Consider the following 230,686-nt stretch of genomic DNA (forward strand, 5'->3'; position numbering starts at 1 on the left):
GTTTGCACAAAGTGGCACCAACGGTCACCGGCATCCCGGCAACAGAGTACCCAACCCCGGCACAACGTCCGGTTAATTCCTGTCTGGATACTAGTTTGCTGGCGACAACGTTTCATGTGCAAATTCCGGAGTGGGAAGCAGCTTTGGCACATGTTCTGGGCAAGATAGCGTAACAAGTTTTATCTGGCAGGTTTTTTTATCCTGATTTTTGTCAATTTCCCGACCGGCGTTTGCCGAGCCGGGAAATTGATGTAAACACATAAACATGTAGACAAATAAAAGGTCAATGTATTTTTGATAAAATTCTGGTCTTCGATCAGACATATTTGCCTCTTCTTACCGGAAACAACGATAAATTGAACTAAAAGCTACTTTTCAAATGATGCTTGTTTCGATATTGTTGCATACTCGATTTTTATATGCTTTTGGCGGTTTTTAATTTTTCGCAGTTGGCATACGCAAAAATGCCGAATCACTGCACTAACGACTCGCCCGGAATCAGCCCAAGAATATCTCTGGACAATAATGATAAAGTTAGCAATGGAATTTTCAGCATGATTCATATCGCCATCGTCAGTCATGGCCACCAGGATCTGCTCATCGCAAGTCAGATTGGTGGACTACAAGACGCCGGTGACGATATTCATGTCTGGATTAAAGACAATCTGCCATCAAGCGAACTCAAAGAATATTGCTTGCGCCATCGTGTGTCGTACACCGACGCATCGCCAGGCTTGAGCTTTGGTGCAAATAATAATTTCTTATTTGCACAGATAAAAAATAGCGTAGGCATTCAAGCTGATGATATTTTTATTGTTATGAACCCGGATGTCAGCACTGACCAGGCAACCATATTAGAATTGGTGCGTTTAATGCGCGCTGATCATGCAGCCTTGGCAACATTAAACCTGTACCGCGACGCCAATTTTGAAACGCCTGATGCAAATATACGGCGCTTTCCGGACTTCTTTTCTCCGATTCGGATGGCATGGGTGCACTCCTTGACCGAACCATACAATAAAAGCGATTATAAATCGGCGGGACTAAGCGACTGGGCTTCGGACGCTTTTCTGGCGTTTAAAGCTAGCCATTATCAACTCCTGCACGGTTTTGATGATCGTTATTTTATGTATTTTGAAGATGTAGATTTGTGCTACCGATCCAGCCTGATGTTAGGGCATGGTGTACGCTACTATCCGCAATTAAAAGCCTTACATAGTGCCGCTCGCAAAAACCATAATGTTGCATCACGCCACGCAAATTGGTTTATTCGGAGCTTTTTGAAATTCATTTTCCGCAAATATTTTGTCTATAGCGGTGCCAAACATGTCTGAACAGTTGCGCTTTCCGGATAAGAGTAAAATTTTGCTGACTGGGGCCAGCGGTTTTGTTGGTCAGGCTATTTATCAGACCTTAGTAAATCGTTCTGAACGCCTGATCTGCCCAACCCGTCGCCCAATCAGTAAATTAAGTGCGACAGTTGTTAATCCTCAAATTAGTGATTTGTCAGCCCAAACTGACTGGTCAGGATTTCTGACCGACGTTGGTATTGTAATTCAATGTGCAGCGCGGGTACACGTAATGCAAGAAGCAGTCGCTGATGCCCTTCGCTTATTCAGACAAGTGAATGTGGATGCCACGATGCGACTGGCAGAACAAGCAGCAAAAGCTGGTGCAACCCAATTCATATTTCTTAGCTCGGTTAAGGTTAATGGCGAAGGCACAGAGCCAGGCCATGCATACAATGAAGCAACCCCATCTGAAGCGCAAGATCCGTATGGCATCTCCAAACGCGAAGCAGAAAATGCACTATTGGCTCTTGGTGAACGTAGCGGAATGCACGTGACTATCATACGTCCGCCGCTGATTTACGGGCCCGGTGTCAAAGCCAATTTTGCCAGTATGTTGAATTGGGTCGAAAAAGGCATCCCGCTACCGTTTGCCAGCATTAAGAATAAGCGCAGCTTTGTTTACCTAGAAAATTTGGTCAGTCTGGTATTGTGCTGTCTGCGCAATCAGAATGCGGCGCAACAAGTGTTTTTGGTATCCGATGACCACGATTTATCGACTGCAGAATTATTACAACTGAGCGCCAAAGCTTTGCACATGCCGTCGCGCTTACTGCCGTTTCCACCAACGCTATTGGTTCTGCTGGCAAAACTCGCGAGGCGTCCCGCCATCAGCGACAGGCTGTGCGGCTCTTTGCAGGTTGACATCAGTAAGGCAAAGCAAGTTTTAGGATGGACGCCGCCTTATTCGGTAGAGCAAGGTCTAGCTGCGACGATGCTGGCAAAGTCTGCATGACTCAACTATTTCTTAGCATTCCTTAGTTTATGATAAAACGCATTTTTGATTTATTTCTGGCTTTCATCGCAACAGCCATTCTTGCCGTTCCTTTGATCCTGACGGCATTGTGCGTCAAACTGACTTCAAAAGGCCCGGTGGTCTATTGGTCGAATCGTGTTGGCAAGAACAACGTCATTTTTAAGATGCCAAAATTTCGCAGCATGCGCATAGATACACCAGCAGTTGCGACGCATTTACTCACCAACCCCGACCAATATCTGACACCGATTGGCTCCTTCATCCGCAAATCTAGTCTGGATGAATTGCCGCAGTTATGGAGCATCATCAATGGTGATATGAGCTTTGTCGGTCCGCGACCAGCACTTTACAATCAGGATGATTTGATTACGTTGCGTAGAGAAAATCAAGTACATACCATTGCCCCTGGTTTGACTGGCTGGGCGCAGGTCAATGGTCGGGATGAACTACCTATTCCTGTCAAGGTTGAACTGGACGCATATTACTTGCAACATCAATCATTTTGGCTCGACATTCGCATTCTGTGGATGACGTTTTTCAAAGTGGTACGCCGTGACGGTATTACCCATTAAAGCACTGCAAGTACCCAAAGCATATACTGCACATTCAGCACCTAAAGCGCGAAAGTAGACACACCATGTTGCACTATTTGATTAACTTGTCGAGGCTGCAAAAACAAATCATTGCCGCGAGTCTGGACGCCGTTTGCCTGCTTGTGACTTTTCTCCTGGCAATCTGGCTGCGTTATGAGGGTTTTAATGACGAGTTATTTCGCCACTACTTTGGTCTGATCATCTCGATTCCATTGATCTCAGTACCTATTTTCATACGCATAGGCTTATATCGGGCAGTAGTACGTTTTATTGATCAAAAAATTATTAGTACGATCCTCATTGGTGCCAGCACCTCAGTATTATTGCTGGCATTCATCGGCATCATGTTACACATCATGCCAATTTCCAGGGCGATTTTTGGCTTTTATTGGGCTGGTGTCATGATCTACCTGTGCGCTAGTCGCTTCATTGCGCGCACCTGGTTGCTCAATGCTGGTATGTCCGAAAATGCAATTCCGGTGTGTATTTATGGTGGCGGTAAAGCAGGCGCTTTGCTGGCGGGTGCCTTGCGTTCTGGCGGTGAATATGTGTGCGTTGCTTTTGTTGACGACAACAAGCACATACAAGGTTCAACCATTGCTGGTATCAAAGTCCACAGTCCCGCGGATTTGGATAATCTGGTTCCTAAACGCGACATCAAACAAATTTTATTAGCCCTGCCAACGATTTCTAAAGCACGACAAAAACAAATTCTGGATCAACTCGAGCACCTGAAACTGAAGATCAAAGTCACACCTTCGATTCAGAGTCTGGTCAATGGTGAATTGCGGGTACAAGATATTCGCGATGTCGAAATTGAAGACTTGCTGGGACGTAATCAGGTTGCTCCAGATACGCGTTTGCTGGCAACCTGCATCACCAACAAACATGTCATGGTGACCGGGGCTGGTGGATCGATAGGCTCGGAACTGTGCCGTCAGATTGTCCGCCAAAAGCCAAAAAAACTGATCTTGTTAGACATGTCGGAATACGCTCTGTATGCGATCGAACAAGAACTTAGTGCTTTGCTCTCGCAACTGGGTCTGGAACTGGAAATATTGCCGTTTCTTGGCAGCGTCCTTGATGCTGCCAAGTTGGATAAGATTTTTTCCGCTTTTCCGATCGACACGCTCTACCATGCCGCCGCTTATAAGAATGTGCCTCTGGTAGAGCATAATCCTGTCGAAGGCATACGCAACAATGTGTTCGGTACGCTGACTGTTGCACAAGCTGCGATGTGCGCAAAGGTCAAAAATTTTGTCCTGATCTCAACCGATAAAGCAGTTCGCCCAACCAATGTCATGGGTACCACTAAACGCATGGCAGAATTGATTTTGCAGGCTTGCGCACGCAAGCAACACACAACCCGTTTTTGCATGGTACGTTTTGGTAATGTGCTGGGATCTTCGGGATCGGTGGTGCCGCTGTTCCGCAAACAGATTATGGAAGGTGGGCCGATCACTCTCACGCATCCGGAGATCACGCGCTATTTCATGACTATCCCTGAAGCAGCGCAATTGGTGTTACAAGCCGGTGCGATGGGGGAAGGTGGCGATGTTTTCGTTTTAGATATGGGCGAGCCGGTAAAAATTGTCGATCTGGCTCGCCGCATGGTGCATTTGAGTGGTTTGGAAGTTAAATCAGAAACAACCCCGGATGGAACGATAGAAATCCAGCACGTGGGCTTGCGTCCCGGTGAAAAATTGTTTGAGGAATTATTAATCGGCGACAATGTCGAAGGAACCACTCATCCTTTGATCATGCGGGCACAGGAAAACGAAATTCCATGGGATAAACTGAATAATTTCTTGCAGGAATTAGAAACCGCCTGCAATGACTTTAATTACGCCGAAATTCGTGCTCTCTTAATGAAAATAGTGGCAGAATACCAACCGCAATGTGGGATTGAAGATTTGATCTGGCAAGCCACGCAAGGCAGCACGATGCAGGATGATAAAAAGGTGGTCACAGACAGCAAAAATCTGCGCCTGTTACCCTGATTATCAGCCCCTACGCAACACAAGTGAATTAAAAGCGTTTATATATTGATTTAAATTTTTACACTAAGGCCTTTATGTCCCTACTCTCTCCAAGCATCTTTAAAGCCTACGATATTCGCGGCATTATTGGCAAAACACTGGACGCCGACGTGGCGTTTCAAATCGGCCAGGCCTTCGGTACCGCAGCGCTGGCAAAAGGCGAAAAAGCCGTTGTAATCGGCCGCGATGGCCGCTTGTCAGGTCCTGAGTTGATCTCTGCACTGGCCAAAGGTCTGCAATCGACCGGGGTAGATGTGATTGATTTGGGCGTTGTGGTAACACCGATGGTGTACTTTGGTACCAATGTGTTAGGCGCAGCGTCTGGCATCATGGTCACAGGCAGCCACAATCCGCCAGACTATAATGGCTTCAAAATGGTGCTGGCTGGCGAAGCCATTTATGGCGATGCGATTCAAGCCTTATACCAGGCAATTTTGAAAAAAGAATTTGCAACTGGTAGTGGTAACTACCGCACGCACGACATCAAAGCGACCTATCTGGAACGCATCATCAGCGACGTTAAACTGACTCGCCCCATCAAAATCGCGGTAGATTGCGGCAATGGCGTAGCTGGTGCTTATGCAGCGGATCTGTACCGCGGCATGGGCTGTGAAGTGATTGAGTTATTCTGCGAAGTGGACGGTACTTTCCCAAATCATCATCCAGATCCTGCCCATCCTGAAAACCTGCAAGACCTGATCCGTTGCCTGCAAACGACCGATGCTGAAATCGGTCTGGCATTCGACGGCGACGGCGACCGTTTAGGCGTGGTAACTAAAGATGGTCAGATCATTTACCCTGATCGTCAATTGATGTTGTTTGCCGAAGATGTGTTGACGCGCAATCCCGGTGCGCAGATTTTGTATGACGTGAAATGTACACGCCATATTTCTGCCTGGGTGAAAGCTCGCGGTGGCGTGCCACTGATGTGGAAAACTGGTCACTCGCTGGTCAAAGCCAAACTGCGTGAAACTGGTTCCCCGCTTGGCGGCGAAATGAGCGGTCATATCTTCTTTAAAGACCGTTGGTACGGTTTTGACGATGGCCTGTATGCAGGTGCGCGTTTGCTGGAAATTCTCAGCCGTGTCGCCGACATGACGGCAACCTTAAATCAATTACCACAATCTGCATCCACCCCAGAATTGCAATTGCAATTGGCAGAGGGGGAAAACTTCACCATTATCGCTGCGATGCAAGCCAATGCTGACTTCCCGGGTGCTGACGAAGTCATCACGATAGACGGCTTGCGTGTTGAATATCCTGACGGCTTTGGTCTGGCACGTTCATCGAACACGACACCCGTGATCGTCATGCGTTTTGAGGCTGAAACACCCGCTGCACTGAGCCGCATTCAGGGCGCATTGAAGCAGGCAATTCTGGCAGTCAAACCCGAAGCGCAATTGCCGTTTTAAATTGCTCTCTTCTCGAAATTAAGCAGACAAATATATATACTCTACCCAGTAATTTTTAGTGACCTAGTAATCATCTTGATATCTGGGATGATTTTTAAATTTTCTGGGGGAGTATATTAATGCCTTGCCTCATTAATTCGCCCTTCGTTTCTGCCATAACCACTCTTGCCATAGCCATTCCGTGAAAATTCTCCTGATCCGCGTTTCTTCTTTGGGCGATGTGTTGCATAACATGCCTATCGTCGATGATTTGCATCGTCATTTCAACAACGCACAAATCGATTGGGTGGTCGAAGAGGCGTATGTCAATCTGGTGCGCTTACATCCCGGGGTACAACATATCATTCCGTTCGCACTGCGACGTTGGCGTAAAAATCTCGGAGCGGCAGCAACGCGGCAAGAGATGAAACATTTTTATCAAGCCCTCAGAAAAGAAAAATACGATCTGGTGCTTGATACCCAAGGTTTATTCAAAACCGGCATGATTATGGGCATGAGCCGTCTGGCGCCAGGCGGTAAAAAAGTCGGATTGGCGAACGGTACTGAAGGGTCGGGGTACGAGGGTATTTCACGTTTTTTCCATCACCAAAGTGTGCCAGTAGACCGACACACTCATGCGGTGCTGCGTGGTCGTTTAGTCGCCGCCGCAGCCGCTGGATATACAGTGGACACGCCCGCCAGCTTTGGTTTGGAACCACCGGCAGGCACACCAGCATGGTTGCCGGGTGAGCCTTATGTCGTGTTCTTTCACGGCACGGCAGGCGCAGCGAAAAAGTGGGCACGTGCTCACTGGGTAGACATTGCTGAGGAATTACGCCGCTACGCATTACCTATTTTGCTACCTTGGGGTAACGCCGCTGAAAAAGCCGAAGCAGAAGCGATGGCGGCACAAATGCCGAATGCCCGCGTACTCCCAGCGTTATCCATGCAGGAAGCAACAATCCTCGCGCAATCCGCCGCACTCGCCATTGGCGTTGATACTGGTCTGACCCATATTGCCGCCGCCTATGAAACTCCGACCATAGAAATTTATTGCGCATCACCAAAGTGGAAAACCGCAGGAAATTGGTCTGACAAAATTATCAATCTCGGTGACCAAGGCTTTCCACCCACCCCTCATGAAGTAAAACAAGCAATAAAGCAGTTGTTAGTTGCCTAATTGTTGTCTGAAATTGTTTAAATTAGCTTAACTTTGCTTCATTTTTTTTCATACTTTCAGTGCAAAAATGCAGTTTGGTCTCACTATTCGAGGATTTTCGGGTATATTCCGTCGTCCTGATGAGTGAGGCCACGTTGAATGAGCGCTCTGAACAATCTTGATCACTATGCCATGAGCCTAGCAAGGCCCTTGCTCCAACAGCGAGAGCTGCCTGAATTTGCTCTCATTCACGCAATTCAATGAGTTAGTACACGCTCACAAACAGCTTTTTGCTTTTAAACCATTGTGGTCAGGCTTAAGAGTCCGAAGCATGCGCGGAATTAACCGCAATTTGATCAGCACATCACGAACAAATTGAACAACTTCAACCATTAACATCATTGCCGCACTTGATGGTATTGTGCTGGTGAATTTAAAAAACTAACAAAGTTACTTAATCTGTCTTAATGCGCCTTCTATACTCACTCGTCTGGGGATTATCCCTGCCTTTCGCACTGTTTCGCTTGTGGTGGCGTGGTCGTCAGGAACCTGGCTATCGTCAGCACATTGAAGAGCGACTAGGCTTTTATGCACCTTATGACGCGTCGCCAACGATCTGGGTACATGCCGTGTCAGCTGGCGAAACGCGCGCTGCTGAGCCGCTCATACGCAGTCTGCTGGCACATTATCCGCGACACCAATTATTGCTGACCCACATGACCGCCACAGGACGGGAAACTGGTGGAAAATTATTTGCTGATGTGGCAAGCCGCGTGCGTCAATCGTATTTGCCTTACGACATCAACTGGATGATGCGCCGCTTCTTACGCCATTATTCCCCACAGCTGTGTGTTCTGATCGAAACTGAAGTCTGGCCGAATTTGATTGCACAATGTACTTCAGCACAAATTCCAGTTACGTTAGTGAATGCTCGCTTGTCAGCAAAATCACTGAAAAAAGCCCAAAAGCTATCGACCCTGATTTTGCCTGCAGCACACGCCATCAGCGCCGTTGCCGCCCAGTCGAATCCTGATGCACAACGTCTGCAGGAATTAGGCATTGATCACCCTAGTGTCACCGGCAACATGAAATTTGATGTCACGCCACCAGCAATGATGGCAGAACGTGGTGCAGCGCTGCGGCGCAGTCTGGGTGATCGCCCTATCATCCTTTGCGCCAGTACCCGCGATGGTGAAGAAGAATTAATTCTCGATGCTTTTTTGGAACAATTCCCATTACTAGAACAAGCACCGCTGTTAATGATTACACCACGCCATCCGCAACGCTTTGATCAGGTGGCGCAAATGATAGAGGCGCGCGGCATATCGTATGTACGGCGCTCAGCCTTTGATCACGAGGTCGTAACACCGATTTCTGACAAAGTTCAGATGGTACTCGGTGACAGCATGGGCGAAATGTATATGTACTATGCGACTGCCGATGTCGCTTTTGTCGGTGGCAGTCTGGTACCGCTCGGTGGTCATAATCTGATCGAAGCATGCGCTATGGGTAAAGCCGTATTGACAGGATTGCATACTTTTAATTTTTCTGAAATTACCGATCAGGCAATAGCTGCACACGCGGCTTTGCGCGTTGATGGCGCACGTAGTATGCTACGTGAAGCACTGGCATTACTGCATGACGACAAGAAGCGCCAGCAGATGGGCAAAAGCGCATACGCTTTCTTCTTACAACATCAGGGCGCTACGTCCAGAACGCTGGATATACTGAAACCTTTCCTGAATTAAATCAAATCAGGAATCCATCATACGTAAGTAATTAGCAAGCAATTAGTCTTAAAAAAAATACCCGAAATTCAAGCTGATAGAAACGCCTTGATAACAGTCAAGGCAGCTCTGTCGCCACTGTCTATACTGGGACGATCATGCAGTCAGTACACCTGGCGCGGACCAGATCAGCGACATCAAAACATGAACAATCATCTCAAAGTGAAATAAATCAACCATGAACGCCAACGAAAAAATCCTAGGAATCACTGACATGGCTCCCCAAGAAATCTCCCTCGATGTATTGCTTGAAAAATATGCTAAAGGCGATGAAGCCACGATCCATGACGTACAAGCACGTGTCGCCAAAGCACTGGCCGCGGTAGAGCAAGCCGATGCACAGGCTTACTACGAAGAAAAATTTCTGTGGGCGCAAAAGAATGGTTTTGTACCCGCTGGGCGTATCAATTCTGCCGCTGGTATGGATTTGCACGCGACATTGATCAATTGCTTTGTGCAACCGGTGGGTGATTCGGTTTCCAGCCCGACAGATGGCAAACCTGGTATTTACGCGGCCCTGGCCGATGCGGCAGAAACCATGCGTCGTGGTGGCGGTGTTGGTTACGATTTTTCCAGCATCCGTCCTAAAGATGCTTTAGTCCGTGGCACGCGCTCGCGCGCTTCGGGCCCGGTCTCGTTTATGCAAGTATTTAACGCATCTTGCTCAACAGTCGAGTCAGCTGGTGCACGTCGTGGCGCGCAAATGGGTGTGCTGCGTGGCGATCATCCAGACATTTTGGAATTCATCCGCTCTAAAGACGAAGGTGGTCTCACCAACTTTAATATCTCTATCGGCGTCACCGATGAGTTCATGCACGCGGTTGCCAATGATGGCGACTTCTGCCTGGTACACAAAGCAGAACCGAGCGAAGATAAAAAAGCCAACGGCGCTTATCAACGTGAAGACGGTATCTGGGTTTATGAAACAGTGCGCGCGCGCGATCTGTGGGACATCGTCATGAAGTCCACTTATGATCACGCCGAACCAGGCATTTTGTTTTTGTCACGCATGAATGCAGAAAACAATTTGTACTACTGCGAAAAAATTGAAGCCACCAATCCATGTGCTGAGCAACCATTGCCAGATTATGGCTGCTGCTGCCTGGGCTCAGTCAATCTGACACGCTTTATTAAAAATCCATTTAGCGCCAGCGTCAAATTTGATTTCACCGCGTTCCAGGAAGTGGTCACTGTCGCGACCCGTATGCTCGACAACGTATTAGATGCGACTGCATGGCCCCTGGATCAGCAACAAGAAGAAGCCATGTCCAAACGTCGCGTTGGACTCGGCTTCCTTGGTCTTGGTAGCGCGTTGGTGATGTTAGGCGTACGTTACGATTCAGAAGAAGGTCGTGAATTTGCACGTCAGGTTTCTGAAACCATGCGCGACGCCGCGTATTTAGCGTCAGCAGAATTAGCGAAAGAAAAAGGCGCATTTCCTTTATTCGATAGCAAACAATATTTAGCAGGCAGCTTTGCGCAACGCCTGCCAAAAAACCTGCGTGCCATTATCAAAAAGAATGGTCTGCGTAATTCGCATTTATTATCGATCGCCCCTACTGGCACGATTACTTTAGCATTCGCTGACAATGCATCGAATGGTATTGAGCCAGCATTCTCTTGGGTGTATAACCGCAAAAAGCGCATGGCCGTTGGCGATGCACGGATCTATGAAGTTGCTGATCACGCATGGCGCATGTACCGTGCGATGGGCAATGACGTATCGGACGACAGCAAATTGCCACAGCAATTTGTCACCGCATTAAACATGTCAGCCAGCGATCACATGAAGATGCTGCAAGTGGTGCAGCCTTACATTGATTCTGCGATTTCTAAAACAGTGAACGTGCCGGCAGATTATCCTTACGCAGACTTCCAGAATCTGTATATGGATGCATGGCATGCTGGCCTCAAAGGTCTGGCAACTTACCGTCCAAATAGCATTTTGGGTAGCGTATTGTCAGTAGCCTCCAGCACACCAGAAGCAGCGCCAGAAATTAAAGCCGTCCCAGACGAAGATTTACTGCGCAAACAATTCGACGGCCGCCCATTTGGCGACCTGGAATCGGTAACGTCAAAAGTGCAGTACATGACCTACGAAGGTAAGAAAACGGTGTACCTGACAGTGAGCTTCATCCACGTTCAAGGCATAGTCGGTGGTGAGCGTGTGACGATAGAACGTCCGTTTGAATTCTTTATGCCAGCCGGACAAAAGAACGATGGCCAACAATGGATTTCTGCGAGTATGCGTCTGTTATCGATGGCAGCCCGTTCTGGCGGTTCCATTGCCAAAGCCCTCGCCGATATGCGCGAAGTGGTATGGGACAAAGGCACGGTACGCTGCGGCATGATTACCAAAGATGACGGCACCCAGGCACCGTTGTTCCATGAATCTGAAGTCGCTGCGATTGGCTATTCTCTGCAACGTATTTTGATGAAGCGCGGCTACCTCGATGCGTCAGGCAATCAAATTCCTGTACACGTATTAGCTGAAAAGTTCAAAGCGCGTATGCAGCAATATACGCTCGATGACCTCGCCTACGAAGCCGATACAGCACCAATCAGCTACATTGCGACCGGAAAAAAATGCCCAGATTGCGGCGCTCATGCATTGCAAAAAATCGACGGCTGCAGCCGCTGTGTTTCTTGTGGTTATGTTGGGGCATGTGGATAAGAATGTAATCGGGATCTCATCATCCTAAACCGTCATCCCTGCATTTTTTTGGCAGGGATGACGGTGTAGCATGGCATAACAGAAACGACAGAACTAAAACTCGTAATCAAAAACAACTGCGTCACTGAGCAGAGGCTTCAAAGTCTCAACAAATGCAAGGTGCTCAGGATGGAAGAGATATCTATCTCGCGCTTCGGCATCCGCAAAGGTCATGACTGCTGAATGGGTGTAGCCATGACTCATACCTTCATTACTCACGTTGGCACCTTGATCGAAATCGATAACCTCTTTGATTTTGGTAGATAAGTCCAGGAAAGCATTAATGCATTTCTGTTGTTCTTGCGTTGAACTTTCATTATTAAATTGAAGCAAGACGATGTGTTTGATCATTGCGAAACCATTCTCTTATGACGACTATGCAGATTAAATAAATACCAGCGTTTGTGAAGCGATAAAACCTCATTTTTGCCAGTGCCTGAAATACATCTTTTATTGATATTTTTTGAGTAAAAAATACCGGTCATGCCCATCTGGAAAACCATCGACCTTACCGGCAACTTCAAAACCTAGCTTTGCATAAAACGTTGGCCCCTGAAATGAAAGTGTGTCCACTTGTGCAGCGATACACCCTCTCTTCTTGGCCTCGCTTTCCGCTAATTCCATCAATCTGCGGCCAAGTCCGGTTCTTCTGACTTCAGAATCAACCCACATGACTTCAATCAGAAATTGCCTGTAAATTGTTCTACCTGAAACTCCAGCCATCAATTGACCGCTGTTATTGCGTGCAATGACAGACAAGGGCTGTGAATTACCCGGCCCTGCATTTTCAACGTTGTACGCTCTGACACCCGCAACGAGGGTATCAAAAACGTCTTGATTAGCTTCATGGAGAACTTCTACGTTCATTGAATTGTTCCGGTTAAATATTTATTTAATTGTCTGTATGTCTGAAAAATTTCAAAAGCCGACATTCAACACAGCAGAAAAATCAGGCACACTGCGTAAAATCAAACTGCGACTTCAGACCTCTCTCGATTCAGATACATCAGCCCCATCACGGCGAGGATGAACACAACTGCGGCACCGAACAGTGAAAAATGGATGCCGATTTTGCTGCCGATTAATCCGACAAAAATGCCGCTGAACAATCGCAAACCGGCCGATGACATGCCAAACAAACCTAACACTTTTCCACGGATCGCATCCGGCGCTTTCATTTGCACAATGGTCTGATTCATGCTGCTGAATGACAGTTCACAATAGCCGGCCGCAAATAGACAGAGCAAAGCCAATGGGTAATTATGGACCATGGCAAACAAACCTAAAGCGACCGCCCACGCTATGGCAAATCCCATCGATGCAGAAGGGCTCACCCGGGCAAAGCGAAACCCTGCCTCTAAGGTAATACCGGCAAACAAGGCGCCAGCAGCGTCAGCCGCCAACAACATCGAATACGCCATACCGGGTTCGATATTGCCGAGGTCAGTAGCAAAACCTGGCATCTGCGCCTGATAGCTATTGCCAACAAAAAAAGATGCCGCGCCTGACAGCAAAATCATCACACCTAAGGTAGGAATTTTTTTAACCGTCAATATCGTTTGCCAGATGTCCGATAAACCACTCACACGACGTGCAGCCGATTGTTCGAGGCGCTTGCCGCGGTGTGGTTGCGGTGCCTTGATCAACCAGATCAGTAATGGCAAATAAAGTGCGGCGTTGAGCAAGATGCCCTTATTGGGGCCCAAGGTAGACATGATCAGGCTACCAACACCGGGGCCCACCAGTACACCAAAATAGCGCGCTGTCGCGTTGAGACGCACAGCACTTGCAAGTTTCTCCACGCCGACAATATCGTATAACAAGACCTGACTGGAGGTCATCCAGAACACACCGGCAAATCCGTGCAGTACCAGTAGCGTCATTGCCCACGGGATCGTCAAAGTGTCGGTAATAAAGAAATAACCCCAACCCAGCGATACCAGGGCAAACAGCGAACCACCGATTTGGATTAAACGACGCGAGTCAAATCTATCGTTGAGTGCACCAACACCTACCGAGAACAACAGAAACGGCAACCAGTGTGAAATCACCGCAAAGCCACCCAGCGTCGGAGACTTAAATTTTTCAAAAGCGACCCAATAGCTGATCACATGTTCCACATTGTCAGCCATCATCGTCAAGACAAATGTAGCAACAAAGATAGGAAAGCTTGGAATTTTTAATGCTTCAAATGCTTGATGTTTGGTCCCTTGACTCATTTTTTATTTATTCCTTTATAGCCACTTTTTGATAACTGCGGCTCAATCATGTAAAACCAAATACGCTTTACCAGGTGGTGATTGCAAAGCGACTCAATAGAGGTGAATGGATATATTACTCGGGGTGCGTTTTCTCAAAGAAATTTCATGCGATAGGTTTCTGCCTCAATTGAGTAAACATACTGCGCCCCTAATTCGTGCTCTTCACCAGACATTTCTTTGAATTTCAATCCTAGTCGCTCCAGCGCTCTTCTTGACGGCGCATTGGTCTCTCGTGTCAATCCTAAAACAACCTTCAGGCCAATCTGATTAAAAGCCATTTCCAATGCCTTTTCTGCCATTTCATTGGCATAACCAGAACCCCATACCTCCGGACTAAAACGGAAATACAAGTTTGCGGCATGTAGTTGTTGAAGACGCTCTACCAAAGCATTACCACCAAATCGCGGACGATTCGAAATACCGCCAAAGCCGATGATGCGCTCGGGGTCGCTACGCAGTGCAACCGACCAATACCCCCATTGCTTCTCATCCCATTCTGTTTGCCAATGCGCAAGCACGCTATGCGCTTCTTCCAGCGTTGTCATAGGGCCTTGGGGATTGAAATGATTGGTTTCAGGATTAGCGTGAATGTTGAAGATCGCCTGAATATCGTCTGCAGTTGGTCGATAAAAAATCAATCGGTCGGAAAAGCTATGCTCTCGGTTGCTTATTGCACTAATCAAGGTATTCAAGGTATTTTCCTTACTTTAGCTTGTTGAGCTACTTTGTTTTTTGAGGGTGGTAGAGCTTATCGTCAACGGAAGGAGCAAGTAGCATCAAGGTTTCAACAGGTGCGATTAGAGCGTGATTAATATAGCAATTATAATTTAAATCTATCGTCACCGCTTTTACAGATGTAAAGACTAAAAGTCGCCTTCAAAACTGGCACAATACTGCCGAAGCTGGATTAGTATTTTGTTGCTCCCGTTTTATCCGCAACATTGGAAGTAATTTTTCCAAATCGCTGCGCTGTCAGTAATACCCTCACCTCGCAATTTTGCGACGGCGTCTCTCTAGATATGCTTTTCGGATCTTGATATGAATCGATATCTTTAACGCCCCCCCTGCTTCGTCCATCAACAACACTTTGCAATCACCTAGTACGCAAATGCTGATCGTTATCGCCTCGTTTTTAATGATGACTTTTGTAGTTTCCCAACGACCGAGTTTTTCACAGCATTACGGTTTCTTTTTCAATAAAAGGCTTATGCGACGTACATTAATACGTCAATCAATCGCTACAGAATGCAAAGACACATTACCAGAGGGATGGTGACGATAATGATAAACAATGGTACTCGTCAATAAGATCAACATTAGAAAAAATTCTCCCGACAACCCCGCCAAAGCCGCATCGAGGTAGTTAGCTGAAAAATGCAAAGTTTGCGCAAAAACGGCACCTAACAAGGCGGAACCAAGACCGAACGACGCTTGCTGGACTGTCGTCAATACAGCACTCCCCGCCCCTGCATGTGCATTCGGTACATCAGCCAATCCTATGCGGAAAAAGCTACTCACAATCAAAGACTGACCAAATCCCATCAACGCGGTAGCTGGGGCAAGATTCAACATACCTGGTTCTGGCCACACCAAATATAGGGTCAGAATCAGACTGAGTAAGCCTGTCATTTGTATCGCGCAGCCAACTATCAATGTTTTAGTTCGTCCCAGATAAGCAAAGATTTTAGGAGTCGATAAAGACCCGACGAAATACGCAGCACCCAATACGATAAAGGCGTTGCCGGACTGTAGCGGATTCAGATGCGCGCCCGCTTGCAAGCTCAAGGCCAACACGAACATGAACCCACTCCAGCACGAGAAAAATAAGATCGCGATCAATAAACCAAAACGCACACTGGGCAAACGCATTAATGATGGTGGCAATAAAGGCGACGCACCACGTAGTTCCTGAAAAAGCTCAACACGCCATAACACCACCAGCAAAGGTCCTACCGCTGCCAACATCAAAAAGCATGTTGCAGACCAATGCAGTGCAGGCCCCAGTGCGAGCGGCACCAACAAACACAAGATCACGAGTGTTAACAGTAGAGTGCCTGGAATATCGATACTCGCAGCGTGCTGACTACGTGTTTCAGGAACGCAGCGACCGGAATAAAGCAAGATCCCGATACATACTGGCAGATTGATCAGAAACACACTCCGCCATCCCATCCCCGCCAGATTCGCTGAGATCAGAACCCCACCCAACACTTGTCCGACAATGAAAGCCAGACCACCGATGGCACCGTAAAAGCCAATCGCGCGCGAATGCTTTGCGCCTTGCAAACTGACATGGATGATTGCCAGAATTTGTGGTACCAACAATGCCGCCGCCGCGCCTTGCAAGGCGCGCGCGAACAACAGTAACCAAACTGTATTGGCGATACCACACAGCAAAGAGGCAACACCAAACAACAATACGCCAAGCTGAAACAATTTTAAGCGTCCAAAGTTATCACCCAGACGTGCACCAATGGCCAGAAATACCGCAAAAGCGACGCCATAAACTGCCACCATCAGTTCCAATTCAGTCTGGCTGGCGTGCAGTGAATGTGCAATCGCATCCAATGCCACATTCACAATAGAAAAATCAACCTGAGGCAGCAACTGACCTGCAAGTAAAACAAACAAACCTGCACGGTGCAAAGCAGGCTGGGTCTGATGAGTGTTCATAAGCACTTAAGCTCCATTTGATAAGCAATGGAGAGCAGTCTATAATCAAATTTAGACTGGTACTAGATTCTGATTAGCCTGGTATAAAATCTACCAGCCTGTGGCCTCGCTTTAAAACTAAGAATCATTTTTTGAAATGCTTTATGGGAAATCTCATCACCTCAACGGATCGCCCTGTGTACTCAAACTCGGCACCACTGGCAACCGCAGTACCGGACTCTCTCGCAGTCACAAAGGGACAAAATGCCCACCAGGCATTGGGTAACTTTTTACGAGCGAGACGAGAAAGCCTTGATCCTGCTCGTCTCGGCTTGCCACGTACTGGACGCCGCCGTACACCAGGGCTACGGCGTGAAGATGTCGCGGCACTCGCTGATATAGGGATTACCTGGTATACCAAACTGGAGCAAGGTCGGTCGATTAAAGTATCCGCTCGCGCACTGGCAGCAATTACGCAAGCGCTACAATGTACCGATACCGAAACTGCACACGTTTTTGCACTGGCAGGTATGAGCTCGGCACCGTCGATAGCCGAAAAACCTGGCTGTGAAAAGGTGTCCCCGGTTGGTCAACTCATTCTTGATCAGCTCCATCCTATACCTGGGTTAATGCAAAACGCCCGCTTTGACATTCTGGGGTATAACCAGGCATTTCAACGTTTGATGAATGTTGATCTGGCGGGCATTCCAAAATCAGATAGAAATTGTATTTATCTGGCGATGACGCATCCGGTATGGCGCGCCAGTATGAGTGATTGCCAGGACGCGATACCACGCATGGTCGCGCAATTTCGCGCCGCTATGGGTGAGCATTTGCACGATTCGCTTTGGGAAAAACAACTGCAACGCTTCATGAACACTTCCAGTGAATTTCGCGATGCATGGCAACGTTATGAAGTCCGCAGCGTTGAAAACCAGGTCAAGCAATTTCATCATCCACAAGCCGGAATACTAAATCTGCAATTGACGAACTGGTGGTCCGCACCCAAAAATGGAGACCGATTAATGATTTACGTTCCGGTCGATGAGGAATCTAAACACCGATTGGAATTATTGACTGATCTTTGTGAATAAGGTCAACCACTTCTATCATCGTTTCACTTGCCTCATCAACTCGTTTTTCCACATGATCAACAAGTTCGATACTGGTGTTGATCGGATCCTTAATCTTTAGCGCTCCCCCGCACTTTGCAATGCTAACTCAAACACTATCAAGGTAATAAGGACACAAACTATAAGCTAGCCAACTGGAACCAGATTTTAACTGAGCAAATATCTCGTGAAGCATTGCGGAACAACATGCAAATACTTCTTTGCAAAAACTAATTTACATTCGTAATCGTAATCGTAGCGCTGTAGCGATAGGAATTTTCAGATAACATTCTTTCTATTACTGATTACTAATTTCTGATAAGGATTAGCGGCAAGCTCGGGATATTATGGACATCCTCAAAAATTAGCGATAATGATGCTTTATTATTGGCTATTCATGTCGACACCATGGAATTTTCTGATTACCTTAAAAATATGAAACCTCATACATTCCATCTCTTGTGTATCGCTGTCGCTAGCACATTTGCATTCACTTCACCATCCCATGCAGCGGATCAAACCAGCACGACGCCAACGACAGGCAGCGAAGTCAACAATGTGCAAACACCCAATACAAAAGACGAAACCGTAAAAATCAAAAAACATCGAATTACAAAGCTAAATGAACGCTTAACCACCGATGAAGAAACATTAAAAAAAGCTTGTCGTTTTGAATCAGATATTCCTATGGCACCGCCAGCAAAAGAAGTGGCGCTCACGTTTGACGATGGGCCAGAACCGGTGCAAACGGAATTTATTTTGGCAGTACTGAAAAAGCACAAAGTTCCGGCAACGTTTTTTATGATCGGCGAAAAGGTACAAGCGCATCCAGATCTGGTGAAGTTAGTAAAGGAATCAGACTATACGTTGATCGCGAATCACTCCTGGAGCCATCCGAATTTTCATGAAATTTCACCTGAAGAACAAGCCATAGAAATTCAAAAAAGCAATACCGTCAGCGAATCGTTCAATACGCATAAACTGTTTCGTTACCCGTACGGTAATTCCAGCTGTGAATCGAATCAACTACTCAAATCCATGGATCAGAAAATCGTTGGTTGGCATGTCGATTCCTGCGATTGGGCTTTTGATCATAAAGGCTCAGTGGATATCAAAGAAGCCCTGACCTGTGGCGTGTTATCGCAAAACCGCAAAGACTATCTGGAGCATGTTATTTCTTCCGTTCATGCGCATAACGGTGGTATCGTCCTGATGCATGAAATTCATCCAAATACCTTAAAAAATTTAGATCAAATCATTACCCGCTTACTCGCTGAAGGTTACGTGTTTAAGAGTCTCGCCGATGATGACTTTCAAAAATTTTTACGCTAGAAAAAAGTGAACTAATTTTGGGAGATGCAGGTCTAGCTTTATACAAGCGGTATCGATCTGCATTTTCCCCTACACACCATTTTGAGGGAGCCTCATATGATAGACGTATGTTCAACCATTCATAGCTTCAATAAAACCCGCGAACCAGAGCGCTTGCTCATGAAGTATCGCAATATGCGCACTTCCCCTTTTATCTTCTTGCGTGCGACCTGCCATTTGTTTTATGAACGTGCTGCGCCGGCGTTGCACTCTCAACCGGCGCCACTCACCTGGTGTATGGGCGACATGCATCTGGAAAATTTCGGTAGCTACAAAGGCGATAATCGTCTAGCTTATTTTGATTTGAATGACTTTGATGAAGCCGTTCTGGCACCAACCACCTGGGATTTAATTCGCTTTTTAACCAGCATCCTGGTGGGCGCAAAAAGCATAGGTATTAGTAACGTGGATGCAAAAGCACTCGCTAAAGATTTTTTAGTGAGTTATCAAACAGTGCTAGCCAGCGGCAAAAGTCATTGGGTAGAAAGAGAAACCTCGACCGGTCTGATACGCAATTTATTGACTGCGGTCAAACTAAGGCAACGATGCGATTTTCTTGATCATCGCACCTTATTCAAAGCCGAAGAAAGGCGAATACGCATCGACGGTAAGAAGGCGCTGGCAGTGACGCCAAAACAAAGAGCAATGGTAGAAAAGTTCCTTAAAGAATTCGCTCAGGATCAGCCAGATAAAAAGTTCTTCAAGCCGATAGACATCGCGCGCAGAATCGCGGGCAACGGCAGTCTTGGCGTTGATCGCTATATTATTCTGGTCCATGGCAAAGGTAGCCCGGATCAAAATTACTTACTGGATTTAAAAGAAGCCGTGCCATCATCATTAGTACCGTATCTGGAAACACCGCAGCCGCAATGGGCATCAGAAGCACATCGCGTAGTCACTGTGCAAAAGCGTATGCAAGCGGTGTCTATGGCATTCTTGCAACCAGTTACGATTAAAAACAAGCCCTACATATTGCGTGCCTTACAGCCGTCAGAAGATCGCGTTACTCTCGATGGCACAGTAAATACTTTAGCGGAATTAAGAAAGGTAATTGAAGTGATGGGCGAAGTTGTCGCCTCCGCACAATTACGTAGCTCTGGCCGACAAGGTTCAGCAACTGCCGATGAGTTAATTGATTTCGCCCAAGGAAAAGATTGGATGAAAGCCTTATTAAAATCCAGTCTGGATTGTGCGAAACATGTGAATGATGATTGGAAGACTTATTGCAAAGCTTATGATGCTGGTTATTTTGCAGTGGATAAATTTTAAGAAGCTTAGCAAGCAATAGCTTGGCAACGATCTGTCTTTTTTCGCTGTGCAATAGTGCATGTTGAGCACTATGTGCAGGAACTTACAGATCGTTTCCACATATCATTTTAGTGATAATCAACATTCAACATTGAAATAAAGAATTTTGAATTTTTAGGACTATAATCAACTACGGCTCAACAGCTTAGTGCGTTTTTTCGTCTAAGTTGTTCCTTCCCGCGTCCGCCAGACGCATTACGGAGTCGTTATGCATATTGAAGAAACCCTGAGGCTTGATTTTAAAGACGTGTTGATCCGTCCAAAGCGCTCTACCCTTACCTCCCGTTCCCAAGTCGATTTAGAGCGTGAATTTGTATTCCACCATTCGCGCAAGACCTATCGTGGCATTCCTATTATTGCCGCGAATATGGATTCCACTGGCACCATGGAAATGGCGACAGCTCTCGAAGCGCACCAATTGTCTGTCGCACTGCACAAGCATTATGACGAAGACACTTTGGTCGACTACTTCACTGGCTTGCAAAAAAAATCGACCGCATTTTACTCCATGGGCATTACGCAGTCTGATTTTGAAAAATTTTCTGCTGTAATGGCACGCGCGCACAATGCCATTGAATATGTCTGCATCGACGTCGCCAATGGCTACACGGAAGGCTTCATCAATTTCGTAAAAAAAGTACGTACCAGCTACCCACACCTGACTATCATGGCAGGCAATGTCGTTACTGGTGACATCACCGAAGAATTGATTTTGGCGGGTGCCGATATTGTTAAAGTTGGTATCGGCCCTGGCTCAGTCTGCACCACACGTAAAATGACTGGCGTTGGTTACCCACAACTTTCTGCGATTATCGAGTGCGCCGATGCAGCCCATGGTCTTGGCGGTCAGATTTGTGCTGACGGTGGTTGCGTGGTTCCAGGAGATCTGGCGAAAGCTTTTGGCGGTGGCGCTGATTTTATTATGCTGGGTGGCATGTTGGCCGGACATGATGAATGCGCAGGCGATCTGGTTGAACGTAATGGAGAAAAATTCAAACGCTTCTACGGCATGAGCAGCCGTGCAGCGATGGATAAATACGCTGGAGGGGTTGCCAAATACCGCGCCTCTGAAGGTAAAGAAGTACTGATTCCTTACCGTGGTCCAGTGGACGCTAGTATGCAGGACATCCTCGGTGGCGTGCGTTCCGCATGTACTTATGTAGGAGCGCACAAACTCAAGGAATTAACTAAACGCACTACTTTCATTCGCGTGACGCAACAACTCAACGAAGTATTCGGCAAATCTTAATTGCTGCTTTTCAAGGATGGCACGAAACCTGCCATCGCAAACCGGGTCATACTCCCGTGACCCGGTTTCAGACTTCCCGTGCTTTTTCACAACACGCTCTCCCTGTGCTGGCATAGATCCTGCTAATTAAAACACAACAGTCAGGTTTTTTGCCGTGTGTCTGATGCTGAATATATTGCGACAGCAAGCTTTCCATGGCAGGATAGGTTTTTTATTTTTTGCCATTCAGACAGCGTGACTTTTCCAAGCACTGGAAAGCCAGATCACACTGGGTATCTCAGGTCCCAGAAAAACTGCTGAATATTGATGTAACAACCGATTTATATGTGGAGAGATATGAATAAGGTAGTTAAGAAACATTGGAACGACATTTTTGAAACAGCATTCACCGTTGTCTTCACAGGACTCATTGTTACAGCATGTTCAAAAAATCCACCACCAGAAGAAAATAAAACCGCCGAAGCGGCTTCATCATCGACAACTGCTTCGCAACCAACTGGATTAGTAAAAAATCCGGTTAATCACAATAAAGTGGCTGATGTAACGCAGTGGATGGATCAGGCGTCAAACAAGACCACGGCACAACTTGCGCAAGAGGAAAAACTGGCAAAAGAGGCGAAAGAAAAACTTCTACTCGACGCCAAACATCTGGTTGACAGCAAAGCTGTCGTGAACAAGCCTGCTGCTAAAGAAGCGACCACTACCACGCAAGCTTCTGCTCAGGCAACGGCACAGGTAACAGCATCTTCGCCTGCACCTGCGCCGATTCAGACAACGGCAAAACCTATAGAAACGCCACTTCCAAATCCGGTTACTGTGGCATCACAAGCAGTGGCAGCGACAGTACTATCAAGTGCAGCAACAACCAAACCGGCTCAGACAGAATCATCAGATCGCCAAGTACTAAAAACTATTGCGAGCAGCCAGCCTAAGTATCCATCTACTGCGGCACGTGCCGGTATCACGGAGGGCAAAGTGAGTGCACGCATTCACATAGAACCGGATGGTAAGGTGTCACAGGTAGAAATTCTAAATGCACGTCCCAAGCGTTACTTCGAACAAGAGGTCATCGCCACAGTCAGTCAATGGAAATATGCACCTATAACTAAGGCGCAAACAACTGTGCTGGAGTTTACGTTCAAACTTGACTGATCCTGCTTTGAACCATGCATTCAATTGACGAGACGATCACTAAGCAAAATTAAGTGTGACGATAATAAAAAATCCCATTGTGGTGCATTAACGCACCACAATGGGATTCTGATGTTGATCGATTAGATTAATCCTCCGAAATCAAACCTAATTCTGGGCCGGACATCAGTTTCGATATATCCAACAAAATGATCATGCGCTCGTCAATATCGCCAAGTCCAATAATATAGTCTGTTGAAAAAGTTGAGCCCAGTTCTGGCGGGGGCTTGATGCTTGAGGATGGAATTGTTACCACATCCGATACGCTATCTACCATCATTCCGATAACACGGCCTTTGATATTGAGAACAATGACGACTGTTGTATCGTCAGCGTTACTCGTACCAGTATTGAAACGCAAACGCATATCAATCACCGGAACGATAACACCACGCAGATTCATAACGCCTTTCAAATAGTCTGGCGCATTTGCAATACGTGTCAAAGATTCGAAGTTCCGGATTTCCTGCGTTTGTAAAATATGAATCCCGTACTCTTCAGTGCCCAAACGAAAAGCCAGAAATTCTTGCTCTGTCAGATTATCCGTTTTGCTTTCAATTTCAGCTACGGGAGTAGCGAGATCGGATTCACTCATGGTGTTCTCCTAAAAAAATTCCTGGTCATTGATTAATGGGCGAATAAGCTAAAATTAGTTAATATTACATCACTAAAACAAGGGCAGAGAAAAGGCCAGTCGGGTCAGCAAAACTAACGATTTTATTCTCAAAATACTTCACTACACACCCATGAACTGTACTTCGTGCCTTAAGGAAACTCAAGAAATTAAAACGTTAATCAGCATGAATGGTGTGAAATATTGTTTCAAGGCAATATTTCACGCCATTAAATTAAATCACAAAATACAATACTTCACCGTGGACTTTCAAGTGATGGATAATCAAAAACGAATGTATATTGTTGTATTTTTAAACAAACCCGTAATACTAAGGCATGCTGTAGAACCCTAATTTGTTCTCGATGCTGACGCTGCGCAAGAGATACGCCAGTTTGGTGTTGCCACCAGAAATTACCACGCAATTGCCCAGAACTGCAAAGCCTGTTCAGTACGAGATATTGATTACACCGGATTCTCTATCGCGGAAAATATTTAGAGAAAGTCAATAACTGGTTGGCGACTCATAATCAGTAAGGATTGTTCATTGACTCCGCCAATCATTAAGCGTTTCAAATAACGTCAAATGAAATAAAAGGGCTAAAGTGCGAATTGGTACTTCAGCCTTTTTTATAAAACTTATTTAACGCCCGCCAAACGGCGCAGTACATGTGCAGCAGCCATCAGGCCAAAAGAAGCGGTGACGACAATAGAGGATCCAAATCCAGCACAGTTAAGGCCAGTAACGCCGACGTTATTCCCTACATCATCTCCAGCATTCTGTTTAGAAAGATCGACTGCACAGACTTCTGGTGTTTCCGGCATCGTCAACGCTTCCATGGAAAATACCGCATCGATACCAAATTTACTCTTGGCTCCACGTGGGAAACCATAGTTTTGACGCAAACGCTTACGTACTAATGCCAGCAAAGGTTCTTGTTCGGTACGTGACAAATCGCGAATTTCAATCTTACCCGGATCAGTTTGCCCGCCAGCAGCGCCAATAGTAATCAAAGGAATCGCATGTTCGCGGCAATACGCGATCAGAGCAGTTTTGGCTTTTACATTATCAATAGCATCGATGACATAATCAAAATCTTGCTGCCCTAACATCTGATCCAGATTCTCTGGCGTCACAAAATCTTCCACTTCAGTCACCTGACAAAACGGATTAATCAGTGCAATTCGTTCAGAGAGGGCGCTAACCTTGGCTTTTCCTAACGTCTCACTATTGGCTTGAATCTGTCTGTTAATATTCGATTCAGCGACGTTATCCAAATCAATCATAGTAATTTTGCCAATAGCACTGCGTGCGAGTGCTTCGACGACCCAAGAGCCAACACCACCAACGCCAATCACGCAGACATGGGCAGTTTTAAAGCGTTCCAGACCTGTGGCGCCATACAGACGGGCAATGCCGCCAAAACGACGTTCGAAATCGATATCAGAATTTTGTTGCATAATGAGTTTAAATTTAAAGTAACCGCCATTTTACAAGACCGCGATTGATGTGTCGCAAGTAGCGTTAAAATGCGCATAGCATAATGTGATTAACCTCTCCAAAGGGAGTCAGTATGAATAGCTTGTACGACAGCGCACCTGGTTTTGATCAACCTTTGGCGGTGTTAAAACATTGCCATGACCGTATTCGCAAGCAATTGGCGACCTTGGATAAATTAGTCAATCATCTCAACGATATTGGGATTGATGAAGATGCGCAACAAGCTGCCAAAACAGTACTAAGGTACTTTAAAAAGGCCGCGCCGCAGCATCATCAGGATGAAGAAATTGATTTATTGCCTGAGTTAGCGGCGACCGCGACGGGCGATGATGCGGTATTGTTAAAAGAATTGATCATGCAAATTCTGCAACAGCATCATCAAATGGAGCAACATTGGAAAGTACTGGAAGTGCAACTGCAAGAAATTGAAGACGGTGAAGGTGCTGATTTGTCAGCATCCGATGTTGAAGATTTTGCTGCAATGTATGAACAGCACATGCAAATTGAAGAAGGTCAAATTGCACCAATGGCATCGCGTTTGTTTAACGATGCGCAAATGAAAAAACTGGGCGCAGCGATGCAGGTACGACGCGGGATTACCGATTGAAGCGATTCATCCGATACACCGGCAAGCTGAGCCCTTGGTTCAAGAATGAAAGCGATCTGATTCACTTTTTCACTTTTTCACGTTTTTACATTGCTGCATGAAGTGAGCCTGTGGTCAGAAAAATTTTAAAGATGAATAAAGGGGAATCTATGTCAATTGCCGATCTTCGCAAAGATTATCAACAAGCCAGCTTGACTGAAACAGATGTCAATGCTGATCCGTTTGAACAATTTGGTACCTGGTTTGAAGAAGCGCTGAAAGCCGATGTTGCCGAAGCCAATGCCATGAGCCTGTCAACGGTCAATGCCGAGGGACGCCCATCTTCACGCATCGTTCTGATTAAAGAATTTGATCATCGCGGTTTTTGCTGGTTCACCAACTATGACAGCGCCAAGGGGCAGGATCTCGCCACCAATCCTTACGCCGCATTACTGTTTTTCTGGACTGCGCTTGAACGTCAGGTTCGAATTGAAGGAAAAATAGAAAAAATTACTGCTGAAGAAAATGACGCCTATTTCCATAGCCGCCCCTTGGGCAGCCGTCAGGGTGCACATGCCTCACACCAAAGCCAGCCCATCGCCAATCGCGCTGCATTAGAAGAACAACTCGTGGCAGTACTGGAAAAATTCGGTGATCAACCACCACGTCCCGAACACTGGGGAGGATACCGTCTGGTTCCAGAAAAAATTGAGTTCTGGCAAGGCCGTAGTTCGCGACTGCATGATCGCATCGTCTTTACCCGTAATGCCGATCAAAGCTGGTCAATTACACGGCTGCAACCATAAATATTGCTGCAACCCATAGTGAATAAATTTTGCCCCGTCAGTTCGCTAATGAACCCGGGGCATTTTCTTTTCTGGGTCTCTTGAGCCTTTTCGTCATAAAACTGTCATTGAATAGAAACGCCTTGTTACCAATCCGCAAGTAAGAGCAACTACGCTTCCATGTTATTCTCGGATCTTTCTGCATCAATTAGCATTTCATGAGCAAAAAACGAATTCTGTTATTAAGCGTTTCAGCGGGTGCTGGACACCGTCGTGCGGCCGAAGCAATACGCGTGAGTGCCTTGCAAAACAATGAAGATCTGGATGTCTGCCATCTCGATGTGATGAATTTTGTGACCGCTGGCTTTCGCAAAATATATACCGATTTTTATATTAAGCTAGTCAACAAAGCGCCTACTTTATGGGGTTATCTCTACCACGCCACCAATGAGGCACAATCAGATAGCACCATGGAACGCCTGAGACGCAGCGTTGAACGTCTGAACTCTCGTCCTTTACTACGAGCGATTGCTGATTTTGCTCCCGACGCCATTATTTGCACCCACTTCCTGCCCGCGGAAATCTTATCGCGATTGATACTCAAAGAACGGTTGTATTGTCCGGTGTGGGTACAAGTAACTGATTTTGATCTGCATCGGATGTGGATACATGAACGGATGTCAGGGTATTTTGCGGCCAACGATGAAATTGCTCAACGTATGCGCTTAAGCGGCATTGCTGAACACCAGATTCATGTCACTGGCATTCCAGTCATGCCCGCCTTTACCAATCACCCTCTGCGCGAAGAATGCGCAACGGATATCGGTCTGGATCCCACCAAACCAACTGTATTACTGATGGGAGGTGGCGCGGGTCTGGGAGGATTGGACAAAGTTGCAGGACGCTTGCTGGCTCTGAAAGTGGATTTTCAACTGATCGTCCTTGCAGGTAATAATGCTCCCGCACTCAAAGCTTTGCAGACCATGGCACCGAATTTCTCTGGCAGATTGGCAGCACTTGGCTTCACAGACAAGGTGGAGCGTCTGATGGCCTGTTCCGATCTCGTGATTACCAAACCGGGAGGATTGACCACATCAGAATGCCTTGCTATGGGATTGCCTATGATCGTCAATTCACCGATACCGGGTCAGGAAGAACGTAATGCGGATTATTTACTGGAACAAGGTGTAGCCTTGAAAGCATACGACGATCTGAGTCTCTCCTACAGATTAGAATTTTTGCTTTCACACCCTGAAAAGCTTAAAGCCATGCGGCTTGCGGCAAGCGCACTCGGTAAGCCCTATGCTGCCCGTGACGTCATTGAGCTCGTATTAGAAAACGCGTAGTTCACCGTCGGACTTCTAACAACTTTCTCAGACTTACCTATGCAAAAAATCAACAAAGAATTTTTATTGATGTTTACGTGGGTTGCACTACTCGCGATTTTCTTCTCTCAGGTCGAAATTCAAATTGAAGGCTCTGCCGGATGGGGCGCTAATCTGCCAACCTGGCGTATAGAAAAGCATTGGCTGCTTGATTTGTTCTGGGGCGGACGGGCAATGACTGGGTATCACGCTTGGGTATTTCCGTTCATTGCTATGTTTTTCCACTTTCCTTTTTTCTTCGGTCAAACCTGGACACTTAAACTACAGGCGCGGGTGATTGCCTGCATTATCGAGTTCTGGATTCTGGAAGATTTTTTATGGTTTGTGATGAACCCGGCGTATGGTCTGCCACGCTTCGTTCCGGAGATTGTCAACTGGCATCATCACTGGATGTGGGGTACGCCAATTGATTATTGGATCGGTGCCGCGGTGGCAGCATTTTTATTTCGCTATTCGTTCAACCAGCCAAAATAAACATCCCACCCTCAACGCTGTGTGAATCAAATTATTTCCAATGATTTCAGATCATCTTCGATGCGATTTGATTCAGCATTTTTCCTTCAAAAATACTAAGCCTGCTCTCCAATTGCTTACTTGGGATCTTCCTGCTGATGAGGTACAGGCGGTGTTGCCGCGGTTTGCTTTTCAGGAATTTTAAAACCGGCATACGTACCAGCGCTCATTCCCAACAGTGCCAAAATATTTGTATCCAGATCTGGCATAGCCACGTTTTGCAACACATAAATCAGAAACAAAACACCGAATAACACATTGAACACCAGCATCTGAAAGCGGTACAACGCTAAGCCTTGGGCATCACTTAAGATGTCATTCCAAAAACCCTGACTACTACCCAACACGTTTTGCTTACTCGCGTCGACGCCAGCAGCAGTAAGATAAGTCGCACTGCCAATTCCCATTAAGCCCAGCGCATGCGCTGACATAGTAGGGATTCCTTCAGCAACGATCCATAACCAAATATAAGAAATCAACACGATAAAAAACCACCAGGCCATTTGTACGCGCCCCATGCTGTAGGTGCGACACTGGACCGGAATAGTGCATGGACCATTTGGTGTATCGCGTAGCAAAGTCGAGGCATTTCCCAACTGGAATAAAGCAACGCTGACAATAGCAATGAACGCAAAACCCAATAACAAATAAGGGATGCGGATGATCTGATAATGCATGGTTCCTGCCGCAATCAGGTTTTCACCACGCGAGTCGCTAAAGCTGACGGTATAGCTCAATTCACGCTGAAAGCCATGTCTTGCATCCCGCCATGGCGAACCAGATAATGCATCGCGTAACCTTGTAAGCTCTGCGGTATCAGGTTGCGGTAAAAAATAATCGAGCCCATATTGGTTGGGATCCGCATCGCAATCCGAGGCTTTCAAAGGCATCAATTGACCATTGATACGCAAATTCAGTTGCCCGATTTGCGTCGCCGGAAATTGATCACAAATGCCAGCGACATTAATTTTGAAAGACTCGTTGATGTGCAGTGGTATCGCAGGTTTGCCCAAATTCGTACTTGTAGTCTGTGCAAATGCGGCACCAGAAGTCAAAGTCAGCAGGAGAAATAAAGCGCTTAAAAATTGTTTGAATTGACGTGTCATGTTTTTTCTCCGATTCAGACGGGTAACAAAAATAAACTGCGTTCCGCAGCGCGACGTTTAACTAATTCAGGCAAGCGGTGTTTATTCGCCATGACCCAGCGCGAAAACTGCTCAGTGTACCGTCTTGATTGACGCCAGTCAGTGCTCGTCAATGTCAGCACACTGTAATTCCTCTCTATTCTTACTATGCTGAATACTATCAAAAAAACAAGTCAGATTATTAATTGTTGGAAAATTGGTTGCACAGATGCGATCTCGACGATCAAGCGACAGCGCATGAGCATTGGAACACGCAACACGAATCTTTGACGTTATTCTTCAAGCTTTTTGGCCCTGGTCTCCCCAAAGACAATCAGCTTGCTTTAAATTTTTTTTAATCGGTTGACAAACGGAAATTGGAAGAATAATATACCTACCAACTAGTCGGCATCGTTAATTGGTTAACTTAATTCATTGTCTGTACGCATTAGCTACTCCTTTTACCGCGCTGTACCATGTAAAAGTGTGTTCGCTGATGCATGCGTATGTATGTTTTTTTAATCACAAATTCTACCAACTAGTCGGTACATTAAATAAGCTTCAAAATGCTGTTTGGAAATGTACCTTGGTTCTATTTTATAAACTTTTAAAGGAAATATCATGCAAGCAACTGGCAACAAACAAAAACGCGTTCTCCTGGTCATGAGCTCTGTCGATGAGATGGGCATCAGCGGCAAGCACACCGGTACCTGGTTCACTGAATTGGCGGCGCCCTACTATATCCTGACGGAAGCTGGTTACGAAGTTGTACTGGCATCTCCGAATGGCGGCGAAGCGCCTATCGATTTGCTCAGCCATAAGGCACCATTTACCACCGAGTACACGGAGCGCTTCTTAAAAGATCCTGTAGCACTGTACGCTGCCAGAAATACACGCAAGCTACGCAATATCGATTACAGCGGTTTTGACGCCTTATTTTTACCAGGTGGCTACGGCCTGCTGTGGGATCTGGCATCGGATTCTCATTTGCTCAAAATGATAAAGGATTTGCATGCGGCGCAACGTCCGATCGCGATGGTATGTCACGCCCCTGCGATTTTGCGTGACGTGAAAAAAGAGAACGGCGAGTACCTCGTCAAGGGAGTAAGCCTGACTGGCTTCAAAAACGCCGAAGATGCTGAAATCGAACTCGACAAGCACTTACTGTTTTCATTGGAAGATGAATTGAAAAACCGTGGTGCGAACTACCTCAGCAAAGCAAACTGGGAACCTAACGTCGTCGTCGACGGCCCATTGATGACAGGACAAAGTCCAGCATCAGCAGCACCTTTAGCACAAGCATTGGCTAATCGTCTCAAGGCTTAAATTTTAATCTGGCGGCTACCTGTTTAAATCGCAGTTCAACTTGCAAGAACTGAAGATGTCGCCGGGTAGCCTGCTGCTATTTTAAAGTATCGCCATCAGTGGTCTTTTGGGCGGAACAATCTTGCTGGCGTGGAAGAAGTGATTTTTTCCATCACAAGCTTAATTCGATCAATTCCCAAAGTACGATTGTGATTGCAAAAATGAAAGAGCATTTCTCAGTTGCATTCCAGTTTGATCTGGAAAATTCGTTTTAAATTTATTTATTAAACTACCGATTAATCGGTACAATGGAGCTATGATGAAATTACATACAGATACTTCTGTTCGCGTTACCGTTCAATCCAAAGACTTGCCTTGGGTAGATTCGCCAGTGCCAGGTGTGCAGCGTCAATTGATAGAACGCGATGGCGATGAAGTGGCGCGCGCTACGTCAATTGTCAGATATGCAGCGGGAATGACATTTTTTAGTCATGAACACGAACTCGGCGAGGAATTTATCGTGCTCGAAGGCGACTTTAACGACGAGTATGGAAGCTATGGCCCGGGTACTTACGTCAAAAACCCACCCGGATCCCGCCATACCCCCTTCACCGTACACGGCTGTACGATTTTGGTGAAGTTACGGCATATGGAGAAGAATGACACAGAGCGCGTCGTCATCGATACTGCGAATGCCGAATGGTTTCCGGGTACGGTTCCCGGGCTCAGCGTTTTGCCTTTGTCAGAATTTGGTACAACGCATACGGCACTGGTCAGATGGCAACCAGGCACTTATTTTAAAATGCACAATCACTTTGGCGGCGAAGAAATATTCGTGCTTGAAGGCATGTTTCAGGATGAAAATGGAAACTACCCTGCCGGTACCTGGATCAGAAGCCCACACATGAGTGCCCATGTGCCGTTTAGTGAAAATGGATGTCTGATTCTCGTTAAAGTGGGACACTTACCACCGATAAAAAATAAGATTTTTTAAAATAAACGATTTTAATATGAAACATTTTTCAGAAATTTCAGCGACCGCGGAACGCGTTGTAGACGCGGCCGAAAGCCTGATACAGGAACGCGGCTACAATGGTTTTTCGTATGATGATGTGGCGAAGTTGGTCGGCATCAAAAAGCCGAGCATCCACCATCATTTTGCAACCAAGGGCGAGTTAGCAGCGGTTGTTGCACAGCGTTATACGCACCGTTTTAAAGAATCGCTGTTACAAATAGAAGGCCACCACGTGAAAGCGCAAGATAGATTGACCGCGTATGCTGACCTCTTTGAAAAGACTTTCAGTACCAACAAACATCTGTGTGTTTGCGGCATGTTAGGTGCTGAGTCAAGTTCCCTGCCAGATTTGGTCAACCATGAAGTAGAACGTTTTTTTGACGTCAATGTTGACTGGCTGACCCACATCGCGCAAGACGGTCAGCGTGCGGGACAATTGCTATCTGTACTGAGTCCCGAAGGCATCGCCGAGACCTATTTGTCGATCTTAGAAGGCGCAATGATCGTCGGTCGTGGCATGCAAAAGGGCACCGGACCGTCGCATGTCGCAAGCCACTTTTTGAAAGCCTTGACGATTGCCTGAACCCAAGAACGCATACCACTTTGAATCATTTTTTCAAACTGATTGGTCAGCACTGCAAAGCAGGGGAAGAAGTGAGCTACCCTGATCAATCGACCACCATTGCCCAAAATAATTAATGGACTTGATCGTCGGCAAGAATGATGATTTTTTCGAAATGAAGATGATGCATAAACTCGCGAAGTATCAGCAAACGGATTGCAAAACTATTGTCTTCGGGTATGCCTTCTGAGCTTGCAGGTTTGCCCTGAATCACCGCGGCAAGGCGGCTAAAGACGCGCTCCATTGCATCAATCTCCATCACCATCGTTTCGCTGACCGCAATACCAGCAAGTTGCGCAATCTGTTTGATTTCCAGGCTATCCGTCACCAAGATCGAATTCGTTGAAATGTCGCGGTGATGGCGAATAATTTCATCCTCTATCACTTCTATCGCCATCTCGAATTCGAGGCGCTGAGGTGGGGTATGGCGCAATAAGTCGCGCGCTGAGCGCTGGGCACCAATGTCCATCGGTATCACACGACTTTGCTCCCCCCCGATGTCACTCACGACAATACTGTTTTCGGAAGATATATCCAACATTGTCAACGCATCAGTGGCTTGTAAACGCTGGCGAATCAAAGCTATACGCTCATGAAAATGGTGTATTACATCTTGCACAATCTGCTCCTTCTTCGGTGATCTATTGCCAATTAATATTAAGGAACATTTTTCAATGAACACAATTAAACCAACTAGTTGGTAGAAATATTAATCCGGAGAATTTGGGATGTCAACATATTTCATCTTTCAACAAAGAACAGTAGAGGAGCATTACTATTATTACAAAAAATTACAGGTTTTCTATAACTACAGGCTTACACTGCGCACTCAAATTTAGCAACGATCAAGGTCGTATTTATGTTCTATACAAGATTCAAAGATACCTTGCGGACTCTGCTTCGTATCCGCCAGGAGCGTGTCTTGCCTCCGCCCGGTGAGAAGCCAGCATTTGGCAGCACTATCATTCTCAATCGCTTAAAAATGCAACTATTTGTTTCGATAGATTATGAACAATGGGAATGGCTGACCCTGCGCGGTTGGCGCACCTTGGATGTCCGTCAAAATCGGCGTCGCTATTACCGCGTCCCACGAAACGCTGTAAGCCGTTTAATGCACGCAACACCAGAAGAACGTGAAGAATTGCATCAACGCATTATTACTCACAAGTACTCAAGAAAGCGATTGCAATAATAAAAATACAATAATTTCTTTTAATGCAGTTTTTAGGTAACTTTTTCGACCAATTTCATCTGTAATGAGCACAAAAACACGAATCTCCCACTTTGCGAAATTGAGCCCAACTATCCAAGTGCTCACTGACAAATTGCCATAACTTGAAAACCGTTTAAAATTAATTTTTAGACAAAATTCAAGCAGGCTGCAAGAAGGTAAAATGCGGCATGCTATTGTATGGACTTACTTACAAGCCATCTATTGTTATTATGTTAATTTACACCTATTGTCGCTTAAGGCAGTCAGGACAGTCCAAAGATTCTTTAGAGTTCCAACGAGTTTGCACAGCATGAACGGAATATCAATTCAGATAATTATTTTTCCCACCCGTATTGCTCTTGGGAACGCGGTGCGAACGAAAATATGAATGGATTAATTTGCCAGTTCCTCCCTAAGAAGATGCGATTTGAAGCCATCAGTGAAGGAGATATGTTGAGTGCGATGGATAGCTTAAATCATCGCCCCGGAAAATGTCTCTGTTTCAAAACGCCGCACCAAGTATTTATGAAGCAGCTACAATCGCATCAACATGTGATTGCACTTCGAGATTGAATCCGCCTTGAATTCACCTAATAATTGTAGTAATTAAGCAACGAATAAGTGTTCATGCGTTGGCAATCCTTGTTGTTTGCAGCGGCATTGATGTGGCTGATGTGAAGGCAAAAAGTAGATGCAGATTTCATCACATTTTTAACATCTTAGCTGCAAATATTATTCCCCATGCAGTTCGACATTGCGAGGGCAGATTTAGGGCTTACTGACATCATGTGCTTATTTAAATACGCAAGAATATTTTTGGCATTATTCTCTATTTCATAACCGAACTCAAATTCTGCCAACAATTGAACGCCGTTTGTGGTGCTCAGTATTCCCCTTTGCATAGTGAGTTGCTCCCCGTGGCGTGTCAGATAAAAGGGGATGAGGTATTCTTCTAGCAAATTGGCCAATATTAAATGATGTGAAGCGACGATGAGTAAGCCTTTTTGACTTAGTTCTTTAAGCACTGCAGCGGCGGCAGAAACAGATTCGACGTAATTGGTGCCGCGAAAAATCTCATCAATAAGATACGTGCCCAGATGGTTGCTATTGGCAGCATTTACTAACGTTTTTGCGCGTTTCATTTCAGCGATATAAAAACTCTCATTATTTGCTAAAGAATCCTCGTTATGGATGCTCGTATAAACGGGACTAAGATTAATTTTTGCATCGTCTCCATAGCAAAATCCAAACGCTTTACCAACGACGAGATTAATGCCAATCGCACGCAGAAAAGTACTTTTTCCAACGCCATTTTGACCAGAAATAAAACACCCCTTAGCATGGAGCGATATTGACAATGGCGACGCATCGGTGAGCAATGGATGAACAACGCGGTTTAGCGTCACACTATGTTCGTCAGAAATCGTCGCAAAACAAATTCTCGGTTGCGAATGAAAATGCCGCGCCAATTTAATATCAGCTTCTAGTTGAGCCACTGCCAAATAGCAGCTTTGCAAATTTATTCTATATCTATCAATCGTGCGCATGCCTTTAAAATAGTGGAGGATGTTTGCCATCTGAAACCAGTCGAAATAGGCAAGCATTTCAGGTAATACAAAAGCAGAACTAGCGCGACGTTGTAGCTGCTGATGAATATGAATAATCTCATGCTGCCCTGATCTGAAAGGCTCACATTCTATGCAAGGTTGTAAGCTGAGTTTGTAAGCAGTTTTGAGTAAAATTTGTATCGACTTTGACGACAAATTCCACATATATAATCTGTGATGAAATTGAATTTGCAGATGAAATAAAAAGCAAACAATCAACCCTGTGGCAATGAGCGTCACGGGATTGAAATACGAAAGCCCCGCCGAGATTGCAGCACCTAATGGGATGATCCATGCGTAACGATGCCACCGCTCACTTTGAGGCGTTGTCGAGGTGTCGAATAAAATGGTGGCGATCTCAGTTTCTGCGGTGCGTAAAAGCGCGCATTCTTGTTCTAATTTATTGAGATTGGATGCATCATTGATAAGTGATTGCAAACGAGATTGCTGATGAAAAAAATGCTCTTTCTTTTGTCCAAGACGCAAGCGTTGATAAAAAAATTGCTGTGCAAAAATACTTGCGCCGATCGATATTTTTTTTAAATAATCATTCAGTAATAAATCATTCCAACTGATATTATCAAGCGCTACGCCAGTGTCATTTAAGCTTTGATGATGTAGAGCGGCGATTTCTTCAGTGCTGAAAAAATGATCTTTCTTTTCAATAGCTTGGGGCCTGAATCCGGGAATGATTTTAAGTTTGATATTTGTCCAGCTCAAAGCTAGCATCCGTAATAGTGACATGTTGCAGACCCTTATTAATGACACGCCTTTGAAGGCGTGGATCGGATATGGGGTGCGGATGTAAAAATTGCAAGTACCTCACTGTCAGCGATGTCTGAGCCAAGCGATTTTATTAAAAGTAATTCGTTTTACACCGCAAAGATACGCTTGCGATGTTTAGATCAAAATTGAGTACGCGCCAACATAAAGCAATAATCAATGCGACAAACGGGGAGAATTTTTTCATGGCACCAAATATTAAAAAATCAATATTATCTAAATATCACTACATTTTGTCCTCTATTTTGATACAGGTATAATGCAAGCATAGAATTTATTTAGTTGCAAAATATCAATATAAGGTATTCCATAAAGTTGCATGCAAAATTTTAGTGACGACACTCACGTCCAGAACGAGGATGACCTCGCACTGCAGACGTATTTCAAAACTGGTATTTCTCCCGACGACGTTTCCGCCGTTTTCCCTCTGAAGCGTGGCCAGCCTGTGTTGCAGGCATTCACGGCTTTGTTTCATGGCGGCTTTAACGGGGTATTGTTGCGCCTGTTGGTATTGCGTGAATTGACTGCAGATGTAGATTCGCCATCGCTAAGCCGTGCGGATATCAATACCAAACTCGGCTATCTGGAACCGGAAGCACTAGAAACTGTGCTGGCTCGCTTGCGCTCAACCGGACTGTTGAACTGGGACGCGAGTCAATCGGTGTACCGTATTGCGCCGACCGCAAGGAATGTACTGTCGGCAATAGAGTCATTGTTACAGGTCGAAGAGAACAATGATCAGGCAGAAATGAGCTACATGCTGACGCAGGTGGCAGGTGCACAAGCAGTTGGCGGAGTCTCAGTCGAACAGTTACATCATTTGTTAGGTCGCCTGATTGAGCTGACCGAAGAATTTTCTGATGCGATTGCATCGGGTTCAGAATTCCAACTCCGTGCCGCGCAACAGAAATGGCATACCGCATGTGATTGGGTAGAAAAAGGCTCGCAAATTATTCACGCCATCACTCATGATGAACGCGCCGATGCGGCAACACACAGGGCTGCACAAGCGATTGGTCGGGCGCAAAGCGCGCTGCTGAACATGCAGGGCATGTTTTCACGTGCACTCAATCAAATCGAGCGGCAACGCGTGCATCTTGGTCAATCAGGCTTGTCGACGACCGATATTAAAACCTGGTTGTTGCAGAAAGATGATCTGGCAGCACTAGCTGACGAGGCATTAGCACAACCAGTGACCCCGTTATTTATTACGCCGTCAGAAATGATCGACGTCGCTGAAAGCGAATTATTAAGCCATCGCGTATCAGCCATCGCTGGTGCCTTACCGGTTGGTGAAAATGCGATTTCCGTCGCCAATGATGATAGTGACGCACTACACGAGTTGGATCACTGGCTGGATTTGCTGCATAAAACTGACGCCAAAGAAAAACCCATTGCATTACAAGATATTTTGCTGCCGGCTAATTTTGCGATTGCCTCGTATCGCGCGTCGATGTTGCCGTTGCTTGGCGACGCCAATGAATCGGCGTTGCAAGGCGCGACCGGCACGCTGGCGCGCTTGCCATTGGTCTTCAATTCCAAAGACAAAATGCAAAAGTTACACGACCCGCATATTGCGGCGATGTCCATTGCGAATCTGAGTTTCGTTGAACGCAACGAGACCGTCTCAGAGTCAACCAGCACACTAGCACCGAATAGAGAAACACCATGACCGAAGATGCACAAATTCTGATCGCGCGCCTGTTGGCGCACCAAACTTTGCGCCGTGAAGACAAACTCGTGAAACGCGCTTTGTCTGATGAAATTTTCCGCACCGAATTGGATACGCGGCTCAAAGCCTGCGGCATGAAATTCATGGATAACGTGTATGCAGATTACGTCACGCTGGCACTGACTCGCGATAGCGAATCCAAAGTATTCGGTACTAAAGAAACCTGGCAGAACAATAATTTTGGTCTGGCACGTGATGGCGTCGCGCTCTTAGTCGTACTGTGGTCACTGATCATTTTGCCTAAACGCGAACGACAAGAAGCACATCAATTAGCAGAAGAAGATCAGAACGATATGTTTGGTAAAGAAAAGCCATTGCCGCGTGCAGAAGATACGTCGATCGGCATTTCGTATCGCGCTTTGCTGGCAGACTTTGGCGACAAGCTGGGTAAAAAAACCCGTATGGATATGAATCTGGGTCAACTTGCACGCGTAGGTTTTATTGAACGCAAAGGCGATATGATTTTAGAAGGGCCGTTACTCGATTTATTGATGGATACCGACACCTTAAAGGATCGCATCATTAATGGTGCGTTGTCAGATATTTTTCATATACCTGCGCCACGGACACCCGCCATCATCGCGGCCGACACAGTCAACAATGTCGACACCAGCGATGGAGAAATCGCACCTGACGCAGAATGATCAGCCATCTGATAAGCCATCAATTCCTATTTTTATTGATACGCATATCAACGTTCACCAGACAAAAGAATACACACCATGTTTCATATTAAATCGTTAGAGTTGGTTCATTGGGATTACTGGCAGCGGATTAAAAATATCCCACTCGACGCCAAGATCATTACCATTGCCGGGCAAAACGGCTCAGGAAAAACCACCCTATTGGATGCTTTACGTACCTTGTTCGGTCTTGAATGTTCGATGGGGCGTTCGTATAAACATTATGCGCGTCACTCTGGTCAACAAACGGCATGGATACGCTCGGTTGTCGACAATAGCGCGGTAGGGCCACAGATCTCGAATCGACCATTTCGTATGTCTGGCTTATACGATGATGAAGTCACATTGTTTTGTAAGATAGAAAAAAACGGCGGTGACTGGAAGCGTCAATATCTGATGCGCGGTGGCAAAGTTGAAATCGAAGAAGTCACCGAAGCGAATGATTGGCTAGGCGTAGAGAGCTATCGGAAACGTTTATCCCATGCGGGTTTATCGAATGCGATGGGTAAAGTACTGGCGCTGGAACAAGGCGAAACTGACAAGCTATGTGAATATGCACCGCGCCAATTGCTGGATCTGGTATTCCAGGTGTTCGGCGATAAAGAAGTGCTGGATGCGTATGATGATGCGAAGCGCCATCAACGTGATACCGAAACCGAGTTACAACGTTTTGAAACCGAACTCGAAGGCGCAAAAGCTAACCTCGAAGGTTTGCGCCTGAAAGTCGCGAATTACCACCAGTATGAAAGCCTGAGCAAAGAAAAGCGCGATCTGCAAGAAGAGGTTTTACCAACGCTGCAATATCACGAAGACCTGGAAAAAGCCAACGCGACCAGCCAGTCTTTACGTGCTTCGCGCCGCTTCCTGAAAACACAGGACGACGCTTTATCCGAGCGTCGCCAGCATCTGGCGCAGCAAGCACAACAGGTATCCGAAGCCAAGCAAGCAGAAGCTGCACTGGAGGCAGAAGAATCATCGCTGCGTGAAAAGCTCTCGCATATCAATGCTAAATTAAAGCCGCAAGAAAGTTTGCTGGAGCAAAAAGCCCGGTTGCAAAAACTGGCTGCCGAAGCTGATGCCGATGTTGCCAATATCGCTGACGAGCTAGAGAAAAAAGAAGCCGAACTTTCGCGTCAAAAATCAGAACGCGATAGCCTGAGCCAACGCATTACCGCTGAAATGGATACGATTGCGGCGCTGCAAGGTAAATCGAGTTTACCGGATCCGGAAAATGTCCGTCAGATGCGCCGTGCTTTGAATGACGCCAACATTGATCACTGCATGTTGCCGGATATTGTCGAGGTCACAGACCCGCAATGGCAAGGCGCCGTTGAAGGCGTATTGCGCGGCTATACGTCGGTCATTTTGCTCGACAAAGCGAGCGACGCAGCTGCCGCTTATCGTATCGGTGAAAAACAAAAATACAGCCACTTCATCGTTCCCGATCGTATCAGCGCCCCCTTGGTCAAAGATCGCAGCCTGATGTCTGTTGTGAACTTCACGGCACAAGCACCGGCCTGGCTGATCGAGCAATTACAACGCATCGACACGGTTGCGTCGATTGAAGCAGGCATGAAACTGCCACGCTCACAGGAATGGATTACCCCCGACGCTTATCATTTTGAACGCCGTGGTGGACGCTCTTTATTTGTCGATGCTTCGCGCTATCGCTTTGGTAATGCAGGTCGTAGCCAACGTCTGGAAGCGTTACTCAAATCATTGCCGCGCCTGCAATCGCAAGAAGACGTGCTGACGATGAATATCAGCAAACTGGCAGGTGAAATCAGCGCTTATAAAGCGCGTCTGGCCGGTGTTGACGCAGCAAAAGAGCTGAGTGCTCGCCACGCAGAATTTGAAGAAGCAAGCCGCAATACGCAACCGCTCAAACAGCAACGTATCGAAGTCGGTAGTCGCCTGGGCGAACTCGCACCTTTACTCAAAGCTGCAACCGAACAACGTTCAATTGCCCATTTAAAATGGGAGCAAGCGAAGGCTGCAATTGCCGATGCTGAGACCCAGTTACGTGCGTCTGAAAAACGCCACGCTGAAGAACGCAAAGCCCAATTTGAAACCTTGCGTGCGATGCGCTCAACGTGGCATACCCTGCCACCGAATTGGAAGCGAAGTTCGCATCGTAAAGATTTGGTTGCCGAACATGAAAACGTGCATCAGATCGAACTCCGCATCCGCAGTTTGACGAATAATCTGGCCCGTGATGATTGGGAGACAGACTCAACGGTAGTGGATCAGTACACCCGTTTAAACGCTCTGCTACAAGGTCGTCAGGCAGAAACGGATGAACGCCGCTACCAGAACAACCGCGCGATTGAAGCTACCGTGAATGCGCGTGCGGCCTATATGGATCGCTTACGTTTCACCATCAAATCGTACAGCAAAAACATTAAACAGCTAGGCGAGTTAGCGGGTATTGAAGTCCATACCGATCCGGTCAAACTGGAAAACGATGATATCCAACTGGCGCAAGCGGGCTTGCATGTACGCTTTAAGTTTGATGGCAAAGGCCCTATCGGCATGAACGACGGTGAAGCATCCGGTGGTCAGCAGGTCATGAAATCGTTGATACTCTTGATCGGCTTATTGAAATCGGAAGATGGCTCAGGAGGTTTTGTGTTCATTGACGAACCATTTGCCCATCTGGATATTCGTAATATTCAGTTAGTGGGTGAATTCCTCAAAAATACCGACGCGCAATATCTGATGACGACGCCATTGACGCATAACACCGACGTCTACGATCCATCCGAATTGACGCTAATCACCAGCAAAAAGAAAAAAGATACAGAATGGGCGCAACCGATTTTTGTCCTGCAACGTAAAACAGAAAAAGTAAAAGAACGCGCAACAACATAAAGAAAGTCTCTTAGGGCGAATGCAACCCGCCAACCCCGTGCGTACGCGGTCACCGCGTGGGTTGCTCCTGCCCTACCAAATTAAATCGACTTTAGAAAAGCATGTCGCGGCGGTGTTATCATGCGTGCTTTACATAGTTTCCCTCTGTATCTATGTCTATCCCCGCCACCATCGAGCAAGCCGCTACTGTCAAAAAATATCTGCCCTGGGTCGTCGCCATTGCCTTGTTCATGGAGCAATTGGATTCAACGATTATTAATACCGCTGTCCCAGCCATGGCGAACAGTTTACAGGTCAGTCCGCTGAGTTTAAAGGCAGTGGTTACCAGTTACATTCTGAGCCTGGCGGTAGGGATACCAGTCAGTGGCTGGATTGCTGATAAATTCGGCACCCGTAAAGTATTTAGTCTGGCAGTTGCCATTTTTACGCTTTCGTCAGTATTGTGCGGTCTGTCTTTGAATCTGCCTATGCTGGTTGCTGCGCGCATCATGCAAGGGATGGGGGCAGCGATGATGATGCCGGTTGGTCGTCTAACGATTGTACGTACCTTTCCAAAATCAGAATTGCTGGCAGCAATGAATTTTGTGATTATTCCGGCCTTGATAGGTCCGCTACTAGGACCGACTGTAGGTGGCTTAATCGTGCACTGGCTGTCCTGGCGTGTAATTTTCTTTGTCAATATTCCTGTTGGTCTGGCAGCACAATATCTGATCCATCGGCACATGCCAGATTACTACGGAGAAGAATCAAGACCACTGGATGTGAAAGGCTTGGTGTTATTTGGTACCGGAGCTGCCTTATTATCATGGTTGTTAGAAATTTTTGGCGAGCACTCGATCTCTGCTCCTATGACCTTTGGCCTGTTTGCACTGGCTTTGAGTTTGCTGGCATGGTATGGCTGGCATTCACAACACACAGCAACGCCATTGCTCAGACTTCAATTATTTGATGTCCGTACTTTCAGGGTTTCAGTGGTTGGTGGCTTTATTACACGTCTGGGGCTTGGGGGGCTGCCATTTTTACTGCCACTGCTATATCAATTAGGGCTGAATCTGCCCGCCTGGCAGTCTGGTTTGTTGATGATGCCGGCCGCGGCTGCGGCGATGTTCATGAAACTGATTGCCAGCGGTGTATTAAGGCGCTTTGGCTATCGCAAGGTGTTAATTCTGAATACACTGATGATAGGCGTAACGATCTGCACATTCTCACTCATTACGCCCGGTACGCCTTGGTACATGATCGTCTTGCTTAGCTTAACGCAGGGGTTCTTTAATTCCTTGCAATTTACCAGCATGAATTCCATGGCGTACGCCGATATTAAACCCGCCGACACCAGCATGGCGAGCACCATTGCCAGTACTTTGCAGCAAATGTCGATGAGCTTCGGGCTGGCGTGCGGATCGTTGGTAACGGCATGGTACCTGAGTGGATTGCCACAATCTGACAAAGTCGCGGTGACTTCTGCGCTGCATCACGCTTTCTTAACGCTGGGTATCATGACTTTATTTTCCTCTATCACATTCTGGAGCTTGCGCCCGGAAGATGGTGAAAGCGTCAGTAAAGGCAGCGCCTAAGCACAATACTCTTCCCAACAAACGACATTTTTTAATGCTATGCGTGCAACGCCTTGAGAAGTAAAGCAGTATCAGGCACAATCCAGACACCATTTTTTTTGGATAAGAATATGAATGTCGATGCAGGTCTCGGAGCAGATGCGCTGGCGCAAGCAGTTGTCGTCAATGAAATAACAGGTGAAGGTCGCGACCCGCATTATGCACCTGAAGAACACGGCATTTGCGCCAATTGTGAGACACCGCTGACCGGAGCGTACTGCCATGCATGCGGACAATCAGCGCATATTCACCGTTCGCTTTTGCATATGTTTGAAGAGCTTTTGCATGGTATCTTTCACTTTGAAACAAAAGCCTGGCGCACAATTCCTGCCCTGATTTTTACTCCGGGCAAACTAACGCGCAATTACATCGCAGGACAAAGAACTCGCTACGTATCACCACTGGCGCTGTTTTTGTTTTTGATTTTCCTGATGTTCTTTGTATTTTCTTTGACCAGCAGTCATTACGATGTGGACAATAGTGGAGGAAAGGCCGAAGCGAATGCAAGCATCAGTAAAGATCTGGACGCAGCAAAAATTAAACTACAATCCTTGACTGCAGAGCGAGAGAAATTAGCAAAAGGCGATCAGAAAATTGAAAGTATCAATGAAGAAATCAATGACACGAAAATTGAAATTGCAACCCTCGAAGTATCCTTGAAGGCGATAGGCCAATTACCAGCAAAAAATCCTGAGCCTAACGTTAGCAAAGATAAAAAGAGCAAACTAAGCGGTACGATTGACCTTTCTGGTGATGGCAACAAAGGATTCGATTTGGTACTGGATAACGAAAACGTCAGCGCTTCCACTCCATGGATAAAGGAGACATTGAAACATGCGGCACAAAATCCGGAATTGACACTCTATAAAATGAAGAGTGCGGCATCTAAATTTGCTTTTTTATTGATGCCAATTTCATTGCCATTTTTATGGTTAATGTTCATTTTCAAACGTCGATATGTCATGTTTGATCATGCTGTATTCTCGTTATTTTCGCTCTCTTTTATGGCGATACTGATTATGTTTGTCGCTATTTTGAGCAAATGTAATCTGGGTGGTGTCGCAGCATTTTTCACCGTAGTAGTGCCACCCGTGCATATGTTTGCACAATTGCGTGGCAGCTATGCACTGACAAAATTCGAAGCATTCTGGCGAACTATCGCACTCTTATTTATTGCTTTGATTTCATTAATTATTTATGCGCTGATTGTGGTTGGAATTAGTGCGTAAAAATATGTATTGATGTGCCCAAAAAACTGCACCGTGCGCGGTGCAGTTATTATTTAAAGCACAATATTATCAGTTGATATTTCGCTTAATAATTTGATCTAGTTCACCACTCTTTTTTAGCGACTCAATCGCAACTGATGCAAACTAATAATTGCCTCGCGCGTAGGGGTTGCAACGGCATCTTTGAGCGTGTAAACATCTAGTGCTTCATAGAAAATTTTATGGGCGCGGTCGAGGATATGTTTGAGTTGGCAATTCCCCTTCAAACCACATGCAGGCTTGGCGCAATCGATTAACTCTGTATGGCCTTCCAAGGTGGAAATTAATTGGCCTAATTTATATTTATCGATAGGCTGAGCCAAAGCCATGCCACCACCTTTACCGCGCGTCGTGACTATCCATTGTTGTTGAGCTAGGAAATGGACTACTTTAACGAGATGGTTGCGTGAGATATCAAATTGCGATGCAATCTCAGAAATCGTCACCGGCTCTGTACGATCAGGGAAGGTCAGGTAAATCAAAACGCGCAGACCTAAGTCGGTAAAGTGTGTAAGTTGCATGAGTTCTCTTTGGTATTGATTGAAAGGCGAGTCAGCAATTACAAACTCGCCAATGAGCCGGCGATGCAATTATGCAGCAACACCGCCACTACCAAAAGCTTCTGCATGAATTTTTCCAGCGTCCACACCAAGCTTTTTCAGTTTGTTAATTTGCTCTTGCATAAAAGGAACCGGCCCGCAAACATAATAATCTGCATGAGGCTGCGCAACCAAGGGAGCTATTTGCTCCAGATGCAACCGTCCCGCGTACTGATAATCATGATCAACCACATCTTGTTCGCGTGGCGTTTCATAGAAAACCACGTGTTTCAAGTAAGGGTGCTGCGCCGACAATTGTTTGATATGCTGCTTAAATGCGTGCACTCCCCCATGGCGGCATGCATGAATAAACGATACGGAGCGTGTTGAATTCGTCTCAATGAGATGTTCTAGCATCGCTAACTTTGGTGTGATGCCGACGCCAGCACTGATTAATACAACAGGGGTACTGCGATCTTCATGCAAAAAATAATCGCCCATCGGTGGTGCAAGCTCAATCAAACTGCCAATCTCTAGTTGATCGTGCAATACATTCGAGACCAGACCGTCTGGATTTACAGCATGTCCTTGCTCACGTTTGACAGAAATGCGTAAAAATGATTTACCCGGTGCGCCTGATAAGCTGTATTGCCTTGCCTGACTGATCCCCATTGTCGGGATGTGCACTTTGACCGAAATGTATTGTCCCGGACGATAAAGTGGCACTTGCCCCCCATCTGCAGGTGTAAGATAAAACGATTTGATTTCATCACTTTCTATTACTGTTTTTTCTACTCTGAAACTACGCCAACCGCTCCAACCAGCGTCCTGATTTGCTGCCTGTTGATAAATGTGATTTTCGTGAGCAATCAGAATATCGGCCAACTGTCCGTACGCCGCGGCCCATGCATCAATTAAAGCATCACTCGCAGCATCACCCAACACCTCTTGTATCGAAGCTAGTAAATGTTTGCCGACAATCGGATAATGTTCAGCACGAATCCCCAGGCTAACATGCTTGTTAGCAACCAAATTTAACACCGGTTGCAAAACCTCTGGGTTATCGATGTGCTCAGCATACGCCAACACCGCCATTGCCAATGCCTGTTGTTGACGCCCTGCTTGCTGGCTTGTCTGATTAAACATTGGTTTCAATTCCGGATTATGAGCAAACATCCGTGCGTAAAAATGCCGTGTCAGCGTGACACCATGCTGCGTTAAAACTGGCACCGTCGATTTAATTAATTCACGGGTTGTAGAATCCAACATATCAAACCTTATTAAATATATTTTAAATACATCTTTAAGCACGCATTACAATTTGCAAATCTGTCGTTCAATTCACATCACACTTAAAGTACTGAAATCATCATACATTTTTTAACATATATTTTCAATGCATATTAAAAAATGTCGATGCCTGAGAAAATCTTCAGAAACTTTTGGTGTTAATTTTTAGATAATGTCTTTTTGCGAATGAACACCCATTTACATGCTGGAATGCGAGTGGATACGCAGGCGCTGATCATCTGCCTCCAGCGCAGACTGACATTTGATGCAACGTTCAGCGGTAGGTTCTGCCTCTAGTCTGGCGTAAGGTATCGTTGCACCACATTCGCGACAAATATCTGCAATATTCTCACTCAAACGCGCTTGTGCTCTTTGCAAGGATTGCCATTCAGCATGTTGATGCAAGTATTTTGACATCGCATCGTGATTTAATACGTCATTAATCGCACCATCACCTTCACCACTGTCATGGCGTAGAAGATCGGGATTATGCTGTCTGAGTTCTGTCTGAATTTCTTGCTTCATCAAATCTAATTTCGATTTCAAAGCAGCTTGTTGTTCGTTATTTAGGCTCATATTTTCTCACTGAACACTTCATGGTTAAATAGGTGTTACCTGCAATTCCGTGTCAGATAGCAGGGATAAATAGCTTATAAATAGCTTATAAATATGATACTCAGATTACTCCGCTCAGCTTGTCTAACTTTGATGCAACTCAATGTTGTGTCTTATCTCTTTGTCCCACGAACGCTCGAAGAATAAACAATGGATTCATTCCCGTCTTGTCAGATAACAAAAAAGGCACCATACGGTACCTTTTTATGTCTGATATAAAATGTCTGTTGGTAGTTCTTAAAACTCTTCCCAATCATCTGCTTCAGCTTTAGTTGACTTCGTTGATGTCGTTGCACTCAGTGCTGGTGCTGCTGGACGGGTTTTCGGAGCTGGCTTAGGTGCAGGTCTAGGTGCAGGTTTGGCAGCTGTTGAAGATTCTACACTCGTCGCCATCTGTGAACTAGCCGTATGATGACGCTGATGCAAACCTCCCCCACCGCCTGAGCTATTTAATTTAAACACCGATACAACCTGCGTCAATTTATTTGCCTGATCTTGCAATGAGGATGCAGCGGCCGCTGCCTGTTCAACCAATGCCGCATTTTGCTGCGTACTTTCGTCCATGTGTATTACCGCCTGATTGATCTGGTCGATGCCAGAACTTTGCTCATGACTGGCATTGCTAATTTCACTGACAACAGCACTGACTTTCTGAATACTGCTAACGATATTAGTCATTGCTGCGCCAGCCTGATCAACCAGCCTGGTGCCTGAATCAACTTTCTCCACCGAGTTATCGATCAGCGTTTTAATTTCTTTCGCCGCAGATGCGGAACGTTGCGCCAGATTTCTGACCTCGGCTGCAACCACGGCAAATCCACGGCCTTGTTCACCGGCCCTGGCGGCTTCCACCGCAGCATTTAACGCCAGGATATTTGTTTGAAATGCGATACCATCAATCACACTGATAATGTCGACGATTTTTCTGGATGATTCATTGATCGCCGCCATTGTTTCAACTACTTGTGAAACCACGGCCCCACCATCCACAGCTACGGTGGACGCGGTACTCGCCAGTGTATTGGCCTGACGTGCATTATCTGAGTTTTGTCTGACGGTGCTGGTCAATTCTTCCATCGAAGATGCGGTTTCTTCCAACGCACCAGCCTGTTGCTCGGTACGTGAAGAGAGGTCCATATTTCCAGTTGCTATTTCTGTTGATGCAACAGCAATAGCATCGGTGCCTTGTCGTATTTGGGTACAAATTCTTTCCAAACTATCCGACATTTCTTTGATCGCACCAAGAAGCTGTGCTACTTCGTCACTACCGCTAGCATCAATTTTTTGCGTTAAATCACCAGCAGCGACGCCTTTGGCAACAACGATTGCTTGATTCAGAGAATTAACCAATTTTCTTACTAAACTCAATCCCATAAAAGCAACAGCTAGGATGCCGATAACACCGATAACACTTGCCAACCACACTGCGGAGCTTAAAATTTTCTTTGCCTCATCAGCACCATCGGATCCGAGTTTGATGTTGTATTCACGGTGCGCCTCCAAGTCAGTACTCATTTTTTTGATGACGTCTTGTTTGCTAAGCATCTCTTGCAGAGCTTCCTCGTGCTTACCTTCTGCATCTGCATTAAGTACCTTTTCACTTATCGCATAATAAGCGGCGATTGATGACCTATCCTCCGCCAACAGGCCTTTATCTTTATCGTCTGAGATATTTTCTTTTTCATATTTATTCAGAACACTTTCGACGACGGTCTTTTCTGCCGGAATACCTGCCCGTACCGATTTCTTTGCCTCAGGATCAGTCGATGCTAATGCTTGCCACGTTTTAACCCGAATGTTTGCTATCGCATCGGATACAAGCGCCAATTCCCGCAAACTTGGGACAGTGTTTATGTTGGCATAATCTGCTGCATCATATACGCGATAAATTTGGTAGACACCCAAACTAGCCAGGGTAACCATCGCGGCAGCAGCGAATAAAACAAGCAGATAAAGTCTTTTTGCTATGGTCATTTCTAACTCCGGTCTGGTAAAAAAATCACAAAACGAATGTAAAAAGGCTAAACAAGACGTCATTTAGATTTATATGTGTCAGGAACGACATTAAATCAACTTTTGGGTGGAGCTATATCTGATTCGGTATTTTTTAAACTAAATTCACAATGTGTTGTTTAAATTCATTTTCAATTTAAAAACACAAGCAAACTCAAAATGCGGCTAAAAAAGATTTTTTATTTCAAGTGAGGATCGATCAAATTTGATCTGAAAAACTATCGCACTATTGAAAAGTAATGTAGTTAATTTAGTAAAGAATGAAGATAAAATCAAAGGATTAAACTATTGGTGATCGATTTTTTGTAGGAAATAGAATACAAAAAAAACGAGATTGCAAAGAGCGCAATCTCGTTAATAAAAAATCAATAGCCTATATGTATTGAAGCACTATTGAAGACTTCGAATAGCATTCAAAGCTGACTCAACAAGCTAACAATGTCGCCATAACAGCGAGGTCAAACTTAGGCTTGCCGATAATAGTTATGCATTTTGTAACTTTTAGCGTACATTGCAAACACCAGAGATGCTAACAAAGCAAAGCCTGCAAAGAAGAACATTAAGAAGGCTGTCGTACTGATGCCTGAAGTTTTGATCTGTTCCATGACTGGTGCACTTTTGACACTTGCATCCGCCAGCAATACCCACAAGTTACCAATGGTCACTGTCAGACTCCAAAAACTCATAATCACGCCCTTCATCGCCAGCGGTGCCTGACCATAAGCGAACTCAAGACCGGTTGTCGATACCAACACCTCACCAAGCGTCAACAAAGCGTATGGCAGGATTTGCCAGGTAATTGACAACGTATTGCCACCATCCATTGTCAACTGCATAAATCCCACTACGATCCACGCAAAACCTGAAAAAGCAATCCCCAAACCCATGCGACGCAAAGCCGTTAATTCCAGACCAAGGCGTTTGCACATAGGGTACAAGACCAGATTATTAAATGGAATCAGGAGCATCACCAGCATTGGATTCAAGGCTTGCATTTGCGATGACTGGAACCAGGAAGGCTTTACCATCGAATCCGCTTGTACCACCCATGTAGATGCTTTTTGATCAAACAAAGACCAGAATGGCGTCACTAATGCAAAAATCACCAGAACACGCAATACCGAGCGTACACCGTCCACAATCACATCAGGATGGGTGCCGTAGGCCCGATCCAACTGTATCCAGGTACCGATACCGCCAAAACCAAGCAACATCACCAATGCGAGACATATGGCTGGCACCAGCGCCAGCGTTGGTATCGTCAACAACACACCAACTGCAGCAATCACGCCCAACACAGCAATATATAAACCAGTGCGTGCTTTACCTGGTACTTCTGCCAGCAGTGCAGTACGTACGACATTTATAAAAGAATGTGGATCTTTTGCAACCGGGGCGACGTGCACATATTTCTTGCGGCCCGACCAGAAAATAATGGTCGCGATTAGCATCAAAATACCAGGTATACCAAATGCAACGCCAGCACCTAATTGCTTCAAAAAATACGGCATTAATATCGATGCAAAGAAGGAACCCAAATTGATGATCCAATAAAATGCCTCGAACACTTTTTGCGCCATGCTGCGATTGCTTTGGTCAAATTGGTCACCAACAAACGATGAAACCAAGGGTTTAATCCCGCCAGAACCAAAAGCGATGAGAAATAAGCCAACGTAAAATCCGCGGGGATTATCGTCAAATATGGCCAGACAAGCATGTCCAGCGCAGTACACCAGACTAAGCCAAAACACCGTATTATATTTACCAAAAAATCTGTCGGCTAACCAACCACCCAGTAATGGGAAAAAATACACGCCGATGACAAACGTATGGAAAATTTCTTTAGCCATTCCTGCGCGTAAATTTTCAGGCATCGATAACAGCAAGCTGCTAATCAGGAACGATGTGAGAATGTTGCGCATGCCGTAAAAACTAAAGCGCTCACAGCCTTCATTCGCAATGATGTAAGGAATCTGCGGCGGCATCTTTGCTGCGACAGCGGGTGCTGCTTGACTCATTGGTATCTCCAGTTCAATTGTTTTTGTTGAAGAATAAACAAACGGCCTTGGTAAAGGCCGTTGTTAATTTATGGACGTTATTCCAGAAACGTTTTGTCACATTTTAACAGTGCGCGAAGTATCCAGATTTGAAACCTGCTCGTCAAGCAAGAAATCCAGAATGCCCCTCAAAACGCTTTATGCTGTACTTTCCATCCCTACTACGATACCCGAGTGAACATACGCTTCAAACATTTTTGACAGGTTTGAACATTCTGATCAGACGCACCGGAAGACGGAAAATAAAGCGAATAAATGTCACCGTCAATACTGCCTCCAAGCCGGTCGCTAACGCAGCAAAAAAAGCATTCCAACGAACCACACGAGAACGATACTTCGCCATCATACGATCACGACTAATTTCTATGCTGTCATAGAAGGTCGGCACAACCAACAATGTCAACAAGGTAGAGGTAATGGTTCCACCAATAATCGCAATCGCCAGCGGACGATAAAACTCCCCACCTTCACCAAGACCTATCGCCACCGGCAACATGCCAGCAATCAAAGCAAATGTAGTCATCAGAATCGGGCGTAAGCGTTTGCGCCCCGCATACATTAAGGATTCCTCGCGATCAAAGCCTTCCTGCTCACGCTTGCGCGCACAATCGAGCAGCAAAATCGCATTCTTGGCAACCAGGCCCATCAACATAATGATGCCGATAAAGCTCATCAGATTAAGCGTACCGTGGGTCAATAACAGCGCAAGCACCACACCGATCAAACTCAAAGGTAAAGACAACATTACGGCTACCGGGGCAGTAAAAGAGCCAAACTGCATGACCAAAATCAGATACATCAGGCCAATACCCATGACCAGAGCAATTGTCATTTCGGTGAACAATTCTTTCTGTGAACGTGCTGCACCGCCAAGATCTAAAGAATACCCGGCAGGAAAACTCATGGCCTTAGCAATCTTTAATGCCTCGGCGGTTACCTCACCAGGCGACCTGCCCTGTGTATTTGCTGATACGGCCATCATGCGTTTGCCGTCAGTGTGCTTGATTTGTGATGGTCCTTTACCCATGGTGATTTTTGCGATTTGCTCGAGCGGCACCATGGTATCGCTGTTATTCACCGCGATCGGTAAACGTTCGATATTTTCAGCATTAATTCTATCGTTCGGATGCAGACGGACTGCCACATCACGTGCCTCCCCGGTAGGATCAACCCAATCACCGACCTCAACACCAGCAAATGCCACACGTAAAGCCTGCGCTGCGTCATTGACCGAAATACCGAGAGAATTTGCCAGACCACGATTGAGCTCGATCTGCAACTCATCTTTAGGGTCTTGTTGAGATAAACCTACATCAACCGCACCATCAACCTTGCGTAATTTTTCCATAAATTCATTGGCGATGATCAGTAATTTACGCGCATCTGGGCCAGAAAAATTAATCTGTACCGGCTTGCCGCCGTCATTATTCAAATCATCCTGTACCACATATTCTGCCCCTATCACTTGCACCAGGAGCTTACGTAAATCCGTCGCGACTTCGGCGGCAGATTGCTTGCGTTCGGTACTCTTACCAATATCCACATAAACCCGTCCACCACCACTATTAATGGTGCTATTAGTCGCTTTGGTGACCTTCAAACTACGCGCGATTTCGGCGGCTTTTTCAACTTTCAGACGCGAATATTCGAGGCTGGAACTAGATGGCGTGCGAATGTCAATAAAAATGGTGCCGTTATCGGCACTCGGTAAAAAACTTGAGCCTCCGAACGTTGCGTGAAGTGCGATTGCTCCCACCAGACTGACGCCGGCGATCACCGCCATCCAGACCCGGTGATGTAATGCCCAGGCAATCACGTTACCGTAGCGGTCAGCCTGATGATCAAACCAGTCATTGAATTTCGCCAAGACAAGGCTAATCCCTTTTTTTGGTAGTAAATGATGTCCTATCGGGTCACCCCAATATGCAGACAACATCGGATCAAGCGTAAAAGAGATAAACAAACTAACGAGTACTGAGCTGGCTACAGTCAATGCAAACGGACGAAACCATTCACCTGAGATGCCAGGCATAAATGCGACAGGAATAAATACCGCAATAATAGAAAACGTGGTTGCCGCTACCGCCAAACCAATTTCTTTAGTGCCGTTACTGGCGGCAGTACGACGATCAACACCCATTTCCATATGACGCACAATATTTTCACGCACCACAATCGCATCATCAATCAACACCCCAATCGCCAAAGACAAGCCAAGCAAGGTCATAAAATTAAGCGTAAAACCACTCAGCCAAATGGCGATAAAAGCAGCAATGACGGAGGTTGGCAGACTGAGTGCCGTGATTAATGTAGAACGCCAGGAATTTAAAAATACGTACACCACAAAAATCGTGAGTACGGCACCAAACATCAATGATTCAATGACGTTATCAAGGCTGCTCTCCGCATCTTTACCACCATCCTGGGTCACTTCTAATTTGCTACCAGCAGGTAGCGTCTTATTAATCTCAGCGACCAGATCGCGAACATGGGTAGCAACTGTAACTGTACTTGCTTCGCGTGAACGCGTGATGGAAATGCCTACATTGGGATGGCCGTTGTGCATGCTAAAACCGTTCAGCTCAGAAAATCCGTCCTCAATGTCTGCCACCTGTGCCAAGCGTATAATTTCATTGCCACGCTTTTTCACGACGATGGATTGAAATTCTCTTGGCGATTCAATACGCCCGATCAGACGTATACTTTGTTCGGTTAAGTGTCCGGTAATTTTTCCGACAGGCGCAGTGGTATTTTGATTTCTCAGTGCATTGACTACTTCCGACACTGACACATTGTATTCACGCAGCTTTTGAGCATGCAATAACACGCTCAACTCGCGGCGCAGCGCACCATCTACCGTCACCGTAGCAACACCATCAATGGCACGAAATTTATCTGCTAACTTATCTTCCGCTTTGCGTGAAATTTCCGCATGGCTCAAGACATCTGACGACAATGCCAATTGCATAATCGGTTGCGCCGAAGGATCTATCCTTTCCAGCACTGGTTCACGCATTTCTACGGGTAATTTATAGCGTACTGAAGCGATCGAATTTCGCACCTCATCCGAGGCCTCCACCATATTTTTACCAAAATTGAAGATCAACACGATGGTCGCTGAACCTTCATTTGCAGTGGAGCGCAATTGATAGACGCCGGTAATACTTTGCATGGCCTTTTCGACGCGATTGATGATCTCACGCTCTACCGTATCTGATGACGCACCTGGGTAAGGGATACTCACGACCAATACCGGTTGCTGGACATCCGGAATCTGATTGACCTTCAACTTTTTGAGTGCCAACAAGCCCAGTGCCATCAGGGCGATGATGATCACAATCATCGCAATCGGGCGTTTGATACTAAAGTCAGATAAAAACATGGCTTATTTCCCCGCTGAATTGACCGCGGGCTTAGATGCAGCGCCAGCTACCGCGACAGGCAATTTATTTGAAACCGATGCCACCATAGTAAATTTTTGGCCGTCTTTCAAAGTCGCAATCGGCGTGCGTATGATACGGTCGCCTTCTTTCAAACCTGCCAGGATTGCATAGTCGCCATGACGAGCATCACGCTCGCCTACACTTAAACTGACTTTTTTTAACCTGCCATCTTTCGCCAACCATGCGTAGGCTTTATCACCTTCACGTACCAGGGCTGAACTAGCGATCATCAAAGTCTGCGTCGTAGCGGCTTCAATCATGCCCTCTGCATAGAGACCTGAAACGCGTGGTTGTGCATTATCATTGAACGTCACTAATACTTCGACCTGACGAGTCGTCGCGTTTGCAGCCAGATCGATACGTTTCACTTTGCCGCTGAATTCCTGATCACCATAGCCATTGATGTGAAACCGTACGGATTGACCAAGCTTGACGTTATTCACTTTATCCGCGGATACCAATCCTTCAAAACGCAAGCTGGTCGGATCAATCACTTTGACCAGTTCTTTACCGAGTTGTGCCGTATCACCTGACGACACCTTGCGCTCGCTGACCACACCATCAAAAGGGGCACGCACTTCAGTGCGCTGCAATTGTTGGCGCGCTTGCACGGTGCGGGCTTTGGCGGCGACCAGATCGCTTTGAGTATTGTTACGACGGATTTCCGCGTCTTCTAATTGCTGCGTCGACGTCATGCCGGACGCGCGTAAGGTTTTCAGACGCTGAAACTGGCGCTCTGCCTGATCAAACGTCTGCACGGCGGCACGCTCTGCTTCTTCAGCAGAATGTAAGCTGTCTTTAATCGACGTATCATCGAGACGTACCAATAAATCACCACGTTTAACAGTTTCACCATTTTCTTTAAAGACTTGCAAAACAACGGAAGCAATCTCGGCCCGCAAATCCGCTTTGCGCTCTGGCTGCACCGAGCCAGTGATAACCGGGCCTGAGGACATGGCATTACTCTGTATCTGCGCCAAATCTTCCTGGGTCACCAATAAAGCTTGATCCGCTAATGTTGCGCTCGCTGAAGCACTGGCTTTTGCCTTGCCATCTTCTGGCTTTTCTTTGCATCCAGCCAGAACAAAAGCAACAGCCAATACAATCAAACTAGGTCGTAACATGGTAAGTCTCCAGATTTCAGATGTGGTAAGTCAACTATATTGAAAATATCTATGATTTATTTTGCCCAAAAATATATAGGGCGGCTGCCCTTAAAAATAGAAAACTGAGCAATTTTGTTATCAACTATGCAGTATCCACGACAGATAAAGTTCCTGTCAAAATAAAACTCATGAAAAGTCATCCAAACAAGCTAAACACAACTATCCTTGCAATTTCAGTACAAGTCCGGTAGTCTCCGCCCTCCTTTGCTTTTCTGTAATTACCTGTGCCTGCTTCTGTTAAATCTGCCTCGTCATCCAGCATTTCACCATCCCAAGCTACTGTTCTGATTGCCACCGATGTGTTTGGACATACGCCCGCGGTATCTGGCCTGGTACGCCAACTATCAGTCAACGCCATTGTTGTCACGCCATGGGATGACCCGGAAAATCACTTTTATTCAGAACAAGATGCATATCAAGCCTTCATCGTTGAGGGTGGCGTTAGTCGTTATGCTGAAAAGTTGAAAAGCATTCTTCAAGAACAGACATCATTAAAATTTGCCATTGGCTTTAGTGCTGGAGCAAGTGCGTTGTGGATTAATAGCGAACACAGGTGTATGCAACAACTACAAAACACCGTGTTGTTTTACGGCTCGCGTATTCGCGAATATCGCAATATTCAACCAATCTGTCCGGTACGTTTAATTTTTGCCGAACATGAAGCTGCATTTACGCCACGTGAATTGGTCAGCGACCTGCAACAACGTGGACATCAAGCCGAGATCGCCAAAGCAACCAAGCATGGTTTTATGAATTCTTATTCGCGTGGCTGTTGCGTCAAGTCGCAAACTCGCTATACCTCGGAATTGCTGACGATGCTACATACAACTCTGAACCAGGCCGCGGCTTAGAACCACTATCGCTCAGCTTAGAAAAATTTAGTTTCAAAATAAATAATAAAATTTGAGTTAACACCCGCTCCTCCCTTATACTTCGGCGCGCGTGACACAATCACCAACCAGTAGCATTGATTACAACAACCAGTAGTCACTTGCTTGTTTTTTGCTGTCTTTTGCTGTTTTCATTATTTTTATTCACTTTTTCTGCGGAAAATGATTCAGCCTTATCCGGCATACAGAGTCAAACCTCCGCGCGGAGCCATAAGCATGACCGCTTTTGTATTTAACGAAATCAATTTTGACAATCACGAACAAGTTGTTTTTGCTTCTGAAGCAAAATCAGGCCTGAAAGCCATTATCGCGGTTCACAACACCAACCTCGGCCCTGCGATGGGTGGTTGCCGTATGTGGAACTACGCCAGCGAGGCGGAAGCAGTGCGCGATGTATTGCGCCTTTCCCGCGGCATGACTTATAAAAACGCCGTTGCTGGCCTGCCAATCGGCGGCGGTAAGAGCGTGATCATTGGCAATCCAAAAACAGATAAGACGCCAGCCCTGTTTGAGGCTTTGGGTGAAGCATTAGAACGCCTCGGTGGACGTTATGTAACGGCAGAAGACGTCGGCACCAGCCCGGCAGACATGGCGAATGTTGCCAGCAAAACGAAATACGTAGCTGGCCTCGGTGACCGTGGTGATCCATCTCCATTTACCGCATTAGGTTGCTTCGTCGGTGCGCAAGCTGCCGTCAAACACCAATTGAAACGTGACAGCATGGAAGGTCTGACCGTTGCTCTGCAAGGTCTGGGTCATGTCGGTTACGACTATGCACGTCGTCTGAAAGAAGCTGGTGCAAAATTGATCGTCGCTGATATCGATCAAGGGGCATTAAAACGTGCACAAGAAGAATTAAACGCCGAAGTTGTTGGCATCGATGCCATCTACGACGTGCAGGCCGACATCTACGCCCCATGCGCTTTGGGTGCGACACTGAATGCAGATACGCTGTCCCGTCTCAAAGCAACGATTGTTGCTGGTGCTGCAAACAACCAGTTAGCGTCACCAGAAATCGGCGAAGCTTGCCGCCAAAAAGGTATTTTGTATGCGCCAGACTTTGTCATCAACGCCGGTGGCATTATCAAAGTTTGCTATGAATACCTGAATACGCCAGAAGATGGCATGGATGCTCATGTACGCCGGATTGGCGAAACGCTGACTGAAATCTTCGAACGTGCTGACGCTGAAAGTCTGGCAACCAGCATCGTTGCTGACCGCATCGCAGAAATGCAATTCAAGCGTTAATTTATTTGATTCCGATGTCGCACTAAGATGCCGACATCGCCAAACGCCACCCGCCACCCTTCAATTTCGGGTGGCGTTTTTTTTTTACCCATGTTGGAACGAGAAAAACTTAAACCTTGCTGAAAAGAATTTTCAAAGTTACCATAAATTCTACTGACGTTATTTCACTACCGTCGTTTTTCAGGCCATTCTCTGTCTTTTTGCTTGCTCAACATGACCATACTCACCACAGCTCGCTTACGTCTTGAACCCATCACGGATAGTCATCTTGAAGGACTATGTCACCTCAACAGCGATCTGGAAGTCATGCGCTATATCTCAGGCCAGGCCGAAACAAGAGAGGAAACTCTGAACATGATCGACAGAGTTAAGGCTCGCTGGGCTGAATTTGGATTTTCGTGGTGGAGCTTCATCGATATCGATACTGAGGAACTTATCGGTGCAGGCTGCATACAATATCTGGGACGCGATCCAAAAAATCCGCTTGAAATCGGCTGGCGCCTGCGTAAAGACAAGTGGGGGAAAGGTTACGCGAGCGAAGCCGCCAGAGCAATGGCTGCATTTGCCTTTGATATTTTGAAGGCGGAATCACTCTACGCGATTTGCATGCCTGAAAATACTGCCTCTTCGCACGTCATGAAAAAATTGGGATTGAATTATCGCGGAATTGAACGTTGGAACGAGAAAGATGTTGCGACCTACTCTATCGACAAGGCAACATGGCAAAAACAACAGGAAATCTGGCTTAATGCCGGTTAGAGCTACTCACTAGCTATGCCAATGTGCGATAAATACATCATGTGCGTGGCGCAGATGTCAAATCTTATCTATGTGTTATTGTTATTGGTATGACTTGTGCTATAAAAACAGTTAATAGCCAAATAATATTAAAAAAGTAAATCAGGTCAGGGGTTTCCGTGCTAATTCCCTAACCTCAGGGCCATCAAAAGCTTGAGCAACAACAATCACAACGACGACAGATTAACAGACACAAAAAAACAAAGACGAACTAACCGTCTGTTTATGTCCTTACGATGAAGTTTGCAGTCCCTTGAGACTACTATGAGCAAAATTATTTCGTATAAAGACAAACATGTTCTCATTATTGATGACATGGCCGACATGCGCAGCTCTTTACGAAATCAAATAGGGTCATTGGAAATAACCAACGTCGGTATCGCAGCAAGCATACGTGATGCACTTGAGTTACTCAAACAGAAACGCTTTGACGTCATCCTATGCGATTATTACCTCGGCGGTTCCACCGACGGTCAACAATTTCTCGAATATTTACGCACCGCCAAGATTATCAGCCGCGCGACCCTATTCATCATGATCACCGCTGAAACCGGCTATGAAAGCGTGATCACCGCAGCCGAATGTTTGCCCGATGATTATCTGCTAAAACCATTTACCGCCGAGACCTTGCGTTCGCGCTTTCAGCGCCTGATGGAAAAAAAGATACGTCTACAGGCAATCGACCAACTCCACGACAAGTCAGCATGGCTGGAGATCATTGCTGCTTGTGACGACATCATCGCCACCCGTGACAAATATTTGGTCGATGCCATGCGTATCAAAGGAAATGCCTTGTTAATGGCAGAAAAGAATGACGAGGCGATGCAGTTTTACGAACAAGCATTGAGCTTGCGTGCGATGCCGTGGGCCAAACTTGGGCTGGCTAAAGCGATGAAAGCGAAAGGCAATGGCGAGCAAGCAAAGCAACTATTAAGCGACTTAATCAATGACAGCCCAAACCTCTTGTCTGCGTATGACTTGCTAGGAAAAATACATACCGAATCAGGTGACGATGCCGCCGCCATTGCGATTCTGGACAAGGCGAGCACGGTGGCGCCCAACTCGTTAATGCGCCAACGCTCTCTTGCTGGTCTGGCCGAACGCACGGGCGATTTTAAACGGGTCGAACAAGCGTTGACTACCGTATTAAAAAAGACCAAAAATTCACCACTAAGAGATCCGGCAGATTACGTCAAACTCAGTAGCGCCTATCTGGAAATGAATGACGCCGCCAAGGCCATCAATATCATCGAAGACGCGAAGATGACTTTCAAAGGAACAGGTGAGCTGCGTTCTGTTTCAGCGATGGAAGCACAAGCTTTACATAAAGCAGGCAAAACCGAACTCGCCGACGAAGCCTTGGATAGAGCTTTGAGCGGAGGAAGTACTGGAATTTCAGAAGAATTAGCATTCGCCCTTGCCAAAGCCTGTCTGGTCAACGACAGAGCTGCAACCGCAGGGGATATACTCAAATACGTCCTGCAAAATAATCCGGACTCCGAAGAAGTCAAAAATGCGGTATCAACTATTTTCAAACATCACGGTGGCGAGGAAGCGGCGAAAGAGCTAATAGAACGCTCTACGCAAGAAGTCGTTAACCTGAATAACGAAGCGGTTTTAAAGGCGAAATCCGGCGCCTATGCCGAAGCTTCACAAATGCTGACCGAGGCCGCTTTTCGTTTGCCAAACAATATGCAAATCGTGGCAAATGCCTCGCTGTCTTTACTTGCCGATGTGTTGATGAATCAGATGGACGCCATCAAAATCAAACAAGCGAAAGAGTTTGCTGTAACGATTGCAAAAACAAATAAAGAACATCCTAAGTTACCGGAAATCTCACGTTTTCTCAAAAAAATTCAAACCAAATACCAATTGGACACACCATTATGAGCTTCGCTCACATTGCGGCACTAACCATACACGATGTCAAAAATAGTTTGTCGAGTATTGCCTCTGCCGCTGAATCACATGGCGATACGCCAACCGTGCAGGCCATTTTTAATATTTCCGATACCCTTACAAGACTACTCGTTTTCTATCGCAGCGAACACGAACTGCTGCGGTTGAATCTCAACTCACATGCCCCAGAAGATTTGATCTTCGAATTAGCCGCAAATAAATATGGACAATCAGATATCGAGATTAACAGCGAACTTAACCAGGCACCAGTGCTATGGGTGTACGATGAGATGTTGATCAGAATGATACTGGTCAATGCTTTGCAAAACGCTTCAAGGTATGCAAAGAGTCGCATTGTGATCAGCGCGAAAGAGTGTTCTGGCTATCTTGAAATGAGTGTTCATGACGATGGGCCGGGGTTTTCTGACACGGTACTGGAAGAGGACTATAGCAACATTCCAGCCAGCCAAAACGGAACAGGCTTAGGTTTGCTTTTAGCTAAACGAATAGCCGCTTTGCACGTCAATAATAATCAACAGGGGCGCATCGAACTATCGAATCAAAATGGAGGATTATTCCGCTTAATAATCCCGGCTTAGATGATTCAAATTTAAATCGAAGACACTGCAGTCAAAGAGTGGGTACAACCCACCAATTTTAAACAAGCGTTTTTAAGCAGGAAATAACAGCAGCGCAGGTTTCACCCACGCTAGTCGCCCTAGTCGCACTGTCGCACTGTCGCACTGTCGCACTGTCGCACTGTCGCACTGTCGCACTGTCGCACTGTCGCTTTAATCGTGCTCCTAAGAATTTGCAGGCAACTCAAAAGAAACTGTAAATATCAGTCCTGTCCCTACTTGAGCATCAGATAATGTAATGACTGCCTTATGCATGTCCGCCACATTTTTGACGATTGCCAGTCCAAGGCCGCTACCTGATTCGCCACTACCTTCACAGCGATAAAAACGGTCAAAAATGCGCTCGCGATCGCCTGTCGGAATACCCATTCCATTGTCGCTAACTGCGAGAAATATTTTATTATTTTCTTTTTTTACAATGACATCGATACGGCCATTTTTTGCGGTGTAACGTATCGCGTTATCAACGATATTTCCTAACATCACACGTAAGGAATCGATATTCCCGTAAATATATAAATTTTCTTCGGCAACATCGACCCCAAGGTCAATATTTTTATTTTCAGCCAGCAAAGAAAAATCTCCAACCACTTGTCTGGCTAACTTTGGCACAGAAACTTTCTGCTCGATTTTTTGTTCATCCATATCACTCTGACGTGCAAGTATCAATAATTGCTGAACCAAATGCGTGGCGCGATTCAGACGTTCATGGAGTTTTTTGATTCCGGTTTTGCGTTCTTCATCATCGCTTGTACGCTCAACTAATTGCAACTGTAATTTCAAAGCTGCCAAAGGTGTTCGCAATTCATGAGCAGCATCGGCGACAAACATTTTTTGCAGCTGAATCGAGCTATCCACCCTTAAAAATAGCGCGTTGATCGCCGTTACGATCGGCATCATTTCCGGCGTATAACCATGCGTATCTAACGGTTGCAGTGCATCCGCAGAACGTTCTCCTAATGCTGTTGCGAGTCGTGTCAACGGTTGCAAACTACGCCCAACGACAAACCAGATTAGTGAAGCAAGAGTCGGAATCAAAATTAAAAATGGAATCAGCGAGCGCAACGCCAAACTGAACTCAATATTCTCCCGATCAAGTATCAGTTGACCTACCTGTACCACTTGATGATTATTTTCTTCACTGTAAACGCGCCAGGCTTTATCACCAGCCATGACTTCAAAAAATCCTGTGTTGCTATACAACGGTAAGTTTTTTGCAGGGTTAGACGTAAACACCATGACACGATCTTTATTCCAAACCTGAACAACGATTTTTTTACCTGGATGCTTATCTGCCGTTTCACTTTGCTGCAATGTCATATTCGCAGGAAATGAACGCACAATTTGCTTCAACTGGTAGTCGAAGAGTTCATTGGTTTCGTGCCTTACTTTGAGATAACTACCAATACAAACTGCGATAATCGTTATCACCATGCCGGACATTAATCCGATTAATAGTTGCTGGCGTATGGTTCTCATTTCTCGATTTCATTTATCAATTTATAACCAACACCGCGAACATTTTTAATAAAATCGGCACCCAATTTTTTTCTTAGCATGTGGATATACACTTCAATCGTATTACTTTCGATATCTTCATCCCATCCATAAATTTTTTCTTCTAATTTTGCTTTTGAAATGACTTTTCCCGGCATCTCTATCAAGGCCAACATCAGATTAAATTCATTTAACGATAAATGTATTTCTTCGCCATGAAAAAATACTTCATGCGTCGAAACGTTCAGCGTCAGACCACAATGATTTAATGACGGGTCTTGAGCGATATGACAGCGCCGTAGCAAAGCACGAATGCGAGCATATAATTCATCGAGATCAAAAGGTTTAACCAGATAGTCATCCGCCCCGGTATCTAGGCCTTTGATTCTGTCGAAAGTTGCATCTCTTGCGGTAATAATTAAGATGGCGGCAGTGCCTTTACTTTGACGATATTTTCGAAGTACTTCTAAGCCTTGCATCTTCGGCAGTCCAAGATCAAGCAATACAATATGATAATCACTCGCAATTAAAGCAGCGTCCGCGGCAAGCCCGTCTTTGACCCAGTCAACCTGATATTTTTCTTTCTGCAAGCCCTCCACCAGGCTCTCGCCTATCATCAAGTCATCCTCAATCAACAGTAATTTCATGTACTTCCATTCATTCTTTTAGAGACAGATATCTTTTTTACGCAGAAAAAAATAAAAACCGAAGATCGCCATCTTCGCAGAGTTCACTTCAATTACAAAATAATTTCTTTATAGAAATTTTTCTTCGCAATATTTAAAGCCCTTAAAAAATAATTAAAGAATGCTTAAAAAATTTCGCACACGAATTGAGGCATATTTTTTTCTCTCGAAAATTAAATTTAGCTTAATCAAAGCCAAATACAACAAGAAGTTTTGATATTTTCGAATGTCTTTTTCTTGTAACAAATCTTTCTTAGGATGCGAGCCATCATAAGAAAAACAAAATTAATTAGAAAAATTAAATTCATCATTTTTAAATAAATTTGAATTCGATCAAACGCGAGTTACCGAGTTGATGATGAAAAATTTTTAATTTGATGAAGGAAATTTTTAAGCCAAATAATTTTTTGCTTCACAACTATTTATTTGATGTTGCGGTTTTTAAATCTTCACTTATTTCAACCTAGGATTATTTATGTCTAAAGCAATTCCGTTTCCTAAGCGCTATTTAAGCCATGCGTTATCTGTTTCATTGTTATCTATCGCTGCTCCGCATGTTGTGTTTGCTCAAGAGTCAGTGAATCTCGGTGCAGTAGGTGCGCAAACAGGCGCTGGTCAGATCGTTGAAGTGACTGCTAAACGTGATTCAGTTGCTGCGGTAGCGCCAACGCAAGCGAATTTGACTGCGACGCAACCACAATCTGTGATTTCACGTGCCTATATTGAACAATCTGTCGCGCCAACGGGCAACTTCAACACGATCGCAGGCATCTCACCAGGTGCATCAACACAGCCATCCTCAAATGGCCCTGGCGCAGCGGATACCAAAACTGTATTGCGCGGGTTTCAGGATTCTCAATACAACGTCACTTGGGATGGCATTCCATTTGGCGATACGAATGATCCAACCCATCACTCAACAGCTTATTTCCCAGCGGCGGTGATTGGCGGTGTAGTAGTAGAGCGTGGTCCTGGCAACGCAAGTTACCTGGGGCAGGCAACATATGGCGGCAGCATCAATTTATTCTCCAAAACGCCAGCTGCCAAAATGGGAACGGAAGTTTATTTTTCGCATGGTACCTGGAATACGAATTTGTTCGGCGTCGCTTTTGAAAGCGGTAAGTTTGGTGCAAATGACTCGACCTTGCAATTGAACGTACAACAAATCAAGAGTGATGGCTATCTGACTTACAACACCATGGACGGCACGAATTTTGTCGCAAAGTACCAGCAAAAATTGGGCAGCAACACACGCCTTACTGTATTTGCCACTTATAACGACATCAAAACACAATTGCCCGATTCAGCTTCTGGCGCGACGCTCGCGCAAGCAGCCTTGTTTGGTAAAAATTACAGTTTGAATAATGACCCAACCAGCCAAGGTTATTATGCATATAACACTGTTCACAAGACAACGGATTTTGAATATCTCAGATTACAAACGAACTGGGGCGATGGCTTTCAAACAGACAACAATCTGTATACCTATTTTTACGATAACAAAACGATCTCGGGATTTGATGCAACGGGTTACTTAGGTAATGGCGTCATCGCAGCAGGGGCTGGTACAAACGGCAGTTCTTATGCCGGTGCAAAGGTGCCAACGGGAGGTGTTTTAGGCTATGACAAATTAAATCACTATCGTGTCAACGGTGATATTTTCAAAGCGACTAAAGAATTTTCTGCTGGTTTGCTTCGTACTGGTATCTGGCTGGAGCAGTCGGATACATCACGCCATCAGTATGGTTTAGATTTAACAACCATGACTTTACTTGATCCTACTTTGGCTGGTAAGGGTACTAAATTTAATCAAGACTCCAGCTGGAAGCAATACCAGCCTTTCGTGGAATTCGAATGGGTTGCAACTGAAAATACCACAGTGACGCCTGGATTTAAATATACGCACTTTACTCGTAGCGTTAATGCCGTCAAGAATCAAGGTTCTAGCGTCGCAGCCAATTTTTCAGAAACGTTTACAGCAAGTTTGCCGTTCTTGACCGTGAATCATATGCTCAGCAAAAATGATTCGCTGTACGCTCAGTATGCCAAAGGTATGCAAGTGCCAATTTTGGGAACTGCTCTCCAAGTAGCTAGCCCGACAAATACGCCGGATCCTCAAACTACCACCAACTATCAATTTGGTGGTGTCCATAAATCTGATCGTTTCCAGATTGCGGGTGATATTTACTATATCGACTTTAACAATCAAATTGGTTCAAGTGTCGTTGCAGGACAAACCGTCTTCTTTAATCAAGGCGGCACGGTGTACAAAGGTATTGAAGCTGAAGGAACATATCTTGTTGATGGCGGCTGGGCGATTTATGCAAACTACTCTTTAAATAGCGCTAAATTTAAAAACGGTAACACCGCAGGCACTGGCTCAATCGCTAAAGCACCAAAATCAACTGCTGCTTTGGGTCTGTTGTTTAATCAAGGCCCTTGGAATGCGTCACTGATCTATAAACAAGTCGGCGATCAATACGCAGTCAATAATGAACCTGCAGCGTATAAGATTGATGCCTATGGCAATGCAGACTTGAATGTGTCTTATACCTTTGGCGATATTGGAACGATGGTCAAAAAACTGAAATTGCAAGTGAGTGCCTACAACATCACTAATAGCCAAAAAGTGACGTCCATTTCTACTGGCGCAACAGCAGCGTTAGATCAATATCAATGGCAAGCACCTCGCAGCTACATGCTTTCACTCAAAGGCTACTTTTAACTGAAAGTTGAAATCTGGCGTAGTACTATCAAGGTAGTACTTTCAATGTAGTACGGCACTACGCCAGAATGTTGTTCTACCCTTTATGACAATACATGGTATTGCAGCTTATAGCAGCGCAACATAGTCTGTCCAAGTCGTTGAGCCACAGCTACTCATCGATATTTCACTTTCAGAAAGCACCAGAGAAGTTCATGGCTCTGGTGCTTTTTTATCACTTTTCGCTACAAGCGCTGGCAAATATAAGCGTATTATGAAATTTCTGAGGATGGTAATCGAAGCTTAGTAATCTCAGTTAATCAATTAATATCAATTAATACTAATAGATGCCAATTCAGCGTTTTTCCTATTCTTTTTTGAGAATCGAGGTTTCTTAATGAATGATCGTTACGACCACAAAACAATTGCTTTGCATTGGCTTACAGCAATTTTAATTATTGGTTTATGGTGCGTAGGGCAAAGCATCGATTGGTTCCCCAGTGGAACACCTCGCGTCTGGGTTCGGAGCTTGCATATTTTGTTTGGCAGCGTTCTCGCCTTGGTATTTGCATACCGACTCTGGTGGCGCATCAGTGCCGGCACAAAACTTCCACCCTCCTCAGTGGGTTGGCAGCAAACGTTGGCAAAATCGATACACCATTTCTTATATCTGTTAATCGCCGCAACCGTATTATTGGGGCTTTTTAACACCTGGGTACGAGGTGACAATGTATTTGATTTGTTCAGACTGCCTTCGTTCGCTCCTGGCGATAAGGCGTTCAGGCATCAGGTTGAAGACATTCATGCATTGGCTGCCAACATCTTACTGGGAATCGCAGCATTGCACGCAGCTGCCGCGTTGGTACATCACTTTCTTTTTAAAGATGCGGTACTCAAGAGAATGCTAATGGGTGGCACAGAAAAATAAGCCCAGACGATAAAACGATCCGATCGCAACTAAATCCTTCTGAATTAATGCAATTTTAATTCTATTTATTGCGATCCGGTTTAGCCTCAAAGCCTTGGCACTTGTCACCCGAAGCTTCAACAACATCAAGAATTGGTTGTCGCTTACTTTTAATTTGAAAAACTCTGCATCCATACATGAAATGAACATCATGTGTAATGTAGTAGTTCATGCATTGTAAGCAAGTTGGTGCTTGAATTTTTTTTGGGGCTTGCATCTGCTTTTAATATTTACGCCTCTGCAAAAAAGTGTTTTACATCCTTCTTTTTGCAAAGAATTTCTATTTAATTTTTCAAATTTAAATAATTATGAGTTTAAAAAAACAAGTCATCGCTTCTGCAATCTTGTCAGGCGCTGCACTAACAGCAACTAGTGCAGTGGGTGCAAATGACATGCCATCGTGGATTCAAAATTGGACCCTCGGAACACCAAGCCATTGGGATTATATTGACATTGATGTGCTTCGTCATCGCCTATTTTTAAGTCGTGGTGACCACGTACAAGTTCTGGATCTTCCGTCTGGCAAGACAACAGGTGAAATCCCAAATACGAATGGCGTGCATGGTATCGCGTTTGCTCAGGATTTAAAACTTGGTTTTACCAGCAATGGCAAAGCTAATACGGTGACAGTGTTTGATCTCGATACACTCGCAGTTAAACAAGAAATCAAGGTCAGCGGCACGAATCCTGATGCCATTTTATATGATCAACAATCACACCAACTTTATACTTTTAACGGAAAAAGTGCCAACGTTACCGTGATTGATGCAAACAGCTTGCAAGTCGTCGCTACTATCGCAACGACCGGCAAACCAGAATTTGCAGTTAATAATGCCGGGAAAATTTTCTTCAATGTAGAAGATAAAGCTGAACTACATGTTATCGATATTGCAAGTAATAAATTAATCGCCAAATGGCCGCTACCACATTGTGAAGAGCCAACTGGTCTGGCAATGGATGTTAAGAACGCCAGGTTATTTTCTGTATGCCAAAACAATACGATGGTTGTAACGGATGCATCAACAGGCAAACAAGTAGCCAGCGTAGCGATTGGCGGTCATCCTGACGCAGCGGTCTATGATGCCGACCTGGCAACCATCTATTCCTCCAATGGCGAAGGAAATTTATCGGTAATTAAACAAATCGATGCCAATAATTACGCACCAGCAACAAACATCAAAACGTTTAAAGGCGCAAGAACCATGGCAATGGATATAGCTACCAAAACCATTTATTTGCCAGCGATCATCGACAAGCAATTTGCAGTTATGAGCTACGGAAATAAATAGACATTTCCGGTAATCAAAAACAAACCCGCTAGAAAATCGGCGGGTTTATCTTTCAAACACTCATTGAAAGACGGTGAAAATACGATGAAATTCTTAGAAACTCGCTGAATGGCTATAAATCGTCCATCAAGTTGAAGTCGTTAATGTTGCGAATAGAGCCGAGGTGAATTCATTGGTGTCCGCTGGCAAACCAACCTCTTCATAGGCTGCTGCTACGCCTTGCATCAACGCTTCTGCCTTTAAAATAATATCCAGATGTTGCGGGATTGTCGGTGCACCGTCAGCACATTGTTGTGCATCGATAGAATGGCCCTTCCTGCACACCGCGGGACGGTTCTCATAAATCATGCATTGCTGGTCTTCCAACAGCACACAAGGTGGTCGCTGAAACGGTTCAGTGGCGGCCAATCTTTGCTTCTCAGCCAAGCCAACCCGCATATGTTCAACAATATGAGCAAATTCAGCGACGGGTAATTGCTTCAATTGATGCGCAATATAATCAATTTCAGGTTGTTTAGCCTCTACTCTGACATGGCAACAAAAACTACATCCAGCGCGGCAGGCAATTTCTTTCCCTGCCATATTTAATTGCGCAAATAAGTCATCTATGCCGTGCTGTATTTGCGGCACAATACGCATGATGTTCGCCGGATACGGCTTCTCAGCTAACTGCCGGACGGCAACGCGACGTACTGATTGTATTGCGGCCAAAAATTCAGCCTGTTCATCCGGCGTAAGCATATTTATTCTTTCGAAATACAACAATAGTTTAAAACGCGCCGATCTACATTTCTTTCTTGCTTGAAGAAACTGGTACTGTCATTACATCCTCCGGAGTGAACAATGGTTTCACGTCGCGTTTGCCGCGCTGCAAATAAGGAATTGGCGCATTCATCCAATCTGGCCGTGACTGGTTCAGTAAGAAGTGATCAAAATATTCATCCAGATGAACTGTGTAGTGTTTGATATTTTCACGGTCTTTCAAACCATGCTTCTCGCCGTTGTAGTTAAACCAATACGCTTCTTTACCGAGTCTACGCATCGCCGTAAAAAACTCAATTGCCTGATACCACGGCACGGCATCATCACCATCGTTGTGTTTGGTCAGATACGGTGTCTGAATTTTATCGATGTGGAAAATTGCTGAGTTCTCTATGTACTCATTGGTTTTACTCCAGGGTGTTCCACCGATACGGCTTTGTCCTGTTTCATATTGGAAAGCACGCGACACGCCCTTACCCCAACGAATACCTCCATAACCACTGACCATATCTCCAACAGCAGCACCCGCCTCCGCTGCACGGAACATATTGGTCTGGGTCAGCATATAGTTGATCTGATAGGCGCCCCAGCTATGACCCTGAATACCAATACGCTTCGCATCTACGTAGCCCAGACCGACTACTTTATTGATTGCCGGAATCACAGCATTCATCGCGCTCTTACCGGGGTGACCAGTCTGATAGACAATGTCAGGACGCAGCACCACATAGCCATTACTGACATACCGCGTGACATTGATATTCTGGCTTGGCGCAGGCGGCACGTAGCGATACAGGTTGTCAGTCATTTTTTCGTAGATGTAGACCATCAACGGGTATTTTTTAGCTGGGTCAAAATTTTCAGGCTTTGCCAACAGTGCCTTGAGTTTCTTTCCATCCTTGGTTGTGTATTCGATCAGTTCCTGGGTACCCCAGTTGTACTTGACCTGCTGTGGATTGGCCGCACTGATTTTTTCAGGATGTTGAAATTGCAGATTGCTGTGCCACAAATCGGGGAACTCAGTAAAACTTTGCTGAGTAAATAAAATGTCGTCGGCTTGCTTTGCTTTGATTACTGAGCCTAGCATTTTATTTTGTAGCATCAATTGTTGTGGTGTCCCGCCATGCGGATCTTGTTGGAAAAATCCGCTTGAACGGTTTTGTTCATGCGTTGCGCTAAGTACCCAGCTGTGAGATGGCAATGCTTTACGCTCTGCGCTGAGGGTGACTTCCTCTGATTTTTCTAGTGTATCTTCACCCAATGGCACATAACGTAATTCAAGTTGATGGCGACGACCATACCCATTGCTCAGATTTTTATGCTCCAGGGTTTGTGGATTAATTTCCCACAAATCATACTGATCATAGATAACGACCGTTTGATCATTACTAGTCCAGCCAGCAACACCGTACGCTGATCTTGGCTCTGGTGTATCGTGTTCGTGGTCTTCGAAATTGACTTTGATTTTTTTGGTAAGCTCGATTGCCTTGGCGTCCAATGTATTCCACGCCAACCATTGACTGCTCGCAGCATCAAACGCCAGCACGTATTTACCGGCCGGCGACAAGCTGGCAGAAAAACGCAATTTCTTCGCCAGCAAGCTGGATACACCGGTTTTCAAATCGATCGCATAGGCGTCCTCGAAATTGCCATCCCAGGAAGACAGCATCTTGTATGGCACGTCACTCGTTCCCAAAGCAAATTCTGCATTGTCATTGAATGCTATGCTTGGAATCAATGGTGTCGCCAGTTGCACAAAGCGTTGGTCGGCAAGATGAATAACTGCTTTGAAATGCTTATTTTTATCTTTTTCGGCATTTACTTTTTGTACCGATTGCAGCTCTGGATCTTGCCAGTGCCAGAGATCAACTTTGACCAATTCTTCATCGTCTTTCGTTTCTGGTTTAGGCAAAACAGCGGTAGAAAAGAATAGACGTTGACCATCCTTGCTAAAATTTAATGAGCCAAATTCGCTTACACCCCACGATGCGGGCATACCTTTGGTCTCAGCGCTTGCTAAGAGTTGTGCCGCATCCTGACCGGGATTCCAAGAAAAAAGTTGATAGATTGGCGCTTCTTTATCGAGATTTTGATTCGCATCTTTTTCAGTATTCTTCTCTTTAGACTGATCGCTCTTCTTTTCGTCAGTTGAGACTTTTTCAGATGTTTTTTTGACAGCCAATAACTTCTCATTCTGCAACTTTTTTTCTTTTATTTTTGCGATCTCATCACGATTGCTGACGAACGCCAACATGGTTCCAGCATCATTGAATTTCAGTTGCTTATAACTACCTGCTCCACTCAGAATCGTTTGTGCCTGAGCATTTTGAGGATGAAAAATGTGTATACCGTCAGGCAAAATTTCTTTTATTGGCACTGGCTTGGCATTCACATCTTTCAATGGCTTCCGCACACTAAAAGCGAGAAAGCTTCCGTTCTTTGCCCAAGTGAAATTCATCACGCCATCAAAGTACTTTCGCTCATTTTTTTGAACGTCAATAAAAATAAGCTCAGCTGGCAAGGCTTTTTTCTTAGAATCAGAACCACCTGCTTCTTCATCATACGCATCTTCAATGTCAGCTTTTTTATTGGAGCCAATTTCTTTTTTTTCTTCTTTTTTTGGTTCCAACAAGGCAACTAAAAAATTCCCACCCTCTTCTGGCCATGCGAACTGTTTGACAGTGTCGATCGCTTCCATATTTCCATTGGAGAGGTCTACGATGCCAAGACCAGCCTTAGGCAAATCCTCGCCCTTCTTTTTTTCTTTCTTCGCTTTGTCGAGCTCTGCCTGCGTTGGCCGGATGGAAAATGCTACATATTTGCCATCCGCACTGAAGGCTGGCGCTATGCCACGTGGGAAGCGCCATTCTTTTCCGTCTTTCAAATTTTTGAAAATGATCTCACCATCAGCCTCTTGCGCCACCATGGCATACGCTGCCCAGTTTCCGTCACGACTCAAGACCGTGTTTGCGATGCTGCGCCAATTGGCGTAAGCGTGATGCGAAATCACCTTTTTGTCGGCAACCAGGGGAGTAGCAGATTTATTTACTGAAATCGCACTGGCTGTTGTGTCATCGATCACAGACGGTGTCGCATAAGCTGCATTACTTAACAAAACTGTCAATAAAACTGCGCTGGCGCACAAAGGGCACACATGCCCCCTTTGCTTGGAAAATGGGGATTTGGGATACATGAATAATATTTAAATTAAAGATCAGAAAAATAAAGAGATCAAAGGACTAAAAACTCCCAATTACGTTTGTACCTGCAAGGTTTTAATGACGCGAATTTCATTGCGTTCACCGGCGCCGGAACTCAGATTTTTCCATTCTTTTTTCAAGACGACTAAACGATCACCAACCAGACCATAAACGAGATTTTCATCTTCTTTCACGTCGAAGCTAACGACCACGAAAGCACGACCCGATGCCACTTCGCTACTGCGACTCGCTAATGGCGTGCCATCGCTATCTATCCATACATCGAGTTTGCTTTCATATTTTTTTATATACTTACGGTCTTTTTCACTCAGATGTTCGACTGGAATATCAAAGCTCAACAAACGCGCTGGCTTGTTATTGAAGGTATCGTTTTTTTCGCTTTTAAAGACAGCAGTTTCAAGACGACTAGATAAACCTGCCGCGGCAGAAAGTAAGGCGCGCAGTTCTGTTGAATTAAATTCTTTCAAAGCTTTTGACAAGGCCATTTTTGCTTTAGGGTCTTTTTGCTTTGCCTGCTCTTCAGCTTGCAATCGGGAGAGCAAATCCTTGCTATATAGTATTTGCATGCCCCGCGCACCATCTTCGACGCTGACACTGACGACAGATTGCATTTCCTCAGCATCCTTACCTTCGCCCTGACGGTTCCATGATTTTGCCTCCAATATCGCTTTGAGGCTTGCATTGCCCTGTAACTTTGCCAACGCCGATTTTAAGTCTGTAACACCGTCGGCATGAGCGTTACCACACATCAGACTTAACGCACTCAAACCAAATAAACTCACTGCGATTAAACGCTTTTCAAAAATCCACATAACTCATCCATTCTGATAACAGGCTAATTTTACAAACTTGCTGTGCCACTCTGTACAAAATCTCAAGAAAAAATCAAATTTCGCGTCAAGATCACAGCTTATTATTTTTCAAATCCAACCATCGTTGATAGGTCAACAACGCGACTTGTGCATCGTTGGCTGCATACAAAATTTGTTTTTCGCTCAGAGAATTTAAGGCCCAATTTGAAGTTGAGGTCTTTTTTGATTTGGACAATTGCATCCCAAAAAATTTCGCAACCGCTGCCTTTGCCCCCATATCCCGCTGCTTGCTCTCGCGCATTACTTTGGCAAGGTCAAGCACATTCGCAGTGATAATGGCTAACTTACTTTTCAATTGTTTGACATCGTCGTTCAAACCGTAGCCCACCTTTAAGATGTTTGGTGCCTCGAGCAATGATTTGACTACATCAACATTCATTGGTTGCACGACCGGAAATAAAAAAGCTTTGGTTTCGCTCGCAAGCTGGATTAAATGCGGCCCATCGTTACGTTGACCTTTCTGAAATACTGGTTTAGTTTCAGTATCAAAGCCAATTACTTTCAACTCGGAGAGGTGGGCATAAGCGTATGCAGCATCGTCGTCAGTTCGTACCAGACAAATATCTGCCAGAGCAATTCCGGGATAAGGTGGAAGTGCGGAAGCGAGTGGGGAAGGAAGTGGGTTTTCTAAATCGACAGTCATGCTAAGATTTTCGGCGAATTCAATGATTGCTGGTGCAAGCAAAAGACTATTCATGAATTCGATTGATCCGTGGGGATAAATAAATGGGGATGAGATAGCTTACAGGAAACTGGCCCAAGCGCAACTTGCTGGTGTTAATCCTCCTCACCATAAGATGTCCTCGGCACATGCAGTCCGTCTATCTTGCGCCTTCGCTTCGTATCCAGGCTTTGCAGCTCTATCATCAAGGCTTGCCCATCAGCCAGAGCGACCGCCATTTTTTCTTGTCCTTCATGCTGAAAATGATATATGGTCGCACTTCCAACCGCAGATGATTTTTCGAGATGAGCAGAAACCAGCAATTGAGATAACTCGCTGACCGGAGCGATACGCCATGACATTTTACTCATTTGGACTTTGCCTGTTTGCCATTCAGATAGTGTTCAAAAGCGATGGTATCCATAGGCTTGGCAAAGAAGTATCCTTGCACCTGACTGCACCGCATCTCTTTTAAGGCTTTTATTTGTTCATTTTTTTCCACGCCCTCTGCCACGACATTTAAACCGAGGCTTAATCCCATTGCAATAATTGCGCTCGCAATGGCGGCATCATCAGGGTTAGTGTGAATATCATTGATAAACGATTTGTCGATTTTTAATTCATCGATCGGGAACCGACGCAAATAAGACAAACTGGAATAGCCGGTGCCAAAGTCATCTAATGAAATCGACAGACCTAAATTTTTGAGGGAACGCAAGGCACCCAGCGTGCTATTTACGTCCTGCATCACCATACTTTCCGTCAATTCTAAGGTGAGTTTGTGCGGATTAGCGCCAGCCTCTTGGATGATCATGGCAACACGTTCTGCGAGGTCTTCCTGACGGAATTGGCGCGATGACATATTGATCGCGATGTGCAAATCAAATCCGTCCTTTTTTTGCCACAAAACTTGTTGTCGGCATGCCTGCGCCAGCACCCATTCACCCAGAGGTAAAATCAATCCGGTTTCTTCGGCTAAAGGAATAAATTCTATAGGATGAATCAAACCAATTTGCGGATGATGCCAACGTACCAAAGCCTCAGCGCCAATTACCTTCTGTGTCAGCAAATCAATTTTGGGTTGATAATGCAAAGCAAACTCACCACGCTCCAACCCGCGTCGCATCGCACTTTCCATATTCAGACGGCTTATCGCGGTGAGTCCCATTTCCGGAATAAATTGGCGTACGCTGTTGCGACCATGCTCTTTCACCCGGTACATCGCAATATCAGCGTTACGCAAAAGAATTTCGCCGTGATCACCATCGCGTGGGTAGACGGAAACACCGATACTTGCGGTAACAACCACATCATGTCCATTAATCAAAATCGGACGCGAAAGAGACATCAGAATTTTTTCAGCGATCAGATCGACATCACCACTTTCCTGCAAATCGGTCAGTACAATCACAAACTCATCACCGCCTAGCCTTGCTACCGTATCGGTATCACGTACGCATTGGTTCAGACGCTGTGCTACTTGCTTTAACATCTCATCACCTGCACCGTGACCGGAAGCATCATTGATCAACTTAAAATGATCCAGGTCGAGCAGCATCAAGCCTACATGCAATTCCTGCCGTTTAGCCCAGGCAATTGCCTGGGTAATTCTGTCATTCAAAAGATTGCGGTTAGCCAGACCGGTAAGACTGTCATGGGTGGCCTGATATTCGAGTTCTTTTTGGTAATTAACGCGCTCACTGACATCGTTAATCACACTGACAAAATGGGTCGTGACCGCACCGCGCGCATCCTTGACGGGTGAGATGTGTAACTCGTTCCAAAATTGTGTTCCGTCTTTGCGGTAATTGCGTAACAACGCACGACCCTCACGTTTTTCACGCAAGGCAGAACGTATCTCTTCGAGATCAGGCTGCGCAAGATCGTCACGCACCAGAAAACGTCCTTCCAGTCCGATGACTTCTTGAGCCCTATAACCTGTGATACGCTCAAATGCAGGGTTGACGTACACAATCGAATGATCAGTTTCATCACTGCGGGTAATCATGATGCCATTGCTGCTTGATACCAAGGCCTGCTCGCGTAACAGTAAGGCCTGCTCTACATCTTTGAGCTGATCTTGCCTGCCCGTAATGTCCTGGCGCACTGCAATCAGATGCGTGACTTTGCCCTGATCATCGCTTAAGGGGCTGACGACCTGGCGTTCCCAATAGTGACGCCCATCTTTGCTGATACTCAGTACCTCCCCGTGCCAATGCTCGCCAGGTTGCAAAGCAATAAACGCCGTCATATGCTCGACATCTAAGCGCGCATCACCGCTATTCCAAAGCACGCAATGTCCCGCCAATTCCCCCAGTTCAAACCCTGAGTGACGGATAAAGCTGGCGTTACAATATTCAAGCTCGCCAACTGCATTCGTAATCAAAATGGAGAATGGACTTTGCTTCACAAGTAAAGCCAACAACTCCAGATTGTCTTGCAAATTATGGTGTTCGTGTGTGGTCAGAAGGGCGATGATCGCTTCGCTTAATTCTTTTACAAAACGATCAAGGATCAAACGTGATTCGCTACCTTCTTCCAGATCAAAGTCCGCGCTCAATAAGAGCCTGGCATAGGCCGCTTGCGGGTTATGCTGATGAAGATGCAGACTCAAACTCAAATACTCCAAGTTAGCATCACCGCCTCGCCCATTACTTGCATGATAAGAATCGGCTTGATCGCCGGATTCAAAAACAATTTCGACGCTGGAATAACCGGCACGTTCAACCAAGATGCGGCAAAAGCCTTGTAGCATTCCAGGCAAATCGGTTGGATACCAAAGGCAATGGGTCAGTTCGCCAAGCAAGCGGTACCATTGCTCCATTTTTTGTGATTCGGCATCCAAAGAATCTACCGGCATGCTTGTACTCATCTGCTGCGCCTCTCCTCTTGTCTAAGATTGCGATTAACCTCTGAGACGATTTTTATACCTTGTATAAAATATTAACGCAATAGAAACATTAGGCCAAAATAGCAAAATGACAAACAAAGATGTTGCGCATCGCAGCAAATACCTTCGTTATACAGCCATTCTGACGGCATTTCTATCAGTTTTCATGTCTGATCAACAGCATTTCTAGGTTAAAATCGTAGGTTTGGCAAACAATATTCCTCGCCCTCCGTTGGACGCGAAAAAGGTAGATAGCACGATGCTCACATTTCAACAAATCATTCTGACTTTACAAGATTACTGGGACAAACAAGGCTGCGCCTTGTTACAACCTTATGATATGGAAGTGGGTGCAGGCACATCGCACACAGGCACTTTCTTACGCGCAATCGGCCCAGAGCCTTGGCGTGCAGCCTATGTGCAACCTTCTCGCCGCCCAAAAGATGGACGTTATGGCGAAAACCCAAATCGTCTGCAACATTACTACCAGTATCAAGTCGTATTGAAACCAGCGCCAGAAAACATTCTGGATTTGTACCTCGGCTCACTCAAAGCACTTGGTCTGGATTTGCAACAAAACGATATTCGCTTTGTGGAAGATGACTGGGAAAACCCAACCCTCGGTGCCTGGGGCCTGGGTTGGGAGGTCTGGCTCAATGGTATGGAAGTGACACAGTTCACGTATTTCCAACAAGTGGGTGGTCTCGATTGCAAACCTATCCTTGGTGAGATCACCTACGGTCTGGAACGTCTGGCGATGTATTTGCAAGGCGTAGACAATATCTACAATTTGGTATGGACCGAACGCGAAGAAAACGGCAAAACTGTGCGCCTGACCTATGGCGACGTGTTCCACCAAAACGAAGTTGAACAATCAACCTTCAGTTTTGAGTATTCAAACACTGATTTCTTGTTTTCATTGTTTAGCAATTACGAATCAGAAGCGAAACGCTTGCTTGATGTCACAGAAAAATCGCTGGCATTACCTGCGTACGAAATGATTTTAAAAGCGGCACACACATTTAACTTACTAGACGCCCGTGGTGCGATTTCCGTCACCGAACGCGCGGCCTATATCGGCCGTATTCGCAATCTTTCGCGCGCTGTTGCTGCGGCTTATTACGCTTCACGCGAAGCATTGGGTTTCCCTATGTGTGCAGCGGATGACAAACATAAACCAGCCCCTGCCCCTTCAGCGCCTTCACCAACTGAAGCCGCTTAAGCGAACATTGACAGAATTGACTGGATTTTAAAAATGAATCACACCTTATTAGTTGAATTATTTACCGAAGAGTTACCACCAAAAGCACTGGCAAAATTAGGCGAAGCCTTTGCCGCTGGCATTGTCGCCGGTTTGAAATCACGTGATTTCTTAGATGCTGAATCGGTAGCCACGAGTTATGCTTCACCACGTCGTCTGGCAGTGAGCATCAGCAAAGTACGCGCCACATCACCAGATAAGCTGATGCGCGACAAAGTATTGCCAGTCAGCGTGGCCATGGATGCCGATGGCAAAGCAACGGCGCCATTGATCAAAAAGCTGGCGGCAATGGGTTTTCCGCATTTGCAAATCAGCGATCTGGAACGCGCGATTGATGGCAAAGCAGAAAGCTTCTTCTACAACCACACGGCACCAGGTTCTTCCTTAGCACCTGCTTTGCAAAGCGCAGTAGAAGAATCGATCAGCAAATTACCAATTCCGAAGGTCATGAGCTATCAACGTCCTGATGGCGAGACCGTACACTTCGTTCGTCCTGTGCATAGCGTCATCGCTTTGCATGGTAACGATATCGTGCCGCTATCTTTGCTTGGCTTACATAGTTATCGCGTTACCCAGGGTCATCGCTTTTTATCCGCTGGCAAGGTCAGCATTGCACACGCAGATGATTATCCAGCCGTTTTAAAAACAGAAGGCAAAGTGGTTGCCAGCGTGACAGAACGTAAAGAACAAATCCGCACTGCCTTGTTGCAAAAAGCAGGTGCTGATTTGGTATTGATGCCAGAATCTTTGTTGGATGAAGTAACTGCCTTGGTCGAGTGGCCAGTGGTCTACGAATGCCATTTTGAACAAGAATTTTTAGCCGTGCCACAAGAATGTCTGATCCTGACGATGCAGACCAACCAAAAATATTTTGCGCTGACTGATCCGAATGGCAAACTGCGTTCACGTTTCTTGATCGTCTCCAATCTGGAAACCAGTGATCCGCAACACATCATTCAAGGCAATGAACGCGTCGTTCGTCCACGTCTGTCGGATGCAAAATTTTTCTTTGAGCAAGACAAGAAAAAAACACTGGAATCACGCTTACCAATGTTAGCTAATGTCGTTTATCACAATAAACTTGGCAGTCAGGCTGAACGTACCGAACGCGTAAAGACATTGGCCGGTAAAATTGCTGCCCACTTGCACGCAGATATCGCATTAGCTGAACGCGCAGCCTTGCTGGCGAAGACAGACTTATTGACTGACATGGTCGGTGAATTCCCGGAGCTGCAAGGCATCATGGGCACTTACTACGCGCAACATGACGGCGAACACGCTGATGTCGCAGCTGCGGCGTCAGAACATTACCAACCACGTTTCGCGGGTGATGCATTACCTTCAACCATGACCGGTACGGCAGTTGCACTGTCTGATAAATTAGAAACGCTGGTCGGTATCTGGGGCATCGGTTTGCAACCAACTGGTGATCGCGATCCGTTCGCCTTGCGCCGCCATGCGCTCGGCATTTTGCGTATGTTAGTAGAAAAGCGTTTGCCTTTATCGCTGTCGGGTTTGTTGGCTGATGCAGTTGCCCTGTTTGCCGGCAATGCGAATTTCAAAGATCCATCTGCCGACGTACTCACTTTCTTGTTTGATCGTCTACGCGGACAATTGCGTGATCGCGGCTTTTCTCAAAACGAAGTCGAAGCTGTCGTTGCACAAAATCCGGATACACTGGATAACATCGTTGAACGCTTGCAAGCGGTACAAGCCTTCGCCGCCCTGCCAGAATCCGTCTCTCTGGCTGCTGCGAACAAACGCATTACCAATATTCTGAAGAAAGCAGACAGTGTTCCGACCAGCATTAACCCGGCATTGTTAATTGAGGCGCCAGAACAAGCACTTGCCAACGCAATGGCGAATGTCAAACCGCAAGTGGATGCCGCATTTAGTAGCGGCGACTTTACCGGAGCGTTAAAAACCCTGGCAGCCTTGCGCACTGAAGTAGATAACTTCTTTAACGATGTAATGGTCAATGCCGACGATCTGGCTTTACGTAATAACCGCCTGGCATTGCTGGCAAGTTTGCATGTGATGCTCAATCAAGTCGCTGACATTTCTAAACTCGCGGCATAACGTGATGATGGCTGAGAAAGGACATGGCATGAAACTCATTATTCTTGATCGTGATGGCGTCATCAACCAGGATTCTGATGCGTTCATCAAATCACCTGCTGAGTGGATTCCCATTCCTGGCTCATTGCAAGCCATCGCCCGTCTGAACCAGGCGGGCTATACCGTGGTGGTCGCGACCAATCAGTCTGGCATAGGACGCAAATTATTTGATATGGCGACCTTAAATGCGATTCATCAAAAAATGCACACGGCAGCACAACAAGTTGGTGCCACCATCGATGCCGTTTTTTTCTGCCCGCATACCGCCGATGACAATTGTGACTGCCGCAAACCGAAACCTGGGATGCTGCATGAGATCAGCCGCCGCTATGATATCAACCTCAAAGGCATACATAGCGTCGGTGACTCATTACGTGATTTGCAATCTGGCTTCATGATGGGTTGCGTACCGCATCTGGTATTGACCGGTAAAGGGGTTAAGACCCAAGAGAAAGGCGGCTTGCCACCCGGGACACAAATTTATCCGAATCTGGAAGCGATGGTAGATCAATTGCTGAGCAATTCCCTGCAAGCCGAACTTAATTTTGCCGTTTAATGCTATAAACTAAAATAAAAATAAGATAGATAGCAATCATTTCTGACCTGGAGACTTCATGCGTAATGTAATACCGTTTATTCGTTCTTTCATCTTTTTACTGCTGATGATCGTTGCCACTGTGGTTTGGGCACCGATCAGCATGCTGTTTGCATTTCTGCCTTATAACCAACGTTATTACATTACCGCGCGCTGGAATGTTTTTATCATCTGGGCTGCAAAAGTCGTGTGCGGCATTCATTACCAATTTAAAGGTTTTGAAAATTTTCCTGATGCGCCAGCGATCATTTTGTCCAAGCACCAATCTGCGTGGGAAACCATTTTTTTATTGATGGCGACACCTCGCCCTCTGGTGTTTGTATTCAAAAAAGAAATCACCTACATTCCCTTTTTTGGCTGGGCAATTTCTTTGCTGCGCATGATACCGATTGATCGCAGCAAAGGTAAGGATGCGTTTGCACAAGTCGTTGTTCACGGTAAAAAGCGCCTTGCGGACGGACAATGGATCATCATGTTTCCTGAAGGCACTCGCATTGCGGTTGGTAAAAAAGGCAGCTATAAAGGTGGTGGCGCCAGACTGGCTGTAGAAACAAACACACAAGTTGTTCCCATCGCTTTAAACTCCGGTGAATGCTGGCCGAAAAATTCTTTTATCAAGCGTCCTGGTACAGTCACTATTTCCGTCGGGAAGCCTATCTCATCAGAAGGTGAAAATCCTTTCGATTTAATGCAAAAAGTCGAGGCATGGATAGAAGCAGAAATGCGCGTAATCTCTCCACATGCCTATAATGTTGACGGCTCAGAAAAATAAAGTAAGCCTTTATTAATATTTTCAGAGCGAAAATTAAACTATAGCTGCCCCATTTTTGAGCTTCAGGTTTAATTTTCGCAAATTTTTTCGTTACCAAAAAATCTTTACGCTTCCCCAAGCGACATCGTTCAGCCTCGTGCAGTATTCTCTGACTTGAGATACAGTATGCATAGCTGAATTTAAATTCTTCCTATAAAAATTCCGTCCGCATCCACGATAAAAATCCTGATTGTCAGTCTGAATTGAACTGCGTATGCCATCTATCGTAAAAGCCATACAACTCGCATTACAACTGGATTTATTCAGCGATTTTTTGTTGCCGGAACGCCGTAAAGCCAAGCCAGAAGCACCTGAGTTACCATCACCAACGCCAAAACCAATAGCCCCCCCGACAAGCAAAAATGATGAGCAACAATCGTCGCGTCCATCGCTACCATTAGCACCTCCGCAGGATAAGACTGACACTGGCAATCATCGCCGTATTCTGATTAATGGCACGGTACTTGAATATGATCTACAACGATCCAAGCGCCGTAGCATTGGCTTTTTAATCAATGATGGAGGATTACACATTACAGCCCCTCGCTGGGTTACCATTACCGCCATCGAGTCTGCTATTCATGAAAAGAAAAACTGGATTTTACGCAAACTCAGCGAGCGACACGAACGTACTTTGCGTAAGCGCGAACCAGTCATTGTCTGGGGTGACGGAGCGAAGTTGGCTTATCTGGGCAATGAAATGGTTGTCCGCGTAATGAACGCGCCCAACACAGGTGTTCATTTTGATTCAGAAGCAAATGAACTACACGTGCGTTTGCCTGCAGATACCAGCGAACAACAATTAAAAGACTTGATCCGCAATTGGTTACAGCAACAAGCAAAGCGCGAATTTAACGAACGCTTGCCTGGCTATGCGGAAAAACTCAATGTACGCTATCACAGCGTGTCGCTATCGGCCGCAACGACGCGCTGGGGCTCATGTACCTCGCAAGGAAAAATCCGTTTAAATTGGCGCCTGATTCATTTTTCACCGCTGATTATTGACTATGTGATTGCGCACGAATTGGCACATTTAAAAGAAATGAATCATAGCCCACGCTTTTGGGCGACCGTAGAATCCATCTTCCCTGATTTCGACATAGCCCGCCGCCAGTTGCGACAACATGCGACGGCGGATTTGCCGAATTTTTAATTATCCATTCATTTTCAGGGCGGGTGCAATCCACCAATCACATCATCAGCGATCACAGCGCGGGTCGCCCCCGTCCTACCGTAATAAAACACAGTTTTCCAGAATATGTAAAAATGCGCGTGGTATACAAAAATGTGCAAACCTCAATACCTGATCGCAACAACACCAAACACCAAGGAAAAAACCATGAGAATTTTACACACCATGCTACGCGTCGGTAATCTGCAGCGCTCTATCGATTTCTATACCAAAGTATTGGGTATGCACTTGCTGCGCCAATCTGATAATCCAGAATATAAATATACACTGGCTTTTTTGGGCTATGGCAGCAACCCTGAACATGCAGAACTGGAACTGACCTACAACTACGGCGTAGAGCAATACGATATGGGTACGGCCTACGGTCACATTGCGATTGCAGTACCTGATGCAGAGGCAGCGTGTACTGCAGTCAAGGAACGTGGTGGCAACGTAACGCGCGAAGCTGGTCCAGTGAAAGGCGGAAAAACCATCATCGCTTTTGTGCAGGATCCCGATGGTTATAAAATTGAATTGATACAACGAAGTTCAGACGTTACGCTCTAACAGGATATATAAGATACTTGCACCGGACAACATTGCAATCAATTACCGGTGCAAGGTATACATAAAAGCAAACAAGTGTTTAACGCTCAATACCACTTAAAACAGATCAGCGATCAATTTTCACAGGTAGTTTTTTGGTGTCTGCACTGTTATCGGACTCACGGGCACTTGTGTTCATGACTTTCATCAAAAAAACCAAACTCAAAATAAATAGCAACGCCAAGCAAGAAAAAATCATTGTCCACATAATAAAACTGATGCCTGGAGAAAAGTTAATGATGGAAGGCAATAATACTCCAGGACAATCCACGTCTTACATGGATAAATGATGAGACACGATATTTTACATTTTTGGAAGCGCTTAAAAAATCAGCCTATACCCGTGAACCGCCATAGAAAAACTAATGGGTAAAATAATGCGGTGAGGATAACTTGGACGTTTCAAGTTATCCTCAATATAGTGGATCACACGTGACCGTGGCGGCGGAAATAAGCAATCAAGCCGCTAGTAGAAGTATCAAGTTGGGCGTCGTAATCCTGGTTACCGAGAATTGCTGGTAACAGGCGGTTTGCCAATTGTTTGCCAAGTTCCACGCCCCATTGATCAAATGAGTTAATACCCCAGATAACGCCTTGTACAAACACTTTGTGCTCATACAATGCTAGCAACATGCCGAGTTGAAATGGATCAAGAGCTGGCATCAAAATCGTCGTGGATGGTTGATTACCTGCGAAAACCTTATGCGGCAACAGGGTAGCAATTTGGGCTTCGTTTAAACCCGCATTGGTCAGTTCTTCACGCGCTTGTGATTCTGTTTTCCCAAACGCTAAAGCGGCACTTTGCGCCAGACAGTTCGCAAGCAAAGGTGCCTGATGACCTGGTAATGGATGATCACTGGATGCAGCGACCACGAAATCACATGGAATCAACCAGCCGCCCTGATGCAATAATTGGAAGAAGGCGTGCTGGCCGTTGACGCCAATTTCACCCCAAACGATAGGATTGGCGCGACAAGTCAAAGGCTCGCCGTTGCGGCCTACTGTTTTACCGTTAGACTCCATTTCCAGTTGCTGCAAAAATGCAGGCAAGTGACGGATAGATTCGTTATACGGCAAAATTGCCGTCGTTTCCGCTCCCAGGAAATTAGTATTCCAAACCGAGATCAACGCCATTAATACAGGTAGATTATGTTCGAGCGGCGTCGCACAAAAGTGCTTGTCCATGGTTTCTGCGCCTTGCAACATACGCTCAAAACCACTCATTCCTATTGCTAAGGCAACGGACAAACCAACCGCCGACCACAAAGAATAACGGCCACCAACCCAGTCCCAGATGGTCAGAATATTCGTGTCAGGAATACCGAATTCACGAGCTTTATCGGGACTGGAAGTGACCGCAATAAAGTGTTTGCCGATTGCCCATTCTTCCATCGCGGCTGCCATCAACCAGGTACGCGCTGTGTGCGCATTTATGCTGGTTTCTTGAGTAGTAAAGGTCTTCGATGCAACGATAAATAGGGTCGTGCGCGGGTCAAGCTCTTCTAACAAGGGCGCAAGATGTGCACTATCCAAATTCGAGACATAATAAAAATTCAGATTCGGGTGCTGCATCGCTGACAGAGCGCGCGTTGCCAGCTTCGGGCCGAGGTCAGAACCACCAATACCGATGTTGACGATATTTTGAATCGCGTCACCTTTAAAGCCGCGCCACAAACCACTACGTACGCGCTCAACGATATCACGCATTTGCTTACGCACGGCGCGCACTTGTGGCATCACGTCGTGTTCGGCATTGGGGAATGGTTTAAAGTCCATGTTACGCAAAGCAGTGTGCAATACTGCGCGGTCTTCGCTGATGTTAATTTTTTCCCCGGAAAACATGCGATCTCGCCAGGCTTCGACATTTGACAATCGTGCCAATGCAAGTAAGCCGTCTAAAGCTGGTTGATCTATTCTTTGCTTGGAATAATCAATGAGCAAACCATCCAACTCAGCTGAAAAGCGTTTAAAACGTTGCGGATCTTCTGCAAATAAATCGCGTAAGTGTTTTTGCTCCAGACGAGTCTGGTGTTGCAACAAGGATTGCCATTCCGGGGTCAGCGTAATATTCATAGTGTGAAAATCAGCGTAAAAAGTAAGATCAAAAAAGCTATTTCAATGATGCCGTGGTGTGAAGAATACGTGCGAGATTGACGTATTGTTCGAGCGGAATGGTTTCTGGACGTGCTTGCGGATCAACACCTGCATCGATGAGCTGCTGCTCAGTAAACATGCCTGCCACACAGTTACGTACCACTTTACGGCGTTGTGAAAACGCCTTAGTTACGACAGCTTCTAAACTCTTTTGATCACAAGGCAAGGTTTCTTTTTTCGGGATCATGCGTACGATCGCAGAATCAACTTTTGGCGGCGGATCAAAGGATTCAGGCGGTACGACAAACAATAAATCCATCTCGTAACGCCACTGCAACATGACAGATAAACGGCCATAAGTTTTGCTACCTGGCGGTGCCACCATGCGTTCAACCACCTCTTTTTGCAACATGAAGTGTTGATCTTCGACCTGATTGGCAATCTCGGTAAGATGAAATAACAGCGGGCTGGAAATGTTATACGGTAAATTGCCAACAACACGCAGTTTTTTACCTTCAGGGACTGGGATCGTATTGAAATCAAATTTCAATGCATCGCCTTCATGGATGATAAGTTTGTCTGCCGGAAAATTCTTTTTCAGTCGCGTCACCAGATCTCGATCCAGTTCCACTACATGCATCTGTGGTAGACCTTCCAGAAGCAGACTAGTCATCGCAGCGAGGCCGGGGCCAATTTCGACCATGGTTTCGCCAGCGCGTGGGTTGATGGCGCGAATGATTTGACTCAACACCAATTGATCGGTCAGAAAATTCTGCCCGAAACGTTTACGTGGAATATGTTTCATGATTATTTCTTATTTTTTGCCATTTCAGCGGCAACGCGAATTGCCACCAGCATACTACTTATATCAGCATGTCCAAGACCTTGCGCTGCTAAATCTAATGCGGTTCCATGATCCACTGAGGTGCGAATCAGCGGCAACCCCAAAGTGATGTTAACGCCCAATCCAAAACTCGCATGTTTAAGCACACTCAGACCCTGATCGTGATACATCGCCAGTACACAATCTGCATGTTCCAGATATTTAGGCTGAAACAAAGTGTCAGCTGGGTAGGGGCCGCTTGCTTCTATACCAAGGCTTTTTGCATGTTCAATGACAGGAGTGATCACATCAATTTCTTCACGCCCCAGATAGCCGTTTTCTCCCGCATGCGGGTTGAGTCCGGTCACTAAAATGCGGGGGTGGGAAATTCCCATTTTGTATCGCAAATCAGCGTCAATGATTTGCAGCGTACACAACAAATCATCGAAACGGATCGCCGCTGGTACATCTTTTAACGCTAAATGTGTGGTAGCCAATGCAACCCGCAAAGGTTGTTTCAGGTGATCATTTGCTTCGCAGGCGAGCATCATAACCACTTGCGGTGTCTGCGTCTTTTCTGCCAAGTATTCAGTATGCCCGCTGAACTTCACGCCAGCATCGTTAATCGTACTTTTTTGCAATGGTGCAGTAACGATGGCATCGCACCAGCCTCGTTGCACACTTTCAATTGCGACATCAAGCGTATGCAAAACGGCTCTGCCATTACGAGGGTCAAGTTGACCTGCGACCACATGGGCAGTGAGTGGGCAATCGATGACCGTAATGCGATCAATTCCGGTAGCTGATAAACCGTAATTTCTGAGTGCTTCCAGAGAAACGCCCATCAATTGTATTGCCGGATCAATTTCATTGGCCAACATTGCCAGATAGGCAGCATCACCAATCAACACGGGTCTGATTTCATGCCGTAAAGACCAAGCGGCACGAATCGAGATTTCCGGCCCTATTCCTGCCGGCTCACCTACCGTCAGTGCAATGGCCGGTAATCTCGATTCAGGCATTATTTATCTTCCGTACGGAATTCAACGTAAGTACGATCACGCAATTCACGCAACCAGTCTTGATATGCTTCGTCTGACTTGCGTTCACGCAGAGCATTGCGCGCAGCCATCCGTTGACGGTCATTGGTTTGATCTTCCGATTTGCGCTCTAAAACCTGGATCAGGTGGTAGCCAAATGGCGACTTTACAGGTGCGCTTACTTCATTGATCGCCAACTTATTCATTGCTTGTTCAAATTCAGGCACGGTATCGCCAGGGAAAATCCATCCCAAGTCGCCACCTTTGGCAGCGGAGCCATCAGCAGAATTCGCTTTTGCGAGCTCTTCAAATGTCGCTTCTTTGCTGTCAATTTTCTTTTTCATGTCCTGCATTTTTTGCAGAACTTCTGCTTCAGAAATAATCTGATTTGGCTTCATCAAAATATGGCGTACATGTGATTGTTGAACCACGGCAGCCTCGGCCTTCACATCGTTAGATGCCCGTTGGCCATTCAATTTAACAATATGAAAGCCATTCGGACTGCGAATAATGTCGGTAAATTCTCCCGCCTTTATTTTGCTGACAGCATCAAGAAATAATTGTGGCAAACGATCCTGTTCACGCCAGCCCAAGTCGCCACCTTTGAGCGCTTCAGCGCTGTCAGAATAAGTCACTGCCAGCTTGGCGAAATCACCTCCTGCACGTAATTTTTGCAGCACTTCTTCAGCACGATTACGGCGCAAGGCGATCTGATCAGCGTTCGCATTTTCCGGAATACGGATCAAAATATGTGCAAGATTCAACTCTTGTTTTCCAGCTTTTGCATTCGCTTCGGCCGCCAGGAAATTATCGACTTCGCTTTCGGTAATCAGAATCTTGCTATCAACCTCGCGATCACGTACACGCTGCATCATGATGTCATCACGAATTTCCTCGCGAAAGCGAGCGTAGGACGTACCTTCACGTTCAATTTGATTACGAAATTCTTGCATGTTCATTTTATTTTGTTCGGCCATGCGCTGCATTGAACGATCGAGCATCACATCATCAACGCGCATACCGTTTTCTTTTGCCAATTGTAATTGTGCACGGTCAATGATCATGCGTTCCAGCAATTGCTTTTGTAAGTCTGCACGATCTGGCAGAGCTGTACCCTGCGCCTTCAAACGACGCTCAACGGTAATCAGTTTTTCATTTAATTCTTGCTTGGTAATTACTTCGTCATTGACGACCACCACAATACTATTGACCGCTTGTGATTTTGCCGATGTGCTCGTGTTGCCAGAAGCCTGTTGTGCAAAACTGGATTGTGTCGCCAGCAAACTTATAGAAAGTGCCGCTACAGAGAAAAGAGTACGTTGTTTCATGTGCAATAAATGTCGCATAATGATCTAAAAAACTGTTTGAGCAAAGCCGCAGTATTGACTGCTTAAGCGGCATAAAAGTTGCAATATACACGTTAGCGGTGTTTTCACAAACAACCATGCTTACGCATCGCTATTCAACAAGTCACTAACTCACCTCACGAAAAGCTCTATTGGGCTGATTACATCGCGTATTAACGTTCAGTAATCGGTTGATAACCGGAAATGTTACGTTTTAATGCTTCTATAGGATCATTCCCAACCCCAAGTCTTCCTAATCCACCAAGTTCAAGCTGAATTGAAAAACCGGTATTATTATTCAGGCTAGTAAGAGCAAATCGTTGTATAACGAGGCGCAATGCCCAACAATCTGCCTTATATTCAAAACCGACCAGCCCGTCGACAACCTTTCTGTCCATCAAAGAATAGTTGCTTCTGCCAACTGCATACCAACGCTTTCCAATTGGCCATTGTGCCGAGACATCTACCTCTTCCAACTCGTCGCGTTGAAAGCGATACGCCAGATTCAACACTTTTTTCGGTTCAGGTTGCCAGCGAATGCCATAATTAGATTTAACCGATTGACGGCTACTTTGACTTACCTGTAAGCCTAAATCCAATCCGAGGCTACGTGTCACCTGACCAGTTGCGGCCAACAGCAAATCAGAGCGACTTGGCGGGATGGTATCGTCAGCCGATACTTTTTGGGAATTGAAATAAAAACGCTGCCCAATAGCCAGCTTTAATCGCTCTTCACCATCCATCTCAATGTAACGAGACACAAGAGCTGCGGTAATCTGATTCGAGTCTCCAACTAAATCTTGTCCACTAAACCGGTTTTCACTAAAAATCTGTGCAAAATTAAAATCAACATTTGCACTATCAAAAAGTGGCACAGCGTCTTGGTTCACATTGGGCGTGCGTACATAAAATAACCGAGGTTCGAGCGTTTGCGTGACGTCACGGCCAAACAAGGTGCTCTGACGCTCAAACACCATACCACTGTCAACCGAGAATGTAGGTACTACTTTCGTAAAGTCAGATGGATAGTCGGGATCCTGACGGGCCAGTTGGTACGAATTGACATGCAACTGCAATTTGGGTGTTATGAAGTAACCAGGTTGAATAAACGGTATGGATACCTGCGGATTGAGAACCAACCGGTCTCCACGCACAAAAGTCGGGTGCCAAAAACGAGTCAGGCTGGAATCAAACGCCCAATCGAAACCCATCACGTCATGTTGTTCAGCATGAAACTGAATTTGCGGTAAACGATCATACGGTCTGTCGATAGGGGCATTCAGGTCTTGCAATACCTGATAATTGCTTGCCAATACACTGAGATTCCAGTACGCACCCGAATACGTTGCATTGATATTTCGCGGCAACAAACGCTGAGAGGTCTTGGTAATAGAATTTGAAAAATCTGAAGAATAGTTATCGTCGGATGCAATATTGATATCCCAGGTCAAATTCAAAGCGGGCATCAGTAGTTGTTGATGCGACGATCTTAATGCGTAACGACTGCTATTCGTTAATTTATCCGCTGACAAACCTTCAAGTGAAGTTTCACCGAGATAAGTATCACCCAGATAGCGCATGTCGGCGCCTAATTGCAGGCCTCGGCGAGAAATGATTTTAGGATATAAAGTTAAATCACGGTTTGGTGCAATATTGTAATAATAAGGTAAACCAAATTCAGCGCCGCCTACAGTTGACGCTCCGATTGTCGGCGGTAAAAAACCAGAATGACGAGCCCCAGACAAAGGAAAAGTCAGCGTTGGTGTAGCCAGGATAGGTGTACCCATAAAATAAAGTACGGATTTGCCTGCAATACCGGTATCAAGACCGCTATCCAGGTTTAATGTATCGGCACGCAAATACCAATCGGGATCAACACCGTTGCAAGTACTATAAGTTCCCTGATGAACGATAGAACGTTCCGTATCCAGAAAATCAATCTTCGCTGCTTTACCCTGAGCGTTCGATTCCAGTAAATGATAGTCAGCACGACTTACATTACCAATGCCCGAATCCAAACGCAGCTGTGCAGTATCACTGTTGAAGCAATCGCCTTGTTTACGGATGCGCACATTACCTTCAGCTTCAACCTCATCTTCAAGATACAAATAAGTTGCTTTATCCGCAGTTAAGGTAGTGCTGCCCTTGACGATCTCAACATTTTCTTCAAAATGAGCGTCCCTATCCGGACGGCCATACATTTTTTCGGACTGAACGACTGTGGGAGCAACTTTATCCGCATCTCGCTGCTTTTGCTTTTGCTTATCTCGATCTTCCTTTTTGTCTCGCTTACTCTTTTGGCGCGAGGCTGTATCCTCGTCAAAACTAAAGGGATCATCCTCCTGTGCCTGATCAGTTTTTTGCACTTGATCTGAGATGCTCATGTTTTCAGAGCTCAACGGAGATGCGATTGCTTCCGACTCTTTTATCGTCTGTGCCTGCGCCTTTGCAAAGAAAGCAGGTACCAGCACCGAGACGACAATCGCGGTGATAGTAGGAAACAAGAGCGGTGAGTGAGATAATACGGGTTTCCTGCGCATGTATTCAGTAGTCAGTGAGCGTTTTGGCAAGCATATTGGACGGTATCATTCAGACAATCCGCCAGAAATTAGTCGCCTATTATAGGTGAAATGCCGCTAAATCTACCTGAACTGTGTGCACAAACTCAATCTATTATCAAATTTACCATGCCATCTACTGATAACACGCCTGCAAACTCAGCCGTTTCTGAGATAAAAGAACAACGCCGTGCCGCTCTGAAAGAATGGTTAGGTGGCCTTTCTGACCACGCGCTGCAACTCGACAGTCTGCGTCCGGCGTCCGCCGATGCCAGTTTCCGCCAGTTTTACCGCATCGATACGAACGATGGTCGCAGTCTGATCGCCATGGATGCGCCGCCAGTGACTGAGAATTCTGCCGCGTTCATCAAAATGGCGAATTTATTGAAAAGTATTAACCTCACTGTGCCGGAAGTATTAGAACAAAATCTGGAAGCAGGTTTTTTACTGGTCACCGATCTGGGTTTGCATACCTATGCCCATGTGTTAAACCACGACACTGCACACAAACTTTACCTTGACGCGATTGACGCTCTGGTATTGATGCAAGCACAAAGCCAGCCTGATGTGCTGCCAGAATATGACCGCGCGTTCTTGTTACGTGAATTGAATATATTCACTGAATGGTATGTGAATAAGAATTTAGGCGTGACGCTGAATGAAAAGCAAACCGCTACTTTAGATAAAGTCTTTGACCATTTGCTGGCAAGCGCACTAGCGCAACCACAAGTGTATGTACACCGTGACTTCCACTCCCGCAATTTGATGTGGATGGACAAAGGTAATCCGGGGATTGTTGACTTCCAGGATGCCGTCTACGGCCCTATCACCTATGATCTGGTGTCGCTGTTACGCGATGCTTATGTCCAGTGGGACGAAGAAATGGTGCTGGACTGGGCCATACGCTACTGGGAAAAAGCGAAACGTGCTGGCTTGCCGGTCGCACCGGACATTGATAGTTTTTACCGTGATTTTGAATGGATGGGCTTACAACGCCACCTCAAAATGTTAGGTATTTTTACCCGGTTGTCGCACCGCGATGGTAAAGACAATTTCCTCGCAGATATTCCAACAGTTATGGAATACGTGCGCAAAACTTGCCATCGTTACAAAGAGTTAGTGCCGCTGTTACGCCTGCTCGACGAGCTGGAAAATACTGCCCCCCAAGTTGGCTACACGTTCTGAGGTTTGCAATATGAAAGCGATGTTACTTGCGGCAGGTCGCGGCGAACGCATGAGACCATTGACCGACACTTGTCCAAAACCTTTATTGAAAGTGCGTGGACGACCATTGATTGTCTGGCATATTTTGAATTTAGTGAAAGCAGGTATCACCGAGATCGTGATTAACCACGCCCATCTTGGACATATGATCGTCGACACACTGGGTGACGGTAGTCAGTTCGGTGCAAAGATCAGCTACTCAGCTGAAGAAACCGCACTAGAAACCGCTGGTGGTATTGCTAAAGCCTTGCCCTTACTCGGTTCTGACCCATTTATTGTGGTGTCAGCCGATATTTATATTCCGCATTTTGATTTCAAAGAATGTTTAAATACGCTCGAAGATAATGACCCGTGGGGAAATCCATTGCCTGAACAGGAACGCGATATTGCCTGGTTGTATATGGTTAAAAATCCTGGTTTTCATCCAACAGGTGACTTTGCGCTGACTTTGATGGGTTTATCTAACGAAGGCTCGCCACGGCACACCTTTGCCAATATTGGTGTCTACCGCCCTGAAATGTTTTCCAGCATTCGTCCTGGCGACCATGCAAAGCTGGCACCGCTGATGCGCGAATTTATCGATGTGGGCCGAATCGGTGGCGAACTGTATCGTGGAGAGTGGCATAATCTCGGCACACCCGAGCAATTGAATGCGCTCAATGCACCACTGAATTTCGTTAAAGGATAGCCATGAGTCAGGCTAAACACCTCCATTTTTCTGCCCGTCGTCAACACCTGCTATCTTTGATGCAAGCGCAAGGCGGAGGTGTCGCTATCATCCCGACAGCGCGCGAACTCATTCGTAACAACGACAACACTTTTCCATTCAGGCACGATAGCTATTTCTATTATTTGTCCGGCTTTACCGAACCGGATGCAGTGATCGTTCTGATCGCTGCTGGCGATAAACAATCAGCAATTTTATTTTGTCGCGAAAAAAATATCGAGCGCGAAATCTGGGCTGGCTATCGGTTTGGCCCGGAAGCAGCGCGAGTCGAATTTGGTTTTGATGAAGCCTACGCGATCGATGACATCAATGAAAAAATGCCAGGCTTTCTCGCCGATGCACACAAGCTATTTTATAGTGCAGGTACTGAACCTCATCTGGACAACCAGCTTCAACAATGGTTGCAAGAAGTACGCGCAAAAAGTCGCGCCGGCATCAGCGTACCAGGCACCACAGTTGATGTGCGTTATCTGATTGACGAGATGCGACTATTTAAAGACAGCCTTGAAATTGCAAGTATGCAGCGTGCCGCCAGCATCTCCGGCGCAGCCCACGCCAGAGCCATGCGCGCCGCCAGAGCGGGACAATTTGAATACGAATTGGAAGCTGAGTTATTGTACGAATTCCGTCGTCAGGGCGCACAATCACCAGCCTACGGTTCTATCGTTGCCGCTGGTGCAAACGCCTGCGTTTTACACTACCAAAGCAATCAGGCAAAAATCCACGATGGCGATTTAGTTTTGATTGACGCCGGCTGTGAATTCGATAGCTACGCATCCGATATTACCCGCACGTTTCCGGTCAATGGCAAGTTCAGCCCTGCACAAAAAACCTTGTATGAGATCGTGTTGGCGTCACAATACGCGGCACTGGAATGCGCCAAGCCTGGTGCGCGCTACATGGATGGTCACCATGCCGCAGTGCGTGTACTAACGCAAGGCATGCTCGATACGGGCTTGCTCGACAAACACAAAATTGGCACGTTGGATGATGCAATTGCAAACCTCGACTACCGTCAGTTTTATATGCACGGCACAGGACATTGGCTGGGACTCGATGTACATGACGTTGGTCTTTATCGCGAAACACATAATATTGCCGAAGAAAAACCCTACCGGTATTTACAGGCAGGCATGGTCATTACCGTAGAACCTGGCATCTATGTACGACCAGCGGAACATGTACCTGAAGAGTTCTGGAATATCGGCATACGAATCGAAGACGATATCCTGATCACCAGCGATGGGCATTTGAACCTCAGCCGCGACACACCAAAAACGGTGGCAGAAGTTGAAGCTGAAATGCAACACGGTTAACAACATACAGCATGAATACTCCAGACTTTGATATTGCTATTTGTGGTGCTGGCCCAGTCGGACAAGCACTGGCACTACTGTTATCCCGGCAAGGTTTTCCCGCAGAAAAAATTGCTTTATTTGACGCAAAAACCGCAGCACAGGCAGAACAAGATGCACGTTCGATTGCGATTTCCTATGGCAGTCAGCAAATTCTTCAGCGCGCCGGAAGCTGGCCAATCAAGGCGAGTGCAATCCGTGAAATTCATGTTTCCCGTCGTTCGCATTTTGGTCGCAGTCTGATGCGTGCAGATGATTACGACGTGCCAGCCTTAGGATATGTGGCGCGTTATGGTGACATCATCAGCCCTATGCAGAACGCATTGGCGCAGACGCAAGTTCACATGTTGAGACCATTTCACGTCGGTCACATCGAAGAAAATGCAGAACATGTTGTGGTGAATCTCAAGCATACAGAAACGGGAAACCATTCCAGCGTCACCACCAAAATTCTGGTGCAAGCGGAAGGCGGCACCTTTGCTGACCAGACCCAACGTGACCAGCGACATGACTACCAACAAACCGCGATCATTGCGCATGTCACTTGTGATCAACCACAACCACAACGCGCTTTTGAGCGTTTTACCGATCAGGGACCATTGGCTTTATTGCCGCAAGAACATGGCTACGCATTGGTGTGGTGTGCTCGTCCTGCGATGGCAGAAAAACTCATGGCACTCGACGACCAGGCATTTCTCGCCGAGTTGCAAGTGGCATTTGGTCATCGACTGGGGCAATTTCAACAGATATCGAAACGCGTCGCTTATCCACTAGGTTTGAATGCGCAGCCAGATTCAACTGGACGCACAGTCAGCATCGGGAATGCCGCGCAGACCTTGCACCCAGTAGCAGGTCAAGGTTTAAATTTAGGTCTGAGGGATGCGCATACATTGGCGAAATGCTTGAGCCGCCAGACTACTGAATTGACCACCGCAATACCACAGTTTATCGAGCAACGACAAACTGACCGACAATTGACGATACGGATTACCGATAGCATGGCGCGAGTATTTGCCAGTTCGCCGGATGGTTCATTCACGCAATCTTTGCTTGGCATCAGCCTTGGCGCCATCGATGTGTTAAAACCATTTAAAAATTTACTAGCCGGACAAATGATGTACGGCTGGCGTTAATGTGCTTTTTAATTTTGCCAGCCGTTTTTTTAAAAAAGCTATAATCCGCCCCTCACTTAAAAAGGATGCATGATGAAACTCCGCACAAAAAGACGTTTGATGAACTACGGCCGTATTTACAATCACCAACTTGCGACGGTGTTAGAAGCAGCGTTTGAAGAATTCCGTGTAAATTTCACAAAAGAAGGCGAATCGCTGGAACAATCTTTAGATGCTTTGCATAAACTTGGTGCCAGTTATCGTCATTTCAAAAAATTCTCTCTGCGCTTCGCAATTTATCACTAAGCATTACTACGCATCACTAAGCTTGATGATGCGCTCCGGATCTGCAGGCGTATAAATCCTTCAGATCCGGCATTTCAATCGATAGGCAAGCCACATACCGGTTTGACTTCCTCCATACAAATCATAGAACGCAGTGAAGCCACCCCTGGCACTTGCATCAGGGTATCAGTCAAAAATTGCGATAAACTTTTCAAATCAGCCGCAACGACTTTGAGAATATAGTCAAAGTCGCCAGAAATCGTATGACATTCGATGATGTTAGGAAAAGCCCGCAACTGCTTTTCAACTTCACGCACGTTTCTGAACTGCTCTCTATCCAGAGATAAATTTACAAAAGCCATCACTCCCAAACCAAGTGCTTCAGGCGCGACCTGTGCAACATAGCCACGGATAATTTTCTTTTCTTCCAATACCCTCACGCGGCGCAGCGTCTGCGGGGCAGACAAATGAATTTTTTCCGCCAGGTTCAGGTTACTCATACGGCCATCATCTTGTAGATAGCGCAAAATACTTAAATCATAAGCATCCATTTTTATTCCTTTTTTCTGCCGCGCTAAAAGACGTAGACAGTCGTTAGATCCGCCTGAAGCAAGACGACCTTCAAAAATAACAAGTCGAGTTTTTAATCATCAATATCGTTATTCGAGATTCAGAAACCGCTCTGATTTTCTCATATACTTTATTGCTCAATTTAAAGATATTTTATTCAATAACGATATTACGAAATATAAATTCTTTATAAGTAAAATTAAGTAATTAAATTTCTTTATTTGCAGATAATACAACAAATTTAGCAATCTAATTATTCTGTCGCGTAGCTACAATGGTTATCAGAACTCGTCGTTTCCATGAGCACATTAGTGCTTGAGGCTTTTGCGAAATGCGGAAAAATTTCGCAGCGGCTTCCGGACATGCCTCTTTTTTTAATTGCCTGGCTAAGTCCATTGACGATGTTCTGGTTTTACAGGATGGATAACAAATGCATGAAAGCTTTTTTGAATTTGCACTTTTTTATCAGTTTCATCCTGGCTAATTCAAACTATTCGGAGAACATCATGGTGACCTATATTGGCACACAGGAAATGCAAGCCCACTTACGTAAGGTAAAGCCGGAAACAGCCATCACCCGCATGGCAGAGATGATTAAAGAAGACTATTTGCGCTGGGGCAGTTTTGACAAATCCGCCCGCGTGGCAAATCACTCCGACGTCGGCGTTATTGAATTAATGCCGATTTCTGACGGCACCAACTACTCATTCAAATACGTCAATGGTCACCCTAAAAATACCCAGGCTGGTTTGCTGACTGTGACTGCATTTGGTGTTCTCGCCGACGTTGATACAGGCTATCCACGTTTGTTATCCGAATTAACACTAACCACAGCAATTCGCACAGCGGCTACGTCAGCATTGGCAGCCAAATACATGGCGCGTCCAGACAGTCGACGTATGGCGCTGATCGGCAACGGTGCTCAAAGTGAATTTCAGGCAGTCGCCTTTCACGCGATGTTAGGCATAGAAGAAATCCGTGTTTTTGACGTTGATCCTGCAGCAACTGAAAAATTGATTCATAATTTGCGCGCTTACCCCAATTTACGTGTGATACGCGCCGCATCTATCGCAGAAGCAGTCAAAGGTGTGGATATTGTGACCACTGTAACAGCAGATAAAACTAATGCCACAATTCTGACACCAGAAATGATAGAACCTGGCATGCACATCAACGGCGTTGGTGGTGACTGCCCTGGAAAAACAGAGTTACACGCAGATATTTTGAATAATGCTTATGTTGTGGTTGAATACGAACCGCAATCGAGAATTGAAGGCGAATTGCAGCAAATGCCAGCAGACTTCCAGGTCACCGAACTGTGGACGATTCTTGAAGGAAAATCTACTGGACGCTCATCTGCAGAACAAATCACCGTATTTGATTCTGTCGGTTTTGCACTGGAAGATTTTTCTGCGATGCGTTATCTGGAAAAATTTGTCATGCAAAAAACTTCGCCTATGCTGGATTTAATTCCAGAAATGATGAATCCAAAAGATTTGTTTGGCATGGGAATGGGTGAGCCCGTCGTCGACACAAAAAATGCAACATCAGCAATATCGGCAATATCGGCAACACCAGAAACACCGTTAGCACCAAAAGTGCCAATACATGCTTAATACGCTTAACAGCATAACCTAGTCTGAAATTACACATAGAATGAAAACCATTTCCTTAATTGGAGCGCCAACAGATGTTGGCGCCAGCGTCAAAGGCGCAGGCATGGGGCCTGATGCACTACGAGTAGCCGGTCTGAACGAAGCACTTGAAGGCCGTCATCTCAAAGTTATCGACCACGGCAATCTACATGGTCCGGCAAATCCATGGGAGCAGCCGGTCAATGGCTTGCGCCATCTGAAAGAAGCGATCGATTGGAATCAGGCTGTTTATGACGCCGTCGACAATGCTTTGCAAAATGGCCATATTCCTATGATGCTGGGTGGCGATCATTGCCTGGCGATTGGTTCTATCAGTGCGGTTGCTGAGCATTGCCGTCGCGTTGGTAAAAAATTACGCGTCTTATGGTTTGATGCGCATGCTGACAGCAATTTATCGACGATCAGCCCGACTGGCAATATCCACGGCATGCCCGTTGCTTGCCTGATGGGTCATGGCCCAAAAGAATTGATTTCTTACGGCGGACATACACCAGCCATGAAACCAGATGAAATTCGCCAAATCGGCATCCGCAGTGTCGATGCTGGCGAAAAGAAATTCATTCATGAAATGGGTATTCAAGTCTACGACATGCGTTACATTGATGAGTATGGCATGCGCAATGTCATGAGTTCAGCGTTGGCTGGCATCGATTCCAATACGCATTTGCACGTGAGCTTTGATATGGATTGCCTGGACCCTGCAATTGCGCCGGGCGTAGGTACAGCGGTACTGGGTGGCCCAACTTATCGCGAAGCACAATTGTGTATGGAAATGATTGCCGATACTGGCTTACTCGCTTCACTGGATCTGGTTGAGCTTAATCCTGCTCTGGATTTACGCAATCAAACCGCAATTCTGGCGGTAGATCTGATTGAAAGTTTGTTTGGTAAATCGACCTTGGTCAGAATGTAAATTACTCACATTTCCAAACACGTCGTACGACAGCCATCTGCTTTGCAGGTGGCTTTTTTATTGTCTGAAAACGCTATAAAAAAATCCCCGTCGCATCAAAATGACGGGGATTTTTAATTTTAAATTTCAGCGTCTTATTCGACCGCTTTCACCATATCTTCAATGACCTTTTTAGCATCACCGAAGACCATCATGGTTTTATCCATATAGAACAGCTCATTATCCAGACCAGCATAACCGGATGCCATGGAGCGCTTATTTACGATAACAGTTTTAGCTTTGTAGGCTTCCAGAATCGGCATACCTGCAATCGGTGACTTAGGATCTTTCGCGGCCGGATTAACAACGTCGTTTGCACCCAATACCAAAACCACGTCAGCTTGACCAAATTCGCTATTGATGTCTTCCATCTCAAACACCTGATCGTACGGCACTTCCGCTTCTGCCAACAAAACGTTCATGTGACCAGGCATACGACCCGCCACCGGATGAATTGCATACTTAACGGTAATGCCTTTGTGCGTCAGTTTTTCGGTCAACTCTTTCAAGGCATGTTGCGCGCGCGCGACCGCCAGACCATAGCCTGGAACGATGATCACCGTTTCAGCATTACCCAACAAAAACGCGACGTCGTCAGCAGAGCCTGATTTGACGTTACGCTGGGCTTGCGCACCAACACTGGCCGTTGCAGCTTCACCACCAAAGCCGCCCAGAATCACATTAAAAAACGAACGATTCATCGCCTTGCACATGATGTACGAAAGAATCGCACCTGATGATCCGACCAGTGAACCGGCAATAATCAACATAGAGTTATTTAATGAAAAACCGATACCCGCTGCAGCCCAACCAGAGTAACTATTGAGCATCGACACCACGACTGGCATATCAGCGCCACCAATAGGGATAATGATCAACACGCCCAGGACAAAGGCAATCGCTGCCATCAATACAAACGGTGTCCAGCTTTGCGTAACACAGAATGCAATCCCCAAACCCAGCATCGCTAATGCCAGAATCAGGTTCAATTGATGTTGACCACTAAAACTGACTGGTGCGCCCTGAAATAAACGGAACTTATATTTACCGGACAATTTACCAAACGCAATGACAGATCCAGAGAACGTAATTGCCCCGACAAAGGTACCAATAAATAATTCAATCCGATTACCAACCGGGATAGGCATATCTTTACCAACGATATTAAATACCCATGGTTCGGATACCACAGCCACAGCAATACAGACCGCTGCCAGACCAATCAGCGAGTGCATCGCTGCAACCAATTCTGGCATCTTAGTCATCTCGACACGTTTTGCCAGAATCGCGCCGATACTGCCACCGACAACCACGCCCAATACCACCAGACCATAACCCATGCCGCTACCAGCACTTTCGGTTTTGAGCTTAACGATCAAAGCAATCGTCGTTGCTACCGCCACCGCCATACCTATCATGCCAAAAGCATTGCCGCGTCTGGCTGTCGAAGGATGAGACAAACCTTTGAGCGCCTGAATAAAACACGCTGAGGCGATCAGATACAGCATCGTTACCAGATTCATACTCATTATTTGCCCTCCTTAGCACCGTCGGTTTTGACTGCTTTAGGCTCTTTTTTCTTGAACATTTCCAGCATTCTCTGGGTCACCAGAAATCCGCCAAAAACATTCACTGCCGCCAAAGCCACAGCAACCGTTCCCATGAACTGCGCCAGCAAACCTTCAGTCAAACCTGCTGCCAACATGGCACCAACGATGATGATGGCTGAAATAGCATTAGTCACCGCCATTAAAGGCGTATGTAATGCAGGTGTTACCGTCCAGACCACGTGATAGCCAACATAAATTGCCAGCACAAAAATGATGAGGTTGGTAAGGGTATGACTAACTTCCATGATGTCCTCTCTGTTGTATGGATTAAGACATGCAAATGCAGACGATGCCGGCGGTAACATGGAGTGGACAGGTATTATTTAATTACCTGTCACTTCGCGTACCGTCGATACCGGCTTAATACTCCTTTAAACTCGTGATCTGATTTTTTGCATTCACAAAAACCACATTCGGCTTGTGTGCACGCGCTTCTTCTTCTGTCATTGGCGCGTAAGTACAAATGATCATCAAATCGCCGAGTTGCACGCGACGAGCTGCAGCGCCGTTTAATGAGATTTCGCCACTACCGCGTTTGCCTTTAATGGCATAGGTAGAGAAGCGCTCACCATTGTTGACGTTGTACAGCTCAATCTGTTCGTTCTCGATGATATTCGCAGCGTCGAGCAGATCTTCATCTATCCCACATGAACCTTCGTAGTGGAGATCGCACTGGGTCACAGTTGCGCGATGAATTTTGGCGCGGAGCATATTTCTTTGCATGGTGTTTCTACTTTCTGATACGTGTTACGAAAAAACTTTAATACTCATCTACTTCTTCAGTACTTCGCCACCAGCGCAGACCAAAGTCGCAGCAACGATTTCGTCTTCACGATTGATCGCCAGTCCAGCATCTTTGTCGATGATGAGTTTCAGAAAATCCAACACGTTACGGGCATACAACGCCGAAGCATCGGCCGCCAGCAAGGTGGCCAGATTGGGCTCACCGATAATGTGGACACCGTGTTTGGTCACTGTTTTACCCAATTCCGACAAAGGACAATTTCCCCCTTGTTCGACCGCCATATCGACAATTACCGAACCAGGCTTCATGGATTTGACAGTGTCTTCTGAAATCAATACCGGCGCTTTACGGCCAGGTATTAAAGCAGTAGTGATAATAATGTCAGCTTGTTTGGCTCGCTCATGAACCAGGGCTGCCTGGCGTTGCATCCAGGCGGCAGGCATAGGACGTGCGTAGCCGCCTGCACCTTGAGCGATTTCGCGCTCTTCATCGGTCTCATAGGGGACGTCGATAAATTTTGCGCCGAGGGATTCTACTTGTTCTTTGACCGGAGGTCTAACATCCGATGCTTCAATCACGGCCCCCAGACGCTTAGCGGTGGCAATTGCTTGCAAACCTGCTACGCCCACACCCATGATTAACACTCGGGCAGCCTTGACCGTGCCAGCTGCAGTCATCAGCATAGGCATAAAACGCTGGTAGGTATTTGCCGCCAGCATCACCGCCTTGTAACCGGCGATGTTGGCTTGCGAAGAAAGTACGTCCATCGACTGCGCACGGGTAATCCGCGGCGCCGCCTCTAAGGCAAAAGCACTGATACCGCGAGTTGCCATTGATGCAATATTGTCAGCATCAAAAGGGTTGAGCATGCCAACTAATACCGCTCCGGACTTGATCAAAGTCCTTTCACCAGCATCAGGTGCACGTACTTTTAGTACTAATTCTGCCCCGAATGCCTCTGCCGCAGTGCCGATTTGGGCGCCTGCTGCCAGATACGCTTCATCTGTGATACTCGAAGCCACGCCAGCACCAGACTGCACGATCACCTGATGTTTTGCAGCAACGTACTTCTTAATGGTTTCCGGAGTAGCCGCGACACGCGTCTCTCCAGGCCGAGTCTCGGCGGGAATGCCGATTTTCATAGATTTGCTCCCTGCTTGTGAATGAAATCTGTGTCTTCTTGCAGCACCGCGCTCCGCTTATTCTTGTACGCGATGGCAAACTAAGCGCTCATGTACGATGAACAGGTAAGCGATTGTCTGACTTGATACTTAGTCAGCATCCAGCCAGTTGTGGAGCACAAAAATACTTACCCGAATCTTACATTTAATATTCGACACAATATTACACGGAAAATGTTTTTTAGCACAACCGTTCGTTTTTTTGCATATTTTTAAATTATTTCTTTTGGCAAATTCGCCTAAAAAGTATTTACGAAATAAAAAGATGAATATTTTTGTGTTTAAAAACAATGAGCTATCAGCTATACACAAATAAAAAATGTGCTAATCAGCTAAGACAAAATGAACCCTTACGCATAAAAATTGCATTATTTTTGAGCATAGATAAAAATCGCATTAGCTAATTCACTTTCAAATTTGCTGGTTTGCCACACAAATTTTGACGGCAAAGTAAAATGTCACCCTGGCAGACTAAATGAAAGCAGCAATGTCCACTATCTGGAAGCCATCGGTCACAGTCGCGGCAATTATCGAACGCGATCAACGTTTTTTAATGATCGAAGAAGAAACCCCGGACGGCGTACGTATCAATCAGGCGGCAGGTCATCTGGATCCACATGAATCCTTAATACAAGCGGTGATTCGGGAAACACTGGAAGAAACTGCGCATGATTTCACTCCAACGGCGCTAGTAGGAACCTACTTATCCAAATTCGTTTCTCCTGTAAGCTCTGAAGAAGTGACTTATTTGCGTTTTGCGTTCACGGGCGAGCTTGGTCAGCAGCACGAACAACCACTTGATACTGGGATATTACGCACCCTGTGGATGAGCTATCAGGAAATTGTGGCCTGTCAGGAACGACATCGCAGCCCTTTGGTGCTGAAATGTATAGACGATTATCTGCGAGGACAACGCGCACCGCTGTCCTTGCTTTTTACCCATCCAAGCATACTTGGATCATAATTATGAGCAAAAAAAGAGTTGTTATTGGCATGTCCGGCGGCGTCGACTCGTCGGTATCAGCGTGGTTATTAAAAGAGCAGGGTTATGAGGTCATCGGTCTTTTCATGAAAAACTGGGAAGACGACGATGATTCTGAATATTGTTCTACCCGTGAAGACTGGATTGATGCGGTCAGTGTCGCCGACGTGGTTGGCGTTGATATTGAAGCCGTCAATTTTGCCAGTGAATATAAAGACCGCGTTTTTGCCGAATTCTTACGTGAATATCAGGCAGGTCGCACTCCCAATCCAGATGTGCTGTGTAACGCCGAAATCAAATTCAAGGCATTCTTAGATCATGCAATGAAACTCGGCGCGGATTACATCGCGACCGGACACTATGCTCGCGTGCGTGAAGTTAATGGCGAATTCCAATTGCTCAAAGCCTTGGATGCCAGCAAAGATCAGAGTTATTTTTTACATCGTTTAAATCAAAAGCAACTCGCGAACACGCTGTTTCCTCTGGGAGAAATTCAAAAGACTGAAGTCAGAAGAATCGCTGAGCAATTGCAATTGCCGAATGCGAAGAAAAAAGACTCAACTGGGATTTGCTTCATCGGAGAACGCCCTTTCCGTGACTTTTTAAATCGCTATTTATCCTACAAACCAGGTGAGATTAAAACGCCGGAAAATCAGATTATTGGCAAACACGTGGGATTGAGTTTCTACACCCTGGGTCAACGCAAAGGTATAGGCATCGGCGGCATCAAAACCCACCAAAATGCCGACGGCAGCAGCGATGCCTGGTATGTCGCCAGAAAAGATGTGGCCACCAATACCTTGTACGCGGTACAAGGTCATGATCATCCATGGTTATTATCATCCAGCTTAGACGCAACCCAAGTCAGCTGGGTGGCGGGTCATGCACCTGAGAATACGAATCTGTCCGCCAAAACCCGTTATCGCCAACCGGATATGCGTTGCACTTTTGCGGGTGACGAACAGCAGTTCAATTTGCATTTTGAACAAGCTCAATGGGCGGTTACACCTGGCCAATCAGCGGTTTTGTATGACGGCGATGTTTGCCTCGGTGGTGGCATTATTCACGCCGCATCTGCTTAATCACAGCAAGGGTCCTGGATTGCAACTTGCAGTCTATGGGATGGGATCCTGAATTAGTCCCGAATGGGGCGGGTTACATCCGCCCGACTTTTTGCTTCGTTTTATCGGGCGGCTACAACCCGCACCGCCTTTCACATCGTACCGGCATTGTGCGCAAAAACACAGACTCACAATGCCCGTTCAATCATCTTTGCTTCAAAGAATCTTTAAATTTCTCTTGCCTTCACAACAGGTTTTCGTTGACGATGAATAGCACTTGCAGTCATACATGTTTATAAAAAGAGACAAAGTAGGAACAGTTTTTTGGGGACAACTGAAAATATAATTTACATTAATAAGAATAATCGGATGAATATTCTGTGAATGTAATGCGAATATCAACATCTCAATAAAAAAGCTCACTCGTTCATTTTGATACGTTTCATTACTTTACTTAAGAAAATGATGAAACTATATTTACATTTCCTATCACTGAAAACGCCAGCCAACTATGAATCGCCCTGATACACAATCCCTTGGTGGTACAGTCAACGCACGCATAGGCAAGGTTTACATGAACCTTTCCAAAGCACATAAAAAAGCAGCTGACTATGTGTTGTCGAATGTGTTCAGATCGGCCACGATGTCTATCGACGAATTAGCAAATGCTGTCGGTATTTCGGTCGCCACTGCAAATCGTTTTGCCCGCGCCTTAGGCTTTGAAGGTTACCCGCAGTTCCGTGCAGAATTAGTGACTGGCTTTGAAGCCATGCTGGCACCGATTGATAATTTGCGCACGGAAGTCAGCCGCGCAGCAAGCAGCACAGAAATTGTCGCTGGCTCACTCAATGAAGATCTGGCAAATCTCGAGGCAACGCGTCGTGGTTTGGATGCAGATGCCTGTAATCAAGCGGTAAAAATGATACTCAATGCTGAACGTATTTATATCGTCGGTTATGGCGCAAGCGCATTTTTAGCCGGATTAATGGCGCATAATCTTGACCCATTCTGCAATACCGTACAATCAACTATAGGTGCTGGCGGCCCATCAACGGTAGCCAGACAGCTATTCAAGTTCACGCCACGTGATCTGGTTATCGGAATTTCATTTCCGCGTTACGCAGAAGATGTTGTCACGATTTTGCGTCAACTGAATGAGAAAGAAGTTCCAATACTGGCGCTAACTGATGCCCCAAGTTCACCGCTGGCGGCTTTGGCAAATGTGACCTTATTTGCACAAACCAGACGCCAGTTCTCGCCGAATTCAGAAGGCGCTGCATTGTGTCTGATCGAGGCTATCTGTAGCGCGGTTGCTCATCAAGCTGAAGCACCGGTCCACGCAGCGTCGGAAATGACGAAATTTTTACTGCACTGGATGTATCAAGATCCCGCAGGTACATCGAAAAAAACCACCCCGCATGATTACAATATTAACGACATCGATAGACCAGCCTGAGTATCAGATTATTTAAAAATGAACTCCACGTAGTATCAGGCGGCATCAACTTTGATGCCGCTATCAACAACTATTTTTTACCTTTGTTTAGCTGGTCATCAGAAGCATTCAGTTCAATTACCACTCAGACTCAACTCAAGAGTTCTCATTACAAATATCTGCATTTATCCTTGCTAAGCCAGAACTCTGTCCGCTCCGTGCAAATCACGAATAGGCCGACTCCGACGTAAAGCATACATGCTGAAACTCTTAGTGGCACTCATAATATGGCCTAGTTGAGCTAGTTCCATGCCATTTTTTGTATTCATGGTTACTTGGCCTTCGGACATCAGTCTGACACCACGTGGCAAAATTAAATGTGTGGCGTTTGCATTTTTTCCTCGGATAGCTTGTACAAGCTCGTTGCCCGGCATGGGATCTGTCGATAAGTTGCCCTGATTAAGCACTTGCGACTCGAAAAAAATTGCTTCGGACTGTTCACTTAATACCTGCATTTCTACATAAACACGCCCAGCTTGCGGACGCAAAATGCGCTGTATCACACATAGCTTTGGTTGATGCCAATCAGATTGTTCCAGCATGCACGCTGCTAAATCTCCGATGTGCATATGCGTTGTGTGACGACTTTCCAGGCTAGATAAACATATCAAACTATTATCCTGATGTCGCAAAGACCAGGTGCTTTCGACACTGGCATCCGCATCATCAGAAAACACTGCCGAGTGTCTGGCAAGCAAATCGGTCATGCGCTGCCCGATTGGTTTCCAGGTTCCTCCAGATGCAATATGCCGCAACAAGGCAAATACATCCTTAAAACCAATGAAAATTCTCAAATCAGGTACTTCTTTCTCCTGATCAAGTTTGGCCGCGGTTCTTATTGGGTAAGCATTAAATCGATCAAATTGCAATTGCGCCAAAGCGAGTTGTTCATTAGGGTGAAATAAACTCAGATGCTTAGAAAGCGTGACTTGGCACTCGGACTGGCGAGAACGCAAAACTTGAGCGAAATCACTAGTCAATGACTGCTGCAATTGATCCCATTGAAGCAGTAGTGGTTCGACGCTCGTCTTATTTAATTTGGGAGTAAAGCTGCTTGGAGTCGGATCGTAGCAATACACAAACGAGACCTGGCTTTTATTCGTTTGCTCCGACAACACGCTTAACCCAATTTTCAGGTCACCCAAACCTATCGAACGTTGCAACCACGATTGCCATTGAACAGGCCAAAAACTGAGTTGAAGGCGCTCCGACATTTGTATACTCAGATAGACATCCACTGCTCTGGTTGTAGCAACCGCCCGTTCTGCGCTGTAAGTTTGATCCAATGGTTTCAACACCACACTCAAGCGTTCTGATGCAGCTAGAATATGAATTAGGGTATTCGCCATCGCCCAGGACTTCTCGCTTAATTCTTGATAACGCAAGCCTTTGATCGATTGCTCCATTTTTAAAAATTCAAAGAGACGTAATGCCGCCAAATCCAATTTTTTGAGAGATCTTGCATAACGAAAACGTGAACACTGCTGGTAATACTGAATAATCACGCCATATGAACTGGCAAATTCTGTACAGATAGCGATTAGAGTATCGAGGGTTTGCGCACGCACTTGACTATCGGGAACACCACCGTCCTTTCCAAACCGCCCCACCATCACCTGCGTCAGCGGATAAAACAAGGCGGCTAATCGGTGGTTATATTCTTCTCGTTGAGTGATACTCGTATCGCAACGATTGAGTTGCTTGAGATTTTTTAATATCAGGCGTAAAAACTGCACGTCTTCATCCTCTGTTGCTCTCGTTTTTTGCAACTGATAAAGCGCATTTAAAACCGGTAACGGAGTCGACTTCACCAATGGCAATATGACAGTCAGCGGAATACGTTGCGCGGGGAAATTTAAGCCCAACCAGTTATACAGCCATTGCGGTAAAAAAGTCATAGGATCACTGTTACAATTTGTAATAATATAGATTATAGCAATAATTATTAACAAATTAACTAAGCTTTTTTATATCAAAGAATAAAAAAAGCCTCACCCGACTAGCGGCTGAGGCTTTTAAACTATTTCCGACTTCAATCCTTTCAATCCTACATGATCGGACCTTGCTACGTAATGAGATTTGACTAAATCAGCTCCGGATCAAGTGATCAAAAGCACCTAACGCTGCTTTAGCACCTTCACCAACAGCAATCACAATTTGCTTGTAAGGAACAGTGGTAACGTCACCCGCTGCAAATACGCCAGGCAACGAAGTCTGCCCCTTTGCATCCACGATAATTTCACCGTGACGAGATAATTCAAGCGTGCCTTTTAACCATTCTGTATTTGGCACCAATCCTATCTGTACAAACACACCTTCTAACTCGACGTGTTTAACTGCTTCAGTGACACGGTCTTTATAGCTAATACCATTTACCTTTTGGCCATCGCCATGAATTTCTGTGGTCTGTGCTTGTGTAATGACAGTGACATTTGGCAGACTATGCAATTTTTTCTGGAGCACAGCATCAGCGCGCAATTCAGCCGCGAATTCAATCAAAGTCACGTGACTGACAATACCGGCAAGATCAATTGCTGCCTCAACACCAGAGTTACCACCACCAATGACAGCAACCCGCTTGCCTTTAAACAAAGGGCCATCGCAGTGTGGGCAATAAGCGACGCCGTGATTACGGTATTCTTTTTCACCCGGCACATTGACTTCGCGCCAGCGTGCGCCGGTTGCCAGTATCACGGCTTTGGCTTTCAATGTGGCGCCGCTGGCAAGTTGAATCGACGTCATGCCGTCTTGCTGCGTCAGTTTTTCTGCACGTTGCAAATTGGTAATGTCAACGTCATAGGCTTTCACGTGCTGCTCCAAAGCTACCGCAAATTTTGGCCCTTCAGTTTCCGTCACAGAGACAAAATTCTCAATCGACATGGTGTCAAGAACCTGCCCACCAAAGCGTTCGGCAACGATACCTGTACGAATTCCTTTACGCGCAGCATAAATCGCAGCAGCAGAGCCTGCTGGACCACCACCGACGATCAACACATCGTAAGGCGCTTTGGCATCAAGTTTTTCTGCAGAACGTTGCACAGAACCCGTATCCAGCTTAGCCAGAATTTCTTCAACAGACATACGCCCCTGACCAAATACCTGACCATTAAGGTAAATCGTCGGCACTGCCATGATCTGGCGTTGCTCAACTTCTTGCTGGAACAAGGCGCCATCAATCGTGACGGATTTGATACGTGGGTTCAATACCGCCATCAGGTTCAGCGATTGCACAACTTCAGGGCAATTCTGGCAAGTCAAAGAAATGTAGGTTTCAAACAGAAAATCACCGTCAAGATTTTTGATCTGCTCGATCACATCCGCATCGACTTTTGGTGGATGACCGCCAGCCTGCAACAATGCCAATACCAACGAAGTAAATTCATGCCCCATGGGGATACCGGCAAAGCTCAACGAGATATCGTGACCTGGCGACGTAATCGCAAACGATGGCTTACGAACGGCTGGATCATTATTTTCAGACAATGAAATTTTGTCCGATAATTCAGCGATTTCGTTGAGCAAAGTTTGCATTTCTTTTGCTTTGTCACAGTCATCGAGAGAGGCAACTAACTGAATCGGGCGAGTTAATCTTTCGAGGTAGGCTTTAAGTTGTGTTTTGAGATTATTGTCTAACATGATATTTTTTCCTATTCATATGCTCGATGAGCTGCATCTACTGCATGTGCTTTAACGTTTTTAGGACTGATGCAAAATTGTCCCAATCGGGCACATCACTGATGTGCCTTACAACTCTTGGGGCGATTTTGCATCAGTCCATACCCTGATCAGCATCAGGGTATGAACGACTTACTCAACGATGCAACTCAGTCTAGTTGCACGTTTAGCCCCAAACTTAAATCTTGCCAACCAGATCCAGAGATGGTGTCAATGTTTCTGCACCTGGTGTCCATTTTGCCGGGCAAACTTCACCTGGGTGGCTCGCTACGTATTGTGCAGCTTGTACTTTGCGCAACAATTCTTTTGCATCGCGTCCGATACCGTTGTCATGTACTTCCATGACTTTGATTTCGCCAGCAGGATTGACAACAAAAGTGCCACGCAGTGCCAGACCTTCTTCTTCAATCAACACTTCAAAATTGCGGGAGATCGCCAATGTAGGATCTGCAATCATTGGGTAGTTGATTTTCGCAATCGTGTCAGATGTGTCATGCCATGCTTTGTGGGTGAAATGTGTGTCAGTAGAAACTGAGTAGATTTCAACGCCCATTTTTTGGAATTCTGCGTAGTGATCAGCCAAATCACCCAATTCTGTTGGGCAAACAAATGTGAAGTCAGCTGGGTAAAATACGAAAACAGACCATTTGCCGTTCAGATCTTCGTTCGTTACTGGAACGAATTTGCCATTATGGTAAGCAGTAGCTTTGAATGGTTTTACGATAGTGTTAATCAATGACATGGTAATTTCCTTTGTAGTTAAAACAAGTGTGACGTGATGAGACTGTATGATAGAACGTTTTTGAAATATTTAAAAACTAATTAATTTTATCAATTCAATTAATTTTAACTATCGATACAAGTATACCGTAATTTTGTTCCTGGCATATGTCACGCGGTCATGACACCATCACCATTACGATTAGCGTTCAACTTGAAAAACCGACAGAAATTCTAATTTTTACATCAAAATTTGCATCCAAACGCACGAAATACGTGATTTCTCTTTGCACAACGTTATAATTCCCGACCAATTCAATTCAAAGGTCACCTACTGTGTCTGATCGACTTGCCGTTCTTGCTCAATATTTACTCCCCAAACAGGCACTGACCGCACTCGCGGGCAAAGCTGCCGATGCGAAATGGGGCAATGTCACGACCAAATTTATCCGCTGGTTTGTCGGTAAATATGAAGTGAACATGGACGAAGCAGTAAATCCTGACATCGGCAGCTACGAGACGTTTAATGCATTTTTTACACGGCCTTTGAAAGTTGGCGCGCGGCCTATCGCAGTATCTGACTTGATTTGCCCGGTTGATGGCGCTATCAGCCAGTTTGGACCAATTACTCAGGGTCAAATTTTCCAGGCAAAAGGCCATGAATTCTCAACCACCGCGTTAATCGGCGGCGATAGCAAGGCTGCGGCGGAGTACGCCAACGGTAGTTTTGCGAATATCTATCTCAGCCCACGCGACTATCACCGCATACACATGCCATGCGAAGGCAAACTGATACGTATGGTCTACATACCAGGTGACTTGTTTTCGGTAAACCCGACGACAGCACGTGGCGTACCGAATCTATTTGCACGCAATGAGCGCTTGGTTTGCTTTTTTGAGTCCGCCAATGGCAATTTTGTCCTGACCTTAGTTGGTGCAACAATCGTCGGCAGCATGGCAACCGTCTGGCACGGCACAATTAACCCACCGCGTCCCGGAAAAATTCGCACCTGGGATTATCCAGACAAGAACATCGTCTTGAAAAAAGGCGAAGAAATGGGCCGCTTCATGCTTGGTTCTACTGTCGTGCTGCTCTTCCCGCAAAGTGACCTACGCTTTAATCCGGCATGGAAGCCGGCCGCTAGTGTCAAACTAGGTGAAGTGATGGCGGATTTTCCAGCAATCAGCAATTAAGCTCAACCCCACTCTATATTTAAAAGCCCGATATAAACGTATCGGGCTTTCTTGTTTTTAAGCATCTATTTTTAAGTTTTTACTGCTCGCATCATTGCGATATTCCGGCGCACCATATGCATTTTCAACATCCCCCCAGCGCCAAAAACTTATTCGTTATTCATCTACACCGAAAGAAAAACTAACGTGCCGATAGAAATTTCTTGCAAATTCTCGCTACATCAACAATAATCTAAATAAGAATTGTTATCATTTAGATTTTAAGGTTTGTTATGGATGAATATTTACCACATCAGGTTCCGTCTCACGGCATGACAACTACTGGGCGTGAACCGACAAAAGCACCAACTTCTGTTCCACGTTTAAACAGCAAAGAATTAATGCAGCACTCAAGAGAAGTCGAAATTGATCACGAGGGCAGAATTTACCGCTTGCGCGTCACCCAGCTTAACAAGCTGATATTGACCGCCTGATTTTACATCGTCATCAGCCAGCTATTTGCATCTCAGCCAGTCAGATCGTAGTCAATCAAATGGAGAAACACGATGCCAAATACTTTACTGAAAGAGACTGTACCAACAGAAGCGCAGATTTCTGGTCATAGCGAAAAATCAACGCACGCAGAATTGCTTGTTTCAGCCGCTTTACATCTGATGTCACATTACAGCGTCAATTCAGCGTCTTCATAAGACAACAGTCCCTGCCTGAAGTTAGCTTCGGTTATAGAACGACACCTGAAGGCCTTGTCTGAATTATCAGATCTGACTCCGGTACTTCGTGCTACTTGCCAACAACTCAGTGAGCAATGGGCTGGTTTGATTGATAGTAATTTGAAGCGACAAAACAAAATACAGCGTTTTTCCTGGTTAATGCCTGCCGCCAGCGAGTAAGTTCTGATCGAAATTAGAAGGATATTTTCATGATTGTCTGTGTTTGCAACAACGTCTCTGAATCCAAAATCCAGCGTGCAGCCGAAGCAGGCATACGCACCATGGCGGAGCTGCGCACGCAACTTGACGTCGGGACTTGCTGTGGCAAATGCGCTGGATGCGCCAGAAAAATCTTGCGCGAGCACTGCGAGAAACAAGAAACACAGAGCAACACACATGGCGTGCACTTACTACTCCATAACATTCAGTTTCACGCCAAAGGAGTACCAGCATGAGCACGGCAAGCGCCAACTTGTTTGAATACGAAGATACTGGATTCAATCTCAAACGTTATGCAACGTTTGGCTTTATCGTACTTACTCATATTGCCGCAATTTATGCGCTGAAAAGTGGTTTTGTGACTGAAATCAAAATGAATTTACCAAAAGAAGTCATCGTCAGCTTTGTTAGCACCCCACTAAATGTCGCAATAAAGAATGACTCCAGGCCAAGCAATACTAAAAAAACGACATTAGCAGTACCAGCGATAAAGCCAGTCGCATTACCAGATCTGGCCAGTAACGCCCCAAGTGAAAATGCAATCGTGATCGCGGCTGCTGAAACCCCTGTCCACGAAAAACCCGCACTTTCAACCAGCATCGCCACGGCCTCGGCACAGACTACGCCGCAACCATCGTTGAAGGCCACCAGTCAAGTCGAATATCTACGCGCGCCACAACCCGTCTACCCTGCACAATCACGTCGTCTGCGCGAAGAAGGAAAAGTAACACTGAAGGTACTCGTCAACGAAAAAGGTGAAGCGGAAAAAGTTGATGTCCATCACTCATCAGGATCACAACGCCTTGATGAAGCTGCCCGTGCTGCCCTCATGCATGCCTTGTTCAAGCCCTATGTTGAGGATGGTAAAGCAATACCTATGCTTGCCACAGCAACCATCAATTTCTCCTTAGCTGGATAGTTTTATTTCTTAATCTCTTGAAAATTGTTATGATGATTGCGTGGCATGACGCTTGCCCGCAGCCATCAACTGCCGTCTGCGCCATCACCATTCGCTAGAAATACCTGATTCAAATTTCTTTGAAAGGATGCGCTATGAAAGGTGACGTTAAAGTCATTAAATTGTTGAATGCACAGCTCACGAATGAGTTGAGTGCCATCAATCAATACTTCCTTCACGCCCGTATGTATAAGCATTGGGGCTTTGAAAAAATCGCTAAAAAAGAGTACGAAGAATCCATTGGCGAAATGAAACATGCTGACAAGCTGATCGACCGCATTCTGATGCTGGGCGGCTTACCCAATTTGCAAGCCTTACATAAGTTGATGATAGGCGAAGATACCAAAGAAATGCTGAGCTGCGATTTGAAGCTCGAACAGGCTGCGCAAAAAACGGTAAAAGAAGGAATTGCCGCCTGTGAAGCACATGCAGATTTTGTGTCTCGCGAAATCTTCCAGCATATACTTGAAGATACAGAAGAACACATCGACTGGTTGGAAACTCAGTTAGAGCTGATCGAAAAAATTGGCATCCAAAATTATTTGCAATCACAAATGACTGAAGAAGAGTAATTGCTTAATGTGAGTATTTGCTATTGCGGTGGAGTCCATTTTCTATCAACTTGAATTGGCGGGTTGCTCACGACCTACTTAATTCAAACAAAAAAAGGATGAGCTTTTGGGCATCATCCTTTTTTAAGAAACTGTTGAAACGGTCTTCAGGTAACTTTTCACCTGAGATAGTCGTTTTAACCTGGTACTGTATCTTTAAACGACTGGCGCTCGGACAGTTTATCAAACAACTTACCAAGGTTAGGGAATTCGGTACGCCAATCGATATCCGGGAAGCGGAAGTTTAACCAGTCGAGTGCACAAACAACGCTGATGTCTGCCAGCGTCATATGGTTACCGGAGCAAAATGCAGTTTCACCGAGACCTGCTGACATCGCTTTTAATCCCGCATTGACTTTGTTCATCTGGCGTTCTATCCATTCCGCGCTTTGCTGCGCTTCAGGCCGCAAGGTTTTCTCTAGACGTACTAAAATTGCGGCATCAAGCACACCGTCAGCCAGCGCTTCCCAGCATTTCACTTCGGCGCGTTCACGCCCCAATGCGGGAATCAACTTACCAACGGGCGTTAAGGTGTCCAGATACTCAACAATCACACGAGAATCAAACATCGCACCGCCATCTTCCATCAAGAGACATGGAACTTTGCCGATTGGATTGGACTCTTGAATCTTGGTATCGCTGGCCCATACATTTTCCAACAAAAACACGTAATCAATTTTCTTTTCCGCTAAGACAATACGAACTTTTCTTACGTAAGGACTGGTGGTAGAGCCGATGAGTTTCATAGTTTTTGCAAGAATGATGTGGATTTGATTATAGCATTGTGAAAGTTAAAAGCTGCGGTTTCCAGAGCCCCTGAGTCACCGCGCAAACCAGAAAATACCATTCCAAGTTCAGGTTGATCGGCGTTAAGACTATTTTATCGAACCTTAATAAACCCGTTATAACCCCTTTATACCCCCTTTAAGCAAGCATCAAATGGTAAAATTGGGGCTTGAGCGCAAAAATAAAGATAAGCAAGTAGAACGTTTCAGGATACTTAGCTTAGATTATAACCTTGTTATTTTTAGTAAAAACACAACTTAATGTTGTTTTTAGCGCAATGCTTTCTATCTCACACTACCACATCGAGCGATCATGTCCTTATCCTCCCTTTCCGCCCTCTCGCCATTAGATGGCCGCTATGCTGCCAAAGTCGATGCTTTACGCTCAACGCTATCGGAAGCTGGCTTTATGCACCACCGCGTTAAAGTTGAAATTTCCTGGTTGCAAGCCTTATCGCAGGCTGGCTTTGATGAAATTAAACCATTTTCGACTGCCGCCAACGCACTGCTGGATAAACTGGCGGCTGAGTTTTCCGAAGCCGATGCACAACGCATCAAGGATATCGAAGCAGTGACTAACCATGACGTCAAAGCTGTCGAATATTGGCTGAAAGAACAAGTCAAAGATGTGCCAGAGCTAGTTGCTGCAAGTGAATTTATCCATTTTGCGTGCACCTCAGAAGACATTAACAACACATCTCACGGTATGATGTTGAAAACAGCACGTGATAGCGTCATGCTGCCAGCCTTGAAAAAGCTGATTGCACGTCTGACAGAGTTAGCGCATACCAACGCCGATGTACCTATGCTGTCGCGTACCCATGGTCAGGCTGCAAGCCCGACGACCTTGGGTAAAGAAATGGCCAACGTCGTAGCACGTCTGCAGCGCGCCTTGAAGCGTATTGAACAAGTAGAAATTCTGGGGAAAATGAATGGCGCTGTTGGTAACTACAATGCTCATTTATCCGCTTACCCACACTACGACTGGGAAAGCTTCTCTAAAAATGTGATCGAGCAGCGTCTTGGTCTGACATACAACCCATACACGATACAGATTGAGCCGCATGATTACATGGCGGAAATGTTTGATGCATTTGCACGCGTCAACACGATCTTGCTGGATTTAAATCGTGATATCTGGGGTTACATCTCGGTTGGTTATTTCAAGCAAAAAACCAAAGCCGGTGAAATTGGTTCTTCCACCATGCCACACAAAGTCAATCCTATCGACTTTGAAAACTCCGAAGGTAATCTCGGTCTGGCTAATTCTTTGCTGCGTCATTTATCTGAAAAATTGCCAGTTTCCCGCTGGCAGCGCGATCTGACTGACTCAACAGTCTTGCGTAACATCGGCGTAGCGTTAGGCTACACCTTACTTGCCTACGACAGTTGCCTGCGTGGTCTGAATAAGCTGGAAACAAATCCAGAACGCCTGGCTGCAGATCTGGATGCAACTTGGGAAGTATTGGCTGAACCAGTTCAAACAGTAATGCGTCGCTACGCAATTGAAAATCCTTACGAGCAATTAAAAGAATTAACTCGTGGTAAAGGTATTTCCAAAGAAGCATTGCGTGAGTTTGTTGAAGGTCTGGCAATTCCACAAGAAGCTAAAGACGTGTTGCTGGCAATGACACCTGCCAACTACATTGGTATTGCTGCAAAGTTAGCTAAAGCCATTTAATTTTGTATAACTTGAACATGCGGATGTTCAAGTTCTCGAACCAAAATAAGAAAGCGCAATCAAACAGTTGATTGCGCTTTTTTTCATCCTCTATTCAAGTATGACAACGAGCCTTATGCACGCCTACTGCAAGGTATTGCTTATCAAAATCAACATTAGAAAATAAACCGTGTTCAGCAGAGTTGAACTTTTTTTGCTATATTAGTTCTAATACGAACTAATTTTTATTTTACAGGAATCCAGGTATGCCGACAAAAGATCGATATCCGATAACACTCATCGCTTTACATTGGCTCATCGCTATCTTGATTGTTACCGCTTTTGCACTCGGCACAATCATGACTGACATGCGCATCAGCCCAACCAAGCTGCAATACTACTCCTATCATAAATGGCTGGGTGTCACGGTGTTAGGATTGGTGGCAGTCCGCCTGTTAGCGCGCTTACTTAGTGCAGCGCCCGCCTATCCTGAAACTATGGGAATCTGGCAAAAGAATGCCGCAAATGCAACGCACATCCTGTTGTATGTGTTGATGTTTGCGGTTCCCTTGTCTGGCTATTTTTATACATCTGCTGCTGGTTATCCGGTCGTGTATCTGGGTCTGTTTGAATTACCAACCTTTATCGCCCCGGATCCAGACCTTAAACATACACTCAAAGAATTACATGAATTACTAACTAATGTCATGCTCGGCGTCGTGATCTTGCATGTACTTGCCGCACTCAAGCATCAATTCGTTGATAAGGATGGTATCTTGCGCCGCATGATGCCGACTAAATGAATCCATCCGTAATGAATAATCAGAGGAAAATAATGAAACTCTTCAAAAATTCCAAGCAACTTCTCGTCTCAACCATCGTCGTTGCAATCGCGATTCCTGCACTGGCAGCCATCTCCAAACTCGATACCAGTAAAAGCACGGTCGGTATCGTGTTTAAACAAATGAATGTGCCGGTGGATGCTAAGTTTAAAAAATTCTCAGCAGTCATCGATTACAACGCCGCCAAACCAGAAACCTCAAAAGCGAGCGTAGAAATTGACCTCGCCAGTTTTGATTTAGGCGATGCCGAGTACAACAAAGAAGTATTGAAAAAAGAATGGTTTAACGCAGCGCAATTTCCTAAAGCCAGCTTCGTTGCAACCAGCATGAAAACCAGCGGCGCAGGCAAACTTGATGTGAGCGGCACATTGACCATCAAAGGCAAAAGCGCTGCCGTCAGTTTTCCTATGAACGTAAAACAGGAAGGCAATACACAAGTGTTTGATGGCAGCCTGCCGATCAAACGTCTGGCGTTCAATATCGGCGAAGGTGAATGGAAAGACACCGGTATGGTCGCCGATGAGGTCACGATTAAATTTCACGTAGTCACCACGCAGTAAAAACTCAGCAAGAACGCAGTAGCACGAAATTTTACGAAGTTATCCCATGTTAAATCCTGAATGTCAGCAACTACACGCTGACATTCAACCTTTATCCAATCAGGAGTCACTATGAAATTAGCAAAACTCATCGCCGCCGCTTTGGTTATCAGTACAGCACCAGCATTTGCAGATACTTACAACATTGATCCTAGCCACACTTACCCAAGTTTTGAAGCTGACCATATGGGCGCTTCTGTATGGCGCGGTAAGTTTGATAAAACCAGCGGCACAGTTACTTTAGACCGTGCAGCGAAAACAGGCACAGTTGATATCACGATCGATACTTCATCTATCGATTTCGGTATGACAAAAATGAACGATCACGCTAAATCTGCGGATATGTTCAATGTCGAAAAATTCCCAACTGCCACTTTCAAAAGTACTTCTGTCAAATTCAATGGCGACACTCCTGTTACCGTCGATGGTCAATTCACTCTGTTGGGCGTCACTAAGCCATTGACACTGACCATCAACAAATTTAAGTGCATTCAACATCCAATGTTGAAAAAAGAAGTTTGCGGTGCTGACGCATCTGCAGAATTCAAGCGTACAGATTTTGGCCTGAACTATGGCACCCCACGTTTTGCACCTGAAGTAAAATTAGCGATCCAGGTTGAAGCCGTTCGCGCTGACTAACATTTTGCAATAATTGCGTAATGCAACTTCCGACGGAAGTTGCATGAGTGCATAAAGCGGCGATGTTTATATCGATATCGCCGCAGATACTGACGATTAAACCATGAGTAAACGTTACCTCCGCAGCATACGTCTGCTCTCCGAATGTATGCAACTTTTTGAACAGGCATCCAACCGAAATGTGCGTCAGTTCGGTTGCACACCAGCACAATTCGACATCATCGCCACACTAGGTAATACCCCAGGAATGACTTGCAAAGAACTGGGCGAAAAAACCTTAATCACCAAAGGCACACTAACTGGCGTACTCGATCGCATGGAGCAAAAAGGCCTGGTTCAGCGTGAACGCGGGGATGGGGATCGGCGTCAATTATTTGTTAAACTAACGCCGCAAGGTGAGGCGACTTTCAGTGAAATTTTTCCTAAAGTTGTCCATGCTGGCGAACAACGGTTTTCAGGCTATACCGATTCAGACTATTGCGACCTGGAACAAGCGCTCAGTAAATTAAAAAAACATTTGAATGAAAATTAATTGCCCGATAAAAAACCTCAGCTTCAAGGTTTACCAACTAGCAGTTGATGTCGGTGCGAAGCATTTTTCAGCTTCATCAGCAATGCGATAAAGTATCTTAGAAGTCAGCGCTGAAAAATAAGCTGCGTTCTCGTTTTCATATTTTAAAAGTAATCTGCAGCAGATAGAATCAGTCCAGTACCAACCTGATTGACGCTCTTTAAGTGAAGGATGATTGTTGAGTGATGCAGGAATGGGTAAATCCAGTGCCTTGGCATCGCCCCAAAAGTAGGCCGCAGAGTTGCTAAGTGTATAGGGTTTATTTAATAAATGAGCTGTTAGCCTATCGTACAACAAAGTAAAGTCGACAAATTCAATACCCCCAGTTGACATCGATTGGGCATCAAGCTGTACCCAGCAGTGATAAAACTTCATCTCAGCGAGATTCCGGGCGTTACGACGCTCGTTACGAGTCGGAGTAATCAGTACATATTGCTCATCACCGCAATCCATAATTTGCCCACCACCAACAGCCTTATATGGTGCATTTGTCAAAATTTTTAATACCCTTGCCCCGACAATTGCAAACTCAGCACATTTACCGAATGCACCTCTTTTCACGCTGGCATAATTGTCTTCCATAACGTCAAAAATGACCGTATAAATAATGTCTCGCCATGCTTGCGGCACAGGAAATTCGATTACGCTGGAATGATGAGGTGTAGTGCTTAGCATTTTCACTAGTAAGCAAAAGGAAAATTTAAAAACCGCATGATATCGCAAAGTAACATAATATTACAGAAATAGCCAAATTTTACATCTCTATTTCGAACAACAGGATTTTATTAAAAAATTTGAAAGATTTTATTCTATCCGTGAAATCATTTTCTGGTTCAATTTTTTCACACAAATATGCTTCAGCAAATAACTGGCAACAGCAAAGGACGAAAAAAATGGCCAGAAAACCTGGCCATTTTTTTATTTGACGCGATAAACCGCACATAACTTATTACCATCCGGATCTCGAACATAGGCCAGGTACATTGCTCCCATGCTTCCTTCACGCAGACCTGGCGGGTCTTCACAGGTTCGACCACCATGAGCGATCGCCGTATCATGAAATTTTTGTACCTGTTCTGCCGAGGTACATTTGAAACCTATTGTGCCGCCATTGGCAAACGTTGCAACCTCTCCATTGATAGGCTCAGTAATGCCAAAACTGTTGCCATCGTGTCGATAGAAGAGTCTGGTGTAACCCGACGGAGAAATATTGCGAAATCCCTCACCGGCCCCCAGAACTCCCAGCACAGCATCGTAAAATAATTTTGAGCTTTCGATATTATTTGAACCTAGCATCACGTGACTAAACATGTTTTCTCCTTATTGATTTTGCGCCTAGATTTACATCACTGAATGATAATACAAAATCAACTGGACCCAGGCTAAGTACGTCTGATGATAAATCGAATCCATCATTGAAACGCAAGTGTCTATTCCAGTCCATTCATCGCAGTGATCCTAGTCATCATCGCTGGTTCACCATCATCGTTTGGATAAATGCGCTGCAACAACGCAAAGTATGCTGCGCTACTTGTACTATTTAAATGATTGATATTACTATGATAACAACATGGAAAAGCTTCTTGGCCTCGTATCCATTCGGCAGCTTGACGGTAGGCGCTCCCCAGTTTAATGCCTTGTGGGATTTGCCAAACGCTATACACTGCAACACCTGCGGCGGGTTGCACGAGCCACAAGCTTCTATAAACGAGCAAAAGAGCCTGAAATAAAAAAAGCCAGCAAGCTGGCTTTTCTAATTGATGAACGATTAAACGACGGCGCCGTCTGTATCGTCTTTTTCTTTGACTGGCTTGATCAGATCTTCACGTTTGACACCCAACCACATCGCAATCGCAGCAGCAACGAACACTGATGAGTAAATACCAAAGCAGATACCAATCGTCAACGCGACAGCAAAATAGTGCAAAGTCGGGCCGCCGATCAACAACATCGACAACACCATCATCTGTGTACATCCGTGCGTGATCACCGTACGTGAAATGGTACTAGTGATTGCATTATCGATGACTTCTTTGACCGTCATCTTGCGCTGCTTACGGAAGTTTTCGCGGATACGATCGAAAATAACCACGGATTCATTGACCGAGTAGCCCAGTACCGCTAACACTGCTGCCAATACCGACAAGTTAAATTCCCACTGGAAAAACGCGAAGAAACCAAGAATGATGACCACGTCATGCAAGTTAGCGAAAATCGCTGCTACTGCAAATTTCCATTCAAAACGAATCGCCAGATAAATCACAACACCAATGACCACAAACAACAAGGCCATCAGGCCATCGTGCATTAACTCGTCACCCACTTGTGAACCGACTTGTTCCGTACGTTGCAACTTCACATCTGGGTCAGCGGCCTGCAAAGCAGTGAACACTTTTTTCGCTTGATCGTCTGCCGAAATTTCTTTCGGTGATGGCAAACGAATCACCACGTCCTGCGCTTTACCAAAGGTTTGCACTGGCACATCAACAAAACCCAAGGACTCTACCGTTTTACGCACAGAATCAACGTCAGCGGCTTTGGAGTACGATACTTCCATCACCGTACCGCCGGTAAATTCGACAGATAAATGCAAGCCTCTGTGCAGCAAGAAAAACACGGCAGCAACAAACGTTAAAGCAGAAATGACATTGAAAATCAGCGCATGGCGCATGAAAGGAATGTCTTTTTTAATGCGGAATAATTCCATAATGAATTCCTGAATTCTTATCTAGACTTACGATTGTTTAGTAACGTCAGTGGTATCGACTGTATCACCAGTTGGTTTCCAGATCTGACCGATAGACAGTGAAGTCAGTTTCTTTTGACGACCGTACCAGAGATTCACCACACCGCGCGAAACAAAAACAGAAGAGAAAATCGACGTCAGAATACCCAGGCAATGCACCACAGCAAAACCTTTGATCGGACCGGAACCAAAAATCAACAAGGCCAGACCAACGATGAAAGTGGTCACGTTGGAATCAAGAATAGTTGCCCATGCGTGCCCAAAACCTTCTTCAATCGCTTTTTGTGGTGATTTACCGCCACGTAATTCTTCACGGATACGTTCGTTAATCAGCACGTTAGCATCAATCGCCATACCCAGAGCCAAAGCAATCGCGGCAATACCAGGCAAGGTCAGCGTTGCTTGCAACAGGGACAAAGTAGCGACCAGCAACAATAAGTTGACCGACAAAGCCAATACGCTGAAGGCACCAAACAACATGTAGTACACGATCATGAAGATGGAGATTGCAGCAAAACCATACAAAGTTGAATTACGGCCTTGTTTGATGTTTTCTACGCCCAACTGCGGGCCAATCGTGCGTTCTTCGATGATTTCCATTGGTGCGGCCAACGAACCTGCGCGCAACAGCAAAGCCAGATCAGCCGAGGCTGAAGCTGTACCCATACCGGTAATAATAAAACGTGAACCGAGCTCCGCATTGATGGTTGGGGCGATTAATACTTCGCCTTTACCTTTTTCAAACAACACGATCGCCATACGTTTACCGATACGATTGCGGGTAGCTTCGCGCATTTTGCGGCCACCATCGCCGTTCATATCCACCGACACGGCAGGCTGTTGACGCTCATCGAAGCTCGCAGAAGCACCAGTAATGTAATCACCAGTGGCCACAGGATCTTTATTCAAAATCAACCATTCACCACGATTCGATTTGAACAATTCAGCACCAAAAGGCACTGGTGTGTTGGTGTCAACTGGTCCAATCACACTGTCATCGAGCAAACGCACTTCCAGCGTCGCTGTACGACCAATAATTTCTTTGGCGCGAGCAACGTCCTGAACACCTGGCAATTGCACCACGATACGATCAGGGCCTTGTTGCTGAATAATCGGCTCTGCGACTCCCAATTCGTTAACACGCTTAGACAAGGCAGAAATATTTTGTTTTACACCTTCGGTCACAACGGCTTTCAGTGCCTCTGGTTTCAAGCTCGCTTGCAGATTAAATTCAGTCGCTTCAGTGCCAACCACATCAACAAAATTCACATCCGTTAATTGCGTTACCAAAGCGGCCTTTGCTGCGGTACGTGTTTCAGCGTCACGGAATTTAATCCCGATCACATCACCTTCGCGGCTAATGCCAGCATGATGGATTTCTTTATCACGCAAAATCGCGCGGACACTCGATTGCAAGCCTTGTATGCGTTTGTTCAACACGGCTTTAGTATCAACTTGCATCAAGAAATGTACACCGCCGCGCAAATCCAGCCCCAGATACATAGGTAAAGCGTTCAGACTTTGCATCCACTTTGGGGTATTCGACAGCAGATTGAAAGCAACCGTATAAGTAGGATCGGTCGGGTCTGTATTCAGGGCCTTTTCAATCACGTCCTTGGCTTTAAACTGGGTATCAGTATCCGCGAAACGCGCGCGCACTGTTCCTTGTAAACCATTGAAATCATAAAAAATGCCGTTGTCTTTGAGACCAGCCTGTTGCAAGGCCTGTTCAACACGGTCTGACAAACTGTTATCAATTTTAACTGTCGATTTCGCGCTACTGATTTGTACGGCCGGTGATTCGCCGAAAAAATTCGGGGCCGTGTATAAACCGCCAAAAACCAGCGCGATCAAAATCAACAGATACTTCCAGAGTGGGTAGCGATTCATAATAAAAAAAGAAGTGGAAGCTAAAAAGCACAACGCAGTCCAAGACTTAATGGACTGCGTTGCCGGTGTTTGCTAATTAAATCGCTTTGATGGTGCCTTTAGGCAACAACATCGTCACAGCAATTTTTTGCACGACGATTTCAGTGCCTTCAGACACTTCCAAGGTCACATAGGCTTCAGTCACTTTGACTACTTTGCCCAGAATGCCGCCAGAAGTGATGACTTCATCATTCTTCGCCAACGCATCCATCATGGCTTTTTGTTCTTTCTGACGTTTCATTTGTGGGCGCAACATCAAGAAGTACAACACCACAAACATCAACACCAATGGCAAGAAACTCATCAAGCCACCATCGCCACCAAATACACCACCAGCACCTGCGGACTGCGCGTAAGCGTTAGAAATAAACACGTTAAGACTCCATTCGTTATAAGAAACAGCAGCCCATCAAAACAAGCCGCTTTCGTTGCAATTACCCATATATCGTGACAGATGGGTAATTTTCAATTGGCAAAGCGCCACATTCTAGCATTGGCAAGCAAAAATACCGCTTTTTCGTGCGCTTTACTGTGTTTTGCTAGCAAAACTTCATCATCTCATTCATTTTTTAGATGATTTTTGGCGTTGCCATAGCAAAACCGTACCAGATTTGCACTCAATTTCAGGCAACGTTCATTGTTTCTAGCGCCAACTCAGCCGTGTTCAATGCACCTTCGACAAACCCCTGATAATCAGAATACGCTTCACCAACAATATGAATATTTTTAGCCCCAGATCCAAAATCAAAGGCTTTAAACACATCCATCACCTTCCATGAACGTACACCTGGCTGCCAACCGTGATTGGCGGCGCCATACGGCGCACGTGCCCAATCACGGATACCATAGGTAATGACTGAGTTCTTAATAAACGCCGCGGTTTCTTCCAAGCTCTTTTCTTCAAACATGTGGCGTGCCTGCTCAGTTAAACTTAAACCGGAACGATTAATATCAATCAAGCGCTTCACATCGCGCGCGACAAACAAAGAGAAGGCTTCTACGATTTTGGCATTTTGATCAATTTCTGCGCGGTCGTGCTTATCGCCCTCAACCACGTAATGCTTCCAGAACTCGGTCGAAGGACGATCCATGTATAACAAAACCATGCCATGCCCGTCTTTGTCTTTATTCTCTGGGCGGCGGAAATAATGAATCTCACGAGTCGGTAAGCAGCTCGCATATTGTTGCGGCTTTTGAGAATAATCCCACCACGGCGCATCCGTCACAAAAAACAGCTTTAGCATCGGGAAGCCATTCACGGAATCAAGCTGGCTCGACACGTGCTCTGGCAAGGAAGATGCCAATTTAACCAATGGCAAGCGCGGCAACGCCAAAATCAGGCGATCAGTTTGTAACTGGATCACGCCATTTTTGGTATTGATTTCCAGCTCCAGACGCGGCTGCCCCATCGCCACTTGTTTGAAGCTTTTCAAGGTATGCCCACCAGCCAGTGTGACATTACTTGATGCGCGCAATTTAGCCATGATGCTATCGGTTAGCTTGGCACTACCACCATCAATCGTTGCCAATTCCTGCCCTACTGTTTTCAAGGCGCGCAGCCACCAAATGATCCATTCAATTGCATTCAGATTTTCCGGCAGCATGTGGTAAAAAGTACCAGTATCACGCAACTTGGTCAGTGCCAGATGCGACAACACGCCTTGCGCCGACATCGCATTCCAAAAGCCCATGCTCCATAATGGCTGGCCATTCAACTGCGCGTGTTTGCGCATACGCTGGTAATCGGCTTCCGTTTGCTTATCGATCCAAGCCTGATCATCGGGTGATTGCCCCATGATCAGCATGATGCCGCGTTTGAGCAGTTGCAATGAATTAAGTCCTAATTCTTCATCCGGCAAATCATAGGTTGGGGCATTGACCTCTTCACCTACCGGGCCACTAAAATCAATCAGCTTCACGCCCAGATCACGGCATAAACCTGCAAAGCGTGGTTGCAGCGTCGGTTCAAAGCGCATTGGGCCCCATTCAGCGGTAAAGCCATCCAGGTCTTCGGTCTCGATGCGACCACCCCAACGATCCGCAGAGCCTTCCAACACCACCACTTGCTGACCGGACTCAGCGAGCCGCCAGGCGCAATACAAACCGGCAATACCGCCACCCGCGATCACCACAGGATGAAAATTCATGTTGTCTCCTTTTTATTTTTACGTCTATGCAGCGAGCGTTGATCTCAGCCACAGAGCTATCAGCAATGCAGAAAATCTGTCAGACGCGATTTTACCCTCGGAGAGCCGCAAAAAGCCGTGAATCACCGACTATATTTGAAAAACTCATATCGTTATGACAAACGTAAAAAAGGGCCGCAGCGCGACCCTTTTTGGACTGCATCAATTCAATTTGATGCTTTGAATCTTCAGGTAAATTTATATACCCCGACCACGATCAGCATGGAATTGCTGAACAAATTCCGGGAAACGCTCATCGTCCAGCGCTTTACGAATATTTTTCATCAAATCCAGGTAGTAATGCAAATTGTGTATCGTGTTCAAACGCGCCCCCAGAATTTCGCCAGTACGGTGCAAATGATGTAAATACGCACGTGAAAAATTTTTGCAGGTGTAGCATTCGCAAGTCGCATCCAAAGGTTCTTTATCTTCTTTGTAACGCGCATTTTTGATTTTCACATCGCCAAAACGAGTAAAGATCCAACCATTACGCGCATTGCGAGTAGGCATCACACAATCAAACATGTCGATACCATTCGCCACGCCTGCGACCAGATCTTCTGGTGTACCAACACCCATCAGGTAATGCGGCTTGTTTTCTGGTAATTTAGGGCCGGTATGCGCCAGAATGCGCATCATGTCTTCTTTTGGCTCACCCACCGACAAACCGCCAATCGCAATCCCGTGGAAGCCTAATTCATTCAAACCCGCTAGCGATTCATCGCGCAGGTTTTCAAACATGCCACCTTGCACGATACCGAACAAGGCATTCGGATTTTCATTCGCATTAAATTCATCAATCGAACGCTTGGCCCAACGCAAAGACATGCGCATGGACTTGCCTGCTTCTTCAGTAGTCGCCGGACGGCTATCGATTTCATACGGTGTGCATTCGTCGAATTGCATGACGATGTCAGAATTCAAAGCACGTTGAATTTGCATCGAGATTTCTGGCGACAAGAACAAACGTTCGCCACTGATCGGTGAAGAAAATTTGACGCCTTCTTCCGTAATCTTACGCATCGCACCCAGCGAAAATACCTGAAAACCACCAGAATCCGTGAGAATAGGCTTATCCCAGCCCATGAAATCATGCAGGCCGCCGAATTTGTTGAGCACACTCAAACCAGGACGCAACCATAGATGGAAGGTATTACCGAGAATAATGTGCGCATCAATCTCTTTTAATTCCAGGGGCGACATCGCCTTCACCGAGCCATAGGTACCCACCGGCATAAAAATCGGTGTTTCGATTTCGCCATGATTGACCTTCACCCGACCACGACGTGCTGCAGTGGTTTTGTCTTTTTTTATCAGCGTAAATTCCAGCATATTCTTTCCTTGTACCCTACTCTGTCGCGGGTACGCTAAATGATTCGTTTTGTCTCATCCGACTTATTTGTTCGCAGCAGCCTGATCACCGGAGGTGTTGTTCAGTAACATTGCATCGCCATAGCTAAAAAAACGATATTGTTGTGCAATCGCATGGGCATAAGCAGCCTTGATACTATCGTAACCTGCAAATGCCGACACCAGCATCATCAACGTTGATTTTGGTAAGTGGAAATTCGTGATTAAGCGATCTACGGTTTTAAATACATACCCTGGCGTGATAAACAATTGTGTATCGTCACTGCCAGCCTCTAACTGACCAGATTGCGATGCCGATTCCAGGGCGCGCATACTTGTCGTACCAACCGCAACAACCTTACCGCCACTAACCTTGGCGGCGCGAACAGCATCCACAGTTTCTTGCGGCACGGTGTACCACTCGCTGTGCATGACGTGTTCGTTCAGGTTTTCTACACGCACAGGCTGAAAAGTACCAGCACCGACGTGCAAAGTCACATAAGCAAGCTGCACACCTTTAGCCTGACAAGCTTGCAACAAGTTTCGATCAAAGTGCAAACCAGCCGTTGGCGCAGCCACAGCGCCCGGAACACGGTTATACACGGTTTGATAACGCTGCTCGTCAAACTCGTCAGCATCATGCTCGATATACGGTGGCAACGGCAGACGTCCGTACTGTTCGAGCAAATCGAAAATATCTGACGGGAAAAACAGCGTAAAAAACTCACCTTCGCGCTCACCTACGACAACATCAAACGCATCTGCCAGACGAATTTTACTCCCCGGCAAAGGCGCTTTGGAGGCACGCATCTGAACCAGAACACTGCGATTTTCTTCCGTATTTGATAAAACCCGCTCAACTAACATCTGCACTTTGCCGCCGGATTCCTTCACACCAAAAAATCGCGCTTTGAGAACCCGCGTATCATTAAACACCAGGACATCACCGGCATTCAATTGCTCGATTAAATCAGAAAAATGACGGTCTACGAGTTGCTCATGATCGACATGTAACAAACGCGAAGCGGTACGGTCAGGCAATGGTATTTGCGCGATCAAGGTTTCGGGCAAATCAAAATCGAAGTCACTAAGAGAATATTTCATGCTCGGAATACCAAAAAAGGCCAAAAAGGTAAAAACAAAATGCTGGACACTGTATAAAAAATCAGTAGAATAGTTTGCGGTATGCTATGCTTTTAAGATTGAAGTCAAAAAATTGACAGATCAACACATTTTTATCAAATCACGCAAACAGCAAAACCCACCATTTTACACCCATGGCAGCTGAAGCCCCAAATCTACCCGCCGCAGCCCCTGAAATCACCGAAACACCGGATGATGTTAAAGCCAATGGCCGTGCCTCAGCGAAGAAAAGTAATAAAAAGCCTGCAGTCAATAGCACCGTCAAAGCCAGTGACAAACTAGCAAAATTAGGCTTGCGTAAAGACATGGATTTTGCCTTGCATCTGCCAATGCGCTATGAAGACGAAACCAGCATTACCAGCATGCACGATGCCTCATTGCGTGGTGGCAGCACAGCACAAGTTGAAGGTGTCGTTACCGAATCGGATGTGCAATATCGTCCGCGTCGACAACTAGTTGTTACCATTTCTGATGATAGCGGCCAAATAGTGCTGCGTTTTTTAAATTTTTACGGCAGCCAACTCAAACAAATGGCAGTCGGTGTGCGTGTCCGCGCACGGGGCGAATTAAAGCATGGTTTCTTCGGTGCAGAAATGGTGCATCCGACATACAAAATCGTCAATGAGGGAGCGCCATTAGCGACGGCATTAACGCCCGTCTACCCTTCCGGCGAAGGCGTACCCCAATCGCTATTACGCAAAGCAATTGCTAACGCTCTGGGACGCATGCATTGGCGCGACACCTTATCACCAGCACGATTGGCGGCACTGGGATTACCCGGCATCGAAGAAAGCGTGCGTATTCTGCACAACCCGCCGCCAGACATCGATCAATACAGCCTGATAGAACACGAACATCCAGCCTGGCAACGCGTCAAATTTGACGAATTATTGGCACAACAATTGTCGCTCAAGCGCGCGCAGATTACGCGCCGTAGCAAAGGTGCAAATGCCTTGCCTATGGTTGGTGAATTGAGCAATGCGTTCTTACTTAATTTGCCGTTTTCATTGACGGGCGCACAAGAAAAAGTGTTGGCAGAAATTCGCCATGATTTGCGTGCCAGTTACCCTATGCAACGCTTATTACAAGGCGACGTTGGTAGCGGCAAAACCATCGTCGCTGCACTGGCTGCCGCACAAGCGATAGACAATGGTTATCAGGCTGCGCTCATGGCACCAACAGAAATTTTGGCGGAACAACATTTCCGCAAAATTGCCGCCTGGCTAGAGCCTTTGGGTGTCAAGACTGCATGGCTGACTGGTAGTCTGAAGAAAAAAGAAAAAGACGCCGCCAATGCTTTAATTAGTTCTGGCGAAGCGCAATTGGTCATCGGCACCCATGCGTTGATTCAAGATACGGTGCAGTTTAAAAAATTGGGATTAGTGATAGTCGACGAGCAGCATCGCTTTGGTGTCAGCCAACGTTTAAATCTGGCGAACAAAGCTGAGCAAGGCAAAGTCCCGCATCAACTGATGATGTCAGCCACACCAATTCCTCGCACGCTGGCGATGACCTATTTTGCTGATCTGGAAGTCTCAGTCATTGATGAGTTACCGCCTGGTCGTACACCGATCGTTACGCGTGTGATTGATCAGAATCGTCGCGATGAAGTCATCGCCCGTGTGCACGCAGCTGCCCAGGAAGGCAAGCAAGTGTATTGGGTATGCCCGCTGATCGAAGAATCAGAAACCCTACAATTACAAACGGCTACTGATACCCACATAATGCTCGCTGCCGCGCTGCCAGGCATTCAAGTGGGCCTCGTACATGGTCGTTTAAAACCTGCGGAGAAACAGCAGGTCATGAATGATTTTATCCACAACCGTAGTCAGGTGTTAGTCGCTACCACGGTAATTGAAGTGGGCGTTGACGTACCCAATGCGAGTCTGATGGTGATTGAACACGCTGAACGTTTTGGTCTGTCGCAGTTGCATCAGTTGCGTGGCCGTGTCGGGCGTGGCGCTGCTGCGAGCGTCTGCCTGCTACTATACCAAGGCCCGCTTGGTGGCACCGCCAAACAACGACTTGCAACCATGCGTGAAAGTAATGATGGCTTTGAAATCGCACGTAAAGATCTAGAGCTACGCGGCCCTGGTGAATTCCTCGGTGCGCGGCAATCCGGTGAAGCCATGTTACGGTTTGCGAATCTGGAAACCGATCAGTGGCTGGTAGAAAAAGCCCGTAATCTGGCCGATGATTTATTAAAAAACGATCCCGTGACTGTCGCTGCGCATCTGGAACGCTGGCTGGGAAATCGGGAAGAATTTTTGCGGGTTTAACACTCAATCAAAAGTATAAATCATCGCAACTTCCTAAGGCGATTGCAACCCACACGGCATCGCGTAAGCATCATGACTAGCGGATTGTACCCGCCCTACAAAACCAAGGTTTCAACTAAAGTCGCAGTCAAAGATGTTCGCAACGAAGCCAGCGCATCATTAAATGCTGACAAACTCAATTTCGCTGTCGCCGTTGCCAGACATTGGGTAACACCGCTACCGGCTGAAACATATGGCTCCAATTGTGCCAACACAGTATCCGCAGGATCAAGAAAAGTCACCTGCTGTGCCGCAGTTTCGAAAAAAGATTTCAACCACGGAAGATGCGTGGACGACATTGTCATCACATCCAAGGTCGGATGTTGACTGAGAAGTTGCGCAATAAAATCACTCACAGTTTTTTGTGTGAATTCCGGATTATTAAGAAAATCAAAATTCTCTACCAGATCAACTAATGACGATGCATTGCTCAAAACCACGCTGTCATGTTGCGATGTGTTCTTTGCGACGTAAGCTTGCATCGCAGTGCTCGTCACCATGGATTGCACACCTAAAATCGCGACGTGCTTAGAAACAGATTTTTCCAAGGCTTCACGCACCGGAGGAAATACACCAATAACGGGTACAGAGACCGCCTTGCGCAAGTCATCAAGAACAACGATGCTCGGCGCGTTTGATGCTAACACTACGGCTTCACAACCTTGACGTTGCAAATATTCTGTGGCGGCACGTACCGATTGCAATAATTGTTGTGGTGTCTTTGTACCATAAGGAAAACTGGCCCGATCAGCAAAATAGACAATATCTTGAGATGGGAAACGACGACGGACTCTTTCTACGATCGCATAGCTACCGATACCTGCATCAAAAACACCTATAGGGCGATGAAGTTTCATTATTGAGCAACACCTAAAATTAATCTAAAAGATCAGTAGCGGGATCCGACACACTGACCAGACAGCTTTCTGATTCTTTGTACAATGAATCAGAAAGTCAAAATTTCAATGCATGTGCAAAAAATTTTATCAAAGTATAAAAGGAATGAAGATGTTTGAAAAACTAAAATCTTTGCTGATAACCAACAATGCCCGCCTCAAAGAAATTCATCACGCCTCCGAAGGCAATAGTGAAAAAGTTGCCGCCGTGCGTGGAACAGAAGTAGGCCAAGGTGCCAAAGCCATACTCTGTCGTACCAAAGAAGATGAGAACATCCTGGTCCTTGCGGTTTTGCCGGGCGATAGAAAACTGGATTTTAAAAAGCTAGCGCAAGCAATATCCTGCAAAAAAATTACACTTGCTGCACCTGCAAAGGTCAATCAAAATTGGCTGGTTATGTAAAAAAACATTTCCATTTAATAATTTTCTGCCTAAAATGAAAATTCTCGTTTTGCGGAGAACGTGCTATGTCACAAATTATTGTGTTGTTACTTCTCGGCATGTTTTTTTCGCACGCCCACGCTGACGGCGTCAATCTCAAATTCTGCTACGAAGACGACTCGGTCTACCCCTGGATTACCGGAACTAATGAAGGCTTAGTCATTTCGGAAATTCATATGATAGAAAAAGAGGTAGATATGCAGTTTGAGCTAATACGTCTGCCTTGGAAGCGTTGTCAGAATGAGGTAAAAGAGGGGCGTATTCATGCAGCAATCGCCGCCAGCTTCAACAAAGATCGCGCTAAGTGGGGAAGCTATCCGGTCGACACCAAGGGAGGGCTCAATAAGGAATTGAGCCTTTTTACAGATAGCTTTTTCATTTATCGCAGGACCGATAGCGCGGTACGTTGGCAAAACCATCGCTTTGAAAATCTAAATCAAAAAAACGTTGGCGTACAACTCGGTTATAGCGCAGGCAAAGATCTGGAAGAACTTGGCTATCAAGTCACTTATTTGCCAACCAGCGAAGATCTGGTTGCGGTTCTCAAATCTCATTCTTTGGAAGTCATCGTATTACAAAATTACGAAGCACAAAGACTGATCACGCTCAATCCCGATTTAGAAAAAATCATGGTAAAAGAAGCTGAACCTGTCAAAGTGGCAGAGCAATTTCTCTTATTTAATACCTCTTTTTATAATGCGAATGCTTCACTTGTACAAACAATTTGGGAGGCAGCTGCGAAGGTACGTAAGAGCAAAGCGTTTAAGGATGAGCGCGCAGTCTATTTAAAAGAAAAATAGTTATAGCCCGTATATTGCAACTTAAACGAAGTTTAGCTCTATGCCATTTCCTAACGGATCATTGAAAAAAATTTGCTGTTGAGTCGGAAAACCCTCGGATGCGGGGATTTCGGCAAGTCGATAAACGATGCCAGCCTGTTGCAACTTCTCTTGCATCGCCTGACTGTCTACACAATTAAATGCAACGTGATCAAAACTAGTTTTTAATTCAGATTGCCGTTGCTCGCCGCTCCGTATCTCAGACAAATGTAAAACTGCCTGATCACTGGCATACAGCCAAAATCCATAACTATTGAGGGCAGCACGCGGCCCCACTTTAAGCCCTACAAATTCACAATAAAAATCCTTGAGCAACGCCATCTTTTCGCGATCCGCACGCAAATTGTAGTGACTCAATGACATAGCTGACATGCTCAGTGTCCTTAAATATTTATTTGATCGCTGATTTTTAAACCGCGTTACGACACCGCATTAGGAACATTAACGAACAGATTTATTGATTACTTTATCTATCATCTTCAACCGCAAATCCTGCTCGGCGCCACTGGCTGCCTGATCGTCAGATTCAGCTGGTTTAGGATGAACAAAGCCCTGAGTATCGTTGAGCTTCAAATGCTTGGTTGTAGAATTTTGGTCTGTGCATTCGGTGTCAGAAAAAACAGCCTTGCCATTAATGGTGCAGCGACGCACTCCCGTTTCAACTGTGACCGGCGTTGGTACGCCATTGCTTTCCTGTCCGGGTAGCTTTAAGTCTTTTACGCCAGAAGCTTTCTGTAACTCGTTCCCGATGACATTTGCCGACTTCCCCCAGCGTTGCCACACATCCTGAAAAGGTAAGTGGCCATTACGCTCCCAATAGAGCAGGCTCATGCCGATAGCAGCAACTGCCATAGAGAAAATCGCGACCCCGACTAAACTAATACCATTTTGTTGTTTGAGACTCATGGAAGTTCTGCGTTGTTCATACGTTTAACAATAACCTCTGTGCGTCTTTGCAAGTAGCCAGAGCCTTGGTTTTTATCGAAGTAACGGGGTTTCGGTAACATCACGGCCAAGCGTGCAGCTTGCGCAACACTTAGGGCCGAAGCACTAATATGGTAATAATGCTGCGACGCAGCTTCAGCACCAAATACACCCCCCCCCCATTCTACCGAATTCAAGTAAATCTCTAAAATTCTTTCTTTACTCATACACGATTCCAGCATGTAGGTAATGATGAGCTCCTGCCCTTTACGCAAATAGCTGCGCTCGCCAGACAAAAACAAATTTTTAGCCAGTTGTTGCGTGATGGTAGAACCACCTGAAACGACCTTACCCTTCTTTTGATTTTTTTCATAAGCCTTTTGCATCGCTTCCCAATCAACACCTTCGTGATCAACAAAGCTGTCATCCTCAGAAGCAATAACGGCGCGCTTCAGATTATTAGAAATGCGATTGTAAGGAACCCATTGATGCTGCAATTTAGCATCTGGATTTTTTTCTTGCAAGACACTGAGCTGATGGCGCATAAAGCTCGTCGACGATGGATTGAAATTCACCCACCAGGCGATCTGCAGAAAAAAATAGGCCTGCAATAGCAGCACCAATAACAGCGGCACTCCGACTAGCCAAAAAACAAGACGACGAAAGATTTTCATAATTTAAATAAAGACTTCAAGCAAACTTCAAGCAGGTTTTGAAGTGGGCAATTCTTCACGCAGATTTGCTAATACCGTTGACGTCTGCGGACGCACGCCACGCCACACAAAAAATGCCTCCGCGGCTTGCTCTACCAGCATGCCCAATCCATCACGGCATATTGCGCCTGATTGTTCCGCAAAGCGCAAAAAGGCGGTTGGTTGCGCACCGTACATCATGTCGTAGGCCAAGGTTTGTGGGCTGAATAGAGTAGCTGATATTGGCGGAACATCGTCATTCAAGCTGGCGGAAGTTGCATTAATAATGACATCAAAATGGCCTGCCACATCCGAAAAACTGGCGCAATCAACTTGCGCATCAGGTAAAAAATCATGCGCGATTTTTTGTAAATCCTGTGCTTTAGAAAGTGTGCGATTAGCAATCGTCAATGATACGGGCAATTGCTCCAACAGCGGTAACACAGCACCGCGCGCACCACCACCGGCACCTAGTAACAAAATACGTTTGCCAGACAGGTTGATGCCAGCATTGTTGACGATATCAGCGACCAACCCCATTCCATCTGTGTTATCTCCGATGATGTGATCGGTATCAAATTTCAAGGTATTGACTGCGCCAGCCGCCGCTGCGCGCGGTGTCAACTTGCTTGCCAGCGCATAAGCTTCCAGCTTAAATGGCACCGTCACGTTAGCGCCTCTTCCGCCTTGCTGACGAAAGGCTTCTATACTCGCGACAAAACCATCAATTGGTGCGAGTAGACGTTCGTATCTCATCGTTTGCGCCGTCTGCTGTGCAAAAGCAGCATGGATAGCAGGAGATTTGCTGTGCGCAATCGGATTGCCAATCACCACATACTGATCGATTCTTTCCGATTCGGCTTCACTTACGTTATGAGGTAAGTGCGTATTCAACTTTTACCTCCGCGCAATTCGGTTTCCAGTTGTTCGTCGCGGGTAAATTTGAAACGGGTAATCACCACCCATAAATCATCTTTGTCCGTCGAACGCATGTTTTGCGGGAATTTTCCGAACGGTGCAGCGTGTCTCACGATGCGCAACGCCGCTTTATCAAGGGCCTTGCTACCGGAGGATTTTTCTATGCGCGGGCCGCCATCTTTTTCGTAGATTGTGCCATCCTGAAAAATCGGGATATACACAATCAATTCGCCATACAGCTTTTTGCCTTCTTTTTGCGGAAAATGCACAGTACCAAAATCTTCTATGCGTTTTTGCATTTCTTTGTAATACATCGCATAACCGACTTTTTGCGTGCTCGGTGTAATGAAGGTTTTACGAGGACGTTTGTTCTGATCTTCGATAGTTTGAGAAATCTCCGCCGCCATCCTTGCCAAGGCTTTGGTCGTGTTTAAATCATCGTCGCCCTTTGCAGGTGAACGACTATCGTCGAGTCGACGTTTATCCTGTTGTGGCAAACGGAATTTTTCTTGTTGCTTAGCTTGATCCAGCAACTGCTTTTGCTGTTGCTCCAGTTCTTCTATGCGCTTGGTCGCGGCACGGACATTATCGCCATCCTCGCTTTTTTGCATATCGGGTAGCGGTGACTTACTACGTCCTGTATCGTTCGCTCCGCCACCATCCAGATCTGCTTGTGCCAATGCCTCCGCCTTTAAAGGCTTTTTATCGTGTTTGGAATTCACCAAAATCACTTCTAAGCCTGGATCAGCGGCCTTGGTTTCTGCAGTATCAGGGACGACGAAATGAACCAGCATCAAAACCGCGTGTACCATCACGGAAATCGTGATGGCGATAGTCAGTATCAAATTATCGAAAATAGATTTCAATGGTATGTTACCTGTCTTATTGTTGATCTCTGGTTGGATACTATCCAACAATTATGGCTGCGTATTTTCTTGAGAAGCAGTAATTTCTGGGTTAGCTGAAATACCATCTTCGTCATTCTCAAATTCTGGTTGCGTATCATTGACAACATCGCTGACAACCTCGCTGTCCGCAGCATTGGCAGCTTCAGCTTTCGCTTCTTGCTCCAACTCCGCTTCTAATTCTTCTTCCATGCCTTCATCCTCACCAAGTTCAGTGACGGTATTCAAGACTTCCAGCAAACGTGCCTCAACGCTGAGATCGACTTCATCCCAACGCAAAATATCCAATTTCACTTGTGCACCACGCGCCGTTTGCGGCATCCCCGGTAAGCGTATCACGAGAGGGATATCGACCAGTCGCAAAATTTCATCTTTCAGCACTACCGCATCGACCTGACGTGCGCTTTCTTGTTGCAACCAGCGCAGACACCAGTAACGTTCCATATTATTCTGGAAATCAGCATACGCAGAATAAGCTGCATCAAAGCCAGAAACAATCGCAAACAGATCAGCGTCTTTCGGTTTGAAAGTGGCAACCAAAGGCGCGGTAATGCCGTGTTCGACGCAAGCGATAATCTGCCATTGATTGACCAGATCGGTGTAGCGACGCAATGGTGAAGTGCTCCATGCATATTGATCAACGCCCAATCCCTGATGCGGAGCTGCGTGTGTGAGCATGCGCACTTGCATACGTCCGGCCCAACCGCCCTGTCCACGGCCACCAGCGACGCCTTGGGCTCGATAGATCCCCGGAATGCCGTGATCCGCCATCAGCTTACCCCAGGTGCTGTTAGCGAAAATCATCAGCTCAGCAACCATTTTATCTAGCGGTGCGCCACGCTTACGGCGCACGATGCTGACCACATCATCTTCTACATAGAAATTAAAATCGACGCGATTAGTTTGCTCTGGTTTCATGCCAAAACTTTCGCGCTTTGCCATGCGGCCTTTTTCTAATTCCAGCGCCCACTTCCAGATGTGGGCAATTTCGGTTTTGTGCGGATATTCTCCGGCGTTATTTGCCAGATTTTCTTCAGTGACCAAGGCATCCAGATCATTATGGCGTAAATTCGACGCCATCGGTATCGCTTCAACTTTGGTTTCTGTTGCAATGACTGACCAGTCTTCAGTATTGATCGTAGCGTACAAAGACAAAGCAGGACGGGTTTGACCGGCACCAAGCGTATAGGTATTGACCAGATCATCTGGCAACATCGTAATTTTGTCACCCGGCATATACACCGTCGACATACGGGCACGTGCAATTTGGTCAATCGCGTCGCCACGTTGTATGCCGAGTGCTGGTGCTGCAATATGGATACCCACACGCAGCTTGCCGTCACCGAGTTCCACTACGGAGAAGGCATCATCAATTTCGGTCGTGGTGACGTCGTCAATAGAAAATGCCTGTACATCCGCAACTGGTAAATCAGTAGGCAATGCCGGAACCTGGATTGCTGGAAAAGCGACACCTTTGGGAAAATTCTCAAAGTGAAATTTCGCCAGATGTAAATCTTTTGGACTACTGATACCACCTACCGCCAGCATCAAGCGCTGTGCTGAGGTTTGCATCACATCGCAAGCTTCTGCCAATGCTTTGTATTCAATGCTGTTTTTATCCGGTTTAAACAATAACTGCAACGCCAATGCTTTCATTGCATCTGGTAACTTGCTTTGTTTTAAGTCTTCTACATAACCCGCCTGAATCAGCAATTGTTGCTTCTTTTTTTCGATACCAGCCAATGCTGCTTTGAGTGAAGCCTCTGGTGCCGCTTTGTAACGACCACGGCCTTTTTTGTAGAAATACACAGGCGCAGAGTGCAATGCAAAAATCAATCCAGCCGCTTCTACCGGATGTGGCGCATGGCCAAAATATTCGGCGCCCAATTCAGCAAAGCCAAATTCTTCTTGCCCTGCCACTTCCCATAAGAATTCCAGATCAATCTCTGTCGCTGCTGCCTTTGCTTGTTCAAGCAACGTGGCTGGATCAGGGGCAGTAAATTGCAGCAACACGTCTTTCGCTTTGATCTTGCTACGCTTACCGCTCGCTAACTCTACCTGATAGGCTTCGCCTGCCTGAGACAGCACACTACCTGCTTTAAAATCGCCGGATTCTTCAAAAAATAAATTCATTCAAGACTTCTTTATAAACATCTGTGTTTGCAAACCGTTGCGCATCTGACGTCATTCACGCTAACTATTTGCTGTATTTTAGGGAGCATCTTTCACTCCCCTCCTATATTTCAATTTTTTTATTTCACCGTATAGCTTTATGCAGTGCGGACAAGCGGCTCTTGCTGCGATAATTCAAGCGGCGCTTTCTCTTTGAGCGTCAAACTGGAAATGGTCGGCAAAAACACCTCGGTCACCAATAAACAAGCTCCTTTACGCCAGAATAAAGACCTTCTGGCAGGCAAGCTAGTAGCAGTAACTTCAGGTACTTCACGTTTAATTCTTTGCAGCAAAGGATGACTTGCATGCAAACGGGCATACGATAAAACACCGCGCTTAACCAAAGGATCATTAAACAAAGTACTACCAAGCGACTTTTCACCAAGAGCACGAAACAAGGGCCACTGACTTGCTGTAGCGGACAATGGCACTACCGTATGACCATAGATCATTGCCACCCCGTCACAACGCAACAACACTTCACGCTCATGCACTTTGGCTGGACGTGATAACCCGATTTCGACAAACTCATCCACAAGACAGCGGCTCTGCTTTTGCGACAAACGCTGTACTCTGAATTGCTGACAACACGCCACCAACCTTGCGGTCAATGAATTACGATTACACAACCAATCCTGCATCGCTGGTGAGGTCTCAACAGTGTTGACATGCTCAACCCAATGCGCAAGCGCAGAGCGACGTATCGCTTTGCTACAGTTTGGCATTGAAACATCACGCATGAGCTTGTTTGCCATCACAAAATGCCATTAACTGATCAAACATGTCGGCAAATTCTGCAAGACCGTGATCACTGCCCTGAATAATTAATTGTTGCGCGCCCTGATAAAAGGTAACCATTTCGCGCCAATCGAGCACTTCATCACCAGTGGCTGCCAATAAAAAGTAGCGTTCCGGCTGAGTGATGTTAGCGACGGCTAAAGCGCGTAATTCATCGACGTATTCCGCTTTAAATTCGAACACTTCATCGCTATGGTAATACGTGGTAACGCCAACATAGCTTTCTAATTCACGTGGCGGTTTCACCGCAGGGTTAACCAGCATCGCTTTGCAGCCATATTTTTCAGCCAACCAGGTGGCATAATAACCGCCCAACGAAGAACCAATGATGGTGACATCAGCCGGATCAGTACCGTCTAAGATTTGTTCTGCTTGCGCGATCGCCAAAGCAGGTGACGGTGATAAAGCAGGACAAAAAAATTCTGCAGCACGTCCAATGCGCTGCATATATTCTTGCATCCTGCGCGCCTTGAACGAACTTGGCGACGAACGAAAACCATGCAAATACAAAATCATACTGAGCCTGCCTCAGGGTGATGTTTAGCTTTGAGCGCAGTCAATATTTTTTGATGAACGCCACCAAAACCGCCATTACTCATCACCAACACATGATCACCAGGGCGTGCTACCGCCACAATCGCTTCGACTAATTCTGGTAACTGGTGGAAGCTCTGTGCCTTATTACCAAGCGGCGATAAAGCTTCCGCCAGATCCCATCCGAGCGCGTCTTTTCCTTCGTGTGCACCGAAGCCAAACACCAAATCCGCTTCTTTCAGACTATCCGGCAAGGCTTGTTTCATGGTACCGAGCTTCATGGTATTTGAACGTGGTTCTAACACAGCCAGAATACGAGCAGTACCAAGCTTGCGCCGCAAACCAGCCACGGTGGTGGTAATCGCCGTCGGATGATGGGCAAAATCGTCAATCACAGTCACACCATGCTCAACGCCACGGATTTCCATACGGCGTTTGACGTTAACAAATTCAGCCAGTGCAGCAATCGCGATCGCAGGCGTAACGCCGACATGGCGCGCTGCGGCAATCGCTGCCAGCGCGTTCTGACGGTTGTGTTCGCCATTCAATTGCCAATGCACAGTGCCTTGCAACTCATTATTAAAGTACACATCAAAATCTTCACCCTCGCTCAACACCAGACGCCACGCCTGATCCTGACCAAAAAATTCTTTTTCACTCCAGCAGCCACGCGCTACCACGCGTGCCAGCGACTCATCGTTGCCATTCACAATTAAACGACCGACACCCGGAACAGTACGAACCAAATGATGGAATTGTGTTTCTATCGCTGTCACGTCAGGAAAAATATCGGCGTGATCATATTCTAAATTATTCAGAATGGCGGTTTTGGCGTGGTAATGGACGAACTTACTACGCTTATCAAAAAACGCCGTGTCGTACTCATCGGCTTCAATGACAAAAAAGTCCGAGGATTGCTTTCCGTGCAGACGCGCAGAGATACCAAAGTTCAACGGAACACCACCTATCAAAAAGCCCGGTGCGTATCCCGCGTATTCAAGTATCCAGGTTAACATCGCTGATGTGGTCGTTTTGCCATGCGTACCAGCCACGGCAAGAACCCACTTATCACGCAAAATATGCTCCCCCATCCATTGCGGACCAGAAACATAAGGCAAACCACGGTTCAGAATTTCTTCCATTAAAGGATTACCGCGCGAAACCACGTTACCAATGACATATAAATCAGGTTCCAGCGCCACTTGTTCCGCCCCAAAGCCTTGCGTCAGTTGTATGCCTTGCGCCTCAAGCTGAGTACTCATCGGCGGATAGACGTTAGCATCACAGCCGGTGACGGTGTGCCCGGCTTCTTTTGCTAAAACAGCAAGTCCACCCATAAAAGTGCCGCAGATACCTAAGATATGAATATGCATAATTTCACTTATTTTCAGAATCCCGTAATTCTACCTGAGAGCTGCGTGGTTTCCCTATGCACGAAGGGATAGATCTTGAGTTATGATGCCAACATGATGATCCACACTCCTACCGAAGCTGAAGCATTGCGAGCAGAAATCGCCGCACTTGCCGCCCGCATGATTGCGGAAGACGGCGCCGATTACGCTACAGCAAAGCGAAAAGCAGCCAAACAATTACTTGGCAATCAAAAACTCAAAGGCGATGTCTTGCCGGATAACGAGCAAATAGAACAAGAAGTTCGCGAATACAACGAATTATTTTTCGGCGACACACAACCTCAACGACTTTTGCAATTAAGGCAACTCGCTGCAAAGTTAATGGCAGAGCTTGAGCGCTTCAATCCCTATCTGGTCGGCTCGGTATTAAATGGTACCGCTGGCGCTCATTCGGATATCTATTTGCACCTATACACAGACAACAATAAGGATGTTGCCATCTTCTTATTAAATAAAGATGTGCAGTTTGAAGTCTCGGAAACATTTAATAAGCGCAACGAAAGCATAGAAACCCTGAGTTTTATGTTTGAAAACGAAGGCGTTCATCTGGTGCTGCATGACCACGATGCAATCCGCAGTGGAAATGGCAAGGGTATAGAACGCGCCAACCTGAACGCCTTGCAAGCCTTAATCGCGTCTGAAATCTAACATTCATAGAAGCTGAGTTAATGATGAACAAAATGATGAACAAAAAAATAATCTCGCTCGCCGCCATCATGGCAGCACTGGGTCTGAGTCTTGGAATTTACGCCGGGAACCTAAATACCACTCCAGAAACGCCTCAAGACAAGGCCGTCGCACAGTTGCTCGCGAAAACACTGCCAGACAGCGCAGGCAAGCCGCAAGCACTCAATCAATGGCAACATCACTTCCTGGTGGTGAATTTCTGGGCAACCTGGTGCGCGCCTTGTGTACAGGAAATGCCTGAATTATCTGCCTTACAAAAAGAATTCAAAGGTAAATCGACGCAAATCATAGGCTTAGGCATCGATAGCCCAAGCAATATTGCCGAATTTACCAAGAAATACAATATTAGCTATCCCTTATATGTGGCAGGCATGGACGGCAGCGAACTGTCACGACAAATGGGCAACCAGGCTGGCGGTCTGCCTTTTACCATCTTAATTAACGCCGATGGCAAAGTCGTCAAAAGCTATCTTGGACGACTGAAGATGGACGAGCTACGTGCTGACATCACCAAATTTTCTGCGGAAAAGTCAAAGTAAGTCGTTTTTTCCTTGCCAATCTGTAGTCATTAGCGGCAAAATGCGGCCATCTTCGTCAAATTGAATCCGACTATGGCAAGCAAACTGCTGCTACTGAATGGCCCCAATCTGAATTTACTCGGCACCCGTGAGCCTGCTACCTATGGCGCGACGACTTTAGCCGAAGTGGAGGCAGCAGCCTACGCGCAAGCGCAAGCAGTCGGTGCTGAACTGACCTCTTTCCAAAGTAATCACGAAGGCGCTCTGATCGACAGAATTCATGCAGCGCGCCTCGAACAGGTTGATGCCATCGTCATCAATCCCGGTGGTCTGACACATACCAGTGTCGCGTTACGTGATGCGTTGGCTGGCGTCGCCATCCCGTTTATTGAAGTTCACATCTCCAATATCCATTCGCGGGAAGCCTTCCGTCACCATTCCTTTTTATCATCAATCGCGAAAGCTGTGATTTGTGGATGTGGCACTGACGGTTATCGCATGGCTATTGATTTTTCTCTAAAAAATATCTAATTTCTTTTAACTTCGCTTAAATAACGTACATTTTCATTTATTTTAATGTACAATCCGCAATCCGGCAGCATTGCAAGAACTTCAGAATCGTTCTATATTGCGCCCTTCAGATAATTCAGAACTACTTTTTTAAGGGGATTACACATGGATTTAAGAAAACTCAAGACCCTGATTGACCTCGTTGCAGAATCGGACATCGCCGAACTCGAAGTAACCGAAGGCGAAGGCAAAGTCCGCATCGTTAAATCTTCCGCATTACCCCAAAATCAAGTGGTGATGATGCAGCAGCAACCGCAAGCGCATCAACCAACAGCGCCAATGGCTGCAGCGCCAATGCCAGCAGCAGCGCCAGTCGCAGCAATTCCAGAAGGCCAGATCGTTAAGTCCCCAATGGTTGGCACGTTCTACCGCTCCTCTTCTCCAGGTTCCGCTCCGTTTGTTGATATCGGCAAGCAAGTCAACAAAGGCGACACTCTGTGCATTATCGAAGCAATGAAATTATTAAATGAAATCGAAAGCGATTTCGACGGCGTGATCAAACAAATTCTGGTCGAAAATGGTCAGCCGGTTGAATACGGCCAACCACTGTTCGTCATTGGCTAATCCGGGCTAGCGTGTTCAATTTACTGACACCAAGAGCTGCAACCATTGCCACAGCAAAGTTAAATCATGTTTGAAAAAATTCTTATCGCCAATCGTGGTGAAATCGCGCTCCGTATTCAGCGCGCATGCCGCGAGATGGGTATCAAAACCGTGGTTGTGCATTCTGAAGCCGACCGCGAAGCAAAATATGTCAAACTCGCCGATGAATCTGTCTGCATCGGCCCAGCACCATCGAATCTGAGCTACCTCAGCATGCCTGCGATTATCAGCGCAGCTGAAGTGACCGACGCACAAGCGATCCATCCTGGCTACGGTTTCTTATCCGAAAATGCCGATTTCGCCGAGCGCGTAGAGCAATCCGGCTTTGTTTTCATCGGACCACGCGCAGAATCGATTCGCCTGATGGGCGATAAAGTATCCGCCAAACACGCGATGATAGAAGCTGGCGTCCCTTGCGTACCCGGCTCTGAAGGCGCATTGCCTGACGATCCTAAGGTTATCGTCCAAACCGCACGCAAAGTTGGCTACCCTGTCATTATCAAAGCAGCAGGTGGTGGTGGTGGTCGCGGTATGCGCGTCGTTCACACAGAAGCAGCCTTGCTTAATGCAGTCACGATGACCAAGGCAGAAGCTGGCGCGGCATTTGGCAATCCGGAAGTGTATATGGAGAAATTCCTGGAAAACCCACGTCACGTGGAAATCCAGATTCTCGCCGATCAGCACGGAAATGCAATCTGGCTAGGCGAACGCGATTGCTCTATGCAACGTCGCCACCAAAAAGTAATCGAAGAAGCACCAGCACCAGGCATTCCACGCAAACTGATAGAAAAAGTTGGTGATCGTTGCGCTGCTGCCTGCCGAAAAATCGGCTACCGCGGTGCTGGCACATTTGAATTTTTGTACGAAAACGGCGAATTCTATTTCATCGAAATGAATACCCGCGTTCAGGTTGAGCATCCGGTGACAGAAATGATCACTGGCGTGGATATCGTACAAGAACAGATCCGCATTGCTTTCAACGAAAAATTGCGTTTCAAACAAAGTGACATTACGATCAAAGGTCACTCGATTGAATGTCGCATCAACGCTGAAGATCCATTTAAGTTCACACCATCGCCTGGTCGCATTACGTCCTGGCACACACCGGGTGGGCCTGGCATTCGTGTCGATTCCCATGCTTATGCAGGTTACTTTGTACCGCCTAACTATGACTCCATGATAGGTAAAGTGATTTCCTACGGCGAAACGCGCGAACAAGCGATACGCCGCATGCAAATCGCCTTATCAGAAATGGTCGTTGAGGGCATACAAACGAATATCCCGCTGCACAGAGAATTGATGATTGACGCACGCTTTATCGAAGGCGGCACCAATATTCACTATCTGGAACATAAACTGGCAGACATGCCAGATTTGTCGAAGAAAAATAAGTAAAGCTTAAGACCTCGTAATACAGGGGCACAAAGGGCACAGAAGGATTAGAATAGAGTGTATTCTTTATATCAAATCCCGATGTTGCCCTTTGGCGTTTTCTCTGTGCAACTTGCATTAGGTGTATTGGTTTTAACGTAGGAATAGAAAGTAATAGAAAGTAATAACATGGCTTGGATAGAAATTGTCATCGAAGTAGCACGTGCTCATGCTGAGCCTTTATCAGACGCTTTGATGGATGCTGGCGCCTTATCAGTTTCCGTTGAAGATGCAGACGAAGGTACAGAAGACGAAAAGCCCTTGTTTGGCGAGCCTGGTATGGAACCAGATGAAACTGCATGGGATCGTAGTCGCGTTGTTGCATTAGCTGAAGTTGACAGTGACCATGCAAGCATTGTTGCCGAAGCAGCAGCAGCCATCTCCCTGGCAGCAACACCAACTTACACCACTCGTCCAGTCGAAGAACAAGACTGGGTGCGCCTGACGCAATCACAGTTTGCGCCTATCCATATCGGCAAAAACATCTGGGTTGTCCCTAGCTGGCACGATGCCCCGGATGCTGATGCACTGATATTGGAATTAGATCCGGGTCTGGCATTTGGTACCGGCAGCCACCCCACTACCCGTCTCTGCATGGAATGGCTGGAAGCGCACGCACCAAAAGATTTAAGCGTATTAGATTACGGTTGTGGCTCAGGCATTCTGGCGATGGTCGCTAAAAAATTGGGCGCAAGTCATGTGGTCGGCGTGGATATCGATCCACAAGCGATTGAATCAGCAAAATACAATGCAGAACGCAATCAATGCGACATTGAATACGCATTACCGGCCGAATTTGGCGAGGCACACCCGGCGTCTGAAAAATTTAATGTTGTTGTGGCGAATATTTTATCTAGCCCACTCAAATTAATGGCGCCGATGCTGGCCGGGCGCGTAGCGGCCGGTGGCTCTTTAATCTTATCCGGTGTGTTAGCGCGTCAGGCGGAAGAAGTGGCGGCCGCTTATGCACCATTTATTCAACTCAGCGTCTGGGCAGAGCATGAAGGTTGGGTCGCTTTGTCTGGTCAGTTAGCAGGATAATTCCAATGGCACTAGCCACTCGCTGCCCCCACTGCCAGACTACTTTCAGAGTCGCCAATGACCAACTGAAATTGCATGCCGGCCTGGTGCGCTGTGGCTCGTGCCAGCAAACCTTTAATGGTGTTGAACACCTGATTCCACTCGATACCGCCAAAGCGGCAGTTGGCATCACAAGAAGCAATCAGACGACTCCTGCACTGGAAACAAACACCAAATCTGAACCTGCCGCCGCAGTACAAACAGAAGTACAGACTATTCATCAACGCCCGGTTCAGGAACAACCGCCAGCGGAAGTCGAAAACCTTGTCGAGCATACAGAAGCGTTTGATGAGTCGTTCCCTATTCTACCGCCAGATGAGGATGAAGATCATGCTACTCCCGCGCACAGCGACAAGTTAGTAAGTCATGGCGCAGAAGTCAGTGAACAAGTTGAACAATTAAGCGAAACACGCGCTCCGGAACAAGAAGTGCGAGAAGAAGTGCTGCCCGATTCAGCCGCATCACTCGATTTCGATCTTGGTGAAGACGAAAATGATCCAAGCATCCATGCAACGCCACCAGCCAATCTGGCGACAAAAGCAGAACTCGATACCAAAGCCGCCCTCCTCGATTCCACCGATGCGGCATGGTCTGTTACTGATACGGCAGAACATCCAGATCCTGAAATAGATCGAGCGAATGCCACAGATGATGAACTGGCATCACTGCGCTTCGCTTCCGATGCAGCAGATGAAGAGCCGCGCGAACCTTACATTGGCGAGGCAGAGGCCGCACTGGCGCAACATGCGGCACTTTCCGAAGATTCGGTCAGCGATGCCGTAGAAGATGTGAGAGCGGAAGACAAGCCAGATTTTGTACGGAAAGCCGAACGCGAACAAAAGCGCGGACGCATACTACGGATAGCAATGCTGCTTTCTTGTTTGATTTTGCTACCAGCCTTATTGCTGCAATTAGCATATATTTTCCGGGTGCAGATTTCCGCTAACTTCCCAGAAGCACGTCCGGTACTGACGCAAGCCTGTGGTGTCATCCATTGCCAGATTGGTCTGCCAGCGCAAATAGAACATATCACGCTGGAATCGAATGAACTGGAATCACCGCCACCCGATGCAAAGGCTTTTACACTGACCATGCAACTGCAAAATAACGGCACGACAATACAGACATGGCCGCACGTCGAACTGGTGTTAAACGATGAAAAAGACAAGGCCGTGCTGCAAAAAGCCTTTGCCCCGTCAGACTACCTGAATGATAAAAATGCCCTGAGCAAAGGCTTTGCGCCTAAGAGCCAGCAAAACATTAAACTCTATTTTGAATTACCTAAGCTGAAAGCTTCCGGTTACCACGTCAGCGTGTTTTATCCGTAAAACCCTGTAGGTCTGACCGTGGAACAGTCACTATCTTAAGAGTGAAATTAAAAGCGGATCTCCAGCACCGCAGTGCACGTGATCCGCTTTTTATGTTGCTTGGGTAGCCCTACGGTATTAGTGCTTTTTGTGTAAAGCCAGCGCCAACTGCGCACCGACTTTCGCATTATTTTTGACCAGCGCAATGTTCGTCACCAGACTACGGCCGCCAGTCAGCTCTTTTATTCGGCTCAATAAAAATGGTGTGACTGCTTTGCCAGCAATCCCTTGCTGTGTCGCCTCTTGCAAAGCTTGCGCAGTGATGCCATCAATTTCATCTTTAGGCATCGCCTCAGACTCCGGAACCGGATTAGCGACGACTATCCCTCCGCGCAACCCAAGATTCCATTTGGCGTGAATAAAGTCCGCCTGTTCATCAGCAGTATCCAATTGAAAATCGGCGCGGTAACCACTATCACGAGTAAAAAATGCCGGAAACGCAGCTTGCCCAACACTGACGACAGGTACTCCGTGGGTTTCCAGGTATTCCAAAGTCAAACCCAAATCTAGAATAGACTTAGCACCAGCACACACGACCGCAACCGAAGTACGGGCTAACTCTTGCAAATCTGCAGAAATATCAAAACTGGTTTCAGCACCGCGATGCACCCCACCAATACCTCCAGTAACAAATACTGAAATACCAGCCAATTCTGCACAAATCATGGTCGCCGCCACTGTTGTGGCACCGAGTTTTTTACTGGTCAATACATACGGCAAATCACGGCGGCTGACTTTTAATGCATCTTTGGATTGTCCCAGCAGTTCTAATTCCGCATCTGAAAGACCGATGTGAATTTTTCCATTGATGATTGCAATCGTTGCCGGAACCGCGCCCTGTTCGCGAATAATGGCCTCAACCTCGCGTGCGGTCTGCACGTTTTGCGGATACGGCATGCCATGGGAGATGATGGTTGACTCTAAAGCGACGACTGGCTTACCAGACAGTTTGGCAGCACGGACCTCTTCAGAAAAATTCAAATAGGATTGCATGATGTTTCCTCGTTAAATAATGATGGGTGCAAAGTTTGCGCAACCGTCGTTGTTGTTCTTACCGTGATCGCAGCCATTTTCAGCCCGCGTTGGCAGGCCAGAAAGATGTCATCTGCTACTTCATTGAGTGACCAGCAAACGCCTGCGGTAAAAGCATCGCCAGCACCAGTGACATCTGCCACTTCAGCAGCCCCGACATCTTCAGCTTTGCAAAACGTCCAATCATCACGATGCAAACTATTGCTGAACAATACGCCTTCAGCACCTAAAGTGACAATCACATCTTGTACACCTTGCGACTGCAAATGACGTCCAGCCTGGATAATTTCTTCATGGTGAGCGAAAACACGCCCACTGCGCTGCTCCAGCTCACCCTGATTTAATATTAACAAACGTATGCCGCTGAGCTGCTCCGGCAAACGCGCCATTTTAGGCTGGGACACTGCGACGATCACAAGAGGATGTTGATTCTGCTTCGCCTCATCAATCAACAATTGAATACTATCGGAAGGTAAATTCATATCAACAACGGTCAGGACGGCATTCGCACGTTGTTGCTGACGACTGAGCAAGAAAGCCGGCGTCAACGCTTCACACAATTCCATGTGCGCCATCGCTAACACAAGATCACCGGTATCACTCAATAAAGCGGTATAACTACCACTCAATTCACCTTTGACTTGCAGGCTTGCGGACACATCAATACCGACCGAGTCGGCCTGCGCCAGTAAACTCTGTCCTGCACCATCATCACCAACTGCACACAACAGTCGCACTGAAGAACCGAGCCTGGCGAGGTTTTCAGCAATATTGCGCGCCACGCCACCAAAGCTCTCATCCTGACTGACCGGATTAGAGGTACCCATCTGTAATGGCGCTTTACTACGCAATTTGCGATCGATATTTGCACCACCTATACAAATAATCGGGCGACCGTCAGGTAATACATAAGCACGCCCCAGAATGCGACCGTCCTTTGTTAAATTAGCGACATAACCAGCGACCGCTGAACGGGATAATTGCAATTGCTGCGCAAGCTCTTGCTGTGAAATATAGGGGTTTGCGCGTATCAATTCAAATAGCAGATCCCTTTTTGATATTGTTTTATTCATGAGCGCGGCATATGGAAGGACGATAAGGGACTAAAAAAGACTGACTAAGGGAAAACCTATGGAACAATTGTTTAGGACAATAAACATTTGTTTTAAAACTGTCAATCTGGATTGCGAATAATGAATTTCTAGTTAATTTTAAATATATCCACATAAAATCCCTGGCATCAGAGTCAATTCTCATTTGACAGCCAGTGCTATCAGCCCCACAATCTTGATCGCTGAGAATGCACAAAAAAAGCGAGATCAAAATCATAAAAATGACCGCTTGCACTATCACGGAGACGCATCGCAAGTCTTAAAATTGCACAAAATTTCACCAAAAATTGAGAATGCGCTTGACGAGCGCATTTGACCATAGTTAAATACGAAATCGATTGCGCAAACGATTGCGTAATGACTTTTTATCGAGAAAATAGCATTATGAAGCCACGCATAACGGTAGTCGGCAGCGTCAATATGGATTTGGTCTTTCGCACTCCGCGCATGCCTGCGCTTGGCGAAACCTTACATGGCCATGAATTTCGCCAAATTCCTGGCGGCAAAGGCGCCAACCAGGCGGTTGCTGCAGCTCGTCAAGGTGCACAAGTTAACTTCATCGGTGCCGTAGGCGACGATGGATTCGGCGCATTCTCAAAACAATGCTTGTCTGCTGAAGGCATAGATATTACTCATCTGACTACCGTTGCTGGTGTCGCTACTGGTGTCGCCGGCATTCTGGTGGAGGATGGCGGCGATAACAGTATCGTTTTAGCTGCCGGAGCCAATGCCTGCCTGCAGAGTCAACATATAGACGCGGCACGCTCAGGTATCAACGGTGCCCAATTATTGCTGTGCCAGCTCGAAACACCAATTGCTACCGTTGAACATGCGATTGCAGTAGCGCGTGAACAAGGGGTCAAAGTCATTCTGAACCCCGCACCAGCCCAGGATTTGAGCCCAGTGCTCTTGAAACAAGTTGATTTCTTGATTCTGAACGAAACAGAAGCCTCTCAGCTCAGCGGCATCAGCGTCATTGACCAGGTAACAGCGCAAACTGCCTCAGAAAAATTGCTGGCAATGGGCATCGTGACTATTATTTTGACAATGGGTGGCAACGGCGCACTGATCACGCAGCAAGCTGGATCTAAGTTCATTCCGGCAGTGAAGGTTGACGTGCTAGATACAACAGCCGCGGGTGACACCTTTGTCGGTGCATTTGCCGTAGGCATTGCCAACGGCCTTAGCGTGTTGGAAGCCAGTATCGAAGCACAATATACTGCCGCATTGACAGTAACGCGTTTAGGAGCTCAAACATCGATTCCACAACGTCAGGAAGTACTGGATTTCATGGCGCAACGTAAGGCGATGTAAGTGTTATGTTTGCGATGCCTGGGTGCTAACCGTCAGAGTCGCTAGACAAACAACTAAGCAATAAAATAAGCAATATCCATAGCAACATCAGTATTTGATAAAATTTCGCCTCTATGTCAGAGCAAACGCTGCTGACATGTTAGGCTAGTGACAGCGAATATTTTCCGGCTGCAGGAAACCAGAAAACTGGATTAAAACCGCGGCGTATCGCCTTCACACCCCGACATCTGAATAAGGAAGCTCTCATGAAACTCAAGCAAATTTGCCTTTCTCTGGCTGGTCTGTTAGCAGCAAGCAGCGTCTACGCGGCTGATCCTAAAGTCGCGGTAATCTATGACGCGGGCGGCAAATTTGATAAGTCTTTCAATCAATCGGCTTCTGAAGGCGCAGATCGTTTCAAAAAAGAAACCAAAATCAATGTCATTGAAGTGCAGGTCGCCAGCGATACACAAGCTGAACAGATGTTGCGTAATCTGGCACGTAAGAATGTAGACCTGATTGCAGCTATCGGCTTTGCGCAAGCACAAGCAGTACAAAATATCGCCAAAGAATTTCCAAAGACAAAATTTGTGATCATTGATGGCGTTGCTAAGGGCGATAACGTCAACTCCGTTCTGTTTAAAGAGCAAGAAGGTTCTTACCTCGTTGGTGTCGCGGCAGCCTTATCCAGCAAATCGAAAAAGCTTGGCTTTGTCGGTGGCATGGATATTCCTTTGATCCGCAACTTCTCTTGCGGTTATACCCAAGGTGCAAAAGCAACCGACAGCAAAATTGATGTTGTACAAAACATGGTTGGTACCACAACGGCAGCATGGAACGACCCTGCCAAAGGCGGTGAGCTGGCACGCGCTCAAATGGAACGTGGTGTTGACGTAATCTTTGCTGCGGCAGGTGGTAGCGGCATGGGTACTTTGCAAGCAATCAAAGAAAAAGGCAAATTAGGTATTGGTGTCGATTCCAATCAAAACTACATCCATCCAGGCAATATGCTGACCTCCATGGTAAAACGCGTTGATCAAGTGATTTACGACAGCTTTATGGAAGTTAAAAACGGCACCTGGAAAGGTGGCGTGACTTACAAAGGTTTGAAAGAAGGCGGCGTTGACTGGGCGTTGGATAAAGACAATCGTAGCGTAGTGAGCGCCGACGTAGAAAAACGTGTCAATGCAGCGAAGCAAGACATTATTAGCGGCAAGATCAAAGTAGTTGATTTCCGCGATGCAAATAAGTGCCCGGTCTGATTTAAGATCTGGCAAACGGGGCGCTGTTGGATAGCGCCCCGAAATTTTTAGACTAGCGTATTTACCTCTGTCCCCTATTTTTATTATCCATTATCCGGAATCCCGAAAGTATGCAGCCAGCCGTCGAATTTCAACACATCTCCAAACGCTTTGGTGCGGTACAGGCCAATCGCGATGTGAGCTTTTCCATTGAATCGGGCTCGATACATGGCGTCATCGGTGAAAATGGTGCGGGTAAATCGACCCTGATGAGCATTTTGTATGGCTACTATCAGGCAGATAGCGGCAAGTTGCTCATCAACGGTCAGGAACAACAGATACGCAATAGCCACGAAGCCATCGTCTCTGGCATCGGCATGGTGCATCAGCACTTTATGCTCGTAGAAAATATGACGGTACTCGACAATGTGATGCTTGGTGGCGAAGGCGGCTTTCGTTTGGCATCACGCCGCAAAGAAGTCGAAGTAACCTTGCGCGACATCTGTAAACGCTACAATCTCGAAGTCGATCCACTGGATAAAATTCAAGACTTGTCAGTCGGTGTGCAGCAGCGTGTGGAAATTCTGAAGCAAATTTATCGTAGCGCTAACATCCTGATTCTGGATGAACCTACAGCGGTGTTGACGGTACAAGAAACCGCATCTTTGTTTGAAGTCTTGCGTCTTTTCAAAGAGCAAGGCAAGACTATTATCCTGATCACCCATAAACTGCAAGAGATTTTAGAAATCACCGATGAAGTCACGGTGATGCGTGGCGGCACGGTCGTGGGCTCCGTCGTCACCGCTGAAACCAATAAAGAACAATTAGCTGAATTGATGGTGGGTCGCCCGATTGAAACACAATTGCCACGCGCAGCATATGCGCCCGGCGACACTGTGCTGGACGTCAAAGGTCTCAATCTGGTCAATGATCAACAGGTGAGTTTGCTCAAGGATCTGAACTTTAACATCCGTGCTGGTGAAATCGTCGCGATTGCAGGTGTCTCGGGCAATGGTCAGAGCGAGTTACTGGAAATTTTAAGTGGCATGCGTTTGCCGTCCAGCGGCTCGATTACGATGCAAGGAAAAACGCTACCTTATGCTGGACGCAAAGATGCCGACGGCTTGCCAGCCGTGTATCGCGAACGTGGCATAGGTCATGTACCGGAAGATCGTTTGCGTGATGCGGTCGTCAAAAATTTTTCAGTAATGATGAATAGCTTTCTCGGCTACCAAAAGAAGTTAGGCAAAACGTTTGGTTTACTCGATTACAAACAAATTCTGAGTAACTGCAACGAGATGCTGCGCAAATTTGATGTGCGCCCTGCTGATCCGCATTTGCGTATCGCTTTGTTATCCGGTGGTAATCAGCAAAAAGTGGTGATGGCACGTGAGATTGATGCCAATCCAAAACTCATGCTGGTCGGCCAACCAACCCGTGGTGTTGACATCGGCACAATAGAAAGCTTGCACGCGCGCTTACTGGCGATGCGTGATGCGGGTGTTGCCATTTTGTTGGTATCGGTAGAACTGGAAGAAGTCCGCGCATTGGCTGACCGCATCTTAGTCATGTCCAGCGGTGCGATCACCGGTGAATTGAAAGTGGAAGAATTTGATGCAACCCGTATCGGCTTATTGATGGGTGGTTTGCACAAACATTAGTGCGACTGGCCACCATTTCCAATACCCCGACATAAGTTCCGAAAAATAGATAGCTAACAGCGACGATAAAGTTTACACGTATGAATCAAGCCGACCTGCCCCGTTGGGCCAGTACCTTTGCCCTGCCTTTACTGAATTTGTTATCTGCCCTGCTGGTGGCGGCAGGTGTAATTTATTTACTGGGAGAAAATCCCATAGAATCATTACAAATTCTGGTCAATGCAGCAGTGCTTGACCCTGAAGGTCTGGGCTATACCTTGTTTTACGCTGCGACCTTTATCTTTACTGGTCTTTCAGTATCGGTAGCGATGCAAGCAGGTTTGTTTAATATCGGTAGTGAAGGTCAAATGTATATCGGTGGCTTGGGCCTGACGCTGTTAATACTTGCATTAGATACGCATTTACCGGGCTGGATTTTAATACCGCTAGCGATTGCTAGCAGTGCGATTTTTGGTGCAGCGTGGGCATTTTTGCCTGGCTACTTACAAGCAAAACGCGGCAGTCACGTGGTCGTCACGACGATTATGTTTAACTTTATTGCTGCTAACCTGATGAACTACCTGATCATCTTGATGATTCCGGATGGCCAGCAAAATCCTGCAAGTCGTTTGTTCGCTAACAGCTCCTGGTTACCAAAATTAAATGGCTTGTTTCCGATTCTGGGCGAAACACCGTTGAATATCAGTTTCCTTCTCGCTATTGTGGCTCTGGTGATTTACGGTGTTGCGGTATGGCGCACCACATGGGGCTATCAACTGCGCGCCACTGGCTTGAATCAGCATGCAGCACACTATGCAGGTATTTCAATCAAAAAGACCATCATCGTGACAATGATGATTTCCGGTGCCTTAGCGGGCTTGGCGGCGGTTAATTCTGTGATGGGTTCTACGCACTATCTGAACCTGAACTTCCCTGCCGGCGCTGGTTTTATCGGGATTGCGATTGCTTTGATGGGTCGCCAACATCCGGTCGGTATCTTTTTGTCTGCCATTTTATTTGGCGCATTGATACAAGGCGGATTTGACCTTTCATTGGAAAAACCAAATATTCCACCAGAGACCTTTATTTTCATTCAAGGTCTGATAATTTTGTTCTGCGGTGCGATGGAAAATCTATATGCGCCAGCTCTGTCCGCACTGTTAAAACGTAAGGAAAAATGATGTTTGATGATTTTCAATTTTCCAGCATACTGGTGTCCACCATCCGCAATGCCCCAGTACTGATGTTCGCCGCCATGGCAGGCTTGTTTGCCGAGCGCAGTGGGGTGGTTGATCTGGCACTCGAAGGCAAAATGTTAGCTTCTGCATTTGTTTCTGCCGCCGTTGCATTTACCACACAAAATCCATGGCTGGGCGTATTGGCAGGTGTGGGCGTATCGGTTCTCATCGCCCTGATACAAGCCTTTGTCAGCATTACGCAAAAAGGGAATCAATTGGTCGCTGGTATTGCGATCAATATCGCGTTAAGCGGACTGACCTTCGTGCTGGCACAGTTTTTCTTTACGCAAGGTGGCCGTACACCTGATCTGGGTGAAGCACGCTTGTTCGACATCGTTTTACCTGGCTCTGCAGCGGTCGCCAATATTCCGTTTTTCGGTTGGTTTTACACGAAGCTGCTTGGCGGGCATAGTGTTTTAGTCTATCTGGCATTTGGCTTGATTCCTCTGGTGCACTGGGTGCTGTATCACAGCCGCTTTGGCCTGCGTTTGCGTGCCGTGGGTGAGAACCCCCATGCGGCTGATGCGGCTGGTGTGAATGTTGAGCGCACCCGTTTTATGGCAATGATCTGTGCTGGCGTACTGTGCTCGTTTTCAGGTGCTTATTTATCCATCGTGCAAAGCGGATTTTTCTTACGTGATATGTCGGCTGGTAACGGCTATCTGGCATTGACGGCATTGGTGTTTGGTAACTGGCGTCCGCTGCAAACCGCATTGGGTTGCCTGATGTTTGGTTTCTTCACCGCCTTGCAAGTACAAATTGAAGGCGTGGTTTTCCCTGTGATCGGTAAAGTCCCTGGCTCATTAATTCAGATGATCCCGTATGTCGTTACCGTCATCGTACTGGCAGGTCTGATGGCAAAATCGGTAGCACCAAAAGCCATCGGCGTACCATTTGTAAAATCACGATAAAGAATTGATGATCTGGCTGTCACCACGGACACAGTCAGATCAGTTTCAGGAAAAGCGCAATTTACGGCCTCCTTGAACCGGGTCAACCGCAACAAATCGCTTCGCGTCTGGGTTCTGTCCAATGGCCAGCCGGAGTTATTTTTTGGAGAACATCCATGCAAACAAAACACAAAGTCATTTTTGATACCGACCCAGGTGTAGATGATGCAATGGCGCTGTACTTTGCACTCGCGCATCCGGATATCGATGTCGTTGGTATCACCACGACTTTTGGTAACGTCTACGTTGAGCAGGCAACTATCAACGCGCTGTATCTGACACGTATCGCTGGCCGCCATATTCCAGTAGCGCAAGGTGTGAACGTTCCATTGGCAAAAGCAGCTGGTACACCACCTGACTTCATTCACGGTGCTGACGGTTTGGGCAATCTGCCTTCACGTATCGAAGTCGGTGGCAAAGCAGAAGTTGAAAGCGCCGCAGAATTCATCGTCAAAATGGCACGCCAACATCCAGGTGAAATTACGCTGGTGGCAGTCGGTCCATTGGGCAATCTGGGCCTGGCATTGAAGATGGAACCACAACTGCCTAAGTTGTTGAAAAAAGTTGTCTTGATGGCGGGTGCCGTTGATGAACCAGGCAATGTTTCCCCAGTGGCGGAAGCTAACGTATGGAACGATCCTGACGCTGCTGATCTGGTATTTACCGCTGGTTGGGACCTGACTATGGTTGGTCTGGATGTCACACACCGCGTAGTATTGCCTTCGACATTCTTTGCACGTCTGGCGCAACATCATAAACACGTGGCGATGGATACTTTATCCCACGCTGTGAACTTCTACGCCAACTTCTACCAAAGCATTCGTCCAGATCTGGGCCATGCTTGCTACGGTCATGACGTTTTGGCGTTTGTCTGGTTGGTTGCACCAGAAATTTTCGAAACCCAATCTGGCCGCGTACGCGTTGCCAAAGAAGGTATCGGCAATGGTCAGACAATGATGGCAAAACTGCCTATCCCGTATCCACAAGCAGGTTGGGAAGCCAGCAAACCAGAAACCCGCGTATGCATGAAGGTCGATGCAGAAGCGTGCTCCAAACTGATCGATGCAACCTTGAGCAGCAATTGGCTGCAAGCACCTTTGAGCAACTAAGGAGCCATCATGCATATTCAACCAGTTGATTATCGTGATCCGGATGCCGCCAGAAAATTCACTGAAAGCCTGCATCAAACCGGCTTTGGCGTGTTAACGAACCACCCTTTGTCGCAAAATCTGCTCAACACCATTTATCAGGAATGGTATGAATTCTTCCAGACGGATGCGAAGAATCAATACACATTTGATGCTGAAAAAATGGATGGCTATTTTTCGCCAAAAATTTCTGAAACAGCCAAGGGTTTCGCTAAACGTGACTTAAAAGAGTTCTATCACGTTTACCCATGGGGTCGCGTTCCCTCTGAAGTATCGAATGCAGCACGCGAATACTATGTCGAAGGCTCTAAGCTGGCAGCAGAGTTATTGCAATGGGTAGAAGATCATACCCCTGCAGAGATTAAAGCCAAATATTCTATGCCTTTGTCTGACATGATTACAGACAGTGATCTGACTTTGTTACGCGTATTGCACTACCCGCCATTACGCGGCGACGAAGAGCCAGATGCAGTGCGTGCGGCAGCCCATGGCGACATCAATTTGCTGACGGTCTTGCCAGCGGCGACTCAAGCCGGTTTGCAAGTGTTAGGCAAGGATGACGCGTGGCATGACGTACCATGTGATTTCGGTATGTTGATCGTCAATATTGGCGACATGCTCGATGAAGCATCGCAAGGTTACTATCCTTCGACAATTCATCGCGTACTTAATCCAACGGGCGAAGAAGCGAAGAAATCACGTATTTCTTTGCCGCTATTCTTGCATCCACGTCCTGATGTCGTGCTCTCTGAGCGCCACACATCGGGTAGCTACCTGCAAGAACGTCTACGTGAATTAGGCGTTAAAAAATAATACCTCACGATTAGTGACGTTATAAAACAAAGGCATGCCGTTGAACGACATGCCTTTTTCACTGGAATAAAAAATGAATACTCAAGAACTGATCACCGAAGCAAACATTGCTCGTGAACGCGCGTACGCACCTTACTCAAAATTCAAAGTCGGCGCTGCAGTGCTGACCAAAGACGGTAAAGTTTTTCATGGCTGCAACGTAGAAAATGCGTCGTACGGATTATGTAATTGTGCCGAACGCACCGCTTTGTTTAGCGCCGTTGCAGCAGGTTATCGCCCTGGCGATTTCGCCAAAATCGCCGTGACCGGCGACACCGAGGGTCCGATCGCTCCATGCGGTGCATGCCGTCAGGTGATCATTGAACTCGGCGGTCCGGAACTGGAAGTCGTGTTAACAAATATCAAAGGCGATGTCAAAGAAACGACCGCTGGTGCGCAGTTGCCAGATGCGTTTTATTTGAAGCCGGAATAAATAGAGGTAGCTTTGTACCCATGTCCCGCAAGCAGGACATGGGTCTTTATTCACACATCAATGTACCAGTGCAGTAAACGGCGGCACGTAAGCCAACAAGAACACAAACAAGCCAACCAACACCGCTAAAGCCAAGCTATGGAAAAATACGAAACGCAGAATGCTGCTTTCATGTCCATACCAACGTGTCGCAGTACTGGCAACCACGATACTTTGTGCATCTACCATTTTGCCCATCACACCACCAGCACTATTGGCAGAGGCCATCAATACCGGATTTAAACCTAATTGTTCTGCTGTGGTTTTTTGCAAACCACCAAACAAAACGTTGGCTGCTGTATCAGACCCAGTTAAAGCGACGCCCATCCAACCCAATAAAGTACCGAAAATCGGATATAAGCTACCAGTGTGGGCAAACGCAATTCCCAGGGTTGCATCGGTACCCGAATAACGTGTCAGATATCCCAACGCCAGCATCAAGACGATCGTCAAAAGGGAATAGCGCACTAACCAGATGGTGCGCAGATAAATACGCACTAAATCCTGCAGACGGTACTTCATCATGACGCCGCTCAATACACTCGCGATGAAGATACCGGTACCCGTCGCCGACAGCCAGTTAAGCACGTAGACCGCAGACTCCTTATGTGGTGTTGTCACAACTGGCGCAACTTTTTGCACCATATTATTCAGACCGCTGAAAGGAATTTTTAAAATAGAAATCCCGTCAACCCATTTTTTAAATTCTGGCACACCCCAGATAAATACGAGGATCGTCAAAATAACCCACGGCATCCATGCCATCACCAAGGCACGACCATCATGTTTTTTGAAGATCGCAGCGCCCACATCGGCTTCATGTCCATGTGGTCGCTCGCTGGCAACATCTGGTACACCTGAATCATCTGCATGACCTTTTAAAGAAACCGACGTCCAGACTTTAGCGGGTTTCCAGACTTTCAGGAACAAGATCAGACTGACCATAGAAACAATCGCTGCCACCACGTCGACCAACCATGGGCCATGATAGTTAGAGACCAGATATTGTGGGATCGCAAAACTCAAGCCAGCGACCAGAATTGCCGGCCAGATTTGCAACATACCTCTGAAGCCTGCAAACGCCCAGATCAGCCAGAATGGCACCAGTAAAGAAAACAAAGGCAAGATACGACCTATCATGCCGGAGAGTTGCATCAGATCAAGCCCGGTCACTGCTGCCAGCGCAATCACTGGCGTACCCAACGCACCGTAGGCGACTGGAGCGGTATTGGCGATCAGACACAAGCCAGATGCGGCAAGCGGCGAGAAGCCAAGACCGATCATAATCGCCGCAGTGACGGCGACCGGAGTACCAAAACCAGCCGCACCTTCAAAAAATGCACCGAAGCAAAATGCGATCAGCAGCAATTGTATGCGGCGGTCATCTGTGATGTTGGTGAGGCTATCCTGCAACACATTAAAAGAGCCATTTTCTATCGTCAATTGATGCAAGAAAATGATGTTGAGTACAATCCAACCGATTGGCAACAGTCCGTAGGCTGCACCAAAACCGGCAGCATTCCACGCCAAACCAGCTGGCATACCGAAACCCCAGATAGCGACTAACAAGGCGCTAATGAGCCCCAAAGCAGCTGCGTAATGCGCTTTCATGTGACCAAAGGCAATACACGCCAACATCACTACCACCGGTATCGCTGCCATTAAAGCAGACAACCATACGTTCCCTAACGGGTCATACACCTGACTCCAGACCATCTTATCTCCTTGTCGTTTTATTCTTGCATCGAACCTGATTGGCTCTGAGTTTTGGATGGTACGACAGGTAGATGACAGAAAATCATTCGAAAAGCATGAAATGAATTTCAGCGATCGTTGAATTTTTTAGCAGTTTTGAACAAAACAGTAAGCTGCTCAGGTTAAAGATGAGCGCATGCTTGCTCCTTAAAGAAAGCTGATTACCAGACTTATCGTGAAAATCACAAATATATAGCGTCGATAACGAGACTTAAAAATTAAAAAATCCCTACAAAGAATGATCTAACCCCAGAGTAGATTGAAATTGAATTACTCTTTTTTGAGGTTATCCGGCGCATACAAAGGAATTAATATTTCAAACTGAGTGCCATGCCCTTTTTCTGAAATTACTTTCAAACTACCACCTAGCACCGCCTCGACCAGGTTATGACAGATATGCAAACCCAGACCTGAACCACCCTGTCCAAATTTGGTGGTAAAGAAAGGATCAAACACGCGCACAAGATTTTGCTCGGGAATGCCAGCGCCGTTATCTGAGAAGCAAATGAGGGCGTGATCTTGAGTCAAACCGTGCAAACTGGCACTAATCTCGATTTCGCCTTCATCCATATCTTCAAAAGCGTGGAGCAAACTATTATTGAACAAATTAAAAATGACCTGCGTCAAAGGGCCAGGAAAACTATCCATTACCACATCATCAGCAATATCCACCCTCAAATCCAATTTGCGTTTTTTTAATTGCAAACGTAATGTGGGCTCTAATTCTGAAATCAGTTTTTTTAGATTAAATTTTCTGCGCAATTCGCTAGTCTGATCTACCGCAATCGTTTTAAAGCTGACGATTAATTCTGATGCTCGCAAGATATTTGTCGTGAGTAAGTAGCTAGCCTCGTTAAGCGTATTGAAATGGCGTTCCAGTAGTGATTTTTTGAGATTCCCCGCCGCGTATTCTTTCTGCGTCTGATTGACTTTATCGATAAGCGAAGTAGCAACGGTCAAGGCATTGCCGATTGGAGTATTAAGTTCATGTGCGACACCTGCCACTAAAGATCCGAGACTGGCCAGCTTTTCTGAATTTACCAGTTGCGTTTGCGTGTTCTTCAGGTACTGCAAATTATCGGATAGCAATCGATTCGACAGCTCCAGCTCTGAAGTGCGCTGGGCGACTCGTTGTTCCAGGGTTTGATTTAAGACGGTGATTTCTTTGATTTTCTTATCGATTTCAAACGCCATTTGATTAAAATCGTTACCCAGTGCGGCAAGCTCATCACGCCCTGAAATATCAATTTTTTGATCGTAATGACCAGAAACAATTGCTTGACTGGCGCAGGCCATTTGCTTCAACCGACGTGAAATACGCCAGCCTAAAAACAAGGTCACCATCAAAGTCGCCAACATAATCGCAGAAGTTCTGAGCAATGAGCGTTGTTGTTCTCTGGATGTCGCGTTAATTAAGCTTTTAGTAGAAAATCCATATTGTAAAAATCCCGTTTCACGATGGGCTAACAGCAAGGGATTGCGAATATGGATCACACCATCTTTTAAGGCTGCGTTTTCAAACGCACTCTCTGGTGTTGGTATAGCGAGTTTATTTTCAGCGTTTAAGGTGCTCAGTAAAACCTTACCTTCCGAATCAAGAATAACGACATAGATCAAACCGTTTTCAGCATGCTGATCCAGCATTTCACTAAAAAAGATTTTGACAGTTTTGAGGTCGTTCCTGATCACGTAGGTTGATACCGTCATATTCAGTATCTGTGAAGTTTGATTGATGCTCGATTTTACATTTTCAAAAACCGCTGTTTTAAGAGTACGGTTTCCATCATAAAAAACACCCGCAATAAGTAGCGAAAAAGACACCGCCGCAGTTATCGTAAAATAACCAATTAACGAATGAAAAAATCGGCTCAGCCTGACAATCATTTCTCACCTTGGGGTAAGGATTCGTTAGACATCTAAAAATCCAGCTACTTTTACAATGCGTACAAAACGATCTATCTTCAAAGTAATATTATAGGCACATAAATATAACAAGCGTATGGCAGCTTCATATCGTGCAGAAACAGAGCAAACGGAGATAATCGTTAGGTGCAAGTTAACGTTACATCAAACCAAAGAATTTCAAGCTAAGATATGTCAGGAAATTGGTCTTGCCCTGAGAGTCTGTGAAATGACGATCCTTAACCGTACTGGAGAAAACGATGCAACATCGCCAAGAGTTTAACAGTTTGACAGGAAGTTCTGATGAATCTGAACCAATGAATCGCCGTAATTTTATACAAACGGCGGTGGGTGTTGGTTTTGCAGCTGCCGCATTACCAGTGTGTGCGCAAACCGTCATAAAAACCGATAAGACCGGCCTCGAAGACGGCACGGTCAAGTTAGTTGTCAAAGGGCAGCAAGTACCAGCGTATTTCGCTAAACCCCAGGGTAAAAATAAGCTTCCTGTCATTTTGGTCATTTCCGAAATTTTTGGTGTACATGAGCATATCGCCGATGTCGCCAGACGCTTTGCCAAACTGGGTTATCTGGCGATCGCTCCAGATTTGTTCATTCGTCAGGGTGATGTCAATCAATACCCATCCGTCGCAGAACTCATTCAAAACATCATTGCCAAGGTACCCGACGCCCAGGTTATGGAAGATCTGGATGCAACGGTAGCCTGGGCAGAAAATAATGGTGGCGATGTGTCACGATTGGGAATCACTGGTTTTTGCTGGGGTGGCCGTATTACCTGGATGTATTCTGCTCACAATCCAAAAGTCAAAGCAGGAGTAGCGTGGTACGGGCGTCTGGTGAGTGATCCAACACCGTTGTCACCAAACAATCCGATTGATATTGCCGCAAATTTAAAAACACCTATTCTTGGCTTATATGGCGCCAAAGATACTGGCATTCCGGTGTCTACCGTAGAACAAATGAAAGAAGCCTTGGCAAAAGGCCAAAGTGGTTCCGAGTTTAAGGTCTTTGATAACTCGGGACATGCCTTCCATGCGGATTACCGCCCTAGCTACGTAGAAGCAGACGCTAAAGATGGCTGGTCACGCGCCGTGGCATGGTTTAAAACACACGGCGTAGTCTGATACTGACGAGTTCAGAACAATCAATCTGATGATAAAAACAGAGCCGGATTTGCAGAAACTCCGGCTCTGTGTTCTAATTTGCAACCTAGTTGCAAATTAACCTGAGGTTTAAAATTCACTCCACGCTGATTTCCATACTAATCACCACGTCACTCGCTGGTGTATTAAGTATTACTGCCGCCGCGATTTTTTCGTTTTCACTGCTCGCCAAAATGGTAGAACGGATGGTAGCGTTGTCGGTTGGTATTATGTTATCCACATCGTTATTACACGCTTTGCCAGAGGCATTTGAATCCAAAGCTGATCCACACACTTTGTTCGCTTGTCTGCTCGGTGGCCTGCTGGCATTTTTTCTGTTAGAAAAATTTGCTATTTTGCGTCATTCGCATCACCACGAAGGAGACGGGCACCATCACGAACATGGCCATGATGCCCATGAGGCAGGTAAAGCTGGCTGGATGATTTTAGTCGGCGACGGGATGCATAATTTTACCGATGGCATCCTGATTGCCGCGGCATTTTTAGCGAATCCACAGTTAGGTTTTGTCACAGCGTTTGCCATCATCGCACATGAAATACCGCAAGAAATAGGCGACTTTATTGTCTTACTGAATGCCGGATTCAGCCGTACCCGCGCGTATTTGTACAATCTTGCTTGCAGCATGATGGGGGTACTGGGCGGCGTGCTTGGCTACTACACCCTGGAACACGCGAATGGCATGATTCCTTACGTACTGGTCTGTGCGTCTTCCGGCTTCATCTATATTGCCGTCAGCGACCTGATGCCGCAAATGCAGCGCAGAACAACACTGAAAGAAACGATTCCGCAGATTATTCTGGTTACGCTTGGCGTATTGATTGTGCTCTTTGTCACCAGAAATCATTAATTATAGAATTGACGTATAACCGCCCTGACGGCGACCACATCAGTCATAAAAAATGGGAACGTGTGTTCCCATTTTTGTTTAACGCGCAACTGGACGGCTACTGTCCGAACACCACTCACTCCATGACCCGGGGTACAAGGATGCACCTTTGAGTCCGGCAACTTCTAAGGCTAGTAAATTATGGCAGGCAGTAACACCAGATCCACATTGCATGATTGCTTTTTCTGGTCGTGTTAGCAAGGCAGACCATTCTGCATGTAATTGATCTGCTGTTTTAAAGTGCCCATCCGCCTGCAGATTGTCTTTAAAGAAGCGATTCAGCGCACCGGGAATGTGTCCACCTACCGGATCTATCGTTTCATTTTCACCGCGATAGCGATCAGCTGCCCGCGCATCAACCAAAATAAATTCTGCACTAGTGATGTTCGCAAATACCGCAGCCACATCAACTTGAGCGACCAACGATGTTTGCTCCGTCATTGCACCAGAACGTGCAAGTGGAACATCCGTCGTAAGTGGCAAAGACAACGCGTTCCAGGCAGGTATGCCACCATCCAATACTGCCACAGCGGCATGACCAACCCAACGTAACATCCACCATAAACGCGCCGCAAACATGCCGCCATGTGCATCATAGGCAATCACCTGGGTGTCATTGCTAATACCTAAACGACGCAAAGTTTGTATGAACTGCTGCTTGTCTGGTAAAGGATGGCGACCACGAAACACGCCATCAACACTCACTTTAGGTGCTGATAGTGATTGATCAAGATGCACAAATTGGGCTTGTGGTATGTGCCCAGCCGCGTAAGCCTGAGAACCAGCATTGGTATCCATTAAGTCATGTCGACAATCGAGAATCACCCAACGTTCGTCACTGATATGAGTAAATAAATCTTGTGCGCTGATCAGCGTGGAATATGTAGGTAAGTGCATGGGCAACTCCGCAATGTGTTCAGTGTTGAAATTATGGGCGGGATGCAAATTCTAACTCTCATATTCAAGTCGAATTTGGATACTCGATACCAACTTAAGCACTACGACAATATCACATTGTTTTGGCTGAGATGTCATTGGCAGATGTAGGGACGAAAAAAAAGCACGCCATTCCGAGCGTGCTTTTTGGAGATTTTTGTAAGGGAGATGCACCCGCCGTACAAAAGCAATTTAAAACGACATACGGCGACGGTACCAGTCGTGGAAATGTTGCATACCATCTTCCATCGGTGACTGATACGGACCAACCTGATTTTCACCACGATCGAGCAAAATTTTACGGCCGGCATCCATACGCAAACCGATTTCATCATCCTCGATACAAGTTTCCATGTACGCAGCACGTTCTGCCTCGATGAATTCGCGTTCGAAAAGCACGATTTCTTCGGGATAATAAAACTCAACCACATTGCGGGTTTTACCGGTCGCAGTCGGCCATAAGGTAGAAACTACGAGAACGTGTGGATACCATTCGACCATGATATTCGGGTAGAGAGTCAACCAGATGGCACCGTATTTTGGTGGTTCGCCATTACGGAATTGCAGCACCTGCTCTTGCCACTTACGGTATTTTTCGGAACCTGATTTGAGCAAACCACTATTCACACCAACGGTTTGTACGCTGTAATCTTCGCCGAATTCCCAGCGCAGATCGTCGCAAGTCACAAAACTACCGAGACCAGGATGGAATGGTTCGACGTGATAATCTTCCAGATAAACTTCGATAAAAGTTTTCCAGTTGTAATCACATTCATGCACTTCCACGTGATCCAGCATATAGCCAGTGAAATCAAGGTCTTTGGTCACGCTGAGTTGTCCCATGCGTTCCATCACGTTATAACCATTTTGTTCAAACAACAGACCATTCCAGTTTTGTAATGGCGTGCGCTTTAAATTCAGACACGGCGTGTCAGCAAAATGTGGCGCACCGATGAGCTCACCTTTGAGGTCATAGGTCCAGCGGTGCAAAGGACAAACGATATTATTAGTGTTACCACGGCCGTTAAACATCAGCGCCTGACGATGACGACAGACGTTAGACATCAGCTCGATGCCATGCGCATTGCGCACCAGCATACGACCTTCATTTTCGGACTGTAAAGTCGCAAAGTCACCCACGTTGGGTACCATCAGTTCATGACCGACGTAACGTGGACCAGCTTGGAACAGGTCTTTGATTTCACGTTGCAACAACGTTTCGTCAAAATACACATGCACCGGAAGTTGCGCGTCAGAACGCGCGAGTGTAGACAAAGAAGCCAGATCGGACATCCCCACCCCCCAAATTAATTTGCACCAACCTAAGAGAGAAAGAATCCACAAAAACCTGTTTTCGACTGGGGTTTCAGACCAGCCAAAAATTCAAACGATCAAACGACTTGAAGAGGAAATTTTGGACAGAACCCAAAATTATACCTGAAAAAATGAAATTTGCTCCAAATTCGTATAAATTCTGAGAGAAATCAAGTCCTTAGCGTAAATCAACAGGCACGTCAGAATGTGTCATGAATAACACATTCTTGTTTTTTAGTAAAAAACATCTAATCATCAAGATCATTTTCTAAATATTCTTTCAAGTTAATTTTTGCCCTATGAGCAAGTGCTAATACCACTTTCGTTCAGACCAATTTAATTATCTTTTAGGCATCTAATTTTGTTGCACAGCAACTTGCTATTCACTTTCACGACAAACTAATCTCAATCAGGCTGAATTAACGATGTACTTCAGCCCCGCCCGGTTTCATTTGAATTACCTTTTCACGAAAGAATCAAAATGAACAAAACACTGATGAAGAAAGTAGCTGCATTCTTAATCGCGTTGTCTGTACTACCGGTACAGGCATGGGCAACAGGCTATACGGGTACAAAATACCCTATCGTGTTAGTACACGGCCTGTTTGGATTCGACAATATTGGTCCAGTAGAATATTTTTATGGAATTCCAGAAGCGTTGCGCGCCGATGGGGCCAAGGTTTTTGTCACTCAGGTTTCTGCAGCCAACAGTACCGAAGTACGCGGTGAACAATTATTAGCCGAAGTGCAAAGAATTTTGGCTGTTACTGGTGCCAGCAAAGTAAATCTGATTGGGCATAGCCACGGTGGACCAACCACCCGCTATGTGGCTTCGGTACGCCCAGATTTGGTCGCATCGGTCACATCCGTTGGCGGTGTGAATAAAGGCTCCAAAGTTGCTGACTTTCTGCTCGGTGTTGCACCACCTGGCAGCTACTCCAATGCAGTTGTTGTTTCCTTAAGCAATGGTCTGGCATCGTTGATCAACTTCCTTTCCGGCCAACCCAAATTACCTCAAAATGCTTTAAGCGCAGCAAACTCTTTGAGCACTGCGGGGTCACTGAAGTTTAATGCAACCCACCCGGAAGGCATTCCTACCAACGCTTGCGACGAAGGCGCTTATCAGGTGAATGGCGTTTCGTATTATTCCTGGAGTGGTGCGCAACCTGCCACCAATATTTTTGACGTGTCCGATCCGGCATTAGTGCTGACATCATTGGCATTCGCGGGCGAAAAAAATGATGGCCTGGTTGGTAGTTGCTCGTCTCATTTAGGCAAAGTCATTCGCGATGACTACGGCATGAACCATCTCGATGAAGTCAATCAATTTATCGGGCTGGTCAACATCTTTGAAACGAATCCAGTGACAGTCTACCGCCAACAAGCGAATCGCTTAAAAAATAGCGGACTGTAAGCCATCCTGACCACATGACCGGCGCGGAGTCAGATATGAAAACCAGAACAAAATTTTTGCTGTTAGCGGTGATGATAGTCACCGCTTTTTTTTCTCTACATTTTTTCAAACCTGATAACAAAAACCAAGAAATCCACCTGACCGCTGATGATCATCAATTTGCATTTGTGCACTCGCTAGAGGGAACCAACGCAGATGGTGATATCCAACAAAACAAAGATGGTGATCTACAATTAGATGCTGAATTAAAACGCCTGTTTGACTACTATCTTTCTGCAATCGGTGAAAAAAGTCTTCCCGAAATTCAATCACAAATCGAGAAAATCCTCGATCAAAAATTGCAAGCCCAAGCAGCTAGGCAAGCAAAGGAATTGCTGAAGCGCTACATCGCTTTTAAACAAGCTTTGGTCGATCTCGAAAAAAATGCCAGCTCAACTTTATCTACAAATGATAACCTTCTTAGCGCGGTCAACAACAAGTGGCAAAGCATGCGGCAATTACGTTCACAGTTTTTTAGCGAGAAAGAAATCCAGGCGATGTTCGGGTTTGACGATGCCTACGATCTGGACGCCCTGTCACGCCTCGCCATCAGCCAGGATAAAACCTTAACCGACGCCGAAAGACGCAATAAATTGCAGACACTGGATAAAAATATGCCTGCAGATCTGAAAGCGGCAAAAGATGCGCCATATCAAGTAATCCGGCTAGAGGATCAAGCAAAAAAAATGCGTAATGAGGGTGCAAGCGAAGACGATATCTACCGCATGCGCGCCGCCGCAACCAGTCCAGAAGCAGCCAATCGTCTTGCCCAAGTCGACCGCGATATCAATGACTGGAACGGTCGTGTTAGCCAATATCTTGAGCAACGCAAGCAGCTTACATCATCACCAACAAATGCCAGTGACAATGACAATGACAATGACAAACAACGCGCTTTGCAGCAATTGAGAAATAAATATTTTACAAGTCAGGAACAGAGAAGATTGGCTGCTTACGAGTAACGCTGATAAAGCATTTATTTCTAGTGCCTAGGATAGGCGACCCAACTCGATGCAGTTGAATAAGATCAGATACGGTGGGTTGCGCGCGCCACGTATGCCGTAAAAGTAGATAACTGTATTACTCGCTATGCTGTTGTTTCAGCGTCGTTCATTGTATCAGCAGATTCTATGCTGTCACTATTTTCGTCAGGGATATGGTCAAGCGCTTCCAGCAAAGCTCTGTCAACAACTTTATCGAGCACCAGAATTTTCGCACGTTGTTCGCTAAAGACTTTTTCCAGTTCTGGCGCGCCAATAGAGAAGCTCTTTTCTTTTTCGCTGGAAGTGAAGATGTAAAGGCTGCGCATAGGGCTCACCCAGGCCAATCTGACTCTCAGAGCTTCGTCGTTTTCTTTGATAAATTCCAACCAGATACCGCGCTCTAACTGAGATACCGTGGTGACGTATTCTTCTGATATTGGTGGAGGCGCAGATGCGGCAGCTTGTTCAGCGGCTACACGTTTTTCCAAACGGCGTTCTGCTGCTTTTTGAGCTGCCTCAACCGCAATTTCAACCTGGCGCTCTGGAGAAAGTTCTAACGGCGCCCTTACAATCGATGCATGACATTCTGCGAGATCAGCGAAAAACTGTACGCGATCAACATCTTCCCATTTAATCAGGCTCAGCCATTTATTCAGGCGTGCCAAAATAGCTGGCAGACGATTCAATAATTCCTGACGCTCTTGCAATGTGATCTTGGGTTTGACGCTCCAAATCAAATCGTCCATGGTTTTGATCGCATCAACAACAGCGTGTGGCTTTTCTTCCTGCACTGTGTAGGCGAGCGTCAATACCTTCGTCCAGCGATTTTCCAGGAAGGTTTCTATGAAAGCGACCACTTCGCCACTGCCGACACGAATCGCCACCTCATGTGTGGCAGTAATGTTGGCTTGCTTGATTTTTTCTTTACGAAGCGCCTTCTGAATAGGTGCTTCTAATGCCTGCGCGCTGGCTTGCTCTTCTTTAGCAATAAAGGATTCGAGGTCGTTGACGACCTCATCAAACAAGGTAATTTCCTGATCAAACTCTTGTGAAACCCGCTGCACATTCTTTTGCATGGTCTGATACAGCGGATCTTGTTTGCCTTTTGTTTTATCCAGTGCAGGACTATAACGCGACAATAAGTCAATCAGGCGGCGCGCAGGATGTTGCTCCTGAAAGAAAAATTCTTTATCGATCAGCGCAGCTTTGAGTACCGGGATCTGTAGTACCGAGATCAATTCTTTTACATGCGCGGGAATATCCTGATTGCGGAAAACACTATCAAAAACCTGCGACAACAAATCCAGCGTGTGCTTTTCTACGCCAGTTCCCATGCTTTCAGACAAATGTTCACGCATCTGCGACAGGCGCATAACATCTTGCGCCTCAGACATTAATTGCTGAAATTTGACACTCTTTTGGAACTCACCCAACTGCCGGAAAAGTGCCGAATTGATCGCGTCGTCTGTGCTGCCGGGGACACCATAATCGGAGCTTTGATGGTTAGCACCGGAATGAGAAGAGGATGGATGACCGGATCGATGTTTTTTGCCACGACCACCAGACAAAAATGCCTTTAATTTGCGACGCACTGGATTTTGGTTGCTGCTGGATTCTTCACCAAATTCATTCGTTGAATCGACTTGAGCATCATCTTCTTTTTCAACAACGTGTGACTTGCTTTGCTTTCGCTGTATCCGATATGATTCTTGCAAATCAGGCAATACGCCCTTATTGATCAACCACTGATTAAGTTCCAGCAATATAGGCTCAAGATCAAACAAAATGTCGACGCGAAGCAGAGGCAAAATGAGTTCGCGACTGCTTTCTTCCGGGTCAAAAGCACACCAAGCGACATATAGTGCACGCAAAAAGACCTCGGGACGAAATGGGTTTTGCGCAATGCTTAAAGTCTCGCGGTCGAGCAGGTGAGACAATCGCATATTCAAGGCTGCATATTGTTCCGCGCTATCGAGCTCTATCGCTCTGCTCACCCGGCTCAAGGTCAGCTTTTGGTCCATTTCTTCATAACTAACCAAACTAAAGTCACCGTCTTTAGTTTCAACCGCTTTTTTAATATCACCAGCTGTGAGTAACAGCTCGGTTTCGTGCTTAAATACTTTTTCAAGCTCTACTGAGGCGATGTGATAGAACGCGTAAGCATTTTTCTTAAGCAATTGGCCTGCATTAAAGCTGAGATTGGCGATGCGCGAATCCATGCTTTGTTCAGAGTAGGCCAGTAAAGCATTTGCTAGTCGCGCCGAAAACGCATCTACCTGTGCAATAGTTAGGTGACTGGCTAACGGAGTCAAACCACGCAACATCTCCGGGCGAGGAATAACTGCTCCCGCCAGTTCAGAAGATGTGATTTTGGAATGACTCATAATTAAAGTCCGACAAGATTCGACACTTCATCGATAGCATGACAACTAAACACGTATGCTAGCGATGGGTTTTACATTTTTACAACTTAAGCTAACGACAGCCAATTTCCCTGAAAAGGCGGAAAAATAAACACCTTTCTATGTGGAACTATATACGCTTAATTTCCATGAGGAAATGTTGTATTCACAATTTTGACATCTTTTTTTATTTTAATTACCGTATACCAACAATTCGATTTCACAACTGAAACAAACATTACATTTTGTAAGTATTTTTATATAACTATGACAATTTAGCGCCAATATGAATAGATTGCTCTAAAATAGAGGGTTAAACTTTTTCGCGTATTTGTGCGCCATATTTGTAAATAAACATTTTATGCCTAAAAAAAACACCATTGCAACAACGCAAGAAATGGCTTCTCCACCAGCTTCGTTTGAGGCCGCAATGCAGGAGTTAAGCGAATTGGTAAAGCAAATGGAAGCAGGCGATTTGGCGCTGGAACAATCTGTTGTCGCTTATCAGCGAGGCTCTGAGTTAATTAAATATTGCGCAAATCAGCTCGATAAGATTGAGCAGCAGGTCAAAGTGCTCGAAACTGGAATTCTAAAACCTTTTAACGTGGATAACGACGAGGATCTCGCATGAGTCTGGATTTCCGCACCTGGATGAAAAATACCCAGGAAAATTGCGAACAAGCACTCTCAGAATACATTCCGCAATGTGACATCGTCCCGCAGCAACTGCATGAAGCGATGCGCTACGCCGCCCTGGACGGCGGAAAACGGGTACGCCCTTTGTTGGTGTTTGCTGCCGGACGTTTGTTTAATGCCCCGGAAGAATTATTAAGTCGTGCTGCATGTGCAGTCGAGATGATTCACGCTTACTCCTTAGTTCACGACGATATGCCGTGCATGGATGACGATGAGTTGCGCCGCGGCAAACCAACGGTGCATGTCAAATATGATGAAGCCACTGCCTTGCTGGTCGGTGACGCTTTGCAAGCACAAGCCTTTATTGTTTTATCGGAAGGTAATGGCGATGCACAGATGAAGTTGTCCATGGTACGCGTACTGGCACAAGCTTCAGGGTCAGTTGGCATGTGTGGTGGCCAGGCAATTGATCTCGCTAGCGTTGGTCTGGCGTTGAGCCGTGAACAATTGGAACAAATGCACCGCTTAAAAACTGGCGCCTTACTTCGTGCTTCAGTATTGCTTGGCGCGATGAGTGGAAAAACCCTATCGAGCAGCGAAACCGAAGCACTTTATGCCTATTCGGCTGCAATTGGCCTGGCATTCCAGGTTGTGGACGATATCCTTGACGCTACTGCCGATTCAGCAACACTGGGCAAAACCGCTGGCAAAGACGCTGCGGATAATAAGCCGACCTACGTCAGCTTATTGGGCTTATCGGCTTCACAAACTTTAGCAGCACAACTTTGCAACGATGCACACAATGCTTTGTTGCCGTTTGGCGAAAACGCACAATACCTGCACGACCTGGCCGATCTGATCGTGCAAAGACAAGCATAACCGGCAGACTTCTATGACGAATTTACTTCAACAAATTAACTCCCCTGCCGACCTGCGTCATTTGACCCGTCAGCAATTACATTCGTATGCAGCCGAGCTACGTCAATACGTGCTTGAATCAGTTTCTAAAACAGGCGGTCATTTATCTTCCAACCTCGGCACGGTAGAGCTAACGATCGCTTTGCATTACGTCTACAACACGCCAGAGGATCGCGTCGTTTGGGATGTGGGACATCAGACATACCCACACAAAATAGTTACTGGTCGTCGCGATATGATGCATACATTGCGTCAGTTCGATGGCATTTCAGGTTTCCCACGTCGTTCAGAAAGTGAGTACGATACATTTGGTACCGCACACTCGTCGACGTCGATTTCTGCTGTTTTGGGGATGGCATTAGCTGCCCGTACCAAAGGGGAAGACAGACATTCCGTTGCGGTGATCGGCGATGGCTCGATGACCGCGGGTATGGCATTTGAAGCACTCAATAATGCTGGTGTGTATGACGACATCAATATGCTGGTGATTTTGAACGACAACGACATGTCGATCTCACCGCCGGTCGGCGCTTTGAATCGTTATCTAGCGCGTTTAATGTCAGGTAAATTTTATGCCGCCGCACGCAATGTCGGTAAATCGGTTTTACCTTCGCCAATGTTGGAATTAGCCAAACGTTTTGAAGAACACGCTAAAGGCATGTTGGTTCCTGCCACCATGTTTGAAGAATTTGGCTTCAATTATATTGGCCCTATCGACGGTCATGATCTGGAATCGCTGATCCCGACGTTGCAAAATATTCGTAACCTGAAAGGTCCACAGTTCTTACACGTGGTCACTAAAAAAGGCCAAGGCTACAAATTGGCAGAAGCAGATCCAGTCTTGTACCACGGTCCTGGGAAGTTCAATCCGGCCGAAGGGATCAAACCAAGCACGTCGAGCAAGCTGACTTACACACAGGTGTTTGGCCAATGGCTGTGCGATATGGCGGCCGCTGACAAGAAGCTCATCGGCATCACGCCAGCGATGCGCGAAGGCTCAGGCATGGTGGAATTTGAAAAGCAATTCCCAAAACGCTATTTTGACGTTGGCATTGCAGAACAACACTCGGTCACCTTTGCTGCTGGCCTGGCTTGTGAAGGATTAAAACCTGTGGTGGCGATCTACTCGACGTTCTTGCAACGCGCCTACGATCAGTTGATACACGACGTCGCTTTACAAAATCTGGACGTTACCTTCGCGCTTGATCGTGCTGGTCTGGTTGGTGCCGATGGTGCTACCCATGCGGGTAACTACGACATCGCGTATTTGCGCTGCATTCCAAATATGGTGGTGATGGCTGCTGCCGATGAAAACGAGTGCCGTCAGATGTTAAGCACTGGTTACCATTATCCAGGACCAGCAGCGATTCGCTATCCGCGCGGTGCTGGCGTAGGCTCGAAAGTCGAAAGTAATTTAGACACGTTGCCTATTGGTAAAGGTGAAATGAAGCGTCAAGGTCAAAAAGTTGCCATTCTGGCTTTTGGCTCTATGGTTCATCCAGCAATCCAGGCAGCTGAGGCGCTCAACGCCACCGTCGCCAATATGCGTTTCATCAAACCTCTTGATACAGAATTGGTCAAGTCACTGGCCGCCACACATGATGCGTTAATCACAGTGGAGGAAGGCTGCACAATGGGCGGTGCAGGTTCGGCGGTTGCGGAAGCATTGTCAGAAGCTGGAATTCAAATTCCAATCCAGATCCTCGGTCTTCCAGATAAGTTTATTGATCATGGCGATGTACATCTGCTGCTGAGTCAATGCGGTCTGGATGCTAAAGGCATAGAAGCATCAATACGCACTCGTTTTCCTGAGATTTTCAGCACAGTGCCTAAACTCGCAGCAAACTCCTGAGTAGTTCGAAACGAAGTGTAGGGCTAAAAAAAATGGCTACCGTGTAAATTGACGGTGGCCATTTTTCTATCTAAAACCTGGAACAAGCCCTGGTTCATATATTCACATCACATCAACGTCCACTCGCGCTGACTCTGCTCAGAATAGCTTACCGGTGCGCCTTGTACATCATCAAACGTGACGATGTCATAGGCGTCGGGTTGGGCTAACAAAGCTCGGAGCAATTGATTGTTCAGACCATGCCCGGATTTATGCGCTGTGTAACTCGCCAGGAATGGGTGACCGATTAAATACAAGTCGCCAATCGCATCGAGAATTTTGTGGCGTACAAATTCATCATCGAAGCGCAAACCATCAGAATTCAGGATCCGGTATTCATCCATCACAATCGCGTTTTCCATTGAGCCGCCACGTGCCAGACCTATGCCACGTAACATTTCCACGTCTTGCATAAAACCAAAAGTTCGTGCTCTTGCCACATCTTTGACAAACGACACTTTTTCAAAATCAACCTCTGCCGTCTGCACAGTACCATCTACCGCAGGGTGATTAAACTCAATGAAAAAATGTAATTTAAAACCATCATATGGCTCGAGGCGAGCCCATTTTTCTGCTTTACCTGTACCCTCGCGGATTTCAACTGGCTTTAAAACGCGAATGAATTTCTTCGGCGCCGCCTGTTCTTGCAAACCTGCTTGCTGCAATAAATACACAAATGAAGAAGCCGAACCATCCATGATAGGAATTTCTTCAGCACTGACATCGATGTATAAATTATCAACACCGAGTCCGGCGCAGGCTGATAATAAATGCTCAACCGTCGACACACGCTGCCCATTATTGGACAAAGTGGACGCCATACGGGTATCGCCGACACTCATGGCGTCAGCAGGAAAAACCAGTGGAGGCTCGAGATCAGTTCTGGTAAAAATAATACCGGTATCCACCGGCGCTGGTCGCAATACCAGCTCTACTTTCGTACCAGAATGCAAACCGACACCGACGGTTTTGACTAATTGTTTAATTGTTGTTTGCTTTAACATGCCGATATTATAGCGATTCATTCCAAACTCCATGTAACACTGTGCAAAATGAGTCCAAAACCAGAGAATCCCATGACGAACCCATCCCTGAGCATTCGTGCTGCCATCGCTGCCGATCTCGATGGCATTTGCTCACTGAGTCAACAAATCAACCAACAACATCATCTGGCTGCACCGCAAGTATTTGTTGAAAATATCGATCCGACTTTTGAACGTCTATTCTGGAAAGCAAGATTGGATTTGCCGGAGAATGCCCATCTGATTGCCGAGATCGGGGGTGTGATGATCGGTTATATCACCGCCAGCATCAGTGAAACCATGAAAAATCCATTTTTACACACTAACAAAATCTGTCGTATTGGCACTATCGTGGTTGATCAACATCACCACCATACCGGAATAGGCAAAGCCTTGATGGATGCAGCTTGCCAATGGGGCAAGCAAAATGGAGCGGCAGAAGTAAGGTTGGAAGTGTTTGACTTCAATAGCAATGCAATACAGTTTTACGATAATCTGGGCTTTGGCATGCAGTCCCATATTATGCATAAAACGCTATAGAAAACAGCGCCAGCCTGAATGGCAAAGCGCTGCCTTAATATGACTGAGTTAAGCGAGCTGAGCTAACAAAGTTTCGGCGTTGGACACTTCAAATTTACCGCCTTCTTCAATGTTGAGTTGTTTAACGACACCGTCAACTACCAACAAAGAATAGCGCTGTGAACGCGTACCCATACCAAATTTACTGAAATCTGCATCCAGACCCAAAGCCTTACTAAAGTCTGCATTACCATCGGCCATCATGCGAACAATGCCAGTTGCCTTCTGATCGCGGCCCCATGCGCCCATCACGAACGCATCGTTCACAGAGATACACCAGATCTCGTCAACGCCTTTAGCTTTTAAGTCTGCGGCGTGAGCAATGTAACCGGGAACATGTTTTGCTGAGCATGTCGGAGTATAAGCACCTGGCAAACCAAAGATTGCAATCGTTTTGCCTTTCACCAAGTCTGCTACTTGGAAAGTATTTGGACCTATGCTGCAGCCCTCGCCTTCCACTTCGATAAATTCAGCCAGACTGCCTGCTGGTAACTGTTGACCGATTTGTATGCTCATCATCATTCCTTTCGTGTAGTTCAAAATAATCTGCCGCCGGGTTGGCATGGCAATGGGTGGCAGGGTGCATAGCATAAACAGCAAATGCCCGCGCACGCCGGAAGTATGCCTGAGTAAAGAAAATCTTGCAGAAGTCGAACGATATATCAATCATTGTTTTAGATATGTTGCTCAAAAAATACTGAAAGGTATTTTTCATATTTTTGTCATGAAAGTCACAATATTTAACAAATAATGATGCTAGGATGAGCATTGATGACGTTGAGCAGCCCAAGACAATGCATCCACATTGAAACAAAAAACATCGATTCTCGCCGCCAATGATCTGAATGAGATGAATGCTGGTTAAGCTCAGCAAGAGGTTTGTCTCTGCTTGTTCGATTCAATGCAGGTGAGAATGACGATAAATTTATCCCTGACCGAGGAGTACAAAAGAAAATGAATATTTCGATCTCGTCAAATGGCATGCCGATCAAGCGCATTTGCCTGGCGTTAGCAGGTGTTGGCTTTACTGCATTATTAGCAGGTTGCGGAGGCGGTTCATCCTCATCTGTGGTCACACCACCACCACCGCCAGTCGTTACAATTGATGTTTTCGGCGCACGTGGAACGACGTTGACAGCACAGGTTACCTCAAGCAATTGCTCAGCAACGCCGACCGTATCTTGGCAAACCTCAGGTGGTGTCGCGTTAGGGACTGGCTTAAGCATTCAGGATACACAGCCAGCCTCAGCGATCACGGCGACCGCAACATGTTCTACAGCAACGGCGACCGAAAACTTACAAGCACTCTCGGTCTATAACACGCTTGCCGCATTCGCTGTAATGCAAAATAATTCCGCTGAAGCATGGGGAAATCCGGTATGGGGTGGACAAACTGCTGCTGGAGAGGCCTTAACCAACATCTCTCAGTTGTTTCCGTCTGAACGGGGATTCGCTGCGTTATTAGCGGACAGTACAGTACAAACTTGGGGTAGTGGCTATGTCGCGGTGAAGGATCCGAATTTAACTGATCCAAGTAAAGGTGCCATTACAACAAGCGCTTTAACTAATATTGCATCCGTTATTCCAGGAAGAGTTGCTTACTTTGGTGTGAAGAAAGATGGCTCATTCGTTGCATGGGGCAATTACCGTGGTCTGATTACACAAGTTGATGTTGCCATGAATGACGCAACTGCTGGCTTAAGTGCGACAACTCTAGCATCACTGACTAATGTGAAAAGTATTGCGTCAACAGAAGGTGCTTACGCAGCCTTAAAAGCTGACGGTACAGTAGTTAGCTTTGGTGACCCGGATTCAGGTGGTGACAGTAGTTCTGTAAAAGCGCAACTAACGGGTGTCACCCAGGTCGTGGGCACCAATTATGATTTCCTGGCACTGCGCAAAGACGGAACTGTCGTTGGCTGGACTGGTCAATTCGGATGGGCGATTCCAACGAGCAATCAAACGTTGAGCAATGTGAACAACCTCACCGTTGACGGCACTGTAGGTGTTGCAACGACTAACTCTGGGACTGCCTCTGCATTTGGTTATACTCCTGACGTCGATGCCGCAGACAGCACTTCTGTCGCAAGTCTGTTAACAGGCGTCGCGAATATCTACGCAACACAAACCTCGTTCGCCGCATTACTCTCCAACGGAAATGTCGTCAGTTGGGGAGACTTGCCGCGTATGCAAGCGAGTCTGAACACTGTGCAATCTTCTTTGACGAATGTGAAAAATATCGTAAGTTCAGAATACGCATTTGCTGCCTTAAAAGGTGATGGAACAGTTGTGACCTGGGGTGATCCGATAGTAGGTGGAGACAGCAGTAAAGTTTCGGCACAGTTGACCAATGTCGTGGCACTGACATCGAATAAGTATGCGTTTGCAGCGCTTAAATCGAACGGTACGGTAGTGACCTGGGGTATGGCGAGTAAAGGTGGCGATAGCAGCGCCGTCGCATCCAACCTGACCAATGTCCGAGCAATTTACGCTACACCATTTGGGGCATTCTTGGCAGTCAATAAAGACGGCACGTTTGTAAATTGGGGAGATCAGTGGGCTGGCGGTGGAAAAACACCTGCAAAACTGACAAAAATCCCATTTGCAAGCTGATCAACCATAGTCCCTAAGATCTATGACTATCCAATTTTTGGAGTATAAAGAGAATGAAAGCATTTAAGTTTCCAATAAAATCATTAGTGTCTGCTTGCATCGCCGGTGCCATCATGACCCCGGCCTTTGCCTATGTCACTGCCACAAATAAGAATGGCAATACGCAAGCGCAGGTTGAGCAAAACTTAACTCAACTTATTGTTAAGTATCGCAACGATATCAACACGAATGCCGCTACAACCAGCGTCGGTACAGGCAAATCTGGTATCACCCAGGTACAAATCCAACGCCTTTCTGCGCTGCAATCGGTAGCACAATCTTTTGGCGCATCGTTTGAAATTAAACGCCAGATCGTCACCGGTGGTTGGGTGTATCGCTCAAGCGTTGCACTAAAACCATCTCAAATGAGAGCACTCGCCGCTAAGCTGGCACAAAGCGATAAAACCATCGATTACGCAGAGCCTGACTATATTCGTCACGCCTTGTATGTACCTACCGACCCGCTTTATGCAACTGCGCAATGGGATATGCAATCTTCAGCAACTCAGCCGGGCGGATTAAATCTTCCGGCCGCATGGGATCTGTCTTTGGGTAAAGGGATGGTCGTTGCTGTATTAGATACAGGTTATCGTCCTCACCCGGATATTCTGCCAAATCTGGTTCCGGCACAAAATGGCGCTGCTGGCCAATACGGATACAACTTTATCAGCGACCCAGTGACAGCCAGACTGACCTTGTCTGCGGGAACAACCAGTGCTCGCGGTTACGACGCATTAGATCAAGGTGATTGGGTTCCAACCGGTGATACAGTTTGCCCAAGCCAGGCAGGTAAAAATAGTAGCTGGCATGGTACGCATGTGGCAGGTACGATTGCAGCAGCAGCGAATAGCATCGGTGTCATCGGTGTTGCACCTTCAGCGAAGGTATTGCCATTACGAGTACTTGGAAAATGTGGTGGTTCAGACTCGGATATTGCAGATGCGGTTGCGTGGGCAGCTGGAATCAGTGTCAACGGGGTACCAAACAATACCAACAGAGCCAACGTCATCAATCTTTCTCTCGGTGGCACTGGTTTCTGTACGAAAACGAGTGCAACCGCTTTCCAACTTGCGATGGCAAACGGAACAGCAATTGTAGTTGCTGCCGGCAACGAAAGTATAGATGCGAAACTTTCCTCACCTGCTAACTGCCCGGGAGTCATCACCGTAGCATCCACTTCAATTGCAGGTGGTCGTTCAGGCTACTCTAACTACGGTGGTACTGTTGCTGTCGCCGCGCCTGGTGGTGGTTTTACTACGGCGGCTGACCTCATTACCTCAACCTTGCCGACTGGTACAACGGTGTCTAAGGATGATACGACCTATGGCACGATGGCGGGTACGTCTCAGGCAACACCGCACGTAGCTGGTATCGTTGCTTTGATGTTAGCGGTTAAACCTAGCTTAACGCCCGCACAAATCAAGAGTATTTTGATTTCTACAGCACGTCCTGCACCAGCGAACTGCCCGGCCTGTGGTTCAGGTATCGTTGATGCTGCTGCTGCTGTGAAAGCTGCAGCAGGAAGTTAATTAGTGGTGCGTTGCACACTGCGCAGACCGCAGTGTGCAACGATGCAGAAATAATTTCGTTGATCCATAACCCAGCATTCCATGCACTAAAGATGAAAAAAAACCGCATTATGCGGTTTTTTTATAAGCACCAGTAACAGTCAATCTTCGTTACGCCACTTTTTCAGCGAGATCAGAACGACTTATAAAACGAGATAAGGTCGTTCTGATGATATACACGCCCTGGATAATATCAGTCCGCCTGCTTACGCAAAAAGGCTGGAATATCGTACGTTTCCATGCCATTTTTCTCTAACGCACGCACTGTATCGGATGCTGATTCACGACGCCATACAGCTGGTTTGCTCAGACCGTCAAATGCTGGTGCCGCGCTTGCCATGCCGTTAGATACTGTCGTGCTTGCCACACCCGCCGCAGCCATCATTGGTTCGTTATTCGTACCGGTACGCAGCATTGGTGTTTGTACTAACTGGATGTTTTTCTTGCCACGACCCAGACCAGTTGCGACAACAGTGACGCGGATATCATCACCCATGGTGTCATCGTAGGCGATACCTTGTGCGATCGATGCATCAGGTGCTGCAAATGCACGAACTGCCGCCATCACTTCTTTGATCTCTTTACCTTTGAGACTACGGCTTGCAGTAACGTTCACCAATACACCGCGTGCACCAGACAGATCGATACCATCCAACAACGGAGAAGCAACCGCTTGCTCTGCTGCCAGACGTGCACGATCAACGCCAGACGCTGTCGCTGTACCCATCATAGCCTTGCCTTGTTCGCCCATGATCGTTTTCACGTCATTGAAGTCAACGTTGATATGGCCAGGTACATTGATGATTTCTGCAATACCAGCAACCGCATTGTTGAGCACATCATCTGCGTGCTGCAACCATTCGATCATGCTGTCGTCTTCGTAAATCTCTTCCAATTTTTCATTGAGGATGATGATCAGAGAGTCGACGTGCTGAGACAAGGCTTCCAGACCTTCGTCAGCGATGTCCATGCATTTCTTACCTTCGTAAGAAAATGGCTTGGACACAACTGCCACAGTCAAAGCGCCTAATTCTTTAGCAACTTGCGCCACCACTGGAGCAGCACCAGTACCGGTACCACCACCCATCCCAGCAGCGATGAACACCATGTGTGCGCCACGCAATGCATCTTCAATGCGCGCGCGGGAATCTTCAGCCAGTTTGCGACCGACTTCAGGTTTCATACCAGCACCCAAACCGGTTTCACCGATTTGAATGACATTATGCGCCTTCGATTGCAACAATGCTTGTGCATCAGTATTAGCAGCAATAAATTCAACGCCGGAAACACCTTTGTTGATCATATGCTGTACCGCGTTACCACCTGCACCACCTACGCCGACAACCTTAATTACGGTGCCTTGTGTGGCGTTATCAACCATATCGAACTCCATCATGACTCCTCCAGGTAGGCAGTTATCAGTCGCTAATCATCACCCGATGAGACGACTAGCGACTAATAACTGTATATCAGACCATTATAAAATGACTACACCAATTGTGATACAAAAAGCTGACTAAAAATTCCCCAAAAACCACTCTTTCATGCGTTGCCAGGCCGCTTTGGCAGAACCTTCCTGCCTTGTGACCAGATTTCCACGCAAGTACTGCTTCTTCGCTTCCAACAACAACCCCAAAACTGTGGCATAACGTGGGCTACGGACAACATCTGCTAGTTGCCCGGTGTACGCTGGCATGCCTAATCTGGTTGGCTTCAAAAAGATATCTTCTGCCATTTCAACCATACCCGGCATCGCTGAAGATCCACCGGTAAGCACGATGCCAGATGACAGCACATCTTCATATCCTGATTCACGAACTACCTGATGCACCAACGCGAACAATTCTTCAACGCGCGGCTCAATCACTGCAGCTAACGCCTGACGTGACAACGAGCGTGGTCCACGATCACCTAAGCCTGGCACATCCAGCGTATCGGAAGGATCAGCGAGCACTTGCTTTGCAACGCCAAACCGGACTTTGATTTCTTCTGCTTCAGAAGTCGGAGTACGTAATGCCATCGCAATATCGTTCGTGATCTGATCGCCAGCGATAGGAATCACCGCCGTATGACGAATCGCGCCTTCACTGAACACCGCGACGTCGGTTGTACCGCCACCGATATCGATCAACACTACGCCTAGTTCTTTTTCATCACGAGTTAATACCGCCTCAGCAGACGCCATCGGTTGCAGAATCAGGTCTGACACTTCCAGACCACAACGGCGCACACATTTAACGATATTCTGAACTGCTGACACAGCACCGGTGACGATGTGGACTTTGACTTCTAAACGAATTCCGCTCATCCCTATCGGCTCACGTACATCGTCCTGGTTATCAACAATAAATTCTTGCGGCAATGTGTGTAGCAATTGCTGATCGGTAGGAATATTCACTGCTTTTGCGGTTTCAATCACGCGCGAAACGTCTGCGGCTGTAACTTCTTTATCCTTAATCGCCACCATGCCACTAGAATTGAAGCTGCGAATATGGCTACCGGCAATCCCCGTATAGACGCGACTGATCTTACAGTCGGCCATTAATTCGGCTTCCTCAAGCGCACGCTGTATCGACTCCACCGTGGCTTCGATGTTGACTACAACACCTTTTTTTAAGCCTTTGGATTCATGCTGTCCCAAACCAATTACTTCATGCCGACCATCTGGCATGACTTCAGCGACTACCGCCACAATTTTTGATGTGCCGATATCGAGACCAACGATCAGATTTTTTGCGTCTTTTGTCATGTCTTTCCACTTGCTTTTGTTTGCTTTTTCGATCCAACGGAATGGGCATATTTCATCGCTAATCCATTTGGATAACGCATGTCTATACTTTCAATACTATCTTGGGCGCTGGCAATCAGTTGCGGATAAATCATCAATAATTTATCCACTCTCATTTTCAGCGTTGCGCCATCCTGCAATCTACCTAATTCAACTTGCATACCATTGTTTAGTTTCAAACTCCAGGCATAGCGATTTGAATACGTTACTGATTCTGGTACCAGATTTATTTTGCCGAACCATTCTTTTAATGCCAAATATTGCGACAACACTTCTTTTTCACTGCCATCAGGGCCGTTCAAAGCAATCAGATCAGTATCGTCTTCTGCTTCAGCCAGATTGGCGGTAAAAACATCACCCGCCACAGAAATCAAACGTCCGTCACCGCCCCATGTTCCCAATGCAACGTGCTCATCAAGCGTGACTGTTAATTTGTTCGGCCATTCTCTTTGCACACTGGCTTTACGAACCCAAGGTACACTTTCAAAAGCGCCACGCACAGCATCGAGATTGGCCGTAAAAAAATTACCTCTGATTTTTGGTACTGCGGCGTTTCTAATGGTGACTGCATCCACGTGACGTAAGGACTGCGATGTCGCACCAACCACGCGTATGCTGTGCAAAGTAAACATCGGTCTTTGTATCACCCACCAGACTCCAGACGCCATCAGAGCGAGCAACACCAGGCCGAATAAAGCATTGGCGGTATTATTCATCATTTTGACGTCATGCCACATCCGTTTTTTCCTCTTTATTTAGATTCGGTATGAATTTTCAAACGGGCAGATTTTAAAATCTCCACACAAAGATCTTCATAACTCATCCCAGTTGCCTTGGCAGCCATCGGTACCAACGAATGTCCAGTCATGCCAGGAGATGTATTAATTTCCAGCAAGAATGGTTGGTTATCCGACTTACGCAACAAAACGTCAACCCGCGCCCAACCTTCGCAATCGATAGAACGATAGGCTTCGACTGACATTTGCTGAATACGGGCGGTCAATTCCTCATCCAAAGGTGCGGGGCAAAGATATTGAGTATCATCAGTAAAATACTTGTTCTGATAATCATAGTTACCGTCAGGAGCAACGATTTCAATAATTGGCAAGGCGTGGGCATCTTTGCCGCGTCCTAAAATCGCAATCGTCAATTCACGGCCTTCAACAAATTCTTCCGCCAACACCACATCATCAAACTGCGCTGCCAACGCATAGGCTTCCTTCATTTCAGAGTAGCCTTTGACCTTGGTGATACCGATGGTTGACCCTTCATGCGGTGGTTTCAGAATTAACGGCAGGCCTAACTCATCAGGCACTTCGCGTAGGATGGTTTCTGGTGTCAGTACCGCGTATTTAGGTGTGCTCAGACCATGTGTCTGCCAGATACGTTTGGTAAAAATTTTATCCATCGCGACAGCCGATGCCATGACACCACTGCCGGTATAAGGAATATTCAATTGTTCCAATACACCTTGCAAACTACCATCTTCACCGTAACGTCCATGCAATGCAATAAAAACTCGGTCAAATTTTTCTGCTGCCAACTCAGCAATGCTCCGCTCTGCTGGGTCGAATGGGTGTGCATCGACACCTTTCGCGCGGAGCGCCGCCAGCACGCCAGTGCCTGACATGATAGAGATATCGTGCTCAGCAGACCGTCCGCCAAACAAGACGCCGACTTTACCTAAAGATTTGTTATTCAATTCACTCATGATGATCTGCTGGTTAATTTTTTATTTTGCCTGCGCCAGTTTTGCTGGCACGGCACTGATCGAGCCTGCACCCATGACGATTAAGACGTCGCCATCGTTCAAGACATGCAATAAGCTCTCTGGCATGTCTTGTATATTTTCAACAAATACAGGTTCAACTTTTCCGCTGACGCGTAAGGCACGGGTCAATGCACGACCATCTGCTGCCAATATTGGCGCTTCACCAGCGGCATAAACTTCTGCCAACACGACGGCATCCGCGGTCGAGATCACTTTAACGAAGTCTTCAAACAAATCACGTGTGCGGGTATAGCGATGCGGTTGAAATGCCAGAACCAACCGACGGTCAGGATACGCTCCACGCGCTGCTGCCAACGTTGCAGCCATTTCAACCGGATGATGACCGTAATCATCAACCAGAGCAAAGCTACCGCCCGCTTCAAGTGCAATTTCACCGTAGCGTGTGAAGCGACGACCAACACCATTAAATTCGCTCAGCGCTTTTTGCGTGGCTTCATCAGCAACGCCAATCTCACGCGCAATCGCGATCGCTGCGCAAGCATTCTGCACATTGTGCATCCCGGGCTGATTCAGACTGACTTGCATATCAGGATACCCCTCCTGAACCACCGTAAAATGCATTTTCCCACCAGCAGCAACGGCATTCACGGCACGGACTTCCGCTTCTTCATGGAAGCCGTAAGTGACGATAGGTTTAGAAACGAACGGCATGATTTCGCGAACATTTGCGTCATCAAGACACAACACTGCCACGCCATAAAATGGCAGACGTTGCGTGAATTCGATAAATGCTTGTTTTAGCTTTGCAAAATCATGGCCATAGGTTTCCATGTGATCGGCATCGATATTAGTAATGACTTCAATCACCGGCAGCAAATTCAAGAATGAAGCGTCAGATTCATCCGCTTCGGCAACAATAAAATCACCACTACCTAATTTTGCATTAGCGCCTGCACTATTTAAACGACCACCGATCACAAAGGTTGGATCAAAACCACCTTCTGCGAGCACGCTAGCAACCAGACTCGTAGTCGTAGTTTTGCCATGCGTGCCAGCAATTGCAATACCGCTTTTGAGGCGCATCAACTCCGCCAACATCATTGCCCGCGGAACAATAGGAATATGCTTCGCTCTGGCGGCGATCACTTCCGGATTATCACCCTTGACGGCAGTGGAAGTAACGACCGCATCGGCTCCGGCGATATTCTCAGCGGCGTGGCCAATTTTGACATCTGCACCAAGTTCAGCTAAACGTTGCGACGCCGCATTATTACCAAGGTCAGAACCGGAAATGGTGTAACCCAGGTTCAGTAAAACTTCGGCAATACCGCTCATACCCGAGCCACCAATGCCGACGAAATGTATATGTTTGACTTTATGTTTCATACTAATGATTCCAAAATTTTTGCAATATTCATACTTGCATCACGCTGCCCAACGGCGTAAGCATGGCCGGCCATCTGTAAACATTGCACTCTATCCAGTGCTTGTAATTGTGCTGCCAACTTCTCTGCATTTAACTCGCTTTGGGGCAAATAAATCGCGGCGCTTTGTTTTGCCATCCACATGGCATTTTCTTTTTGATGCGAAGTACTTGCAGCCATAAAAGGGACCAAAATACTTGCCACCCCTGCTGCTGTCAGTTCCGATACCGTAATCGCACCAGCCCTGCAAATCACCAAATCTGCCTCAGCATAACGACGTGGCATATCGTCGATAAAATCCAGTACCTCAGCATCCACACCTGCTTTGGAATAGTTGTCGCGCAATGCCTGAATATTTTGCTTTCCCGATTGATGCGTCACAACAGGGCGTTGCGCCACGGGTATCAATGCGAGCGCTTGTGGCAAACAATCATTCAAGACTTTGGCGCCTAAACTTCCACCAACAATCAAAATTCTTAATACACCTTGCCTTTGTGCATAACGCACTTCAGGCGCTGGCAGCTGACAAATATCTTTGCGAATCGGGTTGCCAGTGACTTGTAATTTGGCATCATCGACCTGCCCTTCTGAAGGCAAACCAAACAACAATTTTCTGGCAAATGGACGCAAAGCTTTATTCGACAGCAGCAATGCGGCATCTGCATTCATCAATACCAAAGGCTTACCACGAAACGCCGCCATCAAACCACCAGGTACCGTGACGTAGCCACCCATGCCCAACACCACATCGGGGCGACGTTGGGCTAAGATTTTTAAACAGCTGAAAAAACTTTTGACTAATTTAAAGGCCCCCGTCAGCGTATGTTTCCAACCTTTGCCACGTAAGCCGGTAAATTCAAGGCTATCCATAGGAACGCCATGCTTAGGTACGATCTGGCACTCCATGCCAGTGCTGGTACCAAGCCAAGAAACTTCCCAACCACGTTCGCGCATGATGTCCGCAATCGCGAGACCAGGAAAAATATGGCCACCGGTACCCGCCGCCATAATCATGAGTTTTTTCTGCGCGCTCATGCACGACCTCCACGCATCAACACGCGATTTTCAAAATCTACTCTAAGCAAAATAGCCAGACCCACACAATTAATCATCACACCAGAACCACCATAACTCATCAGCGGCAGGGTCAACCCTTTAGTGGGCAACAAGCCGAGATTCACGCCCATATTAATGAATGCTTGCACGCCAATCCAAATGCCGATGCCTTTGGCTGTCAAACCCGCAAAGGTCTGATCCAATGCAATTGCCTGACGGCCTATTTCAAACGCTCGTTTCAAAATCCAGTAGAACAATAAGACAACGACCATCACACCAACGAAACCTAATTCCTCACCAATCACCGCCAACAAAAAGTCGGTGTGTGCCTCAGGTAAATAATGCAATTTCTCAACACTGCCACCAAGTCCTACGCCAAGTAATTCACCACGACCAAACGCAATTAAAGAATGTGACAACTGATACGCTTTGCCGAGTGCATTTTCTTCTTGCCACGGATTCATGTAAGCAAAGATCCGTTCACGACGCCATGGTGACAACAAAATAACAAGCGAAAAAATCCCAACTAAGATCGCTGCAATGCCACCGAACCAAACGCCGTTAATACCGCCCAAAAATAAAATACCCATTGCAATACAAACGATGACGCCAAATGCCCCCATATCGGGTTCAAGCAACAGCAATAACCCAACCACGCCGACAGCGGTCAGCATAGGAACAAAGCCTTTGGTCAATTTGTGCATATATTCTTGCTTGCGCACTGTGTAATCTGCTGCATACAAAACCATAAACAACTTCATGAATTCAGAAGGCTGTATATTGAATACCTTAAATGACAACCAACGTTTCGCGCCATTGACACCTTTACCTAAACCAGGGACTAATACTGCAGCTAACAAAATCAGTGTTATTACGAATAAATACGGCGTGATTTTTTGCCAGCTAGACAGGGGGACTCTGAAAGCAAAAATACCAGCGGTCAGCGATACTAAAATAAACAAAGCTTGGCGAACCAAAAAATGGTTTTTCGTGTAATTTGCATACTTTGGTGAATCAGGTAAAGAAATCGATGCTGAATACACCATCACCATACCGAACAACATCAGTATCATAGTGACCCATACCAGCGCTTGGTCATAGCTCATCATTTTCGAGCGATGTACCAATTGTGTTTGCGGAGCGGGGTCCGAAAACGGCAACCACTTCTGGAATGGAAGCAACATTTGCTTCATCAGCAAATCTCCCCACGTGCCAGTGCCACTTCACGCACAGCACTCGCAAACACTTCGGCTCTATGCGCGTAATTGCGGAACATGTCGAGACTCGCGCATGCAGGTGACAACAAAACAATATCGCCGCTTCGGGCATCATTCGCCGCTGCCTGCACCGCAGATTCCAGATCGGCAAAATCTTCACATTCAACCTGTATCGCCGTTAATATCTGACGAATTTCTTCTTTTGCTTTTCCTATCAGGAATACTTTTTTAGCATAACGCTCTATGGCGTCCACTAAAGGCGAAAAATCTTGTCCTTTACCTTCGCCGCCAGCAATAAGCAATATCCTCTTTTCTGGCGAATCGGATTGCTGTCCCAATCCTTTTAATGCCGCGACGGTTGCGCCAACATTGGTACCTTTGCTGTCATCAATGTAATCGACTTCAGCAATCGTGCTAATTAGTTCTACCCGATGTGGTTCACCTTTATACTCGCGCAGACCATGTAACAAAGGTGCGAATGCCAGCCCGATACCGCGACATAGTGCTAGTGCTGCCAGTGCGTTTGCGGCATTGTGTTGACCACGAATTTGCAATGCATCGGTAGGCATTAAGCGAGTGGTAATGCTTGGGATTTCTTCAGCTTCTTTTTTCTTACGACGACTAGTCACCACCGGTGCATCTTCGGCTGGTGTCGCCGTTACTAACCAGCCCATACCGTGTTCATTCAGCAAGCCCAGATCACCAATGTGTTCAGGCTCATTCAAACCAAACGTTACAATAGATGCCTGTGGTTTCGCCATTGCCATCACCAGTGCATCATCACGATTCAATACTTGTGCGGTTTGCTCACCGAAAATTCTGGCTTTGTCAGCACAATATGCAGAAACGCTGCCATGCCAATCCAGATGATCCTGAGTAATGTTGAGTACGGTAGCAACATCTGCTTGCAAACTGAAGCAGCTATGCAATTGGAAACTGGATAATTCTAAAACCCACACCTGAGGCAAGCTATCTTTATCCAGATCTTCACGTAAAACATCTAACACGGCAGGACTGATGTTGCCAGCAATACGGGTACGCAATCCGGCACGCTCACAAAGCAACCCAACCAGACTGGTCACCGTAGTTTTGCCATTGGTTCCTGTGATCGCAATCACCTTAGGCTGGTAGTCACGTTCCTCTTTTAATACCGCTAATGCTTGTGCGAAGAGTTCGATTTCACCCCAGATCGGGATATTCTTTTCTGCCGTAGCTGCAGTGATTTCTTTCAACTCGCCAGATGGTGATAGGCCAGGACTGACTGCGACCAAGTCGATATCAGTCAATAATTCAGCAGTAAATTCCCCGGCAATAAAGTTGACCTGGCCGTTTAAAGCCATCAATGCCGGCAGTCTGTCAGGTAATTCACGCGTATCGGCAACCCGCAGGTTCGCACCAGCGCGCAACAACCATTGCGCCATTGCCAGGCCTGATTCACCAAGGCCTAAAACTAATACGTGTTTTCCAGAAAAATTCATATGCCGCAGTTCTAAAATCAAATCAACAATCTAACAACAAAATCAACGCAGTTTGAGCGATGCCAAACCAACTAAGACCAACAACATCGTAATGATCCAGAAACGCACAACGACTTGCGTTTCTTTCCAACCTTTTTTCTCAAAATGATGGTGTAAAGGTGCCATTAAGAATAAACGACGGCCTTCACCAAAACGCTTTTTGGTAAATTTAAAATAGGTCACTTGCAGAATGATAGAAACCGTCTCTGCCACAAAAATTCCGCCCATAATGAACAGCACGATTTCCTGACGAATAATAACTGCCACTGTACCCAAAGCACCACCCAGTGCCAACGCGCCAACGTCGCCCATGAACACTTGTGCCGGATGCGCGTTAAACCACAAAAATGCTAAGCCAGCGCCCGCCATCGCTCCACAAAAAATCAACAATTCACCCGCACCAGGAATATGCGGAATCAACAAGTATTTAGCGTAGACCACGTTACCTGTCAGATAGGCAAAAATACCCAATGCAGAACCGACCATAATAATAGGCATGATCGCCAGACCATCTAATCCATCGGTAAAGTTCACCGCATTGCTCGTACCAACAATGACGCAATAGGTCAATGCAATAAAGCCCCAGACACCAAGCGGGTAGCTGATGGTTTTAAAAAACGGGACGATCAGATCAGCCTTGGGTGGCAAATCCATGCTAAAGCCGGATTGAACCCACGCAAACAACAAATCAAGAATCTTGGAATTGCTTGGCGCAGAGACTGAGAAAGCTAAATAAAACGCGGCCACTAATCCAATGATGGATTGCCACATATATTTCTCTCTGGAGCGCATACCCTCTGGGTCTTTATTGACCACCTTACGATAATCGTCGACCCAACCAATCGCGCCATAACCAAAGGTCACGATCATAACCACCCAGATAAAACGATTGCTCAGGTCGCCCCACAACAAAGTCGAAATAGCGATAGAAATCAAAATCAGAGCACCGCCCATAGTTGGCGTACCAGATTTAACCAGATGCGTCTCCATGCCATAGGCGCGCACTGCTTGCCCTACTTTCATACGAGTCAGCATACGGATCACCGCAGGGCCAGCAAAAATGCCGATCGCCAATGCAGTCATGGTGGCGAATACTGCGCGAAACGTAATAAAACCGAAGACGCGTAGCAACCCCAGATCCTGTTTGAAAAATTCTGCTAACCAGAGCAACATGCTAATGAGTTCCTATTGTTTTTTGTTGTGAAGAAATTTCTGTAACGTTTAATAAATGAGCAACCACGCGCTCCATCTTCATAAAACGCGAACCTTTGATCAGCACTTTGCTGTCTTTGCTCACACGAGCATCTAATGCAGACAATAATTGCTGAATATCGGTAAAGTATTGCGCCGCTTTTCCAAAACCGGCAGCACTTTGTTGTACCTGATCACCGAGCAGAAATAATTCAGATATGCCAGAAGCACGGGCATATTCACCAATTTCGTGATGAAATTGGGCACCGTTGTCACCGACTTCACCCATATCACCAAGCACCAGTAAGGTATCACCACCCAATTGTTTCAAAACATCAATTGCAGCACGCACGGAATCTGGATTGGCGTTGTAAGTATCATCAATCACTGTCGCACCGCAGCTTGCTTGCTTGCGTTGCAGGCGACCTGAAACTGGATGAAAATTTTCCAAACCTTGAACGATCACTTCATTACTGATGCCTATCGCATGACAACAAGCCGCCGCAGCAAGCGCGTTTAATACGTTGTGCTCGCCTGCTGCCTGCAAATGAATCTGGGATATTTTTCCAGCAATACTTAGTTTAATTTCGCTGCCAAACGCAGACGTTGTATAAGTGCCTGCGACATCGGCGTCGGGGCTAAGTCCGAAACTGATTATCTTACGTAGACCATGTTCTTGCGCATAGGCACGCCACAGCGAACTGTACTCGTCATTGTGCGGAAATACAGCGACACCATTGTCTGGCAAAGCCTTGATCGCGCTACCATTTTCTTCTGCCACGGCGCGCACAGTTTGCATGAATTCCTGATGTTCTCGCTGCGCGTTATTTACAAGTACAACCGTTGGCAAAGCAACTGAAGCCAGCAAGGCGATTTCACCAGGATGGTTCATGCCCATTTCTATAACTGCCGCCTGATGTGTATCACGTAATTCCAGCACCGTCAGTGGTACACCAATTTCATTATTCAGATTACCCTTAGTGGACAATCTATAGTCTTCACCAAACGCCGCCGCTAAAATGGCAGCGATCATTTCTTTGACGGTCGTTTTACCGTTGCTACCAGTAACGCCAATCACAGGCATCACAAACTGCTTGCGCCACAACCTACCTACCTCAGCCAATGCCATCTTGGTGTCGGGAACGATCAATGCGGGTAACTGAAAATCTGCTGGCAAACGCTCGGCAATAACGGCGACTGCACCAGTTTGCGCCACTTGCGGTAAAAAATCATGCGCATCAAAATTATCGCCACGTAAAGCAACAAAGACATCGCCAGTTTTAATTTTTCGACTATCGGTCGACAAGCCAATAATATCTGCATCCGCAGTCATGCTTGCCGAACTCAGTGCCTGTACTAATTGCTGTAAACTAAATTTCATTAGCTACCCCTCTTACTATTGCCACTGGTGGCAACGGTAGCCAGCGCAAGCGCCGCGTGTTCTTCATCAGAAAAAGGCCATTTTTTACCCAGAATATCCTGATAGGTTTCATGACCCTTACCAGCCAATAAAACGACGTCCTGATGCGCAGCATGTTTAATCGCGTACAAAATTGCATTGGCACGATCTTCTACAACATGGGGCTGCGCACTCATACCAGCGACGATATCCTGAATAATGGCGGTCGGATTTTCGCTGCGGGGGTTATCACTTGTCACCACGACATAATCTGCATTTTCGGCAATTTTTCCCATTTGCGGACGCTTGCCAGGGTCTCTGTCACCACCGCAACCAAAGACGCACCATAGCTTTCCATGGCGTTCATTGGCGACTTGTCTTAAGGCTGCTAAAGTTTTTTCCAGCGCATCTGGTGTGTGTGCGTAGTCAATCACTACCATCACATGACCGGCCGTACCCAACAATTGCATACGTCCCGGAACAGGACTTAATTTTTCTATTGTTGCAAGCACTTTTGCAAACGGCAATCCCTTTGTTAGCAATACGGCCATGACGCCCAGAATATTGCTGACATTAAATTGCCCGATTAACTGCGTCTTTACCAGACCTGAACCAAACGGTGACTCCAGATGAAAACTGGTACCTGTGTGTGAAGTTTTGAGGTGAGACGCTGAAAGTAAAGCCACGCCGTCGTATTGCGTTCTATTGAGGCTATAAGCAACAATATTTAACGCTGCTGATTTGCTTCGCAAATCATTAATCAGTTGTTCACCAAACTCATCATCGAGATTGATGACCGCATTTTTTAAACCAGGCCAATCGAACAAAGCACGTTTTGCGGCACCATAATTTTCCATGTTGCCGTGATAATCAAGGTGATCACGAGTCAAATTTGTCAGCATGGCTACATCGATATGTAAGCCATGCAATCTTCCTTGTACCAGACCAATTGAGGAAGCTTCGATAGCCAATGCTTGTGCGCCCTCATCGCGCATGGAAGCCAGTCCGCGCTGTAAATTGATCGCATCTGGCGTCGTAAAACCAGTTTCGGACAAGCTACCTAGCTGCCCGTTTTTAAAAACACCAACACCAAGTGTTCCGACGACGGCACTATCGCATTTATTAAGTGACAGTGCTTTTGCCAGCCATTGAGTACAAGACGTTTTGCCATTCGTACCGGTGACTGCAATGCTGTACATATCCGCATCAGGTGTCTGGTACCAAGTATTCGCGATATAACCTAGCTGATTTTGTAAATCGTCCACAGCCAGATGTGGCGTCTTGATGGAGTCATCCCAAACGTAATCTTTGGCTTCATACACAACTGCGATCGCACCTTTAGCGATGGCATCGCGAATATATTGACGGCCGTCTCCGTTGTGGGCGCGCACAGCAAAGAACACATCACCAGCTTGTATGGTTCTCGTATTTGAACTCAATTGTGCGACGGGAGCTACTTGTCTTAGCCAGTTAATCATATCTATCGTTAATAAATTGTTCGTTGTCATTACATACTCTCCTGAACACCACTATCAGGAACAATGGTTGTAATTGACGAATCAGGGGGTACGTTCATCGAACGTAATACATTTGCTGTGATTGTAGAAAATACCGGCGCGGCAACAGTTCCGCCGTAATATCCGCCAACAGAAGGTTCATCAATCATCACTGCAACGATAACGCGTGGATTGGATACAGGCGCAAAGCCAACGAAGTCACCGACGTATTTATTAACGTAACGTCCACCTTCAATTTTGTGCGCCGTTCCGGTTTTTCCCGCTACGCGATATCCCGCAACGCGCGCCTGCGTTGCAGTGCCACCGGGTTGCGTGACCGACTCCATCATGCTACGCATTTCCATCACTGTTTTTTGCGAAATGATGCGTTGACCTTTTGGTGCTTCCGTTGTTTTTTGAAAAGTCAAAGGAATCATGTCCCCATTGCGGGCAAAAATCATATAAGCGCGCGCGATTTGTATCAAAGAGACTGAAATGCCATGTCCATAGCTCATCGTTGCCTGCTCAATAGGACGCCAATTTTTATAGTTCCGCAAACGCCCTGCAACCGCACCAGGAAAACCAAATTTTGGTTGCTGACCAAAACCAACGCTGGTAAACATTTCCCACATTTCTTGCGGCTGCATTTGGAAGGAAATTTTAGCAGTACCAATATTTGAAGATTTTTGAATAACTTGTGCGACAGTCAGGGAATCCATCTTATGGGAATCGTGAATTGTATTGGTACCGATAGTCATACGACCCGGTGCGGTCTGGAACACAGTATCCGGAGTAACGCGACCTTTATCCAATGCGAGCGCGACAGTAAACGGTTTCATTGTCGAACCAGGCTCAAAAATATCAGTCAAAACCCGGTTTCGCAATTGGGCACCGGTCAATACTGACCGATCATTCGGGTTATAGGCAGGTAGGTTAACTAAAGCTAACACCTCACCAGTTTGTACATCAAGTACAACTGCCGCACCTGCTTTTGCCTTGTGCTTTTCAACCGCCTCTTTTAAATGAGTAAATGCGATGTATTGAATCTTACTGTCTATCGATAGATTTAATTCGTGACCATCGTGAGGTTCGCGGACTGCGCGAATATCCTCCACGATGCGACCAAGACGATCCTTAATAACGCGACGACTGCCTAATTTACCAGCTAAATCTTTTTCAGATGCAAGCTCAATGCCCTCTTGCCCCACATCTTCCACATTGGTAAAGCCCACAACGTGTGCCGTGATTTCACCTTCAGGATAAAACCTTTTATATTCTTTGCGAGTATCAATACCTGGAATTGCCAAAGCTTGAATCTTTTCAGACACTTCTGGTTCGACCTGACGTTTCAGATAGACAAACTGGCGGTCTGAATCTAGCTTCTTGCGCAATTCGGCTTCGGACATTTCTAATAATTGTGCCAATTGCCGGATTTTCTCCGGAGGCGCACTCAACACATCTTCCGGAATCGCCCAGATTGCTTTTACCGGTACAGAAGACGCGAGTACTTCACCGTTTCTGTCTGTGATTTTTCCACGCGTCGCTGGTAATTCCAAGGTACGCGCATAACGACTTGCACCTTGTTTTTGCAAAAATTCTGTGGTGATGCCTTGCAACCACAAAGCGCGCGCAATCAAAGCCAAAAAAGCGCCAAACAGCAGGAATAGCACCAGGCGCGAGCGCCAGGTCGGCAGTTTTACATCTAATACAGGATTAGATGAAAATGACACGCCCCGTGAAGCAGCAGTGCGCGAGCTATTCCCCGGGCGACTCATTTGAGTTCCTCGGCTTTCAAGTATTGGGTACGTTCTGGCGTTACCACGACCATGTTCAAATCACGGGTTGCCGCGTCTTCAATGCGTGCGTGTTTGCCATAGGTGGACTGATCAAGTTTAAGCTGAGTCCATTGCAATTCATATTGCTTACTCAGACTTTGCTCACTTTCCAACTCAATAAATAAATGTCTGGCCTGATACTGCGCGTTAATCAAAGACAAGGCGCAAGCGATCAATATCATCGCCAGAACAATATTGATCTTGGTAGTCATGCATTCCCCTCAGGCAGCCGCTCAGCAACGCGCAGAATAGCGGAACGAGATCGGGGATTCTCAGACACTTCGGTGTCGGAAGGTTTAATGCGATTAAGCAAACGCATTTGTGGTTGAGGCAAGTCCAAATAGCGGATAGGCAAACGGCGGTCTGGTTGTTCAACCTTAACTTTGGAAGCAAAAAATTGTTTAACGATACGATCTTCCAGCGAGTGGAAGCTAATCACGGACATACGGCCAAACGGCGCCAATGCAGAAAATGCGGCGTCCAGACCTACTTCGAGATCTTCAAGTTCCTTATTGACGAAAATCCGTATAGCCTGAAAGGTGCGAGTTGCCGGGTCCTTGCCCTTCTCGCGAGTTTTGACGGCGTGTGCGACGAGTTCTGCAAGCTGTCGGGTTCCAGTAATGGTGTCCGTCTGCCGGCGAGCAACAATCGCCTTTGCAATCTGAAAAGCAAACCGTTCTTCCCCATAATTTTTTATAACCTCCCTAATTTTTTCTTCATCTTCGCTAGCCAACCATTCAGCAGCGGAAATGCCACGTGTGGTGTCCATACGCATATCCAGAGGACCGTCGGCACGAAAACTAAACCCACGCGTTGCATCATCTACCTGCGGGGATGAAATGCCCAAATCCATCAAAATGCCATCCACGTGCTTCACACCGAGCTCTTGCAGAGCTTCAGACATCGTGGCAAAGCTATCGTGGACAATATGAAAACGTGGATCTTTTATTTCACTGGCACTGGCAATCGCCTGTGTATCTTTATCGAATGCGATCAGACGTCCGTTTGGCCCTAATTGCTGCAAGATCAGGCGGCTATGTCCGCCACGTCCAAAGGTACCGTCGATGTAAACACCGTTAGTACGCTCGCCAGTAATGGCAAGTGCATCCACTGCTTCATTTAAAAGCACTGTCTTGTGGATAAATTCTGTCGCTGCTTGGTTCGTCATTTCTCGCGATCAGAAAGAAAAATTGTTTAATACATCGGGAGCGCCAGCTGCTTTTGCATTGGCTTCATTTTCGGCCAGACGACCAGCGTCCCAAATTTCAAAGTGGCTACCCATGCCAAGTAGCATGATGTCGCGCTCTATGCCGACGGCATTGCGCAATTCAGGGGCAATTAAAATCCGTCCTGCGCTATCGAGCTCAACATCGAAGGCATTACCCAAAAATATCCTTTTCCAGTCACGCGCCTGTATGGGCCATGCGGCGATCTGCTCACGATGCGATTCCCAGGTGGGACGCGGAAACAAGAGCAAGCACCCGTCTGGATGACGGGTCAGGGTAACGCGCCCTGCAAACTGTTCGCTCAGGGCATCGCGATAACGGGCAGGAATAGACATTCTGCCTTTCGCATCGAGATTGAGTGCGGATGGACCCTGAAACACGCTTGTACCTTTAACCTGGACTTTGATTGAAATAAGAAGTCTTGTGAAGATAAACGAAAAATGAGGATTTATCCCACAAAATTACACTTTTTCACACTGTTTCCCACTTTAGAGGATGACTTGATCGTGGTCAAGTAAAATAACACGTGTATTTCTGAATTTCTTTAATGAAGTCAATGACTTAGCGCAACTATCTCGAAACCGTATTTCGGAAATAGTCCAATAAATTAATGACTTACGAAATATTTTGAAAGTGGCTTATCACGTACAGGTGTGTACGTGACCAGAGTTTAAGCTCAGGAAAGATGGAAAATAGTAGAAATTACCGGATCATACAAACAAGATACCTGCACTTACATCCTTAACAAGCAATGAATACAGGTGCTAAGACATTGGGGTTAGCGATAGTCTGACTGATCATCAAACGCGTTCGACCATGACCTGTTTTTGAAGTAAAGATGCAAATTCCTTGGCGGATATAGCCTTACTAAAGAAAAAACCCTGATACTCATCGCATTGAAACTCTCGCAAGGTACTCAGCTGAGTCGGTGCGTCGACGCCCTCAGCAATAACCTTCAGACCCAAAGTATGAGCCATTGCGACGATGGCAAGAACGATCGCAGTATCATTTGGATTATGTGGTATGTCTTTAATGAAAGAACGATCAACTTTGACACTATCAACCGGGAAGCGCTTCAGATAGGCAAGAGAAGAGTAGCCAGTACCAAAATCGTCGATTGATAAAGTAAAACCAGCTTCCTTAAAGCCGTCCATCAAAATAATCGCCTGTTCACGATTGTGCATCACCATACTTTCAGTAATTTCAAATTCAATCGCATTGGCAGGAACGCGCCAAAAATCTATAACACTTCTCACTTCATCCAACAGTTGATGATCATTGAACTGCGAACCGGACAGATTAATGGCAATCCGTCCAAAACGGCTATCCAGTTGCCGGAAATTTAAAACATCGCGGCACGCCACATCTAAAACCAGCATACCCAAACGCGGAATCAAACCAGCCTCTTCCGCCAGCATGATGAAATCATTCGGATACAAGAGACCGCGTTCTGGATGATTCCAGCGTACCAGTGCTTCTGCACCAACAATCAGCCCAGTTTCCACCGATACCTTTGGTTGGTAATAGACCACAAACTCACGTCGCTCAAGCGCTTTACGCAGACGCGCCTCAAATGCAAGGCGCTCTACGGTATGCGTGTTCATTTCGGATGCATAAAACTGGAAGTTGTCTTTTCCTTTGTTTTTTGCGCGATACATCGCAATATCGGCATTTTTCAACAAAGTTTGCGCATCTCGTCCATCTGTCGGGAAGGTGGCGATACCGATACTGGCACTTAGCTGGCACTCTTGACCGTAAATTTCAAACGGTTGGGAGGCCTCAAACAGCAATTTGTCGGCGATATCACCGAGATCTCGCGGTTCATTGAACTGGTCGATCAATAAAATAAACTCATCTCCACCGATTCTGGCAACAATGTCTGACTCACGTAAAGTCTTGCGGAAACGTTGCGCAACACTGCGCAAGACTTTATCACCTTCATCATGACCAAACGTGTCATTGATGTTTTTAAATCTATCCAGATCCAGAAACAATACTGCCAGACGGGTGCGGTTGCGTTCAGCCAAGGATAAGGCTTTGGCTAAATGCTGGTTATACAAAAAGCGATTCGGCAACCCAGTCAACTCATCGTAGTGTGCAAGTTGCAGGATTTTCTTTTCTGAACGCCGCCCTTCAATGGCGATCGTGGCAATCTCTATCATGATACCGATGACACTCATATCGTCTTCGGTCATGCAAGGAACATCGGGAAATAATAAAGTAAAGCTACCTAAAACCAAGCCGTGTTTATCCATTAGCGGCCAGGCCATACTGGACTCAAAAGCTGACAACTCTTCGAGCCCGTTAACAAACTGCATGCAAGGAGCTTGTTGTAATTGCTCGATCTGCACCGGACAAGCAACTAAAACAGCATCACTCCAGATGCCATTTCCATGGGTTACTGGCATTTCATTCAATTGCTTGAGCAATAGCTCGGGGAAATGCTGTCCTACACCTTGGGTGAAGGTTCTTTGATCATCAGACAATAATTGGATTCCAACACACCAAGAAGGCCTTAATTCGTGCACAAAATCGCACACTGAATTTAAAACAAAAATAGGATCTTCATTGGCGCCAATGAGCTGCAGAAGTCGATTTTGTCCTTCGAGTAAGCGTTCAGTATATTTTCTGGTATTGATGTCGCGCTCAACACAGAACAATAAGACTTCCCCATCGATTTCCACGGGGCTGAGAGATACTTCGCTGTAAAACGGCATACCGTTTTTTTCGAGTTGCCACTCAAAACATTGTGCTACTCCGGCGAAGGCCTGATCAATAAAAAAAATGACTAATTTTTCTTTGTCTGATTCTTTTATACCAAGGATCGTTTGATGTGCGGCTGAAAAGCCACCCACTCGCTTGCCAATAATATCAGCCTGAGACTTCGCGCCCAGCAGATTAACGGCAGCATGATTGCAGTCCACATAAACATAGTCGCGGTTGATAATCAGAATGGCATCCTGAGCGCCAGTAAATAGTATCCGGTATCGATTCTCACTGGCAGCAAATTTTGCTTTGGAAATCTGCAAACGTTTTAACTGCCACATCAACATCAACGCCAACATCAAAATAAACGCAACAGTCAAAGCGGTGAACAAAATTCTCTGTTGTAGACGTTTATTCCAATCAAGTAATATACTTTCCATATTGCGGGCATAAACCAAAGTCAGTGGGATGCCAGTGATTTTTCGGTATGTGTACAAATAATCGCCGCCGCCATCAATCAAGCCAGCTCCCATCAACGAGCCTTCGCTTGCCGGATCGGTAATGGCAGCCAATAACTCAGTCTGGGTAACGGGATGATCAAGAAAGTTACTATCAAAAGGCGCTCTCGCGAGAATGTTCCCACGTTGATCATGCAAGGAGATCGCAGCAGCACTGCCGCGAGCCACAATTTCGTAAAAATCCTGGAAATAGCTAAGGCGCACATCGACTTCAAGGATACCCTGAAGCACTCCTTTTTCATCGTAAAAATTACCAGCAATCGGCAAAATCCACTGATCAGAATTCTCCAATCTAGTTGCTGCGCCGACCACGAGTTCTTTATAGGAAGGTCGTTTTAATAGTACGGCAATATGACCTGGCATTCCCTTCGTCGCGCTTTTCGTCTGATGAGGGAGACTTGAAAGTTGCCTGCTTCCTTCTTTATCAAAAACAGAAAGCGCATAGATAAATTGGGACTCTTGTCGTTGATTTAGTAATACTCTTTGAACCGAAGAGTCATAAGAAGAGGATGATGCGTCGAGAACACGAATTTCCTCAACAGCTGCGGTCATTGCTCGCATCGCTTCATTCAGAGCGCGGCTGGCATGCTCTTCCAAAATCCTCACGGTGAAATAGCTGTGCTGCTGCGCATCGGCCAACGTTAAGGTTTTATCTTCCCTTATTGACCACCAACTTTGAGCCACGATTAACGCAACGATGACACAAACGCCAACGACAAATGCCAGAAGCGGTACATCGCGTTCTTTCTTTAGGCCCGGAGTCTCCATGCGTCTGCAATTTTATAAGGTATGAGTTTGAGTAAGACCCGCTGCTGACCGACGCAACAGGAAACGCATTGCAAAAACACTTAAAGGCAGTACTGACGAAAAGGCGAAAAATAAATTATACAAATAATTAATTACGCATAGTCGACAAGCTTATAGAAGCCAGAGCAAATTTTCCTTCGTATTTATCAAACAAGCCAGTATTAGTTTAACACTAGAATTTTTGAAAATAGTCCCTATCAAAGGACTTAGATAAAATTATTTCTGTCAAGCATGGCAAACAACGAGATTTTAAAAGTACTGCAAATGAAATTTGCCAAATAGCAAAGCAATCAAGCCTGCCTTTTGCCCACCATTTATTGGGACAAAATGGTGGTTTTTTTGCAGTTCGGGAAAGTAAAGACACCATAAGAACTGTTTCTATCAAAAAATGTCGCGAATTTGAGACTGGACCGGGAATTCACAAGTCAAGCAGACTTGTCCAAAATCAATTCGACACAAGGACGTTTTTAATCAAAAACATGGCTAATAAATTGAAGCAGGCCGATAGGCCGGATTTTGTTACGGCATCAGATATTGCTACCTGCTGCTATGACAATCATTCCTCTAGGCGACGGATTACTCCGCCGCTCAAGCTTTCTACCCGCACGCTCCGCGAGCCGCCTCAACGCGTGCCTATTTGAAATTGCTCCGGGTGGAGGTTACCGCGTTTCACCGTAACTTAATACGCTCGTCTCTGTGGCCCTATTCCTCGTCTTATACTTCAGCTTTCGCCTCCGCTTTCAACGTACGGCCGTTAGCCGTCACCCTGCTCTATGGAGTCCGGACCTTCCTCCCGTCACCATGTGAACATGGCAACCAGCGATTGTCTGGCCTGCTTCGAGCTATATTTTACCTCAAATCAAAGTGTTCCAGTTGTAGTAAGTGCCTGCAAACTTGAATTTAAGAGCGGCACTTTACGCACGTATTGCCACAGATTTGTTCATTTGACGTCAGAAGTACTGCAAATTTTGTATGCTTTCTGGTAGCTTACTGCTTTTACTTGCTCCCGCTTAATATCATGTCGAATTCTCGTTCTGGTGGTCAACTTATTGTGGATGCACTGCAAATCCACGGTGTAGATACAATTTTTGGTGTTCCTGGCGAGAGTTATCTCCCAGTGCTCGACGCGCTGCACGATAGCCCGATTCGCTTCATTATCAATCGTCAGGAAGGCGGCGCGGCGTTTATGGCGGACGCTTACGGCAAAATGACTGGCAAACCAGGTATCTGTTTTGTGACCCGAGGCCCGGGCGCTACCAATGCATCCATCGGGGTACATACTGCGTACCAGGATTCCACGCCAATGATTTTATTTATTGGACAAGTAGGTAATGATTTTGTCGAACGCGAAGCATTTCAGGAAATTGATTACCGTCGTATGTTTGGCCAAATGGCGAAATGGGTAGCACAAATTGATCGTGCTGACCGCGTACCAGAATACATTGCCCGCGCATTCCAGGTCGCGACCAGCGGCCGTCCGGGTCCGGTTGTATTGGCATTGCCAGAAGATATGTTGGCACAAGTCGCGGATGTCGCTAATACCCGCCACTACACGCCGGTACAAGCATCCGCATCCCCGCAGCAATTGGCGCAATTGAGAAATATGCTGGCGGTCGCGCAACGGCCAGTGCTACTGATTGGTGGCAGTGGCTGGGATCAGACTGCCTGTGAAAATATTCGTGACTTTGCCAGCAGTAACCATCTTCCACTCGCCTGCGCATTCCGCTTTCAGGATTTGATCGACAACGCTCACCCTAACTATATCGGCGATGTGGGTATTGGTATTAACCCCAAATTGGCACAACGATTGAAAGATGCCGATCTGGTCATCGCGATTGGTCCACGTCTGGGAGAAATGACGACGGGTGGCTACACCGTTCTGGAAGCACCAATACCTAAGCAAAAATTGATACACATTCATAGTGATGCCCTGGAATTAGGCCGTGTTTATCAAGCGGATCTGATGATCAATAGCGGTATGAAAGAAATTGCCGAGGCTTTAGCAGACATGGAAGCGTTGGATGCATCCCATAAATGGCGTGATACCGTCGCTCAGGCAAAGAGCGAATTGCTTGCATGGCAAACCGAACCCGCCATTTTTGGACAAGAGAAAGCACCACTCAATTTATGGCAAGTGGTGCAAGACATCATGCAGCAGACTCCTGCAAATACGATACTCACCAACGGCGCGGGCAATTACGCAACCTGGGCACACCGCTATTTCCGCTACGGCGGCTTCCGCACGCAATTAGCGCCAACTTCTGGTGCGATGGGTTATAGCGTACCATCAGGTGTTGCGGCCAAAATTATTGATCCTGAACGCACAGTGATTACCTTCGCTGGTGATGGCGAATACATGATGAATGGCCAGGAACTGGCTACTGCCGTTCAGTACAAAGCAGGCGTGGTGATCATCGTATTTAACAATGGTATGTACGGCACCATTCGTATGCATCAGGAGCGCGAATTCCCTGAACGTGTTTCTGGCACAGAATTGCACAATCCTGATTTTGCGGCTCTGGCGCGCGCCTACGGTGCGAGTGGTGAAACCGTATTGACGACCGCTGAATTTGCTCCAGCATTAGAACGCGCATTAAAACATTGCCGCAATCATCAATTGCCAGCACTCATAGAATTGCGCTACGACGGCAATCTGATCACTCCTGGTGCCAGCCTGGAAACGATACGGCAGCAAGCAAGAGCATCGGGAAAATAATGGAATAAAGTTTTTGCAGAATAAAAAAACACCTTGCCTGGGAGAGAAAAACGGCAAGGTGTTATATTAAAAACACGATAATGGTTATCAGTACTATGCCTTAGTACGCAGCCGGCAACAAACCGCGATTGCCCGCTAAACCCGCACGTAATTTCACCTCTTTTGGAAATTCGACTATCCAGTGACCAAGTAAAAAAGGGGCATTAAAATCTTCACTAACGCGCCCGTACCGGAGCTCTGGTGATATTGCGGTTTGGGCTAAGTAATGCAGCATATCTGAGGTTAACGGCGTGCCAGCATGGGCCATTGAGAACTCACCGACAATCAATGAACATCCTGGATGTTCAGGGTCTTTGGTAATTTCATAGCGCAAAGCTGCTCTATCGTTGGAAGATCCTGTCAAAAGACGTTGAAATTGTTCCGTTTTCTCTGCACCAAGCGAATTCCAGCTTGCTGAAAAATGAAAATAATCCGTAGCAATCGCCTTGCCGTGCCGGCCAAGCTTTTGGCCATTAATCACAAAGCCATGCTCAAAATCAGTCCAACGAATTTTTATATTACGTGGATGAGTAGCATCAAAAGTAACGGAAGCCATGATAAACCGCCTTTGAAAATGATACCTATCGGTAACCAGAGATTACTGTCGGATATGCAGATAACTATAAATAATGCGATACACACTTGTCGTCCAGCCAACTTCAATAGGAGCATGAGTCACACACTCGGGCTCTTATTCTGGCGCACTAGTGTTCAGTACAGTTCCGTTCTATCCAGAAACTCTGGACTCAGAAACCAAATTTTGGTTCCGTCATCCATTATTTCAAATCGAAAACGTTTTACAAATGCCACCACCTATCATTAGAATTATTGTTTATTTTTCTATTAGTTTCAACATCTTTAATGTATCGGACTCTAACCAAAATTCTGCTTTAAAGAAATAATAAAAACGGATGTTCTGGAGGGGAAATAATACTGTCAGCGCCGATTAATGCATTGCCGCAACTGGGCACGATTCTTACTCAGGATTTGCACGAGAACGTGTTTGCTGGTCGTTTAAAAAGGATTTACACCTCGTCATCCCGAATACGACGAAGGAGGCTCTTTTGTAAGTCTTGCCGCGCTTTACGGCGTGCTGTGCGCAACGGATTAATTGGTTCATGCGCGCCGGCATTTCGCTGACGCGCAGCCAGTGCGAGACGATTTCGCGGTTTCCCCGCGGTTGGAAGTTTAATTTTTATTTTCATATAAATGGATTGAGGGGGAAATATGCAACATTTTGAAGACTGATTAAATTGACGTATTTTTTTAAAATCCCAAAAAACGTCAGACTTCAATTTTCCGTTTGCTTTCTTTGAAAATTGTTGCATAAAAATAAATTATAGTAACGAAGTTAATTTTTTTTGCATACACAACTCTCTTCGTTTATTATGGTTGCATTTATTACAATAAACCACCAATACTAACACCAATTCTGATATGTTAAGTTTGGTGTAGCACTGCTCTCATTAATTGCTTTTTCTACCTCGTCGTCTGGTTTTAAACCCAAACAAGGAACGAAGTTATGGCAGCAATTGGATTGAACCTGTTCAGGCTGATCAAACATCTGACTCTCGTACTCGCATTGTTGCTTTGTAGCGACGGCTTTGCCAGCCCAGTACAAACTGATGCCGTCTGTGGCAAGGCGTCCGAGCTCATTCATATTCCCGGAAATGAGGCTGCCTGGACGCCGGGTTTGGGTAAATTACGCCTGCAAAAGGTGTGCTGGCTCAGAATCGAACGCCCACTTCCAAAAGATGAGCTACTGAGTTTTAAAAGTGTGTGGATTGATATTGCGCTCTTTGACAAACAAGGAAAGTTGTTAGGCAATGCCGCGCACAACGGCGAAAAATTAAACGCTTTTGTGAGTGCAAATCGCATCAGCTTTATTGTGCAAGATGCTGCATATCCAATTTATGCGCGAGCTACGGTATCACCATCCACCTCGTTTTATGACGAAATCGACGTTGCCGGAATGACCCTCGATCAAATCAGCTTGCAAGCCCGTAAAGCAGAAAATACCAGCGTTGCTCAGTCGGCAGTGTTACTCGGTTTTGCACTAATTATGTTGGCGTTTGGTTTGTTTTTACGCGACATAAATTATGGACTATTTGCACTATTCGCATTTTTACAGGCGGCTTACATTATATTCGGCGATGGACTTATCTTTTCTATGTCGAATATGCCGATCTGGTTTCCACGTTTATTTGCGTTCACAACGTGGCCGGCCATGGCGGTGCTGTCTATTATTGTAACTAGAATTGGGGGTTTTAAAGAGCACAGCCCATTTCTTCAGCGTTGCATGCAATTAATGGCCGTTGCTTATTTGGCGCTCGTGCCAATGTCGTTTTTCGAAGCATTTCTAACAGTAAAAACTGTACTTTTACAAGATTACATCGCTCTTTTCTGGTATCCCATTGCAATAGCCGGATTATTCCGCGCAATCCGCAATCATCACAAAGGTACTCCTCTGATAACACTGGGAATATTACCGATTTCTATTTTGTGGTGGCCTATTGCCATTATTAATACACAACCTAAGAGTTGGGGCTGGCGTGTTGAAGCTCCATCAGGAACAACTCTAGACGTTATCCAAAATTTATTCCTTCCTACCCTTTTGTGTATCAGCTTAGCGTACCGCACATTTGTCTTACATAATGAAGCAATACGCATCGCCCGTGAAGACCAGCTTACGGGTCTGGCTAATCGTGAACGTTTAGCAGTTCAGGGCGAAGCTATGCTAAAGAACAATCTACATCCTTACATTGCGGTGGTCGCCCTGAACGTCGACCGCTTTAAAGCCATCAATGAGGCTCTGGGGCACGATATTGGTGACGCAGCACTAGTCGAGGTCGGGCATCGCTTGTCATCTATTCCCAACACGGTGGTTGGCCGTAGTCAGTCGGATCAGTTTTTTATTATCTGGATCGATATACACACAATTGACGAGTTGCAACGGCATTTGAAAGAAAAATTCTTCTCTCCAATTTCCGTAAATCAACAGACGATTGATATATCGCTGTCCGCTGGTGTTAGTCTGCAAACCAATATCAGCATGCAAAAGCATATGCATTGTGCAGAAATCGCCCTCAACGCGGCGCGCGCGTCTAAAAGTGGTTGGGAAGTGTACCGACCCGACATGGAGACCAATAAGTTGGGTGATCTGAGTCTGTTATCCGAATTACGGATGGCGATACAACAGAATCACTTACGGATCTTCTTGCAACCAAAAGTAAGAGTCAGAGATGGTGCGGTGGTTTGTGCTGAAGCACTAGTACGCTGGCAGCATCCTACGCGCGGTATGATTCCACCGTATCAGTTCATCCCTTTTGCGGAACACACGGGCCACATTAGCGCCATCACTGTCTGGATGTTAAAAGAAGCAATGCAACTGGTCGCGGAATGGAGAGCAGCAGGTGACCCCATACAAATTTCGATCAATTTATCGGCATTTGATTTGCGCAATCATAATATCGTTTCGATCATTGAAACTTTGCGTGAATCCAATAATGCCTCTGCCGAAGATATTCGTCTGGAAGTCACAGAAAGTAGCGTCATGAGTGATGCCAATACGGCCATCATCGTACTGGATCACCTACGTTCCCTCGGCTATTCGATTGCGCTTGATGATTTTGGGACAGGCTATTCCTCACTTGCTTATCTGCAAAAAATGCCAGTATCCGAATTAAAAATTGATCGGGCGTTTGTCGCCAATGTCAAACCAGACACGGATGCATCATTACTTTTGTTATCGACCATAGAATTGGGGCAACGTCTCAAACTTCATACCGTCGCAGAAGGTGTTGAAACAATGGAAGAGTGGGAACTGGTGAAGCAGTTTGGGTGTGATTATGTACAAGGATGGTATGCAGCCAAACCTATGCCGGTCAGCGAATTTATCCAATGGCGAAGATTGAATAATCCATTTAATTACCTGCAGCCAATTAAATTGGTACCAGAAAAAGTGTGAGATAAAAAAATGGCGTCCAGGCGCATAGTTTGAAACAAATATCAGCATTTAACGCATTGATTTTATTCCAACATCAGCTAAGATAATGTCGCCGTTGTAGTTAAGTTTAATGAATCGATTCACCAACCAGGAGAGCACGATGTCTATTCAACACAAAGTACCCGGTGTGCCAGATGGCGGCGCGGATGAAAGTAATCTCACTTCAGGTATGCCAGGTAATGGCTCAGAAGAAAGCAATCTGACATCAGGGATGCCAGGCAATGGCGCAGAAGAGAACAATCTGACATCTGGAATGCCGGGCAACGGCTCAGGAGAAACTAATCTAACTTCTGGCATGCCAGGAAATGGTAACGGATAGAAGACCAGAGACATCAATGAATACGCAGTATAAATAAAAAAACGGAGCCCAAATAGCTCCGTTTTTTTTATTAACGTCAGTATTTAATTGAACTGACTAAAGTCTGGCTTACGCTTTTGAAAAAATGCCATAAAAGCTTCACGTGCTTCTGGAGCATTGAGCATCGCTGCAAAGTGCTGATTTTCTTCTGCCATTTTTGTGACAATTGCTTGTGGCTGAATTCCTTTCATCAAACGTTTGGTAGTGCGAATTGAAGCGGCTGGCAATGCAACCAATTTGGCAGCGATTTGCTTGGCGTAGGGCACTAATTCTTCTAACGGTAATACCTTGTTCACAAAACCCATTTCAAACGCTTCTTGCGCAGTAAACGGTTCTCCGAGCATGAGCTTTTCAGCTGCGCGTTGATAACCAACAATTTGCTGAAATACCATGCTGGAAGCAAATTCGGGGCATAGACCCAATTGTGTGAATGGCATAGACAGCTTGGCATTGTCCGCCAGATAAATCAGATCACAATGCATGAGCAAAGTCGTACCGATACCAACCGCTGCGCCGGACACAGCCGCAATCACAGGCTTGCCTGAATCATTTAATGCCTGCATAAATTGATAGACTGGCGGAATGCTGTCTGGATTAGCAAGGCTGCCAGCGTTTTTCATGAAATCTTCGAGATCATTGCCTGCGGTAAAAATTTCTGGCTTACCAGTGATCAGGATGGCGCGCACGGCGGCGTCTGTTTCAGCTTCACGCAAGGCATCAGCCATCGCCTGATACATGGCGGCAGTAATTGCATTTTTCTTTTCAGGACGATTAAAGCTGATCGTCAGAACGCCATTTTCTTTGTGGGTCAGGATATCTGTCATGTGTGTCTCTCTTTGTCCTAGGACTATATTCTTCAATCATGTGCAAACAAGTCGCTATTGTAACTCGTGAACAAGACCTATTTTCATTGTCGTATTTGTAAAAAAACCGCACAAAATATGTGCGGTTTTTTTGGGCTAGTAAGGCAAATTACATGCGTTCAAAAATACCAGCAGCGCCCATACCTGTACCTACGCACATCGTCACCATACCGTATTTCAGGTTATTGCGATGCAAAGCGTGGATAGTGGTCGCGGAGCGAATTGCGCCTGTTGCGCCCAGTGGATGACCCAGAGCAATCGCGCCGCCCATCGGATTCACCTTTGCTGGATCGAGACCCAGATCTTGTACCACTGCCAGAGACTGCGCCGCAAACGCTTCGTTCAGTTCGAACCAGTCGATCTGATCTTGCGTAATACCTGCTGCGCGACATGCAGCCGGAATCGCTTCTTTAGGACCGATACCCATGATTTCTGGTGGTACGCCACGGACTGCGAAGGAAGCGAAACGCGCCAATGGTGTCAGGTTGAATTGCTTCAGGATTTTTTCGCTGACCAGTATCAATGCGCCTGCACCGTCAGAAGTTTGCGAGCTGTTACCAGCAGTCACACTACCTTTGGCAGCAAACACGGCTTTGAGCTTCGCCAGGCCCTCTAAAGAGGTATCTGGACGTGCGCCTTCGTCGCGAGTCACTGTACGAGTTTTGAGTTCGATTTCGCCAGTCAGCAAGTTAGGTACGCGGTCGATGATGTCAACAGACGTTGTTTCTGCATCGAAGTAGCCAGCATTTTGCGCAGCGATTGCACGTTGGTGCGATTGCAAAGCAAATGCATCTTGCGCTTCACGGGATACTTTCCATTGTTGCGCGACTTTTTCAGCAGTTAAACCCATACCGTAGGCCATGCCGACGTTTTCGTCTTGCAGAATCGCCATGTTCATCGATGGGTTGCTACCCATCATTGGCACCATAGACATCGATTCAACACCGCCAGCGATCATCACATCAGCCTGACCAACACGAATGCGGTCAGCAGCCATCGCCACAGCAGTGATGCCGGATGCGCAATAGCGGTTGATTGTTACGCCACCGATAGTGTTTGGCAGACCAGCCAGCAATACGCCCATACGCGCCAGATTCAGACCTTGTGCACCTTCTGGGAAAGAGCAACCGATGATCGCATCTTCAACCAGTTTTGGATCGAGGTTAGGCACTTGTGCCAGCGCTGATTGCATGACACGTACCAGCAAGTCATCTGGACGTGTGTTGCGGAACATACCGCGACCAGATTTACCGATCGGTGTACGAGTAGCAGAGACGATATACGCGTCTTGAAGTTGTTTAGTCATGTTATGTACTCCGATTAGTTACGTACTGGCTTGCCAGTTTGCATCATGCCCATGATGCGCTCTTGTGTTTTTGGATGGTTCAGCAATTCCATAAACGCTTTACGCTCCATGTCGAGCAACCATTGTTCGCTGACCAGGCTGCCATTGTCGATGTCGCCACCGCAAACAACTTCTGCAATCATTTTGCCGAGTTTGTAATCGTGGGCAGAAATAAAGCCACCGTCACGCATATTGATCAATTGCGCAGAAATCGTCGCAATACCATGACGACCAGTCACCGGTACCAGTTTCTTCATTGGTGCACGATAACCAGCGTCAAACATGGCGCGGGCTTCTACTTTTGCTACATGCAACAACTCGTATGGGTTGAATACAATCACATCGTTCTCGGACAGGTAACCCATTTTCTTCGCTTCGAGCGCAGATTTGGAAACGGCTGCTGTCGCTGCGTTCATGAAGTAGTTTTTCAGGAACTGCAACAAATCAGTACCTTTGGCATCCGCTGCTGCGCGAACTGCCGCTTCTTTCAAACCACCACCACCAGGAACCAGGCCAACACCCACTTCAACCAAACCAATGTAGGATTCGATCGATGCCACGCGTTTTGCTGCGTGCATCAACAATTCGCAACCGCCGCCCAATGCCAGACCAGAAACCGCTGCCACGACTGGGATATTCGCGTATTTCAATGCCTGATGTGCGTCTTGCAAACGTGAGATTGCTGGTTCGATCGCTTTCACGCCACCGGACATAAACAATGGCAACATCGCTTGCAAATCAGCGCCAGCAGAGAATGCGCCACCGTCTGCAGCGTCAGCACTCCAGATGACCAGACCTTTGTAATTTTTCTCGGCTTCGGCAATCGCTTTTTCCATGCCTTCGATCACGCCAGGGCCAATCACGTGCATCTTGGTTTTCAAGGACAAAATCAGCACGTCATCACGTTGTGCTTCTGTACCTTGATGCCAGATGCGGACAGACTCATCTTCAAAGAAGGTTGTGCCAGCGTTTGCGCCAGTCGCTTCACCCGTACCCAGAACTGGTGCACGGAACGCCTGACGGTCGTAAACCGCCAGATTGGAGCGTGGAACAAATGTGGATTTGCTTGCGGACCAGGAACCTGCGGAGGTATGTACACCACCGTTTTGCGCAACAGCACTGTCAAATACCCAGCTTGGCAATGGTGTATTGCACAATGCTTTACCAGCGTCGATATCTTCTTTCACCCAGTTAGCGACTTCAGCCCAACCTGATGCTTGCCATGTTTCGAATGGACCAACATTCCAGCCAAAACCCCAGCGCATCGCGAAATCGATGTCACGTGCGTTGTCAGCAATCGTTGCGCCATGAACGGCGATGTAATGGAACGCGTCACGGAAAATCGCCCACAAGAATTGCGCTTGTACGTGCGTCGATTCACGCAAAGTCTTCATTTTCTTGACTGGGTCTTTTTCTTTCAACATACGTGCAACGACGTCGTCAGCTTTAGCACCGCCAGTCACGTATTGCGCTGTCGCGAAGTCCAGACGTTGAATGTCTTTACCTACTTTTTTGTAGAAACCTGCGCCAGTTTTAGAACCTAATGCACCTGCTGCAACCAATTTCGCCAAGACGTCAGGTGTTTTGTAGACCGCAAAGAAAGGATCGTCCGCCAGATTGTCTTGCATGGTTTTGATTACATGACCCATGGTGTCGAGACCAACCACGTCTGCAGTACGGAAAGTACCAGAAGAAGCGCGACCCAGCTTTTTACCGGTCAGGTCATCCACAACGTCCACTGTCAAACCGAATTTTTCAGCTTCATGGATCGTCGCCAGCATACCGAAAATACCAACGCGGTTAGCGATGAAGTTCGGTGTATCTTTTGCACGAACAACGCCTTTACCCAAAGAGGTAGTCAGGAAGCCTTCGAGTTGATCGATGATTTCTGGGCGAGTTGCTACGGTTGGGATTAATTCAACCAAGTGCATGTAGCGTGGTGGATTGAAGAAGTGAACGCCGCAGAAACGTGCTTTCAATTCAGCATCAAAGCCGTCAGACAATGCCGTGATGGACAGACCGGAAGTGTTCGACGCAAAAATCGCATTTGGCGCGATGTGCGGAGCAACTTTTTTGTACAGGTCATGTTTCCAGTCCATGCGTTCAGCGATCGCTTCGATAATCAGATCGCAACCAGCCAGCACGTCCAGATTGTCTTCGTAGTTAGCAACTTCGATCAACGCAGCATCATCTTTATTGCCGAGCGGTGCTGGATTGAGTTTTTTCAGGTTTTCGATAGCACGCAAAACGATGCCGTTTTTTGGACCTTCTTTTGCTGGCAAGTCGAACAGAACGACAGGTACTTTAGCATTAATGCAATGCGCAGCAATTTGCGCACCCATCACGCCGGCGCCGAGCACGGCGACTTTTTTTACGATGAAATTGGTCATGGCTTTTCCTTGTTTTAGTCTCAGGCGCCCAGGAAACGCTATGCGCTCCTGTCAGCCTGAGAGTCAAGGTGCGCAAGCGCACCCTACGGTTACTTACATCAGAACAAATCAGCTTCGAGGGACAGCAAATTGGCAGAGCCAGAACGTGCCTGACGAATCAACATCGCTGTTTCTGGGTACAAACGTGCAAAGTAGAAACGAGCAGTCGCTAATTTTGCTTTGTAGAATGTATCGCCAGATGCTTCTTTTTCAAGTGCAATTTTTGCCATTTGAGCAAAGAAATAGCTGTACACCATATGTCCGACAACGCGCAGGTAAGGAACGGCCGCAGCGCCCACTTCGTCAGGATTCTGGAATGCTTTCATACCAATTTCCATGGTCAACTTAGTGACTTTGTCGCCTAATTCAGCCAATGGTGTAACGAATTCAGACATCGCTTCATTAGTGCCATTCGCCTCGACGAAGGCTTGTACTTTGGCGCCAAATTTACGCAGCTTTGCACCGTTGTCCATCAAGATCTTACGGCCTAACAAATCCAGCGACTGCACAGTGTTTGTACCTTCGTAAATCATGTTGATACGCGCGTCACGAACATATTGTTCCATGCCCCATTCAGCGATAAAGCCATGGCCGCCATAAACTTGCAGACATTCAGAAGTTGCTGTCCATGCATTGTCAGTGATAAAGGCTTTGATCACTGGTGTCAGTAACGCAACTTCATCAGCGCAATCTTTGCGAACTTGTTCATCAGGGTGATTCAATTCTTTATCCAGTTGCAGAGCAACGTAGGAACAGAAAGCACGTGCACCTTCAGCGTACGCTTTTGCTGTCAACAACATGCGACGTACGTCAGCGTGAACGATAATCGGATCAGCTGGTTTTTCTGGTGCTTTAGGACCAGACAAGCTGCGCATCTGGATACGGTCTTTTGCATAGACCAACGCGTTTTGGTAAGCCACTTCAGTCAGACCCAGACCTTGCATACCAACACCCAGACGTGCTGCGTTCATGAACACGAACATCGCATTCAGGCCTTTGTGCGGGCCACCAATCAACCAGCCAGTCGCGCCATCCAGATTCATCTGGCATGTGGAGTTACCGTGGATGCCCATTTTTTCTTCGATCGCGCCGCAGAAAATCGGGTTGCGTGCACCGTTCGTTCCATCTGCATTTGGCAGGAACTTAGGAACGATGAACAAGGAAATACCTTTTGAACCTTCTGGTGCGCCTGGCAAACGTGCCAGCACCAGATGGACGATGTTGTCAGACATATCGTGCTCACCAGCGGAGATGAAAATCTTCGCGCCGTTGATTTTGTAGGTGCCGTCTGCTTGTGGTTCAGCTTTGGAACGCAGCATACCCAAGTCAGTACCGCAATGTGGCTCAGTCAGGCACATAGTACCTGTCCACTCGCCAGAGATCAGTTTAGGCAAGTACAAGGATTTTTGCTCGTCAGTACCATGCTCATGGATACATTCGTAAGCACCGTGCGACAAGCCTGGGTACATGGTCCATGCCTGATTCGCAGAATTCATCATTTCGTAGAATGAATTGTTCACGACGAGTGGCAAGCCTTGCCCGCCGAAATCCGGGTCGCAAGACAATGCAGGCCAGCCCGCTTCTACATATTGTTTGTAGGCTTCTTTAAAGCCTTTTGGTGTGGTGACTGTGTGGTTAGTCTTGTCGTGATGGCAGCCTTCGCGATCACCAGAATGGTTCAATGGGAACAAGACTTCGGAAGTGAATTTGCCGCCTTCTTCCAGAATTTGGTTGATGATGTCAGCATCGACGTCAGCATGCTTAGGCAATTGCTTAAGTTCCGATTCAACATTCAATAATTCATGCAACACGAACTGCATATCACGCAATGGAGCGATATATTGACCCATGATTTTCTCCTGACGGCAAAGTTAAACTAGATAAGGAAACAGATATTTCAAAAATAACGACGGCCCTGCATTAACCCGCTATGACCGGCGCGTAATATTCGATCATTCGTTCAAAACCAGCTTGTGCTCTGTCTACGCTACCTGGTTTGCGCAAGAAACGCGCATCATGGTGCAAAGCCAGTATCAAGCCGTACATTTCATACACAATCTGGTCAGCGTCGACATCCTGGCGCAAATGGCCAAGTTGTATCGCCTGGCTGGCAGCACGCTGTAATGCCCCCTGCCATGCTTTTACCATACCGACCAATTCATCGCGTATCGGGCCCTGCCTATCGTCATACTCGGCAGCACCACTAATATAAATACAACCCGACGCAATCTCGACCGTAACGCGCTTGATCCACAATGCAAACATGGATTGCAAACGCGGTAAACCACGCTCTTCTTTCATGCTTGGATAAAACACCTCTTGTTCGAAGTGATGGTGGTAAAGCTTTAACACTTCGATTTGCAAATCTTCACGCGAACCAAAATGGGCGAACACGCCAGATTTGCTCATGTTCATTTTGTCGGCCAGCAAGCCTATAGTGAGCCCCTCTATACCGTCGCGACTGGCGGCGTCGAGTGCTACGTCCAGAATGGCTGCGCGGGTCAACTCCCCTTTACGCATGAATTTCGATGTCATATTCATATTACTGTATCTATATTGAAATGCTTCACGTTGACACTAACAACATGCAAACTAGTGAATTAATCGAACGCTCGTACTATTAGCCACGGCGCATTAAAAGTCAAACTGGATTCGCCCTTTAGAGGAGAGTATCTATTTGTTTTCAGATTTGTTTCTTATTAGCAATGTACTTAAAAATCGTTAACCTCAGATGAACTTCATAGTTAATCGGCGCTAAAAGCCATTTTTAAACATCCATGCCTGACACGGCTCCTGGTTTCTGATTCTTGCTATCAACTTAAATATGTTACTTCGTAATAATTGTCTGCCGTGGAAAAGCTTGCCTCAATCCCACGACACATCCAATTGCCGACGATCACGTTTCGTTGGACGCCCTTGAATATGCGCGGTCGGTTCACGGAAATATTTTCTATCTTCCGCCGCTTTTTGGCGCTTTTCTAGGCTTGCCAGGGTTTCTTCGTACATCGTCTGTGCCACTGTTGCGGGACCGCGCACCTCTAATATGCGTAAAACTTTGACCTGCCAGATTTGTTCGCTATGATGAATTTCGATCAGATCACCAATTTTGACGTCATGGGCGGGTTTGACACGCTGCTCGTTTTGCTGGACACGCCCTAAATCAACCGCATGGGTTGCCAGGCTACGGGTTTTAAAAAATCTGGCTGCCCACAGCCACTTATCGATACGGGTGGTGTTGCTCATGGAGACTCACTAACAAATCCAATTATTCAAATTATTCCAATGTTCCGGATTTAATTAACGCACGTTCATTCTATTTTGATGCAATGTATTGCAGGCGCTGGTCAAATACAAGGCATTTATGTTCAAGAAAAGCGATACTGACAGACTATCTGTGTGGCATCGCAGCATTATGGACAATGGACTGAAAAAAGGATGCCTAAAGCATCAAATTTGTACTTGGTTATGCGCATTTGAGCACAAGTGTCAATAATTCAATTGTGTAAATTCAACAACAAAAAATTTCCCCGAACCAATTTCCAGATTATCGTTTGAACGATTCTTACTTGTAGAATTAAATTTATTTTACAATTGTCGCCGCGCCTGTTGTTGCATGTATAGCGACGTTTCCAGGCACTCGATATACGCTATATCTGATTGAAATCGCTCTTTGCGTACAACCAGAAATGTGCGCCGCAGTAAGAATCAGGGGGCAACATGCAGGGAAACGCTGTTCAGAATCTGCTTTTGAACAATATACACATGCCTTTCGATGAGGTTTTGCGGCAGTCCCCCATCGGTATGGCGGTCATCAATTTTGATGGCACTTATGAAGCACTTAACGAAGTGTATTGCAACATCTATGGCTACACCAAAGCGCAAATGCTCGGGCATTGTTTTACGATGGTGTTTAAGCCTGAAGCCCGTGCTTCTGTACTCGAATTACATCAGCGTTTTTTAAAAACTGGCGGAATACTCGGTGGGGAGTGGGAAGTACAACGAGCTGACGGTACAGTCTTACATGTTATCAGTGAATCAGCACAAGTTCCAGGCATCGACGGTACGATGCGGAGACTGGTTTATGTTACTGACATCACCACCAGAAAAAAAATTGAACGCGACTTAGAGGCCTCACATTTATTTGTTCACTCCGTTTTGGATGCGCTGCCAGCGCAGATTTGTGTGCTTGATGAGAAGGGCATCATACTTTCAGCAAATAGTGCCTGGATCAATTTTTTGATCTCTAATGGTGGCAACCCTGAGATTCTGCTTAAGCAAACTAGTTACCTCGATTTATGCAAACCAGATGCAAAAGTGACTAACAAAGGTTCTTTAGAGGCAGAACTATTTTATGAAAAATTACTAGAAGTACTTGCTGGCGATAATAATTATTTTGAAATTGAATATCCATCTCATCTGCCCGATGAGCGTCGCTGGTTTATCGCAAGGGTAACTCGCATTCCCAGCGCTGAGCCACCAAGAATTATCGTCTCTCATGACAATGTCACAGCTCTCAAGGTCGCACAAGTAGAGTTGCATGAATCGCTGACATTCACGCGCAAGCTCATCAATTCTATGCAAGATGGATTCACCGTTCTTGAACGTAACGGAAGAGCATTGGAAGTGAATCCCGCTTTGTGTCGCATGACAGGTTTTATGGATACAGAACTACTCCGCTCGGGCGCAGGCTTTCCGTACTGGCCGCAAGATGAAAACGATCAATTACAAGCACTACTGCAACGAGTCTTGCAAGGTGCTGAAGGCGAAATTGAAGTCTCGTTGATCAGAAAAAATGGCACACGTTTTCCAGCCAATATGACTTTCTCTTGCGTCAAAGATGAAAATGGCTATCCGATCAATTATATCGCCACCATCAAGGACATCACCGAACGCAAACGGATGGAAGATGACGTGCATCGACTAGCATTTTATGATCCGCTCACCAATCTGCCTAACCGTCGCCTGTTACATGACCGCATAGAACAGAGCATCGCCGCCGGAAAACGCAGTGGCAATCACGCCGCGCTACTAATGATTGATCTGGATAATTTTAAGCCACTCAATGATAATTTTGGACACGATGTAGGCGATTTATTGTTGATCGAAGTCGCCAGCAGATTGCGGTCTTGCGTCAGAGAAATCGACACCGTAGCGCGTTTTGGTGGAGATGAATTTGTCGTTATCATCAGCGAGTTACAATCAGAAAGCGGGAACTCGAAAAATCAGGTCACGGTAATCGCCGAAAAAATCCGTAACGCCTTATGTACGCCTTATATGTTACCAATTCAATACGACGGCAAACCCGAATATATAGAACACAGATGTTCCGCCAGCATTGGTGTTGCCCTGTTCAATTCACATAATACGACTGAGACGCAGGTCATGAAATGGGCAGATAAAGCGATGTATCAAGCCAAAGATGATGGTCGCAATTTGATTCGCTTTTATGTTGCACCGAGCCTGCAATAGCAGGTGACGATCAGTGAAAATCAGCCGTAACTTCCAAATGTGGCAAGGCGCATCAATGCGCGGTACACAAGATAAGCCGTGCCGTACCATGCACGTTTGTACCACGCTTGATTAACATAATCTTCTATAAATACTTCAACACCATCGGCGACGCCACGCTGCAGTTCAGCGCTTAACTTTGCAGTAAACGCCTTGTCATGAATGACGATGTTTGCTTCGTGATTGACAAATAAACTCAATCCATCAAAGTTACTCGACCCCACCGTTGCCCAGTCATTATCTACTACTGCAACTTTGGCATGTAATTGCGTTTTTCGGTACTCGACGATGCGTACACCTTGTCTGAGCAACTTTGGATAATACGAATGTGCTACCGCGTCTTGCAATACAAATTGTCCGACGCCGATCAGTAGCACCACTTCAACCCCGCGCGAAGCTGCGGCAATCAGGGCACGCCTGAATTTGCGACCAGGTGCAAAATAAGGCGTGACCAGAATCGCATGTTGATGTGCATTTCCTAATGCATGTAAATACGCTTTTTGAATGGTGGCGCGATTACGCAAGTTATCCCGCACCAATAAGGCTGCGCGGCTTAAGGATGAGTCTGAAATATGCGCTTCTTCGTTCAGGTTACGTAAAAGAGCGATTCTGGAAAGTAAACCAAGGCGCCCGGTTTTCCGCCATTGGGCCTCCACTTCCAGATGGACATGGGCGACCAAAGGCCCTTGAATTTGTACCGCAAAATCCCAACGGGGAAACGGTAATACATGCTCCCAGCCGTCATCAGAAATATGATCATCGATGATATTTAAACCACCCACCATCGCCACTTTTTGATCGATCACCGAAATTTTTCTGTGCGTACGCGCAAGACCTCGTCGGAACCATCGGTTAAAACAACGACATTGAACTCCACCCGCAATAAGTATCTGGCTTAACTGCAGCGCTTTTTCACGCCCACTTCCCAGCCAATCGATGACCACCCTGACCACAACACCGCGCAAAGCAGCCGCAATTAAGGCATCACGTACCAATGAGGCAGTCGCATCATGAGAAAAGATGTACGTTTCCAGATAAATTTCGCGTTGTGCAGATTCAATCGCTTGAAGTAAGGAAGCAAAGTATTCTCCGCCACAGTGCAAAAGTTGCACATCGTTGCCATCAACGTATTGGAGTTTCCCCATAATTTAATTTTCTGGCGTGAATGACTGTGGGAGAAGCAATTCAAGATTTGCCATAATTGGTACATGATCAGACAAGGTATTCCATGGAGCACCTTTGAGGACTGATACCTGCTCAAGTTGAAACCCGCGTATATACACTCTGTCAAGAGATAAACATGGGAATCCCGCAGGAAAGGTTCGTGCGTGCATCGTGCGAGACGGCAAGAAAATATCGCCCAGACCGCGACGAAGAAGCGATCCAGGTTGTTGCTTTCTGTTGAAATCAAACGCTTCTACGACACCAAGATGCTGGTACAAGGTGGCGCTAAGACGCTGATTCCAGTCGTTAAAATCTCCGGCAATAATCAATGGCGCGTTCGCTGGCGTATCTCTGATGATGGTATCGATTAAAGCTTGTACCTGGCGGCGGCGACTTGCTGCAAACAAGCCAAGATGTATCACGAAACAATGAACATTTGCACCAGCCATATGCACTACGGCATGCAAGATACCGCGCTGCTCATAGGCATGGTCTGACACATCGTGGTTGACATGTGAATTGATTGGATAACGACTCAGTAAGGCATTACCGTGATGCCCATGTTCATAGACCGCATTCATTCCGTAGGCGACATGGTGCGAATCTCCGGCAAGAAATTCGTGCTGACCAGTGATTGGCCATGAAGGATGTCGCTTCGCATGAATGTCATGCTGGCCCTGCACCTCTTGTAAAAAAACCAGATCGGCATTGAGGCTGGCAATAGCCTCTTTCATGCCGTGTATCCGTGCCTGACGCCCAAAAGCACTGACACCTTTATGCATGTTATACGTCGCAATCCGTAATTTCATACGCTCACCTGATGATAGACATTGTCACTCAGATACGGTCCGGCAATTGCAGGATTGCTTCCGCATTGGATGCAGAAAAACATTGATCCGCAGCCTCTTTCCAAGGTAGCCATTGATATTGCAGATGTTCACGCGGAGACAATTGCACGTCCAGACGAGAACTCACACACAAGCCAAAGACATGCTCCGTATTATGCGTGACGCCAGGTGCATAGCGATGCCGCCAAACCGGATATATTTCATAGATGTTTGATGTTTGCCAATTATGTAGTGAAAATTGGCGGGCATCGATACCGGTTTCCTCACCCACTTCTCTGATTGCCGTCTCCAGCACATCTTCATCCGGCGTGTCTTTCGATCCGGTAACCGATTGCCAGAAGCCAGGCTTGTCGGCACGCTCCAACAACAACACATCAAGCTGCGGTGTATAAATAACGACGAGAACTGATTCAGGAATTTTATAAGCAGGCATTTTTAGCAAAATGAAAACGACAGTTTCTACAGTCTGCTATTTTAGCGCCTTTAGTTGATTCCTATTTTTTATCGTTGCATTCACAATCACGAGCAACTGATTTGGCGTTCAGATGACACAAAAAAACCTGCGATCTGAATTAGATAGCAGGCTTTTACGCACTTTGACAGCAATATTAATGTCGTTTATTTTTCGAAATAGGTACCGACACACAACATCGTGTCCCCTGCTCCACGCTCGCAATACGACTTCTTCAACTCATAGGTCTGATTCGCAGGATTGCTAAACTTATAGGGACCATACCACCCCTTAGAAGATGCTTTCACCATGTCTATCATGCCTTTGATAAATGCATTGCCATCGACATCTTTCATTGCAAGCAAATTTTTGCCCACCATCTTTGGCGTCGCTCCCTGCGCAATACAGGTACCGTCAAAGTTATATGCAAAGACATACAAGTCTTTTTCTTTAAACGCGCCATCTGTATGCTCGGTAAAAGCTTTATAAGCCTTCTCCGGCCCGGCGGACTTCACTAGCGCAACAGCTTTTTTAACCATGTCCTGCGCTTCAGCTTCTGTTCCGTGCTCTGCGGCCATAGCAGAAGCAGAACACATCATCGTCAGAAAAACGGTAGCAAGCCCCAGTTGAATACGAGTTTGTTGTTTCATACTATTTCCTCAAAAAGAAAAACAATAGACCAAACATTGATTAGTTTCGTTATAGCATGCCAGGCGTGCAATGAACGCGATGACACTAAAATTGACAGATTTTTCGATGCTGCTTTGCAGCTATTTTCTAAGCATAAGTATGAAATAGCACCTTGAAATGTCTGTGTGCTTACGCACCAAGTTTGATAAAAAACTGTTGTAAATGAAACGCTTTTAAAAGAAAAAGAGCTTGTCGTAACAAGCTCCTTTTATCTCAGATCACAATTTCGACAATTATTTCACCGGCACGGCGGGAGGCAATTCTTTGCTTTGCAACTGACGGACCTGTGTCACCAATTTATTATGCGCATCGAGAAATGCGGCAACGATCACCTTCGCTTCATTGGTGTTACTCCAGCCAGCGCCCAGACCACCGCCAGCGCCACCAAAACTCAAACCTCCAAGACCCAGATCGGTCGTTCTGGCAGAACCAGTTGATGCAGCGATTTGCTCTGTCGTTTCATTGTCGGTCAACAGCAAAGCAACTTGTGCCTCTTTCAAGGTAACTTTTTCGGCATAGCCGGTCAGATTTTTGAGTACAGGGATCATTCCCAATAATGCAGTAATGCCGCCGCCAGCCTTGTTTTCTGAGAATGTCAAACTTGGTGTCATCGTGTACTGCGCTTCGTAGCCATTGCCTTTGTGGACAGTGCTATTTTTACGAATAATGCCCTGGTCCTGCAAGCTTTGTTCCTGCACAACAGCCTTCAATCCGGCAGCACGATCAACCACGCGGAAGCAGCCGCTTTGTTGCGCCAGCAAACGGATCAAAGGAACCGGTGATTGCGGTAAATTGTATTGTGACAGCACGGTATAGCCGTTCGGGTTTTCGACCAGCGCCAAAGTGGCAACTGGCGCGTCACATTTAACCAGCGTTTTACTCGCACCCTTGGCACCAGCCGGACCGGCTGAACCCGTAACTTCTGATGATCCTTGTCCTAATTCAGTCTTCTTTTCGCCACATGCTGTGAGCATGAGTGTCGCCACGGACAGGGCAAGAAATACGTTCTTTTGATGTTTGGATACGCAAAATTTCATAGACTACATCTCACAATGTAAAGAAAATTAGATGCGCTAAATTACACGAATTCGATTCGCCTTGTTTGAAAAATATGTAAAAATTGTAACAAATTTTACATCTAGCGCTTGTCTTTTTTAATACTCGTTGCAACTGATTTACATAATAAAAAAGCGAAGCCGCAGCTTCGCTTTTTTTAATCATGCTAACGACATTGATGCAATGCGTATTAAGCCTTGATAGCTGGCTCTGTCGCGCGCAAACGAATATGCAATTCGCGCAATTGTTTTTCATCAACAGCGGAAGGCGCTTGCGTCAACAAACACTGTGCACGTTGCGTTTTCGGGAACGCAATCACATCACGAATCGATTCAGCACCAGTCATCATCGTAACAATACGATCCAGACCGAATGCCAGACCACCATGTGGAGGCGCGCCGTATTGCAATGCATCGAGCAAGAAACCGAATTTCAGACGTTGTTCATCTTCGCTGATTTTCAGCGCATTAAATACTTTCGCTTGTACATCAGCGCGGTGAATACGTACAGAACCACCACCCAACTCCCAACCGTTCAACACCATATCGTAGGCTTTAGCGATACATTTGCCCGGATCGGTTTCCATCAAGTCTTCATGACCGTCTTTTGGTGCTGTGAACGGATGGTGAGTTGCAGACCAACGATCGTTTTCTTCATCGTGTTCAAACATTGGGAAGTCGATCACCCACAATGGACGCCATGCGTCTTCAAACAAGCCATTCGCTTTACCGAATTCACTATGTCCGATCTTCACGCGCAACGCGCCGATCGCGTCATTGACCACTTTCGCTTTATCCGCACCGAAGAAAATCAAGTCGCCGTCTTGCGCGCCTGTTTTTTCCAGAATTTGTGCTAATGCTGCGTCATGGATATTTTTAACGATAGGTGACTGCAAGCCATCACGGCCTTTTGCCAATTCATTGACCTTGATGTAAGCCAGACCTTTAGCGCCGTAGATCGCAACAAATTGCGTGTAAGCATCGATTTCAGAACGTGGCATGTTGGACCCACCTGGTACACGCATACCAACCACGCGACCATTGACCATGTTCGCTGCACCAGAGAAGACTTTGAAATCAACGTCTTTCATCACGTCAGTCAATTCTGTGAATTGCAACTTCACGCGCATGTCTGGTTTATCGGAACCGTACAAGCCCATTGCTTCCGCAAATTCCATGACTGGGAATGGGTTAGGCAAATCAATATCCAGGGTATTTTTGAATACCAGACGAATCATGTTTTCAAACATGTCACGAATCTCTTGCTCGGACATGAATGAAGTTTCGCAATCGATCTGGGTAAATTCTGGCTGACGGTCAGCACGCAAATCTTCATCGCGGAAGCATTTGGTGATTTGGTAGTAACGGTCAAAGTTTGCGACCATCAACAATTGTTTGAACAACTGTGGAGATTGTGGCAAAGCGAAAAATTCTCCAGCGTTCACACGGGATGGCACCAGATAGTCACGCGCACCTTCTGGCGTGGATTTAGTCAACATCGGTGTTTCGATATCGATAAAGCCATTCGCATCGAGGAACTTACGCACTTCCATTGCTACTTTATAACGCAGACGTAAGTTGTTTTGCATTTGCGGACGACGCAAATCCAATACGCGATGAGTCAGGCGAGTTGTTTCAGACAAATTGTCATCATCCAATTGGAACGGTGGCGTGACGGACGGGTTCAGGATTTCAACGTTATGCGCCAGCACTTCAATTTTGCCGGACTTCAGATTAGCGTTACCAGTACCATCAGGACGGGCACGAACCAAGCCAGTGATGCGTAAGCAGAATTCGTTACGCACTGATTCGGCAGCAGCAAAAACGTCGGCACGATCTGGATCGCAAACCACCTGTACCAGGCCTTCACGATCACGCAGATCAATAAAAATCACACCGCCGTGATCTCGACGACGATGCACCCAGCCGCACAGGCTGACGGTTTGGCCGAGTAATTCCTCAGTAGTGAGGCCGCAGTAATGGGTACGCATGGACATATTTCTTACCTGTCTGTATTCAAAATTAAAAATGGTTTGATAGGGTCAATTGGGTCAATTAAGCTATCAATTATTTTGGTGGGAGATGCTCGGGAGCCACCACGCCCATGGAAACGATGTATTTCAGTGCAGCATCGACACTCATATCCAGTTCAATGGCATCTTTCTTTGGCACCATTAAAAAGAAGCCAGAAGTTGGATTAGGCGTCGTCGGTACATACACGCTCACAAATTCGCCTTGTAAGTGATTGACCACATCACCGCCTGGCACGCCGGTCAAAAAGCCTATCGTCCAGGAACCCTGACGCGGATATTCAATTAAGACCGCCTTACGAAACGCATTTCCCGAAGACGAAAACAAGGTATCCGAGACTTGTTTAACACTAGAATAAATCGAATTAACGATAGGAATGCGATTTAACAAAGCCTCCCAGAGCCGCACAACATAATTGCCAATAAAATTTTGTGCCAGCAAACCAGTCACAAAAACGATCAGCAAAGTCAGGATAGTTCCTAATCCGAGAAACTGAAAACCGACTAACTTCTCGGGACGCCACTCGGGTGGCAATAACAGCAAGGATTGATCCATCGTGCTAATCACCGCATGTAGCACCCATGCTGTGATAGCCAAAGGTACCAGGATCAATAAGCCAGTAATAAAATATTTACGCATGACGATGATTTCTTTGGTAAGTGGATCGGGCTTGCTTGGTCAACATCTTAGTCAGCATTACCAGCAGATATCACTGGTGCACTGGCAGGTGCAGGAGCAGTTGTAGTTGCGGCAGCCGTTGCCGAATTACCAGTTGCGTCAGTTGACGCCACGGCAGGTGCCGGCGTACCGGTCGTCGCTGCAGAGCCAGATCCGCCACGAAAATCAGTGACATACCAGCCCGAACCTTTTAACTGAAAACCAGCAGCAGTCACCTGCTTCTTGAATGCGGATTTGCCACAAGACGGACATTCCGTCAAAGGATCGTCGGAAATTTTTTGCAATACATCTTTGGCAAAACCACACTCTTCACAACGGTAAGCGTAAATCGGCATACTCTCGCCCTAAAAAAACTGATAAAACCCTGAATTATAAAGGGTTTCAGTCAAGATTTGCGCATCGCATCAAAAGCTTTCAGGCAGCGATTGATTTTCGTGAGTATTGTGGCAACAATGACCCCAACACCATTCCGACCGCGCTCATCACTAAACCTACTAACTGTGGCGGCCAGTAACCATCCGGGGCAATAACTTCCAACGTGATCCAGAAGCTAATACCAAAGAGTATCGACACCAGCCCACCCTGTGCCGTTGACCGCTTCCAATACAATCCAAACGCCAGAGGTACAAATGCTGCCACTAAGGTAATTTTGTAGGCGTTTTCAACCATCTTATAAATACTGGACTCTGTATTCATAGCAAACATGGTCACAATTGCGGTAAATACAAGCACGACAATTCGCATCATGCGTAAAAATTGTTTGTCGGTCTGTTTCGGGAAAAACGGTTTCATGATGTTTTCCGAAAAAGTGACTGATGGCGCCAATAAAGTTGCACTAGCACAACTTTTAATTGCCGACAGTAAAGCGCCAAAAAACATCACCTGCGCCAACATCGGTACTTTCGTCATGATCAAGGTCGGCAAGATTAATTGCGAATCCTTGTCGATCAGACTATTCACCATTCCCGGATCGATCAGTGTGGCTGAATAAGCCAGGAACATAGGAATGAACGCAAAACAAAAATAAAGCACGCCACCGAGAATAGACGCATTTCCAGCAATTTTTTCATTTTTGGAAGAAGCGACGCGCTGAAAAACGTCTTGCTGGGGAATGGAACCCAACATCATGGTAATCCACGCAGCAAAGAACCACAGCATCTCCCGCCCTTCAGGCTTGGGCCAGAATTCAAACTTACCGGCGTTGGCAGCATGCGAGATCACAGCACCAGCACCGCCGACCATCCCAGACACTTCCCAGCCGATATAAACCATCCCGACGACAATGATGATCATTTGTAAAAAATCAGTGATCGCTACCGACCACATGCCACCCATCAGTGTATAGATCAGCACACTTGCAGCGCCAATAATCATGCCGGTATTCATTTCAATATAGCCACCGGAAACGACATTGAATACAAGACCCAATGCTTTAATCTGTGCGGCAACCCAACCCAGATACGACACCACAATGCAAAGGGTGACCAAAATCTCTACGGTACGGCCGAACTTGTTTCTATAGTAATCACCAATCGTCAGCAAATTCATGCGATACAAAGGTTTAGCAAAAAACAAACCGACCAGCACCAGACACAAAGAAGAGCCAAATGGATCGGCGACAACGCCTTTAAAGCCTTCTTTGACAAAGGTGGACGAGATTCCCAATACCGCTTCCGATCCAAACCAGGTGGCAAATACTGTCGCCGTCACTACATACATAGGCAATGAACGACCAGCCACCGCATAGTCTTTGGAGTTATTCACATAGCGGGCTGCATACAAGCCAATACCGACCGAGATAACCCAATACAGAATGACGAACCAAATGAGTGTGTTCATGAATTAATGAATGCAAGAAGGTCAATAAAAAAACCCGCAAAGTTCTTATGCGGGTATTCCACGGGCTTGGTCGAGAAAATTGCAACTGGATAAGCTGCAAACAGACATCCGCTTACTGAAGGTTCAGAAGCTAATATCGCCTGTATTTAACGATGTTCCCCCAATAATTGCAGGAGTTTGAAGGAGAAATTCGCCTCGCGCAATAGAATTCGGGCAAAATTTTAGGGGACTTAATCGAGTAGAAATGGCATAACAAAATCAAGATGCTGCCTGATTGTTGCCTGACAGAATAAAAGTGTTCTTTTTATTAATCAGGATCAAGGAATTTTATGCCTCAGGAAGCCTTAGTTAGCTTGCGATTTACTGATATTTTGAAGCATATTTCCGACGAAAAAAAATTTCCTCAGTCGGCACGAATGTAGTTATGACACATGTTGACCAACTGTGAAAATTGCGCTGCATCCCGACGATTACGCAAAATATCCATGACTTCCAGAATTTGAGTGCGTGACGGAATGATTTCCATGACGCTATTGCACATCCACCCGATCAATAAAGGAGCAAGTGTGTCTCTGCTAAGGGTGGCGACTTCTTTACGGGTCGGAACGTAAAAGTGAAAATGGTATTTCTTTTGCCTTTTTGCCGTTTTTTCTGCCGCTTTTATCGATGAATCAGGCATACCAAAACGGTCTTGCTGATTATTCTTCATTACTATCCATCCTCCTGCTCAACCATTCTATTGAAACCGCTGAATACGTAGAAATTTACCTTCTGACATCAATAATCAAACTGGCAGTAATTTAAATTTGAGGTTCACCACATCTGGCATTTCTTACATTTAAACAAAAAATAGCTGTCGACAAATGAAGCGCATCAGACAAAGTGGTCTTATCTGCATGTCTTAATGCATGTTTCAATTAAACAACATTATGACAACAAGATTACAATATTAGCTATTTTTTACTAGTTTTCAAGGTTTTTGTTAAAAAATGTCACATCGCTGTCATTTTGACTAAGTAGTTTTGCGTAGTCGCACTATTTCTGCGATATCCAGAGCGCTAAAAAACGTCGCTCAATGACTGCTATTTAACAATTAATTTACTTAATTACTGGAAAACTTATGTTATCTAAACTGATCAAAGCATCTGTCGCACTGATATTGGCGATGCTGGCAAATACCGCAGCACAAGCACAAACAGCAGATTATTTTTTACTTGCAGCATCTTGGGAGCCAGGGTTTTGCGCGACCAACAGTGGCAAATCAGAATGCCAAAACATTCGTGGCACCTATGCTGGTAGTCACTTATCTACACATGGCCTGTGGGCTAGTTCATTTGACGGTAACAATCCACAGTATTGCAATGTGCCTCAACAAGAAATTGATCTCGACAGTGGCAGTACCTGGTGCAGCATGGACCCGTATGGCGCGAGCGCTAGCACATTGAGCAACCTTGCAACCTACATGCCTGGCATCCAATCGTGTCTGGATGATCACGAATGGTATAAACACGGTAGTTGCAGCGGTCAAACACCAGACGATTTTTGGGCAACAACGATCAACCTGATCAAAAGTCTGGGGCAAACGCAATTGAATACCTTCATTGCCAGCAATGCAGGTCGCAACGTTACCCGTGCACAATTGATGCAAGCGGCAACGAATACGTTTGGTAGCTCAGCTAGCTCCGCCATTGCATTCAAATGCGTCAAGAAAAATCGCGTTAGTTATTTGACCGAGGTTTGGACCAATCTGGATCCATCTAGCTTGAATCAGTTCCCAAATGCCAACGCGCTGGTAACGAATGCAAATATCGCAGGAACTTGCCCGGCAACAGGCATTTATATTGCCCGTCCATAATAGGATCTGCAGGACATAGTCGGACATCACCTGCTGCCATTTTCAAGATGACAGCAGGTCTGAGCCTTCAAACATAGTAAAAATCAACACTTGCGCACAGATTTATCCACATAGTTGCACACAGTTTTTACCCATATGCACACAGCATATGCACAAGATATCCACAAGCCAAGATGACTTCAGCACGACTTATTAGCGCCATTACTGCGATCGCCATTTGTTTATTGGCGCTGGTATTCCTGGTATGGCCAAATGACGATTCAGGAAAGTTGGAGAGTAAAAAAATCAATTCAAGCCCTTTACAGCTCCCCATGACGAGTTCCCAACCTCTCATTTCTAAAAAAGAAATACAAAAAGGTCCAGAAACCGATCCGTTGGAGCAATCGCGAGATTTACGCGCTTTGTTTGAAGCAAACAAAAATGCCAAAGATACTGAACATGCGCTGTTGGCATATCGGGCATGGCACACCTGTATGCCCAATCTATTTGGCGCTCGAGCTGCTCTATGGCAACAAAACATGAGTCGTCTTGCTGATGACAGCCCACAAAAAATCGCCTATCAACGCATGCGTACACGATGCCAGCATTTCGCTGATATTGATAACGACACGCTGAAACGTCAACAGCAAGAACTGGCTGGACGTTGGCTACATGGCGATGCCAAAACCACTGGGGAATCCGCATCTCGTCTCATGCAAACTGGTGATTACAAAGCCGCCATGGAAATTGCTCGTGTCGCCTTCAACAGCCATAGACCGCAAGATTTAGCATCGCTAAGCGGATTCGCTTACACGTATTTAAAAGACCAGATTGGCAATGACGAAGATGAAATGCAAGCGCAGTCTTATCGTGCCAAAGCATTTACTATCGCAGCATGTCAAACTGGAATGGCATGCAGCCAGGATTCACTACGCGCGACGGAACACTGCATGTACTCAGGCCAGTGCGAAGGCAGCCTGATTGATCACTACTTGCAAAGCCTGGCAAGTGATCGGGAACGCCAGCAACTCATGGCGCAGAGCAAAAAAATCATCGCAACCATGCAATCCAATGCCGATCTTGAAAGTTTGCTGGCTCCTTAAACGTCGCTATCAAAAAGCAGATCAGGAATATAAATTGATATTCACGCCGACCGTGAGGTTAGCCGCTACCGGCGGCTGCACCGCATCAACACTAATTTGATTTTGTGCAGCTTGGGTACTATGCGTAGCAGAATTAATCGTAGAGGCATGATTAACTGCAGTAACCGGATTGTTGGCGTTTACTCCATTCACCGCATTGACTTGATTGGATTTATTCGCCGTCGT

General features: G+C 46.3%; 198 protein-coding genes, 1 other RNA gene and 2 pseudogenes (1 of these 201 cut by a window edge). 97 read left to right on the top strand and 104 right to left on the bottom strand.

Annotated elements, in window-relative coordinates:
- Positions 1-11 precede the first annotated feature (11 nt).
- The 9 genes from H8K32_RS02450 to H8K32_RS02490 all read left to right on the top strand — a co-directional run bounded on the left by H8K32_RS02450 (position 12) and on the right by H8K32_RS02490 (position 11,968).
- Positions 12-173 carry a sugar nucleotide-binding protein gene (locus tag H8K32_RS02450; protein ID WP_343067925.1) on the top strand — a complete coding sequence of 54 codons (162 nt, stop codon included), beginning with the start codon at positions 12-14 and terminating at the stop codon, positions 171-173.
- Positions 174-554: 381 nt separating this feature from the next.
- Positions 555-1,334 (top strand): glycosyltransferase family 2 protein, encoded by a 780-nt coding sequence (locus H8K32_RS02455; protein ID WP_186910898.1) that lies wholly within the window; start codon positions 555-557, stop codon positions 1,332-1,334.
- Positions 1,327-2,304, top strand: coding sequence for a UDP-glucose 4-epimerase family protein (locus H8K32_RS02460; RefSeq protein ID WP_186910899.1), 978 nt, complete (start codon positions 1,327-1,329; stop codon positions 2,302-2,304). The genes H8K32_RS02455 and H8K32_RS02460 overlap by 8 nt, the downstream gene beginning before the upstream one ends.
- Positions 2,305-2,336: 32 nt before the next feature.
- Positions 2,337-2,897 carry a sugar transferase gene (locus tag H8K32_RS02465; RefSeq protein WP_186911230.1) on the top strand — a complete coding sequence of 187 codons (561 nt, stop codon included), beginning with the start codon at positions 2,337-2,339 and terminating at the stop codon, positions 2,895-2,897.
- Between the two features lie 65 nt (positions 2,898-2,962).
- Positions 2,963-4,918, top strand: a complete 1,956-nt coding sequence (locus H8K32_RS02470; RefSeq protein WP_186910900.1) for a polysaccharide biosynthesis protein — start codon at positions 2,963-2,965, stop codon at positions 4,916-4,918.
- Positions 4,919-4,992: 74 nt separating this feature from the next.
- Complete coding sequence (locus H8K32_RS02475; protein ID WP_186910901.1) at positions 4,993-6,369, top strand: phosphomannomutase/phosphoglucomutase; 1,377 nt, start codon at positions 4,993-4,995, stop codon at positions 6,367-6,369.
- A gap of 181 nt (positions 6,370-6,550) precedes the next feature.
- The gene (gene waaC / locus H8K32_RS02480) at positions 6,551-7,528 is read left to right on the top strand and encodes a lipopolysaccharide heptosyltransferase I (RefSeq protein ID WP_186910902.1); all 978 of its coding nucleotides are present in this window, start codon (positions 6,551-6,553) and stop codon (positions 7,526-7,528) included.
- 446 nt (positions 7,529-7,974) lie between these two features.
- On the top strand, positions 7,975-9,255 hold the full coding sequence (gene waaA / locus H8K32_RS02485) for a lipid IV(A) 3-deoxy-D-manno-octulosonic acid transferase (RefSeq protein WP_186910903.1): 1,281 nt from the start codon (positions 7,975-7,977) through the stop codon (positions 9,253-9,255).
- 217 nt (positions 9,256-9,472) lie between these two features.
- Positions 9,473-11,968 (top strand): adenosylcobalamin-dependent ribonucleoside-diphosphate reductase, encoded by a 2,496-nt coding sequence (locus H8K32_RS02490; protein ID WP_186910904.1) that lies wholly within the window; start codon positions 9,473-9,475, stop codon positions 11,966-11,968.
- Between the two features lie 93 nt (positions 11,969-12,061).
- Here the strand turns inward: H8K32_RS02490 and H8K32_RS02495 are convergent, their stop codons facing one another.
- The 5 genes from H8K32_RS02495 to H8K32_RS02515 form a co-directional block, all read right to left on the bottom strand.
- Positions 12,062-12,358 carry a Dabb family protein gene (locus H8K32_RS02495; RefSeq protein WP_186910905.1) on the bottom strand — a complete coding sequence of 99 codons (297 nt, stop codon included), beginning with the start codon at positions 12,356-12,358 and terminating at the stop codon, positions 12,062-12,064.
- Positions 12,359-12,457: 99 nt separating this feature from the next.
- Positions 12,458-12,874: a GNAT family N-acetyltransferase gene (locus H8K32_RS02500; RefSeq protein ID WP_186910906.1), complete on the bottom strand. Its 417-nt coding sequence runs from the start codon at positions 12,872-12,874 to the stop codon at positions 12,458-12,460.
- 101 nt (positions 12,875-12,975) lie between these two features.
- On the bottom strand, positions 12,976-14,226 hold the full coding sequence (locus H8K32_RS02505) for an MFS transporter (RefSeq protein WP_186910907.1): 1,251 nt from the start codon (positions 14,224-14,226) through the stop codon (positions 12,976-12,978).
- A 134-nt stretch (positions 14,227-14,360) separates the two neighbouring features.
- Positions 14,361-14,960, bottom strand: a complete 600-nt coding sequence (locus tag H8K32_RS02510) for a GNAT family N-acetyltransferase (protein WP_186910908.1) — start codon at positions 14,958-14,960, stop codon at positions 14,361-14,363.
- A gap of 535 nt (positions 14,961-15,495) precedes the next feature.
- The gene (locus H8K32_RS02515; protein ID WP_186910909.1) at positions 15,496-16,941 is read right to left on the bottom strand and encodes an MFS transporter; all 1,446 of its coding nucleotides are present in this window, start codon (positions 16,939-16,941) and stop codon (positions 15,496-15,498) included.
- 143 nt (positions 16,942-17,084) lie between these two features.
- On the opposite strand from H8K32_RS02515, the gene H8K32_RS02520 reads away from it, so the two are divergent.
- The 5 genes from H8K32_RS02520 (at position 17,085) to H8K32_RS02540 (ending at position 23,112) form a co-directional block, all read left to right on the top strand.
- Entirely contained in the window at positions 17,085-18,014 is a 930-nt protein-coding gene (locus H8K32_RS02520; RefSeq protein ID WP_186910910.1) for a helix-turn-helix transcriptional regulator, read from the top strand.
- Between the two features lie 453 nt (positions 18,015-18,467).
- Positions 18,468-19,364, top strand: coding sequence for a polysaccharide deacetylase family protein (locus H8K32_RS02525; protein ID WP_222612997.1), 897 nt, complete (start codon positions 18,468-18,470; stop codon positions 19,362-19,364).
- A 96-nt stretch (positions 19,365-19,460) separates the two neighbouring features.
- The gene (locus H8K32_RS02530) at positions 19,461-20,672 is read left to right on the top strand and encodes a DUF2252 domain-containing protein (protein ID WP_186910912.1); all 1,212 of its coding nucleotides are present in this window, start codon (positions 19,461-19,463) and stop codon (positions 20,670-20,672) included.
- 247 nt (positions 20,673-20,919) lie between these two features.
- Positions 20,920-21,960 carry a GMP reductase gene (locus H8K32_RS02535; RefSeq protein ID WP_186910913.1) on the top strand — a complete coding sequence of 347 codons (1,041 nt, stop codon included), beginning with the start codon at positions 20,920-20,922 and terminating at the stop codon, positions 21,958-21,960.
- 336 nt (positions 21,961-22,296) lie between these two features.
- Complete coding sequence (locus H8K32_RS02540; protein WP_186910914.1) at positions 22,297-23,112, top strand: energy transducer TonB; 816 nt, start codon at positions 22,297-22,299, stop codon at positions 23,110-23,112.
- Positions 23,113-23,239: 127 nt separating this feature from the next.
- Here the strand turns inward: H8K32_RS02540 and H8K32_RS02545 are convergent, their stop codons facing one another.
- Positions 23,240-23,746, bottom strand: a complete 507-nt coding sequence (locus tag H8K32_RS02545; RefSeq protein ID WP_186910915.1) for a chemotaxis protein CheW — start codon at positions 23,744-23,746, stop codon at positions 23,240-23,242.
- Positions 23,747-24,403: 657 nt separating this feature from the next.
- Positions 24,404-25,225, bottom strand: a complete 822-nt coding sequence (locus H8K32_RS02550) for a tRNA threonylcarbamoyladenosine dehydratase (protein WP_186910916.1) — start codon at positions 25,223-25,225, stop codon at positions 24,404-24,406.
- A gap of 113 nt (positions 25,226-25,338) precedes the next feature.
- Between H8K32_RS02550 and H8K32_RS02555 the strand changes: the two genes are divergently transcribed.
- The 4 genes from H8K32_RS02555 (at position 25,339) to H8K32_RS02570 (ending at position 28,495) form a co-directional block, all read left to right on the top strand.
- Positions 25,339-25,872: a hemerythrin domain-containing protein gene (locus H8K32_RS02555; RefSeq protein ID WP_186910917.1), complete on the top strand. Its 534-nt coding sequence runs from the start codon at positions 25,339-25,341 to the stop codon at positions 25,870-25,872.
- A 149-nt stretch (positions 25,873-26,021) separates the two neighbouring features.
- On the top strand, positions 26,022-26,657 hold the full coding sequence (gene pdxH, locus H8K32_RS02560; RefSeq protein ID WP_186910918.1) for a pyridoxamine 5'-phosphate oxidase: 636 nt from the start codon (positions 26,022-26,024) through the stop codon (positions 26,655-26,657).
- 197 nt (positions 26,658-26,854) lie between these two features.
- Positions 26,855-27,982, top strand: a complete 1,128-nt coding sequence (locus tag H8K32_RS02565) for an MGDG synthase family glycosyltransferase (protein WP_186910919.1) — start codon at positions 26,855-26,857, stop codon at positions 27,980-27,982.
- A gap of 39 nt (positions 27,983-28,021) precedes the next feature.
- Positions 28,022-28,495: a hypothetical protein gene (locus H8K32_RS02570; RefSeq protein WP_186910920.1), complete on the top strand. Its 474-nt coding sequence runs from the start codon at positions 28,022-28,024 to the stop codon at positions 28,493-28,495.
- A gap of 116 nt (positions 28,496-28,611) precedes the next feature.
- Here H8K32_RS02570 and H8K32_RS02575 read toward each other — a convergent pair whose 3' ends face one another.
- Positions 28,612-29,640 (bottom strand): hypothetical protein, encoded by a 1,029-nt coding sequence (locus tag H8K32_RS02575; protein ID WP_186910921.1) that lies wholly within the window; start codon positions 29,638-29,640, stop codon positions 28,612-28,614.
- Positions 29,641-29,654: 14 nt separating this feature from the next.
- Entirely contained in the window at positions 29,655-29,801 is a 147-nt protein-coding gene (locus H8K32_RS02580; RefSeq protein ID WP_186910922.1) for a lysozyme family protein, read from the bottom strand.
- Between the two features lie 478 nt (positions 29,802-30,279).
- On the opposite strand from H8K32_RS02580, the gene H8K32_RS02585 reads away from it, so the two are divergent.
- The 3 genes from H8K32_RS02585 to H8K32_RS02595 all read left to right on the top strand — a co-directional run bounded on the left by H8K32_RS02585 (position 30,280) and on the right by H8K32_RS02595 (position 32,561).
- Entirely contained in the window at positions 30,280-30,984 is a 705-nt protein-coding gene (locus H8K32_RS02585) for a type 1 glutamine amidotransferase domain-containing protein (RefSeq protein WP_186910923.1), read from the top strand.
- A 298-nt stretch (positions 30,985-31,282) separates the two neighbouring features.
- On the top strand, positions 31,283-31,957 hold the full coding sequence (locus H8K32_RS02590) for a cupin domain-containing protein (protein ID WP_186910924.1): 675 nt from the start codon (positions 31,283-31,285) through the stop codon (positions 31,955-31,957).
- A 16-nt stretch (positions 31,958-31,973) separates the two neighbouring features.
- On the top strand, positions 31,974-32,561 hold the full coding sequence (locus tag H8K32_RS02595; RefSeq protein WP_186910925.1) for a TetR/AcrR family transcriptional regulator: 588 nt from the start codon (positions 31,974-31,976) through the stop codon (positions 32,559-32,561).
- Positions 32,562-32,673: 112 nt separating this feature from the next.
- Here the strand turns inward: H8K32_RS02595 and H8K32_RS02600 are convergent, their stop codons facing one another.
- Positions 32,674-33,219 carry a hypothetical protein gene (locus H8K32_RS02600; protein ID WP_186910926.1) on the bottom strand — a complete coding sequence of 182 codons (546 nt, stop codon included), beginning with the start codon at positions 33,217-33,219 and terminating at the stop codon, positions 32,674-32,676.
- A gap of 240 nt (positions 33,220-33,459) precedes the next feature.
- Between H8K32_RS02600 and H8K32_RS02605 the strand changes: the two genes are divergently transcribed.
- Together H8K32_RS02605 and H8K32_RS20695 are read left to right on the top strand one after the other, a co-directional pair.
- The gene (locus H8K32_RS02605; protein ID WP_186910927.1) at positions 33,460-33,792 is read left to right on the top strand and encodes a hypothetical protein; all 333 of its coding nucleotides are present in this window, start codon (positions 33,460-33,462) and stop codon (positions 33,790-33,792) included.
- A gap of 309 nt (positions 33,793-34,101) precedes the next feature.
- Positions 34,102-34,386: pseudogene (locus tag H8K32_RS20695) on the top strand (transposase); the annotation flags it as partial.
- A 146-nt stretch (positions 34,387-34,532) separates the two neighbouring features.
- Here the strand turns inward: H8K32_RS20695 and H8K32_RS02610 are convergent.
- Positions 34,533-36,164 (bottom strand): MutS-related protein, encoded by a 1,632-nt coding sequence (locus H8K32_RS02610; protein ID WP_186910928.1) that lies wholly within the window; start codon positions 36,162-36,164, stop codon positions 34,533-34,535.
- A gap of 358 nt (positions 36,165-36,522) precedes the next feature.
- On the opposite strand from H8K32_RS02610, the gene H8K32_RS02615 reads away from it, so the two are divergent.
- The 5 genes from H8K32_RS02615 to H8K32_RS02635 all read left to right on the top strand — a co-directional run bounded on the left by H8K32_RS02615 (position 36,523) and on the right by H8K32_RS02635 (position 44,331).
- The gene (locus H8K32_RS02615; RefSeq protein WP_246447090.1) at positions 36,523-37,875 is read left to right on the top strand and encodes a hypothetical protein; all 1,353 of its coding nucleotides are present in this window, start codon (positions 36,523-36,525) and stop codon (positions 37,873-37,875) included.
- A complete protein-coding gene (locus tag H8K32_RS02620; RefSeq protein ID WP_186910929.1) occupies positions 37,872-38,579 on the top strand; it encodes a hypothetical protein in 708 nt (235 codons plus the stop codon). Before H8K32_RS02615 ends, H8K32_RS02620 begins: the two co-directional genes overlap by 4 nt.
- Positions 38,580-38,657: 78 nt before the next feature.
- Positions 38,658-41,489 (top strand): ATP-binding protein, encoded by a 2,832-nt coding sequence (locus tag H8K32_RS02625; protein WP_186910930.1) that lies wholly within the window; start codon positions 38,658-38,660, stop codon positions 41,487-41,489.
- 152 nt (positions 41,490-41,641) lie between these two features.
- On the top strand, positions 41,642-43,063 hold the full coding sequence (locus H8K32_RS02630) for a DHA2 family efflux MFS transporter permease subunit (RefSeq protein WP_186910931.1): 1,422 nt from the start codon (positions 41,642-41,644) through the stop codon (positions 43,061-43,063).
- A gap of 110 nt (positions 43,064-43,173) precedes the next feature.
- Positions 43,174-44,331 carry a DUF3667 domain-containing protein gene (locus H8K32_RS02635; RefSeq protein WP_186910932.1) on the top strand — a complete coding sequence of 386 codons (1,158 nt, stop codon included), beginning with the start codon at positions 43,174-43,176 and terminating at the stop codon, positions 44,329-44,331.
- Positions 44,332-44,447: 116 nt separating this feature from the next.
- Here H8K32_RS02635 and H8K32_RS02640 read toward each other — a convergent pair whose 3' ends face one another.
- The 7 genes from H8K32_RS02640 to H8K32_RS02670 all read right to left on the bottom strand — a co-directional run bounded on the left by H8K32_RS02640 (position 44,448) and on the right by H8K32_RS02670 (position 55,451).
- Positions 44,448-44,891 (bottom strand): RrF2 family transcriptional regulator, encoded by a 444-nt coding sequence (locus H8K32_RS02640; RefSeq protein ID WP_186910933.1) that lies wholly within the window; start codon positions 44,889-44,891, stop codon positions 44,448-44,450.
- Positions 44,892-44,960: 69 nt separating this feature from the next.
- The gene (gene hmpA / locus H8K32_RS02645) at positions 44,961-46,178 is read right to left on the bottom strand and encodes an NO-inducible flavohemoprotein (protein ID WP_186910934.1); all 1,218 of its coding nucleotides are present in this window, start codon (positions 46,176-46,178) and stop codon (positions 44,961-44,963) included.
- Positions 46,179-46,397: 219 nt separating this feature from the next.
- Positions 46,398-46,775: a TraR/DksA C4-type zinc finger protein gene (locus H8K32_RS02650; protein ID WP_186910935.1), complete on the bottom strand. Its 378-nt coding sequence runs from the start codon at positions 46,773-46,775 to the stop codon at positions 46,398-46,400.
- A 276-nt stretch (positions 46,776-47,051) separates the two neighbouring features.
- Entirely contained in the window at positions 47,052-48,788 is a 1,737-nt protein-coding gene (locus H8K32_RS20540; protein WP_186910936.1) for a methyl-accepting chemotaxis protein, read from the bottom strand.
- A 503-nt stretch (positions 48,789-49,291) separates the two neighbouring features.
- Entirely contained in the window at positions 49,292-50,845 is a 1,554-nt protein-coding gene (locus tag H8K32_RS02660) for a POT-type proton-dependent oligopeptide transporter (protein WP_186910937.1), read from the bottom strand.
- Positions 50,846-51,071: 226 nt separating this feature from the next.
- Positions 51,072-54,266 (bottom strand): efflux RND transporter permease subunit, encoded by a 3,195-nt coding sequence (locus H8K32_RS02665; protein WP_186910938.1) that lies wholly within the window; start codon positions 54,264-54,266, stop codon positions 51,072-51,074.
- Positions 54,267-54,269: 3 nt separating this feature from the next.
- Positions 54,270-55,451, bottom strand: a complete 1,182-nt coding sequence (locus H8K32_RS02670; RefSeq protein ID WP_186910939.1) for an efflux RND transporter periplasmic adaptor subunit — start codon at positions 55,449-55,451, stop codon at positions 54,270-54,272.
- A 266-nt stretch (positions 55,452-55,717) separates the two neighbouring features.
- On the opposite strand from H8K32_RS02670, the gene H8K32_RS02675 reads away from it, so the two are divergent.
- From H8K32_RS02675 to H8K32_RS02695, 5 genes are all read left to right on the top strand, one after another.
- On the top strand, positions 55,718-56,344 hold the full coding sequence (locus H8K32_RS02675; protein WP_186910940.1) for a hypothetical protein: 627 nt from the start codon (positions 55,718-55,720) through the stop codon (positions 56,342-56,344).
- Between the two features lie 255 nt (positions 56,345-56,599).
- Complete coding sequence (locus H8K32_RS02680; RefSeq protein ID WP_186910941.1) at positions 56,600-57,631, top strand: Leu/Phe/Val dehydrogenase; 1,032 nt, start codon at positions 56,600-56,602, stop codon at positions 57,629-57,631.
- A gap of 213 nt (positions 57,632-57,844) precedes the next feature.
- Positions 57,845-58,390: a GNAT family N-acetyltransferase gene (locus H8K32_RS02685; protein ID WP_186910942.1), complete on the top strand. Its 546-nt coding sequence runs from the start codon at positions 57,845-57,847 to the stop codon at positions 58,388-58,390.
- Between the two features lie 303 nt (positions 58,391-58,693).
- A complete protein-coding gene (locus tag H8K32_RS02690; RefSeq protein ID WP_186910943.1) occupies positions 58,694-60,319 on the top strand; it encodes a response regulator in 1,626 nt (541 codons plus the stop codon).
- Positions 60,316-60,927 (top strand): sensor histidine kinase, encoded by a 612-nt coding sequence (locus H8K32_RS02695; RefSeq protein ID WP_186910944.1) that lies wholly within the window; start codon positions 60,316-60,318, stop codon positions 60,925-60,927. Before H8K32_RS02690 ends, H8K32_RS02695 begins: the two co-directional genes overlap by 4 nt.
- A gap of 204 nt (positions 60,928-61,131) precedes the next feature.
- Here the strand turns inward: H8K32_RS02695 and H8K32_RS02700 are convergent, their stop codons facing one another.
- Positions 61,132-62,445: an ATP-binding protein gene (locus H8K32_RS02700; protein WP_186910945.1), complete on the bottom strand. Its 1,314-nt coding sequence runs from the start codon at positions 62,443-62,445 to the stop codon at positions 61,132-61,134.
- Complete coding sequence (locus tag H8K32_RS02705) at positions 62,442-63,110, bottom strand: response regulator (RefSeq protein ID WP_186910946.1); 669 nt, start codon at positions 63,108-63,110, stop codon at positions 62,442-62,444. The genes H8K32_RS02700 and H8K32_RS02705 overlap by 4 nt, the downstream gene beginning before the upstream one ends.
- 514 nt (positions 63,111-63,624) lie before the next feature.
- Between H8K32_RS02705 and H8K32_RS02710 the strand changes: the two genes are divergently transcribed.
- The 3 genes from H8K32_RS02710 to H8K32_RS02720 all read left to right on the top strand — a co-directional run bounded on the left by H8K32_RS02710 (position 63,625) and on the right by H8K32_RS02720 (position 68,109).
- Positions 63,625-65,874, top strand: coding sequence for a TonB-dependent receptor (locus H8K32_RS02710; RefSeq protein ID WP_186910947.1), 2,250 nt, complete (start codon positions 63,625-63,627; stop codon positions 65,872-65,874).
- Between the two features lie 376 nt (positions 65,875-66,250).
- Positions 66,251-66,781: a cytochrome b gene (locus H8K32_RS02715; RefSeq protein WP_186910948.1), complete on the top strand. Its 531-nt coding sequence runs from the start codon at positions 66,251-66,253 to the stop codon at positions 66,779-66,781.
- 347 nt (positions 66,782-67,128) lie between these two features.
- Positions 67,129-68,109, top strand: coding sequence for a beta-propeller fold lactonase family protein (locus H8K32_RS02720; protein WP_186910949.1), 981 nt, complete (start codon positions 67,129-67,131; stop codon positions 68,107-68,109).
- A gap of 126 nt (positions 68,110-68,235) precedes the next feature.
- On the opposite strand, the gene H8K32_RS02725 is transcribed toward H8K32_RS02720, so the two are convergent.
- The 6 genes from H8K32_RS02725 to H8K32_RS02750 all read right to left on the bottom strand — a co-directional run bounded on the left by H8K32_RS02725 (position 68,236) and on the right by H8K32_RS02750 (position 76,497).
- A complete protein-coding gene (locus tag H8K32_RS02725) occupies positions 68,236-68,850 on the bottom strand; it encodes a YkgJ family cysteine cluster protein (RefSeq protein ID WP_186910950.1) in 615 nt (204 codons plus the stop codon).
- A gap of 43 nt (positions 68,851-68,893) precedes the next feature.
- Entirely contained in the window at positions 68,894-71,995 is a 3,102-nt protein-coding gene (locus H8K32_RS02730) for an alpha/beta hydrolase family protein (protein WP_222612998.1), read from the bottom strand.
- A 129-nt stretch (positions 71,996-72,124) separates the two neighbouring features.
- Positions 72,125-72,904: a hypothetical protein gene (locus tag H8K32_RS02735; RefSeq protein WP_186910952.1), complete on the bottom strand. Its 780-nt coding sequence runs from the start codon at positions 72,902-72,904 to the stop codon at positions 72,125-72,127.
- Positions 72,905-72,995: 91 nt separating this feature from the next.
- Entirely contained in the window at positions 72,996-73,661 is a 666-nt protein-coding gene (locus H8K32_RS02740; protein ID WP_246447092.1) for a 3'-5' exonuclease, read from the bottom strand.
- A gap of 80 nt (positions 73,662-73,741) precedes the next feature.
- Positions 73,742-73,996, bottom strand: a complete 255-nt coding sequence (locus tag H8K32_RS02745; protein ID WP_186910954.1) for a hypothetical protein — start codon at positions 73,994-73,996, stop codon at positions 73,742-73,744.
- On the bottom strand, positions 73,993-76,497 hold the full coding sequence (locus H8K32_RS02750; RefSeq protein ID WP_186910955.1) for a putative bifunctional diguanylate cyclase/phosphodiesterase: 2,505 nt from the start codon (positions 76,495-76,497) through the stop codon (positions 73,993-73,995). Before H8K32_RS02750 ends, H8K32_RS02745 begins: the two co-directional genes overlap by 4 nt.
- Positions 76,498-76,774: 277 nt before the next feature.
- On the opposite strand from H8K32_RS02750, the gene glyQ reads away from it, so the two are divergent.
- From glyQ to gloA, 6 genes are all read left to right on the top strand, one after another.
- Positions 76,775-77,737: a glycine--tRNA ligase subunit alpha gene (gene glyQ / locus H8K32_RS02755; protein WP_186910956.1), complete on the top strand. Its 963-nt coding sequence runs from the start codon at positions 76,775-76,777 to the stop codon at positions 77,735-77,737.
- A 33-nt stretch (positions 77,738-77,770) separates the two neighbouring features.
- A complete protein-coding gene (gene glyS, locus H8K32_RS02760; protein ID WP_186910957.1) occupies positions 77,771-79,855 on the top strand; it encodes a glycine--tRNA ligase subunit beta in 2,085 nt (694 codons plus the stop codon).
- Positions 79,856-79,883: 28 nt separating this feature from the next.
- On the top strand, positions 79,884-80,450 hold the full coding sequence (gene gmhB / locus H8K32_RS02765; protein WP_186910958.1) for a D-glycero-beta-D-manno-heptose 1,7-bisphosphate 7-phosphatase: 567 nt from the start codon (positions 79,884-79,886) through the stop codon (positions 80,448-80,450).
- A gap of 58 nt (positions 80,451-80,508) precedes the next feature.
- Positions 80,509-81,261: a lysophospholipid acyltransferase family protein gene (locus tag H8K32_RS02770; protein WP_186910959.1), complete on the top strand. Its 753-nt coding sequence runs from the start codon at positions 80,509-80,511 to the stop codon at positions 81,259-81,261.
- A 253-nt stretch (positions 81,262-81,514) separates the two neighbouring features.
- The gene (locus H8K32_RS02775) at positions 81,515-82,453 is read left to right on the top strand and encodes a M48 family metallopeptidase (protein ID WP_186910960.1); all 939 of its coding nucleotides are present in this window, start codon (positions 81,515-81,517) and stop codon (positions 82,451-82,453) included.
- Between the two features lie 186 nt (positions 82,454-82,639).
- The gene (gene gloA, locus H8K32_RS02780) at positions 82,640-83,038 is read left to right on the top strand and encodes a lactoylglutathione lyase (RefSeq protein ID WP_222612999.1); all 399 of its coding nucleotides are present in this window, start codon (positions 82,640-82,642) and stop codon (positions 83,036-83,038) included.
- A 465-nt stretch (positions 83,039-83,503) separates the two neighbouring features.
- On the opposite strand, the gene pgi is transcribed toward gloA, so the two are convergent.
- From pgi to H8K32_RS02805, 5 genes are all read right to left on the bottom strand, one after another.
- On the bottom strand, positions 83,504-85,150 hold the full coding sequence (gene pgi, locus H8K32_RS02785) for a glucose-6-phosphate isomerase (protein ID WP_186910962.1): 1,647 nt from the start codon (positions 85,148-85,150) through the stop codon (positions 83,504-83,506).
- Positions 85,151-85,187: 37 nt separating this feature from the next.
- A complete protein-coding gene (gene rsmA, locus H8K32_RS02790; protein ID WP_186910963.1) occupies positions 85,188-85,976 on the bottom strand; it encodes a 16S rRNA (adenine(1518)-N(6)/adenine(1519)-N(6))-dimethyltransferase RsmA in 789 nt (262 codons plus the stop codon).
- 2 nt (positions 85,977-85,978) lie between these two features.
- Positions 85,979-87,016, bottom strand: a complete 1,038-nt coding sequence (gene pdxA / locus H8K32_RS02795) for a 4-hydroxythreonine-4-phosphate dehydrogenase PdxA (RefSeq protein WP_186910964.1) — start codon at positions 87,014-87,016, stop codon at positions 85,979-85,981.
- Complete coding sequence (locus H8K32_RS02800; RefSeq protein ID WP_186911231.1) at positions 87,016-88,362, bottom strand: peptidylprolyl isomerase; 1,347 nt, start codon at positions 88,360-88,362, stop codon at positions 87,016-87,018. The genes pdxA and H8K32_RS02800 overlap by 1 nt, the downstream gene beginning before the upstream one ends.
- A gap of 191 nt (positions 88,363-88,553) precedes the next feature.
- Complete coding sequence (locus H8K32_RS02805) at positions 88,554-90,920, bottom strand: LPS-assembly protein LptD (protein WP_186910965.1); 2,367 nt, start codon at positions 90,918-90,920, stop codon at positions 88,554-88,556.
- Positions 90,921-91,067: 147 nt separating this feature from the next.
- Between H8K32_RS02805 and H8K32_RS02810 the strand changes: the two genes are divergently transcribed.
- The 5 genes from H8K32_RS02810 to H8K32_RS02830 all read left to right on the top strand — a co-directional run bounded on the left by H8K32_RS02810 (position 91,068) and on the right by H8K32_RS02830 (position 95,662).
- On the top strand, positions 91,068-92,123 hold the full coding sequence (locus H8K32_RS02810; RefSeq protein WP_186910966.1) for an aminoglycoside phosphotransferase family protein: 1,056 nt from the start codon (positions 91,068-91,070) through the stop codon (positions 92,121-92,123).
- Between the two features lie 10 nt (positions 92,124-92,133).
- The gene (murU, locus tag H8K32_RS02815; protein ID WP_186910967.1) at positions 92,134-92,850 is read left to right on the top strand and encodes an N-acetylmuramate alpha-1-phosphate uridylyltransferase MurU; all 717 of its coding nucleotides are present in this window, start codon (positions 92,134-92,136) and stop codon (positions 92,848-92,850) included.
- A gap of 2 nt (positions 92,851-92,852) precedes the next feature.
- On the top strand, positions 92,853-94,205 hold the full coding sequence (locus H8K32_RS02820) for an aminopeptidase P N-terminal domain-containing protein (protein WP_186910968.1): 1,353 nt from the start codon (positions 92,853-92,855) through the stop codon (positions 94,203-94,205).
- A gap of 11 nt (positions 94,206-94,216) precedes the next feature.
- Positions 94,217-95,377: a UbiH/UbiF/VisC/COQ6 family ubiquinone biosynthesis hydroxylase gene (locus tag H8K32_RS02825; protein WP_186910969.1), complete on the top strand. Its 1,161-nt coding sequence runs from the start codon at positions 94,217-94,219 to the stop codon at positions 95,375-95,377.
- A 72-nt stretch (positions 95,378-95,449) separates the two neighbouring features.
- Positions 95,450-95,662 (top strand): hypothetical protein, encoded by a 213-nt coding sequence (locus H8K32_RS02830; protein WP_186910970.1) that lies wholly within the window; start codon positions 95,450-95,452, stop codon positions 95,660-95,662.
- Positions 95,663-95,736: 74 nt separating this feature from the next.
- On the opposite strand, the gene H8K32_RS02835 is transcribed toward H8K32_RS02830, so the two are convergent.
- The gene (locus tag H8K32_RS02835) at positions 95,737-96,192 is read right to left on the bottom strand and encodes an Lrp/AsnC family transcriptional regulator (protein ID WP_186910971.1); all 456 of its coding nucleotides are present in this window, start codon (positions 96,190-96,192) and stop codon (positions 95,737-95,739) included.
- A gap of 525 nt (positions 96,193-96,717) precedes the next feature.
- On the opposite strand from H8K32_RS02835, the gene H8K32_RS02840 reads away from it, so the two are divergent.
- Both H8K32_RS02840 and rocF read left to right on the top strand, forming a co-directional pair.
- Complete coding sequence (locus H8K32_RS02840) at positions 96,718-97,827, top strand: ornithine cyclodeaminase (RefSeq protein WP_186910972.1); 1,110 nt, start codon at positions 96,718-96,720, stop codon at positions 97,825-97,827.
- Between the two features lie 40 nt (positions 97,828-97,867).
- On the top strand, positions 97,868-98,779 hold the full coding sequence (rocF, locus tag H8K32_RS02845) for an arginase (protein ID WP_186910973.1): 912 nt from the start codon (positions 97,868-97,870) through the stop codon (positions 98,777-98,779).
- Between the two features lie 134 nt (positions 98,780-98,913).
- On the opposite strand, the gene H8K32_RS02850 is transcribed toward rocF, so the two are convergent.
- The 4 genes from H8K32_RS02850 to H8K32_RS02865 form a co-directional block, all read right to left on the bottom strand.
- Positions 98,914-100,347, bottom strand: coding sequence for an NAD(P)(+) transhydrogenase (Re/Si-specific) subunit beta (locus tag H8K32_RS02850; RefSeq protein WP_186910974.1), 1,434 nt, complete (start codon positions 100,345-100,347; stop codon positions 98,914-98,916).
- Complete coding sequence (locus H8K32_RS02855) at positions 100,347-100,673, bottom strand: NAD(P) transhydrogenase subunit alpha part 2 (RefSeq protein ID WP_186910975.1); 327 nt, start codon at positions 100,671-100,673, stop codon at positions 100,347-100,349. The genes H8K32_RS02850 and H8K32_RS02855 overlap by 1 nt, the downstream gene beginning before the upstream one ends.
- Before the next feature lie 115 nt (positions 100,674-100,788).
- Positions 100,789-101,151: an aspartate 1-decarboxylase gene (gene panD / locus H8K32_RS02860; RefSeq protein WP_186910976.1), complete on the bottom strand. Its 363-nt coding sequence runs from the start codon at positions 101,149-101,151 to the stop codon at positions 100,789-100,791.
- Between the two features lie 48 nt (positions 101,152-101,199).
- Complete coding sequence (locus tag H8K32_RS02865; RefSeq protein ID WP_186910977.1) at positions 101,200-102,315, bottom strand: Re/Si-specific NAD(P)(+) transhydrogenase subunit alpha; 1,116 nt, start codon at positions 102,313-102,315, stop codon at positions 101,200-101,202.
- A 526-nt stretch (positions 102,316-102,841) separates the two neighbouring features.
- On the opposite strand from H8K32_RS02865, the gene H8K32_RS02870 reads away from it, so the two are divergent.
- The 3 genes from H8K32_RS02870 to H8K32_RS02880 all read left to right on the top strand — a co-directional run bounded on the left by H8K32_RS02870 (position 102,842) and on the right by H8K32_RS02880 (position 105,853).
- Entirely contained in the window at positions 102,842-103,318 is a 477-nt protein-coding gene (locus tag H8K32_RS02870) for an NUDIX hydrolase (RefSeq protein WP_186910978.1), read from the top strand.
- A gap of 2 nt (positions 103,319-103,320) precedes the next feature.
- Positions 103,321-104,418: a tRNA 2-thiouridine(34) synthase MnmA gene (gene mnmA / locus H8K32_RS02875; protein WP_186910979.1), complete on the top strand. Its 1,098-nt coding sequence runs from the start codon at positions 103,321-103,323 to the stop codon at positions 104,416-104,418.
- Between the two features lie 490 nt (positions 104,419-104,908).
- Positions 104,909-105,853, top strand: coding sequence for a MurR/RpiR family transcriptional regulator (locus H8K32_RS02880; RefSeq protein ID WP_186910980.1), 945 nt, complete (start codon positions 104,909-104,911; stop codon positions 105,851-105,853).
- 173 nt (positions 105,854-106,026) lie between these two features.
- Here H8K32_RS02880 and H8K32_RS02885 read toward each other — a convergent pair whose 3' ends face one another.
- From H8K32_RS02885 to ahpC, 3 genes are all read right to left on the bottom strand, one after another.
- Complete coding sequence (locus H8K32_RS02885; protein WP_186910981.1) at positions 106,027-107,790, bottom strand: hypothetical protein; 1,764 nt, start codon at positions 107,788-107,790, stop codon at positions 106,027-106,029.
- Positions 107,791-107,980: 190 nt separating this feature from the next.
- Positions 107,981-109,528 (bottom strand): alkyl hydroperoxide reductase subunit F, encoded by a 1,548-nt coding sequence (gene ahpF, locus H8K32_RS02890; RefSeq protein ID WP_186910982.1) that lies wholly within the window; start codon positions 109,526-109,528, stop codon positions 107,981-107,983.
- A gap of 217 nt (positions 109,529-109,745) precedes the next feature.
- On the bottom strand, positions 109,746-110,309 hold the full coding sequence (gene ahpC, locus H8K32_RS02895) for an alkyl hydroperoxide reductase subunit C (protein ID WP_186910983.1): 564 nt from the start codon (positions 110,307-110,309) through the stop codon (positions 109,746-109,748).
- Positions 110,310-110,623: 314 nt separating this feature from the next.
- Here ahpC and asd point away from each other — a divergent pair, with 314 nt between their 5' ends.
- The 6 genes and pseudogenes from asd (at position 110,624) to bfr (ending at position 113,940) form a co-directional block, all read left to right on the top strand.
- Positions 110,624-111,481, top strand: a complete 858-nt coding sequence (asd, locus tag H8K32_RS02900) for an archaetidylserine decarboxylase (RefSeq protein WP_186910984.1) — start codon at positions 110,624-110,626, stop codon at positions 111,479-111,481.
- A gap of 272 nt (positions 111,482-111,753) precedes the next feature.
- A complete protein-coding gene (hemP, locus tag H8K32_RS02905) occupies positions 111,754-111,954 on the top strand; it encodes a hemin uptake protein HemP (RefSeq protein ID WP_390312905.1) in 201 nt (66 codons plus the stop codon).
- 180 nt (positions 111,955-112,134) lie between these two features.
- Positions 112,135-112,371, top strand: a pseudogene (locus tag H8K32_RS02910) (hypothetical protein).
- A 29-nt stretch (positions 112,372-112,400) separates the two neighbouring features.
- A complete protein-coding gene (locus tag H8K32_RS02915) occupies positions 112,401-112,646 on the top strand; it encodes a (2Fe-2S)-binding protein (protein ID WP_186910985.1) in 246 nt (81 codons plus the stop codon).
- Entirely contained in the window at positions 112,643-113,329 is a 687-nt protein-coding gene (locus tag H8K32_RS02920; RefSeq protein ID WP_186910986.1) for an energy transducer TonB, read from the top strand. The genes H8K32_RS02915 and H8K32_RS02920 overlap by 4 nt, the downstream gene beginning before the upstream one ends.
- Before the next feature lie 134 nt (positions 113,330-113,463).
- The gene (bfr, locus tag H8K32_RS02925) at positions 113,464-113,940 is read left to right on the top strand and encodes a bacterioferritin (RefSeq protein ID WP_186910987.1); all 477 of its coding nucleotides are present in this window, start codon (positions 113,464-113,466) and stop codon (positions 113,938-113,940) included.
- Between the two features lie 176 nt (positions 113,941-114,116).
- Here bfr and H8K32_RS02930 read toward each other — a convergent pair whose 3' ends face one another.
- Complete coding sequence (locus H8K32_RS02930; RefSeq protein WP_186910988.1) at positions 114,117-114,725, bottom strand: glutathione S-transferase N-terminal domain-containing protein; 609 nt, start codon at positions 114,723-114,725, stop codon at positions 114,117-114,119.
- 352 nt (positions 114,726-115,077) lie between these two features.
- On the opposite strand from H8K32_RS02930, the gene purB reads away from it, so the two are divergent.
- The 5 genes from purB to H8K32_RS02955 all read left to right on the top strand — a co-directional run bounded on the left by purB (position 115,078) and on the right by H8K32_RS02955 (position 119,036).
- Entirely contained in the window at positions 115,078-116,445 is a 1,368-nt protein-coding gene (gene purB / locus H8K32_RS02935) for an adenylosuccinate lyase (protein ID WP_186910989.1), read from the top strand.
- A gap of 245 nt (positions 116,446-116,690) precedes the next feature.
- Positions 116,691-117,227, top strand: a complete 537-nt coding sequence (locus tag H8K32_RS02940; protein WP_186910990.1) for a cytochrome b — start codon at positions 116,691-116,693, stop codon at positions 117,225-117,227.
- A gap of 32 nt (positions 117,228-117,259) precedes the next feature.
- Positions 117,260-117,826, top strand: a complete 567-nt coding sequence (locus H8K32_RS02945) for a YceI family protein (RefSeq protein ID WP_186910991.1) — start codon at positions 117,260-117,262, stop codon at positions 117,824-117,826.
- Positions 117,827-117,937: 111 nt separating this feature from the next.
- A complete protein-coding gene (locus tag H8K32_RS02950; protein ID WP_186910992.1) occupies positions 117,938-118,504 on the top strand; it encodes a YceI family protein in 567 nt (188 codons plus the stop codon).
- A 103-nt stretch (positions 118,505-118,607) separates the two neighbouring features.
- Positions 118,608-119,036: a MarR family winged helix-turn-helix transcriptional regulator gene (locus H8K32_RS02955; RefSeq protein WP_186910993.1), complete on the top strand. Its 429-nt coding sequence runs from the start codon at positions 118,608-118,610 to the stop codon at positions 119,034-119,036.
- Between the two features lie 30 nt (positions 119,037-119,066).
- On the opposite strand, the gene H8K32_RS02960 is transcribed toward H8K32_RS02955, so the two are convergent.
- The 9 genes from H8K32_RS02960 to queA all read right to left on the bottom strand — a co-directional run bounded on the left by H8K32_RS02960 (position 119,067) and on the right by queA (position 128,390).
- Positions 119,067-119,705, bottom strand: a complete 639-nt coding sequence (locus tag H8K32_RS02960) for a hypothetical protein (protein WP_222613000.1) — start codon at positions 119,703-119,705, stop codon at positions 119,067-119,069.
- A 288-nt stretch (positions 119,706-119,993) separates the two neighbouring features.
- On the bottom strand, positions 119,994-120,386 hold the full coding sequence (locus H8K32_RS02965; RefSeq protein WP_186910995.1) for a VOC family protein: 393 nt from the start codon (positions 120,384-120,386) through the stop codon (positions 119,994-119,996).
- A 119-nt stretch (positions 120,387-120,505) separates the two neighbouring features.
- Positions 120,506-120,763 carry a hypothetical protein gene (locus tag H8K32_RS02970; protein ID WP_186910996.1) on the bottom strand — a complete coding sequence of 86 codons (258 nt, stop codon included), beginning with the start codon at positions 120,761-120,763 and terminating at the stop codon, positions 120,506-120,508.
- An 80-nt stretch (positions 120,764-120,843) separates the two neighbouring features.
- A complete protein-coding gene (secF, locus tag H8K32_RS02975) occupies positions 120,844-121,782 on the bottom strand; it encodes a protein translocase subunit SecF (RefSeq protein ID WP_186910997.1) in 939 nt (312 codons plus the stop codon).
- Between the two features lie 27 nt (positions 121,783-121,809).
- Positions 121,810-123,711 (bottom strand): protein translocase subunit SecD, encoded by a 1,902-nt coding sequence (gene secD / locus H8K32_RS02980; RefSeq protein ID WP_186910998.1) that lies wholly within the window; start codon positions 123,709-123,711, stop codon positions 121,810-121,812.
- Positions 123,712-123,787: 76 nt separating this feature from the next.
- The gene (yajC, locus tag H8K32_RS02985) at positions 123,788-124,123 is read right to left on the bottom strand and encodes a preprotein translocase subunit YajC (protein WP_186910999.1); all 336 of its coding nucleotides are present in this window, start codon (positions 124,121-124,123) and stop codon (positions 123,788-123,790) included.
- A gap of 250 nt (positions 124,124-124,373) precedes the next feature.
- Positions 124,374-125,897 (bottom strand): flavin monoamine oxidase family protein, encoded by a 1,524-nt coding sequence (locus H8K32_RS02990; protein ID WP_186911000.1) that lies wholly within the window; start codon positions 125,895-125,897, stop codon positions 124,374-124,376.
- Between the two features lie 237 nt (positions 125,898-126,134).
- On the bottom strand, positions 126,135-127,268 hold the full coding sequence (tgt, locus tag H8K32_RS02995; RefSeq protein ID WP_186911001.1) for a tRNA guanosine(34) transglycosylase Tgt: 1,134 nt from the start codon (positions 127,266-127,268) through the stop codon (positions 126,135-126,137).
- Positions 127,269-127,331: 63 nt separating this feature from the next.
- On the bottom strand, positions 127,332-128,390 hold the full coding sequence (gene queA, locus H8K32_RS03000) for a tRNA preQ1(34) S-adenosylmethionine ribosyltransferase-isomerase QueA (protein WP_186911002.1): 1,059 nt from the start codon (positions 128,388-128,390) through the stop codon (positions 127,332-127,334).
- 173 nt (positions 128,391-128,563) lie between these two features.
- On the opposite strand from queA, the gene recG reads away from it, so the two are divergent.
- Positions 128,564-130,708: an ATP-dependent DNA helicase RecG gene (recG, locus tag H8K32_RS03005; RefSeq protein ID WP_186911003.1), complete on the top strand. Its 2,145-nt coding sequence runs from the start codon at positions 128,564-128,566 to the stop codon at positions 130,706-130,708.
- Between the two features lie 95 nt (positions 130,709-130,803).
- On the opposite strand, the gene H8K32_RS03010 is transcribed toward recG, so the two are convergent.
- Positions 130,804-131,604 carry a glutamate racemase gene (locus tag H8K32_RS03010; RefSeq protein ID WP_186911004.1) on the bottom strand — a complete coding sequence of 267 codons (801 nt, stop codon included), beginning with the start codon at positions 131,602-131,604 and terminating at the stop codon, positions 130,804-130,806.
- A 151-nt stretch (positions 131,605-131,755) separates the two neighbouring features.
- Here H8K32_RS03010 and H8K32_RS03015 point away from each other — a divergent pair, with 151 nt between their 5' ends.
- Positions 131,756-132,046: a YbaK/EbsC family protein gene (locus tag H8K32_RS03015; protein ID WP_222613001.1), complete on the top strand. Its 291-nt coding sequence runs from the start codon at positions 131,756-131,758 to the stop codon at positions 132,044-132,046.
- Positions 132,047-132,111: 65 nt separating this feature from the next.
- Positions 132,112-132,885: a substrate-binding periplasmic protein gene (locus tag H8K32_RS03020; protein ID WP_186911006.1), complete on the top strand. Its 774-nt coding sequence runs from the start codon at positions 132,112-132,114 to the stop codon at positions 132,883-132,885.
- Between the two features lie 21 nt (positions 132,886-132,906).
- On the opposite strand, the gene H8K32_RS03025 is transcribed toward H8K32_RS03020, so the two are convergent.
- From H8K32_RS03025 to mpl, 9 genes are all read right to left on the bottom strand, one after another.
- The gene (locus tag H8K32_RS03025) at positions 132,907-133,296 is read right to left on the bottom strand and encodes a VOC family protein (protein WP_186911007.1); all 390 of its coding nucleotides are present in this window, start codon (positions 133,294-133,296) and stop codon (positions 132,907-132,909) included.
- Positions 133,297-133,365: 69 nt separating this feature from the next.
- Positions 133,366-133,830, bottom strand: a complete 465-nt coding sequence (locus H8K32_RS03030) for a hypothetical protein (RefSeq protein WP_186911008.1) — start codon at positions 133,828-133,830, stop codon at positions 133,366-133,368.
- Positions 133,827-134,522, bottom strand: coding sequence for a monofunctional biosynthetic peptidoglycan transglycosylase (gene mtgA, locus H8K32_RS03035; protein ID WP_186911009.1), 696 nt, complete (start codon positions 134,520-134,522; stop codon positions 133,827-133,829). Before mtgA ends, H8K32_RS03030 begins: the two co-directional genes overlap by 4 nt.
- Before the next feature lie 27 nt (positions 134,523-134,549).
- Positions 134,550-135,386 carry a shikimate dehydrogenase gene (gene aroE / locus H8K32_RS03040; protein ID WP_186911233.1) on the bottom strand — a complete coding sequence of 279 codons (837 nt, stop codon included), beginning with the start codon at positions 135,384-135,386 and terminating at the stop codon, positions 134,550-134,552.
- Between the two features lie 44 nt (positions 135,387-135,430).
- Positions 135,431-136,324 (bottom strand): TonB family protein, encoded by an 894-nt coding sequence (locus tag H8K32_RS03045; protein WP_390312897.1) that lies wholly within the window; start codon positions 136,322-136,324, stop codon positions 135,431-135,433.
- Positions 136,325-136,375: 51 nt separating this feature from the next.
- Complete coding sequence (locus H8K32_RS03050) at positions 136,376-138,496, bottom strand: ribonuclease catalytic domain-containing protein (RefSeq protein ID WP_186911010.1); 2,121 nt, start codon at positions 138,494-138,496, stop codon at positions 136,376-136,378.
- A gap of 137 nt (positions 138,497-138,633) precedes the next feature.
- The gene (locus tag H8K32_RS03055; RefSeq protein ID WP_246447094.1) at positions 138,634-139,290 is read right to left on the bottom strand and encodes a chorismate--pyruvate lyase family protein; all 657 of its coding nucleotides are present in this window, start codon (positions 139,288-139,290) and stop codon (positions 138,634-138,636) included.
- A complete protein-coding gene (locus H8K32_RS03060) occupies positions 139,268-139,849 on the bottom strand; it encodes a YqiA/YcfP family alpha/beta fold hydrolase (protein WP_186911011.1) in 582 nt (193 codons plus the stop codon). The genes H8K32_RS03055 and H8K32_RS03060 overlap by 23 nt, the downstream gene beginning before the upstream one ends.
- Positions 139,846-141,240 (bottom strand): UDP-N-acetylmuramate:L-alanyl-gamma-D-glutamyl-meso-diaminopimelate ligase, encoded by a 1,395-nt coding sequence (mpl, locus tag H8K32_RS03065; RefSeq protein WP_186911012.1) that lies wholly within the window; start codon positions 141,238-141,240, stop codon positions 139,846-139,848. Before mpl ends, H8K32_RS03060 begins: the two co-directional genes overlap by 4 nt.
- A gap of 93 nt (positions 141,241-141,333) precedes the next feature.
- Here mpl and H8K32_RS03070 point away from each other — a divergent pair, with 93 nt between their 5' ends.
- The 7 genes from H8K32_RS03070 to H8K32_RS03100 all read left to right on the top strand — a co-directional run bounded on the left by H8K32_RS03070 (position 141,334) and on the right by H8K32_RS03100 (position 147,496).
- Positions 141,334-141,927, top strand: coding sequence for a hypothetical protein (locus H8K32_RS03070; protein WP_186911236.1), 594 nt, complete (start codon positions 141,334-141,336; stop codon positions 141,925-141,927).
- A 32-nt stretch (positions 141,928-141,959) separates the two neighbouring features.
- Positions 141,960-142,505 carry a TlpA family protein disulfide reductase gene (locus H8K32_RS03075; RefSeq protein ID WP_343067921.1) on the top strand — a complete coding sequence of 182 codons (546 nt, stop codon included), beginning with the start codon at positions 141,960-141,962 and terminating at the stop codon, positions 142,503-142,505.
- A 72-nt stretch (positions 142,506-142,577) separates the two neighbouring features.
- Entirely contained in the window at positions 142,578-143,015 is a 438-nt protein-coding gene (gene aroQ / locus H8K32_RS03080; RefSeq protein WP_186911014.1) for a type II 3-dehydroquinate dehydratase, read from the top strand.
- Between the two features lie 144 nt (positions 143,016-143,159).
- Positions 143,160-143,618, top strand: coding sequence for an acetyl-CoA carboxylase biotin carboxyl carrier protein (gene accB / locus H8K32_RS03085; RefSeq protein ID WP_186911015.1), 459 nt, complete (start codon positions 143,160-143,162; stop codon positions 143,616-143,618).
- A gap of 66 nt (positions 143,619-143,684) precedes the next feature.
- Positions 143,685-145,052: an acetyl-CoA carboxylase biotin carboxylase subunit gene (gene accC / locus H8K32_RS03090; protein WP_186911016.1), complete on the top strand. Its 1,368-nt coding sequence runs from the start codon at positions 143,685-143,687 to the stop codon at positions 145,050-145,052.
- A 165-nt stretch (positions 145,053-145,217) separates the two neighbouring features.
- A complete protein-coding gene (gene prmA / locus H8K32_RS03095) occupies positions 145,218-146,129 on the top strand; it encodes a 50S ribosomal protein L11 methyltransferase (protein ID WP_186911017.1) in 912 nt (303 codons plus the stop codon).
- A gap of 5 nt (positions 146,130-146,134) precedes the next feature.
- Positions 146,135-147,496: a DUF3426 domain-containing protein gene (locus H8K32_RS03100; RefSeq protein WP_186911018.1), complete on the top strand. Its 1,362-nt coding sequence runs from the start codon at positions 146,135-146,137 to the stop codon at positions 147,494-147,496.
- A gap of 117 nt (positions 147,497-147,613) precedes the next feature.
- On the opposite strand, the gene H8K32_RS03105 is transcribed toward H8K32_RS03100, so the two are convergent.
- On the bottom strand, positions 147,614-148,528 hold the full coding sequence (locus H8K32_RS03105) for a pseudouridine-5'-phosphate glycosidase (RefSeq protein WP_186911019.1): 915 nt from the start codon (positions 148,526-148,528) through the stop codon (positions 147,614-147,616).
- Positions 148,513-149,640 carry a carbohydrate kinase family protein gene (locus H8K32_RS03110; protein ID WP_186911020.1) on the bottom strand — a complete coding sequence of 376 codons (1,128 nt, stop codon included), beginning with the start codon at positions 149,638-149,640 and terminating at the stop codon, positions 148,513-148,515. The genes H8K32_RS03105 and H8K32_RS03110 overlap by 16 nt, the downstream gene beginning before the upstream one ends.
- Before the next feature lie 423 nt (positions 149,641-150,063).
- On the opposite strand from H8K32_RS03110, the gene rbsK reads away from it, so the two are divergent.
- From rbsK to H8K32_RS03150, 8 genes are all read left to right on the top strand, one after another.
- The gene (gene rbsK / locus H8K32_RS03115) at positions 150,064-150,993 is read left to right on the top strand and encodes a ribokinase (protein ID WP_186911021.1); all 930 of its coding nucleotides are present in this window, start codon (positions 150,064-150,066) and stop codon (positions 150,991-150,993) included.
- Between the two features lie 245 nt (positions 150,994-151,238).
- Entirely contained in the window at positions 151,239-152,234 is a 996-nt protein-coding gene (locus H8K32_RS03120; protein WP_186911022.1) for a BMP family lipoprotein, read from the top strand.
- Positions 152,235-152,344: 110 nt separating this feature from the next.
- Positions 152,345-153,874 carry an ABC transporter ATP-binding protein gene (locus tag H8K32_RS03125; RefSeq protein ID WP_186911023.1) on the top strand — a complete coding sequence of 510 codons (1,530 nt, stop codon included), beginning with the start codon at positions 152,345-152,347 and terminating at the stop codon, positions 153,872-153,874.
- An 80-nt stretch (positions 153,875-153,954) separates the two neighbouring features.
- Positions 153,955-155,034, top strand: a complete 1,080-nt coding sequence (locus tag H8K32_RS03130; RefSeq protein ID WP_186911024.1) for an ABC transporter permease — start codon at positions 153,955-153,957, stop codon at positions 155,032-155,034.
- Positions 155,031-156,002 carry an ABC transporter permease subunit gene (locus H8K32_RS03135; protein ID WP_186911025.1) on the top strand — a complete coding sequence of 324 codons (972 nt, stop codon included), beginning with the start codon at positions 155,031-155,033 and terminating at the stop codon, positions 156,000-156,002. Before H8K32_RS03130 ends, H8K32_RS03135 begins: the two co-directional genes overlap by 4 nt.
- A 155-nt stretch (positions 156,003-156,157) precedes the next feature.
- Positions 156,158-157,150, top strand: coding sequence for a nucleoside hydrolase (locus tag H8K32_RS03140; protein WP_186911026.1), 993 nt, complete (start codon positions 156,158-156,160; stop codon positions 157,148-157,150).
- A 9-nt stretch (positions 157,151-157,159) separates the two neighbouring features.
- On the top strand, positions 157,160-158,002 hold the full coding sequence (locus H8K32_RS03145) for an isopenicillin N synthase family oxygenase (RefSeq protein WP_186911027.1): 843 nt from the start codon (positions 157,160-157,162) through the stop codon (positions 158,000-158,002).
- 73 nt (positions 158,003-158,075) lie between these two features.
- Positions 158,076-158,474 carry a cytidine deaminase gene (locus H8K32_RS03150; protein ID WP_186911028.1) on the top strand — a complete coding sequence of 133 codons (399 nt, stop codon included), beginning with the start codon at positions 158,076-158,078 and terminating at the stop codon, positions 158,472-158,474.
- A gap of 57 nt (positions 158,475-158,531) precedes the next feature.
- On the opposite strand, the gene H8K32_RS03155 is transcribed toward H8K32_RS03150, so the two are convergent.
- Together H8K32_RS03155 and H8K32_RS03160 are read right to left on the bottom strand one after the other, a co-directional pair.
- Positions 158,532-160,229: an L-lactate permease gene (locus H8K32_RS03155; protein ID WP_186911029.1), complete on the bottom strand. Its 1,698-nt coding sequence runs from the start codon at positions 160,227-160,229 to the stop codon at positions 158,532-158,534.
- A gap of 309 nt (positions 160,230-160,538) precedes the next feature.
- A complete protein-coding gene (locus H8K32_RS03160; RefSeq protein WP_186911030.1) occupies positions 160,539-161,975 on the bottom strand; it encodes a sensor histidine kinase in 1,437 nt (478 codons plus the stop codon).
- A gap of 455 nt (positions 161,976-162,430) precedes the next feature.
- Between H8K32_RS03160 and H8K32_RS03165 the strand changes: the two genes are divergently transcribed.
- The gene (locus tag H8K32_RS03165) at positions 162,431-163,312 is read left to right on the top strand and encodes a dienelactone hydrolase family protein (RefSeq protein WP_186911031.1); all 882 of its coding nucleotides are present in this window, start codon (positions 162,431-162,433) and stop codon (positions 163,310-163,312) included.
- Between the two features lie 134 nt (positions 163,313-163,446).
- The gene (locus H8K32_RS03170) at positions 163,447-164,199 is read left to right on the top strand and encodes a ZIP family metal transporter (RefSeq protein ID WP_390312936.1); all 753 of its coding nucleotides are present in this window, start codon (positions 163,447-163,449) and stop codon (positions 164,197-164,199) included.
- A gap of 78 nt (positions 164,200-164,277) precedes the next feature.
- Here the strand turns inward: H8K32_RS03170 and H8K32_RS03175 are convergent, their stop codons facing one another.
- Complete coding sequence (locus H8K32_RS03175) at positions 164,278-165,135, bottom strand: sulfurtransferase (RefSeq protein WP_186911032.1); 858 nt, start codon at positions 165,133-165,135, stop codon at positions 164,278-164,280.
- A 231-nt stretch (positions 165,136-165,366) separates the two neighbouring features.
- Positions 165,367-166,467: an aromatic ring-hydroxylating oxygenase subunit alpha gene (locus tag H8K32_RS03180; RefSeq protein ID WP_186911033.1), complete on the bottom strand. Its 1,101-nt coding sequence runs from the start codon at positions 166,465-166,467 to the stop codon at positions 165,367-165,369.
- Positions 166,468-166,969: 502 nt separating this feature from the next.
- Between H8K32_RS03180 and H8K32_RS03185 the strand changes: the two genes are divergently transcribed.
- Both H8K32_RS03185 and H8K32_RS03190 read left to right on the top strand, forming a co-directional pair.
- On the top strand, positions 166,970-167,902 hold the full coding sequence (locus H8K32_RS03185) for a lipase family alpha/beta hydrolase (RefSeq protein WP_186911034.1): 933 nt from the start codon (positions 166,970-166,972) through the stop codon (positions 167,900-167,902).
- Between the two features lie 35 nt (positions 167,903-167,937).
- Entirely contained in the window at positions 167,938-168,903 is a 966-nt protein-coding gene (locus H8K32_RS03190) for a lipase secretion chaperone (RefSeq protein WP_186911035.1), read from the top strand.
- Positions 168,904-169,028: 125 nt separating this feature from the next.
- Here H8K32_RS03190 and H8K32_RS03195 read toward each other — a convergent pair whose 3' ends face one another.
- Positions 169,029-171,308, bottom strand: coding sequence for a DUF1631 family protein (locus tag H8K32_RS03195; protein WP_186911036.1), 2,280 nt, complete (start codon positions 171,306-171,308; stop codon positions 169,029-169,031).
- A gap of 379 nt (positions 171,309-171,687) precedes the next feature.
- On the opposite strand from H8K32_RS03195, the gene H8K32_RS03200 reads away from it, so the two are divergent.
- Genes H8K32_RS03200 through dxs form a run of 3 tightly spaced genes read left to right on the top strand, consistent with a single transcriptional unit; the run spans position 171,688 to position 174,732 of the window.
- A complete protein-coding gene (locus tag H8K32_RS03200) occupies positions 171,688-171,957 on the top strand; it encodes an exodeoxyribonuclease VII small subunit (RefSeq protein ID WP_186911037.1) in 270 nt (89 codons plus the stop codon).
- A complete protein-coding gene (locus H8K32_RS03205; protein WP_186911038.1) occupies positions 171,954-172,841 on the top strand; it encodes a polyprenyl synthetase family protein in 888 nt (295 codons plus the stop codon). Before H8K32_RS03200 ends, H8K32_RS03205 begins: the two co-directional genes overlap by 4 nt.
- A 13-nt stretch (positions 172,842-172,854) precedes the next feature.
- Positions 172,855-174,732, top strand: coding sequence for a 1-deoxy-D-xylulose-5-phosphate synthase (gene dxs, locus H8K32_RS03210; protein ID WP_186911039.1), 1,878 nt, complete (start codon positions 172,855-172,857; stop codon positions 174,730-174,732).
- A gap of 107 nt (positions 174,733-174,839) precedes the next feature.
- On the opposite strand, the gene lpxC is transcribed toward dxs, so the two are convergent.
- A complete protein-coding gene (lpxC, locus tag H8K32_RS03215; protein ID WP_186911238.1) occupies positions 174,840-175,775 on the bottom strand; it encodes a UDP-3-O-acyl-N-acetylglucosamine deacetylase in 936 nt (311 codons plus the stop codon).
- 72 nt (positions 175,776-175,847) lie between these two features.
- Between lpxC and H8K32_RS03220 the strand changes: the two genes are divergently transcribed.
- A complete protein-coding gene (locus tag H8K32_RS03220; RefSeq protein WP_186911040.1) occupies positions 175,848-176,333 on the top strand; it encodes a GNAT family N-acetyltransferase in 486 nt (161 codons plus the stop codon).
- Between the two features lie 48 nt (positions 176,334-176,381).
- On the opposite strand, the gene H8K32_RS03225 is transcribed toward H8K32_RS03220, so the two are convergent.
- Positions 176,382-176,888, bottom strand: coding sequence for a peroxiredoxin (locus H8K32_RS03225; RefSeq protein WP_186911041.1), 507 nt, complete (start codon positions 176,886-176,888; stop codon positions 176,382-176,384).
- Between the two features lie 438 nt (positions 176,889-177,326).
- Between H8K32_RS03225 and H8K32_RS03230 the strand changes: the two genes are divergently transcribed.
- Entirely contained in the window at positions 177,327-178,985 is a 1,659-nt protein-coding gene (locus tag H8K32_RS03230) for an RCC1 domain-containing protein (protein WP_186911042.1), read from the top strand.
- A 113-nt stretch (positions 178,986-179,098) separates the two neighbouring features.
- Positions 179,099-180,553 carry a S8 family peptidase gene (locus H8K32_RS03235; protein ID WP_186911043.1) on the top strand — a complete coding sequence of 485 codons (1,455 nt, stop codon included), beginning with the start codon at positions 179,099-179,101 and terminating at the stop codon, positions 180,551-180,553.
- A gap of 232 nt (positions 180,554-180,785) precedes the next feature.
- Here the strand turns inward: H8K32_RS03235 and ftsZ are convergent, their stop codons facing one another.
- The 17 genes from ftsZ to rnpB all read right to left on the bottom strand — a co-directional run bounded on the left by ftsZ (position 180,786) and on the right by rnpB (position 202,343).
- Positions 180,786-181,985, bottom strand: coding sequence for a cell division protein FtsZ (ftsZ, locus tag H8K32_RS03240; RefSeq protein WP_186911044.1), 1,200 nt, complete (start codon positions 181,983-181,985; stop codon positions 180,786-180,788).
- Between the two features lie 123 nt (positions 181,986-182,108).
- On the bottom strand, positions 182,109-183,341 hold the full coding sequence (gene ftsA, locus H8K32_RS03245; RefSeq protein ID WP_186911045.1) for a cell division protein FtsA: 1,233 nt from the start codon (positions 183,339-183,341) through the stop codon (positions 182,109-182,111).
- Positions 183,338-184,117, bottom strand: a complete 780-nt coding sequence (locus tag H8K32_RS03250; protein WP_186911046.1) for a cell division protein FtsQ/DivIB — start codon at positions 184,115-184,117, stop codon at positions 183,338-183,340. The genes ftsA and H8K32_RS03250 overlap by 4 nt, the downstream gene beginning before the upstream one ends.
- Positions 184,118-184,131: 14 nt before the next feature.
- On the bottom strand, positions 184,132-185,094 hold the full coding sequence (locus tag H8K32_RS03255; protein WP_390312934.1) for a D-alanine--D-alanine ligase: 963 nt from the start codon (positions 185,092-185,094) through the stop codon (positions 184,132-184,134).
- An 18-nt stretch (positions 185,095-185,112) separates the two neighbouring features.
- A complete protein-coding gene (murC, locus tag H8K32_RS03260; RefSeq protein ID WP_186911048.1) occupies positions 185,113-186,498 on the bottom strand; it encodes a UDP-N-acetylmuramate--L-alanine ligase in 1,386 nt (461 codons plus the stop codon).
- Positions 186,495-187,571 (bottom strand): undecaprenyldiphospho-muramoylpentapeptide beta-N-acetylglucosaminyltransferase, encoded by a 1,077-nt coding sequence (gene murG, locus H8K32_RS03265; protein WP_186911049.1) that lies wholly within the window; start codon positions 187,569-187,571, stop codon positions 186,495-186,497. Before murG ends, murC begins: the two co-directional genes overlap by 4 nt.
- Positions 187,568-188,701, bottom strand: a complete 1,134-nt coding sequence (gene ftsW / locus H8K32_RS03270) for a putative lipid II flippase FtsW (protein WP_246447111.1) — start codon at positions 188,699-188,701, stop codon at positions 187,568-187,570. Before ftsW ends, murG begins: the two co-directional genes overlap by 4 nt.
- A gap of 83 nt (positions 188,702-188,784) precedes the next feature.
- Positions 188,785-190,287: a UDP-N-acetylmuramoyl-L-alanine--D-glutamate ligase gene (gene murD, locus H8K32_RS03275; RefSeq protein ID WP_186911050.1), complete on the bottom strand. Its 1,503-nt coding sequence runs from the start codon at positions 190,285-190,287 to the stop codon at positions 188,785-188,787.
- Positions 190,288-190,329: 42 nt separating this feature from the next.
- Positions 190,330-191,499, bottom strand: coding sequence for a phospho-N-acetylmuramoyl-pentapeptide-transferase (gene mraY, locus H8K32_RS03280; RefSeq protein ID WP_186911051.1), 1,170 nt, complete (start codon positions 191,497-191,499; stop codon positions 190,330-190,332).
- A gap of 1 nt (position 191,500) precedes the next feature.
- On the bottom strand, positions 191,501-192,898 hold the full coding sequence (locus H8K32_RS03285; RefSeq protein ID WP_186911052.1) for a UDP-N-acetylmuramoyl-tripeptide--D-alanyl-D-alanine ligase: 1,398 nt from the start codon (positions 192,896-192,898) through the stop codon (positions 191,501-191,503).
- Entirely contained in the window at positions 192,898-194,424 is a 1,527-nt protein-coding gene (locus H8K32_RS03290) for a UDP-N-acetylmuramoyl-L-alanyl-D-glutamate--2,6-diaminopimelate ligase (protein WP_186911053.1), read from the bottom strand. Before H8K32_RS03290 ends, H8K32_RS03285 begins: the two co-directional genes overlap by 1 nt.
- The gene (locus H8K32_RS03295) at positions 194,424-196,187 is read right to left on the bottom strand and encodes a peptidoglycan D,D-transpeptidase FtsI family protein (protein WP_186911054.1); all 1,764 of its coding nucleotides are present in this window, start codon (positions 196,185-196,187) and stop codon (positions 194,424-194,426) included. The genes H8K32_RS03290 and H8K32_RS03295 overlap by 1 nt, the downstream gene beginning before the upstream one ends.
- On the bottom strand, positions 196,184-196,459 hold the full coding sequence (gene ftsL, locus H8K32_RS03300) for a cell division protein FtsL (RefSeq protein ID WP_186911055.1): 276 nt from the start codon (positions 196,457-196,459) through the stop codon (positions 196,184-196,186). The genes H8K32_RS03295 and ftsL overlap by 4 nt, the downstream gene beginning before the upstream one ends.
- On the bottom strand, positions 196,456-197,415 hold the full coding sequence (gene rsmH, locus H8K32_RS03305) for a 16S rRNA (cytosine(1402)-N(4))-methyltransferase RsmH (protein ID WP_186911056.1): 960 nt from the start codon (positions 197,413-197,415) through the stop codon (positions 196,456-196,458). The genes ftsL and rsmH overlap by 4 nt, the downstream gene beginning before the upstream one ends.
- 9 nt (positions 197,416-197,424) lie before the next feature.
- Positions 197,425-197,853 carry a division/cell wall cluster transcriptional repressor MraZ gene (gene mraZ / locus H8K32_RS03310; protein ID WP_186911057.1) on the bottom strand — a complete coding sequence of 143 codons (429 nt, stop codon included), beginning with the start codon at positions 197,851-197,853 and terminating at the stop codon, positions 197,425-197,427.
- 420 nt (positions 197,854-198,273) lie between these two features.
- A complete protein-coding gene (locus H8K32_RS03315; RefSeq protein WP_186911058.1) occupies positions 198,274-201,465 on the bottom strand; it encodes an EAL domain-containing protein in 3,192 nt (1,063 codons plus the stop codon).
- A 528-nt stretch (positions 201,466-201,993) separates the two neighbouring features.
- An RNA gene (gene rnpB, locus H8K32_RS03320) (RNase P RNA component class A) lies at positions 201,994-202,343 on the bottom strand.
- Positions 202,344-202,522: 179 nt separating this feature from the next.
- On the opposite strand from rnpB, the gene H8K32_RS03325 reads away from it, so the two are divergent.
- On the top strand, positions 202,523-204,220 hold the full coding sequence (locus tag H8K32_RS03325) for a thiamine pyrophosphate-binding protein (RefSeq protein ID WP_186911059.1): 1,698 nt from the start codon (positions 202,523-202,525) through the stop codon (positions 204,218-204,220).
- A 100-nt stretch (positions 204,221-204,320) separates the two neighbouring features.
- Here H8K32_RS03325 and H8K32_RS03330 read toward each other — a convergent pair whose 3' ends face one another.
- Both H8K32_RS03330 and H8K32_RS20280 read right to left on the bottom strand, forming a co-directional pair.
- Positions 204,321-204,815 carry a hypothetical protein gene (locus tag H8K32_RS03330; RefSeq protein WP_186911060.1) on the bottom strand — a complete coding sequence of 165 codons (495 nt, stop codon included), beginning with the start codon at positions 204,813-204,815 and terminating at the stop codon, positions 204,321-204,323.
- Positions 204,816-205,284: 469 nt separating this feature from the next.
- A complete protein-coding gene (locus tag H8K32_RS20280) occupies positions 205,285-205,587 on the bottom strand; it encodes a hypothetical protein (protein WP_246447096.1) in 303 nt (100 codons plus the stop codon).
- A gap of 194 nt (positions 205,588-205,781) precedes the next feature.
- Here H8K32_RS20280 and H8K32_RS03340 point away from each other — a divergent pair, with 194 nt between their 5' ends.
- A complete protein-coding gene (locus H8K32_RS03340; RefSeq protein WP_186911061.1) occupies positions 205,782-208,226 on the top strand; it encodes a putative bifunctional diguanylate cyclase/phosphodiesterase in 2,445 nt (814 codons plus the stop codon).
- A 139-nt stretch (positions 208,227-208,365) separates the two neighbouring features.
- Positions 208,366-208,584 (top strand): hypothetical protein, encoded by a 219-nt coding sequence (locus H8K32_RS03345; protein WP_186911062.1) that lies wholly within the window; start codon positions 208,366-208,368, stop codon positions 208,582-208,584.
- A gap of 83 nt (positions 208,585-208,667) precedes the next feature.
- Here H8K32_RS03345 and H8K32_RS03350 read toward each other — a convergent pair whose 3' ends face one another.
- From H8K32_RS03350 to H8K32_RS03375, 6 genes are all read right to left on the bottom strand, one after another.
- The gene (locus H8K32_RS03350; RefSeq protein ID WP_186911063.1) at positions 208,668-209,447 is read right to left on the bottom strand and encodes an enoyl-CoA hydratase; all 780 of its coding nucleotides are present in this window, start codon (positions 209,445-209,447) and stop codon (positions 208,668-208,670) included.
- A gap of 148 nt (positions 209,448-209,595) precedes the next feature.
- Entirely contained in the window at positions 209,596-210,792 is a 1,197-nt protein-coding gene (locus H8K32_RS03355; RefSeq protein WP_186911064.1) for an acetyl-CoA C-acyltransferase, read from the bottom strand.
- 14 nt (positions 210,793-210,806) lie between these two features.
- Positions 210,807-213,221, bottom strand: coding sequence for a 3-hydroxyacyl-CoA dehydrogenase/enoyl-CoA hydratase family protein (locus H8K32_RS03360; RefSeq protein ID WP_186911065.1), 2,415 nt, complete (start codon positions 213,219-213,221; stop codon positions 210,807-210,809).
- Positions 213,222-213,319: 98 nt separating this feature from the next.
- The gene (locus H8K32_RS03365) at positions 213,320-215,110 is read right to left on the bottom strand and encodes an acyl-CoA dehydrogenase C-terminal domain-containing protein (RefSeq protein ID WP_186911066.1); all 1,791 of its coding nucleotides are present in this window, start codon (positions 215,108-215,110) and stop codon (positions 213,320-213,322) included.
- A gap of 70 nt (positions 215,111-215,180) precedes the next feature.
- On the bottom strand, positions 215,181-215,780 hold the full coding sequence (locus tag H8K32_RS03370) for a TetR/AcrR family transcriptional regulator (protein WP_186911241.1): 600 nt from the start codon (positions 215,778-215,780) through the stop codon (positions 215,181-215,183).
- A 345-nt stretch (positions 215,781-216,125) separates the two neighbouring features.
- Entirely contained in the window at positions 216,126-216,503 is a 378-nt protein-coding gene (locus H8K32_RS03375) for an RNA-binding S4 domain-containing protein (protein ID WP_186911067.1), read from the bottom strand.
- A 504-nt stretch (positions 216,504-217,007) separates the two neighbouring features.
- Between H8K32_RS03375 and H8K32_RS03380 the strand changes: the two genes are divergently transcribed.
- Positions 217,008-218,729, top strand: coding sequence for a sensor domain-containing protein (locus H8K32_RS03380; RefSeq protein WP_222613004.1), 1,722 nt, complete (start codon positions 217,008-217,010; stop codon positions 218,727-218,729).
- A 20-nt stretch (positions 218,730-218,749) separates the two neighbouring features.
- Here H8K32_RS03380 and H8K32_RS03385 read toward each other — a convergent pair whose 3' ends face one another.
- The 10 genes from H8K32_RS03385 to H8K32_RS03430 form a co-directional block, all read right to left on the bottom strand.
- Positions 218,750-219,913, bottom strand: coding sequence for a phospholipase D-like domain-containing protein (locus H8K32_RS03385; protein ID WP_186911069.1), 1,164 nt, complete (start codon positions 219,911-219,913; stop codon positions 218,750-218,752).
- A gap of 3 nt (positions 219,914-219,916) precedes the next feature.
- Positions 219,917-220,741 carry an endonuclease/exonuclease/phosphatase family protein gene (locus tag H8K32_RS03390; protein ID WP_186911070.1) on the bottom strand — a complete coding sequence of 275 codons (825 nt, stop codon included), beginning with the start codon at positions 220,739-220,741 and terminating at the stop codon, positions 219,917-219,919.
- Between the two features lie 28 nt (positions 220,742-220,769).
- Complete coding sequence (gene nudB / locus H8K32_RS03395; RefSeq protein WP_186911071.1) at positions 220,770-221,213, bottom strand: dihydroneopterin triphosphate diphosphatase; 444 nt, start codon at positions 221,211-221,213, stop codon at positions 220,770-220,772.
- Between the two features lie 185 nt (positions 221,214-221,398).
- A complete protein-coding gene (locus H8K32_RS03400) occupies positions 221,399-221,881 on the bottom strand; it encodes a cache domain-containing protein (protein WP_186911072.1) in 483 nt (160 codons plus the stop codon).
- Between the two features lie 273 nt (positions 221,882-222,154).
- Positions 222,155-222,895 carry a CsgG/HfaB family protein gene (locus H8K32_RS03405; protein WP_390312877.1) on the bottom strand — a complete coding sequence of 247 codons (741 nt, stop codon included), beginning with the start codon at positions 222,893-222,895 and terminating at the stop codon, positions 222,155-222,157.
- Positions 222,896-223,167: 272 nt separating this feature from the next.
- Positions 223,168-224,973, bottom strand: a complete 1,806-nt coding sequence (gene aspS / locus H8K32_RS03410) for an aspartate--tRNA ligase (protein ID WP_186911074.1) — start codon at positions 224,971-224,973, stop codon at positions 223,168-223,170.
- A gap of 70 nt (positions 224,974-225,043) precedes the next feature.
- Entirely contained in the window at positions 225,044-225,646 is a 603-nt protein-coding gene (locus tag H8K32_RS03415) for a DUF502 domain-containing protein (RefSeq protein ID WP_186911075.1), read from the bottom strand.
- A 47-nt stretch (positions 225,647-225,693) separates the two neighbouring features.
- Positions 225,694-226,020, bottom strand: a complete 327-nt coding sequence (locus H8K32_RS03420; RefSeq protein WP_186911076.1) for an FmdB family zinc ribbon protein — start codon at positions 226,018-226,020, stop codon at positions 225,694-225,696.
- A gap of 79 nt (positions 226,021-226,099) precedes the next feature.
- Positions 226,100-227,524 carry a high affinity choline transporter 1 gene (locus tag H8K32_RS03425; RefSeq protein WP_186911077.1) on the bottom strand — a complete coding sequence of 475 codons (1,425 nt, stop codon included), beginning with the start codon at positions 227,522-227,524 and terminating at the stop codon, positions 226,100-226,102.
- A gap of 403 nt (positions 227,525-227,927) precedes the next feature.
- Positions 227,928-228,233, bottom strand: coding sequence for a hypothetical protein (locus H8K32_RS03430; protein ID WP_186911078.1), 306 nt, complete (start codon positions 228,231-228,233; stop codon positions 227,928-227,930).
- 411 nt (positions 228,234-228,644) lie between these two features.
- Between H8K32_RS03430 and H8K32_RS03435 the strand changes: the two genes are divergently transcribed.
- Together H8K32_RS03435 and H8K32_RS03440 are read left to right on the top strand one after the other, a co-directional pair.
- Positions 228,645-229,379 carry a ribonuclease T2 family protein gene (locus H8K32_RS03435; RefSeq protein WP_186911079.1) on the top strand — a complete coding sequence of 245 codons (735 nt, stop codon included), beginning with the start codon at positions 228,645-228,647 and terminating at the stop codon, positions 229,377-229,379.
- Positions 229,380-229,552: 173 nt separating this feature from the next.
- Positions 229,553-230,461, top strand: a complete 909-nt coding sequence (locus tag H8K32_RS03440) for a hypothetical protein (RefSeq protein WP_186911080.1) — start codon at positions 229,553-229,555, stop codon at positions 230,459-230,461.
- 21 nt (positions 230,462-230,482) lie between these two features.
- Here the strand turns inward: H8K32_RS03440 and H8K32_RS03445 are convergent, their stop codons facing one another.
- Positions 230,483-230,686 carry the 3' portion of a FlxA-like family protein gene (locus tag H8K32_RS03445; RefSeq protein WP_186911081.1) on the bottom strand. It continues 231 nt past the right edge of the window, so only the last 204 of its 435 coding nucleotides appear in the window; the start codon falls outside the window, past its right edge — the gene reads right to left on this strand; its stop codon occupies positions 230,483-230,485.

The sequence above is a fragment of the Cognatundibacterium jejuense genome (genome assembly GCF_014284255.1).
GTDB classification, from domain to species: domain Bacteria; phylum Pseudomonadota; class Gammaproteobacteria; order Burkholderiales; family Burkholderiaceae_D; genus Undibacterium; species Undibacterium jejuense.

Coding starts and splice junctions, on each gene's coding strand:
- H8K32_RS02455 (WP_186910898.1), top strand. CDS start 555: ATGATTCATATCGCCATCGTCAGTCATGGCCACCAGGATCTGCTCATC.
- H8K32_RS02460 (WP_186910899.1), top strand. CDS start 1,327: ATGTCTGAACAGTTGCGCTTTCCGGATAAGAGTAAAATTTTGCTGACT.
- H8K32_RS02470 (WP_186910900.1), top strand. CDS start 2,963: ATGTTGCACTATTTGATTAACTTGTCGAGGCTGCAAAAACAAATCATT.
- H8K32_RS02475 (WP_186910901.1), top strand. CDS start 4,993: ATGTCCCTACTCTCTCCAAGCATCTTTAAAGCCTACGATATTCGCGGC.
- waaA (WP_186910903.1), top strand. CDS start 7,975: ATGCGCCTTCTATACTCACTCGTCTGGGGATTATCCCTGCCTTTCGCA.
- H8K32_RS02490 (WP_186910904.1), top strand. CDS start 9,473: ATGAACGCCAACGAAAAAATCCTAGGAATCACTGACATGGCTCCCCAA.
- H8K32_RS02495 (WP_186910905.1), bottom strand. CDS start 12,358: ATGATCAAACACATCGTCTTGCTTCAATTTAATAATGAAAGTTCAACG.
- H8K32_RS02500 (WP_186910906.1), bottom strand. CDS start 12,874: ATGAACGTAGAAGTTCTCCATGAAGCTAATCAAGACGTTTTTGATACC.
- H8K32_RS02505 (WP_186910907.1), bottom strand. CDS start 14,226: ATGAGTCAAGGGACCAAACATCAAGCATTTGAAGCATTAAAAATTCCA.
- H8K32_RS02515 (WP_186910909.1), bottom strand. CDS start 16,941: ATGAACACTCATCAGACCCAGCCTGCTTTGCACCGTGCAGGTTTGTTT.
- H8K32_RS02520 (WP_186910910.1), top strand. CDS start 17,085: ATGGGAAATCTCATCACCTCAACGGATCGCCCTGTGTACTCAAACTCG.
- H8K32_RS02525 (WP_222612997.1), top strand. CDS start 18,468: ATGAAACCTCATACATTCCATCTCTTGTGTATCGCTGTCGCTAGCACA.
- H8K32_RS02530 (WP_186910912.1), top strand. CDS start 19,461: ATGATAGACGTATGTTCAACCATTCATAGCTTCAATAAAACCCGCGAA.
- H8K32_RS02535 (WP_186910913.1), top strand. CDS start 20,920: ATGCATATTGAAGAAACCCTGAGGCTTGATTTTAAAGACGTGTTGATC.
- H8K32_RS02540 (WP_186910914.1), top strand. CDS start 22,297: ATGAATAAGGTAGTTAAGAAACATTGGAACGACATTTTTGAAACAGCA.
- H8K32_RS02545 (WP_186910915.1), bottom strand. CDS start 23,746: ATGAGTGAATCCGATCTCGCTACTCCCGTAGCTGAAATTGAAAGCAAA.
- H8K32_RS02550 (WP_186910916.1), bottom strand. CDS start 25,225: ATGCAACAAAATTCTGATATCGATTTCGAACGTCGTTTTGGCGGCATT.
- H8K32_RS02555 (WP_186910917.1), top strand. CDS start 25,339: ATGAATAGCTTGTACGACAGCGCACCTGGTTTTGATCAACCTTTGGCG.
- pdxH (WP_186910918.1), top strand. CDS start 26,022: ATGTCAATTGCCGATCTTCGCAAAGATTATCAACAAGCCAGCTTGACT.
- H8K32_RS02565 (WP_186910919.1), top strand. CDS start 26,855: ATGAGCAAAAAACGAATTCTGTTATTAAGCGTTTCAGCGGGTGCTGGA.
- H8K32_RS02570 (WP_186910920.1), top strand. CDS start 28,022: ATGCAAAAAATCAACAAAGAATTTTTATTGATGTTTACGTGGGTTGCA.
- H8K32_RS02575 (WP_186910921.1), bottom strand. CDS start 29,640: ATGACACGTCAATTCAAACAATTTTTAAGCGCTTTATTTCTCCTGCTG.
- H8K32_RS02585 (WP_186910923.1), top strand. CDS start 30,280: ATGCAAGCAACTGGCAACAAACAAAAACGCGTTCTCCTGGTCATGAGC.
- H8K32_RS02590 (WP_186910924.1), top strand. CDS start 31,283: ATGAAATTACATACAGATACTTCTGTTCGCGTTACCGTTCAATCCAAA.
- H8K32_RS02595 (WP_186910925.1), top strand. CDS start 31,974: ATGAAACATTTTTCAGAAATTTCAGCGACCGCGGAACGCGTTGTAGAC.
- H8K32_RS02605 (WP_186910927.1), top strand. CDS start 33,460: ATGTTCTATACAAGATTCAAAGATACCTTGCGGACTCTGCTTCGTATC.
- H8K32_RS02610 (WP_186910928.1), bottom strand. CDS start 36,164: ATGTCACTATTACGGATGCTAGCTTTGAGCTGGACAAATATCAAACTT.
- H8K32_RS02615 (WP_246447090.1), top strand. CDS start 36,523: ATGCAAAATTTTAGTGACGACACTCACGTCCAGAACGAGGATGACCTC.
- H8K32_RS02620 (WP_186910929.1), top strand. CDS start 37,872: ATGACCGAAGATGCACAAATTCTGATCGCGCGCCTGTTGGCGCACCAA.
- H8K32_RS02625 (WP_186910930.1), top strand. CDS start 38,658: ATGTTTCATATTAAATCGTTAGAGTTGGTTCATTGGGATTACTGGCAG.
- H8K32_RS02630 (WP_186910931.1), top strand. CDS start 41,642: ATGTCTATCCCCGCCACCATCGAGCAAGCCGCTACTGTCAAAAAATAT.
- H8K32_RS02635 (WP_186910932.1), top strand. CDS start 43,174: ATGAATGTCGATGCAGGTCTCGGAGCAGATGCGCTGGCGCAAGCAGTT.
- H8K32_RS02640 (WP_186910933.1), bottom strand. CDS start 44,891: ATGCAACTTACACACTTTACCGACTTAGGTCTGCGCGTTTTGATTTAC.
- hmpA (WP_186910934.1), bottom strand. CDS start 46,178: ATGTTGGATTCTACAACCCGTGAATTAATTAAATCGACGGTGCCAGTT.
- H8K32_RS02650 (WP_186910935.1), bottom strand. CDS start 46,775: ATGAGCCTAAATAACGAACAACAAGCTGCTTTGAAATCGAAATTAGAT.
- H8K32_RS20540 (WP_186910936.1), bottom strand. CDS start 48,788: ATGACCATAGCAAAAAGACTTTATCTGCTTGTTTTATTCGCTGCTGCC.
- H8K32_RS02660 (WP_186910937.1), bottom strand. CDS start 50,845: ATGAGTCAAGCAGCACCCGCTGTCGCAGCAAAGATGCCGCCGCAGATT.
- H8K32_RS02665 (WP_186910938.1), bottom strand. CDS start 54,266: ATGTTTTTATCTGACTTTAGTATCAAACGCCCGATTGCGATGATTGTG.
- H8K32_RS02670 (WP_186910939.1), bottom strand. CDS start 55,451: ATGTTACGACCTAGTTTGATTGTATTGGCTGTTGCTTTTGTTCTGGCT.
- H8K32_RS02680 (WP_186910941.1), top strand. CDS start 56,600: ATGACCGCTTTTGTATTTAACGAAATCAATTTTGACAATCACGAACAA.
- H8K32_RS02685 (WP_186910942.1), top strand. CDS start 57,845: ATGACCATACTCACCACAGCTCGCTTACGTCTTGAACCCATCACGGAT.
- H8K32_RS02690 (WP_186910943.1), top strand. CDS start 58,694: ATGAGCAAAATTATTTCGTATAAAGACAAACATGTTCTCATTATTGAT.
- H8K32_RS02695 (WP_186910944.1), top strand. CDS start 60,316: ATGAGCTTCGCTCACATTGCGGCACTAACCATACACGATGTCAAAAAT.
- H8K32_RS02700 (WP_186910945.1), bottom strand. CDS start 62,445: ATGAGAACCATACGCCAGCAACTATTAATCGGATTAATGTCCGGCATG.
- H8K32_RS02705 (WP_186910946.1), bottom strand. CDS start 63,110: ATGAAATTACTGTTGATTGAGGATGACTTGATGATAGGCGAGAGCCTG.
- H8K32_RS02710 (WP_186910947.1), top strand. CDS start 63,625: ATGTCTAAAGCAATTCCGTTTCCTAAGCGCTATTTAAGCCATGCGTTA.
- H8K32_RS02715 (WP_186910948.1), top strand. CDS start 66,251: ATGAATGATCGTTACGACCACAAAACAATTGCTTTGCATTGGCTTACA.
- H8K32_RS02720 (WP_186910949.1), top strand. CDS start 67,129: ATGAGTTTAAAAAAACAAGTCATCGCTTCTGCAATCTTGTCAGGCGCT.
- H8K32_RS02725 (WP_186910950.1), bottom strand. CDS start 68,850: ATGCTTACGCCGGATGAACAGGCTGAATTTTTGGCCGCAATACAATCA.
- H8K32_RS02735 (WP_186910952.1), bottom strand. CDS start 72,904: ATGTGGATTTTTGAAAAGCGTTTAATCGCAGTGAGTTTATTTGGTTTG.
- H8K32_RS02740 (WP_246447092.1), bottom strand. CDS start 73,661: ATGAATAGTCTTTTGCTTGCACCAGCAATCATTGAATTCGCCGAAAAT.
- H8K32_RS02745 (WP_186910954.1), bottom strand. CDS start 73,996: ATGAGTAAAATGTCATGGCGTATCGCTCCGGTCAGCGAGTTATCTCAA.
- H8K32_RS02750 (WP_186910955.1), bottom strand. CDS start 76,497: ATGAGTACAAGCATGCCGGTAGATTCTTTGGATGCCGAATCACAAAAA.
- glyQ (WP_186910956.1), top strand. CDS start 76,775: ATGCTCACATTTCAACAAATCATTCTGACTTTACAAGATTACTGGGAC.
- glyS (WP_186910957.1), top strand. CDS start 77,771: ATGAATCACACCTTATTAGTTGAATTATTTACCGAAGAGTTACCACCA.
- gmhB (WP_186910958.1), top strand. CDS start 79,884: ATGAAACTCATTATTCTTGATCGTGATGGCGTCATCAACCAGGATTCT.
- H8K32_RS02770 (WP_186910959.1), top strand. CDS start 80,509: ATGCGTAATGTAATACCGTTTATTCGTTCTTTCATCTTTTTACTGCTG.
- H8K32_RS02775 (WP_186910960.1), top strand. CDS start 81,515: ATGCCATCTATCGTAAAAGCCATACAACTCGCATTACAACTGGATTTA.
- gloA (WP_222612999.1), top strand. CDS start 82,640: ATGAGAATTTTACACACCATGCTACGCGTCGGTAATCTGCAGCGCTCT.
- pgi (WP_186910962.1), bottom strand. CDS start 85,150: ATGAATATTACGCTGACCCCGGAATGGCAATCCTTGTTGCAACACCAG.
- rsmA (WP_186910963.1), bottom strand. CDS start 85,976: ATGAAACATATTCCACGTAAACGTTTCGGGCAGAATTTTCTGACCGAT.
- pdxA (WP_186910964.1), bottom strand. CDS start 87,016: ATGCCTGAATCGAGATTACCGGCCATTGCACTGACGGTAGGTGAGCCG.
- H8K32_RS02800 (WP_186911231.1), bottom strand. CDS start 88,362: ATGAAACAACGTACTCTTTTCTCTGTAGCGGCACTTTCTATAAGTTTG.
- H8K32_RS02805 (WP_186910965.1), bottom strand. CDS start 90,920: ATGCGCAGGAAACCCGTATTATCTCACTCACCGCTCTTGTTTCCTACT.
- H8K32_RS02810 (WP_186910966.1), top strand. CDS start 91,068: ATGCCATCTACTGATAACACGCCTGCAAACTCAGCCGTTTCTGAGATA.
- murU (WP_186910967.1), top strand. CDS start 92,134: ATGAAAGCGATGTTACTTGCGGCAGGTCGCGGCGAACGCATGAGACCA.
- H8K32_RS02820 (WP_186910968.1), top strand. CDS start 92,853: ATGAGTCAGGCTAAACACCTCCATTTTTCTGCCCGTCGTCAACACCTG.
- H8K32_RS02825 (WP_186910969.1), top strand. CDS start 94,217: ATGAATACTCCAGACTTTGATATTGCTATTTGTGGTGCTGGCCCAGTC.
- H8K32_RS02830 (WP_186910970.1), top strand. CDS start 95,450: ATGAAACTCCGCACAAAAAGACGTTTGATGAACTACGGCCGTATTTAC.
- H8K32_RS02835 (WP_186910971.1), bottom strand. CDS start 96,192: ATGGATGCTTATGATTTAAGTATTTTGCGCTATCTACAAGATGATGGC.
- H8K32_RS02840 (WP_186910972.1), top strand. CDS start 96,718: ATGGTGACCTATATTGGCACACAGGAAATGCAAGCCCACTTACGTAAG.
- rocF (WP_186910973.1), top strand. CDS start 97,868: ATGAAAACCATTTCCTTAATTGGAGCGCCAACAGATGTTGGCGCCAGC.
- H8K32_RS02850 (WP_186910974.1), bottom strand. CDS start 100,347: ATGAGTATGAATCTGGTAACGATGCTGTATCTGATCGCCTCAGCGTGT.
- H8K32_RS02855 (WP_186910975.1), bottom strand. CDS start 100,673: ATGGAAGTTAGTCATACCCTTACCAACCTCATCATTTTTGTGCTGGCA.
- panD (WP_186910976.1), bottom strand. CDS start 101,151: ATGCAAAGAAATATGCTCCGCGCCAAAATTCATCGCGCAACTGTGACC.
- H8K32_RS02865 (WP_186910977.1), bottom strand. CDS start 102,315: ATGAAAATCGGCATTCCCGCCGAGACTCGGCCTGGAGAGACGCGTGTC.
- H8K32_RS02870 (WP_186910978.1), top strand. CDS start 102,842: ATGTCCACTATCTGGAAGCCATCGGTCACAGTCGCGGCAATTATCGAA.
- mnmA (WP_186910979.1), top strand. CDS start 103,321: ATGAGCAAAAAAAGAGTTGTTATTGGCATGTCCGGCGGCGTCGACTCG.
- H8K32_RS02880 (WP_186910980.1), top strand. CDS start 104,909: ATGAATCGCCCTGATACACAATCCCTTGGTGGTACAGTCAACGCACGC.
- H8K32_RS02885 (WP_186910981.1), bottom strand. CDS start 107,790: ATGACTTTTTTACCGCAATGGCTGTATAACTGGTTGGGCTTAAATTTC.
- ahpF (WP_186910982.1), bottom strand. CDS start 109,528: ATGTTAGACAATAATCTCAAAACACAACTTAAAGCCTACCTCGAAAGA.
- ahpC (WP_186910983.1), bottom strand. CDS start 110,309: ATGTCATTGATTAACACTATCGTAAAACCATTCAAAGCTACTGCTTAC.
- hemP (WP_390312905.1), top strand. CDS start 111,754: ATGGATGAATATTTACCACATCAGGTTCCGTCTCACGGCATGACAACT.
- H8K32_RS02915 (WP_186910985.1), top strand. CDS start 112,401: ATGATTGTCTGTGTTTGCAACAACGTCTCTGAATCCAAAATCCAGCGT.
- H8K32_RS02920 (WP_186910986.1), top strand. CDS start 112,643: ATGAGCACGGCAAGCGCCAACTTGTTTGAATACGAAGATACTGGATTC.
- bfr (WP_186910987.1), top strand. CDS start 113,464: ATGAAAGGTGACGTTAAAGTCATTAAATTGTTGAATGCACAGCTCACG.
- H8K32_RS02930 (WP_186910988.1), bottom strand. CDS start 114,725: ATGAAACTCATCGGCTCTACCACCAGTCCTTACGTAAGAAAAGTTCGT.
- purB (WP_186910989.1), top strand. CDS start 115,078: ATGTCCTTATCCTCCCTTTCCGCCCTCTCGCCATTAGATGGCCGCTAT.
- H8K32_RS02940 (WP_186910990.1), top strand. CDS start 116,691: ATGCCGACAAAAGATCGATATCCGATAACACTCATCGCTTTACATTGG.
- H8K32_RS02945 (WP_186910991.1), top strand. CDS start 117,260: ATGAAACTCTTCAAAAATTCCAAGCAACTTCTCGTCTCAACCATCGTC.
- H8K32_RS02950 (WP_186910992.1), top strand. CDS start 117,938: ATGAAATTAGCAAAACTCATCGCCGCCGCTTTGGTTATCAGTACAGCA.
- H8K32_RS02955 (WP_186910993.1), top strand. CDS start 118,608: ATGAGTAAACGTTACCTCCGCAGCATACGTCTGCTCTCCGAATGTATG.
- H8K32_RS02965 (WP_186910995.1), bottom strand. CDS start 120,386: ATGTTTAGTCACGTGATGCTAGGTTCAAATAATATCGAAAGCTCAAAA.
- secF (WP_186910997.1), bottom strand. CDS start 121,782: ATGGAATTATTCCGCATTAAAAAAGACATTCCTTTCATGCGCCATGCG.
- secD (WP_186910998.1), bottom strand. CDS start 123,711: ATGAATCGCTACCCACTCTGGAAGTATCTGTTGATTTTGATCGCGCTG.
- H8K32_RS02990 (WP_186911000.1), bottom strand. CDS start 125,897: ATGAATTTTCATCCTGTGGTGATCGCGGGTGGCGGTATTGCCGGTTTG.
- tgt (WP_186911001.1), bottom strand. CDS start 127,268: ATGCTGGAATTTACGCTGATAAAAAAAGACAAAACCACTGCAGCACGT.
- queA (WP_186911002.1), bottom strand. CDS start 128,390: ATGAAATATTCTCTTAGTGACTTCGATTTTGATTTGCCCGAAACCTTG.
- recG (WP_186911003.1), top strand. CDS start 128,564: ATGGCAGCTGAAGCCCCAAATCTACCCGCCGCAGCCCCTGAAATCACC.
- H8K32_RS03010 (WP_186911004.1), bottom strand. CDS start 131,604: ATGAAACTTCATCGCCCTATAGGTGTTTTTGATGCAGGTATCGGTAGC.
- H8K32_RS03015 (WP_222613001.1), top strand. CDS start 131,756: ATGTTTGAAAAACTAAAATCTTTGCTGATAACCAACAATGCCCGCCTC.
- H8K32_RS03020 (WP_186911006.1), top strand. CDS start 132,112: ATGTCACAAATTATTGTGTTGTTACTTCTCGGCATGTTTTTTTCGCAC.
- H8K32_RS03025 (WP_186911007.1), bottom strand. CDS start 133,296: ATGTCAGCTATGTCATTGAGTCACTACAATTTGCGTGCGGATCGCGAA.
- H8K32_RS03030 (WP_186911008.1), bottom strand. CDS start 133,830: ATGAGTCTCAAACAACAAAATGGTATTAGTTTAGTCGGGGTCGCGATT.
- mtgA (WP_186911009.1), bottom strand. CDS start 134,522: ATGAAAATCTTTCGTCGTCTTGTTTTTTGGCTAGTCGGAGTGCCGCTG.
- H8K32_RS03050 (WP_186911010.1), bottom strand. CDS start 138,496: ATGAATTTATTTTTTGAAGAATCCGGCGATTTTAAAGCAGGTAGTGTG.
- H8K32_RS03055 (WP_246447094.1), bottom strand. CDS start 139,290: ATGGCAAACAAGCTCATGCGTGATGTTTCAATGCCAAACTGTAGCAAA.
- H8K32_RS03060 (WP_186911011.1), bottom strand. CDS start 139,849: ATGATTTTGTATTTGCATGGTTTTCGTTCGTCGCCAAGTTCGTTCAAG.
- mpl (WP_186911012.1), bottom strand. CDS start 141,240: ATGCATATTCATATCTTAGGTATCTGCGGCACTTTTATGGGTGGACTT.
- H8K32_RS03070 (WP_186911236.1), top strand. CDS start 141,334: ATGATGATCCACACTCCTACCGAAGCTGAAGCATTGCGAGCAGAAATC.
- H8K32_RS03075 (WP_343067921.1), top strand. CDS start 141,960: ATGATGAACAAAAAAATAATCTCGCTCGCCGCCATCATGGCAGCACTG.
- aroQ (WP_186911014.1), top strand. CDS start 142,578: ATGGCAAGCAAACTGCTGCTACTGAATGGCCCCAATCTGAATTTACTC.
- accB (WP_186911015.1), top strand. CDS start 143,160: ATGGATTTAAGAAAACTCAAGACCCTGATTGACCTCGTTGCAGAATCG.
- accC (WP_186911016.1), top strand. CDS start 143,685: ATGTTTGAAAAAATTCTTATCGCCAATCGTGGTGAAATCGCGCTCCGT.
- prmA (WP_186911017.1), top strand. CDS start 145,218: ATGGCTTGGATAGAAATTGTCATCGAAGTAGCACGTGCTCATGCTGAG.
- H8K32_RS03100 (WP_186911018.1), top strand. CDS start 146,135: ATGGCACTAGCCACTCGCTGCCCCCACTGCCAGACTACTTTCAGAGTC.
- H8K32_RS03105 (WP_186911019.1), bottom strand. CDS start 148,528: ATGCAATCCTATTTGAATTTTTCTGAAGAGGTCCGTGCTGCCAAACTG.
- H8K32_RS03110 (WP_186911020.1), bottom strand. CDS start 149,640: ATGAATAAAACAATATCAAAAAGGGATCTGCTATTTGAATTGATACGC.
- rbsK (WP_186911021.1), top strand. CDS start 150,064: ATGAAGCCACGCATAACGGTAGTCGGCAGCGTCAATATGGATTTGGTC.
- H8K32_RS03120 (WP_186911022.1), top strand. CDS start 151,239: ATGAAACTCAAGCAAATTTGCCTTTCTCTGGCTGGTCTGTTAGCAGCA.
- H8K32_RS03125 (WP_186911023.1), top strand. CDS start 152,345: ATGCAGCCAGCCGTCGAATTTCAACACATCTCCAAACGCTTTGGTGCG.
- H8K32_RS03130 (WP_186911024.1), top strand. CDS start 153,955: ATGAATCAAGCCGACCTGCCCCGTTGGGCCAGTACCTTTGCCCTGCCT.
- H8K32_RS03135 (WP_186911025.1), top strand. CDS start 155,031: ATGATGTTTGATGATTTTCAATTTTCCAGCATACTGGTGTCCACCATC.
- H8K32_RS03140 (WP_186911026.1), top strand. CDS start 156,158: ATGCAAACAAAACACAAAGTCATTTTTGATACCGACCCAGGTGTAGAT.
- H8K32_RS03145 (WP_186911027.1), top strand. CDS start 157,160: ATGCATATTCAACCAGTTGATTATCGTGATCCGGATGCCGCCAGAAAA.
- H8K32_RS03150 (WP_186911028.1), top strand. CDS start 158,076: ATGAATACTCAAGAACTGATCACCGAAGCAAACATTGCTCGTGAACGC.
- H8K32_RS03155 (WP_186911029.1), bottom strand. CDS start 160,229: ATGGTCTGGAGTCAGGTGTATGACCCGTTAGGGAACGTATGGTTGTCT.
- H8K32_RS03160 (WP_186911030.1), bottom strand. CDS start 161,975: ATGACGGTATCAACCTACGTGATCAGGAACGACCTCAAAACTGTCAAA.
- H8K32_RS03165 (WP_186911031.1), top strand. CDS start 162,431: ATGCAACATCGCCAAGAGTTTAACAGTTTGACAGGAAGTTCTGATGAA.
- H8K32_RS03175 (WP_186911032.1), bottom strand. CDS start 165,135: ATGCACTTACCTACATATTCCACGCTGATCAGCGCACAAGATTTATTT.
- H8K32_RS03180 (WP_186911033.1), bottom strand. CDS start 166,467: ATGTCCGATCTGGCTTCTTTGTCTACACTCGCGCGTTCTGACGCGCAA.
- H8K32_RS03185 (WP_186911034.1), top strand. CDS start 166,970: ATGAACAAAACACTGATGAAGAAAGTAGCTGCATTCTTAATCGCGTTG.
- H8K32_RS03190 (WP_186911035.1), top strand. CDS start 167,938: ATGAAAACCAGAACAAAATTTTTGCTGTTAGCGGTGATGATAGTCACC.
- H8K32_RS03195 (WP_186911036.1), bottom strand. CDS start 171,308: ATGAGTCATTCCAAAATCACATCTTCTGAACTGGCGGGAGCAGTTATT.
- H8K32_RS03200 (WP_186911037.1), top strand. CDS start 171,688: ATGCCTAAAAAAAACACCATTGCAACAACGCAAGAAATGGCTTCTCCA.
- H8K32_RS03205 (WP_186911038.1), top strand. CDS start 171,954: ATGAGTCTGGATTTCCGCACCTGGATGAAAAATACCCAGGAAAATTGC.
- dxs (WP_186911039.1), top strand. CDS start 172,855: ATGACGAATTTACTTCAACAAATTAACTCCCCTGCCGACCTGCGTCAT.
- lpxC (WP_186911238.1), bottom strand. CDS start 175,775: ATGTTAAAGCAAACAACAATTAAACAATTAGTCAAAACCGTCGGTGTC.
- H8K32_RS03220 (WP_186911040.1), top strand. CDS start 175,848: ATGACGAACCCATCCCTGAGCATTCGTGCTGCCATCGCTGCCGATCTC.
- H8K32_RS03225 (WP_186911041.1), bottom strand. CDS start 176,888: ATGAGCATACAAATCGGTCAACAGTTACCAGCAGGCAGTCTGGCTGAA.
- H8K32_RS03230 (WP_186911042.1), top strand. CDS start 177,327: ATGAATATTTCGATCTCGTCAAATGGCATGCCGATCAAGCGCATTTGC.
- H8K32_RS03235 (WP_186911043.1), top strand. CDS start 179,099: ATGACCCCGGCCTTTGCCTATGTCACTGCCACAAATAAGAATGGCAAT.
- ftsZ (WP_186911044.1), bottom strand. CDS start 181,985: ATGGAGTTCGATATGGTTGATAACGCCACACAAGGCACCGTAATTAAG.
- ftsA (WP_186911045.1), bottom strand. CDS start 183,341: ATGACAAAAGACGCAAAAAATCTGATCGTTGGTCTCGATATCGGCACA.
- H8K32_RS03250 (WP_186911046.1), bottom strand. CDS start 184,117: ATGTGGCATGACGTCAAAATGATGAATAATACCGCCAATGCTTTATTC.
- murC (WP_186911048.1), bottom strand. CDS start 186,498: ATGAAACATAAAGTCAAACATATACATTTCGTCGGCATTGGTGGCTCG.
- murG (WP_186911049.1), bottom strand. CDS start 187,571: ATGAGCGCGCAGAAAAAACTCATGATTATGGCGGCGGGTACCGGTGGC.
- ftsW (WP_246447111.1), bottom strand. CDS start 188,701: ATGATGAGCTATGACCAAGCGCTGGTATGGGTCACTATGATACTGATG.
- murD (WP_186911050.1), bottom strand. CDS start 190,287: ATGAATTTTTCTGGAAAACACGTATTAGTTTTAGGCCTTGGTGAATCA.
- mraY (WP_186911051.1), bottom strand. CDS start 191,499: ATGTTGCTCTGGTTAGCAGAATTTTTCAAACAGGATCTGGGGTTGCTA.
- H8K32_RS03285 (WP_186911052.1), bottom strand. CDS start 192,898: ATGAAATTTAGTTTACAGCAATTAGTACAGGCACTGAGTTCGGCAAGC.
- H8K32_RS03290 (WP_186911053.1), bottom strand. CDS start 194,424: ATGACAACGAACAATTTATTAACGATAGATATGATTAACTGGCTAAGA.
- H8K32_RS03295 (WP_186911054.1), bottom strand. CDS start 196,187: ATGAGTCGCCCGGGGAATAGCTCGCGCACTGCTGCTTCACGGGGCGTG.
- ftsL (WP_186911055.1), bottom strand. CDS start 196,459: ATGACTACCAAGATCAATATTGTTCTGGCGATGATATTGATCGCTTGC.
- rsmH (WP_186911056.1), bottom strand. CDS start 197,415: ATGACGAACCAAGCAGCGACAGAATTTATCCACAAGACAGTGCTTTTA.
- H8K32_RS03315 (WP_186911058.1), bottom strand. CDS start 201,465: ATGGAGACTCCGGGCCTAAAGAAAGAACGCGATGTACCGCTTCTGGCA.
- H8K32_RS03325 (WP_186911059.1), top strand. CDS start 202,523: ATGTCGAATTCTCGTTCTGGTGGTCAACTTATTGTGGATGCACTGCAA.
- H8K32_RS03330 (WP_186911060.1), bottom strand. CDS start 204,815: ATGGCTTCCGTTACTTTTGATGCTACTCATCCACGTAATATAAAAATT.
- H8K32_RS20280 (WP_246447096.1), bottom strand. CDS start 205,587: ATGCAACAATTTTCAAAGAAAGCAAACGGAAAATTGAAGTCTGACGTT.
- H8K32_RS03340 (WP_186911061.1), top strand. CDS start 205,782: ATGGCAGCAATTGGATTGAACCTGTTCAGGCTGATCAAACATCTGACT.
- H8K32_RS03345 (WP_186911062.1), top strand. CDS start 208,366: ATGTCTATTCAACACAAAGTACCCGGTGTGCCAGATGGCGGCGCGGAT.
- H8K32_RS03350 (WP_186911063.1), bottom strand. CDS start 209,447: ATGACAGATATCCTGACCCACAAAGAAAATGGCGTTCTGACGATCAGC.
- H8K32_RS03355 (WP_186911064.1), bottom strand. CDS start 210,792: ATGACTAAACAACTTCAAGACGCGTATATCGTCTCTGCTACTCGTACA.
- H8K32_RS03360 (WP_186911065.1), bottom strand. CDS start 213,221: ATGACCAATTTCATCGTAAAAAAAGTCGCCGTGCTCGGCGCCGGCGTG.
- H8K32_RS03365 (WP_186911066.1), bottom strand. CDS start 215,110: ATGGGTCAATATATCGCTCCATTGCGTGATATGCAGTTCGTGTTGCAT.
- H8K32_RS03370 (WP_186911241.1), bottom strand. CDS start 215,780: ATGCGTAAAGGGGAGTTGACCCGCGCAGCCATTCTGGACGTAGCACTC.
- H8K32_RS03375 (WP_186911067.1), bottom strand. CDS start 216,503: ATGAGCAACACCACCCGTATCGATAAGTGGCTGTGGGCAGCCAGATTT.
- H8K32_RS03385 (WP_186911069.1), bottom strand. CDS start 219,913: ATGGGGAAACTCCAATACGTTGATGGCAACGATGTGCAACTTTTGCAC.
- H8K32_RS03390 (WP_186911070.1), bottom strand. CDS start 220,741: ATGAAATTACGGATTGCGACGTATAACATGCATAAAGGTGTCAGTGCT.
- nudB (WP_186911071.1), bottom strand. CDS start 221,213: ATGCCTGCTTATAAAATTCCTGAATCAGTTCTCGTCGTTATTTATACA.
- H8K32_RS03400 (WP_186911072.1), bottom strand. CDS start 221,881: ATGAAACAACAAACTCGTATTCAACTGGGGCTTGCTACCGTTTTTCTG.
- H8K32_RS03405 (WP_390312877.1), bottom strand. CDS start 222,895: ATGCTCACAGCATGTGGCGAAAAGAAGACTGAATTAGGACAAGGATCA.
- aspS (WP_186911074.1), bottom strand. CDS start 224,973: ATGTCCATGCGTACCCATTACTGCGGCCTCACTACTGAGGAATTACTC.
- H8K32_RS03415 (WP_186911075.1), bottom strand. CDS start 225,646: ATGCGTAAATATTTTATTACTGGCTTATTGATCCTGGTACCTTTGGCT.
- H8K32_RS03420 (WP_186911076.1), bottom strand. CDS start 226,020: ATGCCGATTTACGCTTACCGTTGTGAAGAGTGTGGTTTTGCCAAAGAT.
- H8K32_RS03425 (WP_186911077.1), bottom strand. CDS start 227,524: ATGAACACACTCATTTGGTTCGTCATTCTGTATTGGGTTATCTCGGTC.
- H8K32_RS03430 (WP_186911078.1), bottom strand. CDS start 228,233: ATGAAGAATAATCAGCAAGACCGTTTTGGTATGCCTGATTCATCGATA.
- H8K32_RS03435 (WP_186911079.1), top strand. CDS start 228,645: ATGTTATCTAAACTGATCAAAGCATCTGTCGCACTGATATTGGCGATG.
- H8K32_RS03440 (WP_186911080.1), top strand. CDS start 229,553: ATGACTTCAGCACGACTTATTAGCGCCATTACTGCGATCGCCATTTGT.